The following is a 228398-nucleotide window of genomic DNA, read 5'->3' as shown; positions in this document are numbered from 1 at the left end:
GCCCCCGACGGCGGCGCCTGTTACGCGGACGGCAGCGGGTGGATCTACGTCTCCAACTCAGAGATCAATCCGTCCGGCGGCGCGAGCGCGGTGCGCTTCTCGCCGACGGGCGCGGTGACGTCGGCGTACCGGATCCTGTCCGGCACGCGCCAGAACTGCGCCGGCGGGCGGACGCCCTGGAACACCTGGCTGTCCTGCGAGGAGGTGGACCGGGGTTACGTCTACGAGACGGACCCGTGGGGCACGAAAGCGGCGGTCCGCCGGGACGCGATGGGCCGTTTCAAGCACGAGGCGGCGGCCGCCGACCCCACCCGGGGTGTCGTCTACCTGACCGAGGACGTCTCCGACGGCTGCTTCTACCGCTTCCGGCCCACGACCTGGGGCGACCTGTCGTCGGGCACGCTGGAGGTACTGGTGGCCGGTACCGCCACCAGCGGGCCGGTGACCTGGTCCCGGGTCCCGGACCCCACCGGCGCCACCGCCACCCGTAACCAGGTGTCCGGCGCCAAGCGCTTCAACGGCGGCGAGGGGTGCCACTACGCCGACGGCACCTGCTGGTTCACGACCAAGGGCGACAACCGCGTCTGGCAGTACGACGCCGCCGCGCAGACCATCGAACTCGCCTACGACGACTCGCTGGTCACCGGCGGAACGGCACCGCTCACCGGGGTCGACAACATCACGAGCACCGGCTCGGGGGACCTCTACGTCGCCGAGGACGGCGGCAGCATGGAGATCTGCCTCATCACCCCGAACGACACCATCGCCCCCTTCCTCCGCATCGACGGCCAGTCCGCCTCCGAGATCACCGGCCCCGCCTTCTCCCCCGACGGCCGCCGTATCTACTTCTCCAGCCAGCGCGGGACCAGCGGCAGTTCATCGGGCGGGATCACCTACGAGGTGACGGGGCCTTTCCGGTCCGCGTAATCGGAAAATCGGCGCCGCCGGAAATATCGAACTCATCACCACGTCAGATTAGTTCGATATACCAGCGCGCCGGTCCCCATCCCCGCCCCTCACGGGCAAGGCCGGCCGTACGGAGCTGACCGACATCGAGGGACTGATCTGCATCGAGGGGCGACGGGGCGGCGGCGCTGGGCCCGCCCGCCGCCCCTCGACGGCGGGTCACCATGCCTGCCGGGTCACCGCGCGCGGACCTCGCGGCGGCCGCTCTCAGTGGAACTCGTGCACGACCTCGATCTCGCCCACGAGGTGGGCGTTGAACTCCTCCAGCTCCTCAGCCGGCACCCAGAGTTCGAGGATCGTCTCCCCGCCCGCCTGCCGCACCGGGTACCGCCGCAGGAAGTCGGTCTCGACCTCGAACCGGGTGACGTACCCCGCCCCGTCGTGCTTGACGTTCCAGTCCCGAGCGATCTTGACGGCGTACTCCTCGTCGAGCACCGGATAGAAGATCGGCTGCTCCGGAAGCCGGGGTGGCCAGGCCCGCCATCCCGCTTCCCGCACCAGTCCCAGCTCCACGGGGCCGGTCGGCCGCCACAGGGTCGTCGTCTCTCGCTGCCCGCTCACGGAACGCATCACTCTCCGAACACGGCGACCGCGGTTCGGTCCGCCGGGCGGCGACACTACCGACCCCCGGCGGGAGAGGCACGGGAAATAGGCCCCGCGCCGAGCTCCCCGGAGGCTCACCGACGCACCACGCTCCCGTGACCCACGTCACACCCGACTCCTGTCAGGAATCGGGACGCCATCCCGTTCAGGAGGCACGCGAACGAGACAGGAGCATCGCCATGAAGCACCGCATCGTCGTCCTCGGCGCCGGATACGCCGGAGCCTTCGCCGCCGGGAACCTGGCCCGTCGGCTCTCCCCCGCCGACACCGAGATCACCGTGGTCAACGCCGCGCCCGACTTCGTCGAGCGGATGCGGCTCCACCAGCTCGCGAGCGGCCAGGAACTCACGCCCCGCCCGCTCGCCGACGTGTTCGCCGGCACCGGGGCGAGGCTCCGCGTGGCGCGCGTCACCGGCATCGATCCCGAGCGGCGGACAGTCACCGTGACGGAGGAGACCGGCGCGGCGGGGGCGATCGGGGCAGACCAGGCGCGCAGGGAGGCGGAGGCGGAGGCGGCCGACGAGGCCGGGGACCGCGAGCTCCCGTACGACACCCTCCTCTACGCGCTCGGCAGTTCCGTGGCCCACCATGGCGTGAGCGGTGTGGCCGAGCACGCCTACGACGTGACCGGCAGGTCCTCGGCGTTGCGGCTGCGTGAGCGTCTGGCCGGGCTGGGCGAGGGCGGCACGGTGCTGGTCGTCGGCGAGGGGCTGACCGGCATCGAGACCGCCACCGAGTTCGCCGAGTCCCGGCCCGACCTCTCGGTCGCGCTCGTCGCCCGCGGGGAGCTGGGCGCCTGGCTCTCCCCGAAGGCCCGCAGGCATCTGCGCCGGGCCTTCGACCGGCTCGGCGTCACCGTCCACGAGCACACCACGGTCGAAGCCGTCGAGCCGACACGGGCGATCACCGCCGACGGTACGGTCATCCCGGCCGACGTGACGGTCTGGTCGGCGGGGTTCGCCGTGCACCCGCTCGCGGCCGCGGCCGGCCTCCGGGTGGCCGAGACCGGCCAGATACTCGTCGACCGCACCATGCGCTCGGTGTCGCACCCGGACGTCTACGCCGCCGGTGACTGCGCCTACGCAATCGGGGAGAACGGCCGCCCGCTGCCGATGTCCTGCGCCTCGGCCGGCTACACCAACATGCAGGCGACTGCCGCGATCATCGCGCGTCTGACGGGCCGCGAGATCCCGACGGTCGGGCTGAAGTACCACGGCAACCACATCAGCCTCGGGCGGCGGGACGCGATCTTCCAGATGGTGGACGAGGAGGTCAGGTCGAAGTCCTGGTACCTGGGCGGCCGAACCGCCGCGCGCCTCAAGGCGAGCGTCCTCAAGGGGGCGGCGCTGGGCATCGCCCACCCGACCTTCGGAGTACCGAAGCGACGGCAGCGGCTGGCCGCCGGGGCCGAACGGGGTGGAGTGCGGGCGGCGGGAGCCGGCGTGGAGGCCGCCGGTGCGAACTCCGCGGCGTGAGGGCCGTGGTGCAAAAATCCTGCTGCGAAAGCCCTGTTGTGGAAGCGCTGTTGTGGAAGCGCTGTTGTGGAAGCGCTGTTGTGAAGGCCCTGTTGTGAAGACCGCCGCATAGGCTCCTGTGCATGGACACCGCAGCCATCGACCGATTCGAGGCCGGCCGGGGACGGCTGGCCTCGCTCGCGTACCGTCTGCTCGGCTCGGCGGCCGACGCCGAGGACGCCGTACAGGACGCGTTCCTGCGCTGGCAGGCCGCGGACCGGGACCACATCGAGGTACCGGAGGCATGGCTGACGAAGGTCGTCACCCATCTCTGCCTCGACCGGCTCCGCTCGGCGCAGGCCCGCCACGAGCGGGCGGTCGGGGACTGGCTGCCCGAGCCGCTCCTCGAAGGCGACCCGATGCTCGGCCCCGCCGAGACCGTGGAGCAGCGCGAATCGGTGTCCCTGGCCGTACTGACCCTCATGGAGCGCCTCTCACCGGTCGAGCGGGCCGCCTACGTCCTGCGCGAGGCCTTCGCGTATCCCCACGCCGAGATCGCCGGAATCCTCGACATCACCGAGTCCGCGAGCCAGCAGCATGTGCACCGGGCCCGGCGCCGGGTCGCCGCCGAGCGCCGCGGCGGCGACGCCGTGGATCCGGCGACCGCGCGCAAGGTCGTGGAGGAGTTCCTCGCCGCGGCCACGTCGGGGCGCACCGAACGGCTGGTGGAGCTGCTCACCGCCGACGCGATCGCGGTCTCGGACGGGGCCGGGCTGGCCAGGCGGCTGCTGCGCTACCGGACGCCCGAGCGCATCGCGTCCCTCGTGCGGGCCGGCTTCAGGCCGACTGCGGCGAAGCGGCGGATGGCGGGCGGCAACCCCACGATGCACCTCACGCTGCTCAACGGTTCCCCGGCCGTCGTCGCCGTGGTCGAGGGGCGGGTGGTGGGGGCGGTGGCGTTCGAAGTCGCAAGCGGCAAGGTCGCGTACATGTGCGGGGTCGCCGCCGCGCACCGGCTGGGTCGCCTGAACGAGGCGTGGCAGCGGTATGAGCCGGGGGCGCCGATCGCGAGCGCGTGGTGATCGAGGGCCGGTGACTTGGGCTGCGGCGGGACGGCGGCAGGCGGCGCCCCCGTCGGCGGCGCCGCCTGCCCGCTGTGGTCCTGTCGTTTCGCTCAATCCCGCCGGATCAGCTCCGGGTCGATCCGACGGCCGACGAGGGGCAGCGCACCGACCGCTGCCACGGCGACCGCGCCGAGGGCACAGGCCAGCAGCAGGGGGATGCCGGCGCCGTCCCAGAACGCCGTCGCGCATCGTGTAGCGGCTGTCCGCACGGGCCGCCACCTCGGAGTCGTGCGTCACCAGCACCACTGCCGTTCCTTGCGAACGGGCGAGGATCAGGAACTCCTCGAGTACGGCAGTGGCGTTGACACTGTCCAATGAACCGGTCGGGTCGTCGGCGAAGACGACCGCGGGGCGACGCACCAGGGCACGGGCCACCGCAATGCGCTGACTCTGCCCGCCGGACACCTGTGAGGGCCGACGCTCTCGCAGGTCCGCGAGACCTAGCCGGCCCAACACCTCTCCAGCTGCGGCAAGGGCCGCCTTCTTACGCTGTCCGGCAAGCCGCAACGGAAGCGCGGTGTTCTCCTCGACCGTCAACTCGGGCAAGAGTTCGCCGTATTGGAAAACGAACCCGAACCTTTCCCGACGAAGCTCACTGAGGGCCTCGTCGTCGAGATCGCCGAGAGAGCGCCCCTCGAAGCGGACTTCCCCCCGGGCCACCGGCAACACCCCGGCCAAGCAGTACAACAGCGAGGACTTACCCGAACCGCTCTGTCCCGTGATCGCCGCGACCTCCCCCCGCCCCAGGGAGATGTCGGCGCTCCGGACTGCGGGAGTCTCACCGTAGAGAAGGTCGACTCCCTTGGCGCACAATACTTCTGCCATCTTGATCTCGATCCCCAAAGAAGAGCACGAGCCCAGGCGAGGACGCCTGGGCTGTGCATGCCGGGTGGACTCAGCGACGCGTGTACGAGAAGCTGCGGGTGGGTGTGCAGTTGTCCGGCCGCAGGGACCCTCGGTCCCGGCACACCCGGAGTTTCGCGTCTTCCGTGTATTGCTGCGCGCCGCTCCAGTCGGAATGACGCATCTCCACCGTGGCCCCCTGCCGTCCGTAGTACCGGGCCCAGCCGTGGCCTTCGACACGGACCTGCACATACACGTTGTGGCCGTCTTCCGGTGCCGCGTCCTTGAGGCCGCCGGTCCACTCAAAGGAACCGTGATCAGTACCAGGGGGATTGAACTTGTACGTTCCCTTGGCGAATTGGACGCCAGTCGACCTGAGCATCGGGATCGTCCCCTTCTGGGCCGCCAGCGCAGCGCCCGCGCCCGTGAGGATCAACCCGGCCGCCACCACCCCGGCCATTGCCTTCTTCATACGCACCTCCGTGATCATCAGTAGCTCAGCCGCCACCGCTCATCACGGAATGTAACGCTCCGACTTCACACAGAAACGATCGATCTACTCAACCACCACCGAATCAGATGATCTTGAAGCACAAGAGGCACCGAAGGGTGCACAACCCGCCCAAAACCCAGAAGGCGGCACCCCCCGCACGGGGTGCCGCCTTCTGTTTCGTGGGCCGGAACCGCCGCCCATCGGTGAGGGTCGGTCGGGGACAAGCGGCGGTTCCGGGGCCGGGACGCGGCGTGGCCGCCGGAGGCTACCGGTGGTCACTCCCCGTCGACTGCGACGCAGCCCGCCCCGCCTCCAGGCGAGCCACGGGAATGCGGAACGGGGAGCAGGAGACGTAGTCGAGTCCGACCTCGTGGAAGAAGTGGACGGACTCCGGGTCACCGCCGTGCTCACCGCAGACGCCGAGCTTGAGGTCGGGGCGGGTCGCACGGCCCGCCTCCGCCGCCAGCTTCACCAGGGAGCCCACGCCGTCCTTGTCGATCGTCTCGAACGGCGACACCCCGAAGATGCCCTTCTCCAGGTACGCGGTGAAGAAGGACGCCTCGACGTCGTCGCGGCTGAAGCCCCACACCGTCTGCGTCAGGTCGTTCGTGCCGAAGGAGAAGAACTCCGCCGCCTCCGCGATCTGACCGGCGGTCAGCGCGGCCCGCGGCAGTTCGATCATCGTGCCGATCGACAGCTTCAGCGTCACGCCCGTCGCCGCCTCGACCTCCGCGATCACCGCGTCCGCCTCCTCGCGGACGATCTCCAGCTCCTGGACCGTGCCCACGAGCGGGATCATGATCTCGGCGCGCGGGTCGCCCTTCGCGTTCTTGCGCTCGGCGGCCGCCTCCGCGATGGCACGGACCTGCATCGTGAACAGGCCGGGGATGACCAGGCCGAGGCGTACACCCCGCAGGCCCAGCATCGGGTTCTGCTCGTGCAGGCGATGCACTGCCTGCAACAACCGCAACTCGTTCTCGTGCGGCTCCTGGCGGGACTCCGCGAGGGCCACGCGGACCGACAGTTCCGTGATGTCGGGGAGGAACTCGTGCAGCGGCGGGTCCAGCAGACGGACCGTGACCGGGAGGCCGTCCATCGCGGAGAAGAGTTCGACGAAGTCCTGCTTCTGCAGCGGGAGCAGGGCCTTCAGGGACTCCTCGCGCTCCGCCTCCGTGTCGGCCAGGATCAGGCGCTCGACCAGCTCGCGGCGGTCGCCGAGGAACATGTGCTCCGTACGGCACAGGCCGATGCCCTGTGCGCCGAAGCGGCGGGCGCGCAGCGCGTCCTCGGCGTTGTCGGCGTTTGCGCGGACGCGGAGCCGGCGCTTGCGGTCGGCGAAGGCCATGATCCGGTGGACGGCCTCGACCAGTTCGTCGGCGTCGTTGGCGCCGGCGTGCATCCGGCCCTCGAAGTACTCCACGACCGGAGAGGGGACCACGGGCACCTCGCCCAGGTACACCTTGCCGCTCGAACCGTCGATGGAGATGAGGTCACCCTCCTCCACCACATGACCGCCGGGGATCGTCATGCGGCGGCGCTTGGTGTCGACTTCCAGTTCCTCCGCGCCGCACACGCAGGTCTTGCCCATGCCGCGCGCGACCACGGCCGCGTGGGAGGTCTTGCCGCCGCGCGAGGTCAGGATGCCCTCGGCCGCGATCATGCCGTCGAGGTCGTCGGGGTTGGTCTCGCGGCGGACCAGGATGACCTTCTCGCCCGAGCGCGACCACTTCACGGCCGTGTACGAGTCGAAGACCGCCTTGCCGACCGCCGCGCCCGGGGAGGCGGCGATGCCGCGGCCGACCTGGGCGACCTTCGCGTCCTCGTCGAAGCGGGGGAACATCAGCTGCGCGAGCTGGGCGCCGGTGACCCGCTGGAGGGCCTCCGCCTCGTCGATGAGGCCCTGGTCCACCAGCTGGGTCGCGATGCGGAAGGCCGCGCCCGCGGTGCGCTTGCCGACGCGGGTCTGCAGCATCCACAGCTGGCCGCGCTCGATGGTGAACTCGATGTCGCAGAGATCCTTGTAGTGGTTCTCCAGGGTCTCCATGATCTGCATCAGCTGGTCGTACGACTTCTTGTCGATCGACTCCAGCTCGGCCAGGGGGACGGTGTTGCGGATGCCCGCGACCACGTCCTCGCCCTGGGCGTTCTGCAGGTAGTCGCCGTAGACGCCCTGGTGGCCGGAGGCGGGGTCGCGGGTGAAGGCGACGCCGGTGCCGGAGTCGGGGCCCAGGTTGCCGAAGACCATGGAACAGACGTTGACCGCCGTGCCGAGGTCGCCGGGGATGCGCTCCTGGCGGCGGTAGAGCTTGGCGCGGTCACCGTTCCAGGAGTCGAAGACGGCCTTGATGGCGAGATCCATCTGCTCGCGCGGGTCCTGGGGGAAGTCCCGGCCGGCCTCGGTCTTGACGATCTTCTTGAACTTGGTGACGAGCTTCTTGAGGTCGGCCGCCTCCAGCTCGGTGTCGACGACGACCTTCTTGGCCGCCTTGGCCGCCTCCAGCGCCTCCTCGAAGAGGTCGCCGTCGACGCCGAGGACCGTCTTGCCGAACATCTGGATGAGGCGGCGGTAGGAGTCCCAGGCGAAGCGGTCGTCGCCGGCCTGCTTGGCCAAGCCCTGGACCGACTTATCTGACAATCCAATGTTCAGAACGGTGTCCATCATGCCCGGCATCGAGAACTTCGCGCCGGAGCGAACCGAGACGAGGAGCGGGTCGTCGGCCTGGCCGAGCTTCTTGCCCATCTTCTCTTCGAGGGCGACGAGATGGGCGGTGACCTCGTCACGGAGCGCCGCGGGCTCGTCGCCGCTGTCGAGGTAGACCTTGCAGGCCTCGGTGGTGATGGTGAAGCCGGGAGGCACGGGGAGCCCGAGGTTGGTCATCTCGGCGAGGTTCGCGCCCTTGCCACCGAGGAGGTCCTTGAGGTCCTTGTTGCCTTCGGTGAAGTCATAAACAAACTTCACGCCCTCAACGCTCTGAGCTACGTGGCCTACGTGGGGATCTTTGTTTTCCGACACAGGTCCCAACTCCTTGAGGACGCGGTGGCTGCCCTGACGGCCAGGAACATACCCAGATCGAAGGCACCTGGGTACGTCCACTTGCGCGTCATGCGCCTGTAACCACCCGTCCGCCAAGAGATCGAAAGTCAAAGCTTGGCAAGGAAGACGGCCGGAATGTGTTCACCTCTTGAAGGGGGCAAGCCCCACCCGCACCTCATTTCGCTCACATGAGCGGCTATCGACACGCCTGAGTTCGCTCGATGAACGATCAAAGGGTGGCACCCAGTGCCACCCTTTGAAGTCGCAGAGCCGCCCATGATTCGCTCATCTGAGCGGAACCCCTATCAGGGGTGGCGAGAATCACGCAGTTCGAGGGAGCCCGATTTCACCATGCGGACCGCTCCACGGGACGGAAACGCCCCCGTCACACCCCGAGCGCCACCAACCGCTGCTCGGCCCGCTCCGGCGCGTAGAGGTGCTCGACGACCAGCGCACCCGCCCCCACCAGCCCCGCCCGCTCCCCGAGCTTCGAGGTCACCACGTCCAGGTGGGCCGTGGAGCGGGGCAGTGCGCGCTGGTAGAGCAGTTCGCGGACGCCCGTGAGGAAGGGGGTTCCGGCCAAATCGCCGGCGATCATCAGGACGCCGGGGTTCAGCAGGGTCACGACCGTCGCCAGGACGTCCCCGACGGCCCGGCCCGCCTCCCGCGCGAGGGCCGTCGCCCCCGGGTGGCCGGCGACCAGCAGATCCCGCACATCTGAGCCGGAGGCCGCCGGAACCCCCGCCTCCGCCAGTCGTCGGGCCACGGCGCCGCCGCTCGCGACCGCCGCCAGACAGCCGTACGAGCCGCACTTGCACAACGCCTCCGCGCCCTGCGGGACCCGGATGTGGCCGATGTCCCCGGCACCGCCGTCCACGCCCCGGAATATCGAGCCGCCGACCACGACCCCGGCGCCGATACCCGTGGAGACCTTGACCAGCGCGAACGCCGTGCAGTCGGCGTATCCCGCGCGCTGTTCCCCGTATGCCATGAGGTTGGCGTCGTTGTCGACGAGGACCGGTGTCCCCGCGGGGCCGCTCGCGTGGTCGGTAAAGGCGCGGGCCAGGCGGCCTCGTATGTCGTAGCCGTCCCAGCCGGGCATGATCGGCGGCTGCACCACACGGCCGGTGTCGATGTCGACCGGGCCGGGGACCGCGAGGCCGATCCCGCAGACGGCGGCGGCTGGGCGGCCCGCCTTCTCCAGCAACTCGGCGAACCAGCGCCCGAGTTCGTCCAGGACGGCGTCGGGGCCCTCCTCGATGAGCAGGACGCCGGCGTGCTCGGCCTGGATCTCGCCGGTCAGGGAGAGCACGGCGGCGCGGGCGTGGCGGGTGTCGAGGTCGGCGGCGAGGACGACCGCGTGCTCGTCGTCGAACTCCAGGGTGATGGAGGGGCGGCCGCCGAGCGGCGAGCCGACGGGGCCGCCGGCGCCCTCGCGCAGCCAGCCCGCGCGGAAGAGCCGGTCCAGGCGCTGGCCGACGGTCGCCCGGGAGAGGCCCGTGGCCTGCTGGAGCGCGCCCCGGGTGGTGGCCCGGCCGCTGCGGACCAGCTCCAGCAGATCTCCTGCCCCGGCGTGACTGCCCACCTTCACGGCCCTTCGCTCATGTCGTCCTCGATGCCGCCATTGTCGCGGCCCCATGGGAATTCGTTCCCCCGCACCCTCTTGCGCTCACCAACTCTGCATTACATATTGAGTTTTGCGTGTTAAGTAGACGTAACCCTACGGTAGCTACTGCCGAACCGGTCGGCACCTTGTCCTCAGGGAGCCCTGCGTGGACCGCACTACCCAGCTCACCGCCCGTCGACCAGGCACGACAACCCGTGTCCGGGACTACGTATACGATCCGCCCGGTTCGCCGCACCGCGCGGCGGCCGAGGTGCTGGCGGCCAACTGGACCGGGCGGTCCACCGTGCCGTCACGCACGCTGTATCCGCACCAGTGGTCCTGGGACTCGGCGTTCATCGCGATCGGCCTGCGGCATGTCTCGCCCCTGCGGGCGCAGACCGAATTGGAGACGCTGCTCGCCGCGCGGTGGGGGGACGGACGGATCCCGCACATCGTCTTCAACCCCTCGGTGCCGCTGGACGCGTACTTCCCGAGCCCCGACTTCTGGCGCTCCTCGACCGCGGGACGCGCCGCCGGCGCCCCACGCACCACCGAGACCTCGGGCATCGTGCAGCCGCCGGTGCACGCGCTGGCGGCATGGCTGGTGCACCGGGCCGACCCGGAGCTGTCCAGGGCGCGCGGCTTCCTGGAGCGGGTCTATCCGGGGCTTGCCGCCTGGCACCGCTATCTGCTGGACCGCCGTGACCTGGGCGGCGGCGGGCTGGCCTCGGTCGTCCACCCCTGGGAGCAGGGCATGGACAACAGCCCCGCCTGGGACGCGCCCCTCGCCCGGATCACCCCGGCCCCCGCCCGCTCCTTCCGCCGAGCCGACCTCGACCACGGCGCGGCCGAGGACCGGCCGACGGATCTGGACTACGGGCGGTACGTGCGGCTGGCGGCGGACTACCGGGACGCGGGGTACCGGGACCGGGTGGGTGAGCGGCCCGGGGGCAGGAGCGGGGCCGGGGAGGCGGAGTTCGCCGTCGAGGACCCGGCGTTCAACGCGCTGCTCATCGCCTCCGAGCACGCCCTCGCCCGGATCGCGAAGGAGTTGGGCGCGTCGGGGACGGCCCGGCACACGCGCGCCGAACGGCTGACGGCGGCCCTGGTGGAGCGGCTGTGGGACCCGGCGGAGGGCATGTTCCTCTGCCGCGACGTCACCACCGGCGTCCTCATCCCCGAGCGCGGCGTCTCCGGCCTCGTCCCGCTGCTGCTCCCGGGTCTCCCCCGGGACATCGCCGCCACCCTCGTCCGCACGATGCACGGCCCGCACTTCGGGCTCGGCGACACCACTCTGCTGGTGCCGTCGTACGACCTGACCGGCGAGGCCTTCGATCCGCACCGCTACTGGCGCGGGCCCGCCTGGTTCAACACCAACTGGATGCTGGAACGGGGACTCAGGCTGCACGGGGAGCGGGGGCGGGCCGACGCGCTACGGACGGCGCTGCTGGAGACGGCGGTGGCGTCCGGGTTCGCCGAGTACGTCGACCCGTACACCGGCGAGGCGTGCGGAGCGGCCGGCTTCGGCTGGACGGCCGCGCTCACCCTCGACCTGCTGCACCGGGACGACCACGGCCGGCCGCCCGCCCGCGAGCGGCAGCGCGCCCGGGAACGGCACCACGCACGGCACCACGCCACCGACGAAGCGGGATTCGGCAGGGACGAGGTGGAGTCCGGCACGGGCGGGGCCGGGTTCGGCAGGGACGAGACCAAGTTCGGTATGAGTGACCAGGGAGGGGAACGGGGATGACGGACCGGCATCACCTGCTCGTGCGCGGCGGGACGTTCGCCGCCGTGGGCGACGGCGGCGACATCAGCGGGGTGCGGGGCGGCAGTTCACCGGACGGGCTGTTCGTCCGGGACGCCCGGCATCTCAGCAGGTGGCAGCTGACCGTCGACGGCGCGGTTCCCGAGACGCTCGCACCCGTCGCGGACGGTGACGTCGCCCGCTGTGTGCTCGTGCCCCGGGGCGGGCGCCGGGAGCCGCCCGCGTACACGCTCTTCCGTGAACAGGCCATCTCCGACAGCGCGTTCGTGGAGACGCTGCACATCACCAGCAACCGGCCGGTGGCGACGACCGTCCGGATCGCGATCACCGTCGACGCCGACTTCACCGACCAGTTCGAGCTGCGCTCCGACTTCCGTACGTACGCCAAGATCGGTGTCGTCCGCAGGCGCGAAGTCCTGGACGACGGGGTGGAGTTCAGCTACCGGCGCGGCGAGTGGCGGTCCTGCACGACGGTGACGACCGAGCCCGCGCCGGACGCTGTGGAGGAGACCGGGACGGGGGCGCGGCGCCTCGTCTGGGCCCTCGATGTCGCGCCGCACGGCTCGGCGGAGCTGACCTGCCGAGTGATGGCGCGGACCCACGGTGACCGCCGGGCCCTGCGGGTGCCGAGCTCCCCTTCCGCCGTGCACGAACAACTCCGCGGTCTGGAGGACGAGTTCGTGGAGGGCGTGGCCTTCCCCACGGGTTGGCCGGAGCTGGCCGCCGCGTGCGAGCGCGGTCTCGCCGATCTCGCCGCGCTCCAGGTCCCGGCGACCGGCCCGGACGGGGAGACCCTGCGGGTGCCCGCCGCCGGGGCGCCCTGGTTCCTCACCCTCCTCGGCCGGGACGCCCTGCTGACCTCCCTCTTCACGCTCCCCTACCGACCGGAGCCGGCGGCCGCCACCCTGCTCGCGCTCGCCGCCGCCCAGGCGACCGAGGTCGGCGTCGACTCGGTGGCCCAGCCCGGCAAGATCGTGCACGAGATGCGGCACGGCGAGCTGGCACACTTCGGGCAGGTCCCGTACGGCCGTTACTACGGCTCGGTGGATGCGACCCCGCTCTTCCTCGTGCTGCTCGGCACGTATGTCGAGCAGACCGGGGACGTCACCCTGGCCCGCCGTCTCGAACGCCACGCGCGGGCCGCGATCGGCTGGATGCTCGACCACGGCGGCCTCACCTCGCGCGGCTACCTCGTCTACCGCGCCGACCAGGGCGGCCTCGCCAACCAGAACTGGAAGGACTCCCCCGGCGCGATCTGCTCCGCCGACGGCGGCCGGCCCGCCGGCGGGCCGGTGATGGCGGCGGGCGCGCAGGGCTACGCGTACGACGCGCTGCGCCGCACCGCCGTGCTGGCCCGCACGGTCTGGGAGGACGAGGTGTACGCGGCGCTGCTGGAACAGGCCGCGGGTGACCTGCGCGACAGGTTCCAGCGGGACTTCTGGATGCCCGGGCACGAGTTCCCCGCGCTGGCGCTGGACGGCGAGGGCGCGCAGGTCGACGCCCTCGCCTCGGACGCGGGGCACCTGCTGTGGTCGGGGCTGCTGGACAAGGAGTACGGGAAGGTGGTCGGGCGGCGGTTGCTGGAGCCGGACTTCTTCTCCGGGTGGGGCGTGCGGACGCTGGCCGCCGGGCAGCCGGCGTACCACCCGCTGTCGTACCACCGGGGGTCGGTCTGGCCGCACGACAACGCGCTGATCACCTTGGGTCTGGCGCGGTACGGGCTGCACGACGAGGCGCGGGCGGTGGCCGCCGGCATGGTGGACGCGGCGTCGGCCGCGGGGCATCGGCTGCCGGAGGTACTGGCCGGGTACGGGAGGGAGACGCATCCGGTGCCGGTGCCGTACCCGCACGCGTGCGTGCGGGAGGCGCGGTCGGCGGCGGCGCCGTTGGCGTTGTTGACCGCGGTGGGGGGTGCCTAGTAGCTCGGGGGTTCCTGTGCGATGGCGGGTGCGGGTCCGGTGGGGCTTCTCGCGCAGTTCCCCGCGCCCCTGAAAGGTGGGGGCTACGCCCCCCGCCTTTCAGGCCGGAGGCCCGCCAGCAGGGCTCCCGCTCTCTGCCTCGCCTCCGCCTCCGTCCACGCCCATGCGGTGGTCGGGGGCCGGTGGGTGGTCCAGGTGTCCCAGTAGCTGCGGGCCTTGCCGTAGCGGTCGGCGAGCAGGACGTGGGGAAGGCCCAGGAGGAGGGCGAGGACGTGGCCGTGGAGGCGGTCGGTGACCGTGACCCGGCCGGCGGCCAACAGGCGGCAGCCGCGCGCGAGTTGGAGGCAGGCGAGGCCGTCGTAGGCGGCGAGGAGCGCGGGGACGGCGCCGGGCGGGTCGCCCGAGGCGGCGCGGCACAGGGCGCGGGCCCGGCTCCGCCACAGCGCCTCCTTGGCCCGTCGCCAGTCGGTGTCCTCGCCCTCCCGGGTCCAGTCGAAGACGTACGGGCCGCCGCGCTCCTTGCGTGCCGTGCCGCGCCCGGCCGGTGGGCCCTTCGCCGACTCCTTGTCCTCCCTGGCCAGCCAGATCACGTCATGGGCGACCGTGCCGCCGATGAGCGCGTCCGGCGGCACGGCGAACGCCAGGTCGGGGGCGAGCAGCGAGGGGGCCTCGAAGACGGCGCGGCAGCGGTGCAGGCTGTGCCGGTCGCGCAGCAGCAGCGTCAGGTCGGGGTGGGCGTCGAAGACACGGCGGGCCCGGGTGAGGTTGGCGTGGTCCGTGAAGTGCACGGACTGGGGCAGCTGGACGATCCGGCGGTCCGGGAAGTCACGCAGGACCTGTTCGCGCAGGAGCTGGCTGGCCTCCCACAGGTCGCCGAGGGTGCCGCCGCCCGTCAGCATGATCGGACCGTCCGGGAGGCAGGCCGCCAACTGCCCGGCGTCGTACGACATCAGGTCGCAGGCGTAGCGCACGTCGGCGCCGAGCGCGTCCAGCAGGGCGCGCTGGCCGAGCCAGATCGCGCTGTCGCCGACGTTGGAGTTGAGCGGCGCACCGATGAGCGCGCACCGGGTGCCGGCCGGGACCAGCCGGTCCAGCACGGTCAGGACGTACGAGACGTAGTGGGCGCAGTGGGGGACGTAGGACGGGGGCGCCGAGGGTTTCCGCGTCGGCCGCTTCTGGGGCGTCTTCGTCGGCTTCTTCGGTGTCTCGTTCGCTCCGCACACCAAAAGGCGCTACCCGGACATTTCCGCACTCATTCCGAGATGACGGAAACCGGCCGCACAACGGCCGGAACACCGACAGAAGCGGGCAACTACCCCCCGGACGTGTCCAGTTCGGCTTCCTCGCCCACGCCCGCACAGTCGTAGGGATCCTTGAGCCAGCCGTCGGGCAGGACGACGCGGTTGTTGCCGGAGGTGCGGCCGCGCGGCCCGTCGGCGCCGGCGGGCCAGGGCTGATCGAGGTCCAACTCGTCGAGTCCGGCGCGGAGTTCGGCGAGGGATGAGGTGATGGCGAGCCGCTTGCGCATCTCGGAGCCGACGGCGAAGCCCTTGAGATACCAGGCGACGTGCTTGCGGAAGTCGACAACCCCCTTGGACTCGCCCCCGATCCACTCGCCGAGCAGACCGGCATGCCGGACCATGACGTCGGCCACCTCGCGCAGCGACGGACGCGCGATGTCCTCGGTACGCCCCTCGAAGGCCGCGACCAGGTCGGCGAAGAGCCACGGCCGGCCCAGGCAGCCGCGCCCCACGACCACGCCGTCGCAGCCGGTCTCGCGGACCATGCGCAGCGCGTCCTCGGCGGACCAGATGTCGCCGTTGCCGAGGACGGGGATCTCGGGGACGTGCTCCTTGAGGCGGGCGATGGCGTCCCAGTCGGCGGTGCCGCCGTAGTGCTGGGCGGCGGTGCGGCCGTGCAGGGCGATCGCGGTGACGCCCTCCTCGACGGCGATCCGGCCGGCGTCGAGGTAGGTGATGTGGTCGTCGTCGATGCCCTTGCGCATCTTCATGGTGACCGGGAGGTCGCCGGCGCCGCTCACGGCCTCGCGGAGGATGGCACGCAGCAGGTTCCGCTTGTACGGGAGGGCCGAGCCGCCGCCCTTGCGGGTCACCTTGGGGACCGGGCAGCCGAAGTTGAGGTCGATGTGGTCGGCGAGGCCCTCCTCCGCGATCATGCGGACGGCCTTGCCGACGGTCGCCGGGTCCACGCCGTACAGCTGGATCGAGCGCGGCTTCTCGGTCGCGTCGAAGTGGATCAGCTGCATGGTCTTCTCGTTGCGCTCGACCAGCGCCCGCGTGGTGATCATCTCGCTGACGAACAGCCCCTTGCCGTCGCTGAACTCCCGGCACAGGGTGCGGAAGGGCGCGTTGGTGATCCCGGCCATCGGGGCCAGGACGACGGGCGGGGTGACGGTGTGCGGGCCGATCCGCAGCGGGGCCGGGGCGAGGGACACGGGCGTGGACATTCCCCCATTGTCACGCACACGGACGCATGCTCGCCATTCATTAGTTAGGCGCACTATCGAGTCGGGCGTACGATGGGGCGCATGCCGGAGCTCAGCCGCCGCCACCGTCTGCTGGTGCTCGCGATCTGCTGCACCAGCCTCCTGATCGTGAGCCTGGACAACACCGTCCTGAACGTCGCCCTGCCCTCCATGCAGCGCGACCTGAACGCGAGCCTCGCGGGGCTCCAGTGGACCATCGACGCCTACACCCTGGTACTGGCCGCGCTGCTGATGCTGGCCGGCTCCACCGCGGACCGGATCGGCCGCAAACGGGTCTTCATGGTCGGCCTGGTCGTCTTCGCCCTCGGCTCCCTGCTGTGCTCCCTCGCCCCGAACCTCGAATCGCTGGTCGCCTTCCGGATGGTGCAGGCGGTCGGCGGCTCGATGCTCAACCCGGTCGCGATGTCGATCATCACCAACACGTTCACGGACCCGCGCGATCGGGCCCGCGCGATCGGTATCTGGGGTGCGGTGGTGGGCATCTCGATGGCCGCAGGGCCGATCATCGGCGGACTCCTCGTGGAGTCGGTCGGCTGGCGCTCGATCTTCTGGATCAACCTGCCGGTCGGTCTGGCCGCGCTCCTGCTGACCTGGCGGTACGTCCCCGAGTCCCGCGCCCCGAAGGCCCGCCGCCCCGACCCCGTCGGCCAGCTGCTCGTCATCGCGCTGCTCGGCTCCCTCACCTACGCGATCATCGAGGCGCCGACCGCGCCGGTCGCCGAGACCCTCGCCCTCGGCGGTGTCGCGCTCGCCGCGTTCCTCGGCCTCCTGCGCTACGAGCCCCGCCGCGCGGAACCCCTCATCGACCTGCGCTTCTTCCATTCGGCACCGTTCAGCGGGGCGACGGTGACCGCGGTCAGCGCGTTCGCCGCGCTCGGCGGCTTCCTGTTCCTGTCGACGCTGTACCTGCAGAACGTCCGGGGCCTCGACGCCCTGCACGCCGGCCTGTGGATGCTCCCGATGGCGCTGCTGTGCTTCGTCTGCGCGCCGATCTCCGGGCGGTTGGTCGGCAGCCGGGGCCCGCGTCTGCCGCTCCTGATCGCCGGGGTCGCGATGACCGCGAGCGGGGTGCTCTTCGCCGCGTTCGAGGCCGAGACCGGCGACGTCACCCTCGTCATCGGCTACGTCCTCTTCGGCCTCGGCTTCGGCTTCGTCAACGCGCCCATCACCAACACGGCCGTCTCGGGCATGCCGCGCGCCCAGGCCGGTGTCGCCGCCGCGGTCGCCTCCACCAGCCGCCAGATCGGCCAGACGCTGGGCGTCGCGGTGATAGGAGCGGTGCTGGCGGCGGGCATCGGCTCCTCCTCGTACGCCGACTCCTTCGTCGCGGCGGCCCGCCCCGCCTGGTGGATCGTCGCGGTGTGCGGCTTCGCCGTCCTCGTCCTGGGCGCGGTCACCACGGGCGCGTGGGCACGGGAGACCGCGGCGCGGACGGCGAAGCGGCTGGAGTCACCCGAGGTGAGGGAGGCAGCGAGAGTGAGGTCGTAGAGGCGGCGGGGTCTTGGGGCGCGTCGGCGGGTACGGGTGCGTCGTGGTTGCTCGCGCAGTTCCCCGCGCCCCCAAAGACTCTGGGCGCGCCCCGTGCTTTTCAGGGGCGCGGGGAACTGCGCGAGAAGCCCCACCGGGTCGCACCCTTCTCCAGTGGCCCGAGGTAACGCCTGGGACAACTCCTCGGTCGATCCCCCCTGTTGATGTTGGTCTTGCCGCACACTCCTCACGGGCCTCACGAGCCTCGCGGACCGTACGGCTGGAGACGTCATGCAGCAGATCAACACGAGCAAGGTGACCCGCTGGGACCAGCACGGCCGGGAACACACCGTGCGGGTCCAACGCTCGGGGGTGCAGCGCACGATCAGATGCGACACCTGCGGCTGGCGCCGGGGCGCGCAGTTCCTGCCGTGGCTGAAGGCCGAGGAACACCTCGCCGAGGCCCACCAGGCGACGGTGGACCCGACGGACTCGGACTCGTGACCGCCGTAGGTCCACGGGCCCCTGCCGTCACGCCAGTTGGTCGAGTGCCTCGGCGACCCGGTCCATCACGTGCTGCCAGTGGGCCCGTTGGCGTTCCCGCTCCTCCGGGCCCGCCAAGCGCTCCTGGTGGAAGACGAGCACCGATCTGCCGCCACCGGCCGCCGAGACGGCGACCTGGACGGTCGTGTCGCCGTAGGTGACGCGGATACGGTCACCGGGGCGGTAGCCACGCACCTCACCCGTGGCGCCCGCGTCGGTCTCGTACCCGGCGCCGCGCTCGGGAGTGAGCCGCGCCCCGGCCCCGAGCCACAGCTCCAGCCCGCGCGGCCCGCTGATGAACTCCCATACGGTGGCGGGCGATTGGGGCAGGGTGCGGGAGACACCGACCTGCCAACCGGCGTCCTTGGTGAGTCCGGTGGATCGAGCGGACATGGGGATCACCCTCTCTGGGACTTCTGCCGTTCTCCAGGGCTTCTGCCGCTTTCTAGGGCTCCTGCCGTTCGCTAGGACTTCTGCCGTACGCGGTGGGCGCGGACCTTGTGGCGGTTGCCGCAGTGCTCCATCGAGCACCAGCGGCGGCGGCCGGGGCGTGAGGTGTCGACGTAGAGGAGATAGCAGCGGTCCCCGGCGCACATCCGGACCCGTTCCGCGTACGGACCGGTGAGGAGGTCGACCGCGTCGCGCGCGACGGTGGACAGGAGCTGCGCGCCGGTCGCCGTGCCGGCTGCCCAGCCCCGGGTGCCGTCCGCACGGATCGCCGGGGCCAGCGGGGGGCGGGCCGCGGCCTCGTTGACGAGGTCCAGGTCGGCGGTGTCCGCCGGGGCGATGCCCAGCTCGGGAAGTCCGGCGCCGCCCACGACATGGGAGACGACCGTACGGGTCAGCGCGTCGCGCAGCCGCCGGGCGTACGTCACGTCGTCCGCCGTCACGTGGAGGGTGGGGGGCGTGGGGGTGAGCCGGGACTGTTCGACCCATTCGAGCAGGTCACCGGGGGTGTGCAGCACCTCGTGGCGGGTCAGGGCGCCGGGGCCGCCGGTGACGAGCAGCTCCAGGCACAGGGCGCCCGGATCGAACCGGTAGACGTGCCCGGAGTAGGACCGGAGCCGGATGCCACCCGGTGCCGAATCTCCCGACACTCCCGACACCCCCTGCGCGACCGATGCCCTGGACGTCGTACCCATGTAACCAATATAACCGGTTACATGGCTTCGACCACCGCACTGAACTGGAAACTGGTCATCGACACCCGAGACGCCCAGCCCCTGGCCGACTTCTGGGCCGCGGCGCTCGGATACGAGGTGGAGGACCCGAGCACCCTGATCACCCATCTCCTCTCGACGGGCGACCTCCCCGAGGCGGCGGTGGCCGAGCATCACGGCCACCGCGTCTTCCGCGGCTACGCCGCCGTGCGCCACCCCGACGACCCGTACGACCCCTTCACCGGCATCGGCAAGGGCCGCCGCCTCCTCTTCCAGGACGTCCCCGAGCCCAAGACGGTCAAGAACCGCCTCCACATCGACGTGCACGCGGGCCCCGACGGCCTGGAGGCCCTGGCCACCCGCCTGGAGACCCTGGGCGCCACCCGCGTCGAGGAGTTCGACCGGGGCCCGGCGGGCCACTGGTGGGTCATGCGCGACCCGGAGGGCAACGAGTTCTGCGTGGCGTAGCCCGCGCGGGCACGGCGCCCCGGTCGGGGCGACGGCCTCAGCGGGCCCGCAGCCCCCGGACCACCAGGTCCACGACCGCCTCGAACTGGGCCTCGATGTCCGGCTGACGCCAGGTGGGCGCGTAGGAGGGATCGTGGAAGCGGGCGGTGGCGTGGAAGACGGCGCGGGCGGTGCGGGCCGGGTCGGTGGGCGCGAACGTCGAAGCGTCCACACCTGCGCGGACGATGTGCGCCAACTGGCCCGTCAGATCGGCGATGTGGGCGCCCACGGCCTCGCCGTTCTCCTCGGTCAGGACCTGGTAGGTGGCGAACAGCTCCGGGTCGTCGCCCGCCTTGCGGCGCTTGGCCTCGAAGAGCGCGGCCAGCCAGGCGCGCAGCCGGTCCTCCGGGTCGCGGTCCTCGGCGGCGAGGGCGGTCAGGGTGGCCGTCGTACGGTCCAGCCAGCGCTTGGTCACCGCCTCCCGCAGCAGCGCCTTCGTCCGGAAGTGGCGGTAGACGCTGCCGTGGCTGACGCCGAGGGCGCGGGCCACGTCGACCACGGTGGCCTTGGCGGGCCCGTGGCGGCGCAGGACCTCCTCGGTCGCTTCGAGGATGCGCTCGGCGGTCAGGATCTCGGAGGTCGGTGCCATGGTGGGAACCGTACCCGGCGGCGGGATCAGTGCTCGCTGTCGAGGTGTGCCATCTGGGCGGCGGGGTAGCGGTCGCCGGCCGCCGCGTCGGCCGGTACGGCGCCCTCGATCGCGGCGAGGCCGGCCGCGTCCAGGGTCACCTCCAGCGCGCCCAGCGCCTCCGTGAGGCGATCCCGGCGGCGGGCCCCGACGAGCGGGACGATGTCCTCCCCGCGCGAGAGCACCCAGGCGATCGCGATCTGGGCCACCGACGCCCCCTTCTGCTCGGCGATCTTCCGCAGGGCGTCGACCAGGTCCAGGTTGTGCTGGAGGTTCTCCCCCTGGAAGCGGGGCGAGAAGGTCCGGAAGTCTCCCGGCTCCAGCCGGCGGTCGCGGGTGAAGTGGCCGGAGATCAGGCCGCGGGACAGGACGCCGTACGCCGTGACCGCGATGCCCAGTTCGCGCGTGGTCGGCAGGATCTCCCGCTCGATGCCGCGCGAGATGAGGGAGTACTCGATCTGGAGGTCCGCTATCGGGGCCGTGGCGGCCGCGCGGCGGATCGTGTCCGCGCCCACCTCGCTCAGGCCGATGTGGCGGACGTGCCCCTTCTCGACCAGCTCCGCGATCGCGCCGACCGTCTCCTCGATCGGCACGTCGGGGTCGACCCGAGCGATCCGGTAGACGTCGATGTGGTCGGTGCCGAGACGCTGGAGGGAGTAGGCGGCGAAGTTGCGCACCGCCGCCGGGCGGCCGTCGTATCCGGACCAGCCGCCGTCCGCGTCCCGCAGCGCGCCGAACTTGACGCTGGTCAGGGCCTGCTCCCGGCGGGCCGCGGGCGCGGTGCGCAGGGCTTCGCCGATCAGGAGTTCGTTGTGGCCCATGCCGTAGAAGTCGCCGGTGTCCAGCAGGGTGACCCCGGCTTCGAGGGCCGCGTGGATCGTCGCGAGGGACTCGGCCCGGTCGGCGCCCGCGTACAGCGCGGACATGCCCATGCAGCCGAGGCCGAGGGCGGAGACCTGGGGACCGGTGGATCCGAGGGTGCGGGTCTGCATCGTCGTCGTCATGGCTCCACGATGACATGACAGCTGACAGATTTCAATATCTGTCAGCTGTCATGTGTCAGCCGTCCCGCTTCCGCAGATCGATCACCTGTCGCCCGGCGCGCTCATGTCCGGGCGTCCGTCAGCCCTGTCGCAGCGGTATCGCCAGGTCCACCACCTGGCGGCTCTTCGGGAAGGTCCCCGCCGAACTCGCCTTCCCCGTCAGCAGGTTGACGACGAACAGCCGCGCCCCCGTGACCGCGTACCCGGCGTTCACCCCGCTTCCCGCCGAGCTGTAGATGTCGAACCCGGCGTTCAGCGGGGCGTCGACGCCGAGCTTGCCCGTGGGGGCGAGGTTGCCCGCGTTGGCCGGGGACTGGACGGAGATCTGGTCCTGGGCGGTGTCGAGGTCGAAGAGGGTGGTCGCGGTTGCCGCGTCGAGGTCGTTGTTCGTGTACGCGGCCCCGATCACTCCCCGGGCGGTGACGCCGGCCGTGGCGGGCGGCACCGGCGGGTTGACGAGGGTGCCGTCGACGGCCGTGGTGCCGGCGGCCGGGGCGCCCTGCGGGTCGTCGAGGTTGTGGCGGAGGTTCTGGCCGGTGTCGCTGATCACCCGGAGCCGGTTCGCGGTGGGGTTGAAGTCGACGCCGTAGGCCGTGCCCTGGAGGGCGACGGTGAGCTGGGAGACCTTGGTGGCCTTGGCGCCCACCTCGCGCAGGGTGTAGACACCGCCCTTGTCGCCGACGCCGTACAGCTTGTTGTTCTGGACGCGGTAGTCGATGCCGACGAGCCGGGTGTCCCCCTTGAGGCCGCGGACCTTGCCGAGCGGGACGACGGCGGCGGGCTTGTCGACGCGGAAGACGACGAGCCGCTGGTCGGTGGTGAGACCGACGGCCTTCAGTACGCCGGGCACCTTCGCCCCGCCGCCGAGACCGCCGCCCTTGGACTCGATACCGGTTCCGGCACCCGTGCCGGTGCCGGAGGAGTCGCTGCCCGCGACCCCGGTCGACGCCGACGATCCGCCCAGCGCCCCGGATTTGACCGCGCCGACCGTCCCGATCGCCACCGCCATGGTCAGTACGCCGATGACTGCTTGCTTGCGCATGTGCGCCCCCGTGAGATGCGCGGCCCGCCCCCTGCGGGCCGTATGCCCCCTTCTTCGGACCGGGGGAACGTCCGGATTGGTGGGTCGTACGAGATTTTTCCGGGCACTCCGGAAGCTTCCATGGTGTTCCAGAGGTTCCATGACATTCCGTTGGACACCATTCGCCCGCTCTCGGACAATTCGAGGTGCCTGTCAGCCCGTCAAACCCCGTCAGCCCGTCACCGGCCGCGTGGCCCCAGGAGGGCGTATGACCATCCGTATCGCCACCTTCAACGCCGAGAACCTTTTCCGCCGGCCGACGGTGTTCGGCCTCGACGACGAGCGGCGCAAGGAGATCCTGGACGACTTCACCGAGTCGGCCGGTCGCCTCGACAAGAAGATCCACCAGGAGGCGGACAAGGAACGGATCGCCGCGCTGATCGTGAAGCACGGCGCGCACGACTTGGACCCGGGCAGCCGCCGACCGTTCTTCGTCAACCAGCCCCGTGGCGGCGCCAAGCTCTGCACGGTGTCCACCTTGCTCGCTGGACAGGGCGCCTGGTCCTTCAGGTCCGGGGTGAATGCCCGTTCCCACGTAGCGGGGCAGGGGAGGCCGAATCGCCGCCGGGGCGATTCGGCGTCTCGGGAGGGAAGCCGTTGGTGGTGGCGGGTTGAGGGCCCGGTGGTCGGGGGTTGCTCTGGAAGGCGAGAGCGTGCTGGTCACTCTCAGGCGTGATGTTGGTCGAAGTCGTGGGCGGTAGGGGAACGAGGTGCCTAGGTTCGGGGCATGTCACGTTTCCGGATGTATCCGTCGCGCGCGCAGGCCGAGCAGATGCTCACGCACTGCGCACACGCGAGATACGTCTGGAACCTCGCCGTTGAGCAGCATGCGCACTGGCGCCGGTGGCGCACGTCGGCGCCCGGTTTCGCGGAGCAGTGCCGTCAGCTCACCGAAGCCCGGCGGGAGAGCGAGTGGCTGGGTGAGGGGAACGCGGATGTGCAGCAGCAGGCGTTGAAGGATTTCGCCCGGGCCAAGAGCGCCCGGTTCACTTCGGGGTTCGGTGAGCCGACCTGGCGCAGGAAGCATGTGCACGAGGGCTTCCGGGTCATCGGCACCGACCGCGTACCGGAGTATCACGTGGACGGGTCGCCGAAGCTGAACGCGAAGACCGGCAGGCAGGTGATGGGCCGGTCGGTGGTCGTGCAGAGGCTGAACCGGCGGTGGGCGCAGGTCAGGGTGCCCGGCTGGGTCCGGTTCCGCCTCAGCGTCAAGGGCAAGGGTGCGAAGCTGCCCGACGCGAAGACGTTCCGGGTCAACTTCCGCAACGGGCAGTGGCACATCGCGTTCGCGGTCATCCCCGAGCCGACCCCGGTACCCGGCACGGGTGAGGTGATCGGCATCGACCGGGGTGTCACCATCACTGCCGCCCTGTCGGACGGCCGGACACTGAACTGCCCACAGCCCACCGTCAAGGAATGCGCCCAGGTCCGAAAGCACCAGCGGCGCGCGGCACGGGCGAAGAAGGACAGCCCTCAGAAGGCGGCCGAGTACGCGAAGGCCGCCAGACTCAAGGCGCGCGAAGCCGACCGGCGCAAGGACTGGTGCGAGAAGACCAGCACCATGCTCGCCCGCTCCTACGGCCTCATCCGGTTCGAGAAGCTGAACATCAAGACGATGACCCGCTCCGCGAAGGGAACCGTGGAACGGCCCGGCAGGCAGGTGGCGCAGAAGTCCGGCCTGAACCGGGCGATCCTCGCCCAGGGCTGGGGCCTGCTCCGCCAGCGCACCGGACACAAGGCCCCCGGCCGGGTCGAAGACGTTCCCGCCCCCGACACGTCTCTGCGGTGCAGTGCCTGTGGGTGGATCGACAAGAACTCGCGCAAGAGCCAAGCCGGGTTCGTCTGTTCCTCCTGCGGCTTCACCTGCAACGCCGACACCAACGCAAGCATCAACATCGCGGCAGGACAGGGCGGCATCCCCCGCCCCCGGCGCACAGCCGGTGCCGGAGGGACGACACCGCCCAACCAGCGGCCGAGCGTCCGTGAACCTCAACCCACCCGGGTTGGAATCCCCCTTCGAGGAGGGGGAGGATGTCAATTCAAGAGCAAGGGCTTCGGAAAGGCCTCCGAGAACGACAAGCGCCGCAAGGCCCAAGCGAAGCGGGTCAGGGAGATCTAGGAGGCCACCCTCGAACGCTCCTCACGGGTCGTCGTGGCCGGCGACCTCAACGACACACTGACCAGGCCCCCATCAAGCTCCTCCTCGACGCGGGCCTGCGCGAGGCCATGACCCACGACAGCTACGGCACCCAGCCCCCGGGCACCCACGGCACCGGCAAGCGCGACGAGCAGAAGCTCGACTACCTCATGTTCAGCCCGGAGTTGTGGGACCGGGTCACGCACGTGGGCGTGGAACGCCGGGGCATCTGGGCGCCGAGGACCTTCCCGTCCTTCGCCACGGTCACCTCGAAGGTCGACCAGGCCTCCGACCACGCGGCCCTCTTCGCCGACCTGGACCTGTAGAACGCCGAGTTCCCCGCGCCCGTAAGGGGCGCGGGGAACTGCGCGACCAGCCACGAACGACCCGCGGCGGTCAACCACTCGAGCCAGGCAGACGCGAACCCGGCCCTGGCATCACGCGCCCACGAGCCGAGCGGCGAGGTACCCCTCGATCTGGTCGAGAGACACGCGCTCCTGCTTCATCGAGTCCCGCTCGCGCACGGTCACCGCGTTGTCGTCGAGCGTGTCGAAGTCGACGGTCACGCAGTACGGCGTACCGATCTCGTCCTGGCGGCGGTAACGCCGACCGATCGCACCCGCGTCGTCGAACTCGATGTTCCAGTTCTGCCGCAGCGCCGACGCGAGCCCCTTCGCCTTCGGGGACAGCTCGGGGTTGCGGGACAGCGGCAGGACGGCCACCTTCACCGGGGCGATCCGGTGGTCGAGGCGCAGCACCGTGCGCTTCTCCAGCTTGCCCTTGGCGTTGGGCGCCTCGTCCTCGGTGTAGGCGTCGAGGAGGAACGCCAGCATCGTGCGGCCGACACCGGCCGCCGGCTCGATGACGTACGGCGTGTAGCGCTCGCCCGCCTCCTGGTCGTAGTACGACAGGTCCTGGCCGGAGGCCTTGGAGTGCGCGCCGAGGTCGTAGTCGGTGCGGTTGGCGACGCCCTCCAGCTCGCCCCACTCGCTGCCGCCGAACTGGAAGCGGTACTCGATGTCGGCGGTGCGCTTGGAGTAGTGGGAGAGCTTCTCCTGCGGGTGCTCGTACCACCGCATGTTCTCTTCCCGCAGACCCAGGCCGGTGTACCAGTTCCACCGCTCCTGCATCCAGTACTCCTGCCACTTCTCGTCCTCGCCCGGCTTGACGAAGAACTCCATCTCCATCTGCTCGAACTCGCGGGTGCGGAAGATGAAGTTGCCGGGCGTGATCTCGTTGCGGAAGGACTTGCCCATCTGGGCGATGCCGAAGGGCGGCTTGCGGCGCGAAGTGGTCTGCACCTGGGCGAAGTTGGTGAAGATGCCCTGGGCGGTCTCGGGACGCAGGTAGGCGATGGAGCCCGTGTCCTGGGTGGGGCCGAGGTGGGTGGAGAGCAGACCCGAGAACTGCTTGGGCTCGGTGAACTGGCCCTTGTTGCCACAGTTGGGGCAGTTGATGTCGGCCAGGCCGTTCGCCGGGGCGTAGCCCTTCTTCTCCTCGTACCCCTCTTCCAGGTGGTCCGCGCGGTACCGCTTGTGGCACGCGGTGCACTCGGTGAGCGGGTCGGAGAAGGTGGCGACGTGGCCGGATGCCACCCAGACCTCGGAGGCCAGGATGACGGACGAGTCGATACCGACCACGTCCTCGCGCGACGTCACCATGTAGCGCCACCACTGACGCTTGAGGTTCTCCTTGAGCTCGACACCCAGCGGTCCGTAGTCCCAGGCGGCACGCTGGCCGCCGTAGATCTCGCTGCACGGGAATACGAAGCCACGGCGCTTGCTCAGGCTGACGATGGTGTCGATCTTGTCGGCGGCCACGGTGCTCTCTTCATTACGACGACGGGCGACGAAGCGATGCGCTCCTGGAGGAAGCGGACGCGCTTCAGAGCGAATGCTTCAGGTTACCGGCGCGGCCTGCCCTCGGATCAAATCGGTTCGAAGAAGGAGACGGCCGATGCCGGACAAACGCCTTACCAAGGGCTTACCACCCGGCTTGTTGACAATCGTTTCCAGACAAGATGAAAATGACTGTCATGAACGTAGTACGACGACGCCTTCTGATACCCGCGGCGGCGACCGCGGCCGCCGCTCTCGGCCTCACCACTCTCACCGCGTGCGGCGGCGACACCGCCGCCGCGGGCAACACCGACAAGTTCGACGTCGTCGCGTCGTTCTATCCGATGGCCTTCCTCGCCGAGCAGATCGGCGGGAAGCACGTGAACGTCACCAGTCTGACCCAGCCCGGCCAGGAGCCGCACGACCTGGAGATCAGCGCCAAGCAGACGGCCGCGCTCCAGGAGTCGGACGCCGTGCTCTACCTCAAGGGCCTGCAGCCCTCCGTCGACGAGGCGGTCGCGCAGTCCGGCCACGAGACGAAGATCGACGCCGCCACGCTCACCGACATGGAGCACCACGGCAACGAGGTCGGCGGCCACTCGGCCGAGCACGACGACCACGAGAACGAGGAGCTGGAGGGCAAGGACCCGCACATCTGGCTCGACCCTGTGAAGTACGCCGAGGTCGCCAAGGGCGTCGGCGCCGCCTTCGAGAAGGCCGACCCGGACCACGCGGACACCTACAAGACCAACACCGAGGCCCTGGTCGAGAAGCTGGGCGCGCTGAACGACCAGTTCGTGGACGGGCTGAAGGACACGAAGACCAAGGTCTTCATCACCACCCACGCCGCCTTCGGCTATGTCGCCGAGCGCTACGGCCTCACCGAGGAGTCCATCACCGGTCTCGACCCCGAGTCCGAGCCGAGTGCCGCCCGGGTCAAGGACCTTGAGAAGATGGCGAAGGCCGACGGTGTGACCACGGTGTTCTACGAGACACTGGTCAGTGACAAGACCGCGAAGACCATCGCCGCCGACGCGAACCTGAAGACCGACGTCCTCGACCCGATCGAGGGCATCACGGAGAAGTCGCGCGGCAAGGACTACTTCGCGGTCCAGGAAGCCAACCTCAAGGCCCTCCAGACGGCCCTGGGAGCCAAGTGACCTTGTTGATCATCCGGAGGCAGCAGGCATGACCGAGCCCGTCATCACGTTGCGCGGCGTCCGCGCCGACCTGGGCTCGCGCACCGTCCTGCGCGGCATCGACCTCACCGTGCGCCGCGGTGAGGTCGTCGCGCTGCTCGGCGCCAACGGCTCCGGCAAGTCCACCGCGGTCCGCACGGTGATCGGGCAGGTGCCGGTCAGCGCCGGCGAGATCGAGCTGTTCGGCACCCCCCGGCGCCGCTTCCGCGACTGGCGGCGCGTCGGGTACGTGCCGCAGCGCACCACGGCCGCCGGCGGTGTCCCGGCGACGGTCACGGAGGTCGTGACCTCCGGCCGGCTCTCCCGTACCCGCCTCGGCATCCTGCGCAAGGCCGACCGCGAGGCGATCCGGCACGCCCTGGACATGGTCGGCATGGCGGACCGTGCCAAGGACTCGGTGAACGCCCTCTCCGGCGGCCAGCACCAGCGCGTCCTCATCGCCCGTGCCCTCGCCTCCGAACCCGAGCTGCTGATCATGGACGAGCCCATGGCGGGCGTCGACCTGGCCAGCCAGGAGGTGCTGGCCGCGACCCTGCGCGAGCAGGTCGCCCACGGCACGACCGTGCTGCTGGTCCTGCACGAACTCGGCCCTCTGGAGCCGCTGATCGACCGCGCGGTCGTCCTGCGCGACGGCTGTGTCACCCACGACGGCCCGCCCCCGAAGGCGGTCGGCCAGCACGCGCTGCCCGGCCACGACCACGTCCACCCGCACGCGGCACCGGGCGCCGAGCCCGTCCGTACGGGTCTGCTGAGCTGAGAAGGCACCCACGATGCAACTCCTCGACTACGCCTTCATGCAGCGGGCCCTGCTCGCCGCCGTCCTCGTCGGCATCACCGCTCCCGCCATCGGCATCTACCTCGTCCAGCGCCGTCAGGCCCTGATGGGCGACGGCATCGGCCATGTCGCGATGACCGGCGTCGGCCTCGGCTTCATGCTCTCCTGGTCGCCGGTCTGGATGGCGACGCTGGTGTCCGTGGTGGGCGCGGTGCTCATGGAGCTGATCCGCTGGTACGGCAGGACGCGCGGCGACATCGCGCTCGCCATGCTCTTCTACGGCGGCATGGCCGGCGGTGTGATGCTCATCAACCTCGCGCCCGGCGGCACCAACGCCAATCTGATGTCGTTCCTCTTCGGCTCGCTGTCGACCGTGTCACAGGAGGACATCACCGCGATCTGCGTGCTCGCCGCGTTCGTGATCGTGATGACGCTGGGGCTGCGCCGGCAGCTGTTCGCGGTCAGCCAGGACGAGGAGTTCGCCCGGGTCACCGGTCTGCCGGTGCGGGCGCTGAACCTGCTGACGGCGGTCACGGCGGCGGTGACCGTGACGGTCGCCATGCGCGTCGTCGGACTGCTGCTGGTGTCCGCGCTGATGGTCGTGCCCGTCGCCGCCGCACAGCAGCTCACCCGCAGCTTCGCGGCGACGTTCGCGATCGCCGTGGCCCTCGGGGTGACCGTGACGATCGGCGGCACGGTCACCTCGTACTACCAGGACGTGCCGCCCGGCGCGACGATCGTGCTGCTCGCCATCGCCGCGTTCATGGTGCTGACCGCGCTGGCGACACCGCTGGCCAAGCGCCGCGCGCGGGCCCTGGAGACGGCGCCCGGGGACCCGGCGGAGTGCGGGGTCCCGCAGGCCCTGGAGGCCGCCGGGACGGGTGTGGCGAAGGACACGGTTCCGGCCGCCCGGGGCTCCGCCGAGGGGTCCGCGAGCTGACCGGCGGCTGAACGGGGTCGACGGGGGCTGGCACAATGGCCCCCGCAAGACCGCTACGTGAGGAGGCAACGGTGACGACCGCCGGACCTGTACGAGGTCGTTCCACCCGGCAGCGGGCGGCCGTGGCCGCGGCACTGGACGAGGTCGACGAGTTCCGCAGCGCGCAGGAACTCCACGACATGCTCAAGCACAAAGGCGACTCGGTCGGGCTCACCACCGTGTACCGCACGTTGCAGTCCCTCGCCGACGCGGGCGAGGTCGATGTCCTGCGCACCTCCGACGGCGAGTCCGTGTACCGCCGCTGCTCGACCGGCGAGCACCATCACCACCTGGTCTGCCGGATCTGCGGCGCGGCCGTGGAGGTGGAGGGCCCCGCGGTCGAGAAGTGGGCCGACGCGATCGCCGCCGAGCATGGCTTCGTGAACGTCGCCCACACGGTGGAGATCTTCGGCACCTGCGCGGACTGCGCGGCCAAGACGTCGTAGGGCGCGCGTCGGCGGGTGCGGGTGCGTGGGGGCTTCTCGCGCAGTTCCCCGCACCTCTGAAAGGCCGGGGCTCCGCCCCCTACAGCCGGGTCAGGCCCTCGCGGGTCAGGACGGCGCGGAGACGGTCGGCGTCGGCGGGGGTCGCCAGGCCGCGCTTCGGGAGCACGGTGAGACGGGGTGCGTGGGCGCCGCTGAGCAGGACGAAGGTGTGCGGGGTCTCCGCGTACCGGGAGACCTGGGACCAGCGGGCCGGGCGCTCGGTGCCCCGGTCGTGCGCGACCGTCACGCCCCACGGGTCCAGCACGGCGCGATGCAGCCCGAGGGCCGCCGCCCGCCGGTGCAGGAGGCGGGCCTGGAGCCGCGGCAGCAGGACGAGGCCGCCCGCCGCCACCGGCGTCATCAGGGCCCGTGCGTCGGGCAGGGCGCCCAGGGCGAGCGTCACGACCGTGACGAGCAGGCCCGCCCCGGCGGCGAACAGCAGCAGCGCCCGGCCCCACCGGCCGGCGGCCGAGGCGCGCGCGGACACGCGTACCGCCTCGCGGAAGTCCCCGACCGCCGCCCGGTACACCAGCTCCACGTTCTCCCCGCCGGCCCGCGTCACGGTCAGCCCTCCGTCCGGCCCTCCATCGCGGCTTCCATCGCGAGGAGTTCCTCGTTCGGGACGGCACCGCCGAAGCGGCGGTCGCGGGAGGCGAACTCCACGCACGCCCGCCACAGGTCACGGCGGTCGAAGTCGGGCCACAGCACGTCCTGGAAGACCATCTCGGCGTAGGCGCTCTGCCAGAGCAGGTAGTTGGAGGTGCGCTGCTCACCGCTGGGACGCAGGAAGAGGTCGACGTCCGGCATGTCCGGGTAGTAGAGGTACTTCGCGAAGGTCTTCTCGGTGACCTTGGAGGGGTCGAGGCGGCCCGCGCGGATGTCCTCGGCGAGGGCCTGGGCCGCGTCGGCGATCTCGGCCCGGCCGCCGTAGTTCATGCAGAAGTACAGCGTCAGCAGGTCGTTGTCCTTGGTCTGCTCCTGCGCGACCTGCAGTTCCCTGGCGACCGACTTCCACAGCTTCGGCATCCGGCCCACCCAGCGGACCCGGATGCCGAGTTCGTCGAGCTGGTCGCGGGTCTTGCGGATGAAGTCGCGGTTGAAGTTCATCAGGAAGCGGACCTCGTCGGGCGAGCGCTTCCAGTTCTCGGTGGAGAAGGCGTAGAGGGAGATGTTGCGGACGCCGACCTCGATCGAGCCCTGGAGGACGTCGAGCACGCGCTCGGCGCCGACCTTGTGGCCCTCGGTGCGCGGCAGCCCGCGCTCCTTGGCCCAGCGGCCGTTGCCGTCCATGACGATCGCCACGTGCTCGGGGACCAGCTCGCCGGGGAGCTTGGGCGCGCGGGCGCCGGACGGGTGCGGCGTCGGCGCCTTGTACTCGCGGCGCTGACGCCCGAGGAACCCGCGTACCACCATGTGCTTCTCGTCTCCTTAGGGGTGCCGGTGGGTCGGTCGTGCCTACGACTTCTCCACGTACCGAAGGGAGCGCAGGCCGCGCTCCAGATGCCAGTGCAGATAGGCGGACACCAGCCCGCTGCCCTCCCTGACGTGCCGCGGCTCGCTCGCGTCCGCGGTCTCCCAGTCTCCCGTAAGGAGCGCCGCGAGCAGTTCCAGCGTCTGTGGCGAGGGTACGACGCTGCCGGGCACCCGGCAGTCCACGCAGACGGAGCCTCCGGAGGCGACGGAGAAGAAACGGTTCGGGCCGGGCATGCCGCACTTGGCGCAGTCGCTGAAGGTGGGGGCGTAGCCGTTGACGGCGAGGGAGCGCAGCAGGAAGGCGTCGAGGACCAGGTGCGGGGCGTGTTCGCCGCGGGCGAGGGTGCGCAGCCCGCCGACGAGCAGCAGGTACTGCTGCACGGCGGGCTCGCCCTCGTGGTCCGTGAACCGCTCGGCGGTCTCCAGCATGGCCGTCCCGGCGGTGTAGCGGGCGTAGTCGCTCACGATGCCGCCGCCGTAGGGAGCGATGGTCTCGCTCTGGGTGCACAGGGGCAGCCCGCGCCCGACCAGCTCGCTGCCGCGCGCGAAGAACTGCACGTCCACGTGGGAGAAGGGTTCGAGCCGCGCGCCGAACTTGGACTTGGTCCGCCGCACCCCGCGCGCCACGGCCCGCACCCGCCCGTGCCCACGGGTGAGCAACGTGATGATCCGGTCCGCTTCACCCAGCTTCTGGGTGCGCAGCACGACACCGTCGTCCCGGAATAGGCTCATGCCGCCCATTCTCGCCTACGGCCGGTGCGCGGCGGGACCTCGTCCGGCGGTCATCCCTTCAAGGGACCTCGCCCCGGCTGCGTGCGTTCTCGTAGGCCGTCGCGGCCCGCAGCCGTTCTATGGTCGTCGCGGTCCGTACGACCTCGGGGGCGCAGTCCCACTCCCTTCCGCCGCCGACCAGCCGGAGCTGTACGTAGGGCCCCTCGTGGCCCATGACGCGGCCGACGTGCCCCGTGCGGGTGTCCACCGCATAGGTGCCGATCGCCGGTCTCCTCCCGTTGCCGTTCACCGCAGGGCCGCCGCCGAGAGGCCCGGTGACGGCAGAACAATTCCCGCCCTTTCAGCCGTCCGCCGCAATTCCTCCACCGATTCCTCCGCCTCTTCGACGCGCCCGCCGAGTACCGTCCCCCGAGCCTTCTCCACCTGCCTTCACGGTGCTCCCCCGCACCATCGAATTTCACTCTTCGCATCTCCTCGATGACCCAATGTATCTAAACTCGCCTGGAGTCTGTCCCGCACAACTCCGGTTGCGCACGGATGCGTTGAATTCGCCCGACGGCCCCCGCGGGCCGGTAGACACATCCCGTGAATTCGTCGCGCTCCACCGATCCGCTGACCGCCGTCACCGACCCGCCACTGCGCCCCCTGCCCGAGCGGGCCGTGACGCTGCTGCGAAGCCTCGGCGCCCCGCCCCGGCTCGCGGCACACCTACGGCTCGTCCACGACGTGGCACACGAACTGACCGCCTGGTTGGAACAGCGGCACCCGCGGCTGCCGTTCGACCGCGCGGCCGCGCTCTTCGGGGCGGCCACGCACGACATCGGGAAGATCACGCACCCCGGGGAGCTGTCGGGCCCCGGCTCCGCGCACGAGGAGGCCGGGCGCCGACTGCTGCTGGAGCACGGGGTCGAGCCGGAGTCGGCCAGGTTCGCGGCCACGCACGCGGCGTGGGCGGAGCCCGGCGTCGGGGTGGAGGACCTGCTGGTCTCCCTGGCCGACAAGGTGTGGAAGAACAAGCGGGTGCGGGAGCTGGAGGACCTCTTCGTCGGCCGGCTGGCGGAGGTGAGCGGCCGGCCCGCCTGGGAGGAGTTCCACGCCCTCGACGACCTCCTCGACCCGCTCGGTGCCGGCGCGGACCGTCGGCTGGCCTTCCAGGCGTCGTACCCCGTACACCCGTAGCCCGGCGGCCCTCGTAGCCCGGCGGTCCTCACAGCATCGTCACAGGTGGTCCTCACACACGTGGGGAATCTCCGCGTCGTCCACCTAAGATTCCCTTCGGTGGCCCCGTTTTCCGACAACTCCGCGGCGCATCACGCGGCATGGGAAACCACTCGCCGTACACGAGCGTCGAACGGTGCGTGAGCAACCGCTGTCCCGGCGGTCCGACAGCACGGAAGATGGGGACCCGTGGAGCTGGAATTCCGACTGCTCGGCCCGGTAGAGGCATGGCACGGTGACAGACCCCTGCGGCTGGGCGGCCCGAAACCGCGCGCGCTGCTGGCCGTGCTGCTGCTGCGGGCCGGACAGGTGGTGCCCGCCGACGCGCTCGTGGACGTGGTCTGGGGGGACGACCCCCCGGACACGGCACGGGCGCTGGTGCAGACGTACGTGTCGGCCCTGCGCCGGGCGCTGCCCCCTCAGGCGGCGGAGGCGATCGAGACCCGGCCGCCGGGATACGTGATGCGGCCCGGCGTCGGCCGGGTCGATCTGGCGGAGTTCGAGGCCCGCACCGCCGACGGGCGGCGGGCCGCCGCCGAGGGCGACCCCACGGAGGCCGCGCGGCTGCTGCGCCAGGCGCTGGAGCTGTGGCGGGGCCCGGCGCTCGGCGGGGTCGGGGAGGCGCTGCGGGGTGAGGCCGGGCGGTTGGAGGAGGCCCGGCAGGCGGCCCTGGAGGAACGGATCGCCGCCGAGCTGGAGACCGGCGGGCACGAGGCGGAACTGGTCACCGAACTGACCGCGCTGGTCGGCGCGCATCCGGCCCGGGAACGGCTGCGCGGGCAGCTGATGCTGGGCCTCTACCGGCTCGGCCGGCAGGCCGACGCGCTGGCCGTCTACGCGGAGGGCCGGACCGTGCTCGCCGAGGAGCTGGGCCTCGACCCGGGCCCGGAGCTGAACCGCCTGTACGAGGCCATCCTGCGGGCCGACCCAACCCTGCTCGCCGCGACGGCGGCGCCCGCGGCTCCGGGGCCCGTCGGCACGGCCCCGCCCCGGGCGGTGTCGCTCCTGCCGCCCGCCATCGGCGACTTCACCGGTCGGCAGGAGGAGCTGGCCCGGGTCGTCGAGGGGCTGACCGCCGCCCGGGAGGCGATGCCCGTCGTCGTGGTCTCGGGGGCCGCCGGGGTCGGCAAGTCCACGCTCGCCGTGCAGGCCGCGCACCGGGTCGCCGGTGCGTACCCCGACGGGCAGCTCTACGCCGAACTGCACGGCTTCAGCGAGCCCGTGCCGCCCGCCGAGGTTCTGGGCCGGCTGTTGCGGGCGCTCGGCGCCGACCCGCCGGAGGACACGGCCGAACGCGGCGACCTGTTCCGCAGTCTGGTCGCCGGACGCCGGATCCTGCTGGTCCTCGACGACGCGAACGGCGAGGCCCAGGTACGGCCCCTGCTGCCGGGCAGCGCCAGCTGCGGGGTCCTGGTGACCTCACGGGCCCGGCTCGGCGGGCTCGTCGGGGCGCGCCGCACCGACCTGGACGTCCTGGACGACGCCCGCGGACTCGAACTGCTCACCAGGGTCACCGGCCCGGAACGCACGCCGGACGACCCGAGCGAACAGGCCGCGGCCCGCCGGATCGTCGAGCTGTGCGGCGGGCTGCCGCTGGCCCTGCGGATCGCCGGCGCCCGCCTCGCGACCCGGCGGCACTGGACGCCCAGCGTCCTCGCCGAGCGGCTCGCCGACGAACACCGCCGCCTGGACGAGCTGTCCGTGGGCGACCTGGAGGTCCGGGCCGGGCTCGGCCTCAGCTACCAGGCGCTCGACGAGTGCGCCCGCCGCGTCCTGCGCCGTGTCGCCACGCTCGGTTCGGCCGACGTGGCCGTGTGGGCGGTCGCCGCGCTCTCCGGCATGACCGAGGACGGGGCGGAGGAGGTCCTCGAACGACTCCTGGACGCCCAGCTGATCACCTGCCCGGGCACCGACCAGATCGGCCAGCCCCGCTACCGCCTGCACGACCTGGTCCGCGTCTACGCCGCCGAACGCGCTGAGGCCGAGGACCCGTCCGACGACCGCACGGCGGCGGTGGGCAGGGCGCTGTCGGCCGGCCTGTGGCTGATGGACCGGGTGACGGAGCAGTCCCCATCAGGCGCGGTGACTCTGAGACAGAGGCTCACCCCTAAGGGGCGCGGGGAACTGCGCGAGCAACCACACACGGCCGAAAGCCGCGACACAGCAGACCCCCCCACCCCAGTAGGCGCACGAACCACCCGCCGAGCCCTCGAAGACCCCTTCGCCTGGTTCGACGCCGAGGCCGACACCCTCACCGCCGCGGTGGAACGCGCGGCAGCGATGGGCCTGCACGCCCTCGCCTGCGAAGCGGCAGCGGCCCTGTGCTCCTCCTCGTTCGCCATCAAGAACCGCTTCGACGCCTGGTGGCGCAGCCACGACGCCGCCCTCGCCGCGGCACGCCGGGCCGAGGACCGCTCGGGCGAGGCCCTGCTGATCATCGGCCTCGGACAGCTCCGCTACGAGCAGGACCGCATCGCCGAGTCCCAGGAGTACTTCCGCACCGCCGAGCGCATCTGCACCGAACTGGGCGACGTCCGCGGCCGCTCCGCCGCCCTCGCCGGCCTCGGCAGCGCCTGCCGCGAGGTCGGCGAACTCCGGGACGCGGAACGGGCGTTGACCGACGCCGCCGAGGGCTTCCGCCGGGTCGGCGACGACACGGGCGTCGGGGTCGCCTGCCGGTACGGCGGTTCCGTACGCCTCGAACTGGGCGACCAGAAGGGCGCGTTCCCGCTGCTCGACGAGTCGCTGCGGGCCTATCGGCGGCTCGGCAGCCGACGCGGCGAGGCGCTGGCGCTGCGCACGCTCAGCCTGGTGCACCGCTCGCTCGACGCGTACGAGGAGGCCGCGCGCGTGGCGGAGCAGGCGCTGGAGATCCTGCGCGACCTCGGCGACCCGCACATGGCGGCGTACGCGCTGCGGGCCCGGGCCAAGGCGCGGCTGAGGCTCGGGCACGTGCGGGAGGCGGAGACGGAGCTGCACGAGATCCTGGAGGTCTGCCGGACCCACGAGGACCGCTTCGGCGAGGCCCTGACGCTGCGCACGCTCGGCGAGTGCGCGCTGGCCGACGGGCGGCTGACGGACGCGGAGGGGCTGCTGACGGCCTCCGCCGCGCTCTGGGGCGTCCTCGCCCTGCCGCTGCCCCGGGCCCGCGCCCTGCGCAATCTGTCGGTGGTCCGGGCCGCGCTCGGGGACCAGGCCGGCGCGGAGGAGCTGCGGGCCGAGGCCATGGCGGTGTTCAACGCCTGCGAGGCCCGCGAACGGAACGAGCCGTGGCCGTGGGTGTGATCTCCCCGGGCGCGTGAGCCGGGTGACGCAGGCGCGTTCCGGACGGTCGGGCAGGCCGAAACCCGCTTGCGGCGGACTTGCAGAGAACTTCCAGCGGAGTCCGCCATTCTCGTTGTTCTCGGGGGAACAACGGATCGGCCGGGCGACCACCGCCCGGCCGGTCGGCCCACCGGAGCGCACAGGGGACGGACCGGTGGGAACGTGACAACAGTGGAATCGCACGAGCAGGACGGGCTGGGGGGACGCCCGGAGCCAGGCCACGAACCACCACTCAAGGGGGGAAGCCCCCGGGGAGGGACATCAGGGGATCAAGTCCCTCCCCGGGGTGCTGCCACACACCCCGACGCAGCACAGCTCCCGCCCGGTGGAAGACGACGCATGCCTTCGATCATCCTCATGAGCGACCCCGAGGTCGCCGGTGTCCCGGTCCAGGAGTGCGGTGAGCCCCTCGTCGATCTGAGGGAGCTGCCCTTCGTGGTGGTCGACTCCCGTCAGGCCGACCCCGAGGGGGCGTACGCGCACCTCCGTGAGGGCGTCGCCTGGCGTCTCGCACGGGCCGCCCGGCTGCTGCCCGACGGGCTGCGGCTGCTGGTCACCGAGGGGTACCGGCCGCTGGCCCTGCAGATTCATTACTTCGAGCGGTACGCCGCCGAACTGCGGCAGGCCAACCCCGACTGGACGGAGGAGTTCCTCCACGTCCAGACCAGCCGTTCGCTCTCCCCGCCGGAGATCGGGCCGCATGTCGCCGGCGCCGCGGTCGACCTCACCCTGTGCACGGCCGCCGGGGAGGAACTCGACATGGGCACACGCCTGGACGCCAGCCCCGAGGAGAGCGACGACGCCTGCTACACCGACGCGCCCAACATCTCCGACACGGCCCGCCGCAACCGGCGCACCCTCTCGGCGGCGCTCACCACGGCCGGGCTGGTCAACTACCCCACCGAGTGGTGGCACTGGTCGTACGGGGACAGGTACTGGGCGCTGATGACGGGCGCGCCGAACGCGCTGTACGGGCCCGCGAGCACCGGCCCCTAGCCGGACCGGGCCCGGGGTGCTTCCGTCCCCGCCGCCCCTACCCGTCCCATCCCCGAGGGCTGCACCCCGCCCCCGTTGTCGCCTCGGCGGCGAACCCCGTAGCGGGGCCAGGGGCAGCACCCTGCGGATGGGGCGGGCAGGGGTGGCGGGGAGGAGGGGCCGCCGTCCTCAACGGACCTTCGCCAGAACGGCGTTCACCGACTGCTCGGAGCCGTCGACCTTGGCGCCCGTGTAGGCGAAGTCCAGCGTGCCGTCCGACAGCGGGGTGAGGGTGATCCGCCCGCCCTTCACACAGTTGCCGGTCCGGATGTACTCGCCGAGGGAGAGGGCCTCGCTGACCGGGTCCACCGCCAGCAGGGTCAGGTCGCCCTGGCACCGGGAGTCCCGCATCTCGTAGTGGACCTCGCCGATGTCCCCGCTGACGGCGCCCCCGGTCAGCTCCAGCCGCACGCGGTAGGAGTCGGTCGAGTCGCTGTTGGACTCCGTGGCGGTCCCCACCCAGGTTCCGGCCCACTCCGGTGCCGGACGCTCCGCCTGGACGGTGGGCTGCGTGGGGGTGGGCGTGGGGGGCGGGGTCGAAGGTGGTGTCGAGGGCGGGGTGGATATCACGGAGGGGGTGGGTGTGGGGTCGGCGGCCGGGGTGGGCGACTCCACCGGCGCCGTCGCCTGGACGGATCGCCCGGCCTCGGACTCGGTCTTCTCGGAATCGGCGCCCATCAGTCCCGCCGTGACGGTAGCCGCCGCGGTGATGACGGCCGCGACGATGATCCCGACGGTGTGCCATCGGGAGTCGGACGGGGCGGGGGGCGTGGGCGGAGAAGGTGGTGTCGTCACTGACGGCCTCAGAGGTGAGTTCGACGGGCGTGTTCGGGCCGGATCAGCAGAGTGATCTCCTGCCTCATGGTGCCGCCCTGACCTCCCTCATGGACCGCTTTCCTCGGATTACCTGCCGAATATCCGGAAAGGATCATGAGGAAACGATTTGCCCGCTCCGGCCCCTCCTCCCGGGCCTCCCGACGCTCAGCCGAATCTCCGCACATACCTCCGCTGCCACGGCGTCTCCACCGCGTGCCGGTCGTAGTGCCGGCGCACGTACGCCACGGCCTCCTCGGGCGGGACGCCGTCGAGAACGGCGAGACAGGCCAGCGCCGTACCCGTGCGGCCCTTGCCGCCACCGCACGCGAGCTCGACCCGGTCGACGGCGGCCCGTTCCCAGGCGTCCCGCAGCACCCGGTCCGCCTCCGCCCGGTCGCCGGGCAGCCGGAAGTCGGGCCAGCGCAACCAGCGGGACTCCCAGGGGACTTCGGGCGGCTCCTTGCCGAGGAGGTACACGGCGTAGGTGGGGACCGTGCCGTCGGGCAGCGGCCGGCGCAGCCCCCGGCCGCGCACCAGCCGCCCGGAGGGCAGCCGCAGCACACCGGCGTCGGCGGGGTCCCACGGCTCGGCCGGGTTCTCCCCCATGGCCTAGCCCACCCCCCGCGAGGCCTGCGCCGCCCTCGCCTCGATGCCTCTGAAGTGGTCGGACATCGCCCGCTGGGCGCCCTCGACATCGCGGGCGCGCAGGGCGGCCACGATGTCCCGGTGGCGGCGGACCGTCAGCTCGGGGGTGGGGTCGTCGGTCCAGCCGCGGGCGCCCGCGACCCGCAGGAAGACGGTCCAGAAGGCGCCGAGGAGCTGCGGGATGAGCGCGTTGCCGAGGGAGGCGTAGAGGAGTTCGTGGAAGTCGCGGTCGAGTTCGGCGACGGGTTCGCCCGCCTGCCCGGCCGCCTCCATCCGGTCGACGACGGCCGCGAGCGCGTCCAGTTCGTCGTCCGTGAGGGTGCCCGCGACCCGTCGCACGAGACCGTCCTCCAGCACCTCGCGGACCTGGAGGATCTCGGCCAGGGCGGCGGTGTCGCCGTCGGGCCGGGCCAGGGTGCGGAAGGTCAGGCCGTCGACGAGGGGAGTGAGGGAGGCCTCGCCGACATAGGTGCCGTAGCCGTGCCGGATGTCGACTATGTCGAGAGCCTGGAGGGCCTTGAGGGCCTCGCGGACGGAGTTGCGGCTGACGCCGAGGTCCTCCATCAGCTCCGTCTCGGTGGGCAGGGGCGCGCCCGCCCGGAGCCCGCGGTCGAGGATCAGCTGCACGACCTCGCGCTGGATCTGGCTGCCCACCCGCCGCTCGGGCCGGCGCCTGCTCCCGCTCTCCTGAGACATGCGCCGCATCGTACGCTCACCGGACATCCGACGTCCCACCTCCGGACGGGAACCACGCGAAAGGGCCAGGGGAACGCCAGGTTAACGTCCCGTGATCACCCCGGGAAACCCTCTCCTAACGGACCCTCAACTGTCGTTATGTCACACCGGCGTTGATCCGTCATTGGTCGCACCTCTGGCACGTACGCCATTCGTGTGCGATCTCTTGACCGCCCCCACGGGCGCTCCTAAGGTCACGCTGCTCCCTGCAGGACGTAGGACGTCGTATCTCCTCTCCCTCCCTGGAGGAACCGTGCGCGACGTGATCCGTGACGCCCCGGCGCCGAGCCGCCGGTCGCTCCTGAAGTACTCCGGCGCGCTGGGCGCGGCCGCCGCCGTCTCCTCGTCGCTGGCCGCCTGTTCGGCGGGCCCGGAGTCCACCAACGACACCGGTGACCGAGGCGGCGGGAACGGCACGCTGACGGCCGTCATCGGCTACGGCAACGACGGCAGCTGGGACCCGACCCAGACCGCGTCCGCCTTCTGCATGGCCGCCAACAACCACATCTACGAGGGCCTCCTCGACACCGACCCCATCTCGCGCGAGCCGTACGCGGCGCTCGCGACGGCCGTACCGGGCGACGTCGACGGCACGTCCTGGACCTTCGAGCTGCGGCCCGGCGCCACCTTCCACGACGGCCGGCCGGTCACCGCCGACGACGTCGTCTTCGTGTACGAGCGCATCCTCGACCCGGGCACCCAGACCCTCGCCAAGGGCTTCTTCGCGAGCTGGCTGAAGGAGGTCAGGAAGATCGACGCGCGGACGGTCGAGCTCGTGCTCAGGTTCCCGTTCCCGGACGGCATCGCGCGGCTGACGCTGGCGAAGATCATGCCGAAGCACGTCTTCTCCCGGCCGGGTGCCTGGGAGGAGGCCATCAAGGGCAAGGCGATCGGTTCGGGGCCGTACCGGCAGACCGCGCACCACCCGAAGTCCAACACCACCTTCGAGGCGTACGCCGACTACAACGGGCCCCGCCCGGCCGCCTTCAAGAAGATGAACTGGCTGACCATCGTGGACGCCGCCCCGCGCGTGGCGAAGATCTCCGGGGCGAGCGCGGGCGCGCAGATCGCCGACAACATCCCCTACGCCAACATCGGGCAGCTGGAGAAGGGCGGCATGTCCGTCCAGGGCGGCTCCGGGATGAACAACCTCTTCCTGATGTTCAACACCCGGCGCGAGCCCTTCGACGACGTCCGGGTGCGGCAGGCACTGCACCACGCGATCGACCGCGACAAGATGATCGAGGTGGCGCTCAAGGGGCACGGGAAGCCGGCGAGTTCGTTCCTCGATGAGGGGAACCCGAGTTACCGGCCGGCCAAGAGCGTGTACACGTACGACCCCGACAAGGCGAAGGCCCTGCTGGCGAAGGCCGGGGTGAAGGGGCTGCGGGTCGAGATCCTGGCGGTGAACGTCAGCTGGATCCTGGACTGTCTGCCGACGATCAAGGCGTCCTGGGACGCGATCGGGGTCGAGACGACGCTCTCGCCGCAGGAGACCACCGCCGTCTTCACGAAGATGGACCAGAAGCAGGACTACCAGGTGGTCGCCGCCGCCTCGAACCCCAACCAGTTCGGGCTCGACGCGGATCTGATCATGCGATACAACTACGGCCCCCAGAACCTGTGGATGCGGTACGCGCGGTGGGCCGACGACCCGGTGGCCGAGGCGCTCTTCAGGGACATGGACCGGGCGACGCGGGAAGCGGACGCCGACCGCAAGAGGACGATGGTCCAGGACTGCATCGACGTCGTCGCCGAACAGGCCGTGCTCTACCCGGTGGTGCACAACGAGCTGATGACCGCATGGAACCCGAAGCGGCTGTCGGGGATAAGGGCACAGCCGTATCCGGGGATCAATCTGCTCCAGGCCAAGTGGGTCTAGCGTGGTCGCCGTCCTGCGCATCCTGCTGCGGCGGATCGCCCTGCTCGTTCCGCTGCTGCTCGGGATCATCCTGTTCGTCTTCGTCGTCATGCGGTTCTCGGACGTCGACCCGGCGTCCGCGTTCTTCCAGGGCGCCAATCCCACACCGGAGCAGCTGCACGAGTTCCGGGAGGAGAACGGGCTGCTGGATCCGCTGCCGGTCCGCTACGCCGGCTTCGTCGGCGATCTGCTGCACGGGGACCTGGGGATCAGCGCGCTCACCCGGGCACCCGTGGTCGACCAGGTGACGACCGCGCTGCCGCTCACGCTCCAGCTGACCTTCCTCGGGCTGGGGATCGCGGTCGTGCTGGCGCTGCTCGGCGGGGTGACGGCGGCGATCCACCGGGACCGGGTGCCGGACCAGTTCATCCGGGTGGTGTCGCTGACCGGGGTGGCCGCGCCCGGGTTCTGGCTGGCGCTGCTGATGATCCAGTACCTGGCGGTGGACCTGGGCTGGTTCCCGACGGGCGGGTACGTCAACCCGGCGGACTCCTTCACTGGGTGGCTGCGGACGATGACCCTGCCGGCGCTCGCGCTGTCGCTGCCGGTGGCGGCGCAGCTGACCCGGATCGTGCGGACGGCGGTCGTCGAGGAGCTGGACAAGGACTATGTGCGGACGGCGATCGGCAGCGGGCTGCCGCCCCGGGTGGTGGTGGGCCGGAACGTGCTGCGGAACGCGCTGATCAACCCGCTGACCGTGCTGGGGCTGCGCGTGGGCTATCTGCTCGGCGGCGCGGTCGTCATCGAGACGATCTTCTCGCTGCCCGGCATGGGCAAGCTGATGATCGACGCCGTGAAGAACGGCGATCCGGCGGTCGTCCAGGGGGTCGTCCTGACCACGGCGGTCGGCTTCGTGGTCGTGAACCTCGTGATCGACGTCCTCTACCTGCTGGTGAACCCTCGTATCAGGGAGGCGAGTTGACGCCCTCCGAGGGACGTGGACCGTGGGCCGCAGCCCGTGTACGGGCGCTCGGGCGGGAGCTGATGCCCTGATGTTCGGTCTGATCGTGACCACGCGCAGGCGCCTGACCGAGGCCCTGTCCCGGCCCGGTGTCCGGCCGCGCCCTTGGCGCGGGCTGCCGCCGCTGTCCCGGATCGCGGTGTGCTTCCTGGCGGTCGTGGTCCTCACCGCGCTCCTCGCCCCGTGGCTCGCCCCGCACGACCCGCTCGACCAGCAGAGCCTGGTCGACGGCACCGGCGCGCCCTCCGCCGACCACTGGATGGGCCAGGACAGCCTCGGCCGGGACATCCTGAGCCGGCTGATGTACGGGGCCCGCTGGTCGCTGGCGATCGGACTCGGCGCGACCGCGCTGGCCCTCGTCGTGGGCGCGCTCGTCGGCGCCGTCGCGGCGACCTCGCGCAAGGCGGTCGACGAGACGCTGATGCGCTGCCTGGACGTGGTCATGGCGTTCCCCGGCATCGCGCTCGCCGCCGTGCTGGTCGCCGTCTTCGGCGGCGGGATCACCGTGCTGATCTGCGCGATCGCGTTCCTGTTCACCCCGCCGGTCGCCCGGGTCGTCCGGGCCAACGTCCTCGACCAGTACGGCGAGGACTATGTGACCGCCGAGCGGGTGATAGGAGCCCGCACCCCGCACATCGTGCTCCGGCACGTGGCGATCAACTGCGCGGCCCCGGTGCTCGTGTTCTGCACCGTCCAGGTCGCCGAGGCGATCGTCTTCGAGGCGTCGCTGTCCTTCATCGGCGCGGGCGTACGGCCGCCGGACCCGTCCTGGGGCAGTGTCATCGCGGACGGCAAGAACATGGTGCTCACCGGCGGCTGGTGGGCGACCGTCTTCCCCGGCCTGCTGATGCTGGTCACGGTCCTCTGCCTGAACATCCTCTCCGAGGGCGTCTCCGACGCGTGGGCCGCACCGGCCGCGCGGGACACGGGGCCGGGAGGGCCGGAGCCCCTGCAGGGGGCGGACCGACCGGAACCACGGGAGGGGGCCGCCGCCCGGCTGGAGCCACGGGAGCGGGCCGGCCGACCGGAACCACAGGAGCGGAGCGACCGGCTGGCGCCACGGGAACAGGCCGACCGACCGGAACCACGGGAGCAGGGCGACCGACCGGAACCACTCGAGCGAAGCGACCGGCTGGAGGTCACCGGGAGCGGTGGTGGCGCGGAGGCGGTGGGCGGAGAGGCGGTGGGCGGCGGCGAAGGTGCGGAGCTGCCCGGTCTGGCCGAGGCGGCCGTGCGGCTGCGCTCCCGGGCCCGTCCCCTCCCCGAGGGCCGGCCCGTGCTGGCCGTGCGGAACCTGGCGATCGGCTTCGACGAACGGCACCGGGGCGTGGACATCGTCGACGGCATCAGCTTCGAGGTCCGCCCCGGTGAAGTGCTGGGCCTGGTCGGCGAGTCGGGCTGCGGCAAGTCGCTGACCGCGCTGACGGTGATGGGCCTGCAACCGAGGGGCGCCCGCGTACGCGGCCAGGTCCTCTTCGGCGAGCGGCAGTTGGTGGGCGAGCCGATGCGGGTCCGGCGCCGGCTGCTCGGCCACGAGATGGCGATGGTCCACCAGGACGCCCTGTCCTCGCTGAACCCGGCGATGACCGTCCGCGCCCAGCTGAAGCAGGTGGTGCGCAGGGGCGGCAGGCGCCCCGCGCCCGAACTGCTGCGCCTGGTCGGCCTGGACCCCGACCGCACCCTGCGCAGCTATCCGCACGAACTCTCCGGCGGCCAGCGCCAACGCGTCCTCATCGCGATGGCCCTGTCCCGCGACCCCCTGCTGATCGTGGCCGACGAGCCGACGACCGCGCTCGACGTCACCGTGCAGGCCCAGATCATCGAACTCCTGCTGCGGCTGCGCGCGGAACTCGGCTTCGCGCTGATCCTCGTCTCCCACGACCTGGCCCTGGTCGCGGACGTGACCGACCGGGTGGTGGTGATGTACGGCGGACAGATCGTGGAGACGGGCGTGACGGCGGACCTGGTGGAGCGGCCCTCCCACCCCTACACGCGCGGGCTGCTGGGCAGCGTCCTCTCCCTGGAGTCGGCGGCCGAGCGGATGACCCAGATCAGGGGTGTCGTCCCCGCCCCCGCCGACTTCCCGGCGGGCTGCCGCTTCGCCGACCGCTGTCCCCGGGCGAGCGAGGTCTGCCGTACGACGGCCCCCGCCCTGCTGGGCGGCCGTACGCACACGGCGGCCTGCCACCACCCGGTGGTGGACCTCACGGGCGGGAGGGAGACGGTCGGATGAACGCGCTCGTGGAGGTCTCCGGCGCCCATGTCGTCCACCGGGCGCGCGGTGGCGGGTTGTTCACCCGGGACCGGGTGTACGCCCTGACCGGCGCCGACCTGGTGATCGCGCCCGGTGAGACGGTGGGCGTGGTGGGCGAGTCGGGGTGCGGCAAGTCGACGCTGGCGAAGCTGCTGGTGGGGGTGGACCGGCCGACGTCCGGGACGGTGGCGTTCCGGGGCCGGGACCTGTGGTCGATGTCGCCGGGCGAGCGCCGGGCGACCGTCGGCGGCGGCACGGGCATGATCTTCCAGGACCCGTCGACGGCCCTGAACCGCCGGCTGCCGGTCCGCCGCATCCTCCGGGACCCGCTGGACGTGCACCGGCGCGGCACCCCGGCCGAACGGGAGGACCGGGTGCGGGAGTTGTTGTCCCTGGTCGGTCTGCCCCCGGCGCTCGCGGACGCTCTGCCCGGACAGCTCTCCGGCGGTCAGCGGCAACGCGTGGCGATCGCACGGGCATTGGCGCTGGAACCGGAGCTGGTGGTCGCGGACGAGCCGACGAGCGCGCTGGACGTCTCGGTCCGCGCCCAGATCCTCAACCTGCTCCTGGACCTCGGGGAACGCCTCGGTCTGGCGCTGGTCTTCGTCTCGCACGACATCCAGACGGTTCGGCGGATGAGCGACCGGGTGGTCACCATGTATCTGGGCCGGATCGTGGAGGAGACCCCGGCGGCCCTGGTCACCGGCCGCGCCCGGCACCCGTACACCCGCGCGCTGTTCTCGGCGACGCCGGGCCTGCTGAACCCGATCGACCCGATCCCCCTGGTGGGCCCGGTCCCGTCGGCGACCCGGCCGCCGAGCGGCTGCCCGTTCCGTACCCGCTGCTGGAAGGCGGACGGCGTCTGCGCGGAGATCATGCCGGACTTCGCGGCCGCGTCGGCCCCCGGACACCGCTTTCGCTGCCACCATCCTGTGCAGGAGACGGACTCGACGCGGGACCTGGTCGCCCAGGCGGTGGCCGCGCCCGCGCCGGACTCCGTCCGCGATGCCCAGCGACGTCCAGCGAAGTCCAGCACCAGGGAGCCGCCATGACCTTCCCCGCCCCGCTGACCGGTGTCATCCCGCCCGTCTGCACGCCTCTGACACCGGACCGCGAGGTGGACGTCCCCTCACTGGTCCGGCTGGTCGACCATCTCGTGGCGGGCGGGGTGGACGCGCTGTTCGTGCTGGGTTCGTCGTCGGAGGCGGCCTTCCTGACGGACGCGCAGCGGCAGCGGGTCGTTAAGACCGTGGTCGCTCACGTCGGCGGCCAACTCCCGGTCCTCGCCGGGGCGATCGACATGACCACGTCGCGCGTCCTGGACCACGTCCGCGCCGTGACCGCCGCCGGAGCGGAGGCCGTCGTGGCGACCGCCCCCTTCTACGCGCGCACCCACCCCGCGGAGATCTCCCGCCACTACCGGCTGCTCGCCGCCGGCTCCCCCGTCCCCGTCTTCGCCTACGACATCCCGGTCGCCGTCCACTGCACGCTGCCCGCCGAGGTGGTCCTGGAGCTGGCGGCGGACGGGGTCCTCGCCGGCCTGAAGGACTCCAGCGGCGACCTGGCCGCATTCCGCAGGGTCGTCACGGGTGCGCGCACCGATCCCGCCGTCACCGGCTTCAGCGTCCTCACCGGTTCCGAACTCCTCGTGGACTCCGCGCTGGCCCTGGGCGCCGACGGCGCGGTGCCGGGGCTGGCGAACGTCGATCCCGCAGGGTACGTCCGCCTCCACCGCCTCTTCCGGGCCGGCGACCTGGACCGGGCGCGCGCCGAGCAGGAGCGCCTGTGCGCCCTCTTCGGCATGGTCGGCGTCGGCGACCCGGCCCGCATGGGCGGCTCGTCCTCCGCCCTCGGCGCCTTCAAGGCCGCCCTGCACCTGCGCGGCGTCATCGCCTGCCCGGCCACGGCGGAACCCCAGATCCCCCTCTCCGAGGCGGAGACCGAGCAGGTCGGCAAGTACCTGGCGGCGGCGGGCCTGCTCTGAGGGCCCCAGGAGCCGGGGGTCCTCAGATCGCTCCCGGGGGTACCCTCGCCGACTGGCATAGGGGGTGTCCTTCTGGAACGGGGTCCCGCTGAGTCGGGGGCCGGGTCCGGTCAGGACGGCGTCCGGGCCGCCGCGAGGAGGCGGGTCACGTCGTCGGCGCAGATCGTGAGCGCCGCTCCCACCGTGGCCAGCGCGTCCCGTTCCGCCGGGGTGTACGGCCCGTCCGCCAGGGCGATCCGCGCGCCCTGGAGCAGGATCGCCTCGCGCCCGGTCGGGGCGAGGTGGGGTGCCAGCGGGTCCAGGGCCTCGTGGAGCTCTATGGCCAGACCGGGGCCGCAGGGTTCGCCGTGGATTCGGCCGGTGTCGGCGGCCAGGGCCTCGACCAGGGCGCCGAGCTGGTCCTCCGTGCAGTCGTCGAACCCCGCGGAGCGGACGGCGCCGGCGGCGACGGTCAGCGAGGTGCGCGAGCAGGTGCCGCCGGCCGCGAGCACGGCGAGGGCGACCGTGTGGACGGCGTCGCGGAGCATCGCGGAGAAGCGGGTGGTGGTGGGGTGGTCGAGGACGTCGAGGGTGTAGTGGTGGCGGCAGGCCGCGCATTCGACGACGGGCCCGGTCTCGCCGCGGGGCAGCACGGGGACGCCGAGGAGGGTGAAGCGGCGGCGGCCGGTGAGGCGCTGGTAGTTGCGGTCGCCTCCGCAGCCGGGGCAGAAGAACTCGCCGTCACCGACGCCCGTCCACGCGATCCGGATCCCCAGCACACGCGAGAACCCGGTGGCACGGCTGGTCCGCCCGTCGCGGGCGAGCGCGGCGGCACGGCCGATCGGGTCCCGTCCTGGCAGCACGTCGCACCTCCGTAACTCCCCCACACACGGCCCCTTGGGCGCGGGAAGTGCCCCCTCGGCAACATTGCCGCGCTTGCGTGATGTTAGCCACATCGGTGAGGCGCAGTCAGTACTCCGGACGAGGCCTTCCCGCGACCTGCACACGGTTTGGCCGGTTAACGACGGGTCCCGTTCGCCGGAATCCGGTGAACGGGACCTTCAAACCGCCGGTCAGGCTGGTCAGCGGGCCGCTCGGTTGACGGCGGAGACGACCGCCTTCAGCGACGCACGCGTCGTGTTCGCGTCGATCCCGATGCCCCACAGGACCTTGTCCTCGATGGCGACCTCGATGTACGAGGCGGCCTGCGCGGAGGCGCCCTCGCTCATCGTGTGCTCCTGGTAGTCCAGCAGACGCGCGTCGATGCCGATGCCCTGCAGCGCGTCGAAGAACGCCGAGATCGGGCCGTTGCCGGTGCCGACCAGAGTGGTCCCGACGCCGTCGACCTCGGCCTCCACGGTCAGCGTGTCCACGCCGTCCTTGTCGGTGGTCGACTGGTTGTTGCGGACCTGGACGCGGCCCCACGGGTTGTCGGGGTTGGGCAGGTACTCGTCCTGGAAGACCGCCCAGATGTCGGAGCCGGTGACCTCGCCGCCCTCGGCGTCCGTCTTCGCCTGGATCAGCTTGGAGAACTCGATCTGCATCCGGCGCGGCAGGTCCAGCTTGTGGTCGTTCTTCAGGACGTACGCGATACCGCCCTTGCCGGACTGCGAGTTGACCCGGATGACGGCCTCGTAGGACCGGCCGACGTCCTTGGGGTCGATCGGCAGGTACGGGACGGCCCACTCGATGTCGTCGACCGTCTTGCCCTGCTCCTTCGCGGACGCCTCCATGGCGTCGAAGCCCTTCTTGATGGCGTCCTGGTGGGAGCCGGAGAAGGACGTGTAGACCAGGTCGCCCACGTACGGGTGGCGCGGGTGGACCTCCATCTGGTTGCAGTACTCCCACGTGCGACGGATCTCGTCGATGTCGGAGAAGTCGATCTGCGGGTCGACGCCCTGCGAGAACAGGTTCATGCCCAGGGTGACCAGGTCGACGTTGCCGGTGCGCTCGCCCTGCCCGAACAGACAGCCCTCGACGCGGTCGGCGCCGGCCATCAGCGCCAGCTCGGCCGCCGCGACGGCGGTGCCGCGGTCGTTGTGCGGGTGGACGGAGATGCAGACGTGCTCGCGGCGGGAGATGTTGCGGCCCATCCACTCGAAGCGGTCCGCGTGCGTCGACGGCGTCGAACGCTCCACCGTGGCGGGCAGGTTGAGGATGATCTCGCGGCCCGGACCGGGCTGCCAGACGTCCATGACCGCCTCGCAGACCTCCAGGGCGAAGTCCAGCTCGGTGTCGGTGAAGATCTCCGGGCTGTACTGGTACCCGAACTCCGCCTCCGGGCCCAGCAGCTTCTCCGCGTACTCCATCACCAGCCGCGTACCGTCCACGGCGATCTGCTTGATGTCGTCCTTGGAGCCCCGGAAGACGACCCGGCGGAAGACGGGCGCGGTGGCGTTGTACAGGTGGACGGTGGCCCGCTTGGCGCCCTTCAGGGACTCCACGGTCCGCTCGATCAGGTCCTCACGGGCCTGGGTCAGTACGGAGATGGTGACGTCGTCCGGGATGACGCCCGGCTCCTCGATGATCGACCGTACGAAGTCGAAGTCCGTCTGTCCGGACGCGGGGAAGCCGACCTCGATCTCCTTGTAGCCCATCTTGACCAGCTGGTCGAACATCCGGCGCTTGCGCTCGGGCGACATCGGGTCGATCAGGGACTGGTTGCCGTCGCGCAGGTCGGTGGAGAGCCAGCGGGGGGCGACGGTGATCCGGTTGTTCGGCCACGTGCGGTCGGGGATGTCGACCTGCTCGTACTGCCCGTACTTGTGGATCGGCATGGACGTGGGCTGCTGGCGGTTCGCCATGGTGCGTGGGCTCCTCGATGGTCCGGAAAGGACGGCCGACGACGCAACGCCAAAGCACCGCGGGGAGGGGGTCGGCCTCGACTACAGGCCCTCGCCGCGGCAGCTAAGGAGAAGCAGCCCGAAACGCATGATGCGGAGCAGCCTAGCCGAGTCCAGCGCGGTGCGGGGGGCCGTATCAGTATGCGGGACCGAGGCAGATCAACGGACAAAAGGTGCGCAATGCCACACCGAGCACGACAGCGCGCCCCATCAGGGGCGCGGGGAACTGCGCGAGAAGCCCCCACCCACAGAAAGCCCGCCCCCAACCCTCAGTAACACGACGCGGACGATACGCAACCCATACAGCCACATTTCACCAATCATGGTTGCCCCCAGTGACAGTCCCCGAACGGAGTGCAATCGTGCGGGACATGACCACCAACGGGGGCCACGAGCCCGTCTTCTGCACAGTCGTCCCACCCCACGTCCTCGACAAGCTCTCCCAGGCCGAGGACCCGGTGCTCGCCGGCGCCGCGCGCAAGACCCTGGAGCGCGACGCCCTCGAACGCACCCACCGCCGCCTGACCACGGTCGTCGGCGCCCCGTCCGTCACCGCGCCCCTCGGCGCCGAGGCGGGCACCCCGCACCGCACGATCCACGACGCCCGCCACGGCACGGACCTGCCCGGCAGGAAGGTGCGCGGCGAGGGCGACACACCCGGCAAGGACGCCACGGTCAACCGCGCGTACGCGGGCCTGGGGGCCACGTACGAACTGTTCTGGAAGTCCTTCGCCCGCGACTCCATCGACGGAGGCGGGCTGCCGCTGGACGCGACCGTGCACTACGAGCGCGACTACAACAACGCCTTCTGGAACGGCGAACAGATGGTGTTCGGCGACGGGGACGGGGAGATCTTCCTCGACTTCACCATCCCGATCGACGTCATCGGCCACGAACTCAGCCACGGCGTCACCCAGTACACGGCGAACCTCACGTACTTCGGCCAGCCGGGCGCGCTCAACGAGTCGATGTCGGACGTCTTCGGCGCCCTCATCAAGCAGTACACGCTCGGCCAGACCGCCGCCGAGGCGGACTGGCTGATCGGCGCCGGCCTGCTGGCGCCCCGCGTCACCGGGGTCGCGCTCCGCTCGATGAAGGCCCCGGGCACGGCGTACGACGACGACGTCCTCGGCAAGGACCCGCAGCCGGCGACCATGGACGACTTCGTCCGCACGGGCCGCGACAACGGCGGTGTGCACATCAACTCCGGTATCCCCAACCACGCGTTCTACCTCGTGGCCACCGCGCTCGGCGGCCACGCCTGGGAGCGGGCCGGACAGATCTGGTACGACGTCCTCACCGGCGGCCAACTGGACAAGCAGGCCCTCTTCGTCGACTTCGCCACGCTCACGGTCAGGGCGGCGAAGGACCGCTACGGACAGGGCGACGAACTGACGGCGGTGTTGAAGGCCTGGGAGCAGGTGGGTGTGCGGACCCTGTAGGGCGCGGCGGGCGGCGGCGGTGCTGCGCCGCGGCCCCGATCCGTACTAGACAGGACCCATGCGGATTGAAGTGCGGCGCACGGGCGGTTTCGCGGGCATCGAGCGGCACGCGGTGGTGGACACCGCCGGGCGGCCCGATGCCCCCGACTGGCACGCCCTGGCCGAACGGGCCCTCACCACCGGCCGGGGTTCGCCGGGGCTCGGGGTGCCGGACGGTTTCTCGTACGAGATCACGGTGGACGGCAGGGTCGTGCGCTGCGCGGACCCCACGCTGTCGGAGGAGCAGCGGGAGCTGATCAGAAGGGTGCTCAAGGAGGGTGCGTGAGCGCGCCGACGGCGGTGCTCCGGGTGCGTAACGGGCACTTCACCCTCGGGCGTTGACTTCCGTTACCCGTGGTACGGATGATCCGCCCATGGCGACGAACGCGACCAACCCGATACCCCAGTTCCCGGCAGGCTTCCTGTGGGGCGTCTCGACCTCCGCGCATCAGATCGAGGGGGCCGCGGGCGAGCGCGAGCCGTCCGTGTGGGACACCTTCTCGGCCGAGCCGGGCCGGATCAAGGACGGCTCGACGGCGGCGGTGGCCTGCGACCACTTCCACCGCTACCCGGAGGACGTGGCCCTCCTGCGCGACCTGGGTGTCGGCGCGTACCGCTTCTCGATCTCCTGGCCCCGGGTGAACACCCCGAACGGGCTGGACTTCTACGACCGGCTGGTGGACGAGCTGGTGGGCGCCGGCGTGCGCCCCGTGCCGACCCTCTTCCACTGGGACCTGCCGGCGTCGCTGGCGGAGACCGGCGGCTGGCTCAACCGGGACACGGCCGAGCGGTTCGCCGAGTACGTCGCCGTCGTGGCCGCCCGGCTCGGCGACCGCGTGGGCAAGTGGATCACCCTCAACGAGCCCGCCGAGCACACGCTGCTGGGCCACGCCCTCGGCACCCACGCGCCCGGCAAGCAGCTGATGTTCGACGCGCTCCCCGCCGCCCACCACCAACTGCTGGGCCACGGCCTGGCCGTACGGGCGCTGCGCGCGGCCGGCGCCACGGACATCGGCATAGCCAACTCGCACGGGCCGACCTGGGCCGCGTCGCAGGAGCAGGCGGACGTCGAGGCCGCCGGCTTCTACGACCTGCTCCTCAACCGCCTGTTCGCGGAGCCGGTCCTGCTGGGCGAATACCCCGAGGGGATAGGCGAGTTGATGCCGGGCACGGACATCGACTCCGACCTGAAGACGATCTCCGAGCCGATCGACTGGTACGGCGTCAACTACTACGCACCGACCCGGGTGGGCGCCCCCGAGGGCGAGGACATCGAGTTCGGCGGTATCTCCATCCCGGCCGAGCTGCCCTTCACCGTCAAGCAGATCGAGAACGTCCCGACCACCGACTTCGGCTGGCCGGTCGTCCCCGAGGGCCTCACCGAACTCCTCACCGGCTTCCGCGACCGCTACGGCGACCGGCTGCCGCCCGTCGTCATCACCGAGAACGGCTGCTCCTACGAGGGGATCGACGACCAGGAGCGCATCGCCTACCTGGACGGCCATGTGCGCGCGCTGCACGCGGCGTCCGAGGCGGGCGTCGACCTCCGCGGCTACTTCGTGTGGTCCCTGCTCGACAACTTCGAGTGGGCCGAGGGGTACGCGCGGCGGTTCGGCCTGGTCCACGTGGACTTCGAGACGCAGCAGCGGACCCCGAAGGCGTCGTACGCCTGGTACCGGGACCTGCTGCGGGCGCAGAGCAGAGCATGACGACCACACGGCCGACGGAGGCCCTCGCCGAGCCCGTCGAGCGGGTCGGCGGGGGCTGGACCTCGGCCCTGGCGCTGGCCAACGCGGCGATCTGGGTGGGCTGGTACGGCCCGCTGCAGATTCTGCTGGCCTCCCAGGCGGAGGACTTCGCACCCGGCGCGAGCATGTCGAAGGAGTCGGTGCTGGCGTGGGTGACCGGTGCCGGGGCGGTCGTCTCGCTGCTGGCCACGCCGCTGTTCGGGGCGCTGTCGGACCGTACGACGTCCCGCCGGGGCCGCCGTACGCCGTGGATCGTGGCGGGGTCGGCCGGCGGGGCGGTGTCGCTGCTGCTGCTCGCGGGCGCGGGCGGGCTGTGGGCCATGGTGGTCGGCTGGTGTCTGGTGCAGCTCACACTGAACGCGTCCTGGGCGGCGGTCACCGCGGCGGTCCCGGATCAGGTGCCGCGGCTCCAACGGGGCTCCGTGGGCGGCTGGTTGGGGGCGGCGCAGATCCTGGGCGTGGTCGGCGGCACCGGGCTGGCGACACTGGGCGGGGGCGTCGGCGCGGGGTACGCGGCGTGTGCGGTGTTCACGCTGGTGGGCGTGTTGCCGTACGTGCTGGCGCACCGGGATCCCCCGCTGCCGGTGGGGGCCCGCCCGGAGTGGTCGTGGCGGGGGTTCCTGGCGGGCTTCTGGCTGAGCCCGCGGCGCCATCCGGACTTCGCGTGGGCCTGGCTGACGCGCTTCCTGATCAATCTGAGCAACGCCGTCGGCCTGCTCTACCTGCTGTTCTACCTGCGGGACCGGGTCGGGTACCCGGATCCGGAGGAGGGCGTGCTGATCCTCACGGTGGTGAACGCCGCGACGCTGCTGGCGACGGTGGTGGTCTCCGGGGTGTGGTCGGACCGGGTGGGGCGGCGCAAGCCGTTCGTGTACTGGTCGGGGCTGTTGATGGCGGCCGCGACCGGGCTCATCGCCCTCTGGCCGACCTGGCCCGGTGCGCTCGTCGCCTCGGCTCTGCTGGGCCTGGGCTTCGGGGTGTTCACCTCGGTCGACTTCGCCCTGATGACCGACGTCCTGCCGAAGGCCCTCGACCGGGGCAAGGACCTGGGTGTCATCAACGTGGCCAACTCGCTGCCCCAGGTGGCCGCTCCGGTGCTGGCGGCGCCGATCGTGACACACCTCGGCGGCTACCGGACGCTGTACCTGGTGGCGGCGGTGATCGGACTGGCGGGGGCGGTGCTCGTGGGGCGGATTCGCGGCGTGGAGTAGGCGAGGTCGAGCGCGCGCCCGCCCACAGCATGCGGGGCGCACCCCGCCACGGCGCACGGCCCGCGCCCGGCCACGGCATGCGGCACACGCCCGGCCGTGGCGCACAGATCGCGCCCGGCCAGCGCCGTTCGCAGCCGACGTGCGGCAGATCACTGTTTCACAGGCGCCGCACAGACAACGGATTCACGCTCTCGTCCGTCTTCAGTGCTGACCACGCTCGCCGCCGAAGGGACGCTCTGTGCCTACGCGTTCAACCAGACCACTCCGAACCCGCCCCGCACGGCAGGCGATAGCCGTGCTGGCGGTGTCCGGCACGCTCCTCGCGACGCCCTCGCTGGCGGTGCCCTCGGCGTTCGCCGCCGGGGCGCCCCCGACCGATCTGCGCGTGGACACCAACCGCGACGGCAAGGTTGACGTCACCGGCACCACCGACACCTCCGGCGAGAACGGCTGGACCGTCGCCCGCGGCGCCCTGATGCTGCCCAACATCGACGACGACTCCCGCCGTTGCCCGGCCACCGGCCCCCAGGGCAAGCCCCTGACGGACGCCAAGCTGGCCGCCTGCAATGACGCCTCCGACACCAAGGTGAACGGCACCGCCGACGCCGCCGACCTGGCCCGCGTCCGGTCCGTGCCGATGCGGAGCGTGCCGGCCGGGGCGCAGGGCAGCGTGAAGGTGACGGCGGGAGCCGCGCAGACCCGGGTGTTCGTCAAGCGGGGCAAGAAGTGGGAGCCGGTCACCACCAAGACCCGGCTGTCGCGCGCCGAGCTGAAGGCCGGTGTGGAGTTCGGCGTCGAGGCCAAGGACGTCATCCGCGACACCGCCAAGTGGGACGGCCTCGCCCGGATCCGGCTGACGGTGAAGTCCTCGGCCGGCACCTCCGCCGACTCGGTCACCCTGCGCGTGGCCCCGCTGCTGACCCACCACCATCTGCAGAACGCCCAGCAGTTGCTGGTCACCAAGATCTCCGGCGGCAACTACGGCAAGCTCAACGCCGCCTTCCGCAAGGGCCTCGACGAGGCGGCCAAGGACGCCGGCATCACCCGGCCGACGGTGAACTTCACCAAGTACGGGGACATCTGGGCGCAGGACTTCGTCGAGCCCGCGTACGTCAGCATGACCGGCGCGGACGGCAAGCGGCAGTCGATGCGCGTGATGCTGCGCTCCGCCCAGCTGGACCGCGAGTCCGGCCGGGAGCTGTTCGAGAAGCTGCGCGGCCCGAACATCGGTGCCGTGCAGGTGACGGGCGCCAAGGACTCGGAGGAGTGGACGCTCAACTCCATGGGCAACCTGGAGACCATTCCGCCGTACGCCCACGGCGAGCGCTCCTTCCCGGCGGGCCGGATCATCATGGGGCAGCGCCCGGATGTCGGCTCCAAGCCGGCGAAGGTGATGCGGACGTTCCTGAAGTCCCAGGGCATGCAGAACCCGCTGTTCCTCGACACGTCGTGGCTGCACGTGGGCCATGTCGACGAGTTCGTGCAGTTCCTGCCCGCCGACACCCCGCGCGGCTGGAAGATCGCGGTCGCCGACCCCGAGGCGGGGCTGAAGCTGCTGCGCGACGCGAAGGCCGCCGGTCACGGCTCGACGAGGATGTTCTCCCTGAAGCTCGGCCCCACGGAGACCATCGCCAAGGCCCTCGCCTCGAAGAACCTGGTCTCCGACAACAACCTCGCCACGCGCAAGATCGAGGCCAACCTCGCGGTGCTCCAGCGCGAGACGGGCGTCACGGACGCCGAGGTCGTCCGTGTCCCGGCCCTCTACACCCAGGGCACGGAGATGGTGGGCGAGACGCAGTCGGGCGACGGCAAGACCCGCCTCCCCCGGCTGACCCGTCTCGGCGCCGGCGCCGAACTCCCGGACGTGGCACGGGACTACGGCCAGCAGCGTCGTCTCGACGAGACGACGGCGGACCAGGGTGCGAAGGGCCGGGAGGGCTTCGGGGCCGCCTCCCCCGCGGCGCCCGCGCCGTCGGTGATGACCAGCGCGTACGTGCCCGGCGCGGTCAACGGCATCGTCCTCAGCCGCACGAACTACCTGGCGCCGCGCCAGTGGGGCCCGGTCATCGGCGGCAAGGACATCTTCACCGAGGCGGTGACGGCCGCGTACACGAGCGCCGGCATGAAGGTGTCGTACCTGGACGACTGGGAGACGTACCACCTCGGCATGGGCGAGATCCACTGCGGCACGAACACCCTGCGGAACACCTCCGCCGCCTGGTGGACGCGCTGACACCGGCCCCCGCCGGCCCCCGCACGACATGACGGCCGCCGCCCCGGAGGACCGGGGCGGCGGCTCTTCTCACGTCTGCTCCCGGCCCCGCAGGTCTGCGAATGATGTCCGGTAGCACGTGCTGAAGGACTGGGCCGGCTCGTACCGCTTCAGGCCGAAGAACTGGAGCTCGATGCCGCCGCGCACCACCACGGCGTACGGATTGGGGCTGCGCTGCCGGAAAGCGACTTCGAAGCCGAGGGCCTCGTAGAAGTCGAGGAGGGGCTGGAGGGTCTGACACGGAAGGATCGGAATCGTCTTCTCGCCCATGACGCCACCCTAGTCAAACTTGACCAGAGCGTGCGGCCGAATGGACACCACCCTCAGGGAGTCTCGCCGGCCCTCAGAACCCCAGCTTCCGCAGCTGTCGGGGATCGCGCTGCCAGTCCTTGGCCACCTTCACATGGAGGTCGAGGAAGACCGGCGTGCCCAGCAGCGCCTCGATCTGCTTCCTCGACTTGATGCCGACCTCCTTCAGGCGCTTGCCCTTGGGGCCGATGATGATGCCCTTCTGGCTGGGGCGCTCGATGTAGACGAAGGCGTGGATGTCGAGGAGGGGCTTGTCGGCGGGGCGGTCCTCGCGGGGGAGCATCTCCTCCACGACGACGGCGATGGAGTGCGGGAGCTCGTCCCGGACGCCCTCCAGGGCCGCCTCACGGATCAGCTCGGCGATCATGACCTGCTCGGGCTCGTCGGTGAGATCGCCCTCGGGGTACAGGGCGGGGCCCTCCGGGAGGAGGGGGACGAGCAGGTCGGCGAGGAGGTCCACCTGCTTGTCGGCGACCGCCGAGACGGGCACGATCTCGGCCCACTCGAAGCCCAGCTCCTTGCCCAGCTGGTCGATGGCGATGAGCTGCTCGGCGAGCGCCTTGCTGTCCACCAGGTCGGTCTTGGTGACGATCGCGATCTTCGGCGTCTTCTTGATGGACGCCAGTTCCTTCGCGATGAACCGGTCGCCCGGACCGAGCTTCTCGTTCGCGGGCAGACAGAAGCCGATCACGTCGACCTCGGCCCAGGTCGTGCGGACCACGTCGTTGAGGCGCTCCCCCAGCAGGGTGCGCGGCTTGTGCAGCCCCGGGGTGTCGACCAGGATCAGCTGCGCGTCCGGCCGGTGCACGATGCCCCGGACCGTGTGCCGCGTGGTCTGCGGCTGGTTCGCCGTGATCGCCACCTTCTGGCCGACCAGAGCGTTCGTGAGGGTGGACTTGCCCGCGTTGGGGCGGCCCACGAAGCAGGCGAAGCCGGCGCGGTGGGCGGCCTCGGCCGGCTGCTCGGATGACTGGGTACGGACGCTCATGGCGCCCATTCTCCCTGATCCCCGGAGCCCTGCCGCACCCACCACGGACCGTGAGCTCTCCGAAACCCTGGGCGGGCTCGCCCGGCTCGGCACGAGCACACCGGTCTCGACCTTACGGTGCACGCCGAGACGGCATACGATCACGGCGTCCCGGGCCACGGCGCCCCGGTCACCTCGTCCGCTCCCTCCCCAGAAGGCCAGGGCATGAGACTCATCACCGCGATCGTCAAGCCGTACCGCCTCGACGCGGTCAAGACCGCACTCCAGGAGATGGGCGTGCACGGTCTGACCGTCAGCGAGGCCAGCGGGTACGGCCGGCAGCGCGGCCACACCGAGGTGTACCGGGGCGCCGAGTACCAGGTGGACCTCGTCCCCAAGGTCCGGATCGAGGTCGTCGTCGATGACGCCGTGTCCGACGACGTCATCGACGCGATCGTGAAGGCGGCCCAGACCGGGAAGATCGGCGACGGCAAGGTGTGGGCGCTGCCGGTCGAGACGGTCGTACGGGTGCGGACGGGCGAGCGGGGTCCCGACGCGCTGTAGGCGGGAGCGGGGTGAGGGGTGGTACCGCCGGGTGCGGTACCACCCCTCACCCGTTCACTCAGGTACGGCGAGGGATCAGTCGAAGACGAACGGGCCCGGCGACTGCGGTCCGCTCGCCGTGCAGGTCACGGGGAAGCCGAAGACCACCATCTGCAGGGAGCCGCCGAACGCCTCCAGGCTGTCGCCGGGGGCGACGGTGCCGGTGAGCGGGCCCACCACCATGCCGTCGCCGGCGGCCAGGGCCGGGTTCTCGGTGCCGGTGAAGGCCGTCGTGCCGCCGCTCGCCTTGACGAAGGTGAGCGTGGACTGGATGGAGTCCTCGGCGAGGGCGATCGGTGCGGTGATCCCCTCGGAGGAGAGGGTGACCGTGGCGGACGTACCGCTCTGGGTGGCCGTGAGCGTGGCCTCGCCGGAGCCGCCGATCGTGCAGCTGGCGTTGATGGTCGCGGTCTGCGGGGTGACCGCGAGGGCGGTCGGCGCGAACGCGAGGCCGGTGACGGCCAGCGTCCCTGCCGCGAGCGCCGATCCCACTCCGAGTCGTATGCGTCTCATCGTGCGAATTCCCTTCCCTGGTACGGGAGGCACGGGGCCTGGGGAAGCCCCGTCCGTCCCGGTACGGGCGTTGCCATGTGGGGGCGGTGCAATGCGCGGCCGCGCGGCAGAATGTGACGGTCCGCCAAGAGAACGGCTCCATTGAGACGTGCGCGGGCGGAGATTGCAAGAGATGCTCCGGTGGCCGCGCCAGGGTCGGCGAAAGTGGCCGAAGCCGTTCGCCGGCCCCGTCGGCGAACTCCCCGACACGGCCGGGGCGGTGAACCGATCTGTCCCGTGCCGCGCGGTTTCGCCGGTGGCGCGGCCCGAGCGTCCACTCGCCCGCGCAAGATTTTCACGCAGCTCGGACGACTGTTACCGGCCGTAACACTATGCCGTGAGCGTGGCATGGATACGCCGCAGCCCGGGTTGCAGTCTGACTCCTCGCCCTGGTCCTGCTGATCCACTCGCACCCTGCGGAAGAACCAGGGGCTCGGCACCGGAGGGGGCCGGACGGACGCGCGTCCGTCGCGCCCTCGGCCGCCCGAACCGCCGGCCCTCAGCCCGCCGTCACCGTCGCGCGCACCGATCCGTCCGGCCCGGCCAGCAGGACCGGGGTCTCCGGTCCGCCGAGGTCCCGCACGGCGGTCCGGTCCTCGTCGGAGACGGTCTCGGCGGCGGTCACCACGGCCGCCGCCTCCAGGGACTTCGCGCCGGAGGCCACCGCCATGGCGACGGCCGTGCGCAGCGCGCTGAGCCGCAGCGACTCCAGGGCCACGGTCCCGGCGACATACGTACGGCCCGTCTCGTCCCGTACGGCCGCCCCCTCGGGCACGCCGTTGCGGGCCCGCGCGGAACGGGCGAGGGTGACGATCTTCCGGTCCTCGGGATCGAGGTCGAGCGCGCTGCTGTCGGTCATGGGCCGAGCATACGTTTCACGCCCGGTCGAACCGGAGCCGGTCCCCGCGGGGCAGTCCCGCCACCACCAGGTCGTACGAGTCCTCGATCAGCTCCTCGACCAACCGGTCCGGAAGACCGGCGTCGAGGGTCACCGTGTTCCAGTGGCGCTTGTTCATGTGATAGCCGGGGGCGATGAGACCGGGGTGTTCGGTGCGCAGCCGGACCGCGTCGTCGGGGTCGCACTTGAGGTTGACCTTCAGGGGCTGCCGCTCCGCCCAGCTCAGGGCGAACATCTTGCCGAGGACCTTGTAGACGGAGATCTCGGGACTGAAGGGGCAGTCCTCGACGGCCTCGTCGAACGAGAGGCAGAAGGCACGCAACTCCTGTGGCGTCACTCGGACTTCTTTTCCTCCTCCGGCACCTCGGCGGGGCCGATCGGCTCCACCAGCACCGTGACGATCTTGTTCCGGCGGCCGGCTGCGGCCTCCGCCGTGAGCCGCAGTTCACGCTCATCGGGCAGGGCGACGACGGAGGACGCGCCGGCGATGGGGACGCGTCCCAGCGCCTTGGCGAGGAGGCCGCCCACGGTCTCCACGTCCTCGTCGTCGTAGGCATCGAGCCCGTAGAGCTCGCCGAGGTCGGTGATGTCGAGGCGGGCGGTGACGCGGTAGCGGTCGTCGCCCAGCTCCTCCACCGGCGGCAGCTCCCGGTCGTACTCGTCGGTGATCTCGCCGACGATCTCCTCCAGGATGTCCTCGATGGTGACGATCCCGGCGGTGCCGCCGTACTCGTCGATGACGACGGCGACGTGGTTGCGCTCCTGCTGCATCTCGCGCAGCAGGTCACCGGCGTTCTTGGTATCGGGGACGAAGACGGCCGGGCGCATGGCCGTGGACACCAGTTCGCTCTCGGCATCCCGGTTGATGTGCGTCTTGCGGGCCAGGTCCTTCAGGTACACGATCCCGACGATGTCGTCCTCGTTCTCCCCCGTGACCGGTATGCGTGAGAAACCGGAGCGCAGGGCGAGGGTGAGAGCCTGCCGGATGGTCTTGTACCGCTCGATGGCGACCAGGTCGGTACGCGGGACCATCACCTCGCGGACGAGGGTGTCGCCCAGCTCGAAGACCGAGTGCACCATCCGGCGCTCCTCGGCCTCGATCAGGGACTCCTTCTCCGCGAGGTCGACCAGCGCCCGAAGCTCCGCCTCGGAGGCGAACGGGCCCCGGCGGAAGCCCTTGCCAGGGGTCAGCGCGTTGCCGATGAGGATCAGGAGGTTCGGGATCGGGCCCATGATCCGGGCCAGCGGCAGCAGGACGTACGCCGCCGCCGTGGCCGTGTTCAGGGGGTGCTGACGGCCGATGGTGCGCGGGGAGACACCGACGGCCACGTACGACACGAGAACCATCACGCCGATCGCGACGACCAGGGCCTCCCAGGTCGCGTCGAACTCCTTCAGGCAGGCGTAGGTGACGAGCGCCGCGGCGGCCATCTCGCAGACCACGCGCACCAGGAGTGCGACGTTCAGATAGCGGGTCGGGTCGGCCGCGACCTGGGCGAGCCCCGCGCTGCCGCGCCGCCCGGCCCGTACGGCCTCCTCGGCACGGAAGCTGGAGACGCGCGCGAGGCCCGCCTCCGCGCAGGCGGCGAGCCAGGCGACGACGACCAGGGCGACGGCGCCACCGATGAGAGTCGCGCTCATGACACGGTCGGTGCCGGGGAGGGGCCGGTGAGGCCCTTCTCCGCACGCCAGCCGTCCACGATGGCGGCCTGGAGACCGAACATCTCGGCCTTCTCGTCCGGCTCCTCGTGGTCGTAGCCCAGCAGGTGCAGCACCCCGTGGACGGTGAGGAGCTGGAGCTCCTCGTCCATGGAGTGCTGCGTGTCGGCTTCCTTGCCCTGCTTCTCGGCGACCTCGGGGCACAGCACGATGTCGCCGAGCAGACCCTGCGGCGGCTCGTCGTCGTCCTTCGACGGCGGCCGCAGCTCGTCCATCGGGAAGGACATGACATCCGTCGGACCGGGGAGGTCCATCCACTGGATGTGCAGCTGCTCCATGGCGTCGGCGTCCACCACGATCACCGAGAGCTCGGAGAGGGGGTGGATGCGCATCCGCGTCAGCGCGTAGCGGGCGATGTCGAGGATCGCCTGCTCGTCGACCTCGGTTCCGGACTCGTTGTTGACGTCGATCGACATGGTGCTGTGTCTGTCTACTTCCCCTTGGGCCCGGACTGCCTGCCCCGGCCGCCCTTGTGGGAGCCGTTCTCGGTGCCGTGCTCGCTGTCGTACTTCTCGTACGCGTCGACGATACGGCCGACGAGCTTGTGCCGGACGACATCCTGCGACGACAGCCGGGAGAAGTGCACGTCGTCCAGGCCCTCCAGGATGTCCTGCACCTGGCGCAGACCGGACTTCGTGCCGTTCGGCAGATCGACCTGGGTCACGTCACCCGTGATCACGATCTTCGAGTCGAAGCCGAGGCGGGTGAGGAACATCTTCATCTGCTCGGGCGAGGTGTTCTGGGCCTCGTCGAGGATGATGAAGGCGTCGTTGAGCGTGTTGTGCGTCAGCAGGTAGTCCTGGGTGACGTAGAGGGAGTCCTCGGCGGCCACCTGGATGCAGACGGTCTCCTCCCTGCCCGCGGGCTCGATGCTGTCGATGAAGCGCATCGGGCGTCCGCCGCCTCCGGCCGCGTGGTACTTGTCGCGCTTGCGGTCGAGACGGAAGGGTTCGATGCCTTCGGGGAGGCGGATGTCGACGATGTGGGCGTCGTATCGGTGGCCGACCTCCCGACCCTTCGCCAGGCCGGGCCTGCGCCCCTCGGCCACCCGTCGGCGGGTGTACGCGACTCCGCCCAGTGACCGCACGAGCGAAATCACGTCGTCCCGCAACAGGATCGACGTCGTCGTGTACTGGATTCGGCAGGTGCGATCCTTCTGCGTGACCGGACCACCGTCGGAGTCGAGCAGACCCTGCAGGACAGCCAGGCGCACCTCGGCCGAATTGCGCAGGTAGTCGTCCGGGACGAACTTGCTGTGTGAGCGAGTGCGCAGCAGATCCAGCTCACGTAGGACCCGAGTCGCCGGGTTCTCCAAGGTGACCACGTCGCCGGGTGACTTGACTCGGTTGAGGACGTAGTCAGGCCCACCTCTGTGCCGGGCGGTGACGCCGGGCAGGACGGCCACCAGTGCTTCCGCTAGTTCCGGGTCCTCCGTGGCGAAGGACGGTGTGGTGGAACCCGTGAGGCAGCCGTCGCCCAGGAGCAGCCCCAGGGCGTACGGATCCATGGGGACCTGGCGCTCGGGGAAGCAGACCGGCGCAGTCAGGAGCGGCAGCTCGTACCGGCGCGCGTGGGCCGCACGCAGGTTGCCGATCATCTCCTGGGTCTCCAGAACCCGCCACGGCTTGTTGCGACGCGCGTCGTCACGAGTCCTGACCGTCCACAGGTGCTCGCCGCAGCACAGGGTCCAGGAGCCGTCCTGGGCTGTGACGCGGTAGATGTCCCGCTCGCCCTGCGGGTAGACGCCCAGAACCGGGGTCGGCTCACCGTTGGAGCCGATGACCAGGTCACCGACCTGGAGGTCACCGATGGGGCGCCAGCCTTCTGGCGTCAGCACATTGGTGAAGAGCGGCTGTGACCGGCCCCGCATGTACGCCAGCGGCGCGACCTCGATGGTCCCGGCGGCCATCAGCCGGGGGATCGAGTCGGGGTCGAGCATGTCGTGCAGCGCGTCGTAGAGCGGGCGCAGATAGGGGTCGATCTTCTCGTAGAGGGTGCCGGGCAGGAAGCCCAGGCGCTCTCCGGCCTCGACCGCCGGGCGGGTCAGGATGATGCGGTTGACCTGCTTGGACTGCAGGGCCTGGACGGCCTTGGCCATGGCAAGGTAGGTCTTGCCGGTGCCGGCCGGGCCGATGCCGAAGACGATCGTGTGCTTGTCGATGGCGTCGACGTACCGCTTCTGGTTGAGCGTCTTGGGGCGGATCGTGCGGCCACGCGAGGACAGGATGTTCTGTGTGAGCACCTCGGCCGGGGTCTCCTGGCCTTCGCTCTTCCCGTTCTCGCTCGCCCTCAGCATGGCGATCGAGCGTTCCACCGCGTCCTCCGTCATCGGCTGTCCGGTGCGGAGCACCAGCATCATCTCGTCGAACAGGCGCTGGACGAGAGCGACTTCGGGGGCGTCGCCGACCGCGCTGATCTCATTGCCCCGGACATGGATGTCGACCGCCGGGAAGGCCTTCTCGATCACGCGCAGGAGGGAGTCGCCGGAACCCAGCACGGTCACCATGGGGTGTGCCGCGGGGACGGTGAACTGCGCTCTCGCCTTGCCCTGCGCGGGGGTGTGAGCTGTGCGTGTCTGAGTCATGGGCCGGCTCTGTAGGCCGCGGTTCCTCCTCTTGGCCGTGGGGCTCGTGTTGCCCTTTTCCAGAGTACGACGCGGCGGTGACAGTGCCGTAGGGCTTTTACCGGGGGAGCTCGGGGGGTGGCTGCCGTTCGCGGGCTGCGGGTGCGGTGGGGCTTCTCGCGCCCACGCGGCGGAGCCGCATGTCGACACAGCCCCGCGCCCCTGAAAAGGCACGGGCTGCGCCCGCTGCTTTTCAGCGCCACACGGCTGGGCCCGCCGCTCCCGGTAGGAGACGACGCGGCGCCATTGACCGGCCTTGTTCGCCTATCTAACCTCCATCTCTATACGTAGACGACTGTAGTGAGGACTGTACGTGGATGACCTCGTGTCGACGACCGTAGGAGCCGCCCCCGTGACCGCGACCCGTGACCTGACCATCGCGCAGGTCCGGCTGACCCCGATCCTGGTCGCCGACCCGCCGCTGCTGAACACGCAGGGGGTGCACCAGCCGTACACTCCCCGACTGATCGTGGAGGTGGTGACCGCCGACGGCACGACGGGGGTGGGCGAGACGTACGGCGACACCAAGTACCTGGAGCTGGCCAGGCCGTTCGCGGCGAAGCTGGTGGGCCGCCGGGTCAGCGATCTGAACGGGCTGTTCGTGCTCGCCGACGACGTGGACGTCGACGGGCCACGGGTCTCCGGGAAGGTCGACGTGGGCGGGCTGCGCGGTGTCCAGACCGCCGACAAGCTGCGGCTGTCGGTCGTGTCCGCATTCGAGGTCGCCTGTCTCGACGCGCTCGGCAAGGCGCTGGGGCTGCCCGTGCACTCGCTGCTCGGCGGAAAGGTGCGGGACACCGTGGAGTACAGCGCGTACCTCTTCTACAAGTGGGCCGATCACCCCGAGGGCGTCGTGGGCGAGCGGGACGACTGGGGGGCCGCCGTGGACCCGGCCGGGGTCGTGGAGCAGGCCCGGCGGTTCAAGGAGCGGTACGGGTTCACGTCGTTCAAGCTCAAGGGGGGTGTCTTCCCGCCGGACGAGGAGATCGCGGCGATCCGCGCGCTGGCCGAGGCGTTCCCCGGGCATCCGCTGCGGCTGGACCCGAACGGGGCCTGGTCCGTGGAGACCTCGCTGAAGGTCGCGGACGCGCTCGGGGACGTGCTCGAATACCTGGAGGACCCGGCGCTCGGGACGCCCGCGATGGCCGAGGTGGCGTCACGGACGTCCGTACCGCTGGCCACCAACATGTGCGTGACGACCTTCGCGGAGATCGAGGAGGCGTTCACGAAGGGGGCCGTACAGGTCGTCCTCTCCGACCACCACTACTGGGGCGGGCTGCGCAACACGCGTGAACTGGCCACGATCTGCCGGACGTTCGGGGTCGGGGTGTCCATGCACTCCAACACGCACCTGGGGATCAGCCTCGCCGCGATGACGCACGTGGCGGCCACGGTGCCGGGGCTCCACCACGCCTGCGACTCCCACTACCCCTGGCAGAACGAGGACGTCCTCACCTCGCGGCTCACCTTCGAGAACGGGGCGGTACGGGTGTCGGACGCACCGGGCCTCGGGGTCGAACTGGACCGGGGCAAGCTGGAGTTCCTGCACCAGCGGTGGCTGTCGGACGACGGTTCCCTGCGGGAGCGGGACGACACGGCGGCGATGCGCGCGGCCGACCCCGGCTGGGTGACGCCGCGGATGCCTCGCTGGTAGTCGTCGGGTGCGGGTGCGGGTGCGTGGGGGCTGGTCGCGCAGTTCCCCGCGCCCCTGAAAGCCCAGGCCCAGGGGCGCGGGGAACTGCGCGAGAAGCCCACCGGACCGGAACCCGACAACACACCCGAGCCCCCCACCACCCCGACCCGCACCCCGAGCGGAGCGGCGTGGTGCAGACTGGCTGGATCCGCACCACGCCAGGGAGCACATCGTGACCGCGTTCAAGGGAGAGCGACCGCACCGGCCCCAGGTAGATCCGCTGCGGGCCCTGCGCGCACCGAATGACCCGCCCTGGGACGTCTATCTGACCGGCACCGTCTTCCTCGACATCATCTTCACCGGCCTGGACTCCGCCCCGGTGCGCGGGACGGAGTCCTGGGCACGTGGCATGGGGTCCAGCCCCGGCGGCGTGGCGAACATGGCCACGGCCCTGGCCCGGCTCGGCCTGAAGACCTCCCTCGCGGCGGCCTTCGGCGACGACCACTACGGCGAGTACTGCTGGGACGTCCTGGAGCAGGGCGAGGGCATCGACCTCTCCCACTCCCGCACGGTCCTCGGCTGGCACTCCCCGGTCACGGTCTCCATGGCGTACGAGGGCGAGCGCACGATGGTCTCCCACGGCCACGAGGCGCCCCCGGAGGAGTCCGCGCCGGAGTGCCCGCCCCACGCTCGCGCCGCCGTCGCCTCCCTCACGCCCGGCGTACGCGCCCCCTGGATCGCGCAGGCCGCGAGCAAGGGCACCCGGATCTTCGCGGACGTCGGCTGGGACGAGACCGGTGCGTGGGACCTGGCGGGGCTGGCCGATCTGGCCCACTGCGAGGCGTTCCTGCCCAACGCGGCCGAGGCGATGCGGTACACCGGCGCCGAGTGCCCCCGGGCGGCCGCCCGCGCCCTCACCGAGCATGTCCCGGTGGCCGTGGTGACGCTGGGTGCGAAGGGCGCGTACGCCGTGGACGGGCGGACCGGTGAGACGGCGGAGGTGCCGGCCATCGCGGTGGAGGCGTTGGACCCCACGGGCGCGGGCGACGTGTTCGTCGCCGGGTTCGTCACCGGCACGCTGGCGGGCTGGCCGCTGGCGGACCGGCTGGCCTTTGCGGGGCTGACGGCGGCGCTGTCGGTGCAGGAGTTCGGCGGGTCGCTGTCCGCGCCCGGGTGGCCGGAGATCGCGGCGTGGTGGCGGCGGGTGCAGTCGGTGGACCGCCAGGAGCCTGCGGCGCTGCGGCGGTACGCGTTCCTGGAGGAGTTCCTGCCGAAGGACCAGGCCAGCCCGTGGCCGCTGCGGCGGGCGGTCCCGACGATCGGCTTCCGCCGGTCGGCTTGAGGCGCGGCGCCTCATAGCTCGGGGGTGCGGGTTCGGCGGCGGGTGCGGCTCCGGTGGGGCTTCTCGCGCAGTTCCCCGCGCCCCTGAAGAGCAGGGGCTGCGCCCCGTGCTTTTCATCCAGCAGCCCCGTCGCTTTTCATCCGCGCAGCCCCGTCGCCTTCCGGGCCCGCGGGGGCCGTGGTCTTTCAGGCCCGCAGGGCCTGGTCCTTCACCCGGCTCGCCGCCCCAGCGGCCACCGCCCAGACCACCCGGGAACGGGGCCCGCTCCCCCACCCGCGCCACGGTCTGGCCCTCGCCGTCACCCTCCTGCTGTGGTCCCTGGCGCAGAACTCCCTCTGGGGCGTGAGCGGCCGGATCGGCACCACGCAGGGCCGGGCTCTCCGAGGTCACCGTCGGCGCCGTCTTCGCGACGGCGCTCGGCGCGGGCCTGCTCGGGGTCGTCGGGGCGGGCGCGCTCGGCGTGCGCTTCGGCCGCGCGCTCCCCATCGGCGCCGGCACGGCGCTCATCGCCGGCTGTATCGCGCTCAGCGCGACCGCGACCGACCTGCCGACCTTCGCCACGGGTGAGATCGCCTGGAACGCGCTCTACCCGGTCGTCCTGTCGTATCTCATCGGCCTCGCCGCCTCCCTCGACCCGCGTGGCCGCTGGGCGGTGCTGATCGGCTCGGCGTCCTCGCTCGGCACGGCCGCCGGGCCCCTCGTCGGCAGTCTGCTCTCCGCGCACGCCGGCTACCCCGCGATGGGCGCGATCCTGGCCGTGGGCCTGCTTCTCATCACGGTCCCCATGACCTGGGTGGCCCTGCGCACCACCACGCCCACGACGGAACACGCCCGCTACCAGGAGCAGGCGACCGCCGGGCAGCCGGAGTACCGCCCGGCGGCCTGAGCCCGCTCGCCCGCCGCTGCCCCTCCACCCGCCGCTGCGACGCGCGCTCCCGGCTCATCCGAAGTCGTACGCGTCCACCTCGGCGAGATACCGGGCCCGCCGCTCCTCGTCGTGCTCCAGGAAGGACGCGGTGAAGGAGTTGCGGGCCAGCTCCCTCAGCCGGTCCTCGCTCAGGCCGAGCGTCCGGCGCACGGCGTCGAAGTTGTCGCCGGCGTACCCGTCGAAGTAGGCCGGGTCGTCGGAGTTGACCGTGCAGAGCAGGCCCGCGTCGAGCATGGCGGGCAGGGGGTGGTCGGCGAGGGTGTCGACGGTGCGCAGCCGGACGTTGGAGAGCGGGCAGAGCGTCAGCGGGATCCGCTCGCGCACCAGCCGTTCGACGAGGGCCGGATCCTCCATGCAGCGCAGCCCGTGGTCGACGCGCTCGACCCCGAGGATGTCGAGGGCCTCGGTGATGTACTCCGGCGGGCCCTCCTCCCCCGCGTGCGCGACGCGCCGCAGCCCGAGCGCGGCGGCCGCCTCGTACACCTCACGGAACTTGACCGGCGGGTGCCCGACCTCGGCGGAGTCCAGCCCGATCCCGACGATCCGGTCGAGGTACGGCTTCGCGGCCTCCAGGGTGGAGAGGGCCGACTCGGCGGACTCGTCCCGCAGGAAGCACATGATCAGCTGGGTGGAGATGCCGTGCGTCTCCTCGCTCCCGCCCAGCGCCCGCCACAGCCCCTCGACGACCGTCCCCATCCCGACGCCCCGCGCGATGTGGGCCTGCGGGTCGAAGGAGATCTCGGCGTGGCGTACGCCCTGGGCGGCGGCGCGGGCGAGATAGGCGTCGGCGAGGTCGGCGAAGTCCTGCTCGGTGCGCAGGACCGCCATCAGCTCGTAGTACAGGTTCAGGAAGGACTGGAGATCCTCGAACTCGTAGGCCTTGCGGAGCGCTTCCGTGTCCGCGTACGGCAGCGCGACGCCGTTCCGGGCGGCCAGTGCGAAGGCCAGCTCCGGCTCCAGGGTGCCTTCGATGTGCAGGTGCAGTTCAGCTTTGGGGAGGGACATCGAAGCATCGTACGGCCGCTCTAGCGCCGTTTCGGAAGCGCCACCCGCAGCAGGTCGTGCGCCACCGTCAGCTCTCCCTCGAACCCGGCGGCCCGCGCCTGCCGTTCGAACTCCTCGGGTTCGGTGTACCGCTGGCTGAAGTGGGTGAGGACGAGATGCCGTACCCCGCAGTCGCGGGCGACGGAGGCTGCCTGACCTGCCGTCAGATGGCCGTGGTCGACGGCGAGTTCGATGTCCTCGTTGAGGAAGGTGGACTCGATGACGAGCATGTCGGCCGCGTCGGCGAGGGCGTAGACCCCGTCGCACAACCGGGTGTCCATGACGAACGCGAACCGCTGTCCGCGCCGCAGTTCGCTGACGTCCTCCAGGCGGACGCCGCCGATCGCGCCCTCGCGCTGGATCCGTCCGATGTCCGGCCCCGCGATGCCGTGCGCGGCGAGCCGCTCGGGCAGCATCCGGCGCCCGTCGGGTTCGACGAGGCGGTACCCGTAGGACTCGACGGGGTGCGAGAGCTTGTGCGCGTCGAGGGTGTAGCCGGGGGTGACGGCCAGCGCTCCGCCCTCGCCCTCGACCGGCGCCTCGATCAGCTGGACCGTCTCGCGGTACGCGGTGGCGTACCGCAGCCGGTCGAAGAACCGCTGCCCGGAGCGCGGGTAGTGGGCGGTGATGTCGTGCGGGACCCGGTCGAGGTTGATCCGCTGGATCACCCCGGCCAGCCCCAGCGAGTGGTCGCCGTGGAAGTGGGTGACGCAGATGCGGTTGAGGTCGTGGGCGGCGACCCCGGCGCGCAGCATCTGCCGCTGGGTGCCCTCGCCGGGGTCGAAGAGAAGCCCCTCGGCGTCCCAGCGGAGCAGATAGCCGTTGTGGTTGCGGTGCCGGGTCGGGACCTGGCTGGCGGTGCCGAGGACCACCAGTTCACGTACGGACACGGCTCGTCACCCGGGGGGCCACTGCAGGCCGCGACCGCCGACGACGTGGGCGTGCGCGTGGAAGACGGTCTGGCCGGCGCCGGTGCCGGTGTTGAAGACGATGCGGTAGCTCTCCAGCTTGTCCTCGTCCGCTACGGCCTGTGTCTCGCGCAGGACGTCCGCGGCGAGGCCGGGGTCGGCGGCGGCGAGTGTCGAGGCGTCCGCGTAGTGCGCCTTCGGGATGACCAGGACGTGGGTCGGTGCCTGGGGGTTGATGTCCCTGAACGCGACCGTCGTGTCCGTCTCCCTCACGATCGTCGCGGGGACGTGGCCCGCGACGATCTTGCAGAACAGACAGTCGTCCTGCGGCTCCCCAGCCATACGTTGCCTCCCAGCCACCGGTGATCTTCTTCTACCCGGGCATGCTATCGAGCGAATTCCGCCCCCGCCGCCCCTACCCGTTCCCGTCCCCAGGGGCTGCGCCCCTTCGACCCCGCTCGCTTGTCGGTCGTCCGCGGGCCCGGTGGTCCTTCTCGCGCAGTTCCCCGCGCCCCTAATAGGGGCGCGGGGAACTGCGCGAACGGGGTCCGGGGCGGAGCCCCGAGTCTTTGACGCGGGTCGAAGGGGCGCGCAGCCCCTGGGGACGGGAACGGGTAGGGGCGGCGGGGCGAGGAAAAAGGCCGGTTACGACTCCGGCAAAGCAGGCGGCGTCTTCGCCGGCGTCGACTCCAGCCCCTCCAGCGCGATCCGGATCGCCTCGTCGAGCTGCGGATCACGCCCGGCCGCGTAGTCCTGGGGAGCCTGCACGACCTCGACGTCGGGATCGACCCCGTGGTTCTCGACCCCCCACCCGTACCCCTCCAACCAGAACGCGTACTTCGGCTGCGTCACCAACGTCCCGTCGACCAGCCGGTACCGACTGTCGATCCCGACGACCCCGCCCCACGTCCGCGTACCGACCACCGGCCCGATCCCGAGCGCCTTGATCGCCGCGTTGACGATGTCCCCGTCCGACCCGGAGAACTCGTTGGCGACGGCGACGACGGGCCCCCGGGGCGCGTCGTCGGGATAGCTGCTCGCCCGCATCCCCCGCGGCAGGTCCCAGCCGACGATCCGCCGGGCCAGCTTCTCCACCACGAGCTGGGAGGTGTGCCCGCCCCGGTTCTCCCGGACGTCCACGACCAGCCCCTCCCGCGCGACCTCGATCCGCAGGTCGCGGTGGAGCTGGGCCCAGCCGGAGCCGACCATGTCGGGGACGTGCAGATACCCGAGGCGGCCGCCGGACTTCTCGTGGACGTAGGCCCGCCGGTCCGCGACCCACGCGTGGTACCGCAACGGCTCCTCGTCGGAGATCGGCACCACCACGGGATGCCGGAGATCGCCGCCCCCGGCCGGCAGCACGGTCAGCTCGACCGCCTTGCCCGCGGTGCCGACGAGCAGCGGCCCGGGCCCGGTCAGCGGGTCGACCGGCTGGCCGCCGACCGCGATGATCGCGTCCCCGGCCCGTACGGCGACCCCGGGCGCGGCGAGCGGCGAGTGCGCGTCCGGGTCGGAGGTCTCCGACGGCAGCACCCGGTCGATGCGCCACAGCGGCGCCCCCTGGGGTCCGTCCTCGTGCCGGGAGATGTCCGCCCCGAGCAGCCCCTGCCGCCGGTCGCCGGAGCCGCCCCGGCCGCGCGGGGTGACGTACGCGTGGGAGGTGCCCAACTCGCCCTGTACTTCCCAGAGCAGGTCCACGAGGTCGTCGTGGGTGGCCACCCGTTCCAGGACGGGGCGGTACCGGTCGAGGACGCCGGGCCAGTCGACGCCGCCCAGGTCGGGCCGCCAGAAGTTGTCCCGCATCAGCCGGCCGGTCTCGTCGAACATCTGGCGCCACTCGGCGGCCGGGTCGACGGTCCGCCGGACCCGGGAGAGGTCGACCGTGATGTTGCTGTCGCTGTCGTCGTCGCCCGAGGCGCGCCGGTCGCTCGGGACGACCTTGAGCTTGCCGTCGGTCCACAGCAGGACCCGCTTGCCGTCGCCGCTGACGGCGAAGTGGTCGGCGTCGGACGCCAGGTACTCCAGGCGCCGCTGGACGAGGTCGTACCGCTCCAGGGACGTCTTGGGGTCGGGGTCGTCGGGTGTGGCCCGCAGATGGCCGAGGACGCCGGTGACGGGGTGGCGCAGCCACAGCACGCCGTCCTTGGCGGCGCGCAGCGTGGAGTAGCGGGCGGCCTCGACCGGGAAGGGGACGATCCGGTCGGCGAGGCCTTCGAGGTCGATCCGGGTGGCCGGGGCGCCCTCGCTGTCCGGGGTCTCGTCCTTGTCGGGCGCCTCGAACGGCCGGCCGTGGCGCTGCGGTCCGAAGGGGGACGGGGTGGTCGCCGCGAGCGTGATGAGGTGCGGGCGGGCGCCGCTGACGAAGTGCAGGTCGAAGACGTGCTCGTCGTAGACCGGGTCGAAGGCGCGCGCGGAGAGGAAGGCGAGGTGCTTGCCGTCGAGCGTGAACGTCGGCGAGAAGTCCTGGAAGCGCAGCGGGGTCGCCTCGGTGACGGACAGGTCGGCGGTGTTGGCGAGCTTGAGCTGGCGCAGCGGGCGCGGCCCGGGGTGCGACCAGGCCAGCCAGGCCGAGTCGGGCGAGAAGACGAGCCCGGTCACCTCGCCGTCCTCGCTGCGGTCGACCTCGCGTACCTCGCCGGTCTCCCGTTCGACGAGCAGCACCCGGCCGTCGTCCGCGGAGACGGCGACCCGGCTGCCGTCGGGGGCCACGGCGAGCCCGAGGACGCGGCCCAGCTGTCCGGCGGCGAGCCGGCGCGGGGTGGCGCCGGGGCCGACGCCGGTCGACGGGGCGAACTCCAGCGCGTCGTCGCCCTCCGCGTCCGTCACCCACACCACCCATTCCTCGCCCTCCACGCGGAAGGTGCGGGGCAGCCGGGCCCGTACGCCGTCCTCGGCGGCGAGCGCGCGGGCGGGGCCGGAGCGGTGGGTGATCCAGTGGATCGAGCCGCGCACGGAGACGGCGCTGCCGCGGGCGGTGTGGTCGGGCGAGGCGGAGCCGAACCAGCGGGAGGCGTTCACCGGGAACGGCTGGAGGTCGACGCGCTGCCCGCCCAGCCGGATGTCGAGCCTGCGCGGCTCGGCGCCGTCGAGGTCGTCCAGCAGCCACAGTTCACCGGCGGACGCGTACACGACGCGGGTGCCGTCGGTGGCCGCGTGCCGGGCGTAGAACCCGTCGACGGGGGTGTGGCGGCGCAGGTCGGAGCCGTCGGCGAGGGAGGAGTAGAGCGCTCCGACGCCCTCGTGGTCGGAGAGGAACGCGATCCGGTCCCCGACCCACATCGGGTATTCGAGGTTGCCGTCCAGCTCGGTGTGCAGGCGTACGAACTCCCCGGCCGCCCCAGCGCCGTCACCGCCGTCACCGCCGTCTTCGGACCGGTCGATCCACAGCTTGCCCGCGGTGCCGCCCCGGTACCGCTTCCACCAGGCGGCCTCGCGGCCCATCGGCGCGGACAGCAGCACGGTGGCGGGCCCGTGGGCGACATCGCCGACGGGCCCGTAGGGGAGGGTGGTGGCCGGTCCGCCGTCGAGCGGCACGGCACGCGCCCAGCTCCGCCGGAGGCTGGCCTGACCGTGGGTGCTGAGCGCGAGGACCCTACCGTCGGATGTCCAGCCGCGCACCTGGGTGCGCCAACTCCCCCAGTACGTCAGGCGCTTGGCGGATCCTCCGTCGACGGGCGCGATGTGCACCTCGGGCGCGCCGTCCCGGGTGGAGGTCCACGCGACGGTGGTGCCGTCCGGAGAGATCCGCGGATGGTTGACGGGTACGTTGTCCGCGCTGACCCGCCAGGCACGGCCGCCGTCCAGAGGCGCGACCCACACGTCGTCCTCGGCGGTGAAGGCGACCAGGTCGCCGTGCAGGTGCGGATACCGGAAATACGCGAGCTGAGTCACCCAGTCACTTTAAGCAGCGCTCGGTCCGATGGGGAGGGGTTTGGATCATGTCCCTCGCACCGGGCCCGAGTTGCCGACGGGCGGGCCCGGTCCGCTCCGGGCCGGGCCTCACTTGCCCTCGGGCACGCACGCCGGGTCCTTCTGGCACCAGATGGTCTGGGTGACGGTGACCGTCACGGTCGGTCCCGGCTGACCGGGCCGGCCGGGCTGGTCGGACTCCGGGGCGTCGCAGTTGCCGAGCCCCTCCACGTGGAACCACTCCTTGCCGCCGACCTTCGCGGTCAGATCGCCGCGTACGCACCTGCCGTTGACCTCTTTGGTCACCTTCCCGGTGACGGTGATCTCCCGGCCTTCCTTGTCCTCGCCGGTGCAGTCGACCTTCGCGACGGTGGCGACCGAGGAGGACGGCGACGCGGTTTTCCCGCCGCCCTTGCCGTCCTTGGAGTCCTTGGCGTCCTTGCCGTCGCTGTCGTAGGAGGCCGTGCAGGTGAGCCACTGGACGTCTAGGCCCTCCCGCTCCAGTTCCTCGGTGGCGAGCTGGTCCGTGGTGAACGCGACCGCGCCGGTGTTGAGCCCGCCGCCCTCGCAGGCCACCAGACCCACGACCGCGCAGACACCGAGCCCGGCTCCCAGCAGGAGCCGACGCCCGCCCGACCGGTACGCCCTGACACGCCTCCATGCCCGCATGTCCGGCAGCCTGCCACCGCCCGCGGCGGCGGGGAAGACCGCATGCGGACAAGCCGCCGGGACCGGGGGACGCGGGCGAGGGGTGTCAGCCGCTCATCAGCAGCCATTCCTGCAGCTCGACCAAGTTCCCCTCGGGGTCCTTGAGATGGGCCACCCGCATACGGTCGGTCATACGTGCGGGACCGGGCAGGAGCCGTACGCCGAACGAGGTGATCCGTTCGCAGTAGGCGTCGAGGTCGTCGACCCGTAGGACGACCAGCGACCGGTGGCCGTTCGCCTCGTCGGCCAGTTCCCCGAGCACCTCGGCCATCATCGCCCGGTCCTGCAGGGCGATCCCCGCGGACCCGACGGCCGGGCTGAACTTCTCGTACGGCCCGTCGACCGCACCGGACTGTGGCTTCAGCCCGAGCACATCGGCGTAGAAGCGGTAACACACGGCGAAGTCGGTGACGAGCAGTCTCACTTGGGCGAGTTCCACGATGCTCCCAGCGGGTTCGGGGACACCGGTCGGGACCGGGTGGCGGTCAGGACCAGCGTCCGGTTCGGCCCAGCAGCAACGCCCCGGCCGCCGTCCCGGCGGTCGACGTGCGCAGCACACTGGGCCCGAGTCGGTACGCCCCCGCGCCCGCCTCGCCGAAGAGCGCCAGCTCCTCCGGCGACACGCCCCCCTCGGGCCCCACGACGAGCACGATCTCCCCGGCCGCCGGCAGCTCGGCCGTGGCCAGTGTCTCGTCGCCGCTCTCGTGCAGGATCGCGGCGAAGTCGGCCTTCGCCAGCAGCTCCGCGACCTGCTTGCCCGTGGCCGCGTCCGCGACCTCGGGGAACCGTGTCCGGCGGGACTGCTTGCCCGCCTCCCGGGCGGTGGCCCGCCACTTGGCGAGGGCCTTCAGCCCCCGGTCGCCCCTCCACTGGGTGATGCAGCGGGAGGCCGCCCAGGGCACGATCGCGTCGATCCCGACCTCGGTCATGGTCTCGACGGCCAGTTCGCCCCGGTCGCCCTTGGGCAGCGCCTGGACGACGGTGATCCGCGGCTGCGCCGGGGGCTCCTCGTGCACGGTCTCCAGGTCCGTGACCACGAGCCGGTCCTTGCCCTCGGCGGCCTTGACGATCCCCTCCGCCCAGCGTCCGCGCCCGTCCGTGAGGACGACGTCCTCACCGGCCCGCAGCCGCTTCACGGAGACGGCGTGCCGCCCCTCGGGGCCGTCCAGGACGAGCTCGCCGCCACTGCCGCCCGGCAGGTCCAGCGAGTCGACCACGAACACCGGTGCGGTCATCGTCCCGCGCTCCCGACCTGGGCGGAAGCCTGCGCCGCCTGCGCGGCGGCGATCTCGGCGGCCAGCACCTCGACCAGTTCCCCGGCCGGCAGTTCCCGTGCCATCCGGTGCCCCTGCCCGGCCCAGAGCGCCATGCCCTGCGCGTCCCCGGCCTTGGCGGCGGCCTTGCGCAGCGGCGAGGTCAGGTGGTGGACCTCCGGGTAGGCGGCGGGAGCGTACGGGCCGTGCTCGCGCAAAAAGCGGTTGACCAGGCCCCGGGCCGGACGGCCGGAGAAGGCCCGGGTCAGCTCGGTGCGGACGAAGAGAGGGTCGGTCAGGGCCCGCCTGTGCACGGCGTGCGCGCCGGACTCGGCGGTCGCGAGGAACGCCGTGCCGAGCTGGGCCGCGCTCACCCCCGCCGTGAGGAGGGCAGCGATCTGACTGCCGCGCATGATGCCGCCGGCCGCGACCATCGGCAGCGCCACGGCCTCGCGGACCTGGGCGACCAGGGAGAGCAGGCCGATGCCGGCGCAGTCCCGCTCGGGGTCGTCGCGGTGGGTGCCCTGGTGGCCGCCCGCCTCGACGCCCTGCACGATCACGGCGTGGGCCCCGGACCGCTCCACGGCCTGGGCCTCCTCCGCCGAGGTCGCGGTCACCAGGGTGAGCGTGCCCTTGCGGGCGAGGGACTCCATGACCTCGGGGGTCGGGCAGCCGAAGTGGAACGACACCACCGGCACGGGGTTGTCCAGCAGCACGGCGAGCTTGGCCTCGTAGCCGTCGTCGCGTCCGCTGTCCGGGTCGCCCAGCTCGGCGTCGTACCAGGTGGACTCACCGGCGAGCTGCTCCGCGTAGACCTCGACGGCGGCGGGCTCGGCGTACTCCGGCTGCGGCATGAAGAGGTTCACGCCGAAGGGGCGTGAGGTGAGCGCCCGGAGCGCCTTGATCTCCTGGTACATCCCGTCGGCCGTCTTGTACCCGGCGGCGAGGAACCCCAGCCCGCCGGCCTCGGACACGGCGGCGGCCAACCGCGGCACGGACACACCGCCCGCCATCGGGGCCTGCACGATCGGGAGCGGGACGAGATCGGTCAGTGCGGAGGACATGACGGCATGGTGCCATGCCCTCCGGGAGGAGCCGAATCGGGGACGGACGGTTGTTCGTCGGGTGCGGGTGGGTGGGGGCTTCTCGCGCAGTTCCCCGCCCCCTAAAAGACCAGGCCCTGCGGGCCTGAAAAGCACGGGGCGCAGCCCCGGCTTTTCAGGGGCGCGAGAAACTGCGCGAGAAGCCCCACACACTCGCACCCGACAACGCACCCCACTCAGCGCCCGTTGAACGCGTCCTTCAGCCGGGAGAACAGACCCTGCTGCCCGGGCTGGAACTGCCCCGTCGGCCGCTCCTCACCCCGCAGCGCGGCCAGCTGCCGCAGCAACGCCTCCTGCTCGGGGTCCAGCTTCGTCGGCGTCTGCACCTCGACGTGGACGATCAGATCCCCACGCCCACCACCGCGCAGGTGCGTGACACCACGCCCGTGCAGCGGGATCGACTGCCCGGACTGCGTGCCGGGCCGGATGTCGACCTCCTCCAGCCCGTCCAGCGTCTCCAGCGGCACCTTCGTACCGAGGGACGCCGCCGTCATCGGGATCGTCACCGTGCAGTGCAGATCGTCGCCGCGCCGCTGGAACATCGGGTGCGGCAGCTCGTGGATCTCGACGTAGAGGTCACCGGCGGGACCACCACCGGGCCCGACCTCGCCCTCACCGGCCAGCTGGATGCGCGTGCCGTTGTCGACACCGGCCGGGATCTTGACCGTGAGCGTCCGCCGCGACCGCACCCGCCCGTCGCCCGCGCACTCGGGGCACGGGTTCGGGACGATCGTGCCGAAGCCCTGGCACTGCGGGCAGGGCCTGGAGGTCATGACCTGGCCGAGGAAGGACCGCGTGACCTGCGAGACCTCACCACGACCACGGCACATGTCACAGGTCTGGGCAGTCGTACCCGGAGCCGCGCCCTCGCCGCTGCACGTCGTGCAGATGATGGCGGTGTCGACCTGGATGTCCTTCGTCGTGCCGAAGGCCGCCTCGTCGAGGTCGATCTCCAGCCGGATCATCGCGTCCTGGCCCCGGCGCGTACGCGACCGCGGACCCCGCTGGGACGCCGTTCCGAAGAACGCGTCCATGATGTCCGAGAAGTTCCCGAAGCCACCGGCGCCGAAGCCGCCCGCGCCTCCGCCGCCCGCCTGGGACAGCGGGTCGCCGCCGAGGTCGTAGACCTGCTTCTTCTGCGGGTCCGACAACACCTCGTAGGCGGCGTTGATCTCCTTGAACCGCTCCTGGGTCTTCGGATCGGGATTGACGTCCGGGTGCAGCTCGCGAGCGAGCCTCCGGAACGCCTTCTTGATCTCGTCCTGGGACGCGTCGCGGCGCACGCCGAGCACGGCGTAGTAGTCCGTGGCCACTTAAGACTCCGCCAGGATCTGTCCGACGTACCGTGCCACCGCTCGTACCGCTCCCATCGTTCCCGGATAGTCCATGCGCGTAGGTCCGACCACGCCCAGCTTCGCTACTGCCTCGCCGCCCGAACCGTAGCCGACGGAGACGACGGACGTGGAGTTGAGTCCCTCATACGCGTTCTCATGACCGATGCGTACGGTCATGCCCGAATCCCCGGCTTCGCCAAGCAACTTGAGGAGGACGACCTGCTCCTCCAAGGCTTCCAGAACGGGCCGGATCGTGAGGGGGAAGTCATGTCCGAAGCGGGTGAGATTGGCGGTTCCGCCGATCATCAGCCGCTCCTCGCTCTCCTCCACGAGTGCTTCGAGGAGGGTGGAGAGCACGGTCGCGACCGTCCCCCGGTCCTCGACGTCGAACGCCTCCGGCAGGTCCTCGACCAGCCGGGGCACGTCGGTGAACCGGCGGCCCGCGACCTTGCTGTTCAGCCGGGCGCGAAGATCCGCGAGTGACGTTTCCCCGAACGGCGCCGGGCAGTCCACCAGCCGCTGTTCCACCCGTCCGGTGTCCGTGATCAGCACGAGCATCAGCCGGGCAGGGGCCAGCGACAGCAGTTCCACATGCCGGACCGTCGACCGTGTCAGCGACGGATACTGCACGACGGCGACCTGCCGCGTCAGCTGCGCGAGCAGCCGTACGGTCCGTGCCACGACGTCGTCCAGATCGACCGCGCCGTCCAGGAAGTTCTGGATGGCGCGCCGCTCCGGCGGGGTCATCGGCTTGACGCCCGCCAGCTTGTCGACGAAGAGCCGGTACCCCTTGTCGGTGGGGATGCGGCCCGCGCTGGTGTGGGGCTGGGCGATGAAGCCCTCGTCCTCCAACGCCGCCATGTCGTTACGGACGGTCGCCGGGGAGACCCCCAGGTTGTGCCGCTCCGTGAGCGCCTTGGAACCGACCGGCTCCTCGGTGCCCACGTAGTCCTGGACGATGGCGCGCAGCACTTGCAGCCTGCGTTCACTGAGCATTCGCGCACACCTCCAGCTCGACTCTCTCGTGCGACTCCCCCTTGGCACTCACCCCGGGCGAGTGCCAACACTCCCCGCCCAGTGTACGGCGGTGGGGTACGCCCCCGGCAAGGCCGGTCCACCCACGTCATGCCGACGTGTACCGACCTGTCCGGCGATGTCGGGCCCCGGTCCGACCACCACCGGGGCGCGTGTCGGCGCACTTCCTACCGACGGGTACGCCCGCGCGTGGGCGTCTCCGAGCCGCCCACGGCGATCACCTCGGTGGCCCGCACCACAGCCCGCCCCCGCCTGCTCAGCGGCTCCCGGCGGCCGTCGACCGGGTTCACTGGGGCTTCCCGACCACTGCTCGGCGACCTCCCCGGCACCTCCCCCGCACCCTCCTTCACCGGCCCGTGCGGTGCTACAGCTAGCGTCGGCGCATGACGGTGACTTGGGAAGAGTGCGGGTGGCAGGGATTGACGCCCCGGGTCGGACGGTGCCGCCTTCCCGGCTGGGACTGCACGGTCGGACTGGTGGCCGGGGACGGTGCGGCCCTCATGATCGACGCGGGTTCCAGCGTGCGGGAGGGCGCGCGGTTGCGTACCGAGGCGGGCCGGCTCCTCGGTGGCACCCGTGTGACACATCTCGCGCTCACCCACCCCCACTTCGACCATGTCTTCGGGGCGGCCGCGTTCGCCGGGGTGGAGGTCTTCGGTGCGGTGGGCGTCGACGGCGTCCTGACCCGTGACCGCGACGCCCTCCGCGCGGACGCGGTGCACCACGGTCTGCCCTCGGCGGACGCCACCGAGGCCGCCGGCCTCCTCGCCCTCCCCCGCCACCTGGTCTCCGGCGAGTGGACGCTCGACCTGGGCGGCGGCGTCCGGGTGCTGCTGGCGAACGTGGGTCCCGGCCACACCGGCCACGACCTCGCGGTCCTGGTGTCGGAGGGTGCTTCGGAGGTGGTGTTCTGCGGGGACCTGGTCGAGGAGTCCGGCGAACCGCAGGCGGGCCCGGACGCGCTCCCGTCCCGCTGGCCGGCCGCCCTGGACCGGCTCCTGGCGCTCGGCGGCGAGGACGCGCAGTACGTCCCCGGGCACGGCGCGGTGGTGGACGCGGCGTTCGTCCGGGCCCAACGCGACGCGCTGGCACGCCGCTTCGGCGTGTCGAACTGAGTGCGGGGGCATCCGGGCGCGGCTTCTCCTATCGTCACTCGAATGCGCCAGTACTCACCCGACCTGACCCCTCCCTGGAAGAAGCCCAAGCCCGCCCCCGAGGTCCCGGCCGACCCCGGCCTGGTCGTCGAGGAGCCCACCACCGGTTTCTGTGGTGCGGTCATCCGCTGCGAGGCGGGCACGGTGACGCTGGAGGACCGCTTCGGCAAGCACCGGGTGTTCCCGCTGGAGCCGCGGGGATTCCTGCTGGAGGGCCGCGTGGTGACCCTGGTCCGCCCCGCCGCCTCGGCCCCCGCGCGGCCGAGTCGTACGGCATCCGGCTCGGTGGCCGTCCCGGGCGCCCGCGCGCGTGTCGCCCGCGCCGGGCGCATCTACGTCGAGGGCCGCCACGACGCCGAACTCGTCGAGAAGGTGTGGGGCGACGATCTGCGCATCGAGGGCGTGGTGGTGGAGTACCTGGAGGGCGTGGACGACCTGCCCGCGATCGTCGAGGAGTTCGCACCGGGGCCGGACGCGCGGCTCGGCGTCCTGGTCGACCACCTCGTCCCCGGCAGCAAGGAGTCCCGCATCGCCGCGTCGGTCACGAGCGAGCACGCGCTCGTCGTCGGCCACCCGTACATCGACATCTGGGAGGCCGTGAAGCCGTCCTCGGTGGGCATCGAGGCGTGGCCGCGCGTGCCGCGGGGGCAGGACTGGAAGACGGGGGTGTGCCGGGCGCTGGGGTGGCCTGCGGAGAACACGGGGGCGGTGTGGCAGGCGATTCTGGGGCGGGTCGGTTCTTACAAGGACCTTGAGCCGGAACTGCTGGGCCGGGTGGAGGAGTTGATCGACTTCGTCACGGATAGCGGTGGGGCCTGACGTCGGGCAACGTTGCGAAGTCGCTCGTGTCCAGTTCGACTCCCAGAATCTCCAATGCCACCGGGTCACCGAACTTGGTGATCTGCTGCGTCAGGTAGTTCGCTTCTTCACCCACGCCCTCGGGCCGCGTCAGCAGAACGCATTGCCCCATGATCGGGTCGAGGATGAGATACGCGGGCACTTTGCCCGCCGCGTAGATCGACCTCTTGACCTCGTAATCCTGATGAACGCTGGACTTGGAGACGACTTCCACGACCATGGTGACGAGCTGGGACGGCAGCAGACGACCCGAAGAAGGCAAAAGGTCCCGCTCGACAACCACCAGATCCGGCACAGGCTCACTGGGCTCGGTCACGACGTCGATGTCCTGTGTCTGAAGACGAGACCAACGCGATCGCGGAATCTGGTCCTGCACATCGGCAACGATCCTGTTGTGCACGATGTCAGGGCTGGCCACCATCACGATTACCCCCCGGAGAAGCTCGACCTTGACGCCCTCGGGAGGCTCAAGCTCCTCGAAGTACCTGGTCATGTCGCGTTCGTCCACAGCGGTCATCTCCATGGCCTCCATATCCGCCGCGTGCTGTCGGCGGCAGCCTACGAATCAGGTTAGGTACCGAACCCCCGTTCCGCACCGATTCACCCACCCGAGTGATCAGTCCACCAAGTCCCGCACCACCGCGTCCGCCAGCAACCGCCCCCGCAGCGTGAGCACCGCGCGCCCCTCCTCGTACGGCCCCGCCTCCAGCAAGCCGTCGGCGAGTGCCCGACCCGCCGCGGCAAGCCCTTCCTCCCGGAGCAGGGACAGCGGGCAGCCCTCCCGGAGCCGCAGCTCCAGCAGGATGCGTTCGACCCGGCGGTCCTCGGCCGACAGCAGCTCACGCCCGGCGCCAGGGGAGCGCCCGGCCGCCAGCGCGCCCGCGTACGCGCCGGGGTGCTTGACGTTCCACCAGCGGACGCCGCCGACATGGCTGTGGGCGCCGGGCCCCGCGCCCCACCAGTCGGCGCCGCGCCAGTACAGCTCGTTGTGCAGACACCGCCCGGCCTCGGACGTGGCCCAGTTGGAGACCTCGTACCAGTCGAACCCGGCGGCCGAGAGCATCTCCTCAGCGATCAGATACCGGTCGGCGTGGACATCGTCGTCCGTCATCGGGACCTCGCCCCGGCGGATGCGCCGCGCGAGCTGCGTGCCCTCCTCCACGATCAGCGCGTATGCCGAGATGTGGTCCGGCCCGGCACCGAGCGCCGCGTCCAGGGAGGCCCGCCAGTCGTCGTCGGACTCGCCGGGTGTGCCGTAGATCAGGTCGAGGTTGACGTGGTCGAAGCCGGCGGCGCGCGCCTCCGCCACGCACGCCTCCGGGCGCCCCGGTGTGTGCGTACGGTCGAGGATCTTCAGCACATGCTGCCGCGCGCTCTGCATCCCGAAGGAGAGCCGGTTGAAGCCGCCCGCGCGCAGCGTCTCCAGATACGCGGGGTCGACCGACTCCGGGTTCGCCTCGGTCGTCACCTCCGCGTCGTCCGCGAGCCCGAACTCCTCCCGGATCGCCCCCAGCATCCGTACGAGGTCGTCGGCGGCCAGCAGCGTGGGCGTGCCGCCGCCGACGAAGACCGTCCGGACGGGGCGCGGATCGTCGCCGAGGACCTTGCGGGCGAGGCAGATCTCGTCGACGACCGTGTCCGCGTAGTTGTCGCGGGAGGCGAGGACGCCGCCGGTGCCGCGCAGCTCGGTGGCGGTGTAGGTGTTGAAGTCGCAGTAGCCGCAGCGTGTGGCGCAGTACGGGACGTGGAGATAGAACCCGAGGGGCCGCTCGGCCGCGTCGGCCAGGGCGTGCGCGGGCAGCGCCCCGTCGTCGGGGACGGGCTCACCGTCGGGGAGTGCGGAAGGCATGTCCTCCATTGTCCAGCACGGCCCGGCCGACGGTTCCCGTCGCCGGCTGCGGCGGTCGTCACTCCGCCCGCAGCACCAGCAGTGCAAGGTCGTCGTCCGGTGGCCGTTCCCCGAACTCGTGCACGAGGCGGCGGATGCGTTCGGCGACCAGCTGGGCGTCGAGGCCCGCGCAGTCGGAGAGCGCGGCGGCGAGGCCGTCCCCGTCGTCGAACATGCGCGGGCCGCTGCGGCGCTCGGTGACCCCGTCGGTCACGCAGAGCAGCGTGTCGCCGCAGCGCAGCTCGAACGTCTCGGAGACGTACTCGGTGTCCTCGATCACGCCCAGCAGCGTCTGCGGCTCGGCCACGGTCCGGACGTCGCCGTCGGGGCCGAGGAGCAGGGGCAGCGGGTGCCCGGCGGAGGCGAGGGTGCAGCGGACGCCGCCGGGGACGGGGACGAGCTCGCCGTAGAGGAGGGAGAGGAAGCGGGTCTGGGAGGCGTCGGGGTCGACGAGGCCGGGGTCGCCGGCGGTGACCAGGGCGCGGGCGGCGGCGTCGGCGGCCTCGGTGGCGTCGTCGAGGAGAAGCTGGTTGAGGCGGTCGAGCACGTCGGCCACGCCGTAGCCCTCGCGGGCGAGCAGCCGCAGCCAGGGCCGGGCGAGACCGATGACCACGGCGGCCTCGGGGCCCTTGCCCTGGACGTCGCCGATCGCGAAGCACCAGCGGCCCCGGCCGGCGGGGAACAGGTCGTAGAAGTCGCCGCTGGGTCCGCCCTTGTCGCACGGCTCGTACACCAGAGCGCTCGACACCCCGGGGATCTCGGCGACCGCGCCCGGCAGCAGGCCGCGCTGGAGCACCCGGCTGATGGTCACCTGGCGTGCGTACTGGCGTGCCGCGCCGATGGACAGCGCGATGCGTCGGCTGAGGTCCTCGACCAGCCCGGTCACCTCGTCCGGGAACCGGAGCAGCCCGGCCCGCCCGATGACGAGCGTCCCGAGCGGCCGCCCCCCGGCGATCAGCCGATAGGCAAGCGCGGCCCCACCTTCACACGCCTGCGCGGGCCCGCCTTCAGGGTCCCGCGCGGGCCCACCTTCACAGTCCCGCACGGCCCCACCTTCGGGGTCCCGCGCGGGCCCATCGTCACGCTCCCGCACGGGACCGCCGCCCTGCCCGCGCTCGAACCCGCCGGCACGCTCCCGCAGGGGTCCGCCGTCACGCTCCCGCAAGGGCCCGCCGGCAAGTTCTCGCTCCGACCCGCCGTCAGGCTCCTGCACCGGCCCGCCCGCACTCGCCCTCACCGGCCGGTCCTCCTCATCCGGTTCCGGCCACGGGACGGGGACCGCCCTCGACCGCACGGAATCGGGCAGTCTCGGTGGGTTCCTCTCCAGGGCCCGGCGCAGTTCCTCGATGCGGTTCTCGCTGCCGTGCCAGACGCGGGCGAGCCGGGGCGCGGGGCCCGGCGAACCGTCGCCGCCGCGCCAGCCCAGCCCCTCGTCCTCCAGCCACACCGCGCACCAGTCGGCCAGCCTCGGCACCAGCAGCTGCCCGGCGAGCGCGGCGACCAGATCCTCGTCGAGTTGCCCGGCGAGCAGGTCGGACGCCTCGGCCAGGAAGGAGAGAGCGCCCCGGTTCAACCACTCCCGGTCGCGCTCCCCATGTTGCCGGGGCTCGGGCGCGACCAGATCGAGCGGGTCCGGGCCCTGCTCACGGGCGCCCTCGGCGCCGTCTGCGCCGTCTCCGACGCGACCTGCGTACGCCCGCGCACCGCCGGACTCCCCCGCGTCCTCCACACCGGCGTACGCTGGCGCATCGTCGAGCCCCCGCACTTCCTCGTCGCCGGCGTACGCCCGCGCGGCCTCGGCCCCCACCCCGGACACGTCACCGCTGTACGCCCCGTACGCGTCCTCCACCGCCATCGCCCCGTCGACCGACAGCCGGGCCCAGACGGTCTTCATGGCGGTCCGGTAGGTGATCCCCCAGGCTTCGGAGAGCGCCGCGACGAGCCGCAGGCCGCGTCCGTACTCGGCGGCCCCGTAAGGCCGTTCGACGAGGTAGGGGCGTTCGGCGCCCTCGTCCCGTACCGCCCGGGAGGGATGGTGGTCCGAGACCTCGACGAGCAGCCACCCGGCGGAGGCCGGGTCGTCGCGCCCCAGACGGCAGAGCAGCTCGACATCCGTGCCCGCGTGGACGACCGCGTTGGTGACCAGCTCGCTGACCACGACGAGGGCGTCCTCGACGAGGCGGGCGGAGAGGGCCGCGGTGCCCGGCAGGTCGAGCTCGGCCCACTCCGCGAGCGCGCTGCCGACGAAGCGCCGGGCGGCTCCCGGCGCGAGCGGTCCGCCGGGCAGAGACACATGCACCACCGCGCGCCGGTCCGCGCCCGCGTACGCGGGCGCGGCAGACAGCGCCTCCGCCCCGACGCGCGCGGGCGCATCGGGCGCGCAGGACGCGGTCTCCCGTTGCGTCGGAATGGCCCCCACTGAGCGGCTCCCGGAGAAAGTTCGGACGAATAGGCCTCAGACGGCACGGACAGAGTGACAGACTGACCACGCCCATAAGCGCCGAGTTACCGAAGTGGGCCACCATGAGTGAGAACAGTGCTACGCGGGTGCTCCGAGACGGTCAAAAAGACAGCCAAACGGACGTTCTGATCCGGGCATCCGATCTCCGCGCGCTGACCGCGGCCATGACCGCCGCCCGCGACGGCAGCTTCACGAAAGTCCCGGAGGCGGGCCCCACCCCGGTGGCGGAGCTGTGCGCCCTCTTCAACCAGATCATCGACCGCAGCACCCACTTCAGCACCGAAGTGCAGCGTGTACGGCGGGAGTTGGTCCGGCACGGCCGCCTCGACGAGCGACTGTCGGCCAGCCCGGGCCAGGGCGCCTGGGCGACCCGCGTCGACGACGTGAACCAGACGCTCGACGCCCTGGTCGCCCCCGCCGCCAACGCCACCCGGGTCCTGGACGCGGTGGCCGGCGGCGACCTCACCCAGCGGGTCGACCTGCATGACGGCAACCGTCAACTCCGGGGTGACCTGAGGCGGTTGGGCCGCGCCGTGAACAAGATGGTCGACCAGCTGTCCCTGTTCACCGGCGAGGTGACCCGGGTGGCCCGCGAGGTCGGCACGGAGGGCCGACTCGGCGGCCGGGCCAAGGTCCGTGGTCTGTCCGGGAGTTGGCGGGACGTGACCGAGGCGGTGAACACCATGGCCGCCCGACTGACCGCGCAGGTGCGGGACATCGCCCTGGTGACCACCTCGGTGGCGCGCGGCGACCTCACCCGTACGGTGACGGTCGAGGCGACCGGCGAGTTGCTCGAACTGAAGCTCACCGTGAACACGATGGTCGATCAGCTGTCCGCCTTCGCCGACGAGGTCACCCGCGTCGCCCGCGAGGTCGGCACCGAGGGGCAGCTCGGCGGCCGCGCGCAGGTCCGGGGCGTCTCGGGCGTCTGGAAGGACCTCACCGACAACGTCAACTTCATGGCGTCGAACCTGACCTCCCAGGTCCGCAACATCGCCCAGGTCACGACCGCCGTCGCCAACGGCGACCTCAGCCAGAAGATCACGGTCGACGCGCAGGGCGAGATCCTGGAGCTGAAGTCGACGATCAACACGATGGTCGACCAGCTCTCCGCCTTCGCCGACGAGGTCACCCGCGTCGCCCGCGAGGTCGGCACCGAGGGCAACCTCGGCGGCCGCGCGCAGGTCCGGGGCGTCTCCGGCGTCTGGAAGGACCTCACCGACAACGTCAACTTCATGGCGGACAACCTGACCTCCCAGGTCCGCAACATCGCCCTCGTCTCCACGGCCGTCGCGCAGGGCGACCTCGGCAAGAAGATCACCGTCGAGGCCAAGGGCGAGATCCTGGAGCTGAAGTCGACGATCAACACGATGGTCGACCAGCTCTCCGCCTTCGCCGACGAGGTCACCCGCGTCGCCCGCGAGGTCGGCACCGAGGGCAACCTCGGCGGTCAGGCGCAGGTGCGGGGCGTGTCGGGCGTCTGGAAGGACCTCACCGACAACGTCAACTTCATGGCGCTGAACCTGACTTCGCAGGTCCGCAACATCGCCCAGGTCACCACGGCCGTCGCCAACGGCGACCTCTCCAAGAAGATCACCGTCGACGCGCGCGGCGAGATCCTGGAACTGAAGGACACCGTCAACACGATGGTGGAGCAGCTGCGGGCCTTCGCCGACGAGGTGACGAGGGTGGCCCGTGAGGTCGGAACCGACGGCGCGCTCGGCGGCCGGGCCCAGGTGCTGGGCGTGTCCGGTGTCTGGCGGGACCTCACGGACAACGTCAACTACATGGCGGACAACCTGACTTCGCAGGTCCGCAACATCGCCCAGGTCACCACGGCCGTCGCCAACGGCGACCTCTCCAAGAAGATCGACGTGGACGCGCGCGGCGAGATCCTTGAGCTGAAGACCGCCATCAACACCATGGTGGACACCCTCTCCTCCTTCTCCTCCGAGGTCACCCGGGTCGCCCGCGAAGTCGGCTCGGAGGGTCAACTCGGCGGCCAGGCACGGGTGGAGGGCGTCTACGGCACCTGGAAGCGGCTGACGACGAACGTCAACGAGCTCGCCCTGAACCTGACCACGCAGGTCCGCGCGATCGCCGAGGTCGCCTCCGCCGTGGCCCAGGGCGACATGTCCCGCTCCATCACGGTGGAGGCGCGCGGCGAGGTCGCCGAGCTGAAGGACAACATCAACCTGATGGTGGCGAACCTCCGTGAGACGACCCGCGCGAAGGACTGGCTGGAGTCGAACCTCGCCCGGCTCGCCGCCCTGATGCAGGGCCACCGCGACCTGATGGAGGTCGCCGACCTGATCCTGCGCGAGCTGACCCCGCTGGTGAACGCCCAGTACGGCGCGTTCTACCTGGCCGACCCCGACGAGGACGGCGCGGCCCCGCTCCCGGTGGCGCCCACCAAGGGCCTGGCCTTCATCGCGGGCTACGGTGCGGCGCAGGGCGCGACCGTCGAGACCGGTGGTCTGCCGGTGCACGGTCTGGTCGCGCAGGCGGCCCGCGAGAAGAAGCGGATCCTGGTGGACGAGGCCCCACCCGGCTACATCAAGATCAACAGCGGCCTCGGTGAGGCCTCGCCGTCCAGCGTCGTCATCATCCCGATCCTGTTCGAGGACAAGCTCCTCGGGGTGATCGAGCTGGCGTCCTTCTCCCGCTTCTCCGATGTCCACCTGGCGTTCTTCGACCAGTTCGTGAACACCATCGGTGTCGCCATCAACACCATCATCGCCAACTCCCGTACGGAGTCCCTCCTCGGCGAGTCCCAGCGCCTCGCCATGCAGCTCCAGGAGCGCTCGGACGAACTGCAGATGCAGCAGGCGGAGTTGCAGCGATCCAACGCCGAACTGGAGGAGAAGGCAGCGCTGTTGGCCACCTCCTCGCAGTACAAGTCGGAGTTCCTGGCGAACATGTCCCATGAGCTGCGCACCCCGCTGAACTCCCTGCTGATCCTGGCGCGGCTGCTCTCCGACAACCCGGACGGCCATCTCACCGACCAGGAGGTCCAGTTCGCCACCACGATCCACCGCTCCGGCTCGGACCTCCTCCAGCTGATCAACGACATCCTCGACCTGTCGAAGATCGAGGCGGGCCGGATGGACGTACGCCCGAAGCGCCTGCCGCTGATCAAGCTCCTGGACTACGTCCACGCGACGTTCCGGCCGCTCACCCTCGACCGGGGCCTGGCCTTCGAGGTGACGGTCGGCGAGGACGTCCCCCGCGAGATGTACTCGGACGAGCAGCGCCTCCAGCAGATCCTGCGCAACCTCCTCTCCAACGCGATCAAGTTCACCGCGTCCGGCCGGGTCGAGCTGACCGTCAGCCGAGTCAAGGACCCGGAGCACCGCTACACCCGCGAGGACCACGACGAGGTGATCGCCTTCGCCGTCTCGGACACCGGCATCGGCATCGCGGCCGAGAAACTCCCGGTGATCTTCGAGGCGTTCCAGCAGGCCGACGGCACCACCAACCGCAAGTACGGCGGCACCGGCCTCGGTCTGTCCATCAGCCGCGAGATCGCCGGCCTGCTCGGCGGCCGCATCATCGCGGAGAGCGTCCCCGGCAGGGGCTCGACCTTCACCCTGTACGTCCCGGTCTTCAGCCCGGGCCACGGGGTGACGGGCCCGGTGATCGAGGAGCACGGCAGCCTCGTCCCCGAGCAGCTGACCACGGAGCCGTACCCGGCCGCGCATGACGACGAGGTGCACGACGGCGACGACTCCTGGCCGGCGCCCACCAAGCTGGAGGCGTGGAAGGTGGGGCGCGCGGGCGAGGTGCTGCCCGGCCGCCGGGTGCTGATCGTCGACGACGACATCCGCAACGTCTTCGCGCTCACCCATGTCCTGGGCCGGGTCGGCATGCCCGTCCTGTACGCGGAGAACGGCCGCGAGGGCATCGAGACCCTGGAGCGCAACCCGGACGTCGAACTCGTCCTGATGGACATCATGATGCCGGAGATGGACGGCTACGAGACGATCTCCGCCATCCGCCGCACCCCGCGCTGGGCGGGTCTGCCCATCGTCGCCCTCACCGCCAAGGCGATGCCCGGCGACCGCGAGAAGTCCATCGCCCGCGGCGCCAACGACTACGTACCGAAGCCGGTGGACGTCGACCAGCTGCTCACGGTCGTCTGCGCGGTCCTCGACCCGGAAACCCCCCAGGGTCCGCAGAGCGCCGAGCCGTCCCCCGGGAAACGCACCGAAGAGAACGAGGCACCCTCCCCATGACCCCTCAGGACCGGACCGACCAAAGTGCGGGCATCCTCCTCGTCGACGACATGGAGGACAATCTGCTCGCCCTGGAGGCCGTCCTGGCATCCCTCAACGAGCCGCTCGTCCGCGCCCGTTCGGGCGAGGAGGCGATGAAGGCCCTCCTGCGGCACCGGTTCGCCGTCGTCCTCCTCGACATCCGGATGCCCGGCATGGACGGCTTCGAGACCGCCGCCCACATCAAGCGCCTCGACCAGACGAAGGACGTCCCGATCATCTTCCTCACGGGCACGGACGCCGACACCGGCTACGCCTTCCGCGGCTACGCCACCGGCGCCGCCGACTACCTCACCAAACCCTTCGACCCCTGGGTGTTACGGGCGAAGGTCAGCGTCTTCCTGGACCTGCACCGCAAGACCCGGGAGCTGGAAACCCTGCGGGCGGTCCAACGGGAGCACACGGAACAGGTCGACACCCGCTTGGCGGCGCTGGAAAAACAACTGGCCTCACCCACACCGGACTTGACCGAGCTGCGCATACAGATACGCGACCTTCGAACCCTGATGGAGACCAACCGCGCCCTTTAGGGGCGCGGGGAACTGCGCGACCAGCCGCGACGAACCCGCAGCTGAAGACGGCCCGCAGTTCCCCGGCTTTCACGCGGAGCGCTACGCCTCGCGCGCACCGGCGTACATGTCCTCGATCAGGTGCAGGTACTCCTTCTCCACCACCGGCCGCTTCAGCTTCAGGCTCGGCGTGAGCTCACCGTGCTCCACATCGAGGTCCCGCGGCAGCAACCGGAACTTCTTGATCGTCTGCCACCGCTGCAAGCCCTCGTTGAGCTGCTTGACGTACCCGTCGACCATCTCGACCGTGGCGGGCGCCGCGATGATCTCCTCGTACGTCTTCCCGGCCAGCCCGTTCTCCGCGGCCCACCCCTGGAGGGACGGCTCGTCGAGGGCGATGAGGGCCGTGCAGAAGTTCCGGTCCGCGCCGATCACCATCACGTTGGAGGTGAAGGGGCACAGCGACTTGAACTGCCCCTCGATCTCGGTCGGCGCGATGTACTTGCCGCCGGACGTCTTGAAAAGGTCCTTCTTCCGGTCGGTGATCCGCAGGTAGCCGTCGGGCGACAGCTCCCCGATGTCACCGGTGTGGAACCACCCGTCGGCCTCCAGCACCTCCGCCGTCTTCTCCGGCAGCCCGTGGTAGCCCTCCATCACACCGGGGCCGCGCAGCAGGATCTCGCCGTCGTCCGCGATCCGCACCTCGCAGCCGGGCAGCGGCTTGCCGACCGTGCCGGTGCGGTAGGCCTCGCCGGGGTTCACGAAGGACGCCGCCGAGGTCTCGGTCAGGCCGTAGCCCTCCAGGATGTGGATGCCGGCGCCGGCGAAGAAGAAGCCGATGTCGGGCGCGAGCGCGACCGAACCGGAGATACAGGCCCGCAGCCGGCCGCCGAACGCCTCGCGGAGCTTGGCGTACACCAGCGTGTCGGCGATCTTGTGCTTCGCGCCGAGCGCGAACGGCACCGAGGCGGTGCCGGTGCGGCGGAAGTTGTCCTGGCTGGCCTTGGCGTACTCGCGGGAGACCCCGGCCGCCCACTGGAAGATCTTGTACTTGGCCGGGCCGCCCGCGCGGGCCTTGGCGACGACGCCGTTGTAGACCTTCTCGAAGATGCGGGGCACGGCCGCCATGTAGGTCGGCCGCACCACCGGAAGGTTCTCGATGATCTTGTCGATCCGGCCGTCCACGGCGGTGACGTGCCCGACCTCGATCTGACCGCTGGTGAGCACCTTGCCGAACACGTGCGCGAGCGGCAGCCACAGGTACTGCACATCCTCCGCGCTGACCAGCCCGGTCGCGGCGATCGCCTTCGCCATGTACGACCAGTTGTCGTGCGGCAACCGGACACCCTTGGGGCGCCCGGTGGTGCCGGAGGTGTAGATGAGCGTGGCGAGCTGGTCCTTGGTGATCGCGCCGACCTTCTCCTTGATCAGGTCGGGCTTCTTCTCCAGGTACGCGGTGCCGCGCTTCTCCAGCTCGGCCAGGGAGAGGACCCAGTCCTCCGAGAGGTCCGCACCCTCCGTGTCGATGACGACGACATGCGTCAGGTCGGGCAGCTCGGCCTTCTTCTCCCGGGCCTTGGCGAGCTGAGCCGCGTCCTCGGCGATGAGGACCCGACTGGCGGAGTCCGCGAGGATGTACGCCGACTCCTCGGCGTTGGTCTGCGGATAGACGGTCGTGGTGGCGGCGCCGGCGCACATGATGCCGAGGTCGGCGAGGATCCACTCGATGCGGGTCGACGAGGCGAGGGCGACGCGCTGCTCCGGCTGCACGCCCAGCTCGATCAGCCCGGCCGCGACGGCGTACACCCGTTCGGCCGACTGCGCCCAGCTCAGCGACTTCCAGTCGGAGGGCCCCTCCCCGGAGGCCGGTGGCACCGGGTAGCGGTAGGCCTCGCCGTCGGGCGTGGCCGCCACGCGCTCGAGGAAGAGGGCCGCCACCGAGGGCGGACGGTTCTCGATCAGGGTCTGTGTGTCGCTCACGACATCCTCCGGGGCACGCGACAGTACAGCTGGCTCACGGACTGTGCGGCTGGCTCAAAGCGGCTGTTGTTTAACTCGCGAGTAACTATCGAGTGGTGATCAGGGTAGAGCGCGGTCGGCCGGTTGGTAAGGGGCGGCGGGCAGTCACTTTCCACCGAGAACTACCGTACGGACACGCCCCGACGCCTCTGGGAAGACTTGCGGGCCCGCCGCGCCGAAACGCGACGGGCCCGCATTGTGCCCGAGTTTCCGCGGGTAACAGTGGCTACCCCGCGGTCGGCGACCACCGGTCGCCGTTGGCTATTTCTTGCCCTTGCCGCCGCCGGCGCTGTCGTCGCTGGACAGTACGGCGATGAAGGCCTCCTGCGGAACCTCCACGGAGCCCACCATCTTCATCCGCTTCTTGCCTTCCTTCTGCTTCTCCAGCAGCTTCCGCTTCCGGGAGATGTCACCGCCGTAGCACTTGGCGAGGACGTCCTTGCGGATGGCGCGGATGGTCTCGCGGGCGATGACGCGCGAGCCGATGGCCGCCTGGATGGGCACCTCGAAGGCCTGCCGCGGGATGAGCTCGCGCAGCTTGGCGACGAGCCGCACCCCGTAGGCGTACGCCGCGTCCTTGTGCGTGATCGCGGAGAAGGCGTCGACCTTGTCGCCGTGCAGCAGGATGTCGACCTTGACGAGGCTGGAGGTCTGCTCACCCGTGGGCTCGTAGTCCAGCGACGCGTACCCGCGCGTCTTCGACTTCAGCTGGTCGAAGAAGTCGAAGACGATCTCCGCGAGCGGCAGCGTGTACCGGATCTCGACCCGGTCCTCCGACAGGTAGTCCATGCCGAGCAGGGTGCCGCGCCGGGTCTGGCACAGCTCCATGATCGAGCCGATGAACTCGGTCGGCGCGAGGATCGTGGCCCGCACGACGGGCTCGTACACCTCGTTGATCTTGCCTTCGGGGAACTCGCTCGGGTTGGTGACCGTGTGCTCGGTGCCGTCCTCCATGACGACGCGGTACACGACGTTCGGCGCGGTGGCGATGAGGTCGAGCCCGAACTCGCGCTCCAGCCGCTCCCGGATCACGTCGAGGTGCAGCAGCCCGAGGAAACCGACGCGGAAACCGAAGCCCAGCGCGGCGGACGTCTCCGGCTCGTACACGAGCGCGGCGTCGTTGAGCTGGAGCTTGTCGAGCGCGTCACGCAGCTCGGGGTAGTCGGACCCGTCCAGCGGATACAGACCGGAGAAGACCATCGGCTTGGGGTCCTTGTATCCCCCGAGCGCCTCGGTCGCCCCCTTCGCCTGGCTGGTGATCGTGTCACCGACCTTGGACTGGCGGACGTCCTTCACGCCGGTGATGAGGTAGCCCACCTCACCGACGGCCAGCCCGTCGGCGGGCAGCATCTCGGGCGAGTTGGTCCCGATCTCCAGCAGCTCGTGCGTGGCGCCGGTGGACATCATCCGGATCCGCTCGCGCTTGTTGAGCTGCCCGTCGATCACACGGACGTACGTGACCACGCCCCGGTACGAGTCGTACACCGAGTCGAAGATCATCGCGCGGGCGGGCGCGTCCTTGACGCCGACCGGCGCCGGAACCTCGGCCACGACCCGGTCGAGCAGCGCGTCGACCCCCACACCCGTCTTCGCGGAGACCTTCAGCACGTCCTCGGGATCGCAGCCGATGAGGTTCGCCAGCTCCTCGGAGAACTTCTCGGGCTGCGCGGCCGGCAGGTCGATCTTGTTCAGTACGGGAATGATCTTGAGGTCGTTCTCCATCGCCAGGTACAGGTTGGCGAGGGTCTGGGCCTCGATCCCCTGAGCCGCGTCGACGAGGAGGACGGTCCCCTCACAGGCCGCCAGCGACCGCGACACCTCGTACGTGAAGTCGACGTGCCCGGGGGTGTCGATCATGTTGAGGATGTGCGTGTTGCCCGGATCGGCGGTCGGCGCCCAGGGCAGACGGACCGCCTGGGACTTGATCGTGATGCCGCGCTCACGCTCGATGTCCATCCGGTCGAGGTACTGAGCACGCATCTGCCGCTGCTCGACGACACCGGTCAGCTGGAGCATCCGGTCGGCGAGCGTGGACTTGCCGTGGTCGATGTGCGCGATGATGCAGAAATTGCGGATCAGAGCCGGGTCGGTACGGCTCGGCTCGGGCACATGGCTAGGGATCGCGGGCACGCAGGGTCCTGATTCTTGAGGCGTCCGCAGCCGTCTGCGGTCTCGGGTCGGATCGGGTCTGGCGGGGCTGTACGTAGGCACCATGGTCCCACGGGTGGAGGGCTGGGACCGGTTTGGGCCGACGCGAGAGCTGCTGGTAACGTGGGCGGCTGTGTCTCATGCCCTCTCTGCAGGAGGCACATCCCAAGGAAAACCAAGCTGAAAAGGCTCATTCGTGGCGAACATCAAGTCCCAGATCAAGCGGAACAAGACCAACGAGAAGGCGCGCCTTCGCAACAAGGCCGTCAAGTCGTCGCTCAAGACCGCGGTCCGCAAGGCCCGTGAGGCCGCTGCCGCGGGTGACGTCGAGAAGGCCACCGAGTACCAGCGCGCTGCCGCGCGTCAGCTCGACAAGGCCGTCTCGAAGGGCGTCATCCACAAGAACCAGGCCGCCAACAAGAAGTCGGCGCTTGCTTCCAAGGTCGCTTCCCTCCAGGGCTGAGCTTCACCTTTGATCTGATCGTCGGCTGGACCCAGGGCGGGCCCTCTCTCATCCGCTCCCACCCGACACCCCGGATCCGCACGCGGCCTGCGTTCGCCACGCGGGTGCGGATCCACCGTCTTGAACCGAAGGCCCCGTCGCCCGCCCCTTCCCGGGGCGGCCGACGGGGCCTTCGGCATGCCGCAGGTGAGCACGCCGGAAGCCGGGGTCACTCAGGAGCGCCGGGCGACCGCAGGCTCTTCAGGGGCGCGGGGAACTGCGCGAGAACCCCCCACGCACCCGCACGCACCCTGCCGCCACTCCTCCTCGACCCGGGGTCGAAGGGGCAGCGCCCCTGGGACGCGACGGGTAGGGGCGGCGGGCGAAGAGTCACCCCCGACGCGACCGCGCCGCCCGCGCGATCACCACAACCGCCTTCTCCAACGCGTACTCCGGATCATCTCCCCCACCCTTGACCCCCGCATCCGCCTCCGCCACCGCCCGCAAGGCGACAGCCACCCCCTCCGGCGTCCACCCCCGCATCTGCTGCCGCACCCGATCGATCTTCCACGGCGGCATCCCCAACTCCCGCGCGAGATCCGCGGGCCGCCCACCCCGCGCCGACGACAGCTTCCCGATCGCCCGCACCCCCTGGGCCAGCGCACTCGTGATCAACACCGGCGCCACCCCCGTCGCCAGCGACCAACGCAGCGCCTCCAACGCCTCCGCCGCCCGCCCCTCGACGGCCCGATCGGCCACCTCGAAGCTCGACGCCTCGGCCCGCCCCGTGTAGTACCGCCCGACCACCGCCTCGTCGATGGTCCCCTCAACGTCCGCCACCAACTGCGACGCCGCGGACGCCAACTCCCGCAGATCGCTCCCGATCGCGTCGACGAGCGCCTGGCACGCCTCGGACGTCGCGGACCGCCCGAGCGTCCGGAACTCCCCCCGCACGAACGCCAGCCGATCGCCCGGCTTCGTCATCTTGGGGCACGCCACCTCCCGCGCCCCCGCCTTGCGCGCCGCGTCCAGCAGCCCCTTGCCCTTGGCGCCGCCCGCGTGCAGCAGCACCAGGGTGATCTCCTCGGCGGGAGCCCCCAGGTACGCCTTCACGTCCTTGACCGTGTCGGCCGACAGGTCCTGCGCGTTGCGCACGACCACGACCTTGCGCTCCGCGAAGAGCGACGGACTGGTCAGCTCGGCGAGGGTGCCGGGCTGCAGCTGGTCCGAGGTCAGATCCCGCACGTCCGTGTCGGCGTCCGAGGCCTTCGCGGCGGCCACCACCACCTGCACAGCCCGGTCGAGCAGCAGCTCCTCCTGCCCCACGGCCAACGTCACGGGGGCGAGAGGATCATCGTTCACAGTCTTCTTGGCCATCCCGGACAGCATCCCACGGCCCACTGACAACCCGACCGCCCCAGCGACCGGGCCTCCCCCCTCAGCGCACGGAACCGCGGCGCGGGACCACTACGGCTCCTCACGCCATCCCTCCCACTCCCCCGCGAACTCGTCCAGCGCCACCGCGTCGAGCCGCTCCCGCTCGTCCCGCAGCACCACCAGCCACTGCGCGTCCTCGGCGTCGTCCTCCCCGGCCAACGCGTCCCGCAGCAACTGCGGCTCCTCATCCAGCCCGAACCGCTCCCGCAGCGCCTCGACCACTTCCTCCGCGGCATCCCGATCCGGCAACACCAACACATGCCTCACATCACTCACACCCCCATCTTCCGCCACCCCCTCCCCTCCCCTCCCCTCCCCCCAGAGGGTCTACGACCTGGCAATCTCCTGCCGGAGCTGGTGGGTGAAGCGACGCAGGAGGTCCAAGGTCTCCCGGAACTCGGCCCGGCGGTCGTCCCTGCCGTCGGTGGGCCGCGTGCTCCAGACCCTGACCGCGAGGGCATCGGCGAGGTCGACGGTGTCGCTGGAGCAGAGCAGGTAGAGGGCCGAGCGTGCCTCCTGCATCCGGTTCACCAACTCGTCGGCCCCGGGACCGTCGTCACTCAGCCGTGTCTGCTTCAGGTGGTCCAGGAGCTGAACGACGGCCGTGTTGAAGCCGATCCCGGCTTTGAGCTTCTGCTCGCGGAGCCACATGCGGTCCTGCCGGCGCGCGGTGAACCACGAACCGAACACCGCCCCCATGAGACCGATGGCGGCCCCTATGGCCACGGGCAGGACGCTCTCCACGGTCAGCTCCCCCGTCGTACGGTGCCGTCAGGCTACAGGCCCTCGGAACCTCCCTCGACGAGCGCGCCCACACGCTCCTCACGGCCCTTCCCCACCTCCGGCACCCGGTCCAACTCCAGCCCGAAGCGGTCTCGGTACGTCGCCAACACCTCCGCGTCCGAGCCCAGCTCGGTCACCTCACGGGCGCCATCCGCCGAGGTGACGGTGAACGTACGACCGCTGAGGGTGATGCGGCCGCCGTCCTCCGTGAGCAGGGAGCAGACGAGCGAGCGGGTGAAGTGGGAGGCCGGCGAGGTGCTGTGCCACCACGCCCCCGCCGCGAAGTCCCCGAGCGCCCTCGGTCGCGTCTCCAACCGGTACTGCGGCTTGCCGTTGCGGAACACGTCCAGGTCCCCGAACTCCCGGCCCCCGCTCTCCCGGTCCACCTCGGCCACCCGGAACATGCCGCCCGGATCCTCCTGCTCCGTCCGGTTCCCGAACTCCAGCGGATAGTGGCTGTTCGCCCCGAACCCGACATCGGCCAGCCAGTCGCCCCCGTCCACCGTCCGCACCCTCAGCGCGAGATGGTCGTACGGGATGCCGACCTGTCCCTCCTCCCCGTACACCCGTGCCGCGAGCAGCGTCACATCGAACCCGAGCTTCGAGAGCAACGCCCCGAACGAGCCGTTCAGTTCGTAGCAGAACCCGCCCCTGCGCCGCCCGACGACCTTGTCCAGCAGCCGCTTCTCCTCCAGGACGATCTCCTCCCCGAGGTGGATCGACAGATTCTCGAACGGCACCGCCCGCAGATGGCGCAGGTGCAGTTCGCGCAGTACGTCGACGGTGGGCCAGGCCTGCTGCTCGGCCCCGAGGCGGCGAAGGTAGGCGTCAAGCTCTGCGGTGTCCATGCCCTCAGTCTCTCGCCACGAGCAACTCCTTCGCCGTACCCGCGACGGCGACCGCGCCGTCCTCGTCCGTACGCAGCACCGTGGCACCCCCGGCCCTCAGCGCCGCGACCGTTCTGGGCGCGGGATGGCCGTACGGGTTGTCCGCGCCCACGGAGATGAGCGCCAGCCTGGGGGCCATGGCCCGTATCAGTCCCGGATCCTGGTAGGCCGACCCGTGGTGGGCGACCTTCACCACATCCACGGCTCCCAGCGCGGCCGCTTCCGGGGACCTCGCCAGCTCACGTTGGCCGGGCGGTTCCAGGTCGCCGAGGAGCAGCAGGGTCAGCCCTCCCGAGCGGACGAGCAGGGTCACACTGGCGTCGTTCGGGCCGTCCGGCGTGACCGCGTCACCCGGCGGCCACAGCACCCGCCAGGCGAGACCGCCCGTGCGCCGCTCCTCCCCGGCCACGGCCCATGTCAGCGGGATCCCCCGGGCCGCCGCCTCCCCGCGCACGAACGCGGCCTGCTCCACGGGCTCCTCGAACCCCGTCGTCGCGATCGCCCCCACCGAGCGCCCCCGCAGCACCCCCGGCAGCCCCACCACATGGTCGGCGTGGAAGTGGGTGAGGACCACGAGCGGGACCTCGGTGATGCCCAACGAGGTCAGACAGCGGTCGACCAGGACCGGATCGGGACCCGCGTCCACGACCACCCCGGCCCCCTCTCCCGCCGCGAGGACGGTCGCGTCCCCCTGGCCCACGTCGCACATCACGAAGCGCCAGCCCGGCGGCGGCCACCCCGTGATCACCCTGGTCAGCGGCGGTGGCTGCACCACGACCAGCAGGAACGCCATCAGGCAGGCGCCCACCAGCCACGGATGGCTCGCCAGCCGCCGGCCGACGAGGACGACGACCACGGTGACCAGGGCGAGCAGCAGCGCGCCGGTCCAGCTGCCCGGCCAGTCCACGCCCGCGCCCGGCATCGAGGCCCCGGTGCGGGCGATGTCCGCGATCCAACCGGTCGGCCAACTCGCGCACCAGGCAAGGCCCTCGGCCACGGGCATCGCCACCGGAGCGGTCGCCAGGGTGGCGAACCCGAGCACCGTCGCCGGGGCCACCGCGAACTCCGCCAGCAGATTGCACGGCACCGCCACCAGGCTCACCTTCGCCGACAGCACGGCCACGACCGGCGCGCACACCGCCTGCGCGGCCCCCGCCGCCGCCAGCGCCTCGGCCGGACGCGGTGGCACCCGGCGCCGCTGGAGCGCCGCACTCCAGCGCGGGGCGAGGGTGAGCAGGGCACCGGTCGCGAGGACGGAGAGCAGGAAGCCGTAACTGCGGGCCAGCCACGGGTCGTACAGCACCAGCAGCAGCACCGCCGTCGCCAGGGCCGGGATCAGGGACCTGCGGCGCCCGGTCGCGATGGCCAACAGAGCGATCGAACCGCATGCCGCCGCCCGCACCACGCTCGGGTCCGGTCGGCACACGATCACGAAGCCCAGAGTCAGTGCCCCACCGGCCAGCGCGGTCACCCGCAACGGGATCCCGAGCCGGGGTGCCAGCCCCTTCCGCTCGGCCCGTTGTGCCAGCCCCGGCGGGCCGATGAACAGGGCCAACAGGATCGTGAAGTTCGCACCGCTGACAGCCAGGAGATGGGTGAGATCGGTCGCCTTGAACGCCTCGTCCAACTCCGCCGGAACCCGTGAGGTGTCCCCGACGACGAACCCGGGCAGCAAAGCCCGCGCGTCCGGGTCCAGCCCGTCGGTCGCCTCCCGCAGCCCCGCGCGCAACCGCCCCGCGACCCGCTGCACGGCGCTCGCCTCCTCCACCACGGCCGGCGCCCCACCGCCCCGCACCCGCAGCACGCCCGCCACCCGGTCTCCCCCGGCCATGGCCGGCACGGCCTGCGCCACCACCCGCACCCGCGTGGACGGCAACAGCGAGAGCCAGGCCGCCCGACCGGCCCCCGCCGCCACGTCGACGACGACCAGCACCGGGGTCCGCGTGTCGGCGACCGACCCGTCCGGGCTCCGCACACGCCGCACCTCGGCCTGGAGGAGTACCGCGGCCGGGGCCGCGCGGTTGCCCTGGATCCGGGGGCGGGTGAGGCGCGGGTCGGAGGTGAGCTCCACCTCCGCCGTCACACGGGCGTATTCCTCGGCCAGGCCAGGCACCGGCCCTCGCCGCAGATCCGCCCCGTGCAGCCCGGCGGAGGCGGCAGCCGCGCCCGCACAGAGCAGCACGGCGGCGACGGACACCTTCGTCCACGCAACGCCCCCACGCCCCCGGCGATACCCGAGCCCCCGCCCTTGCCCTTGCCCTTGCCCTTGCCCTTGCCCTTGCCCTTGCCCTTGCCCTTGCCCTTGCCCTTGCCCTTGCCCTTGCCCTTGCCAGGCGAGCAGAGCCACGCCCACCACCGCACAGAGCACGGCCACTCCCGTGACCCACCCCGGCGAGGCGTGCACCGTCAGCGCCGCCGTCGCCCACGCGGCCAGCGCCGGTGGCACCAGGCGCAGGTCAGTGGGCCCCTCCTGCCTGGGATGTGGGTCACCGAGCCGACTGCCGGAGGCCACGTGCACGGCGGGCCGCGGCGGACCACCCCGCACCCCGGCCCCCGCCGGCACCCTCTCTTCCTCTCCCGTCGCCCTCATGGCCGTACGAGATTCCGTAGGTCGGCGAAGCGGCGGTCTCCGAGAGGATGATGGGTATCTAGCAAAGGGCAAAGATACGGCCCCCGGCGGTGTTGGAAGCACCGACCGAGGGCCTGACGGACCTACCTGACTAGACCAGGAGACCGCTGATGCAGAAGTGTGCCATCCGTCGTGAGCGCCGCGCTACGCGCCGCGTCCTTCGCGCCGCCCTCCGCTCCCGTTCGGCTGAGACCCGTCTCGCCGCGAGCTGCCGTCGCCGCCCGCGCTCTCTGGCCACCGTCGCCCTCGCGGCCGGCGTCGCCAAGGACACCGTGACCGGCGTCACGAACGGCCTCCGCAGCGTGGCGAAGCGCCTCGCCGTCACCCCCGCCGAGCAGGCCCGCACCCGCCGCACCGTCGCCGGTGGCCGCGCCCGCCAGACCCGCTCGGTCTCCCGCTTCACCCTCGCCCAGGTCACCGGCCTCGTCGCCGCCTACCGGCCGCGCAAGCCGGAGTACCGCGCCGCCGTCGCCCTGATCGCCGCCTTCACCGCCGCCGCCTGAGCCGAGGGGACCGAACACCATGAAGAACAGCATCCGTATCCACGCCGGTCTGCTCGCCACCACTGCGGGCTGCGTCCGCGACAGCAAGCCCCGCGTCAAGATCGACCCGACCCACCCCCACATCAAGGCCGCGACCAACACCGTCAACATCGCCACCGCAGCCGACAACAAGGCGGAAGCCACCCGGCGCCGCATGCTCGACCAGTGGAACGAGGTCGCCGAACTCGCTCGTGCCCGCGGCGTCCACACCCCCGCCGTCGAGCGCTTCCACAACGAGATGGCGCTCCTCCTGGCCGTCACCCCCGACCCCGCCGCCACCCTCGACCGGCTCCTGCAGGTGTTCACCCGCGAGCGCGCCAAGAACACCCCCGGCGCCTGCCACGTCTACCCCGGCCTGTGCACCTCCGTGGATGGCGAGGACGGCAACGAGGTCGACGAGCACGGCCGACACTACGACCACGGCGGGCGCACCATCTCCGTGCCCGGCCTGGAGAACGAGCACGACCCGGAGATCTGGGCCGAGTTCATCCACCTCTCCTCCAGCACCCCGAAGATCGGGTTCATGGGCGCGGACCTCACCCCCGCTCAGGTCCGTGAGAAGGCGGCGCAGCTGCGGCAGTTCGCCGACGAGGCGGACGCGCTCGCCGATCAGGTCGACGTGGCCATCGCCGCCGCCGAGCAGGCCGGGGGCGACCGGTGAGCTTCACGCCCGCCGAGCAGGCGCCCACCCTCCCGGGGGTGGGCGCCCTGCCCGAGCCCTCCAACCTCGCCGTCGCCGCCCGTATCGCGCAGCTGCTCCTCGCCGAGCACGAGCACGTGGACCACCAGGACGTGTTCGCCCTGAACCGTGCCCACGGCGCGCTCGTCGAGACGGTCCGGATCCTGCTGCGCGCCGTCGGCGCCGAACCGGCCGAGGCCAAAGGGTCCGCATTGGTGCGGACCCCTGGCGGTGACAAGCGCTGCCCGGCCGCTCACCCCGACGACCCCACCCCGTGCACTGGTCCGCCCACGGTGACCGTCCTCGACGCGCACAACGCCGGCGCCGACGGATGCCAGCACCACGGCGCCCGGCTCCTCGCCTCCCTCGACGGGGGCAGGGTGTACGGCCTGCCGCACGCCACCCCCGGCACCGCCATCCGTGTGTTCCAGGCCGCGGCCGGCCTCCGCCCCTTCTGCTGGGTCGAGCGGGGTGAGCACCAGTGACCGAGCCCGGCACGATCACCGTGCACACCCTCGACCACGGCCCGGTCTCTCTGCCCGAACCCGCCTGGTGCATCGGCGGCCACGAGGACGGCGGCCACCGCGCCGACATCCTCCACACCGGCCCGGACGTGGTGCTCGCCTTCCACGGCCGGCACATCACCGCCGCTGGCCTCGTCCAGTCCCCGTTCGCCGGGGACGCCAGCCCGGAGCTCGGCGGCCGTACGCCCGGCGTGTCCGTGTCCGTCATCGGCCGCACCCTCGACCCGGTCGCCGTGTACGAACTCGCGGCCCGCCTCGACGCGTACGCCGACCAGCTGCGCGGCCTCGCCGACCAGTTGACCGACGTTCTCGGGGGCGACCAGTGAGCGGCCGTAGTCGTATCGCCCGTCCGACGGAGGTGGCCGCCATCCGCGCGGCCGCCCGGTCGGCTCGGCGCAGCCCTTCCGTTCCCGCCCTCATGGCCGCGCTGCTCGACGCGAACGAGCGCCGTGACCGTGAAGGCACCGTTCTCTGCGCGCACCGAATCGTGCGCGCCTCTGAGCCCGAGGTGGGCGAATGACCAGAACCACTACCCGCGAACTCACCTGGGGGCAGGTCGCCGTCCTCGGCGGCGCGGCCATCGCCATGGTCGCCGTCGGAGGCTTCGGCGCCTGGGGCACCTACAGCAACGCCGTCGCCGAATTCCACCGCCAGGCCACCGCCGCCGGTGTCGTCGCCGCCGGCGAAGGCCTCACCCTCATCCTCGCCATGGTGATGCTCGGCCGGACCATGCTCGGCCAGTCCTCACCCGCCGTCGTCCGGGCCGGCATGTGGCTCGCCCCCATCTCCGCCAGCGGCATCGGTATCACCATCGCCAGCGACGTCCGCGAGGCCGCCGTGTACGCGGTCACCCCGCTCGCCATGTCCGGGGCCGCCGAAGGCCTCGGGTTCATCGCCCGCTCGATCGTCGTCTACCGCACCGGCGTGGACGCCGAGGTGATGCGCCGCAACGCCGACGCCGCCCGGCAGCTCGCGTTCCAGCGCGCGGTCGCCGACGGCCACCCCGGCGAGTGGCGCCGCAAGCTCGCCGTCCGCCGCTACTGGTCGCTGGCGAAGTACGTCGGCGTCGGGGACACCGAGCTCGGCGCCGGCCTGGTCGACGTCCAGCGCGTCCGCGTCCGCGAGGGAGCTGATGCGGCCCTCGCCACCATGTACGGCGCACAGACTTCCCCGAAGGCAGTAAGTCCCGCCCCGACCCGGTCGGCGCAGGAGGTGCTCCGGGCCAAGTTCGCCGAGATGGACCCCGTCGACGTCATCCGGATCGCAGCGGATGCGCACCCCGATGCGCCCCCGCCCGAACTCGCCGCCCTCCTCGTCTCCTACGGGGTCGTCGTCGACGCCGTACAGGTCGCCGTCGTCCTCGGCCAGCAGCCCGACGAGTACCAAGTGGACCGCCCTGATACGCCCGCGCATCAGCAGGTCAGCGACCCCGTCGCCGCCCTGGAACCGGTCACGATGGAGGCCGCCGTCGTCGAGGCCGCATCCACCCTCGGCCCGGACGCATCCGCCCGCGAGATCGCCGAGCACGTCGCCCTCAATCGGCGTCTCGTCGTCACCGAGCCGTACGTCCGTACCGCCCTCTCGCGGGCCTCGAAGAAGGCCGAACCGGAGACCCCGGCCAGCCCGATGGAGGGTGGATACGCATGATGAGGCTGATCTTCGGGGCCGTCCTCGGGCTCCTCGTCGCCTACCCGTCTCTGCTGTCCGTCGTCCTCGCCGTGGCCGCCGCAGCCGTCTCTCAGCCGGTCGCTCTCGCGGTCGCCGCCGGGATCATCGCCTGGCCGCGCATTACCCGCCGCATCAAGAGGTGGGCCCGATGAGCGACGCTCTCGACAAGGCCGAGCAGGCGGTCCGCGCCGCCGAGACCGACACGGCCGCCGTACAGCTCGCCATGGCGGCCATGGAGCTGGCGAAGCTCGCCACCCAGCAGCAGGCCCAACAGAGGTCCCCGCAGGACCCCTGTCACCACGACCACCACAAGGCCGGCCGCAGCAGCGGGGAGTGGATCGGCATCGCCTGCGCGGTGTGCGTCGGCTCCATCGGCTTGGCGTTCGCCTCGCTCGCGCTGGCCATCCTCGGCGGGGTCGCCGCGATCGTCGTCCTCGTCCTGCGGGACATGTGGCGCGACATGCAGCGCAAGGGCCGCTGACCTGCCCTTCCGTCCTCCGCCAGTCGTGTCCGTCTCGGGCACGACTGCGGGGGTGCGGTGGGGCCGGACAGCCCGGCCTACAGCCCACGGAGGAACCCGTGACCAGCCGCCAGGAACAGATCACCCTCGCCGCCGAGGCCGCCGCCCGCGCGTCCGACCTCGCCAAGGAGACCGAGAGGGCCGCCAACCACCCCGACAAGCGCAGCCTCGTGCAGAACCTCGCCGCCGCCAGCACCGCATGGTCCGACGCCGCCCAAGCCCACGCCGCGATCGCCGCGCTCCTGCCCGAGACGGAGCCCACCGATGGCTGACGACCTGAAGTTTTCCGACTTCACCGGCGGCGAGCGGGTGCGTATCGCCGTCCTCGTCGCCCGCATGGCCAAGCGCGGTGCCGGCGGTGACGGAGTCGACATCTCCGACCTCCAGCGGCGCGTGGAGCGCATCGAACGGCAGGCCGCCCGACGCAAGAAGAAGTGACCACGCCCCGGGGACGGCCCATCCCGCCAGGTCAGCGACCGTCCCCGGGCCTCCCGCCGTTTGGAAACCAAACAGGAGACACCCAGCATGACCGAAACGATCCCCACCCAGGTCAACGGGCACGCCAAGCCGAACATCTCGCTCATCAAGTTCGAACCCGAACCGAAGCCCGACACCGTCCCCGAGACGCCGGCCGCCGTCGCCGACAAGCCGCGCCCGCGCCGCCGTGTCCGTATCGACCATCTGCGGCGCGTCGTCGTCGAGGCCCGCGAGCACGGCACGTACCGGGCCGTCGTACGACACGGCTCCTACCTGTACGGCGGCGCCCGCATCCTCACCCGACGGGCCTGGGACTCCCGCACCACCGCCCGCCACGAACGCATGATGCGGGCCGCCGAAGCCGCAGGTCAGGAAGACGTCGCCCGCGACTGGGAACAGCGCGCCTACATCTTCCGGCAGTCCCGCCACCGCCGCCGCATGGAACTCCTCCAGCTCGCCATCAACGCCCCCAAAGCCATCGGCTCCGCCACGGCCACCGGCATCGGTGCCCTGCTCATCCTCGGCGTGCTGATCGCCCTGGGCACCGAGGACACCAGCGACATCTTCACCCCGATCAAGGCTGTCATCCAGTTCGTCACCTGGGTCGCGTTCATCGCCGGCGTCATCTGGGACCCACTCCTCGTCGCCCTACCGTTCATCGCCCTCGCCGGAGTCTGGGCCGTCGGCCGGCACCGGCAGACCGCCCCCGCCTGGGCGCTGCCCGGCGACCCCGAGCAGCGCGACGTCGTCCCCGACGAGGGCGCCATCATCCGCGCCCTCGGCAACCTCGGCATCGCCCCGCTCAACAAGGCTCTGAAGGAGGGCTGGCAGCCTCGTTGGGTGTCCCCGACCACCCGGTCCGGGAACGGCTGGCACACTCAGGTTCAGCTGCCGCTCGGCGTCTCCGTCGAGATGATCGCCGACAAGAAGTCGACGCTGGCACACAACCTGCTCCGCAAGCCTGTCGAGGTATGGCCGACCGAGCCGCGCGACCAGGCCGGCGTCCTCGACCTGTGGGTCGCCGACCCCGGTGTTCTCACCAAGCCGGTACCGCCGTGGCCGCTCCTGACGGAGGGCACGACCGACTTCTTCAAGGGCGTCCCGGTCGCGCTCAACGCCCGCGGTGAGCAGGTCATCGGCCGGCTGATGGCCGCCAACTACCTGATCGCCGGAATCATGGGCTCGGGCAAGTCATCGCTGGTCGTCTCGCTGCTGCTCGGCGCGATGCTCGATCCGCTGGTAGAGATCGACGTGCACGTCCTGGCGTACAACAGCGACTACGACGCGATGCGGCCCCGCCTGCGGAGCCTGGTGAAGGGCGACGACGACGAGCACGTGGTCGCGGCCATGGACACGCTGCGGCGCCTGGCCGGCGAAGTCTCCCGCCGCGGGCAGGAACTGGAACGCATCGGCACGGACACCAAGGTCACTCGCGAGATGGCGGAGCGCGACCCGTCCATGCGGCCGCGGATCGTCGTGTTCGACGAGGTCCACGAGTTGTTCGGGCACCCGGAGCACGGCAAGGAAGCCAAGGAACTGGCCTTGAAGGTGACCAAGAAGGCCCGGAAGACGGCCATCATGCTGCTGTGGATCACCCCGGATGCGGATGCGGCGAGCCTGCCGCGCGGGATCTCCAAGACCGTGTCCCACCGGGTGGCGTTCGCGATCAACGACCACCAGGGCAACGACGCGATCCTCGGCACCGGCATGCACAAGAACGGGTACTCGGCGACGACTCTCGTCGCAGGTGAAGACGTCGGTACCGCCATGGCTGCAGGCTTCGGGAAGACTCCCGGACTGATCCGCTCCTACTACGTGCGGAAGGAGGCAGGCGTCGACGAGGTGACCCCGGTCGTCGAGCGCGCCATGGCCCTGTACGAGGGCACCGCAGCCCCCGAGGCGCCCGCCTACGCGCCGGCCGACCACCTCGCCGACATCCTGACCGTCCTCGGCCACGAGACAAAGGCGCGCACTCAGGACGTCCTCCGCCGTCTGGCCGACCACAACCCGGGCGAGTACGACGGCTGGTCGTTCCGCGACCTCAAGCGCGTCCTGGACGACGCCGGGCACGGCGAGTACAAGACCGGCGGCGTCATGCACGTCAGTCGGCAGCGCATCGCCGAAGCCATCGCCGACCGCGAGGACACCCCCCGGGACGGCGACGAGTAGGGAGGCACCCGGATCTCGGGGAGTTCTCCCTACCCGGCTCCCTGCCCTGCCTCCCTCGGTGTGACCTGCGCATATGCCAGTCGAGGGAGGCTAGGGAGGCAGGGGAGGTACACGCCGGGAAACGGGAAACGGGCACCTCAGGCTCCCCGTCCCGCCTCCCTTCCTCAGGCTGCCTGTCGGCCCAAAAACGGACCCCCTGAGGTAGCAGCACCAGGGCACAACAACGAGTCTGGGCATCCACTGGCTATAGGGGGTTTACCCTGCAATCGCTACTCGATCAGCGGAGAACCTGGGGTACCAACAGGAGTCGTACAGGTTGGCGTGCCAAACTGGGCCTCGTGAGCACGCCGGAACCGACAACGCCGCAGTCTCTCCTGCTGAACCTCGTCTGGCCGCAGGAGCAGCCGAAGCCTGAGTTCGTGAACCAGTTCGCGATTGCCTTGGGTGTGCCGAGTGATGAAGCCGTGCCTGAGATCTTCTACCTGAGCATGGGCCACGCGTCACCCCCCACCATAGTGGTCGGATCGGACGGCCAGCTGGACATGCCGGAGGGGGCACCGCCCGAGGTCACTGTTGACGTCCATGGGCGCTACCTCTTTACTCGAAGTACGTTGGACGAATTGATTCGCCTGCTGCAACAGGCGGCGAACAAACACGATCGACTCACTGGGGGCGAGTGACGTGGACACGAACGCGACAAGTTCCGGCCAACTCGGCGTCTACACAGCCTCCACCACTCATAGCCAGGTCAAGGCCTTCGCCTGGGTGACCAGCGGAAGCGCTCAAGCCTCTGGCGGCAACGACGAGCACAGGTACCGAGACATGGTCAACAAGCCCCTGTCTCGCGCTACTGTGGTGGCGCTACGTGAGCGCCTGAAAGACGGCACTGCGCCGACTCGCACGGTACGGAAGAGGGATTGACGGAACTCTCGTGGCGACTGGCTACGAGAGCAGACCGAACCCTGCTGCAAGGCTTCACCTGCACTGTGCCCGCCCGTCGCCTACCCAATAATCGAACATTGCGGCACCATCTGCCTTGGGAATCTGACGTCCAGAAGTGGTTCCGCAATGGCGACGCGTTGGCGGACGCCAACACAGATAGTAGTCACGACGGTCGGTTGCTCCTCGGTATGGACAGAGAGCGACTGGCCGCTTGTGCCTCGCATGCAAGGCTCCGGAACCCAGGCATCGAGACACCGCTCCGTAAGGAGATCGGCTTCGATGGTCCGATCAGGAACCTGAAGGCGGTGGCTGTCGCCTGCGCCGATCGCGGCCAAGGCGGCACCATCGCCGATCAGGTTATGGAGGATGTGCTGTACGACATCCAAAACCGTGAGGCTGGCGAGAGTACGTTGGTCGTCTCGCGCATCAACAAGTCCAACAAAGCAAGCGAGCGCTTTGCTGTCCGAAATGGCTTCGGCCTGCTCGAAGACATCCCAGACCCGGACGACGAGCGAAGCTGGTTCCTTTTGCTGAACCAAGTGCCTGCTGCAGATGTTGAGAAGCCCCTCGTAGCTGCCTGACGCATGCGGCCAGGATCTCTCCCCCTGACGCCCAGTAGTGCGCGCCTCTGCGGCACAACGAGCGTCTTGGGTCGCACGTCGGCCTCCATCCATGGAGGCGCCTGCCTACGTCAGCGCTCCCACACGTCCGGCCCGCCGCCGCGCCAATCGATCAGCCCGGACGACGCGACGTACGCCTCGTCGGCGTCCTCGATCCCGGCCCGCCGCAGGAACTCGGCAACGTCCCGCAGGCTGTACGCCCGGCCGAGGATCTCGCCGTCGACGCGTACGCGCCGGCCACCGTCCTCGTCGGGCGGGTACACGATCACGGGCATCGCAGAAGCCATACGCCAGCGTCGCCCATACGGCGGCATCCGGCACCTTGATGCCGCCACCCGGGTGGCATGCCCTCAGCAAACCGCACGATCAGGCGGGGCACGGCCACCGCCACGAGGGCAGCCATGCCCCATGAACACACCAGCCAAGCGAACGAAGCGTGAGCGCCGCGTCCCCCTCCCGGCTGGCCTCGTCCCCCTGCTGACCCAGCGCGAGATCGAGACGTACTACGGCGTCTCCACCTGGCAGATCGACCAGTGGCGCAAGGCCGGCATGCCGGCCGAGCCGTTCGCCGGCCAGGGCCGCCGCTACGACCTGGCCAAGTGCCAGGAGTGGCACGCCCGCCACGCGACGGACGCCCGGTCCTGGTCGGCCGCCGCATGACCCGCGAGGAGCGCCGAGCGCTTCTCGGTGACGCGGTCATCCAGCACATCCGCGAAGAAGTCGACGAAGCCGTCCGCGACTTCATGAACGCCCCCGCCGAGGACAGGGCCGACCTGATCGGCCGGCTCCGGCCGATCCTCGCGCCAGCTGCGGCCCGCCTGCAGGCCCGCCGGGCGGCCGAGCGGGATACGGCGTGCCCCCCCGCCGGAGTTCTCCCTCAAGGAAGCGGAGCGCCGACTCGGTCCGGCCGCTGTCGAAGCGGCTCGCCGTCTGGTCGATGCCGCGCCGCGTCTTCGGCCGGAGCAGCGCGAGCAGTTGCGGGCACTGTTCGCGTCGGCTCGTACGGAGAAAAGGCCCGGTGGAACATGACGCGCGAGCTCGTGCGCAAGCGCTGGCACTACGTGCTGACCCTCGCGTGGGCGAAGGGCAAGTATTTCGAGCTGGCCACATTCGAGGGCAGCGTGGCGCCTCTGCCCGGGCACAGCAGGCAGCAACTGTTCAACCACCTGTACGACAGCTCCGTGAAGCGAGCCGATGAGGGGGATGACGCCTTCGTGATCTTCTTCTCCTTGGAGCCCGACGAACTGGTCTCGGACGAGTGACCGCCCACGCAGACGGGAGAAGGAGCGCTGTCTCTGGGACGCCAGGAACTCCGCTCAACTGCGATGCTTCCTCGGTCCTACAGCCACGGTGCCCGAACGTATGCCGAACTGGCAGCTTCCCCCGTTTAGCTGCGGCTGGCGGGCAGGGCTACGGGAGCGCAGCTGTACTGCTGCTGACTTGGGGGCTCGCGCTTGGAAGGAGACCTCTGTGCATACCCCGATGCCGCGTTGGGTGGCTCCCACGTTGGCGATCATCGTTTTGCTCATCTTCGGGATCCTTGCTGGCCTCGTCGCCTTCGGCGCGAACGATCCCCCGAGGCTCGGCGACCCCGTGCCGACGGTTGCGCCCACGCCGTCGGGTGGCAACCTGCCGCCGCAGGCACGGGGAGGGTACGACCCGAACGCCCGCCTCATCGCGGTACTCGCCATTGTGTCGCCGCTGCTGACGGCGATCGTCGCCTTCTTCTTTGGTCAGCGGGCTGGTCAGGCCACTGGCGAAGCAGTGGCGAAGACGGAAGTGGTGAGGACACAAGCCAGCATCGCATCGACCTTGGAGGCCGAGGGAGAGCAGGCCGCAGTAGAGAAACTCAACCGGCGAGGCTTGCTCGGCGACGAATAGTTCGTCGGCCATCGGCAGCGGCGCTCCGGCCAGGAGACGGTACCGGTCGGTGCCTGGTCCCGCCCGCCCCAGGTCTCACGGGGTGCAGGGACGGGCGGGGGTCTATCAGTCCGTGGCGGGCTGGACGGTGCCCGCGCAGACCGGGCATGCGTACACCTCGACGCTCAGATCGTGGGCGCCCGCCCGGCCCTGCGCCCGGCCGGCACTGACGGCACCGCGGCGCAGCTTCCTGCCGCAGAAGCAGCACGCCCACCCGGACGACTGCGCCCGCGTCAGCTCGACGACGGGCGGCGGCTGGGGGAGATGTCTCACAGCTGATCGGCCAGCGGTACGAGGTCGTGCGCTACCCGGCAGCGCTCGCACGCGAACAATTTCCCGGTCTCGCCCACCTGTATCAGCCGGACGGTGTCAGACAGGCCGTCGTGCCAGCCGCACCAGGCGATCGTGCGCGGAGCCGCGGTGTCCTGTGCGGTATCCACGGACTACCGCCTCCGCTTCCGGCGCGGCACGTGGTGCGCCCGGATCTCCACGTTGAAGTCCGACACCCTCGACAGATCACCCCGCGCTCTGGCCTCGGCGCGTTGCCGGACCAGTGCCGCGCACACACCGCAGTCCGCCGGCGGCGTCGGCTCTTCCAGCGGAGGGCCGAGGGTGACGGGCGGCTCGGGCATGGTCTGCTGGCGGTTCATCCGGATACCTCCGCGGGGAGTCGGCCGCCCGGGCCGAAGCAGGCGCCGAGCAGGGTGGGATCCGTCAGCCGTCCGCTGCTGTGCGGGCGTTCGATCCACACGCGGCCGTTGGTGGGGCGGTTGACGGGCGGGCAGTACAGCGGCCACCCCGGCGGGCGCACAGTGAGCCGGGCGACGTCGTCCAGGCATTCGGCGGCGTCGGTCGGAACGAGCCACCAGGCGCGCTCGGCAGCCGGGTGGGCGAGCACCGGGCCGAGGGGGTCCGGTGGCATGCGCTGCATCGCGTCCACGCTGCCCAGGAGGGGCGCCTCGACGACGAGCCAGTGGTCCCCGGAGGGCACGAGGGCGAGTTCGCCGGACGACCAGGCCCGGCGCACGGTATCGGGGTCGGGGGCGCAGTCGGCGAGCCAGTCGCGGCCTGCGTAGCGCGTGCCCGGATTGCGGGTCCGTGTGGCCATGGCCAGGACCGTAGGGAACCTGATTGCGCGGCCGTGTGCCGATTGCGCGGGATTGCGCGGGCCGGTGGAGGGCTTGCCGCGGATTGCCTACGCGAGGTCGAGAGAGGCCCGTGCGCGGCCGATCAGACGGCGGGCTGGCGGGCCGTACTCGGCGGACTCGGCGAGCCAGTCCCACGCCCGCTCATACAGGGCGATGTCGTCCTCGCCGGTGAGCCAGAGTTCTTCGCTGATCGTCTCGACGATCACCAACCGGCGGTCGTAGATCCAGAAGGCGTGCGGGGCGGTACGCCGCAGCTGCGCCCCGAACGGCAGGATGCCCAGCTCGATACGGCGCTGGCCGACGAGGTTGTACAGCCGGTCGAGCTGTTCGGCCATCACCGCCACGGGGCACGGGCGGTGGTACAGGGCGGCCTCGCACACGAGGAACCGGAACGTCTTCTCGGGGTCGTACAAGGCCTCTTGCCGCCGCATGCGCGCCTCGACCGCGGCGTCGGTCGTCGGGGTGATGCCACGGAACTCGGCGTTGCTGTCGAAGATGACGCGCGCGTACTCCGGGGTCTGGAACATCCCCGGGATGCGGGACACCTCCAAGCCCCGGATGGCCTGGGTGGCGTCGGTCTGCCGTACGGCGATCTCCTGGCGGCCGCGGTGTCCGCCGGCCAACTGCCGTCGCCACGAACGGTGCCGCTGCTTCATCTCCAGCCCGGCGAGCAGGCCGTGCAGCTCGCCCTCGGCGTCCGTGCGGTCGATGGCCCGAGCCCAGCCGGTGAGGTCTTCTCGGGTCGGGGTCTGCTTGCCGTTCTGGAGCCGGGACACCTTCGACGGCTGCCAGCCCAGCCTGGCGGCGAGGTCTTTGCCTTCCAGGCCGGCCTCGACGCGAAGCTCACGCAGGCGCGCGCCGAGGGCCTCGCGGGCGGTCTGGTAGTCGGTGGTCACACGACGGAACGTACCCGCCCGGCGAACTCCGTTGTAGGCACTGCGTGATGCCATGCGGCGTCGCGGGCCTGGCAGGCGGCGAGGACTTCGGCGGGGTCCTCGGTGACGTACACGCCGAGGGTGTTGTCCTCGACGTCGAACGCGAACCGTGCGACCACCTTGGAGTCGAAGAGCCAGAAGTCGTAGTCGGGCAGCCGCAGCTGTACGGCCTGGGCACGGGTGAGGTTGCGGATGTCCTCCCCGGCGGCCACGTTGGACGGGGCGCTGGCGAGGAGGAACCGCTGGCCCTCGGTGGGCGGGGTGTCGACGAGGCGGACCCGCTCGAACCGCTTCCCGGCGGCGGTCTGTGCGGCGACGTTGTCGCGCCAGGAGTTCGCGGGCTCGGCCGCGATGTCCTCGCCGTCCTCCCATCGCTGCCACTTCGAGCTGTTGCGGTCGGATGCGTAGCCGCGGCGGGTCTCCAGCCGCCAGGCAGTGTGCCGGAACTCGCGGAACAGGTGGGCGATCGAGGTGAACGGCTGGAGCTCGGGTGCCTCGGCGCGGGGTGCGTAGCGGGTGAGGAGGGAGCGGGGGACGCGGACGAACGTCTCGGACGGCTTGACGTCGCGCAGCTGCACGAGGTGGGCGGGGTCGGTCTCTCGGTCGCCCTGGACGAGGATCTCGTCGGTGCCGTCGATCTCGTACAGGGTGGGGCAGTCGCCGTCGTCGCTGGTGGTGCCGAGGAACCTGAGCGTCATGCCGCCTCCGCTGTCGGGTGGTTGGGTTCCCAGAATGCGCAGGATGGCGCAGGACCGCCCGACGATTGCAGCAGATTGCGTACTGGTGGCGGCTTCGGTTGATTGCGCGCAACAGGGCCGCAGCCGTGCCCGACCAACGAGAAGGGTCATCACTGGTGAGGACCCTGGCGGCCAACTGCCGGGCATCACACCCGAGGGTCACAGGACGGCCATACCGGCCCGTACGTTCCCCACTGGCCTCATGATGCTCTCCACGCACACGTACGTCCTTGGGGGGACCATGAGCGACGCCACACCGCCGTCCACGCCTGCTGCGCCACCGGCACCGCAGCAGCCGAAGCGCAACCACACGAACACGATCATCATCAGCACAGCCGCCGTACTCATCGCCGGCATCGTCACCGCAGGCATCGTCGTCTCCAACTCCCGCAACGACGACCCCACACCCACTGTCGTCAAGGCCGCCAGCACACCGTCGGCCAGCAGCACGAAGGCAAGCCCGTCACCCTCGCCCAGCCAGGAGACGCTGAAGCTCGGCGACAAGGTCGACATCGACGCAGGCGGCAACAAGTTCTCCGCCGCCGCGCTCACCCACAAGGACAAGGGCCTCAGGAGCCCGACAGGCCTGTTCCAGGACGGGCAAAAGCTGGCCCTCGTCGAGGTGAAGGTGTGCAACGAAGGCGAGGAGCCGATCACGGTGGCCCCGTTCACGTGGTCCCTGGCCTACGAGGACGGGTCGAGGCTGGAGCCCTTCCACATGACCGGGAGCGAGTTGCCGCCGCCGGTGTATCCGATGGATGCGAAGGTCAAGGGCGGAGACTGCGTGCGCGGCAACGTCCTCTTCGAGGTGCCGAAGGGGTTCGGCCGGGCGGAGCGGGTGTTGTACTCGCCGGGGGATTTGGATGAGCCGGTGGAGTGGCAGATCGGCAAGTAAGGGAGGAGCCCCCGGCACAGGCCAGACGGCCACGCCGGGGGCTCTGCCGGTCACTATCGCCGAGCAGGCGGCCCGTACCCGAGGACGGCCTGCGCATCCCCGCCACGGTTACGGACAGCCTTACGCAGGAGCTCGACGAGCAGATCATCCACCTTCGAACCACCCGACTTGATCTCCAGCACCACAGTGGGAGCCGGAGCCCGGCCACCGCCAGCCCGGCCCGTAGCAGCGGGCATGGTGGTGCGGGGCTGGTTGAGCATCGACTCCCAGGCCGGGGTGATGCTGCGGTTCTTCCGCATGCCGAGAGCGAAGCCTTCGGCGGTGTAGTCGCCGACCTGCATCATCACCTGCGACGGTGACTTGATGCCGAGGGCCTTCTTGATGGACTTCTCCATCGCCTTCGCGATCTTCATCATCTGCTTCTCGATCGCTTTCTGCTGCTTCTCCAAACCGGCGATCAGCCCCTCGCCCGCCTTCATTCCGGCCCCGTACATGGCGTCCGCCGCCGCGTTCCCCGCGGACTTCGCTGCGGACCCGATCTGCTTTTGCAGGTCGTTCAGTTTCTTGATCTCCGCGGTGCCGCCGCCCAGGATCGCCGCCGCAGTCTCCATGCCGCCGCCCTCGATACCTGCGGTCGCGATCTGCTTGACGAGATCCCCGGACAGGCCCTTCTTCCGCAGCTGCGTCAGCATGGACGAGAACTGCTTGGTGTTCGCCGCGGACCCGGTCATCTGCGACAGGAGGGTGTTGATCGTCACCTGCGAGTCGGAAGCATTCGCACTCTTGACGATCCCGGCCTCGCTCTTCAGGCCGGAGGAGACGTCGTCACGGAGGGCCTTCGCCTTCTCCAGGGTTTTCGACAGCTTGTCGTGCTGCTTCTCGTACTTCATCAGCGCCGAACCCGCACTGTTCAGCCGCTTGAGGAGGCTGTTCTCCAGCCCGCCATGGGTGGCTTTCTTGATGATGGAACGCCACTTGTTCAACGCGGAGGAGAGTTCACCCAGGCTGCCCGGTGAACCCAAAGCGTTGGCGAACTCGGTGTTCTTGTACCCGGCCCGCCGGCCGAAGTGGGAGATCGTCAGGTCACCGCGGGCGTCCTTGCGGGCTTCGCGTTCGGCCTTTGTGACCCCGCCCCTGGCGTACTGCTCCAGCCCGTACCCGAACTGCTCCGCAACCTCCGACAGGATCGCCACTGAACGCGGACGTTTCGCCTGCGCGAGCGGAATGTACGCCTCGCCGCCGGTCTCCGGCTCGCCCCACACCCGCCAGGATCCGGCTGGCGCGATCTGTGCGACGTGCTGCTCGCGGCCGCCGTCCGCGAAGAACCGCATCACGCCGCCGTCCGCCTGCCTGAACGTCGGCGACGCGGACGAATCCACGTTGCGGTACTGCACGTTGATGTACGACGTGCCCAGCACCCGGCCCGCGATCCCGCGGACACCCGACCAGAAGCCGCCCGTGTCGGCAACGATCATCCCGGTCTTCTTCGGGATCGACTGCTGCTTCACCCACCGCATCGCGTCCGCGAACGGCCCCGAGTCCGCGTCCAGCTCCGCCTTCGCCTTCGCCTTGTCGAACGCCGCCAGCTCCCGCTTCGCCGCCGCCAGCTCGTCCTCGGCATCCTGCTTGTCGGCGGTCAGCTTCGCCTTCCGCTCCTTCGTCAGCTCCGGGTCCTTCAGCTGCTGCTTGATGTGCTCCAGACTCGCCTCGGCCTGATCCACACTCATCGTGATCTGCGCCCGGTTCAAGCGCGGGACCGCCTCGTCGACGAGCGAGTCGATGCTGCCGCCTATGTCGGCCATGTTGTCGCGGAACCCACCCGCCACCTCATCGAACGACGTATTCCACTCCTTGAACGTGTCACCGATCACCGGCAGATTCCCGAACGTGCCGGCCAGCGTGGACACCAGACCATCGACGCCGAGCAGGATGCCCTCAGCCACCAGCTCGAACGCGCTGAACAGCTTCGGCAGCGCCTCGACACCGGCCGTCACCATCGACGTGATGGACTGCGCCACCCCCAGCATCGCCGACCGGATACCGCCCTGATTGTCCTTCACCCAGTCCGACAGCCCACGGAAACCGTCGTCCAACTCCGACACGTCGACACCGGCCACAGCGGTCAGCGACTCGAACAGTGCGCCGCCGACCTCCTTCGCGAAACTGCCGGCCACCGACGTACCGATCGCCGCGAGCTCGTTGAACGCACGGAAGGCATCTGCGCCCACATTCGCCAACGGCTCCAGCGCCTCAGCCGCACCATCGAACAGCGTCGCCAGCCGCGACACCTGATCGCCCGCAGTGGTCAGCATCTCCTTCGTCAACGGACCGAAGGAATCCGCGAACGACCCGGCGACCTTCCCCAAGCTGGGCAGCAACGAATCGTTCACCAGATAGGCCAGGCCGTCGACGACGTCCGCCGACCCGTCGATGCCCTGCTCCAGCTCCTTGAACATGGACGGCATGCCCCGGCCCAGCGCGCCGCCGACGAGGTTCTGCAACGCATCCACGGTCGGCTGACTCTTCGTGCCGAAGTCCAAGAACGACTGGGTGAAGGCGCCCATGTTGTCCGCGAAGTCCTTCACGAACTCGGAGCCCATCTCCACGTTCTTGATCAGCGCACTCTTGAACGCCGGGCTGTCGGCGAACTTCGCGGCCGACTCCGCGATCTCCCCGAACGCCTTCCCGCCGGTCTTGATGACCGGGGTGAGATCCTTCATCGCACCCTTGAGGGTGTCGACGGCCTTCGCTGTGCGCGGAAGAACGACCTTCTCCGCGGCCTTCCGCCAGTCGTCCAGCGGGCCCTTCAGTTCCTTCGCCTGCTTCTTCATGCCGTCCATGGCGAGCGCCGCCGCGCCACCCACACCGGCCAGGCCGAACAGCATCGGCGACAGTGCGCCGATCGACGGCAGCACGGAAGCGCCGAGCACGGCACCGACACCCGCCAGGGACCCCGCCAGGCCGCCACCACCGGCCGCCCCACCACCGCCGCCACCGCCGAGCGCACTCGAAGCGCTGTCGCCCGCCACGGCCAGCCCGCGGAGGTCGCCGCGCAGGTCCCCGAGGCCGCCGTTGACGCCGTCGATGCTGCCGCCGAGATCATCCATGTCGCGGCGCAGCGTCGTCGTACGGCCACTCAGATCACCGAGACGACTGTCCGCCGCATCCAGCCGTGTGATCAGCGTCCGCATCGACGTGCTCGCACCCATACCCGCCGTACGGAAGTCCCGCAGCGCGTTATCCGCCGCCGCCGTACGCCCCCGCAGCGTCGTCAGGGAACGGTTCAGACCCTCCACCGCAGAGTCGAGGATGCGGACGCCAGCCGCCGTAGTGGCCGCCCGCGCACGCAGGCCGTCCATAGCGCGGTTGACGTCGCGGAACGCACGCTGCGCCTGCGAGCCGTCCGCCGTGACTGTGATCCGAACACTGTCGCTCATGACGCTCCCTCACCGTCGAGAAGACGCGCCACCGCGGCATCGTCGTCCGCCCGCCACGTGCCCGCGTCGACAAGCCCGAGCAGATCGGCGGCCTTCAGGAAGTCCGCCTCACCCCACTGCGACGGGTCGAGGTCATGACCGATCGCGGCAGACGTCGCCTCGACCAGCCGCCAGATCTCCTTCGCCTGGAAGTCACCGGCCTGAGCCTTGGCCTGAGCCCGCCGGTACTCGTCCCCGGAGAAGCCCGGCAGGACCACCTCGACGGCAACACCTGGCGCGGCCTCGATCCGAACCGTCACCCGGCCACCAGGGCGCTGTCTGCGCGGCTTACGCGGCTTCCGGCGGCTCACCGGACACCCTCACCCTCAGAGCCGCTCAGAGGGGCGAGGAGCGCCGCGAGGACCGGACTCGTACGCCGGTCCCGGTCCGCCACCGTGAACGCCGCACGCGCCTCGTCCAGGCGCAGCGACATCCGCCACGCCTCCATGCCCACGCCATCGTCGGACGGGCCACCCGCGCCGAACTCCTCGGCGAACGGATCCCCGCTCACCGCCCGGCCGCCCGCGCCAGCAGCTCGGCCCGCGCCTGAGCCTCCACCAGACCGCCCATCTGCCCCCACCGAGCCTGAGCGAACACATGCCGCCGATCATGCGCAGCCACCGCGGCCTGCATCACCGCCGCAACCAACGAACCCGGATCCGCCGCCCGCCACGTCTCGCCACCCAGATGGACCGTGCCAGCCGCCGTACCACCGTCCACACCGCCGTCACCCGCCCGCAGACCCGCACCGAGCAACTCGCCCGACACCTGACGCACCACGGCGCCGTACCCGGCCACCGCCGCCAGCGCCACAGCCGCCGCCTTGTCGAGCGCGGCGACCGCGTACGCGGCCTCGTCACGGGCATCCGCCAGCTGCTGCACCAGCGCCTCCCGCTTCCGCTGCGGATACACCGCCTCAGCAGCCGCCCGACGCGCCTCGTCCGCCTGCTCCTTCGCCCACGCCGACTTCAGCCGGCGCAACCGGTCACGGGCATCGTTCGCATCCGCGCGAGCAGCCCGCAGCTCGGTCACAGCAGTCGGCGAACCAGCCGTCGCGTGATGCGCCTCGGCGGTGTCGAGCCTCGACTCCGCCACCTCGACCGCACGCTCGGCCTCGACGATTTCCTGTTCGGTCACCACAATGCGTCTCCCTCGCTCGATGGCCGCTATTCACGTCACGGCAGACCGAATAGCTGCAAGCATTCTACGCCTTTCACCTGCACAAATGGTCTAGAATGGGATCGCGTTCGAAGGTGTGGTCACGGCAAAAGGCCCGGTCCCTGTCTCCCAGGGCCGGGCCTCCGCCTTGTCTAGTACAGACAACAAGCGCCGTCGACTACGCCACCTCCACCACACGACGAGCACGCTCCGCATCCCGCTGCTCCGCCGTCCAACCACCCCACACACCGGACAGCTCCCGGTTCTCCAGCGCATACGCCAGGCACGGCACCACGAAAGCGCAGCCCCGACACAACCCCTCAGCAGCCTCGGGCGACGTGCCGCGCTGGTGATACGCCTCCGGATCCGAACCGCACCGCAAACGCCCCTCGGCAGCCCGCACGAACAAAGGCGCAACCGAACCCGCCGGCCACTTCAGCCTCACCGGCCCTCCGCCTCCCGAAGCGCACGCATCCCCCGAGCGATCGCACGCGCCGTCAGCCGCTCGACCCGCCGCGCCGACGCACCCGACGGAATCGACACCGTCACATGCCACCGACCACCCTCCACCCGCACCGGAGAACCCGGGCGCAGCCGCCGCTCCACCTCGTCCATGTGGTCGAGCAGGGCCAGGCCGTCGTTCGACTTCTCCACCCACACGGCGCGCATCCGCTCGACCTCCGCCGCGAACACGGGATCACGGCGCCACCGACCGACCGTTCCCGGCGCGACACCCGCCGCCTCAGCCGCAGCCCGCTGGGACTTGCCCGCCGCGAGCCACAGCACAGCGCTCGCCTTGTCGCGGGGGTTGGTTGCAGTCATCGATCAATTCCCTTCTCGGTGAAGCGGTCCGCCGGGGCCGTCAAGTTCGGCGATGAACGGCCGGCCACGGGGGCAGGCTCGGGTGCCGCGCTGCGGCGGGAGGCGACGAGATCGCAGGCCGTACTGCTCGGGAAGCAGCCAGTCCAAAACGAAGTGATAGCGGCGCCAAGCAGTCGTCAGGCTCATCCCGAGGACCGCAGCGGCCTGACGGAACGTCCGCCCCTCACCGAGCACCAGCTCCATGACCGCCAAACCCTGGGTCGCCTTCGTGGAGAAGTCCGTCCTCAGCCGCGGATATGGCCCGCCCCGCTGCGACGGCCAACGCAACGCAGAAGGCGAAACAGGGCGGACCTGCGCAGCAGCCCGACCCATCGAAGCGTCGTCCGGGGGCGGACCTATCGAAGCTGCCATGACGGGTGTCCTTCCTTCGCGCGTGGGTGATCGAACTGGGCCCGGCCGCCGGGTGACGGCCGAGCCGTTACGGCTACGCGTGACCGTCTCTGGCGCGTCGTCGGTACGCCTTCTGTCGGCAAGCGCTCCCGCAGTACCGGGAGTCCGCGCGGCCGGTCGTGATCGGCTCCCCGCACGTCTCGCACGGGCGCCCGCTCCCCTTCCCCCCGTTACGGCTACGGGTGAGAGACACCGAGCAGGAGCGGGAGCAGGTGACCCGCTTCAGGAGGGGGTCTCCGTTGCGCACCACCAGCTGCCCGCACGCTGCACACGGGGAGGGGGGCAGCGACTTGCCCCGGCCGACGAGGTTGATCCACTGGTGCCGCGCCGTCCGCTGGGCCGCATAGCCCAGGGTGAGGCCGGTCTCGGGGTCGATTCCGCGGTCGTAGCAGGGCTGGCAGATGAGCAGTTGGGCGCGCCACCACGTGCGGCGGTGCTTGGTGGCGCCGTCGACGAGGTAGCCGGGTCCGGTGAGGGCGGTCTCGCACATGGGGCAAGCTCTTTCACGCATAGCCGTAACGGTATCGATGGGGCACCTCCTCTGTCACGCATAGCCGTAACGCTTGTCGTCGTCCTGGTCGTCGTCGAGGTCGTCCTCGTCGGCGCCGTACGGGCCGAAGGGTCCGGTCTGGCCCGGTGCGGTCGCGCCGAGGGCTGAGGCTCCTCGTACGCGGTGCAGGGTGCGGTTCACGGCGCCTCCTCGGACGGCTCGTCGAGGCGCTGCTGCTGCGCCCGCTGCTCGGCCGCTGCGAGGGCGCGGAGCTTGGCCGCATGCCGTCGGGCGAGGCCGTGCTTACGGGCTTCGGCGAGTTCGGCGCGCTGGCGGCGCATGTCCTCGGTCCGGCGCTTCGCGGCCTGGATGCGGGCCGTCACCGCCTGCTCGACGGCGGACGTTGACTCGCTCATGAGGGCTCCGATCCGACCGACTTCGGGGCTCGGTGGGTCAGACCGAAGACGGCCCACTGGTCCTCGGTCATGTACCGGTAGAAGTTCGGGACGTTGCTGGCGACAGTCGTATTGCCGTAGCTGCCGATGTAGTGACCGACGAGTCGGCCGTCCTCGCCAACGGTCCAAGCGATCAGCGGACGGGGGTAGTAGAGGGTCCTGCCGCTGTCCGTGTCGAGGGTGGTGAAGACGGCGACGTAGCCGCGCGCGGGGATGAGGTCTGCCATCGGTGTCTCGCTCTGTGGTGGGTGGGGCGCACGTTTCCACCCCTCTTTAGAGGGGGTGGAAAACGTGCACTTAGCGTGCGTGCGCTGCGTGCACCTATGCGTGCACCTGTGACCTGCGGCTTTCTGTGGAACGTGCACCCCGTGTGCGGTGCGTGCGGGTGCACGCCCAAAAAGGCGCGTGCACCCTTCCGTGCACCTCACGGCTAGCCCTGCTCGACGAGGTAGTACGAGACCGAACCGCCCTTGAAGATGGGCTCCATACGCGTGAGCAAGCCTTGATCCACGGCCTTATCCAGCTTCCGGCGGGCCTTCTCCTTCTGCGCTCTCGTGGGCACCTTGGCCTCGAAGAGGGCCTCAGCCGCCTTGAGCGGAGTCAGGCCGTCAGGCCCGCTGCGACGTACGAGTTCGTACAGGTCGACGCTCTCCTCGACGGACGTCGTGCCGCGCTCGTGGTCGTGGACGATGTTGAACGGGCCGACCTCGTTCATCGGCTGCTTTAGGTGCCGCAGCCTTACGACGGGATCGCCGGCCTCGCCCCACAGAGAGATGACCGACCCGGCGCCGGACGGGATCCACACCGACCCGTACACGTCGGAGAGGGTGTTGGGCTCTCCGCCGTTCGCACCCGCCTTACGGTTGTGGTGCAGCTCCAAGACCTGCACACCCGCCGCGAGGGCCTTCTGCCGTGCCCGGTTCCAACCGGCGCCGACTGCGTCCTCCGACAGGCCGACAGCGGCGTCCTTGACGGAGTCGATGATGACCGTGTCCGCCTTGGCCTTCTCGCACATCGCGGCGAGGATGTCGGTCTGCTTGGCCAGGTCGAACGGAGGCGGCCCCTCCCACACCACGAGGTGCTTGTTCAGGTAAGCCGGGTCGTCGTGGGCGAAGATCCGATGCCCGGCCCTGCGGCTCTGTGCGGGCCTGTCCATCGCGAGCAGCAGGACGACGCTGCCCGGTACGACCGGGTAGCCCAACACCGTGTCCTGTAGGCCCAGACGGGCGCGGATGAGCTGATGGGCCAGGGTCGTCTTGCCGACACCCTGAGGGGCGGCGATCAGTAGCGCCTCGCCCTCTGCCCAGAGCACGTCTCCGCCCGTACCCCACACGGCGGAAGGGTTCTCGGGGACGTCGAGGAAGAACGACCCGCCGGGCTTGAACAGGCTGGACGCGTCTTCGGCCGGATCGGGCTGGACCTTCTCGTCCAGGTCGCTCCAGTCGATGCTGTCCGGGGCGTGCGGCGGGGCCGCGGGGCTGTCGCCCTGCGGCCTCACCTGCTCGTGGTACGTGGTCAAGTGCGGTTCTCCTGACCGGGTACGGCGACCTTCGGCCACCGAGGGTTCGGGGTGATACGGGCCCGCTCGCGCGCCCACATGTCTGCGGCTCGTTCGCGCACGCTGCGCCATGCCTCGTCGAGTTCGGTGCGGGTGCGGCGGGAGGCCAGCGGCTCGCGGACACGGGATGCCTCGCGGAACCAGCGGATCAAGCCCTCCTCGTCGCCGTACTTGCGCCACTTCTCGGCGGCGGAGATCACGGACGCGAACCGCTTCGGGTCGTCGGGGTGGAGTGCGAGCCACGAGGGCGAGCCGTACGGAGGGAAGTCCTCGGCGAGGTACAGGGTGCGGGCCTCTGCCCAGAGTGCGACCGTGTCCGTCGGGTCGGTACCGGAGAGCTGCGGCGCCGGGCGGCCGAAGGTGCGGGTGCTCATGCCGGCCTCGCCGTGAGGCGGAGTGCGTGCAGCTCGGCGCGGACCTGGTAGCGGCCCGGAACCTGCGGGTCGTGCAGCGGCGGCTTCGGCGGCACGCGCCGGTCGCCCCGCCGGTTCGGGCGGAAGCCGTGGCGCTTACGGCCGACGGTCCTCTTCCGAGTCGGAGCGCCGTCGCGCTGCTCGATGTCGCCGGTAGTGGCTACCATGGCGATACGTCCTTTCACGTGTGAGACGTCGCCCTCGGGATCAGTCGCCGGTCAGCGACCCGGGGGCTTCGTCGTCAGTGGATGGATGTCTGGCCCTCTGCCTGGCCGTCGGTGCGGCTAACACCGGCGCCCAGCAGAGGGCCGTCTCATGCGGCCGGCGTCTTCCGTTCCGGCCGCTCGCTGCTGCGTCGCGGCTGAGCAAGACCGAGCAGGGCGACGATGCGCCGCGCCTGGGCCTGAGACAGGCCGTCGGGATACAGGTCAGCGAGAGTCTTGGGGCGCGGGTTTCGGGGTGCCTCGTTGGCCATCACGAGGCCTTCGCCTCGATACCGAGAGCGTCAGCCCAGCGAAGGGCATGCGCGCTCCGCGGCTGCGTCGCGCCCCGCTCCCAGCGGTAGACGGTCAAGGGGCTGACGCCGATGGCGTCGGCGATTTCTCGGAGCATGAGTCGGCGGTTCTCGCGCTGCTCGCGGGCCTTGCCAGTGGCGACAAGCGCACGAACTTCGCTGATCCGCCGAAGGTCTTCGGGGCTCATGCCTCCATCATAAAGGCTTCCCGTCACCTTTCGGAAGTCGTTCACGAACCTTTCGAGATCCGATCCTTCGCATTGCAATTGACTCTGTCGGCGGGCACGATGTACGACATGACCACCCCGCCTCAACACCGCGTCCGGATCACCGATCCCGAGCCCATCGAGGGCGCCCCGGACGGCCTCAGCCAGGTGTTCGTGTCTCTCGTCCCCGCCAGTTACCCGCACGTCCTCGTGCGGCTCCAGTACGTCATCCGTGACGATCGGAAGGTGGAAGGGCCTTACGCGATCCGGGTACAACAAGATCCGGATACACCCGTTGAGGAGTGGAGGCCGGTGGGTGCCACCCTCATCCGGGACCTCCCCATCACGAAGCTGGAACGCGTCGCCCGGATGATGCTCACCTTCGGGCTACGGACCCCGGAGGGGGCGCCGCTGGACCTGAGCGCCGGCGTGTTTGCCCAGCCTCCGTCAGCTGACGAGATCCCGGCGCGCGCCGAGGAGATGGTTCGCACCCACCACCCGGACGTGAACCCCGACCACGGACCTGGCGCCCTGCGCCGCTGGAACCGTCTCATCCGGCTCGCTGAGGTGCAGCTGGAGTACAACGCAGCTGCGGCGCAGGGCGAGAAGGCGCCCGCGACTGTCGTTGCGGAGAAGCGCGGCGTATCGCCCGCCACCGTGAGCACGTGGCTGCATCACGCGAAGAAGGAGGGGCTCGATGCGCAGATGGCCCCGGATCTCTCCGTCGTGGCCGTCGCCCCTAGTGCAGACGAGTAGGTCGCAAGACACAGAGGGCCCCGCACCAGCACGGATGCTGGTGCGGGGCCCTTTCTGCGTGTCCCGTCAGGACGCCTCCGGCTCTGGCCACTTCATCGGCACCAGCCGGCCCGGGTTGAACTTGTTGCCATAGCTCCGATCGTGGGGCAGCACCTCGTAGCCCGGCAGCAGCGACAGCACAACCTCCCGCTTATCCGCCGGCGTCAACGCCAACCACCCGGAAGCCACGTCCCCCGCGAGCAGCCGCCGCAGCACCATCGGCGCCCGGGAATGGAGCAACGCCCGCGACTCCTTGACCCGGGCCTCGATGATCCGGCGCCCCTCCTGGAACTCCGGGAACGTGATCTCCCTGCGGGCGAACATCCCGGCCATCAGCTTCAGTTGCGCCTCGTCCTCGGCCAGCTCGGCGCGGGCCTCGTCGGTCGTCTCGGTGTCGGCGACGGTACGCAACTGCTCCAGGACGCGCGGCATGCCGAGCAGCTCCAGCACTTGGCGCTCCACCTCGTCCTCGACGAACGACGCCTTAACCGCGATCTTTCCGCAGCCACCACCCTTCCGGTCGCACCAGTAGCGGGGACCGCCATTGCCGTGGCTGCCGAGAAGCAGGTGCCCACACAGGGAGCACTTCAGGACGCGACTCAGCCACCGCTGAAGCGTCAGGTCCGTGTCCCCCGCGCGCATGGCCAGGCGCTCACAGATCCGCTCCCAGCGCTCCGCCGGGATGATGGCCGGCCACGCCGCCGGTCCGACCACCTCGCCCTTGTGTGCGCGCAGACCCGCGACAGACGCCTTCGAGACGGCGGAACCCACGCTCCGGCCAGACCACGGGACTCCCGTGGCGGTGGGCACCTTGCGCCGGTCCAGGTCGGCTGCGATCGAGTTGAGGGACTCCCCCATCTCCGGATCGATCAGCTTCCTCTGCTCGTTGGTCCAGCCGTCCCAGTCGCCGAGGATGCGCGCGCCGATTTCCCGGAGGGTTCGAGCCTCGTCTTCGATGACTTCGTACTTCTCGGTGTAGCCGTAGCCGCGGAACCCGCCACCGCCTGGCCTGCCCTCGGCGGCGAGTTCCTCGTGCTTCCGGGCGACACGGCGCGCGGTGTCCCTGGACGACTTGTTGGCGACGGCGACCATGACCCTGGCCATGGTGACGTCCGCGTCGTTGGCCAGCCGGAGTGAGCCCGTGACGGACTCGACCGGGATGCGTGGCCGGCGGGACTCCACTACGTCGATTAGGTCTTCGAGGTCGCGGGGGTCGCGGGCTACGCGGTCGAGGTCGTCGGCGATCAGCCCGTCGAACTCTCCGGAGGCGAGCCCGTCGAGGGCGGCACGGAATCCGGGGCGCACGGTGCGCAGTGCGGTGGTCCCGTCGGGGAGCTTGATGATGCGCCGCTTGAAGGCGCTGGTGTCGTCTTCCGGGATCACCCGGGCGATCGTCCAGCCGAGCCGGGCGGCGAGGGCGCGGCCGTCTTCTTCCTGCCGGCCGATGCCCTTGCTGACTGCCTGCATTCGGCGGGTGGCCGCTGTTGGGTCGTCGCTCTGCTCGGCAGCTTCCTTGGCTTCCTCCTCGGCCTTCCGGTAGCTGATCCGGAGGAGGAGGACTGCACGCTGTGGGGTCATGTTCGTAGATTACCATTGACATCTCGGATCGCCGATGCCGTTCACCTCGCGGAGCTCGTCCACCGAGCGGAAGCCGCCGTGCTGAGCGCGGTAGTCGATGATGTGCTGGGCGAGGACCGGGCCCACGCCGGGCAGGGTGTCCAGTTGGTCGGCGGTGGCCGTGTTGAGCGACACGGGGGTCGTGGGCGCCGATCCGGCGACGGCTGCGCCTGCCCCGCCCGCACCACCGCCACCCGCCCCCGCGCCCGCTCCTGTCCCTGGCGGCGCACCCGGTCCGGCCATCGGCGCCGGAGTGCCCACCAGGACCTGTTCGCCGTCCACGAGGAGCCGGGCGCGGTTGAGCCCGTCGGTGTTCGCCCCCGGCCGCACCCCGCCCGCCGCCCGCAGCGCGTCGGCGACCCGCGAACCGGCCGGCAACTGTTGGACGCCCGGTCTGCGCACCTTGCCACTGACGTCGACCACGATCGTGGGTACGGCCGAGGGAGCCCCCAGCCCTGGCGAGGCGCCCGGCACCGCCGCACCGCCGTGCCCGGGCTCACCGAACGGTGCCTGCCCGCTCCCTGGCGTCGGTGAGGCACCCGGAGCTCCCGCCCGCACCACCTCGGGCGCGCTCACCGGCTGGGGCCGGCCCGCCCAGAAGTGCTGTGCCGCGAACACCGCCGCGACGACCAGCACCACGCTCAGCGCGACCACGCTCTTCCGCTCGATGCCGCACCGTGCCTGCAACCACACCGGCAGCCGCTCCCGGACGGCGGGCCCCACCCGCTCACGCCACGCAGGGCTCGCATCACGACCGCGGGACCCGTCCTCGTCCGCGGAAGACTCCGGCGGCGGCCCATGCCCCAGCTCACGGGGCTCCCAGGTCCTTTCGGGAAACAGCGTCTCCGCGCGCAGGCGGAGCGTCTCCGCCGACGCCTGGTGGCGGCGGCCGGCCCTGCCCCGCGGCCGCCGAGGGCGGGGGTGACGGGTACGCCCGTCGGAGGAAGGGCCCCTGCCGGGGCCGCTGGTGACCGTCGCCGTGCGTGAACGTGATCGAAGTGCCATGCGACGAGGATCGGGCAGAGGCACCCGCCTGCGATGATCTTGCTCAATTCCCGTGGATTACTACCCAGTTGTGGATAACTCCGTCACCCGCACGAGCGAACAAACCGAGCCGAGAACAGCCGAGCCGACCCAAACCGAGCCGTGGCGTGCTTCAACAAGCCGAGCCGACCCAAGCCGCCGACCCCGGCCGGACCGAGCCAGGACAAACCCGCCTCGCCACCTCACCGAGGCGACGCACGCCTCATCGAGGCGACACGATCACGCCCAGCAACCCGGGCCCCGTGTGCGCCCCGATCACCGCCCCGACCTCGCTCACATGCAGATCGGCCAGCCCGGACACCCGGCCCCTCAGCCGCTCCGCGAGCGCGGAGGCCCGCTCGGGCGCCGCGAGGTGGTGAACGGCGATGTCGACCGGCGCCCCGCCCGCTCGCTCGGCGACGATCTCCTCCAGGCGGGCGATCGCCCTGGACGCCGTGCGGACCTTCTCCAGCATCTCGATACGGCCGCCGTCCAGCCGCAGCAGCGGCTTGACCGCCAGCGCGGATCCGAACAGCGCCTGTGCCGCACCGATCCGTCCGCCCCGGCGGAGGTAGTCGAGGGTGTCGACGTAGAAGAACGCGGACGTCCCGGCGGCCCGCTTCTCGGCGGCTGTGACGGCCTCGTCCACCGTGCCGCCCGCCTCCGCGGACTCGGCGGCGGCCAAAGCGCAGAACCCGAGCGCCATCGCGACCATCCCGGTGTCCACGACGCGCACCGGCACGGGTGCCTCGCGGGCCGCGAGCACGGCCGCGTCGTACGTGCCCGAGAACTCGGCGGAGAGGTGGAGCGAGACGATGCCGGTGGCGCCCGACTCCGCGACCCTGCGATAGGTCTCGGCGAACAGCTCGGGGCTGGGGCGGGAGGTGGTGACGGACCGTCGTTTCTGCAACGCCTGGGCCAGGGAGCGGGCCGAGATCTCGGTCCCTTCCTCGAGCGCCTGGTCGCCGAGGACCACGGTCAACGGCACCGCGGTGATGTGGTGACGCTCCATCGCCGGCGGCGGCAGGTAGGCCGTGGAATCGGTGACGATCGCGACATGGCGGGACATGAGCTGGAGGTTACCCGCCGAGCCGCGTGGACGGCAGCCCGGCCCCTGTCACCCGCGACCGCGTGGAGCGGTCCGACCGGGCCGAGTGGCTCAAGTGGTGCTCTCCGGACGGTGCTTCTTCTGCCACGGGTAGGTCGGCCGCGCGCTCGGCGGCGTGATCGCGGGCCTGGGCGGCTCCTGACCACCACGGGACTCCCCGTTCCGGGACGTGGCCGCACCGGACTCGGCACCGCGCGACGCGCCCCCACCCGCCTCGGGAGTCTCCTGCCAGGTCTGCCCCGTGGAGGCGGTCGGCTCGGGCTTGGGCGCCTCGGGCCACACCGCGGCGGGTTCCGTCGTCCAGTGCCGCAGCGCGCCCGCCTCGACGTCGATCTGCGCGCTGAGCGTGTCCAGGTCGTCCTCGGCGAACTTGCGGGCCCGGTCGTGCGCCGCCCAGCGCAGCGAGTCGGAGGACTCGATGATCCGCTCCGCGCGCTCGCGCAGCGCGGGCAGCCGCTGGGCCAGCTTGGCGCGGTCGGACTCGGGCTCCAGGCGCCGCAGCTCGTCGTCCAGCTCCCGGCCGTGCTTGCTGAGCTGCTCGAAGAGGGCCAGGGACTCCTTGAGCGACTCGTCCTCGCCCACGCCCGCGCGCAACGCCTCCTGGGTGGCCCGCATGGAGGTGCGCAACTTCAGCCGCAGGTCGGCCAGTTGCCCGGCCGGGCCCGGCTGGGCCAGGCTTCTGGCGCGCAGGGTGGTGTCCTCGACGGTCCGCTTGGCCTGCGTGATCGTACGGTCCACGCCGCGCTTGGCCGCGCCGACCGCCTTCACCGTGGCGTACGCGCCCAGCACCACGAACAGCACGAAGAACAAGGCGACGACTGCGATGACGGCTTCCACGACGCGCTCCTTCTCCGACCGGCACGGGCATGTGCAGCGGCGCTCTTCCACGGTAAACGCAACAGGCAGGTCCCAGGTTCCATGGGAACCCGGAACCTGCCCGTAGGGGACGCCCCCGAACCGCCACCGGCGACAACGGCGCGCCTACCGGCGGCTACCCCGGGTCACCGCAGACCCCGCCGCACGCCGCCACACTCACGGCGCGGCGCGCCGCCGCGCTCACGTGACGATGTTCACCAGCTTCGGCGCCCGCACGATCACCTTCCGGATCGGTGCCCCGGCCAGCGCCGCGACCACCTTCTCGTCGCCCAGGGCCACCTTCTCCAGCTCCTCCTCGGAGATGGTCGGCGGCACCTCCAGCCGGGCCTTGACCTTGCCCTTGATCTGGACGACACAGGTCACGGCCTCGTCGACGACGTACGCGGGGTCGGCGACGGGGAAGTCCTGGTGCACGACCGAGTCGCCGTGCCCCAGCTTGCGCCACAGTTCCTCGGCGATGTGCGGGGCCAGCGGCGCGACCAGCAGGACCAGGGCCTCGGCGACGGAGCGGGACACCGGGCCGCCCACCTTGGTCAGATGGTTGTTCAGCTCGGTGACCTTGGCGATCGCGGTGTTGAACCGCAGGCCCTCCAGGTCCTGGCGGACACCGTCGATGGCCTTGTGCAGCACCCGCAGGGTGTCCTCGCCGGGCTCCGTGTCGACGACCGTCACCTCGCCGGTGGCCTCGTCGACGACGTTGCGCCACAGCCGCTGCAGCAGCCGGAACTGGCCCACCACCGCGCGCGTGTCCCACGGCCGGGAGACGTCCAGCGGGCCCATCGCCATCTCGTACAGGCGCAGCGTGTCGGCGCCGTACTCCGCGCAGATGGACTCGGGAGTGACCGCGTTCTTCAGGGACTTGCCCATCTTGCCCAGCAGGCGGCTGACCTTCTCGCCCTGGTAGTAGTAGGCGCCGTCGCGCTCCTCCACCTCGGCGGCCGGCACCGCGAAGCCACGGCTGTCGCGGTAGACGAAGGCCTGGATCATGCCCTGGTTGAACAGCTTGTGGAACGGCTCGGCCGACGAGACGTGCCCCAGGTCGAACAGGACCTTGGACCAGAAGCGCGCGTACAGCAGGTGCAGCACGGCGTGCTCGGCGCCGCCGACGTACAGGTCGACGCCGCCGTGCGGCTGGCCCTCGCGCGGGCCCATCCAGTACCGCTCGATCTCGGGGTCGACCAGCTTCTCGGAGTTGTGCGGGTCCAGGTAGCGCAGCTCGTACCAGCAGGAACCGGCCCAGTTGGGCATGGTGTTGGTCTCACGGCGGTACGGGCGCGGGCCGCGGCCGTCACCCAGGTCCAGCGTGACGTTCACCCAGTCGGCGTTGCGCGACAGCGGTGTCTCGGGCTGGGTGTCGGCGTCGTCCGGATCGAAGGTGCGGGGGCTGTAGTCCTCGACCTCGGGCAGCTCCAGCGGCAGCATCGACTCGGGCAGCGAGTGGGCGACGCCGTCCTCGTCGTAGACGATCGGGAAGGGCTCGCCCCAGTACCGCTGGCGGCTGAACAGCCAGTCGCGCAGCCGGAAGTTGACGGTGCCCTCGCCGATGCCGGTCCGCTCCAGCCACTCGGTGATGCGCGCCTTCGCCTCGACGACGCCCAGGCCGTCCAGGGACACGCCCTCGCCGCTGGAGTTGATGATCTTCGCGTCGTAGGAGGCGAAGGCGTCCTCCCAGGTGGAGGTGTCGGTGCCGCGGCCGTCGGTGGGCTCGACGATGCAGACGATCGGCAGTTCGAAGGCGCGCGCGAACTCGAAGTCCCGCTGGTCGCCCGCCGGGACGGCCATGATCGCGCCGGTGCCGTAGCCCATCAGGACGTAGTCGGCGATGAAGACCGGGATCCGCTCCCCGTTGACCGGGTTGGTGGCGAACGAGCCGGTGAAGACGCCGGTCTTGTCCTTCGCCTCGGCCTGCCGCTCGACGTCGGACTTGGAGGCGGCCTGCGCGCGGTAGGCGGCGACGGCCTCGGCGGGGGTCGCGTGCCCGCCGGTCCACACGTCGTGGGTGCCCTCGGGCCAGGCGTCCGGGGTGAACTTGTCGACCAGCGGGTGCTCGGGGGCCAGCACCATGTAGGTCGCGCCGAACAGGGTGTCGGGGCGGGTGGTGAAGACGGTGATGCGCTCCCCGTCGATCGGGAAGTCGACGCGGGCGCCCTCGGAGCGGCCGATCCAGTTGCGCTGCTGCAGCTTGATGGCCTCGGGCCAGTCCAGCTCGTTCAGGTCGTCCAGCAGACGGTCGGCGTACGCCGTGATCCGCATGTTCCACTGGCGCAGCTTGGCCTTGAAGACGGGGAAGTTGCCCCGCTCGGAACGGCCGTCGGCGGTGACCTCCTCGTTGGCCAGCACGGTGCCCAGGCCGGGGCACCAGTTGACCGGCGCGTCGGAGGCGTACGCCAGGCGGTACTCGCCCAGGACGTCGGCGCGTTCGCCGGCGCTCAGCGCGCTCCAGGAGCCGCCGCCGGGCAGCGCGCGCTCACCGGACTCGAACTGGGCGACCAGCTCGGCGATCGGGCGGGCCTTCCTCGCCTCGTCGTCGTACCAGGAGTTGAAGATCTGCAGGAAGATCCACTGGGTCCACTTGTAGTAGTCCGGGTCGATCGTGGCGAACGACCGGCGCTTGTCGTGGCCCAGGCCCAGCCTGCGCAGCTGGGACTTCATGTTGTTGATGGCGGCCTCGGTGGTGACCCGGGGGTGCTCGCCGGTGGCGACGGCATGCTGCTCGGCGGGCAGGCCGAAGGCGTCGAAGCCCAGGGTGTGCAGGACGTTGTGGCCGTTCATCCGCTGGTAGCGGGCGAAGACGTCGGTGGCGATGTAGCCCAGGGGGTGACCGACGTGCAGGCCCGCACCGGACGGGTACGGGAACATGTCCATGATGAACTTCTTGGGCCGGGCGGCCAGTTCCGCGTCGCCCGCCAGGTCGCCCGTGGGGTTGGGCGCCGCGTACGTGCCGTCGGCGTCCCAGAAGTCCTGCCAGCGTGCCTCGATCTCGGCCGCGACGGCTGCCGTGTAGCGGTGCGCGGCCACTTCGGCGGCAGCGGGGTTCGTCTCGCTCATGATCCTCAAAGCTCCATCGATCGTCTCTGCCAGCGGGCTGTTCGTCCAGGAAACGAAAAATCCCCTCACACAGGAGGGGACGCCGCGCTGATGCCGACCACGCCGTCAACGGCGGTCGGGACTGATCAGCGCGGCTCGCTAAGCAGAAGGCGTACGGCACGCATGCGATCAGGGTACCGCAGCCCCGATGGACAGGGACCCGCCGCGTGTCGGCCACAAGATCCGGTCAGAAAAGTTGAACTTTATTCAAATCTTACTTCGCGTAACAGCCGCTAAGGGACATCCCTGATGTGAGATTGGCCCTTGATAACAGCGCAATAACTCAAACCTCGTACCGCCCGGTATTGGCACCACTTACAGTTCGACGACGGGACCGCTTTCCCGAACTGTTCGGAGTTGCCCCATGAACCCTCGTCGCAGCACCAGCTCGATACCTCGGCCGGGCCGTTCGGCCCACGGGGTGGCGACGGCTGCCGTGCCCCCGACCGCATCCTTCTTTCTGACGGCGGGGGGTCTGTCATGACGGCGGACGACAACACCTTTGTCGACTCCCTCGCGGAGTTCCTCGACTTCGGTGCGGGCGTCCTCTCGCTCGTCTCCCTGACCTGCTCGGTGATCTGGGGACTCATCGCCCAGGACCGGATGCTCCTCAATACCCGCGAGCGGATCATGGCTCAGGGCATTCATCGGGTGTCCGCGGTGGCCTCTCTCGCGTTCCTCCTCGTACACATCGGGATCAAGCTCGCGCTGGACCACGTCGACTTCCTCGCCGCGCTGATCCCCTTCTGGCTCGTACTCGTCGGCGACGACTTCGCCGGCGACGAGGGCCAGGGCACCGCCTTCCTCATCGGCTGCGGTTCGTTGGCAGCCCTACTCATGATCTTCGTGGGCATCACCGGCATGCTGCGCAACCGGTTCGCGTCCCCGGCCCCCGTCGCGGCCCGCTGGCGGGCGATGCACATGCTGGCCTACCCGGCCTGGTGTTTCGCCCTTGTCCACGGACTCTACGCGGGTCGAGAGGCCAAGCCCTTCTTCGTGATCCTTTACTCACTGGGCCTGCTCGCCGTGGCCGGCGCGCTGCTGCTGCGCGCCGCCCCCCGCCCGTTCAAGCGCCAGGTGGTCGAGCGCATCACCGCGATTCTGGGTCCCTCCGGCCAGCGCCCCCCCGAGGTCGACGAACTGGTGAAGTCCCGCTCCGTCCTGCAGGGCATGGACGAGACCGGCGGACAGCGCGAGGGCGGGCGCCGTGAGGGCGGCCGGCGCGAGGGCGGACAGCGCGAGGGCGGACAGCGCGACCAGATGCGGGACACCGGCCAGTTCCCGCTCCCCGGCTTCGGCGGCGGTCAGGGCAACCCCCCGCTCGGCGACCCGCTGGTGCCCCCGCAGCGCGGTGCTGCCGCTTCCGCCGACAGCGGCCCCGGTTTCGCGGCCGCGTACCGCGCGGTGTCGATGACCCCGCGCGCCCAGGAGCCCACGGCCCCCTATCTCACCCAGCAGCAGCCGCCGCTGGACATGCAGCCCACGCAGGCCATGCCCCGCATGGACGACGGTTCGACCACGGGCAGCACCCGCTGGCCGGCCCCGTCCCCGCCGCCGGTAGGTGAGGCACCCCCGTCCTCGTACGACCCGATGCAGGACACCTTCGCCGGACAGCCGCTGGGCGGGCAGTCGTTCCAGGGCCAGACGTATTCGGGCCAGACCTACCAAGGCGAGACGTACGACACCGGGGCCAACCCCGTGGTCTCCGAAACTTCCTACGGAACGGCTGAGTCGAACGCCCCCTACGGCACGTACAACCCGAACGACACGTACAACAGCGGTCCCGCCACTGATGCGCTGTCCGGCTACGACGACTACAACCAGCCGGGCTCAGGCGAACCCTGGAACGCGCCTTCCGGAGGATTTAAGTGAACGAGGCCCTTCCCGACGTCCCCGAAGTCCGCGTGGTGGGTCTTCCCCAGCTCACCTCGGGCTTCGACCTCGTCGAGAGACTCGACCTGCCCATGCACCTGAAGGTGCACGGTCCGCTCGAACCGATGGGCGGCGAAGAACTCGCCCAACTGTCCGAGCGGATCAGCCTCAAGGGCAGGGGCGGCGCGGGCTTCCCGTTCCACAAGAAACTGCGCTCGGTCGCCGAGTCGGCGATCAAGCGTGGCATCCGGCCCGTCGTGGTCGTCAACGGCAGCGAGGACGAACCCGCCTGCCGCAAGGACACGGTGCTGATCAACCGTGCCCCGCACCTCATCCTCGACGGCGCCCTGCTGGTCGCGGAGGCCCTCGGCGCCCGCCAGCTCGTCATCGGGGTGACACGTGAATCCACCCAGCGTTCGATGGAAGCAGCCCTCTCCGAGCGCGGGCTGAGCAACCGCCGCGGCGCCGCCATCCGCGCGAGCGTGCAGCGCAACCCGGTCCGCATGGTCACCGGTGCCGCCGGTTCGCTGATCCGCTCCATCGACGGCGGGCCGCCCATCCCGCCCGGCCGCAAGACCAGCGCGTCCAAGAGCGGTGTCGGCGGCGCGCCGACGCTGCTCTCCAACGCCGAGACGTTCGCCCAGCTCGCCATCGGCGCCCGCATCGGCTCCGAGCGGTACGGCAACACCGGCCTGTACGACGAGCCGGGCACCGTCATGCTCACCGTGTCCGGCGCGGTCGCCCGCCCCATGGTGATCGAGGCGCCCACCGGTGTGCCGCTGCGCTACATCCTCCAGCTCGCCGGCGCGCCGCCCGTCCCGCAGGGCGTGCTGACCGGGGGCTACCACGGCAAGTGGATCGACGCGGCGACGGTCAACGAGACGGTCGTCTCGCGCAACTCGCTGGACGCGGTGGGCGGTGCGCTCGGCGCCGGCGCGATCCTGCCCATCAGCCAGGAGACCTGCCCGCTCGGCGAGTCGCTGCAGGTCGCCAAGTGGCTCGCCGAGGAGAGCGCGGGCCAGTGCGGCCCCTGCTACCTCGGGCTGCCGGCCGCGGCGCGCGGCCTGGAGGACATCCTCAACGGCGGCGGTCCGGCCGCCCTGGAGGCCCTCAAGCAGGTCGCGAAGAACGTCAAGCGGCGTGGCGCGTGCTCGCACCCGGACGGCTCCGCGATGTTCCTGGAATCGACCATCAAGGCGTTCACGGACGACCTCGCCGCACACGTCCTGGGCAACGGCTGCGGCAGGCCCGTGGAGGGCGTGCTGCCGCTGTTCGAGGGTGGCCGTATGCCGACCGGCATCCCGGGCGGCGCGGGCGCGGAGGAGAGCGGCGCGAGCCGCCAGAAGATCTTCGTCGACTGGACGCTCTGCCGGGGCCACGGCCTGTGCGCCGACATCCTCCCGGAGGTCTTCCAGCTCGGTGCCGACGGCTTCCCCACCGTCGCCCAGGCCAAGGTCCCGCAGTACGCCGAGGCGAAGGCGATGCGCGCGGTACGCCGCTGCCCCGCGCTCGCCCTGCGCATCGAGGAGGACAACCGTCCCTCCGCCCCCTCCCGCAACCTCCCGGTCCTCTCCCAGGGCCGCGGCCGCCGGGCCCTGGGCAGCGGTCGCTGACGCACGGACGTACATGAGGAAGGGCGGGCCACCCCGAGTGGGGTGGCCCGCCCTTCCTCATGTACGTCGTCGCCAACAACGCGAAGACCCCGTCCACTTGGACGGGGTCTTTTCTGTGGAGCTAAGGAGAATTGAACTCCTGACCTCCTGCATGCCATGCAGGCGCTCTACCAACTGAGCTATAGCCCCTTGCGGTGTTCTCCGCCGGGTCTCCCTGGCGACGACGCCAACATTACCGGTCTCCCACGCACACCACCAAATCGTTTCCATCGGCCGCGAATTATGGATGGATCGGTACCCTTTTGCCGGATTTTCAAGAGGTAGCCGCCCAGCCGCCGTTCACGCTCCCTCCCCGACGGCCGTCACGAGGCCGCTGGGGCGCCCATGGCGGCCCGGATACGGGCGACGGCCAGGGACGGGCGCCGAGTTGACGCTCAGGCCGTCACGAACGAGTAGAAGCGTTTGAGTGTGCAGTGCTCTTCGAGGAGCCGGCCGTAGATCGGCTCGCCCTCCAGCTCGCGGTACGTCTCGATCGGGTCGCCTTTTATGATCAGCGCCCGGGCGCATTCCTCGCACCAGTACTGGTAGTCGGCATTGACGGGCTCCATGTCTCGAACGATGGGGGTGCCGCTGCCGCACCAGTCGCACTTCCTCCTGTGTGCACCCATCGATCAGCTCCAGCTGTGGCCGCAGGCCGTGCACACGTAGGAGATCCCTCCGTTGTCACCGAGGACTTGGGCAACGTGGAGCGAGCCGCAGGAAGGGCAGAGGAGGGTGGTCTTGCTCCGCATCACCACCGCTGCGGGAAGGTCGTGGACCCTCCCGCGGATGCTCGCAGGCATCGCTTCTCCCTCCCGTCGGGCCGCGCCCCCTTCCGGCCGTTTGATTCTGCCACGGCCGGACCAATACGGTCAGCGACGCCTTCGTACCAGTCCCAGCACAGAGCGGGAAAGAAGGCCGTCCGCAGAGGTATACGCCTCCAGGGCCGCACCTGCTCAAGAAGGGACGCAGGTCACACACGAAAAATCCCGCTCCCTCGCGGGAACGGGATCTTCTGTGCCGATCTGTGGAGCTAAGGAGAATTGAACTCCTGACCTCCTGCATGCCATGCAGGCGCTCTACCAACTGAGCTATAGCCCCTCGCACCACACCGACGGTGGTCGCTCGGTGTTTCGCCCCGCTCGGCGGGGCGAACAAGAAGAACTTTAGCCTGCGACCAGCCGGAAAGTGAAATCCGGGTCCCGAGCGGTGTGACCAGGCCTCTTACGGGGCTCAGTCGTCGTCGCCGAGCACCGGCTCGGGGAGCGTGCCGGCGTTGTGCTCCAGCAGTCGCCAGCCGCGGGCGCCCTCGCCGAGGACGGACCAGCAGCAGTTCGAGAGGCCGCCGAGGCTCTCCCAGTGGCGGGGCTCCAGACCGAGCAGGCGTCCGATGGTGGTGCGGATGGTGCCGCCGTGGCTGACCACCACCAGGGTGCCGTTCTCCGGGAGCTTGTCGGCGTGCCGGAGCACCACGGGGGCCGCGCGGTCGGCGACCTCGGTCTCCAGCTCGCCGCCGCCCCTGCGGACCGGCTCGCCCCGCTTCCACGCGGCGTACTCCTCGCCGTGCCGGGCGATGATCTCGTCGTGCGTGAGGCCCTGCCAGACACCGGCGTAGGTCTCGCGCAGGCCCTCGTCGTGGCTGACCTCCAGCCCGGTGAGCGCGGCCAGCTCGGCGGCCGTGTTCGCGGCGCGCATGAGATCGGAGGCGACGATCGCGTCGGGCTTGAGGGAGGCCAGCAGCCGGGCGGCGCGACGGGCCTGGCCGAGGCCGGTCTCGGTCAGCTCGACGTCCGTGGTGCCCTGGAAGCGGCGCTCCACGTTCCACGAGGTCTGGCCGTGCCGCCACAGGATGATGCGGCGGCCCCGGCCCTTGCGCTCCGCGGAGTCGATGCCGGCCGTCACCGCAGCTCCCCGCCCAGCTCGGCCTCCTCCTCGGCGGCCCGCAGCTTGGCGTGCTCCTCGCCCTTGCCGCGGGTGGCCTTGGCGTCGGCGGGCAGCTCCAGCTCGGGGCAGTCCTTCCAGAGCCGCTCCAGGGCGTAGAAGACCCGCTCCTCGCTGTGCTGGACGTGCACGACGATGTCGACGTAGTCGAGCAGCACCCAGCGGGCCTCGCGGTCGCCCTCACGGCGGACCGGCTTGGCGCCGAGCTCCTTGTTCAGCCGCTCCTCGATCTCGTCGACGATGGACTTGACCTGGCGGTCGTTGGGCGCGGAGGCGAGCAGGAAAGCGTCCGTGATGGACAGCACGTCGCTGACGTCGTACGCGATGACATCGTGCGCGAGCTTGTCGGCGGCCGCCTGCGCGGCGGTGTGGAGGAGCTCCAGGGAACGGTCGGTGGCGGTCACTGCACGGCTTTCGGTCGTCGGTCAGGAACCCTCGCGGGCTACTGCAAGGATCTCACGCCCCACCGACACCGCCCCACGGGTTAACGGATCAGGCCCCGGAGCAGCGTCGATACGGCGGCTCCGGGGCCTGCTGACGGCCGGGCGGTCCGGTCAGCCGGTGGTGCCGGTCGTGCCGGTGGCCCCGGTCGCGCCTGTCGTGCCTGTCGTCTCGTAGTCCTGGCCGAGGAGGACGGAGACGTCGGCGTTGGACGTGGTCTCGCCCTTCTTGACGGCGCCGGTCGGCAAACCGAGGGTCTTGGCGACCTCGATGGCGTCCTGCTTGCGGGCCGCGTCGGAGTAGGTGACCCGGGAGGTCGCCCGGGCGGTGGCGGTGGCGCCGGCGTCGAGGAACGTGAAGCCGCCGTTGAGGACGACCACGCGGGCCTGCTCGGTGGCGTCCTTCTCGCCGGTGGCGTTGCGGATGCCGACCCGGACGGCGTCCCCGGCGTCGGGGCTCTTCGCGGCGCCGCCGAGCAGGTTCTTGACCACGCTGTCGGAGTCCTCGGCGCTGAGCGTGCCGTCCTGCTGGACGGGCAGCAGCTCGGTCTCGTAGTCGCCGCCCTTGGCGTGATCGGCGAGCTTGGCCAGGAAGGTGCCGAGGTCCTTGTCGCTGAGCGAGGGGTCGAGGATCTGGGCCAGCGTCTGCACGGTGACGGTGGCGGCCTGGGCGTCGGAGGACAGCTTGCGCAGCACGTCCTGCATCACCTGGCCGAACCGCTTCAGCTGCGCGTCCTGCGACTCGCCGGAGGCGCGGTAGGTGGCGTAGGCGACGGCCATCTTGCCGCTGAGGGTCTGTGCCTTGCCCTTGGTGACGAGGGGGGCGGTGCCCTTCTTCTTCGCCTCGGGGTCGGGCACGTCCGTGTTCGTGTCGACGTCGATGTTGCCGACAAGGCCGACGAGGTTGTTCAGATAGGGGGTGTCGAGCCGCCAGGTGCCCTCGATGTCGGTGCCGAGGACGGTGTCGAGGGCGTCGCGGGTGCCGGAGGAGCCGTCGTCGTCGACGGACTTGGCGAGGGTGGTCGTGGTGCCGTCGTCGCCGGTGAGCGCGAGAGCGTTGGGGATCAGGACGGTGGCGCCCCGCTCGGTGGTGGTGTTGTTCACGAGCAGCGCCGTGGAGGTCCCGCCGCCCTTGGTGTCGTGCAGGTGGACGACGATCACGTCGCGTTCCTGGGCGGCCGCCGAGGTGGTGGTGCCGGTCCGCTCGTCCGAGGACGCCCCGGGCAGCATGCCCGCCCACCACAGGTAGCCGACGCCGCCGACCGCGACCAGGGCGAGCACCACCACCAGGGCGACCATCCGGCTCTTGGCCCGCCGCTTGGCCTCCTCGCGGCGTTCGGTGCGGTTCTCGGTGAAGTTCAGCCAGTCGATGACGTCCTCGGAGTCACCGTCGGGTTCCTCGACGAAGGCGAACTGCTCGGTGCGGTACTCCCGTTCCCCGGAGCCGCTCTCCGGGGGGCCGTCGTCGGCGAGGTGCCCGCTCTCCCCGGCGGTCGTCGGCGGTGCCGACTGCTGGGGGATGTAGGCGGTCTGCTCCGGGACGGGGGTCTGCAGGCCGGTGGCGGCCGTCTGCCCGTAGGGGTCGTACGGGTCGTAGCCGGGCCCCGTCGCCTGGTGGCCCGGGTCGTAGCCCGCGCCGCCCGTGCCGTACCCCTGCGGGTACTGCTGCTGGGTCTGGCCGGTCGCGTACGGGTCGTAGCCGTAGCCCTGGCCGTACCCCTGTCCCTGGGGCTGCTGTGTCCCGTAGGGGTCGTACGCCTGTTGCTGAGGCACCTGCTGGGCGGGCGCCAGTCGGTACACCGGCTGCCCGTACTCGTCGTAGCCGACGAGTTCGTAACTCTGGTCGCCGCCCCCGTAGCCGGCGTCGTATCGGTCGTTCACCGGTGCCCCTCTCGGCTCACTCGCCGCGGTACAGCTGCCGCTTGTCGATGTAGCGCACGACGCCGTCCGGCACCAGGTACCAGACGGGATCGCCCTTGGCGACTCTCGCACGACAGTCCGTGGAGGAGATGGCGAGCGCCGGGACCTCGACCAGGGAGACCCCGCCCGCGGGCAGGCCCGGGTCGGCCAGGGTGTGCCCCGGACGGGTGACCCCGATGAAGTGCGCGAGGGAGAACAGCTCCTCCGCGTCGCGCCAGGTGAGGATCTGGCCGAGCGCGTCGGCGCCGGTGATGAAGAACAGGTCCGACTCGGGGTTGAGTTCGTGCAGTTCGCGCAGGGTGTCGATCGTGTAGGTGAGGCCCTTGCGATCGATGTCGATGCGGCTCACCGAGAAGTGGGGGTTCTCGGCCGTGGCGATGACCGTCATCAGATAGCGGTCCTCGGCCGCCGAGACCGAGCGGTGGGACTTCTGCCAGGGCTGGCCGGTCGGCACGAAGACGACCTCGTCGAGACCGAACTGGGCGGCGACCTCCTGGGCCGCCACGAGGTGCCCGTGGTGGATCGGGTCGAACGTGCCGCCCATCACGCCGAGGCGGCGCCTACCGGGCTCCGACGGGCGGTTTCCCGGTGCGCCGGAGGCGCTGTCGGCCCGGCCGTCCGTGGTGTCGTTCGCCTGGTCCGCCGCCTTGTCGGGCTCCGGACCGGTAGGCATTTCCTGCTCTCCCATGCGTGGAGAGCCTACCGGCCCGGCAGGCGCACACCGTTCGAACGTCCTTTTGCGCGGATTAGCGATCGCGGTTGAAGCGGGTGGTGATCCACAGCAGCAGCATCAGGGCGACGAAGGCTCCGCCGCCGGTCAGGTAGGGGCTCAGGCTCTCGTGGTTGCCGCCGTGCTCCCCGCCGCCCTCGGCGGCGAGAGTGACCAAGTCGGCAGCGGTGCTGTGGAAGCTCATCGTCGGCGTGACCTATCCGGGTGTGGGATCGGGATGAAGACCCGCCCATCGTAAGCGGGGGGTCCGTCGGCGATCACGCCGACTCCGCCCAGGAGTGAACGGGGGCGCCGCCCGGCGCGTACTTCACCGACGAGCAACCGTTCACGCGCGCCGTACGTCCTTCCCGTCGGCGGGCGTCAGTCGTCCCGCTTGTAGCCGCGCAGCAGGAACCACGCCATCAGGACGGAGCCCAGGACCATCACGATCAGCACCACACGCAGCAGATTGCCCGCTCCCTGTTCCTTCGCGGCGACGTCCGCGGCCTCGGTGAGCCAGGCGGACGCGGGCGGGTGCGGGAGATGTCCCATGGAGATCGCTCCTTACGGTTGATGCCCTGCCACGGTAACTCCGCCTAGGCTGGACCCCGCTTCGGGGGCAACATGGGCAAACAGAGCATGGGGGAAACATGCCGGACGACAGCCACGAGCAGAACGGGCACGAGAACGTGCCGAGCAGGCAGCGCAGGCGCTTCGAGGGGATCTCCTCCCGGGCGTACGAACACCCCGCGGACCGCTCGGCGCTGGTGGCGCTGCGCAAGCTCAGCGGCTTCGACACGGTGTTCAAGGCGCTCAGCGGTCTGCTGCCGGAGCGCAGCCTCAGGCTGCTGTTCCTGTCCGACTCCGTACGGGTCTCGGACCAGCAGTTCGCCCACCTCAACGACATGCTGCGGGACGCGTGTTACATCCTGGACCTGGAGAAGGTCCCGCCGATGTACGTGAACCAGGACCCGCAGCCGAACGCGATGTGCATCGGTCTGGACGAGCCGATCATCGTCGTGACCACCGGGCTCGTCGAGCTGCTCGACGAGGAGGAGATGCGGGCCGTCGTCGGTCACGAGGTGGGCCACGCGCTCTCCGGCCACTCGGTGTACCGGACGATATTGCTGTTCCTGACGAGCCTCGCCCTGAAGGTCGCGTGGATCCCGCTGGGGAACCTCGCGATCATGGCGATCGTGACCGCGCTGCGCGAGTGGTTCCGCAAGTCGGAGCTGTCCGCCGACCGCGCGGGCCTCCTGGTCGGCCAGGACGTCCAGGCCTCGATGCGCGGCCTGATGAAGATCGCGGGCGGCAACCACCTGCACGAGATGAACGTGGACGCGTTCCTCGCGCAGGCCGAGGAGTACGAGGCCGGGGGCGACCTGCGCGACTCCGTCCTCAAGATCCTCAACGTGCTGCCGCGCTCGCACCCCTTCACCACGGTCCGTGCGGCCGAGCTGAAGAAGTGGGCCGAGTCCCGCGACTTCCAGCGGATCATGGACGGGCACTACCCGCGGCGCAGCGAGGACAAGGACGCCTCGGTGACCGACTCCTTCCGCGAGTCCGCCTCGCACTACACGAACAACGTGAAGAACTCCAAGGACCCGCTGATGAAGCTGGTCACCGACATCGCGGGCGGCGCGGGCGACCTCGGCAGCCGGGTCCGCCGCGGCTTCGGCGGCGGCGGTGCGGCTACCGCGCAGGAGGACCGGCCGCGCGACGACGAGTAGGTGGTCGGGTGCGGGTGGGTGGGGTGCAAGCCGAAAAGCATGGGGCGCAGCCCCTGCTTTTCAGGGGCGCGGGGAACTGCGCGAGAAGCCCCACCCACCCGCACCCGCCAACGCACTCCCGGCCTCACACCTTCGGCTGCGCACTCTCCGCCAGGGTCCCGCACAGCGCGGTGGCGGCGCCCGTGTTGTACGGGTCGGTCCCGGCGGACGGCCCGCCTGCCTTCGCCGTCTGCCCGGCCAGCAGCGGCCGCAGATGGTTGGTGACGTCGTCGGCGCAGGCCAGCGGTCCGGCCTGGACGTAGGAGACGACGACCTCGGCCCGGTGGGTGCGCAGGTCGTCCTGGTCGAAGCGGAAGTGCAGTTCCCGCCGGACGGTGAACAGCGAGGCGTCGGCCTCGCCTCCGGCCGGCCGCAGCGCGTACACGAGGGTGTGGGCGGCGACGACCTCCAGCGTGCCGGAGTCGAATTCGGCGGTCTGGAGAGTGCCCTGGACGCGGATCCGGCGGTCGGCGAGTTCCGCCCGGGAGGGGTCGAAGCGGACCAGCCAGCCCGTGGGGGCGTGCCGCCCGTCCGCCGCCGGCTGATCGAAACTCTGCTCGAACTGGTCGAGCTGCTCTGAGTCGAGCAGCCGCCGCACGGGCTGGACGGTGCCGCCGCCGAGGACCTCCGGGTCGAGCGCGGAGGCGACCAGGTACTCCTTGGCGATGGTCAGCGCGGACACGACCTGACTGTCGGTGAAGTGCGCGGTGCGCCGCGTGGCCGGCATCGTGATGCCCTCGGCGCCGATCCGGAACTGGGCGGCCGGACTGTGCGCGTACAGCGCCTCCGCGTTCTCCGCGCCGGGCACCGCGGACTGCGGGGACAGCGGAATCACGGTCATTCTGAGCGGTTCGGTGGGCTTGGCGGCCGGGGTGCGGGACGGGTGGCGCACACCCATGTAGATCGCGGTGCCGAAGGCGAGGGCGATCAGCAGGACGAGGACCAGCGCCTGCCGGGAGAGGCCGCGGCGCACGGGCGGGCGGCGGCGTACGGCCGGGGCGTGGTCGGAGAGGCGCTCCTGGGCGGAGAACTCCTGCAGGCGGGCAGCGCGGACGAACGATTCGTCGAAGACGACGGATCGGTATTCGTCCTCTCCACCGCCGGGGGCGCCCTCGGGAGTCCCCTCAGGTGGGTTTCCTGGCCCGCCCATACTTGGAGAGTAGGTCTTCCGGAGCCTCGATAAACGCCTTGGTACACGACAAGTTCTGACAGGTCCTCATCAGTTCGCGCAGCGTCGCCCGACGGCCGGGCCTGGGTCGTACGGGGCCCGGTCAGGGCAAGCGGGGGTCGGCGGAGACCGCCGGCGGGGAATAGTCGGCGGAGGCGGAGGGCCCGGTCGGGGGATTCTGTTCGACGCCGCTGGTCGCGGGCGGCGGGGTCTCGCCCCGGCCGGCGGAGGCGCCCCGGTAGACCGCTGTGAAGGCCAGCGCGACCATGCCGATGCCCATCACGAGGGCGAGGATCCAGGCGACGGGCCGGTGCCAGCGGGTCTGCTTGTCGTACGGCCTGCCGTAGGGCCCGTCGGGGCCGTAGCGGCCCTCCAGGATCTCGGTGTCGTCGTAGTCGTCCAGGTCGTCGTCGCGGCCGTGGCCGAACCTGGGGCCGTCCGGGCCGAAGCCGTCGTCGTGACGGTCGTCGTCGCCGCGTACGCCTCTGCGGTGGGCCCGGCGGGCCTCGGCCTCCTGGGCGGCGGCCCGGGCCTCCGCCGCTGCGAGCAGACGTTCGACCGCGGTCGGCTCATGGACCACGGCCGCCCGGACGAAGTCCTCGTCGAAGACCACGGAGGCGAACTCTTCGTCCATACCCCCGCGGTCGCGGTCGTCGTCGGGCTCCCAGCCGTCAGGGAACGGCGTGCCCCCCACGTCCTCCGGCACAGGATCCAGAGTAGACCGGGGTGGTCAATTTGGGCAGACGGTAAGGAAATTCATCCGTTGGGCGGGCCGGGCGCCAGGCTGTTCACAGGAACGGACCGACGCCCCCACGGGCGGGCCCGCATCTAGCGTCGGACGTGTCCGTCACCGGTGACGATGTACTTCGTGCTGGTCAGCTCGGGTAGGCCCATCGGGCCGCGGGCGTGCAGCTTCTGCGTGGAGATGCCGATCTCGGCGCCGAATCCGAACTGACCGCCGTCGGTGAAGCGGGTCGAGGCGTTGACGGCGACCGTCGTGGAGTCGACCAGCTGGGTGAAGCGGCGGGCGGCCTGCTGGGAGGTCGTCACGATGGCCTCGGTGTGGCCGGAGCTCCACAGCCGGATGTGCTCCACGGCCCGGTCGAGCGAGTCGACCACGGCGGCGGCGATGTCGTACGACAGGTACTCGGTCTCCCAGTCCTCCGTGGTGGCCTCGATGACCGTGGCCCGGGAGTCCTTGGCGTAGGCCATGACCCGGTCGTCGGCGTGGACGGTGACCCCGGCGTCGGCGAGCGCGTCGAGGGCGCGGGGCAGGAACTCGGGGGCGATGTCCTGGTGGACGAGGAGGGTCTCGGCGGCGTTGCAGACGCTGACGCGGTGGGCCTTGGAGTTGATCAGGATCTCGACGGCCGTGTCGAGGTCGGCGTTCGCGTCGACGTAGACGTGGCAGTTGCCGGTGCCGGTCTCGATCACCGGGACGGTGGACTCCTCGACGACCGTGCGGATCAGGGAGGCGCCGCCGCGCGGGATGAGCACGTCGACCAGGCCGCGGGCGCGCATCAGCTCGCGCACAGACTCGCGGCTCTCGCCGGGGACGAGCTGGACGGCGTCGGCGGGCAGCCCCGCGCCGCCGACGGCGTCCCGCAGGACGCGTACGAGGGCGGTGTTGGACTCGTAGGCGGAGGAGGAGCCGCGCAGCAGGACCGCGTTGCCGGACTTCAGGCACAGGGCCGCCGCGTCCACGGTCACGTTCGGGCGGGCCTCGTAGATGATGCCGACGACGCCGAGCGGGACGCGGACCTGGCGCAGGTCGATGCCGTTGGGGAGGGTGGAGCCGCGCACGACCTCGCCGACCGGGTCGGGCAGCGCTGCGACGTCGCGGACGTCGGCGGCGATGGCGCGGATCCGCTCCGGGGTGAGCGTCAGCCGGTCGATGATCGCCTCGCTGGTACCGGCCTCCCGGGCCTTGTCGATGTCCTTGGCGTTGGCCTCGACGATTTCACTCGTACGGACTTCCAGGGCGTCGGCGATGGCGAGCAGCGCGTCGTCCTTGTCGGCGCGCGGGAGCGGCGCGAGGTCGGCGGCGGCGGCCTTGGCGCGGTAGGCGGCCCGGGTGACCGGCGTCATGGAGTCGTACGGCGAGAGCGAGGTCATACAGGAAGGGTAGTCCGCCCGGCGGAGGCGCCCCTCGCGTGTTCCACAGCGCGAGACACCCGGGCGAAGGACGCGTTTCCGGCGGGACTGGTGCGCGGGAGGTCAGTACGGGTGGACCCCTACGTGTGTGGCGGGGGCGGGTCCGTAGCCCTCGGCGATGCGCTGGTGGTACGTCTGGCGGTCGATGACCTCCAGGCCGACGATCTCCCAGGGCGGCAGCCCGGCCGTCCGGCGGTGTTCACCCCACAGGCGCAGGGCTACGGCGGCCGCGTCGTGGAGGTCGCGGGCCTCCTCCCAGTAGCGGATCTCGGCGTGGTCGTGGGCGTAGCGGCTGGTCAGCAGGAAGGGGTGGTCGTGGGCGAGCTGTTCGAGTCCGCGCCGCACCTCCTTGAGGGGGGCCTCGGGTCCGGAGAGGCTCAGCGTGACGTGCCACAGCCGGGGCAGGTCCTGCGGCCTCTCGACGCTGTCGCCCTCGTACGTGTCCGAGGCGGCGACGCTGGTCAGCGTCCGCTCCTCGCCGGCCGCACGGGAGGAACCACCACCACGGGACGCCGCGGCCCCGGGGCGCACTCGTCTCACGACGGCCTCCTTCGCAACGATGTCGTGCCTCGTCAATGGGTCGTGCAAGGGGTCCTGCGGAATCTCCCTGAGACAAAGTTGAGCAGGCTCAGGGGGCTTCGCGTGGCGGTTTTACGGAACGCGCACCGCCGGGGCGCGTGCTCCGGGCCCTCCCGGGGGGCCGCTGGTCAGGGACGCAGGAGGACGAGGTCGTCCCTGTGTACGACCTCTCGTTCGTACGCGGGACCCAGCTCGCGCGCCAGTTCCCGGGTCGAGCGGCCGATCAGCTGGGGGATCTCCTTGGCGTCGAAGTTCACCAGTCCGCGCGCGACCGCCCGGCCCGTGCCGTCGCGCAGCTCGACGGGGTCACCGGCGGTGAAGTCGCCCTCGACGGCCGCGATGCCGGCCGGCAGCAGTGACGTACGCCGCTCGACGACCGCGCGGACGGCGCCCTCGTCGAGGACGAGCGCGCCCTGCGGGGTGGAGGCGTGCTGGAGCCACAGCAGCCGGTCGGCGGACCGCTTGCCGGTGGGGTGGAAGTACGTGCCGGTGTCGCCGCCGGAGAGGGCGTCCGCCGCGTGGACGGCGCTGGTCAGGACCACGGGGACGCCCGCGCCGGTGGCGATCCCGGCCGCCTCGACCTTGGTGACCATGCCGCCGGTGCCGACGCCCGCCTTGCCGGCGCTGCCGATCTCCACGTGCGCGAGGTCCTCGGGGCCCCGTACCTCCGCTATCCGCGACGTGCCGCGCTTGCCGGGGTCGCCGTCGTACACGCCGTCCACGTCCGACAGCAGGACCAGCAGGTCCGCCCGGACGAGGTGGGCGACGAGGGCGGCGAGGCGGTCGTTGTCGCCGAAGCGGATCTCGTCCGTGGCGACGGTGTCGTTCTCGTTGACGACGGGCAGCGCACCCATCGCGAGGAGCTTGTCGAGGGTGCGGGAGGCGTTGCGGTGGTGGGCCCGGCGGCTCATGTCGTCGGAGGTCAGGAGCACCTGGCCGACCCGGATGCCGTACCGGGCGCAGGAGGCCGTGTAGCGGGCCACCAGCAGGCCCTGGCCGACGCTGGCGGCGGCCTGCTGCCGGGCGAGGTCCTTGGGTCGGCGGCGCAGGCCCAGGGGCGCGAGCCCGGCGGCGATGGCACCGGACGAGACGAGCACGATCTCCCGCTCGCCGCCGCTGCGGGCCCTGGCGAGGACGTCCACCAGGGCGTCCACCCGGTCCGCGTCGAGGCCCCCGGAGGCCGTCGTCAGCGACGAGGAGCCCACCTTGACCACGATCCGGTGCGCGTCCCGCACGCCCTGCCTTGCCGCTGACACCTGTATCCCCAATGTTCCGAACCAGCCCGGTGTGTGCACTGCGCAATCTACGGGAGCGGGCGGTCCGGACGCGTTCTCATTTCGAGGGGCGGACGGGCGGGCCCCGGGCGGAAGGGCCGGTCGGGCTCGGAGCCCTTTATGAGGAGATGGTGTGACGTCGCTCAAGGTTCCAAGCGTTTTGTCCGACTAGCGGCTATTGCCCTCGCGGGAGATTGCTCGCCGGCCTCCCTAGGTCATACGGTCAGGGATCGGCCTCCTCAGGCCACCCCCAAGACTCACCTTCCCCCCTTCGTCCGTCGCACCCTCCGCAGGAGCCCAGCCCGTGCCCTCCGCAGGCCTCGCACCCCGCCGCATCGCGCAGCTGTCAGCGCTGATCGCGATGTTCGCGCTCTTCACGGCCCAGATCGCCTCCGCACTGCTGCCGAACATCCCGGTGTTCGTCGCCGCCGGCGCGGCGGGCCTCCTCCTGGACACGTTCCTCCAGTACCGGGATCCCGGACTGCTCGCGCTGCTGAGCAAGGTCCGCTTCGACGCGCTGGTGCGCCAGCTGCTGCGCGACATGCTGATCCTGGTGGGGCTGCTGCGCATCGACGGCGTCGATGCGCAGCGCGAGCAGGCGCCCCTCCTGGTCGCCCTGATCGCCTTCTACGCGCTGCACTTCGCCTGCCAGGCCGTCTCGGTGCTGGTCCGCCGAACCCGGACCCTGCCGATCGTCACCCGCAACGTCGACGCATCCGAGCTGCGTCTGACGGCCGCCCCGCCGCGCATCCTGGCCCGCCGCCAGGCCCACCGGCTGCTGACCTTCTCGCTGCCCGTCACGGCCGGCCTGATGCTCACCGCGGCCACGCAGGACGCCCGCTGGGGCTTCGCCGGCGCCGGCACCGGGCTCGCCCTGCTCGTCCTGGGCACCGTCCACCTCGCGACCTGGCTGCTGCCGAAGAAGCGCGCGAAGAGCGAGCAGCAGGTCATGGACTGGCTGGACCGGTGGCTCGCCGACTACCGGCCGACCACCGCGATGTACTTCTCCGGCGGTACGACGTCGGCCTACCAGGCGAACATGTGGCTCTCCACGCTCTCCCAGCTGGAGAAGCCGCTGATCGTGCTGCGTGAACGCTTCATGGTGCAGAAGATCGACGCCACGGACGTCCCGGTCATCTGCTTCCCGAAGGTCTCGACGATGTTCTCCCTGGAGAACTCGACGCTGAAGATGATGCTGCACCCGGCCAACGCCGCGAAGACCTCCCAGGTGCTGCGCATCCCCACGATCAAGCACGCCTTCATCAACCACGGCGAGAGCGACAAGCTCTCCTCCTGCAACCCGTACGCCAAGGCGTACGACGAGGTGTGGGTCGCCGGTCCCGCGGCGCGCGAGCGGTACGCGCTCGCCGAGGTCGGCGTGGAGGACAAGGACATCGTCGAGGTCGGCCGCCCGCAGCTGGCGCCGATCCGCCCGTACGCGGGCCCGCCGACCGGCACGTACACCACCGTCCTCTACGCCCCCACCTGGGAGGGCTGGGACGGCAACCCCGGCAACACGTCCGTGGTCCTGGCCGGCGAGAACATCGTCCGGCAGCTCCTCGCCGACGACAAGGTCCGGCTGCTGTACAAGCCGCACCCGATGACCGGCTCGGTCGACCCGCGCGCGGGTGCCGCGAACGAGCGGATCATGGCGATGATCCGGGAGGCCAACACCAAGCGGTCCGGGGCTCGCCCCGGCGCCGAGGCCGCCACCGAACTCGCTCGCCGTACGGCCGAGTTGGACAAGCTGACCTCGACGTCGTTCCGGTCCAGCGCGGACGAGATGGAGCGGATGCTGCTGCAGGGCACGCCGAGCGGGGACCGTGAGGCGGCCATCGCCGAGGCGACGCTGGCCTGGGAGAAGGCGTACTGGGCGTCCTTCCCGGAGTGGGAGCACCGGATCATCACCGAGGCGCGGCCCGCGATCTTCGCCTGCTTCAACGCGTCGGACCTGCTGATCAGCGATGTCTCGTCGGTGGTCTCCGACTGGCTGTCGAGCGAGAAGCCGTACTCGGTCGCCAACACGTCCGGGCTGCCGGAGGTGGCGTTCCGGGCGGCGTTCCCGACGGTCTCGGCGGGTGTCGTGCTGACGCCCAAGGCGGGCGGGGTGCCGGCGCTGCTGGAGTCGGTGCGCAACCCCGAGAAGGACCGTTTCGCGCAGGCCCGCGCCGAGCTCAAGGAGCAGTTGCTCGGCCCTTCGGACCCGCCCTCGCTGGTCCGCTTCGATCTCGCGGTGAAGGCCCTCTGCGCCAAGGCCGACGACCGTCGCGCCCGCATGGACTCCCGTCTCGCCGACGAGGTTCCGGCGCCCCGGAAGGCGCGGGAGTCGAGCGACGAACTGTCGGAGGGCGAACCGACGGAGGCCCTGGCCTGACGGCCAGCAGCGACGAAGGGCCCCTGTCCGGTTCATCACCGGACAGGGGCCCTTCGTCATGTGCACGTCGGCCAGGGCCGCCCAATGGCTCGGGCGCTGAGCTTGTGCGGCGACTGCGGCAGGTACGTAGTCGCCCGCGCAGTTCCCCGCACCCCTGGCGCAGGGGCCCACCCCGCCGCACTCAGCTGCGGGCAGTCGTGCCGCTGGGGCGGCACAGGTGGGCGCAGGCGGCACCCTGCAAGCGCCGGTGAGCGAAACCTCGCCCTCGCCTAGCATCAGCTGAGGGCGCCGAGGGCACCCCTGGCTCCGCAGAACCCCAGGCCCTGTCGTCACATTCCCGTCGTCGCCCGAAGGGCGGCCCCGCGGCGTCGTGGGGGTACCTCCCGGTCGAGCGCAGCCGAGACCGGGGGAGCGTGCTCTCGGCGTGCCGGGCACTGACCCGCGTACCGGACGTACTCGGGTCGGTGCCCGGCGCGTCGAGAGCGCGTGCATGGCGCCGCGGGGCAGGCGGGAATGTGACGACAGGGCCTAGTAGTGCTTGGTCAGGTTCACTCGCCGGTGGCGTGTCCGTTTGATCGCTTGTTCCGTTGACCTGTTGTGATGGGTGGGGAGCTTGCCGCGGTCCGATGTGATCTGGAGGACTTCGCGGCAGAGATGTTCGAGCCGTTCGCGCGGGCGGATCAACGCCGGTGGGGAACGGTCTATCTGCGGGGCCTGCTGCTGGACGGGCGGCGCAAGTCGGTGGAACCGATGGCCGCCCGCCTGGGCGAGGACGGCAACCGGCAGGCCCTGGCGAACTTCATCACCACCAGCCCGTGGGACGCGGCGCATGTCCGCGCCCGCCTGGCCTGGCGGATGCAGCAGGTGGTCAAGCCGACCGCGCTGATCGTGGATGACACAGGCTTCCTCAAGGACGGGGACGCCTCGGCGTGTGTGGCCCGGCAGTACACCGGCACCGCGGGCAAGGTCACCAACTGTCAGGCCGGGGTGTCCCTGCACCTGGCCTCCGACGACGCGTCGGCTGCTGTCGACTGGCGTCTGTTCCTGCCCGAGAGCTGGGATCCCGCCTCGTCCAAGGCCGATCCGGGCAAGGTGGCCCGCCGCACCACGTGCGGCATCCCCACCGACGTCGGACACGTCGAGAAGTGGCAGCTGGCCCTGGACATGATCGACGAGACCAGGTCGTGGGGCATCGACGTCCCGATCGTCGTCGCCGACGGCGGTTACGGCGATACCGCAGCCTTCCGGCTGGGCCTGGAAGAACGCGGGCTCGGCTACGCGGTCGGCATCTCCACCACGACCACCGCCCACCCGGAAACGGCACGGCCGCATACCCCGCCCTACGGCGGTCGCGGCCCTCGGCCCCAGCCGGTTTATCCCGAGGCGGCCAGGACGGTGAAGAAGCTGGTCATCGAGGCCGGCAAGCAGACAGCCCGGCCGGTGCAGTGGCGGGAAGGCTCCCGCCCGGGCAGCGGCCGCAGCGGCGTCAAGCGCATGTACTCCCGCTTCGTGGCCCTGCGCGTGCGGCCCGCCGGACGCGAGATCCGCAAAGCCTGCGACGGCCCGGAACTGCCCGTCTGCTGGCTGCTGGCCGAATGGCCCGCCGACCAGCCCGAACCCGTCCAGTTCTGGCTGTCCAACCTTCCCGCCGACACGGCGCTGGCCACCCTCGTGCGCACCGCGAAACTACGCTGGCGCATCGAGCACGACTACCGCGAGATGAAGCAGACCCTGGGCCTGGCCCACTTCGAAGGCCGCACCTGGCGAGGCTGGCACCACCACGTCACCCTCGTCTCCGTCGCACACGCCTTTTGCACCCTTCAGCGCATCACCCGGTCCCCAAAAGAGACGGCGCCGGCCTGAGCCTCTACCAGGTCGCCCGCGAACTGCAGCTACTCCTCGCGGTCTGGACCGGCGCCTGCCCCACCTGTCACCGCAACATGCCAGAACCGATACCGACCTGACCAAGCACTACTAGAAGCGTCCTGAAGATCTCGAAAATGCGCCCGGCTTGCCCTACTTGATGGCGATTGACATTTACCGGCAATCCAGGGTGAGTCGGGCGGCCAGAGCAAGATCTTCAGCGGTCTCCTAGGGCGCCCGACGCCCCCGCAACCCTAGAACGGCTCGAAGTCGTCGTACTCCTTCTGGAGCTCGTCCCGCTCCGCCTGCCGGTCACGGCGGCGCTGGACCGCCGGCCGGGGCGCCTCGAAGCGGTGGTCCTCACCACGCCGCCCCAGCATCTCCGCACCGGCCATGACGGTCGGCTCCCAGTCGAAGACGACCGCGTTGTCCTCGGGCCCGATGGCGACGCCGTCGCCGGAGCGGGCGCCCGCCTTCATCAGCTCCTCCTCGACACCGAGGCGGTTGAGCCGGTCGGCGAGATAGCCGACCGCCTCGTCGTTGTTGAAGTCGGTCTGCCGCACCCAGCGCTCCGGCTTCTCGCCCCGCACGCGGTAGAGACCGTCCTCCTCGCGCACGACCGTGAAGCCCGCGTCGTCGACGGCCTTGGGCCGGATGACGATCCGCGTCGCCTCCTCCTTGGGCCTCGCGGCACGCGCCCGGCCGACGAGGTCGGCGAGCGCGAAGGACAGCTCCCGCAGCCCGGTGTGGGCGACGGCGGACACCTCGAAGACCCGGTAACCGCGGGCCTCCAGGTCCGGCCGCACCATCTCGGCGAGATCCTTGCCGTCGGGCACGTCGATCTTGTTGAGGACGACGATCCGGGGCCGGTCGCCGAGCCCGCCGTACTGCGTCAGCTCCTCCTCGATGATGTCGAGGTCGGAGACGGGGTCGCGGTCCGACTCCAGCGTCGCGGTGTCGAGGACGTGCACGAGGACGCTGCACCGCTCGACGTGGCGGAGGAATTCGAGCCCGAGCCCCTTGCCCTGACTGGCACCGGGGATCAGGCCCGGCACGTCGGCGATCGTGTAGACCGTCTCGCCGGCGGTGACCACGCCCAGGTTCGGGACGAGGGTTGTGAAAGGGTAGTCGGCGATCTTCGGCTTGGCGGCGGACAGGACCGAGATCAGCGAGGACTTCCCGGCGCTGGGATAGCCGACCAGCGCCACGTCGGCGACGGTCTTGAGCTCCAGGACGATGTCGCCCATGTCGCCGGGCACGCCGAGCAGCGCGAAGCCGGGCGCCTTGCGGCGGGCGGAGGCGAGGGCCGCGTTGCCGAGGCCGCCCCGGCCGCCCTGCGCGGCGACGAAGGAGGTGCCGTGGCCGACGAGGTCGGCGAGGACGTTCCCCTGCCGGTCGAGCACGACCGTGCCGTCCGGGACCGGCAGGACCAGGTCCTGTCCGTCCTTGCCGGAGCGGTTGCCGCCCTCGCCGGGCTTGCCGTTGGTGGCCTTGCGGTGCGGGGAGTGGTGGTACTCCAGGAGGGTCGTCACCGACTGGTCGACGGTCAGGATGACGTCGCCGCCCCGGCCGCCGTTGCCGCCGTCGGGGCCGCCGAGCGGCTTGAACTTCTCCCGGTGGACGGAGGCACAGCCGTGGCCTCCGTTACCCGCGGCGACATGCAGTTCGACGCGGTCCACGAAGGTGGTCATGGTGGGGTGCCTCCTGGGGGTTCCCCCGACCGACGGCCGGGGGTGGTACGGGTTCAGTTATTGGGTAACACGCGAAAGGCGGACCCGCCTTCCCGCACGGGAAGTGAGGTCCGCCTCGCGAAAGACTGTCCGAAGACTTTTCCGATCAGCCGACCGGAACGATGTTCACGACCTTGCGGCCACGGGCGGTGCCGAACTCGACCGCACCGGCGTTCAGCGCGAACAGCGTGTCGTCCTTGCCGCGACCGACACCCGAGCCCGGGTGGAAGTGCGTGCCACGCTGGCGGACCAGGATCTCACCGGCGTTGACGACCTGACCGCCGAAGCGCTTCACGCCGAGCCGCTGAGCGTTGGAGTCGCGACCGTTCCGGGTGGACGATGCGCCCTTCTTGTGTGCCATCTCTCCTCAGTCCCTTACTTCGCAGCCGCGGGGATCTCAGTGACCTTGATCGCCGTGTACTGCTGGCGGTGGCCCTGACGACGGCGGTAGCCGGTCTTGTTCTTGTAGCGCAGAATGTCGATCTTCTGCCCCTTGTGGTGGTCCACGACCTCGGCCTGGACCTTGATGCCGGCAAGGACCCACGGGTCACTGGTCACGGCGTCGCCGTCGACGACGAGCAGGGTCGAGAGCTCGACCGTGTCGCCGACATTGGCGGTGGAAATCTTGTCAACCTCAACGATGTCGCCGACAGCAACCTTGTGCTGGCGACCACCGCTGCGCACGATGGCGTACACGCGGATCTCACTCTCTCGCTCCGGAACGGCACCCCCGCAGTCCAGCCGCCCGACACGCGGACGGCCTCTCCCACGGCGCCGGGCGCGCGGAAGGAATGAGGTTTACGGGGATGTGACGCGTCGCTACCTACGGACACGCCGACGGTCAAGGTTACGGGGCCGCGCCCGAAGGGGTCAAACCGAGCCCCTCCCCGCTAACCGGCGGGCTTCTCGCCGTCCGCCGGCAGCGGCTTCACACCCTTGCACAGGTCGGTGGTGTCGGCCTTGCCCGGATAGGCGACGCCGATCACCTTGTCGAAGTGCGTCCGGTACATGTCGTGCACGGCGTCGTCGTCGACCTTGACGATCGCCTCGTCGTTCTCGCGCAGCGCGGGCCCGGTGTAGTTGCCCGACCCGGTGAAGCTGATCTTGTTGCGCACGCCGTCGTACTGGCCGTCCACGAGGATGTACTTGGTGTGGATGATGTACGGCGTGGTCAGTTTCTTCCCGGGGTTCAGCGGGTCCCGGTCGTCGTTGTAGCACCGCACCGTCGGCCCGCCGGACGTGTGCATCTTCTCCCACGTCCCCTTGGTCCCGCCGCTGCTCTTGGCGCTGTCGGACTCGGCGTACACGATGCTCACGTTGCAGCCGGCCTTCTTCAGGGCGACCAGCTTCTCGGCGATCGCCAGCCGGGTGATCTTGAAGATCGCGACCCGCACCCAGGTCTTCCGCGCCACCCCGGTGCTGTCCTTGTACGAGCACTGCACGTTGTTCAGCACCGAGTACACGGTGTCGGTGGCCCGGGTGTTCCCGGCCCGGGGGAAGAAGTACGCCTTGTAGAGGCCGTTGCTGACGGTCCGGTACTCCCAGGCCGCCCAGTCCCGGCCCACCATCGTGTCGAAGTAGTCCGCGTACGCGTCGTACATCGTCGGGTTGTCCGGCAGCAGCAGCGCGTCGTTGAAGAACTTGGTGTGCGCGGAGGGGGTCGAGTTCGACGTGGTCTGCACGACCACATTGGTGGCGCCCTCGACCGCCGAGAACAGCCAGAACTTGTTGTGCATGATCGACTGCCCGTACTTCGGATCGCCGAGGCAGGACCTGTCGACGGCGCAGGACGCTATGTACGACCCCTTCGTCCGGTCGGTGCCGAGCGCCGCGACCAGGCTGCCGTACGCGGTGTTCGTGGGGCGGTCGCTGACGCTCGACTCGTCCAGCAGGACCTGGACGCGCACGCCCCGGTCCTTGGCGGCCACGAGCGCGTTGACGACGGACGCCTCCCACACGTGGTAGACGGCGACCTTGATGGTGGAGCCGGGGAGCGCGGCGTCCGTCAGCTCGACGAGCCGGGCGCGTATCGCGAGTTGCGCAGCCTCGTCACCCAACGGGTCGTTGAAGAGCGGGCCTTCGGTCCAGGTCGGCGCGGCACGCGCGACGTCCGCGGCCGTCACCTGCACACCGGCCGCCGCCAGCACGGTGGCCAGCGCCACCGCCCCCCGCCCACGCACGCGCGCCATGCGATCCCTCCCCGTTCCCACCCTGCCCGTATGTCCACGACAGCGCTCACACCAACGCTCACGCGATCGCTCACGACTGCGTAGATGACTGCGAATTCGACTACGTGAGTGTTACAGGCGCCCGAGGGTGCTCAAGGGGGAAGGGGGTACCGGTGAGACGGCAGAGAGGAGGAAAACTCCGCAAATCTCCCCACTCGGTGTGAAGTTGCTCCCCCGGAACGGACCGGTGCCCCCACCGGATGGTCAAACCACCCGGCGGGGGCACCAGTTGGAGCGGATCGACGTCCGCCCCGTGGGGCTCAGCTCTCGTCGGTCGAGGCCGTCACCGTGGCCGAGGACTGCTCGGCGGCCACCGTGGTCTTCTTCGCGGCCGACTTCTTCGTGGCCGCCTTCTTGGCCGTGGCCTTCTTCGCGACCGTCTTCTTGGCGGCCGCCGTCTTCTTCGTGGCGGCCTTCTTCGCCGTGGCCTTCTTGGCCGTCTTGCGCGCCGCCGTCTTCTTGGCGGGCGCCTCGGCCTCGGTCTCGGTCTCCTCGGCCGCCGGAGCGGACTCCTCGACCGGGGCCTCGGCCGCGTCCTCGACCGGGGCCTCGGCCGCGTCCTCGGCCGGAGCCGACGGGACCACGACCACGGCCGCCTCCTCGGACGCGGTGGGCGCGGTCGCCTTGCGCACGGCACGCCGACGCGGACGGGCCGGAGCCGCGCTCTCGGCGACGGCGGCCGCCTCGGGCTGTGCGGCGTCCTCGGCCACGGGCTCGGCGACCGGCTCGGCCACGGGCTCCGGCGCCGGCTCGGCGGCCGCCACCGTGACCACGGTCTCCTCCGCCGCCGCGCCTGCCGGAGCGCCCGCCGGAGCGGACACCTTCCGGGTCGCCCGACGACGCGTACGGCCCTTGGGAGCGGCCTCCTCTGCGCTCGGCTCGGCCGCCGGCGCCTCGACGACCGGGTCCTCCACCGCGACCGGCTCCGCCTCGGCGGCCTCCCGCGACTTCGGGGCACGGTCCTCGGAGACGGTGGTGACGGCCACGGCCTCACGGGACTCACGCGAATCACGGGTCTCGCGGGACTTCGGGGCACCGGAGGGCGCGGACGCCCGACGGGTGGCCCGACGACGCGAACGGCCGCGCCCGACCGCCGCCTCGGCCTCGGCGACGCTGCTGTACAGCTCCTCGTCCGGCTCGAACTCGGGGGACGGCAGCGCCACGGGCTCGGCCACCTCGGCGGCGACCTCGGCGGCCGCCTCGGTCTCGACCGGCTCGGCCGGCTCCGCGGGCTCGACGGCCTCGGGAGCGGACACGTGCTCGTGGTCGTGCTCGGCACCGCCACGCCCGCGCTTACGGCGCTTGCCGCCACCGCCGGGAGCGGTCGGCTGGTCCATGTGCACGATCACGCCGCGCCCGTTGCAGTGGACACAGGTCTCGGAGAAGGACTCCAGCAGGCCCTGGCCGACCCGCTTCCGGGTCATCTGCACCAGGCCCAGCGAGGTGACCTCGGCGACCTGGTGCTTCGTACGGTCACGCCCCAGGCACTCCAACAGGCGCCGCAGCACCAGGTCCCGGTTGGACTCCAGGACCATGTCGATGAAGTCGATGACGACGATGCCGCCGAGGTCGCGCAGCCGCAGCTGACGCACGATCTCCTCGGCCGCCTCCAGGTTGTTCCTGGTGACCGTCTCCTCCAGGTTGCCGCCCTGGCCGGTGAACTTACCGGTGTTGACGTCGACCACGATCATGGCCTCGGTCTTGTCGATCACCAGCGAACCACCGCTGGGCAGCCAGACCTTGCGGTCCAGCGCCTTCATCAGCTGCTCGTCGATGCGGTACGTCGCGAAGACGTCGACCTCGGAGGTCCACTTCTGCAGCCGGTCCGCCAGGTCGGGCGCGACGTGCGAGACGTACCCGTGGATGGTCTCCCAGGCGTCCTCGCCGCTCACGATGACCTTGGAGAAGTCCTCGTTGAAGATGTCGCGGACGACCCGGACGGTCATGTCCGGCTCGCCGTACAGCAGCGTCGGCGCGTTGCCGTTCTTGGCCTTCTTCTGGATGTCCTCCCACTGCGCCTGCAGTCGCTCGACGTCGCGGCGCAGCTCGTCCTCGCTCGCGCCCTCGGCGGCGGTGCGCACGATGACGCCCGCGTCCTCGGGGACGATCTTCTTGAGGATGGTCTTCAGCCGGGCCCGCTCGGTGTCGGGCAGCTTGCGGCTGATACCGGTCATCGACCCCTCGGGGACGTAGACCAGGTAGCGACCCGGCAGGGAGACCTGGCTGGTCAGACGCGCGCCCTTGTGCCCGATCGGATCCTTGGTGACCTGGACGAGCACGGACTGGCCGGACTTCAGGGCGGACTCGATCCGGCGCGGCCCGTTGGCCATGCCGAGCGCCTCGAAGTTGACCTCACCGGCGTACAGGACCGCGTTGCGGCCCTTGCCGATGTCGATGAAGGCGGCCTCCATCGACGGCAGCACGTTCTGCACCTTGCCGAGGTAGACGTTGCCGACGTACGAGGTCGACTGCTCCTTGTTGACGTAGTGCTCGACGAGCACGTTGTCTTCCAGGACGCCGATCTGGGTGCGCTCGCCGCTCTGGCGGACGACCATGACGCGCTCGACGGCCTCGCGGCGGGCGAGGAACTCGGCCTCGGTGATGATCGGGACGCGCCGACGTCCCTGCTCACGGCCTTCCCGGCGACGCTGCTTCTTGGCCTCCAGCCGGGTGGAGCCCTTGATGGACTGCACCTCGTCGGACGGCTCGGTCTCCTTGGCGCGCCGCTCGCGCGGCTCGCGGACCTTGACGACCGTCCGCTCGGGGTCGTCGGAGGCCGCCTCGGCCTCGGTGCCGGAGTCCCCGGCGCGGCGACGACGGCGACGGCGACGACGGCTGCTGCTGGAGCCCGAACCGGACTCCTCGCGGTCGTCGCCCTCGTCCTCGGCGTCCTCGTCCAGCTGCTCGGCGGTGTCCTCGGCGTCCTGCTCGGCCTGCTCTGCGGCGAGCTCGTCGCCCTCGGCGGCGTCCTCGGCCTCGGCCGACTCGCCCCGGCGACGACGACGGCCACCCCGGCGACGGCGGCGCCGCGCCCCGGTGGACTCCTCCTCGCCGTACTCGTCCCCCTCGGCGGCGTCCTCGGCGCTCTCCTCGGACTCCTCGGGCTCTTCCGGCTCATCGGCCACCACGGTGGCGGCCGCGGGCTGCTCGGCCTCGGCCGGCTCACCCCTGCGACGACGGCGACGCCGCGACCCACCGGTGGACTCCTCCTCGGCGAACCCACCCAGGCCGGTGGTCCCGGCGTTCTCGGCAACCTCGGCCGGCTCGGGCGTCACGGTCTCGGCCTCCGCCTCGGCGGCGGCCTGCGCGGCGGCCCGCTCCGGCGTCTGGAACATCGGCTCGGTGAACACCGGCGCCTGGAACACGGCCACGGCAGGCCGGGACGGACGCGACGGCGCGTCGTCCGCGACTCGCGCCGCCGGCTCGGAGAAGCCAACGGCCGCCTTACGGGTGGCCCGACGACGGGCCCGACGCGGACCCGCGTCCTCGGCCTCCGACTCGGCGGCCGCACGCGGCGCCTTGACCGGCTCGGGCTCGGCCACCGCGGTCGCGGGGGCGGCTTCGGCGGCGGGCGCCTGCTCGGCCGGGGCCGGCACGGTCTCGGCGGCCACGGCCTCGCTCACGCGGTCGTCGGCGGACTCGCCCTCGGGCGCACCGGCGGGCGCGGCGGCCCGGCGCGTGGCACGCCGACGGCTACGGCGGGGCGCGGCCTCCTCGGCCGCCTCCACCGGCGCGCCCTCCTGAACAGCGGCGGGCGCGGTCTCCGTCGGGGTCTCGACAATCTCGGCGGCCTTCGGCTCACCGGCGGGCGTGGACGCCCGGCGTGTGGCGCGACGGCGCGGGCGCGGCGCGGCCTCCTCGGCGGCGGGCGCCTCGGCGACCGCGGCGGGCTCGGAGGCGGCCTCGGTCTCGGCGGGGGTCTCCTCGGCGGCCTGGGGGGCACTCGTGGGCGCGGAGGCGCGCCGGGTGGCGCGACGGCGCGTACGCCCGGCGGGCGCGGCCTCCTCGACGGCGGCGGGCGCCTCGGCGACGGCGGCGGGCTCGGCTGCCGCCTCGGCGGAGGCGGCCGGCGCCACGGTCTCGACGACTTCGACGACCTCGGCGTCCTTGGGCGCACCGGCGGGCGCGGAGGCGCGGCGGGTCGCACGACGGCGCGTACGCCCGGCGGGCGCGGCCTCCTCGACGGCGGGCGCCTCGACGACGGCGGCGGACTCGGCCTCTTCCGTCTCCTCGGCCTCGGTGACCTGCGCGTCCTCACCGGTCACGCCGTCCTCGACGGTCTCGGTGGTTTCGGTGGTCTCGTCCGTCTCGGTCGGCTCGGCGGCCGCGAGGTCCTCGGACTCGGCGGCCGGTATGGCCGGCGCGGTGGTCTCCGCGGCCGCTTCGGCGGCGGACGGCGGTCCCGCGGGACGGGACGCGGCACGGCGGCGACGGCGCGGCGGCAGGGTGTCGCTCGGCGTGTTGTGGTCGGAGCCCTGCGCGGGCTCGGCGGGTTCGATCGTTTCGGGCATGCGGGCGTTTCTCCCGTCAGGCTCCCGGGCGCCGCACCCGGTCCGGTGTGGCCGGTGACGTCCGCGGCTCGCGTCGTACGCGACTGCCGCCGTCCGGGGCGCGGGCGCCGCACGGGAGCTCTCTGTGTCCTGTCTCGCCGGTTCCGTACGCCATGTTGCGTACGGCCTGGCGAAAGTCTTGTGGTCGGTGCGCTGCCCGACCCAGGGGGCTCCCGGATCAGAGGGCGGCGCTACGACGTCCGTCCTACGCGGGGCCTACCGGCGCCGACGCCTTCGCGGCGGCAGCGGGTTCGGCCGTTGAGGGGGCCGGCGCTGCCTCGCGGTCGGGCGCGAGCGGGTCGGTCACCGTGCCGGTCTCATCATCGAAAAGCCCCTGCGCCAGCCTGGTCACCGCTGCGGGGACCGGCGGCGCCAGGTCGGCCACGGCGCGGAGACCGGACAGGACGTCGTCGGGTCGTACGGCAGGCGTCACGTGCCGAACTACCAGCCGCAGTATCGCACAGGGCTGGTCCGTCGGCCCAGCAAGGGGCGCGGCGCCGGCCGCTCCGGTGGAGCCGACGCTTGCGGCGGGCTGTGGACCGGCCGTCTCAGAACCGTTCGCTCCGGCGCTTCCGTCACGTCCATCACGTGCGTCATGGCCGTCACGGCTGTCGAGGTCGACGACGGCGGCACGGGCGTCGAAGGTCCGTACGCCGTTCTTGGTCCTGCGCTGGACCTCGACGAGGTCCGACGCCTTGAAGGCCTCGACCGCGCGCGCGGCGTCCTCGGGGTCCACGCCGTCCAGGCGCAGCTCCCATTCGGAGGCCGTGAGCCGGTCGGCGAGCCCGGAGGTGCGGGCCTCGACCGCGTCGACGATGTCGAGGCCGGGGGGTAGCGACTCGTCGAGCAGGATCCTGAGCTTCTCCGGATCACGCGCCGCGGTGAGCGCGATCTCCAGATACTCCGCCTCACTGCCCGTGCCGGTGGGTGCGGCATTGGCGTACGACACCTTCGGATGCGGCGTGAACCCCGCCGAGTACGCCATCGGCACCTCGGCACGGCGCAGCGCACGCTCGAAGGCGCGCTGGAAGTCACGGTGGCTGGTGAACCGGAGGCGGCCGCGCTTGGTGTAGCGCAGTCGGATGCGCTGCACCGCGGGTGCGGGCGGCGGGCCTTCGGGCTGTCGCTTGCCCAGTGTCGTTCAGTCCTTCGTGAGAGCGGTCGTACTGCTACCAAGAGTACGTGCCTCGGCGGCCCTCGGTTCCCGCCTGTGGACGGGCTTCGGTTCCGCCCGTTGTCCGAAGAGGGCCGAGCGCACGCTCGCGCGGGCCTGGCGGACGGTCTCGCGGGCGGTGCTCAGGGCCTGCCGGGTGGTGCGGCCCACGGCCCGGCCGACCGCCGCGACCGGCTTCCACACCGCGTCCCGCACGAAGTGCCCGGCCGGTGTGAGGACGGTCCGGTACACCCACCGGGTCGGCTCTACCAGGAGCCACCGGAACAGGTTCGCCAGGAACCGCCCGACGGCGAGGGAGATCCGCCCCGCCACCCGCCACGCGTGCCCGAGGGCCTCCCCGATCTCCCGGCCGACGGCGGCGAGGAACCGTCCGACGGGCGCGAGCACCCAGCGCCACACGGCGAGCGCGGGCAGCACCAGCAGCACGCGCAGCGTCCAGTACACGCCGAGCCAGAGCCCGGTGAAGATCATCCGTACGAGCCACACGGCGCCCATGGCCACCCACGCGATCGCGTGCCCCACGGGTGTCAGCACGTACCGGTACAGCCACCCGGCCGGCACGACGAGGAGGTGGACGACCAGCCAGGCGATGCTCCGCCCGACCGGCACCACGGTCCACCGGTACAGCCACCGGAGCCCGGCCAGGACACCGCGGGCGACCCAGCCGCATCCGGCCCCGACACCGGCCGCCAGCCAGGAGATCGCGTGCCCCACGGGTGTCAGGACGTACCGGTACGTCCACACCGCCGGGACGACCAGCAGCCGGTACCCCAGCCATCCGAGCCCCTGGGCGAGCGGCACGACGACGTACCGCCACAGCGCCACACAGGGCCACACGAGGACGACCCGGCCGAGCCAGAGCGCCGCACGGCCCGCAGGCCGCAGCACGGTGTCCGTCAACAGCCGCCCGCCCGCCACCAGTGCGTCCCACAGCATGCGCACGGGCACGACCAGCACGAGCACCACGATCCGCACCGGAATCCGGATCGCGACGACGAGACACCCCTCGGGCGCCGACTGTGCCTGATGGGCGGGCCTCTTCTCCAGGTCCATGACGACGTAGACGCCTCAGAGTGTCGCCCGGATCCAGCCATCACCAACGAGTTCCCACCGCTTCCAACCAGGCGGCCGCCCGCGCCCGCTACCGCTTGCGCCCGGAGGCCCTCGCGGACTTCGCCGCCGACTTGCCGGCCCGGGCGGCCTTGGGGCGGCGCACCACCGCGGGCAGGTCCGACGGTGCGGCGTGCGGCGCGGAGAACTCCCGGTTGATCTCGACCTGGCGGCGGACGCGTTCGGGCAGATCCCGCATGGCCAGCAGACGGTCGCACGCCCCGAGCGCGGCCGCGTGGTCGCCCACCCAGTGGGCGGTGATGGAGAACTCGAACAGCAGGCCCCACCGGTAGACCCAGGGCTTGGTGAAGAGCAGGTCGTCCGGCGCGGGCCGGTCGACGACGTCGACGACAAGGGCGTGCGCGGTGTGGTGGCACCGCCGGAGCCGAAGGCGGGAGGCCAGCTCGTAGCAGGCTTCGAGCCTTGTGGGGCGTGACTCCCAGGCGCGGGAGAACGTGTCCATGGCTCCCGGCCAGTCCCCTTCCTCGTCCGCCCGGAGGATTCCCGCCTCCAGGAGCGAGCAGTAGACCTCCTCGCCCCAGCCGCCCATCGCCGCACGTCGCTCGTACAGGTCGATCGCCTCCCGGGCGTGGCCGAGGTCACGTTCGGTGTTGGCCAGGTAGAAGACGGTGCGGGGGTTTGTGGGGTCGCGTTCCAGTTCACGTCTGAGCAGACCCGCGTCGCGTTCGAACTTGTCGCTGCGGCAGCCGCCGTCCGCGTGGTCCTCGATGACGAGGGCGTCCAGGTTCTCCTGGACATCGGGCCCGTCGGTGCACGGGTACTCGTGGGTGACCCCTTCGTAGCGCCAGAGCCGGTCCCCGCGCATCAGGTGCTTGAAGCGGTGCTGGGTGCCCGGTGTGTCATAGCGCAGCATGTACGAGGTCCCCGTGAGCCGGGGCAGCGGCGCGTCCTGACGCAGTACATGGTCGGCATCGACGGTGAGCAGGAAGTCGGCCTTTCCGCGGGCGTGTTGGATGTTCCGCGTCCGGTTGTGACCGAAGTCGACCCAGGGCTCCTCGCGCAGTTCGCCGGGGATGCCGTCCAGCGCCGCGCGGATCAGGTCCTGTGTGCCGTCCGTGGAGCCGGTGTCGGTGATGACCCAGGTGTCGATCAGCGGCCGGACAGCGGCGAGGCAACGCTCGATCACCCGCGCCTCGTTCTTGACGATCATGCAGAGGCAGATGGTCTGGGGCTTCACGGCTCACCGGTCCAGGTGTGTGGGAACGCCGCCCCGACGGCCGCGTGACGTATCACCTCATATCGCAGGAATACCTTTCACTGGCACCGAATTAGCCCACCCGTGAGACCCGTTGAGGCTGATTTGATGATCTCCATCCCCGTCCGGTCCCGCTCGCTGGTCGAGTCGGTTGACAGGGGCGAGGCTCACGATCGAGTGCGAAGAAAAGCCCCGAACCGGTCGAAACTAGGAGCCCGTAGATGAGTCCTGGCGCAGGACGATCTCGCTGATAGGCCCGCTGGCACGCCACAGGATCACCAAGGTCAGCACGTGTGCCTCGCTCGCACTGGCGGTGACCGCCGGACTGGCCGGCCCCGCCGCGGCGGCAACGCTGAGCGTGTCCGAGCACTCCACCGTGACGAGGGGCGGCAACGACGAGTGCCCGCCCGCCGACGATCACGGTGATCAGCACCACACCGACGCCGGGCAGCATGAGGACCAGTACGACGGATCGTCGCCCGACTGGTACGACGATCAGGACCAGAACCGCACGGCGGCACTCGGTGGCAACGACGACCACTGCGAGGTGGGCCCCGCCGGCCCGACCGGACCCCAGCGTCCGACCGGCGCCAGGGGCGACACCGGTCCTCAGGGCGAAGTCGGCCCCGAGGGCCCCCCAGGTGACACCGGCGAGACGGGCCCCACCGGCCCGACCGACCGGAGCCACTGGCGCGACCGGCGCGGACGGCGCGGACGGTCCCGCCGGCCTCACTGGTGCGACAGGTCCCACCGGCCCCACGGGAGCGGACGGGCTGACGGGCTGACGGGCTGACGGGCTGACGGGAGCCACCGGTGCCACGGGCGCCACGGGGCCCGCCGGTCCCTGCGCCGACATCGACGCGGTACAGGACTCCAAGAAGCGCGAGTTCCGGGTCGTGCTGAGCGACGGACGGGTCTTCGCCGGCATCCGCGACCTCCAGGGCGAGGTCGCCCACCCGTTCCTGTGGACCGACCTCAACGCCCACCCCAACTTCCCGGCAGGCGGCCGTGATTCGCGGGACCGCTACGTCGGCTTCGCGTGCGGTGTCTCGGTCAACACGAGCGGCCACGGCGAGGGCCACGGGCACGGGCACGGGCACGGGCACGGGCACGGGCACGGGCACGGGCACGGGCACGGGCAGAAGGAAACCGGCAAGGAGCACGGTCAGGGCCAGGGCCAGGGCCAGGGGCACAGCCAGACCGGCCAGGGCCAGGGCCACGCCCAGCAGACCGGGCAGAGCCACAGCCAGGGGTCGAGCAGCGGTCACACCCAGGACACCGGCAAGGACCATGGCGGCAGCTCCGGCACGGACCACGGCGAGGACAAGGGCCAGCCCAAGGGTGAGGAGGCCGACGCCTCGAAGGGGCTCGTCAAGTTCAATGTCGTCACCACCGTGGGCCAGGCATGGGAGACCACCTGCGTGCCGGTGGACACGCAGCCCCACGCCACCCTGAACTGCGACGACGAACAGGGCAACCCGCGGCCGTGGTACCGGGTCGAACTCCAGTCGGCGGACAACATCGTCAACGGCGGCTCGACCGTCACGCCGCGCGTGACCGGCCGGTTGTACGTGAGAAGGGGTGCCCGGAGACCGGCCGAACGGCCCTCCGGACACCCCTCTACGACCTGCCGGCCTCGGCCGGGTCAGTGACCGTGGCTGTGCGGCGCACTCCCCACCGGCTGCTTGACCGACAGCGGCAGCAGCTTCTTGCCCGTCGGGCCGATCTGGATGTGGGTGTCCATCTGCGGGCACACGCCGCAGTCGAAGCACGGTGTCCAGCGGCAGTCCTCGACCTCTGTCTCGTCGAGGGCGTCCTGCCAGTCCTCCCAGAGCCAGTCCTTGTCGAGGCCGGAGTCCAGGTGGTCCCAGGGCAGGACCTCCTCGTAGGTGCGCTCGCGGGTCGTGTACCAGTCGACGTCGAGGCCGAAGTCCGCGAGGGCCTTGTCCGCGCAGCTCATCCAGCGGTCGTAGGAGAAGTGCTCGCGCCAGCCGTCGAAGCGGCCGCCGTCCTCGTAGACCGCGCGGATGACGGCGCCGATGCGGCGGTCGCCGCGCGACAGCAGGCCCTCGACGATGCCCGGCTTGCCGTCGTGGTAGCGGAAGCCGATGGAACGGCCGTACTTCTTGTCGCCGCGGATCTTGTCGCGAAGCTTTTCGAGCCGGGCGTCGGTCTCCTCGGCGGAAAGCTGCGGCGCCCACTGGAACGGTGTGTGCGGCTTGGGGACGAACCCGCCGATCGAGACCGTGCAGCGAATGTCGTTCTGGCCGGAGACCTTGCGGCCCTCGGCGATCACGTTCATCGCCATGTCGGCGATCTGGAGGACGTCCTCGTCGGTCTCCGTCGGCAGGCCGCACATGAAGTACAGCTTCACCTGGCGCCAGCCGTTGCCGTACGCCGTGGAGACCGTCCGGATCAGGTCCTCCTCCGAGACCATCTTGTTGATGACCTTGCGCATGCGCTCGGAGCCGCCCTCGGGCGCGAAGGTCAGACCCGAGCGCCGGCCGTTGCGGGTCAGTTCGTTCGCGAGGTCGACGTTGAAGGCGTCCACGCGGGTCGAGGGGAGGGACAGACCGATCTTGTCCTCCTCGTACCGGTCCGCCAGGCCCTTGGCGATGTCGCCGATCTCGCTGTGGTCGGCGGAGGAGAGGGAGAGCAGGCCGACCTCCTCGAAACCGGTCGCCTTGAGGCCCTTCTCGACCATCTCGCCGATGCCCGTGATGGAACGCTCCCGCACCGGGCGGGTGATCATGCCCGCCTGGCAGAAGCGGCAGCCGCGGGTGCAGCCGCGGAAGATCTCCACCGACATCCGCTCATGGACCGTCTCGGCGAGCGGGACGAGGGGCTGCTTGGGGTACGGCCACTCGTCGAGGTCCATGACGGTGTGCTTGGACACCCGCCACGGGACACCGGACTTGTTGGGCACGACGCGGCCGATACGGCCGTCGGGCAGGTACTCGACGTCGTAGAACGCGGGGATGTACACCGAGCCCGTCTTCGCGAGGCGGAAGAGGACCTCCTCGCGGCCGCCGGGCCTGCCCTCCGCCTTCCAGACGCGGATGATCTCGGTCATGTCCAGCACGGCCTGCTCGCCGTCGCCGATGATCGCCGCGTCGATGAAGTCGGCGATCGGCTCAGGGTTGAAGGCCGCGTGGCCGCCGGCCAGCACGATCGGGTCGTCGAGCGTGCGGTCCTTGGACTCCAGGGGGATTCCGGCGAGGTCCAGGGCGGTCAGCATGTTGGTGTAGCCCAGCTCCGTGGAGAAGGACAGACCGAACACGTCGAACGCCTTCACCGGGCGGTGGCTGTCGACGGTGAACTGCGGGACGCCGTGCTCCCGCATCAGCGCCTCCAGGTCCGGCCACACGCTGTACGTACGCTCGGCGAGGACGCCCTCGCGCTCGTTCAGCACCTCGTAGAGGATCATGACGCCCTGGTTGGGCAGACCGACCTCGTACGCGTCCGGGTACATGAGCGCCCAGCGGACGTCCGCGGACTCCCAGGGCTTGACGGTGGAGTTGAGCTCACCGCCGACGTACTGGATCGGCTTCTGCACATGCGGGAGCAGGGCCTCTAGCTGTGGGAAGACCGACTCGACAGACATCGCGGGGGTTACCTTCGTGAGCTGACAGGGGGTGACCATCTAGCCTAACGCCCCCGGAGACACCCCTCGCACTCCCGATTAGCGGCGGGGCTCACCTGCGCAGCTCAGAAGGGCATGTCCGCGCTGATCCTCTTCCACTCCCCGGGCAGCTCCGCCTCCGCCAGCTCCGCCCGGCGCTCCTCCCTGCCGTACAGCAGCCCGTACGTGAAGGCGCTCTCCCCCGGTGCCGCGTGGGCCTGGTGGGCAAGGTCGCGCAGGGCCTCGCGGGCCATCACGCTGTCCTGGTGGTCGCCGAGGAGGGTCTGCAGGGACTTCATGTCCTTGACGAGTGCCTTGGCCGGATTACCCAGGAGGGGACGGGCCGCCTCGGCCGCGTACCGGGTCCGCTTGGTCTTCTTGCGGGCCTCGTGCATGGCGAGGTCGCGGTCGGCGCCGGGCGGCTGGGCCAGGGCCTCCTCGACGAGGGCCGCCACCTTGCCGAAGTCCTTCTCGACCGCCTTGGTGATCACTTTCTCGGGATCGCCGTGGGCGGCCTTGAGCAGCGGCGGGTCCGCGATCACGGCGTCGAGGGTTTCCAGCAGCTCCAGATAGCGCGGTCCGTCCAGGGCCTCGATCAGTTCGGTCCGGGGGCCGGTACCTCCGTCCTTCCGCGACCAGGCGCGCAGCCGTGCGTGGACCGGGCCCGTCACCAGGCTCTCGGGGAGGCCGTCCAATGCCTCGGTGAGGCGCTCCGTCAGAACCTCCTGGTCACGGTCGACGCCCAGCTCCCCCGCGAGCCACTTCAGCTCCTCGCCGATCGGGTCCGTGACCGCCCGGTCCAGGACCTTGCCGAACGACTTGAAGGTGCTGCGCAGGCGACGCGTGGCGACCCGCATGCTGTGGACGGAGTCGAAGACGTCGCGGCGGACGGCGGGGTCCAGCTCGACGATCGCGTCCCGCTGGGCCCGGATGTACGCGAGGACATGGTCCCCGGGCGTGAGCGGCTCACCGTCCCCCTTCCCCTTCGCGCCCTTGCCGCCTTTCTCGCTCTTGCCGTCCTTCCCGTCCTTCTTGGCCTTCTTCCCCTTCGCAGGAGCCGTCTCCTGGAGGGCCCTGGCGAGCTTGGACGGCGAGTCCGACGGCCGTACGCCCGCCTTGCGCAGCTTCTTCTCGACCTTGTCGAGGAACGCGGGGTCACCGTCGTCGGCGAGTTCGACCTCGATCTCGGACCACTGTGCGGTCCGGCCCTTCTCGGTGAGCCGCTCGGCGACCACGGCGTCCACGCTGGCCTCGGCGAGGAGCCTGCCGTCGGCGTCGAGCAGCTCGCTGACGGCTCGGGTGGAGAGGAGACGGACCAGCGGGACCAGCTTCGCCGCCCGCACCCGGGAGCGGACCAGCCCGGCGAGTTCGTCGGGCAGCGTGTCGGACAGCGGAGCCCGGATCTCGTCCCGTACGCCCGAGGAGACGGGGAACTTCAGATGCCAGCCCGCGTCACTGCCGCCCGTACGGCGACGCAGGGTGATGGAGGCGGCGGCGAGGCGTTCGTCGGAGGTGTCGTAGTAGACGGCGTCCAGCTCCGCCACACCCTTGTCCATGACGGTCGCGACCCCGGCCACACCGGTGAGGTCCGGCAGGCCGCTCTCGTCGGACTCGTACTTCCGCTCGATCTCGCGCTTTGTGTCCGCCATGAAATGAATCTAGTCGCATATTCGGTAAAGGGGCAGACCATCGCCCCCATGGAGGGAGCGGAGGCCTGCCCCTGAGGAGCACCGGGACCTTACGCCGACATCGGGCGCTGCACTCTGATGGACTGCAGCAACCCCACCGCCACCCACACCGCGAACATCGACGAACCGCCGTACGACACGAACGGCAGCGGCAGGCCCGCCACCGGCATGATGCCGAGGGTCATGCCGATGTTCTCGAAGGACTGGAAGGCGAACCAGGCGATGATGCCGCCGGCGACGATCGTGCCGTACAGCTCGGTGGTCTCGCGGGCGATCCGGCAGGCCCTCCACAGGACGACACCGAGCAGCACGATGATCAGCCCGGCGCCCACGAAGCCGAGCTCCTCCCCCGCCACCGTGAACACGAAGTCGGTCTGCTGCTCGGGCACGAACTGTCCCGTGGTCTGCGAGCCCTTGAACAGCCCGGTGCCGAGCAGCCCGCCGGAGCCGATGGCGATCCGGGCCTGGTTGGTGTTGTAGCCCACGCCGGCCGGGTCGAGTTCGGGGTTGGCGAAGGCCGCGAAGCGGTTGATCTGGTACTCGTCAAGCACCCCGAGCTGCCAGACGGCGATCGCGCCGACCGCGCCCGTGCCGATGAGGCCTAGGACCCACCGGTTGGAGGCGCCGGAGGTGAGCAGGACGCCGAGCACGATGACCACCATGACCATGACCGAGCCGAGGTCGGGCATGAGCAGCACGATCAGTATCGGGACGGCTGCGAGCCCGAGGGCCTGGACGACCGTGCGGTGGTCGGGGTGGGGTTTGTCGCCCGCGTCCACCCGGGCCGCCAGCAGCATCGCCATCCCCAGGATGATCGTGACCTTCACGAACTCCGAGGGCTGGAGCGAGAAGCCGCCGCCGACGACGATCCATGCGTGCGCGCCGTTGATGGTCGCGCCCATCGGGGTGAGCACCAGCAGGATCAGCAGCACCGAGATGCCGTACAGGATGGGGACGGCCGTGCGTAGGGTGCGGTGGCCGAGCCAGACCGTGCCGATCATCAGGGCGAAGCCGATGCCGGTGTTGAGCAGGTGCCGGAGCAGGAAGTAGTACGGGTCGCCCTGGTTGAGCTCGGTGCGGTTGCGGGTCGCCGAGTAGACGAGGGCCGCGCCGATCAGGGAGAGCGCGATGGCCGAGAACAGTATCGGCCAGTCGAGCCGGCGGGCGAGCGAGTCACGGGCGAACAGCCGGGTCCAGCCGGTGCGTTCGGGCCCGTACCCGGAGACGGAGAAGCTGTTGCCGGTCATCCGGACCTCCTCCGTCCCCGACCACCGCGGCTGCCACCGCCGCCTTCACCGCGACTGCCACCGCCGCCGCTGCCACTGCCACTGCCACAACGGCCGCTGCCGCAGCGGCCTCCGCCGCCCCCTCGCCGTCGACCTCGATCGTCGCGTCGGCGGGCGGCGCGGTTGGTGCCGCCGCCCCGTGTGTCGAGGATCGCCGCCGGGACGTCGAAGGAGACCGGTCGGGCGCCGGGCCCCGCGGCGACCACCTGGGTGCCGTCCTCGGCGGCCTCCTTCTTGGACTTCTTCGGCGGGTAGGACTCCAGCTTCGGGGAGTCGATCGAACCGTCGGACTCGATCTTCGGCAGGCCCTTCTGCGGGGTGGGCAGCAGTGCCTTCTTCCTGTCGATCTTTCCGTCCTCGGAGACGCCGTAGAGCGCGTTGTAGAGCTTGCGCACGGCGGGTGCCGAGGCGCCGGAGCCCGTACCACCCTGGGAGATCGTCATGACGATCGAGTAGTCCTTGGTGTACGTGGTGAACCAGGAGGTCGTCTGCTTGCCGTAGACCTCGGCCGTACCCGTCTTGGCGTGGATCGGGATCTCGTCCTGCGGCCAGCCCTGGAAGCGCCAGGCTGCCGTGCCTCGGGTCGCGACTCCCGCGAGGGCTTCGTCTATCTCGTCGCGGGTCTTCTTCGTCATCGGCAGTTTGCCGTGCGACTTGGGTGCGATCTCCTGCACGTTCTTGCCGTCGGCGCTGATGATCGCCTTGCCGACGGTGGGGTCGTAGAGGGTGCCGCCGTTGGAGATGGCCGCGTAGATGGTGGCCATCTGGATGGGGGTGACGAGGGTGTCGCCCTGGCCGATGGAGTAGTTGACGGAGTCACCGGCACGCAGGCGGTTGCCTTCGAGGCAGTTCTCGTACGCGATCTGCTCGGCGTACGAGCCGCCCTTCTTGCCGTACTTGCACCAGGCGTCCTTGTTGTCCTCCCAGTACTTCTGCTTCCACTGGCGGTCCGGGATGCGGCCGGTGACCTCGTTCGGCAGATCGATGCCGGTCTCGGCGCCGAGGCCGAACTGGTGGGCGGTCTTGTAGAACCAGTCGTTGGCGCCCTTCTTGGGCTTGATGCCTCCGTCGCGCTTCCACTCCTCGTGGGAGAGGCGGTAGAAGACGGTGTCGCAGGAGACCTCCAGCGCCTTGCCGAGGCTGATCGCGCCATGGCTCTGGGACTCAAAGTTCTTGAAGACCTGGCCGCCGATCGAGTACGAACTGGAGCATTGGTACGGGCCGTTGAAGGAGTAGCCGGCGTTCACCGCGGCGGCCGTCGGGATCACCTTGAACACGGAGCCGGGGGCCGACTGGCCCTGGATCGCGCGGTTCAGCAGCGGGTAGTTGGACTTCTTGCCGGTGAGCTTGGCGTAGTCCTTGGCGGAGATGCCGCCGACCCAGGCGTTGGGGTCGTAGTCCGGGTTGGAGGCCATGGCGACCACACGGCCGGTCTTGGCCTCCATCACGACGACCGCGCCGGAGTCCGCCTTGTAGTTGGTCCCGGTGTTGCGGTCGTTCTGCTTGCGGGCTTCCTTCATCGCCTCGTTGAGTTCGTACTCGGCGATGCGCTGCACGCGGGCGTCGATGCTGGTGACGAGGTTGGCGCCGGGCTGGGCGGGGTCGGCCTCGGCCTCGCCGATGACCCGGCCGAGGTTGTCGACCTCGTACCGGGTGACGCCGGCCTTGCCGCGCAGTTCCTTGTCGTACTGGCGCTCCAGGCCGGAGCGGCCGACCTGGTCGGAGCGCAGATACGGCGAGTCGGTGTCCTGGGCCTTGGTGATCTCCTCGTCGGTGACCGGGGAGAGGTACCCAAGGACCTGGGAGGTCTTGGAGCCGCCAGGGCTGGCGTAGCGGCGGACGGCCTGGGGTTCGGCGGTGATGCCGGGGAAGTCCTCGGAGCGCTCGCGGATCTGCAGGGCCTGCTTGGCGGTGGCCTCGTCGGTGATGGGGATCGGCTGGTAGGGCGAGCCGTTCCAGCAGGGCTGGGGGGTCTCCGAGTCGCAGAGGCGGACCTTGTCCATGACGTCCTTGGGCTTCATGTCCAGGACGCCTGCGAGCTTGGTGAGGACGGCCTTGCCGTCGTCGTCCATCTTGAGCAGGTCGGTGCGGGAGGCGGAGACGACGAGGCGGGTCTCGTTGTCCGCGATCGGCACTCCGCCCGCGTCCAGGATCGAGCCGCGTACGGCGGGCTGGACGACCTGCTGGACGTGGTTGCCGGAGGCTTCCTTGGCGTAGGCGTCGCCCTCGCGGATCTGGAGGTACCAGAGGCGGCCGCCGAGGGTGCCGAGGAGGGAGAAGACGAGGATCTGGATGATGACGAGCCGGATCTGGACCCGTGGGGTCCGCCCGGTCTCCGGGATGTTGGTCACTGCCTGTCTCCCCCTCTCAGTGCGTGTGCGGGTGATGCGTGTGCGGGTGGTGCGCGTGGTGCCGGTACATGGGGTACACCGCTCGGCGGTGATCGGTTCCGCTGTCCGATTGCCGTGCCGTCACAGCCGCTTTACCCCCTTGATGCGTCCCGCCCTGGCCATCCGTGAGCGCGCGGCCTTGATGCGGAGTCCGCCGCGCTGGTTGCCGATGCGCAGGCCGGTGCCGGAGGAGAGCCAGCCGGAGGCGACGTCGGTCGCCTTGGCGGCGCTGCCGGTCTCGGCGAGCGGGTCGTTCTCGGCGCGCCGGGCGAGCGCGATGACGCCGGGGACGACGAAGGGCGCGAGCAGCAGGTCGTAGAGCGCGGCGGTGAACAGCAGGCTGGGCAGGCCGACGTGGCGGGCGGCGTCGTCTCCGACGAGGGCACCGACACCGGCGTACAGGAGGGTGGAGCCGAGGGCGGCGACGACGACCACGACCATCGGTCCGGTCGCCGACTTCAGGCGGCCCGTCTCGGGCTTCGCCAGTCCCGCGAGGTAGCCGATGACGCACAGGACCAGGGCGTACCGCCCGGCCGCGTGGTCGGCGGGCGGCGCGAGGTCGGACAGCAGCCCGGCGCCGAAGCCGATCAGGGCGCCGCCGACATGGCCGTAGACCAGGGCGAGGCCGAGCACGGTGAGGAGCACCAGGTCCGGTACGGCGCCCGGGAGATGGAGTCTGGCGAGGACGCTCACCTGGATCACCAGGGCGACGATCACCAGGGTGGTGGAGAGCAGCATCCGGTTGAAGCGCATCAGGGGGTCAGCTCCTACTGTCCTACGTCTACTGCTCTTGCGACTGTCCGTCGGCGCCGTCGCCCGGTTCGTCCGCGCCCGGTGTGACCGTGACCGTCACGGTGGGCGTGGGGGTGGCCTTCGGCTTGGCCGGCAGGACGGTGTCGCGAGGGTCCTTGCGCGGCGGCTGGACGACGACGCCGACGATGTCCAACTGGGTGAAGGCCACGAACGGCTTGACGTAGATCGTGCGGGTGAGGTCGCCGCCGGAGGGGTCGACGCGGGAGACGACACCGACCGGGACGCCCGGGACGAACGGCTTGTCGGCCTGGGAGCCGAAGGTGACGAGACGGTCGCCCTCCTTCACCTTGGCCTTGCCGTTGAGCAGTTCGACGCGCAGCGGCCGGTCGCCCTGGCCGGAGGCGAAGCCGAGTTCGTCGGTGGCCTCCATCCGGGTGCCGACGGTGAAGTCGGGGTCGTTGGCGAGGAGGACGGTCGCGGTGTTCGGCCCGACGGTGGTGACGCGGCCGACCAGCCCGTTGCCGTTGAGGACGGTCATGTCGCGGGTGATGCCGTCCTCGGTGCCGATGTCGATGGTGACGGTCCAGGAGAAGCCCTGGGCCGCTCCTATGGCGATGACCTCGGCGCCCTTGATGCCGTACCGGCCGTTCGCGGCGGTCTTCAGCATCTTGTCGAGCTGTTCGACCCTGCTGCTGTTGCGGTCGTCGCTGCCGAGGGCCGCCTTCAGTTCGGCGTTCTCCTTCTCCAGCGCGGCGAGGCGGTCGTGGCGGGAGCCGGAGTCGCGGACGGCGCTTATGGCGTTGCCGATGGGGTCGACGGCGGTCGACACACCGTCCTCGATCGGGCCGAAGACGGTGGCGGCGGCACGTCGGGCACCGTCGACCGGTGAGTCCTTCCCGCCGCGGATGTCCACCGTGATCAGCGCGAACGCGACGGCGATCAGCAGCACCAGGAGCAGCCGGCTCTCTCGTGTGTCCCTCACGTGCGGCGGCCGTGCCTTCCTCATAGGAATTCAACAGGAATTGGGGAATTCGGGTAGCCCCTGGGAATCCCGGCACGGGAACGACAGGGGCGCTTTGTGGAGCTTATGCCTCAATATCAACGATCCGCCGCACGAGAGGAGAACGTCCCGTACGGCGGAATCGAAGCGTTACGTCATCTGCGGGGCTGGGCGTCGAGCACCTGCTGCAACGCCTCGAACTCCTCGACACACTTGCCGGAGCCGAGCGCCACGCTGTCGAGCGGGTCCTCGGCGATATGGATCGGCATTCCGGTCTCCCGGCGCAGCCGTTCGTCGAGACCGCGCAGCAGGGCGCCGCCGCCGGTGAGGACGATGCCCCGGTCCATGATGTCGCCGGAGAGTTCCGGGGGGCACTTGTCGAGGGTCGTCTTGACGGCATCGACGATGGCGTTGACGGGCTCCTCGATCGCCTTCCGCACTTCCCCGGCGGAGATGACGACGGTCTTGGGCAGCCCGGACACCAGGTCCCGGCCGCGGATTTCGGTGTGCTCGTCAGCGTCGAGGTCGTACGCCGAACCGATCGTGATCTTGATCTGTTCGGCCGTCCGCTCACCGAGGAGGAGTGAGTACTCCTTCTTGATGTGCTGGATGATCGCGTTGTCCAACTCGTCGCCCGCGACGCGGATGGACTGGGCGGTGACGATGCCGCCGAGGGAGATGACCGCGACCTCCGTGGTGCCGCCGCCGATGTCCACCACCATGTTGCCCGTGGCCTCGTGGACCGGCAGGCCGGAGCCGATGGCCGCGGCCATCGGCTCCTCGATGATGTGCACCTGACGGGCGCCTGCCTGGGAGGACGCCTCGATGACGGCGCGACGCTCGACACCGGTGATGCCGGACGGCACGCAGACGACGACCCGAGGACGGGCGAGATAGCGCCGCTTGTGGATCTTCAGGATGAAGTAGCGGAGCATCCGCTCGGTGATCTCGAAGTCGGCGATGACACCGTCCTTCAGCGGACGTACGGCAACGATGTTGCCGGGGGTCCGCCCGATCATCTTCTTCGCCTCCGCGCCGACCGCGAGAATGCCACCGGTGTTGGTGTTGATCGCGACGACGGACGGCTCGTTCAGTACGATCCCGCGACCCCTGACGTACACCAGCGTGTTGGCGGTCCCGAGGTCGACAGCCATGTCACGGCCGATGAACGACATTGAGTTCCCCATCAGGATTCGTGTGGCCTTCCCAAGCGGAGCACTGACGGCTTTTGAGGGCTTTTCAGGGCTTTTTCGGGTCGGCGAAGTGGGTGCTGTGACGTGAAGGCTTACATCGTAGTCTCGCCCGCACGAACACTGCGCGAGGGTCTTCGCCATTGTGGGCATGCGATGCGCCGCCTCGCCTCTGGAGACGGTCCATCGGGGGTGTGCGTTCCCCCGATCGCCGCGCATATGCCGTTGTACGGCCCAATTCTAGGCGGGGTTGGCTGATCAGCCGGGGTGTAGGCCGTGTGGGTGGTGGCCGGGTGTGGTGGAAGTGTCCCGGGGGTTCCGGAGGCTTTCCCGGTCCGCCAGGGGTCGTTCGGGTCTTCCAGAGGTGGTGGCCGGAGTCCGACGGTGGTGGCCGGTGTCCAGCGGTGTTCGCTCGGCGGGAGCGAGCGACTCGCCGGCCCCCGCCGTCGCGAACGCTACTACGCGCGCCCGGGGAAGAAGATCTTGACCTCGCGCTCGGCCGACTCCTCCGAGTCCGACGCGTGGATGAGGTTCTCGCGCACGATCACTCCGTAGTCACCACGGATGGAGCCGGGCGCGGCGGCGATCGGGTCGGTCGGTCCGGCCAGCGCGCGGACTCCCTCGATGACCCGCTCGCCCTCGACGATCAGGGCGACGACCGGACCGGAGGCCATGAACGCGACGAGCGGCTCGTAGAACGGCTTGCCCTTGTGCTCACCGTAGTGCTGCTCCAGCGTCTCCTGGTCCAGGGTCCGCAGCTCCAGCGCGGTGATCTGCCAGCCGGCCTTGCGCTCGATACGGCTGATGATCTCGCCGGTCAGGCCCCGCCGGACGGCGTCGGGCTTGAGCAGGACGAGGGTGCGCTGGCTCACTGTGGTGACTCCTTCGTTTCACGCGGGTGCGGAGCTCAGAGGCTACAGGGCGCGCCCGGCACCGTATTACGCAGCGTCATGATGCTCCGGAGGACGCACCGGCCTCGGTGGCGGCCTGCGCGGCGAACCGGGCCTTGGCCTCGTCGATCTTCCGTCCGTAGTGGATCGAGGCCCACCACAGGGCGGCGAAGACCGCGCCCAGGAAGAACATCGTCGGGACGAAGAACCCGGAGAGGATCAGCGCGATCTGGAGCGCCCAACCGAGCTGGGTCCCACCGGGCCTGGTGACGAGACCGCACAGCAGGACGCAGAGGAACATGGCGATGCCGCTGACCGTCCAGACCGTGGTCATGGCCAGATCCGGGTCCTTCATGGCGACCAGCCCGGCGAAGCCGATGACGAAGAACTCGCCGATCAGCGTCGAAGCACAGAGAGTACGCATGTCGTGGAACTCAGCCCTTCCCCAGCAGCAGCCGGGCCTCGCCGACGGTGATGACGGAACCGGTGACGAGGACGCCACCGCCCGCGAACTCGCCCTCCTCCTCGGCGAGCGTGATCGCCGCCTCCAGGGCGTCGGGCAGCCGGGGCTCGACCTGCACCCGCTCCTCGCCGAACACCTCCACCGCGATACCGGCCAGCTCGTCGGCGTCCATCGCCCGGTGGCTGGAGTTCTGCGTGATCACGACCTCGGCGAAGATCGGTTCGAAGGCCTCCAGGAGACCCCGCACGTTCTTGTCGCCGCTCGCGCCGACCACACCGATCAGCCGGCTGAAGTCGAACGCCTCACCGACGGCCTCGGCCGTGGCCCGGGCGCCCGCCGGATTGTGCGCGGCGTCCAGCACGACGGTCGGGGACCGCCGTACGACCTCCAGCCGGCCCGGCGAGGAGACGGTCGCGAAGGCCTTGCGAACCGTGTCGATGTCGAGCGGCTCGGGCCGCTGCGAACCGACGCCGAAGAACGCCTCCACGGCGGCGAGCGCGACGGCCGCGTTGTGCGCCTGGTACGGGCCGTGCAGCGGAAGGTAGACCTCGGGGTACTCGCCGCCCAGGCCTCGCAGGGTCAGCATCTGTCCGCCGACGGCGACCTGACGCGAGACGACACCGAACTCCAGACCCTCGCGGGCCACGGTCGCGTCGACCTCCACGGCCTTCTTCAGCAGCACCTGCGCCGCGTCGACCGGCTGCTGCGCCAGGATCACCGTCGCGTCCTGCTTGACGATGCCGGACTTCTCCACGGCGATCTCGGCGGGCGTCTCGCCCAGCCGGTCGGTGTGGTCGAGGCCGATGGGGGTGACGACGGCGACGTCCCCGTCGATGACGTTGGTGGCGTCCCAGGTGCCGCCCATGCCGACCTCGACGACCGCCACGTCCACGGGCGCGTCGGCGAAGGCGGCGTACGCCATCCCCGTGAGCACCTCGAAGAAGGAGAGCCGGTACTCCTGGGCCGCGTCCACCATCTCGACGTACGGCTTGATGTCCTCGTACGTCTCGATGAACCGCTCGGCGGAGATGGGAGCGCCGTCGAGGCTGATGCGCTCGGTGATCGACTGGACGTGCGGGGAGGTGTACCGGCCGGTGCGCAGTTCGAAGGCGCCGAGGAGGGCCTCGATCATGCGGGCGGTGGAGGTCTTGCCGTTGGTGCCGGTGATGTGGAGGGACGGGTACGAGCGCTGGGGCTCGCCCAGGACATCCATCAGCGCGGCGATCCTCGTGACCGAGGGCTCCAGTTTGGTCTCGCCCCAGCGGGTCGCGAGGTCGGCCTCGACGTCGCGCAGGGCCTTGTCGAGGGCCGGGTCGGCGGGCCTGGCCGGCACGTCGGCCTGCGGTGCGCCGCCCTGGGCACGCAGGGTTCGGCTGCCGGCCTCGATCACCGCGAGGTCGGGATCCCGGTCGGTCTCCGCGGCGATGATCTCCTCGAACGGGTCGGTCGGGTCGACCGGGTCGGGCTGCTGGTCACTGCGTTCGCTCACGGGGCCCAGTCTACGGACCGGGCGCCTGAGAACTCGGGGGTACCCGCGGTAGGGCGACTGCGGGTGGTGTGTGGCTGGTCGCGCAGTTCCCCGCGCCCCTGAAAGGGCTGCGCCCTTTCCCCGCCCAGCGGAAGGCCCCGGTGCTTCTCAAGCACCGGGGCCTTCCGCTGGGCCTACGAAGGGCTACGCCTTCGGGAGGCGTTCCAGTTGGGCGGTGATGCGGGTGATGTCCTCGTCCGCCTTGGCGAGGCGGCCCCGGATCTTGTCGACGACCTGGTCCGGCGCCTTCGCGAGGAACGCCTCGTTGCCAAGCTTGGCCGTGGCCTGGGCCTTCTCCTTCTCCGCGACCGCGAGGTCCTTCGCGAGGCGCTTGCGCTCGGCGGCGACGTCGATGACACCGGAGAGGTCGAGGGCGACCTCGGCCCCCGCCACCGGCAGGGTCGCGGTGGCCGCGAAGCCCTCGCCCTCCGGCTGCAGGCGCAGCAGTTGACGGATCGCGGCCTCGTGCGGGGCCAGGACCGTACCGTCGAGGGTCAGCCGGGCCGGGACGCGCTGGCCGGGCTGGAGGCCCTGGTCGGCACGGAATCGGCGGACCTCGGTGACGACCTGCTGGACCAGCTCGATCTCGCGCTCGGCGGCGTCGTCACGGAAGCCACTGTCCTTGGGCCAGTCGGCGATGACGAGGGACTCGCCGCCGGTCAGCGTCGTCCACAGGGTGTCCGTGACGAACGGGATGACCGGGTGGAGGAGGCGCAGGGCGACGTCCAGGACCTCGCCCAGGACGCGCTTGCTGACTTCGGCCGGCTCGCCGCCCGCCTGGAACGTGGTCTTGGACAGCTCGACGTACCAGTCGAAGACCTCGTCCCACGCGAAGTGGAACAGTGCGTCGCTGAGCTTGGCGAACTGGAAGTCCTCGTAGTACGCGTCGACCTGCTCGACCGTCTCGTTGAGGCGGGCGAGGATCCAGCGGTCGGTCGCGGAGAGCTGCGAGGCGTCCGGCAGCGGGCCCTCGACCGTCGCGCCGTTCATCAGCGCGAAGCGGGTCGCGTTCCAGATCTTGTTGGCGAAGTTGCGGGAGGCCTGGACCCAGTCCTCGCCGATCGGGACGTCGGTGCCCGGGTTGGCGCCGCGCGCGAGGGTGAAGCGGAGCGCGTCCGAGCCGTACTTGTCCATCCAGTCGAGCGGGTCGACGACGTTGCCGAAGGACTTCGACATCTTCTTGCCGCGCTCGTCGCGGACCAGGCCGGTCAGCGCGATGGTCTTGAACGGGACCTCCCCGTCCATCGCGTACAGGCCGAACATCATCATCCGGGCGACCCAGAAGAAGATGATGTCGTGGCCGGTGAGCAGGACGTCGGTGGAGTAGAACTTCCGCAGATCCTCGGTCTGTTCGGGCCAGCCGAGCGTGGAGAACGGCCACAGGCCGGAGGAGAACCAGGTGTCCAGGACGTCGGTGTCCTGGGTCCAGCCCTCGCCGGTGGGCGGCTGCTCGTCGGGGCCGACGCAGACCGTCTCGCCGTTCGGGCCGTACCAGACGGGGATGCGGTGGCCCCACCAGAGCTGGCGCGAGATGCACCAGTCGAACATGTTGTCCACCCAGTCGAAGTAGCGCTTCGACATGTCCTCGGGGTGGATCTTGACCCGGCCGTCGCGGACCGCGCCGCCTGCGGCCTTGGCCAGGGGCGCGACCTTGACCCACCACTGCATCGACAGCCGCGGCTCAACGGTCGTCTTGCAGCGGGAGCAGTGGCCGACGGAGTGGGTGTACGGGCGCTTCTCGGCGACGATCCGGCCCTGCGAGCGCAGCGCGCCGACGATGGCGTCACGGGCCTCGAAGCGGTCCTGGCCGAGGAAGGGGCCGTGAACGGTGATGACGCCGTGCTCGTCCATGATCGTCATGGACGGCAGGTCGTGGCGCTGGCCGATCGCGAAGTCGTTCGGGTCGTGGGCCGGCGTCACCTTGACGGCGCCCGTGCCGAACTCCGGGTCGACGTGGGTGTCGGCGACGACCGGGATGGAGCGGTCGGTCAGCGGCAGCTTGATCAGCTTGCCGATGAGGTGCTTGTACCGCTCGTCGTCCGGGTGGACGGCGACAGCGGTGTCACCGAGCATCGTCTCCGCGCGGGTGGTGGCGACGACGAGGCTGTCCTCGCCCTCTCCGTACCGGATGGAGACCAGCTCGCCGGCGTCCTCCTGGTGCTCGACCTCGATGTCGGAGATGGCCGTCAGGCACCGCGGGCACCAGTTGATGATGCGCTCGGCGCGGTAGATCAGCTCGTCGTCGTAGAGCCGCTTGAAGATGGTCTGGACGGCCTTGGACAGGCCCTCGTCCATGGTGAACCGCTCACGGTCCCAGTCGACCCCGTCGCCGAGCCGGCGCATCTGGCCGAGGATCTTGCCGCCGTACTCCTCCTTCCACTGCCAGACGCGCTCGACGAACTCCTCGCGCCCCAAGTCGTGGCGGGACTTGCCCTCTTCGGCGAGCTGCTGCTCGACCTTGTTCTGCGTGGCGATACCGGCGTGGTCCATGCCGGGGAGCCAGAGGGACTCGTACCCCTGCATGCGCTTACGGCGCGTCAGGGCGTCCATGAGGGTGTGCTGGAAGGCGTGCCCGAGGTGCAGGCTGCCGGTGACGTTCGGCGGGGGGATGACGATGGTGTACGCGGGCTTGTCGCTCTTGGCGTCGGCCGCGAAGTAACCACGCTCTACCCAGCGCTCGTACAGCGTCCCCTCTACATCGGCCGGCGCGTACTGGGTCGGCAGATCGGTGGCGGGCGCTGGAGGCTGCTGCTGAGCGTTCTCGGTCACGCGCTCAGTTTAGGGGTGTCACGGGGTGGTCCCGAAACCCGATTGTTCGGTAACGGTGTGCACCCCGATGCGCGGCGGCCATCGAGATTGCGCCAGGATGTCAGGCACACATAAGCATTCTGGAGGGGAACCCAGAGCATGAGTCACAACCAGCCGGGCCCGTACGGCGGGCAGCCCCAGCAGCCCGGACCGTACGGACAGCCGGGCCCCTACGGCCAGCAGCCGCCGCAGGCCGCCCCCCAGCCCGGCTACGGCTACCCGCAGCAGGCGCCGCCGCAGCAGCCGGGTTACGGGTACCCCCAGCAGGCTCCCCAGGGCGTGCCGCCCCAGACCTCGCCGTACGGCCAGCAGGCCCCGTACGGCGGCCAGCCGGGCTACCCGACCGTGCCCCAGCCCCCGGTCGCCCCCGGCGGTGGCGGCAAGAAGGTCGGCATCATCCTCGGCGCGGTCGCCGTGGTCGCGGCGGTCGCGGTCGGCGCGTACTTCGTCTTCAGCGGAAGCGGCGGCGCGGACATCGCCGACGACGGCCCGCACAAGCTGACCACGCCGGCGACGGTACTCAACGACGAGTTCAAGAAGTCCAGCAGCGCCGACAGCGGTGGCTTCAGCGAGGACGACATCAAGGAAGCCGAAGACCACGGTGTGAAGAACGCCAAGGACGTGAGCGCGGGGTACCAGGCTGGCGACGAGAGCAACCCGCTCTCCGCACAGATGATCAACTTCATGGGCGTCTACGGCGAGATCGACGACCCCGAGTCGGTCGTCGACGCCATGTTCGCCGACATGAAGAAGGAGGCGAGCAAGGATTCCTCGGACACGGGTGAACTCGTGGGCACTCCGGAAACGTTCACGCCCAGCGCGCTGGACGGCGCCGTCCTGAAGTGCCAGGAGACCAAGTTCGAGGGCGACTCCTCCTCCGGCGGTCCAAGCAAGATGAGCGTGCCGATCTGCATCTGGGGCGACCACAGCACGATCGGCGTCGTGATCTACGCCGACATGGCGTCCGCCATGGCGGGCAAGAGTGCGGACCTGAGCGGCGCCGCCGACAAGGCAGCCAACTTCCGTAAAGACGTGCGCGTCAAGGCGTAGCGCTTCCCGCTCACGGTCAGAGCCTCGGTCGTTCGCGACCGGGGCTCCGCTGTTGCATCCCCGAACAACTAAGTCGGCCAGCACGCGCCGAATGGCCGACACAGAGACTGCGCCCGTCGAAGGAATTCCCTTGATCACGCTACGTTTGACATGACCACGACGATCTATTTGGAGAGTCTGATGCATAAACGCATAGCGGGGTCATGGCGGCCGTAATCGCCGCTACTGGCATAGTCGGCCTGACGGCATCACCAGCGGGGGCAGCAACCTGCGGACACCGGGTACTTGAGACCGTCCAGGTGCGATACGGGCCGGGGCACCTTGAGTATCCGGCGCATGGGACCCTCGCAAGAGGCAGAACCGTCTGCATCTACGCCCACGCAACTAGCGACAGCATCCATACAGCGTGCGGCATCCGCTCCAGCCACTGGGTACGCATATCGACCGCCCTTGAACTCCCCCCGAAGTGGGTTGCAGGAGCATGCATCGCTAGCTGAGATTGAGTAAGTGCCCATGTCATAGGCGCGCGGTAGCCGAAAGGGACGCCCGGCTCTTCACCGGACGCCCCTTTGCTTCGTCGTATCCGACCGCTTACGCCGTCTTCTGCTCCCCCGGCCCCCGCCCACGCGCGTCGCGCGGGATCAGGGTCGGGTTCACGTTCGAGTGGACGACGTCCGCTGTGATGACGACCCGGGCCACGTCCTTGCGGGACGGGACCTCGTACATCACCGACATCAGGACTTCCTCCATGATGGCGCGCAGGCCGCGCGCGCCGGTCTGGCGGAGGATGGCCTGGTCGGCAATGGCTTCGAGGGCCTCGCGCTCGAAGTCCAGCTCCACGCCGTCGAGTTCGAAGAGGCGCTGGTACTGCTTCACCAGCGCGTTGCGGGGCTCGACCAGGATCTGCAGGAGCGCCTCGCGGTCCAGGTTGTGGACGGAGGTGATGACCGGGAGGCGGCCGATGAACTCCGGGATCATGCCGAACTTGACCAGGTCCTCCGGCATGACGTCCTCGAACTGGTCCTTGGACTCGAGTTCGCGCTTGGAGCGGATCGTGGCACCGAAGCCGATGCCCTTGGCGCCGGCGCGGGACTCGATGATCTTCTCCAGGCCCGCGAAGGCACCGCCCACGATGAACAGGACGTTCGTCGTGTCGATCTGGATGAACTCCTGGTGCGGGTGCTTGCGGCCGCCCTGGGGCGGGACCGACGCCGTGGTGCCCTCCAGGATCTTCAGCAGGGCCTGCTGGACGCCCTCACCCGATACGTCGCGGGTGATGGACGGGTTTTCGCTCTTTCGGGCCACCTTGTCGATCTCGTCGATGTAGATGATCCCGGTCTCGGCCTTCTTGACGTCGTAGTCGGCGGCCTGGATGAGCTTCAGCAGGATGTTCTCGACGTCCTCGCCAACGTAGCCGGCCTCCGTCAGCGCGGTCGCGTCCGCGATCGCGAACGGGACGTTCAGCATGCGCGCGAGGGTCTGGGCGAGGAGGGTCTTGCCGGAGCCCGTGGGGCCCAACAGGAGGATGTTGGACTTCGCCAACTCGATGGCGTCCTCGCGGCTTTGACCGCCGCCGTTCTCACCGGCCTGGACGCGCTTGTAGTGGTTGTAGACCGCCACGGAGAGCGCCTTCTTGGCCGCCTCCTGGCCGACCACGTACCCCTCGAGGAACTCGTAGATCTCGCGGGGCTTCGGGAGCTCCTCCCAGCGGACCTCACTGGTCTCCGCGAGTTCTTCCTCGATGATCTCGTTGCAGAGGTCGATGCACTCGTCGCAGATGTACACACCGGGCCCTGCGATGAGCTTCTTGACCTGCTTCTGGCTCTTGCCGCAGAACGAGCACTTGAGCAGATCGCCGCCGTCACCGATGCGTGCCACGGTGTGCTTCCCCTTCGCCTGGGAGACGCCTGGACTATTGGAATCCAGCGGCTCCTGGTGCTGCCTTATGTCGACGGTACCTTGCCGGGCCCCCCGTTCGGGCCCCCCTTGGCACGGTTCGCTTTGTCGTGCACCTTGTCGTGCACTGGGTCAAACGGTGCCAACCGTGCCAAGGGGCGGCAGACATTACAGCCTTTTCGCGGTCAGCGGACGCTGTTGTTGTTCATCTTCCGCGTGGAGATGATCTGGTCGATCAGGCCGTACGACAGCGCGTCCTCGGCCGTGAGGATCTTGTCGCGCTCGATGTCCTCGCGGATCTTCTCGATCGGCGTGGTCGAGTGCTTGGCCAGCATCTCCTCCAGCTGCGCACGCATCCGGAGGATCTCGTTGGCGGCGATCTCCAGGTCGGAGACCTGACCGCGGCCCGTCTCGCTGTACGGCTGGTGGATCAGGACGCGGGCGTTCGGCAGCGCCATGCGCTTGCCCGGCGTACCGGCGGCCAGCAGGATCGCGGCGGCGGAGGCCGCCTGGCCCATGCAGACCGTCTGGATGTCGGGCTTCACGAACTGCATCGTGTCGTAGATCGCGGTGAGCGCCGTGAAGGAGCCGCCGGGGCTGTTGATGTAGACCGAGATGTCCCGGTCGGGGTCCATCGACTCCAGGCACAGCAGCTGCGCCATGACGTCGTTGGCAGAGGCGTCGTCGATCTGCACGCCGAGGAAGATCACCCGCTCCTCGAAGAGCTTCGCGTACGGGTCGTACTCGCGGATGCCCTGGGAGGTGCGCTCGACGAAGCGCGGGATGACGTAACGGGACTCGGCCGTCGGACCCGAGTACTGGGAGCGTGCGCTGTCGTGGAGGCCGCTGCCGGGGAAGTCGTTCACTTGTGTCTCCTGGGAGCCTGAGAGGGGCTGAGGCGGTCGGCTGGGGGCGTTGCGGGGGTGTGCGTGCCGGCGGGTGCCGTCACGCCTGCCCGGCCCCGGTGCCGCCGCCGCCCGGCATGCCCGCGGCGGTGGCGATGACGTCGTCGATGAGGCCGTAGGCCTTGGCCTCGAAGGCGTCGAACCAGCGGTCGCGGTCCGAGTCACGGGTGATCTGCTCGACCGACTGGCCCGTGTGCTGGGAGGTGAGCTCGGCCATGCGCTTCTTGGTGTGCAGCAGCCGCTCGGCGTGGATCTTGATGTCCGAGGCGGAGCCCGCCAGGCCCGCGGAGGGCTGGTGGATCAGGATCTCGGCGTTCGGCAGCGCGAAGCGCTTGCCCGGGGTGCCCGCGCTGAGCAGGAACTGCCCCATCGAGGCCGCCAGACCCATGGCGATGGTCACCACGTCGTTCTTGATGTACTGCATCGTGTCGTAGATCGCCATGCCGGCCGTGATCGAGCCGCCCGGGCTGTTGATGTACAGGTAAATGTCCTTGTCCGGGTCGGCGGCAAGGAGCAGCAGCTGTGCGGTGATCTTGTTCGCGATGTCGTCGTCGACCGGCTGGCCGAGGAAGATGATCCGCTCGTTGAGCAGCCGGTTGTAGACATGGTCGCCGAGGCCACCGCCGATGGAAGGCTCGCCGGCGGCGGAGGGCATCAGATTCGTCACGTATCCACCTGCTCGTCTTACGACGGCGCCGGGCCGTCTTCACGTTTCCCTTCCGGGGGCCGAGCCGTTTTCCCGACGGCTCCGCCCTCGTATTCATGGACCCTAACGCGGTGGCTCCGCCGGTGAATCCCGCAGAGGGAACTGTTCGCTGTCAGCGCATGCGTGTGCGCTCCGCTGGTGGGGCGGGCACTGGTGGCCCCCGGCCGCCGAAGGGGCGCGGGGAACTGCGCGACCGGCCCTCCACGAGCCGCAGGCGCGTCTGCCACGTCAGGTGTATCGGCGGGTGCGGCTCGTACGGGGCCGGTCGCGCAGTTCCCCGCGCCCCTGGGTAGGCCGACGGGCCCCCGGGTCATGAGTGACCCGGGGGCCCGTCTTCGAGCCTGCTGTTCGCGGGGTGATCAGGCCTCGGGGGCCTTCTCCTCCGCCTCGACCGCGGCGGGGGCCTCTTCGGCGGAGCCCTCGGCGGAAGCGTCCTCGTCCTCGTCGTCGTCCAGGTCGACGATCTCGCCGTTGGTGTCCTTCACCGTGGAGGACTCGACGACCAGGGCCAGGGCCTTGCCGCGGGCGACCTCGCCGACGAGGAGCTGGACCTGGTTGTTCTGGACGACGGCCTGGGCGAACTGGTCCGGGGACATGCCGGAGGAGGCCGCGCGGCGCATGAGGTGCTCGGTGAGCTCCTCCTGGTTGACGTTCAGCTTCTCCTTGGCGACCAGCTCGTCGAGGACGAACTGGGTCTTGATGCCCTTGACGGCCGCTTCCTTGGTCTCGGCGTCGAACTCCTCGACCGTCTTGCCCTGGATCTCGAGGTACTTCTCGAGGTCGAGGCCCATCTGGCCGAGCTGGTGGTGCTCCAGGTTGTGCTTGCGGGTGTTGATCTCGTCCTCGAGCAGCTTCTCGGGGACGGGCACCTCGACGAGCTCCAGCAGCTTCTCCAGGACGCGCTCCTGGGCCTGCGTGGCCTGGTCGTACTGCTTCATGTTCTCCAGGCGCTTGCGGCTGTCGGCGCGCAGCTCCTCGAGGGTGTCGAACTCGGAGGCGAGCTGGGCGAACTCGTCGTCCAGGGCCGGGAGTTCACGGGCGGCGACCTGGGAGACCTTGACGGTCACCTCGGCCTCCTTGCCGGCCGCCGAGCCGCCCTTGAGCTCGGAGGTGAAGGTGGCCTCGCCACCGGCCTCCAGGCCCTTCACGGCGTCGTCGATGCCGTCCAGCAGCTCGCCGGAGCCGATGGTGTAGGAGACGCCCTCGGCGACGCCGTCCTCGAGGACCTCGCCGTCGACCTTGGCCTCCAGGTCGAGCGTCACGACGTCGCCGTCCTCGGCGGCGCGCTCGACCGGGGAGGTGGAGGCGAAGCGCTCGCGGAGCTGCTCCACCGCCTTCTCGACGTCCTCCTCGGTGACCTCGACGGCGTCGACCTCGACCTCGATGCCGGAGTAGTCCGGGATCTCGATGGTCGGGCGGACGTCGACCTCGGCGGTGAAGTTCAGCGTCTCGCCGTCCTTCAGCTCCGTGATGTCGACCTCGGGCTGGCCCAGGACGTTGAGCTCGGCCTCGTTGACCGCGTCGGTGTAGAACTTCGGAAGCGCGTCGTTGACCGCCTCCTCCAGGACCGCACCGCGGCCGAACCGCTGGTCGATGACGCGGGCCGGGATCTTGCCCTTGCGGAAGCCCTTCACCGTGACCTGCTGGTTGATCTTCTTGTACGCCGCGTCGAGGCTGTCCTTGAGCTCCTCGAAGGGCACCTCGATGCTGAGCCGAACCCGGGTCGGGTTCAGGGTCTCCACGGCGCTCTTCACGGTTCGGTCTCCTTGGGGGCTGACTTCTTGGGGTTCTGCTGACGTCCCCCGCCGGTGCGGCGGGGTTTCAGCGGATTAGCGGCCCTTGAGAGACGTGAGAGTGCAGACACACGGGCGCGCAGCTTGCATAGTAACCGCAGGCGGTACACGCCCCAAAAGGCGATCTTGCCGGTGGGCGGGCGCGCCGTACCGGCGCGGTGGTCGGGGTGGCGGGATTTGAACCCACGGCCTTCCGCTCCCAAAGCGGACGCGCTACCAAGCTGCGCCACACCCCGTCTGGTGCGACACGTAGGGTACATGCCCGCAGGCCATACGGTTGCCGGATTTACCGAGTACGCGGGCGCGTGCGACGGCGGGCGCGGGGCGCGGCCCGAAAGCGGTGTGCGGCGGAGCCGCCCGACCCGCTACGATGCCTTCAGTGCCGCGGTCCTGCAACCTGCGGCGCGCGTTGTGCGGGCGTAGCTCAATGGTAGAGCCCTAGTCTTCCAAACTAGCTACGCGGGTTCGATTCCCGTCGCCCGCTCCATACCGCTCAGGGTCAGGCCGGAGAATCTTCTCTCCGCCTGGCCCTGATCGTTTTTCATCACGGTCGGAGAGAGCCTTGAGGAGGTTCCCTGCCATGCACCGCTCGGTCGCCGTGGCGGTCGGTGTCGCGACCGCCGCCCTGCTTGTCGGCTGTGGCTCCGGGAGTGCCGGGGAGGCACCCGCGCCGCCGTCGAAGAGCGGTACGTCCGTCTCATCGGGGGCCGACGGCTCGTTCGACGTCGAGGCGGCGCTCGAGAACGCGGATCCGGCGCCCTACTCGGCCGAGGTGCGGACGGAGACCTATGCGGGCTCCACGCTGACGGTGGTCATGACCGGCCGGATGAACTTCAACGCGTCGAGCCCTACGGGTCGGCTGACCGCGGCGGCCTCCGACAGCGTCCCGAAGGACCAGGCGTTCGAGGCGGAAACGATCCTGCTGGAGGACGCGACCAACACGCGCACCGTGGGGGGCGACGGAGCGGCCGGTGAGTGGCGCCGTACGGGACGGGGCTCCTCGGGTGCGGAGGTGGCCGACTACGGCGCTTACGCACAACTCCTCCTGGACCTCGGGCCGAAGGCTCGCAAAGGCCCGGAAGAGGTGAACGGGATCCGTACGTATCGACTCTCCGGCGAGGTCACCCAGGACCGGCTCCGGACCGTGGACCGTCGGCTGTACGACAGGATGCGCGCCACGGGCACCAAGGAGTTCGCCTGCGAGGTGTGGGTCGACGAGGCCGGCCGGGTCGTACGGTTCGAGCAGCGGCTCGAGGTGTCCGGCGACGCGGCGCGCAACGTCGTGACCCTCAAGGGCTTCAGGGGCCCGGTGACCGTGAGCGCGCCCGAGTAGCTTCAGGCGATCACCTCGCCCTTCCGAGGCGGCACATGGCGCCCGAGGCGGCCCATGGTGGCTGACGACATCGCGCGAAAAGGCCGAATCGCGACCTATTGGGATTCGGCCGGATTCGCTCACACTCGGCTTTATGGGGGGGTGCGAGTCGGGATGGCGACCGGTCGGCATGCGATGAATACGGGGAGACCGGTGTCAGCGTGGGCGAGCGCGGGCGGTTCCGGCTTCTGGCGTGGCTCCGCGAGAGGTGCTGGAACACCTTCGCCAACGAGATGGCCGCGACCGACGGAGCCACGGCTGCACCGAGACCGGACCCCGGCCCCGATGACGTGACGTGGATCGAACCGCCGGTTTGCCCTGAATGCGGCGCCTTGGTCCGCATATACCCGACGAACTACGACCGTTGGGTCAGTCTCGCCATGATGGAGCTGCCCGCCAAGGACGTGCCGGAGGCCTTCCGATGGCGTCTGACGAGGGTTCCGGACCCCTCTCCCGTCCCCACGGACGTCGTGGCCGTACGAGTGCGCGGGATCGATCCACTGCCGGGTGAACCCGTCGCGCCGGCCCACCGCATGGTGTGCGTCGGGGGCCCGGGTTCACCGTCTCGCGGTGAGCGGTCGGGCCGGCACTAGAACTGGATCGAGTTGATGGTGTCCGCTATCGAGTTCAGGAAGCGTTGGATGTCGTCGGCCATGCCCGTCGAGGCGAGGAAGAAGCCGAAGAGGATGGCGACGACGGCCGGGCCGGCCTTGATCGTCCCCCCTCGCATCAGAACCACCAGGATGATCCCCAGCAAGAGCACCACTGACAGCGAAATGGCCACACAGATCACACCCTCGGTCGGTCCGCACTCCCGGCCCGGGGCGCCGACCCCACGCGCACCCCGCCAGAACCATCGTGCCACCAACCAGGCCGTCATATGCAGCGGCTGAGGCAACGTCGACCACGGCACCACACCCGCGCCACCCCCGCCCCCGGTCAACGGGAGGACCTCGGAGGTGAATTCGACGTGATCGTTTCCGTGCACACACAACCCGAGCGCAGGGAATTCGAATTGTTGCCACAGACACACCAAGGGGCCCACCCAGGACGGTAATTAACCGGACATTTCACCGGAATCGCCTGCGCTCGCTATGCACCATTTAGTCGGGATGAATACGGACAGACCGGTGCGGTTCATGTGCCTTGGGGTGTACGGACGGTGATGTTCCGCGTGAGGCACACTTCACCGAATCCCGGGTACCCGTGAGTGACACGTACCCCTCAATACAGGATTCACGTCGGTGGTTTTACGAAATCGCACAGACAACGCTAGGGTGCCTCAGATGTTCACCGCTGCCTCGTCCCCCGCTTGCGCAGCGAGTGCTCGGGCCGTCCCCCGGAGTTCCCGGCGGGAGGGTCTGTGACGAACTCGCTGCGACCGCACGGCCGGTCCAGGGCGCCGCTCCCGCCGGCACAGTCACCACAGTCGCCGGCCGACGGAGTGCCGAGTCCGCGCTCGCTGAAGTCCTCGTCCCCTCACCCGACGCCGGGTGGCGCCTCCCCGGAGGCCAGACCGGCCAAACAGCGTGACGCGTTCTTCGACAACGCGAAGTACCTCGCCATCGTGTTCGTCGCGATGGGGCACGCGTGGGAGCCGCTGACCGATCACAGCCGCGCCGCCGAGGCGCTGTACATGGTCGTGTACACGTTCCACATGCCGGCCTTCATCATCATCTCCGGCTACTTCTCGCGCAGTTTCGACATGCGTCCCGACCGGCTCCGCCGGCTGATCACCGGCATCGCCGTGCCGTACGTCCTCTTCGAGATCGCGTACTCCTTCTTCAAGCGGTACGGCAACGACGACCCCTCCCATCCGATCAGCCTGCTCGACCCGTGGTACCTCACCTGGTTCCTGATCGCGCTGTTCGTGTGGCGGCTGACCACCCCGCTGTGGAAGGTGGTGCGCTGGCCGATCCCGGTGGCGCTCGGCATCGCGGCGCTCGCCTCCGTCTCGCCCGACATCGGCGACGACCTGGACCTGCAACGCGTCCTTCAGTTCCTGCCCTTCTTCGTCGTCGGTCTCTTCATGAAGCCCGCGCACTTCCAGTTCATGCGGCGCCGTGAGGTGCGGATGCTGTCCGTGCCGGTGGCGGCCGTCGCGCTGGCGATGGCGTACTGGGTGGGGCCGCACATGAACTCGGCGTGGTTCTACCACCGGGACAGCGCCCAGGAGCTGGGTGCGCCGTGGTGGGCCGGGGTCGTCATGACCTTCGCGCTCTTCGGCTGCTCCATGGTGCTCACCACCTGCTTCTTCGCCTGGGTGCCCCGGCGGAAGATGTGGTTCACCGTGCTGGGCGCGGGCACGCTCTACGGCTACCTGCTGCACGGGTTCCTCGCGAAGGGCTCGCGCTTCTGGGACTGGTACGACGCCAACGCATGGGTGTACCAGCCGCTGGGCGAGCTGGTCGTCACGGTCTTCGCCGCGGCCGTCATCACCGTGCTGTGCACGCCGCCGGTGCAGCGGATGTTCCGGTTCGCCATGGAGCCGAAGATGGAGTGGGCGTTCAAGAGGGACGCCGCCGAGTTGGCTCGGGAGCGGGGGAAGGCCGGGGCCAAGGTCTAGCTCCCCCGGGCCGTTTCACCTTCATCCCCGCTCTCGGCGGGTGCGTCACGTCGCCTCCTCGGCCGTCGGTTCGTCCGGCAGGCCGAGGAGGTTTCGCATGTGGGCGTACTTGGCGGTGAGGCGGGTGCGGGTGGGAGCGTCCAGGACGGCCAGGCGGGCGGGGTTCGCGTTGTGGGCCAGGTCGGACTGTTTGACCAGGAGGGCGCCGGGGGTGGTGAGGATGCGGGCGGCGTAGGCCTCCAGGGGTTCGCCGGGGTGTTTGGTGAGGGCCCGGACGATGGCCTTCGTGCGGGGAGTCAGAGGGGCGGTGGTCAGCCATTCCTCGGTGAGGGCGTGGTCCTCGATGGCGTCGTGCAGCCAGGCTGCGGCGATCTGGTCTGTGTCGCCGCCGCGGGTGGCTACGCCGTGGGCGACCGCCTGGAGGTGGTCGGTGTAGGGGTGGCCGGCCTTGTCTGTCTGGGTGGCGTGGGCGGCTCGGGCAAGAGTCTCAACTTCGGGGAGGGTGAGGTGGGTCGGGGGCATCGTGGGGCTCCTTTGTGGGTTTGCGGGTCCGCGGGTCCGTTGGGTTTGTGCTGGTTTGCCTGCTCGCGAGTTCACTGGTTGCGGTCTTGGGGGTCGCCCCCGCCGCCCCTACCCGTCCCGTCCTCCAGGGGCTGTGCCCCTTCGACCCCCTTGGGTGTGTGAGGGGTTCGGGGGACGGTTGGGCGGGTGGGCGGGTGGGCGAGATTTGGGTGGGGACGGGTGGGGTGTTGGGTGCGGGTTCGTCGTGGTTGCTCGCGCAGTTCCCCGCGCCCCTGAAGGGCGCGCAGGTCCCCTGCGGGCCGATACACGACGCTCGAACTCCGCGGGCCGATCTGCGATGGTCAAGCCCCGCTCCCGAGCCGATCGACGACGCTCAAACCCCCGCCCCCGCCCCGCCCCGCGTCGATCGGCGACGGTCGCACCCCTGCGGGGCGATCTGCTTCGGTCGAGTCGTCGCGCTGCTCGGCGGGCTGCGGCTCTCGTGTGGCGGCGTGGTTTGCGGGTCGGGGTGGGGCGGTGGGGCTCTACCTCGTCGGGGTGGGGCCTTCTCGGCAGATCAGCAGGAGGGCTCGGTCGTCGTTGACGTCCTTGGCCACCGCTTCGATCAGGTGCCAGGCAGCGCCGTGGAAGCCACCGGCGACGTAGCGGTCGGCCTCGCCCGTGAGGCGGTCGATGCCTTCGACGATGTCGCGGTCGGACGTCTCGACGAGGCCGTCGGTGAAGAGCATCAGGACGTCGCCGGGGCGCAGGGAGCCCTTGACCGGGTCGAACTGGGCGCCGTCGTAGACGCCGAGGAGGGGGCCCTCGGCGGCCTTCTCCTCCCAGCGGCCGGTGCCGGCACTGAGTTGGAGGCCCGGCGGGTGGCCGGCGGAGAAGAGTTCGTAGTCGCCGGAGTCGAGGTCGAGGACGAGGTGGATGGAGGTCGCGAAGCCCTCGTCCCAGTCCTGGCGCAGGAGGTAGCCGTTGGCCGCCGGGAGAAACGCGTGCGGGGGGAGCGAACCCAGCAGGCCGCCGAAGGCGCCGGAGAGGAGCAGGGCTCGGGAGCCCGCGTCCATGCCCTTGCCGGAGACGTCGGTGAGCACGACTTCCAGGGTGCGGCCGCCGTTCGTCCGGGCGGCCACGACGAAGTCGCCCGAGAACGACTGGCCGCCCGCCGGGCGCAGCGCCATCTCGCGGTGCCAACCGGTCGGCAGCTGCGGCAGCTTGCTCTGCACGCGGATGCGTTCGCGCAGGTCGAAGAGCATGGTGCCGCCGCGCCGCCAGGGGACGCCGACGCGGCTGCGGAACTGGGCGATGAGCAGACCGAAGAAACCGCAGGCGGCGACCACGAGCACGGTGCCGGGCGTCACCCGGGCCGGACCATCGGTGTACGGGCCGAGCTTGACGGACTCCACGATGAGGGCCGTCGCGGCTGCGGCGTAGAGGCCGAGGAGGCTGGCGGGCCGGAGCAGCAGACCGCCGGCGACGATGGGGAGGACGAGGACGGCGGGTGAGAACCACACCTCGTTGATCATCGTGAGACAGGCGATCAGCGGGATCGTCAGCAGCAGACCGGCCAGGGCGATCCAGTCGGAGCCGTCCCCGCGGAAGTAGTCGACGGCGGATTTGCGCAGGCCGGTGCGGGCCCGGTGAACCAGCTTCTTCATCCGGGCCGTGAGCGTATCGGCCGCCGCGCGCCGCTCTCGTCCTGCTGCCATTGTTCGGGACCTTATCCATCGGACCAGCCCCTGTGCACAGGAGGTCCTACTTGTCCCCCTTCCGAGGGCCGGTTCACGACGAATCTCACACAGATCTCACACCGGAACGCGCTCTTCGGCCCCCGTGCGCCCTCCGTGCGGCACCTGGGAAGGATCCCACGTCGAACGGCGACGCGCGGGGCAAATTCGTTCGCTCGTACTGGATTGCCCTGCTAGGCATGGCGTATGACGACTGAGCTGCGGGCGCTGCGCAAGGAAGACTGGAACGTCTGGTACGACAACCTCGTCCGCGCCTTCGGCGGCACCCCCGAACCCCCCGAGGAACGGGAGTTGTGGAAGGCGCTCACCCCGTACGACCGCTCGATCGGTGTGTGGGACGGCGATCAATGCGTCGGCACGGCCGGGGCGTTCGACTTCCGGATGACGGTGCCCGGGGGCGCGGTCGTCCCGACGGCGGGCGTCACGATGGTCGGCGTCGCGGCCACGCACCGGCGGCGCGGGGTGCTGACGTCCATGATGCGGCGGCAGTTGGACGACATCCGCTCCTGGGGCGAGCCGCTGGCCGTGCTGACGGCGTCCGAGCCGGTGATCTACGGCCGCTTCGGGTACGGCCGGGCCACGCATCGGCTCACCGCCGACATCGACACCACCCGGGTACGGCTGTCCGTGCCGCCCGGCACCGATGACGTACGGCTGCGGTACGCGGATCCGGCCGAGGCGCTCGACGTGTGCGAGGAGGTGTACGCCCGTCTGGTGCCGGAGCGGCCGGGGATGATGGAGCGGCGGCCCGGCTGGGAGCGGGTGGACCTGCTCGACACGGAGCGCCACCGGGAGGGGGCCTCGCCGTTGCAGTGCGTGGTGGCCGAGCGGGCGGGTGAGGGGGCCGGTTCCGGGGTCGTGGGGTACGCCCGTTTCCGGATCAAGTCCGACTGGGGGCACGCCGGGCCGGAGGGGGTCGTCCAGGTCAGCTCGCTGCAGGCCGTGGACCCCGCCGCGCGGGCCGCGTTGTGGCGGTTCCTCTTCGACATCGACCTGACGCGGTGCGTGGTGGCCCACCGGCTGCCGGTGGACGAGCCGGTGCTGCACCTGGTGTCGGACGTCCGCCGGTGCGGACTGCGGGTCAAGGACGATCTGTACGTGCGGCTCGTGGACGTCGGTGCCGCGCTGCGTGCGCGGACCTATCAGGCGCCGCTGGACGTCGTGTTCGAGGTCGAGGACGCCTTCTGCCCCTGGAACGAGGGACGTTGGCGGCTCACCGGCGACGTCAAGGGCGCGACCTGCGAGCGGACCGCCGACGCCGCCGATCTCTCCCTCTCCGCAGGGGAGTTGGGGGCGGCCTATCTGGGCGGGGTGAGCCTGGCCTCACTGGGCACGGCCGGGCTGGTGCGGGAACTGCGGGAGGGGGCGCTGGCGGAGGCGTCCACCGGCTTCCTGTCCTCGGGGCTCGCGCCCTGGCTGCCGCACGGGTTCTAGGGCCTGCCGTTTGGATCACGCCGACTTCGGGAGGCGGGGCCTTGATACTGCCGGTGAGCGGGGCCTGGTGCGTACAGCTGCAAGGCGGAGGAGGGAGTCAACGGCGGAGCGTTGGAGACCGACGACAACGCGGCAGATGTGCGCACCAGGCCCCGCGGCCCAGGCGTGATCCAAAACGACAGGCCCTAGGACGCCCGGGCAACAGCGCGCGGTATCAGCGGTGTTGGCAGGACGGGCACCAGAAGAGGTTGCGGGCGGCGAGATCGGCGGTGCGGATCTCGCCGCCACAGATGTGACAGGGCAGGCTCGCCCTGCGGTACACGTACACCTCACCCCCGTGGTCGTCGACGCGCGGCGGACGGCCCATCGCCTCCGGGAGGTGATCGGGGCGGACCGTGTCGATGCGGTTGTGGCGTACGCCCTCGCGCATCAGGGCGACGAGGTCGGCCCAGATCGCGTCCCACTCCGCCGGGGTGATGTCCCTGCCCGCGCGGTAGGGGTCGATGCCGTGCCGGAAGAGGACCTCCGCGCGGTAGACGTTGCCGACGCCCGCGATGACCTTCTGGTCCAGGAGGAGCACGGCGATGGTCGTACGGCTGCGGGAGATCCGGGCGTACGCGCGGGCCGGGTCGGCGTCGGGGCGGAGCGGGTCCGGGCCGAGGCGGGCGTGTACGGCCCGTTTCTCGGCGTCCGTGATGAGGGCGCAGGTCGTGGGGCCCCGGAGGTCCATGTACGACGTGTCGTTGCGCAGCCGGAGGCGGACGGTCTCCGTGGGCGGGGGCGCGGGGGCTGGACCGAAGGTGACCTTGCCGAAGAGGCCGAGGTGGATGTGGACACGTTCCTCGGCGGCCGCGTCGCCGAGGTGTAGGAAGAGGTGCTTGCCGTGGGCCTCGGCCGCGTGGAGGGGGGTGCCGGTGAGGAGGGCGGCGGCGGCGAACTTGCCCTGGGGGCTGGTGACGTGGACATTCCGGCCGACGCCGTGGCCTTCGGGGCCGTCGCCCTCCGGGCCGAAGTGGGTGCGGCAGTCTTCGGCGAGGCGGTGGATGGTGTGCCCCTCCGGCACGGGGTCCTCCGGGGGTTCGGCAGGGGGTGGGGGTGGTTGGGGGTGCGTCGTCGGGTGCGGGTGCGTGGGGGTTGCTCGCGCAGTTCCCCGCGCCCCTGAAAAGCCGGGGCTGCGCCCCCTGCTTTTCAGCCCACAGCCCCGTCGGCTGCGCAGCCGACGGGGTCTGCTTGCCCGGTGACTACGGCTGCGGGTGGTGCGGCGGGATCGGCGGCAGGTCGCCCGTCGTCTCGTAGGACGCCAGCATGTCGATGCGGCGGATGTGACGCTCGTCACCGGAGAACGGCGTGTTGAGGAAGGTCTCGACGAACTTGGTCGCGTCCTCCTCGGAATGCATCCGGGCGCCGACGGCGACGACGTTCGCGTTGTTGTGCTGACGGCCCAGCGCGGCCGTCTCGGCGCTCCACGCGAGGGCCGCGCGGACGCCGGCCACCTTGTTCGCGGCGATCTGCTCGCCGTTGCCCGAGCCGCCGATGACGACGCCGAGGGACCCGGGGTCCGCGGCCGTACGCTCCGCCGCGCGGAGGCAGAACGGCGGGTAGTCGTCCTGGGCGTCGTAGATGTGGGGCCCGCAGTCGACGGGCTCGTGGCCGGCGGCCTTCAGCCACTCGACGAGGTGGTTCTTGAGTTCGTATCCGGCGTGATCCGAGCCGAGGTAGACGCGCATGGTCCGAGTGTGACACGCGTGTTTCGGCGCGGCACGACGGGGTGCGGGACCAGGAAAGCGCGAGCCGGGCCGCGAAACCTCAAGTAAATCTCAAGTAAAAATCTGGATTCAAAGGTTCAGGATTCCTTTCACCTCCGATTCGCTGGATCGATCTTTACGGCGGTCCATCCGGCCCCCAGCTGTGCACTCTCGTCTCCCGCTCTGACGAGAGTCGATCGGGTGGTCCTTGGGCAGACGCACGGAAGTCCCCACAACGGCGCAAAGGAAACCTCCCCCCATGACCTCCCAGCCGACTCTGGCGGACCAGGCAGACACACCGGGCTCCTCCTCTCCCCCCTCCCCCGGTCTGCACGCCGGCCTCAAGAACCGTCATCTGTCGATGATCGCCATCGGGGGTGTCATCGGCGCCGGCCTCTTCGTCGGGTCCAGTTCCGGCATCGCCACGGCCGGCCCCGGCATCCTGCTGTCGTACGCGCTCGTGGGCACGATGGTGGTACTGGTGATGCGGATGCTCGGTGAGATGTCCGCCGCCAACCCGACCTCGGGTTCGTTCTCCGCCCACGCCGACCGCGCGCTCGGGCGCTGGGCCGGGTTCTCGATCGGCTGGCTGTAGTGGTTCTTCTGGGTCGTCGTGCTCGCGGTCGAGGCGACCGCGGGTGCGGTGATCCTGGAGGGCTGGATCCCCGCCGTACCGCAGTGGGGCTGGGCGCTGATCGTGATGATCGTGCTGACCGCCACGAACCTGGTGTCGGTGGGCTCCTACGGTGAGTTCGAGTTCTGGTTCGCCGGGATCAAGGTCGTCGCGATCGCCGCGTTCATCGTGGTGGGCGGACTGGCGGTCTTCGGGGTGCTGCCGGGGGCCGAGACCGAGAAGGCCGGGCTCGCGAATCTGACGGACCACGGCGGGTTCCTGCCCAATGGCGCGGGCACCATCCTCATCGGTGTGCTGCTGGTCGTCTTCTCGTTCATGGGCAGCGAGATCGCCACCCTGGCCGCCGGGGAGACGGAGAACCCGCAGAAGGCGGTGACGAAGTCCACCAACAGCATCATCTGGCGGATCGGCGTCTTCTACCTCGGCTCGATCTTCGTCGTGGTGACCCTGCTCCCGTGGAACGACCCGTCGATCAAGGAGAAGGGCTCCTACGTGGCCGCCCTGGACTCCCTCGGCATCGCGCACGCCGGGCAGATCATGAACTTCATCGTGCTGACCTCGGTGCTGTCCTGTCTCAACTCCGGTCTCTACACCGCGTCGCGGATGGCGTTCTCGCTGGGGACGCGCGGGGACGCGCCGCGCGCGTTCGGCCGTACGAACGCGCGGGGTGTGCCGATGGCGGCCATCCTGTCCTCGGTGGTCTTCGGGTTCGTCGCGGTCATCTTCAACTACTTCTTCCCCGAGGGTGTCTTCCTCTTCCTGGTCAACTCCTCCGGTGCGGTCGCCCTGTTCGTGTGGCTCGTCATCTGCTTCTCCCAGCTGCGGATGCGGCGGATCATCAAGCGGGAGACGCCGGAGAAGCTCGTCGTGAAGATGTGGCTGTACCCGTATCTGACGTGGGCCACCATCGGGCTGATCCTCTTCGTCCTCGGCTACATGCTCACCGACACCGAACACGGCAACCGCGAGATCCTGTTGCTGTCGCTGCTGGTCGCGGCGGTCGTGGTCGGCATCGCGCTCGTGAAGGAGAAGGTCGGTGGCGGGAAGTCCGCCGCCGGGTCCGCCGCCGGGTCCGCCGAGAAGGTGTCCGACACGGTGAGTTGACCGTGATCGGCTCGTAGGTCCGGATAGGGGTCCGGTGGTGGTTCTTCCGCCACCGGGCCCTCTTTTTCGTGCCCACGGTGGGATCTACAGCGGAGTGAAGCTCTCCTCGACCTTCTCGTAGATCGGGAGGGCGCGGTCCTCGATGTCGGGGTGGTACCAGGTGGTCAGCTGGTACGACTTGCCGCCGGTGTTGAAGCCCAGGGAGCGGACGTGCCAGGGCAGTTCCTGGGCGGTGACGGTGTACTCCCACACGACGGCGGGCCTGCCACGGAACTCCGTCTCCTCCAGGCGGATTCGCTGGTATCCCGGCCCCTCGCTGGTGCTCTTCTCCTTCTTCCGCCACTGCTCCAGCAGATCACCGCGCGCGAGCGAGGCCTTGCCGACGATCTCCTGCCGGGCGTCCGGCGAGGTGTAGTGCACCTCCGCGCCGGCGTGCACCTCCCGGGAGAAGCCGTCGGGCGGGACCCAGGCGAACACACCGGCCTCCGTGCGGGCGCCCGGCAGCAGCTTCGGTGGCCGGGACGTGCCGGCGACGGTGGGGGACGGGGAGGAGGCGGAGGGCGAGGCCGTCGTCGACGACGACGCCTTGTCGTCTTTGCCTCCCTTGTCGTCGGGCGAGCCGTTCACCGCAGGTACGACGACCGCGGCCACGGCGGCGGTCACGGCCACGGCGGCGGCAGCGACGAGGCCGATACGGCGGTTGCGCCGACCGCGGCCCTCGGGGCTCGTGGGACCGTCCGGCTCCGTATGCCGGGACGGCACGGGCGGGCCGGGCAGTTCGCCGGACGGCATGGGGGTGGGAGTGGGAGTGGGGTGCGCTGCGGGGGTGGGAGTCGAGGTGCGCCGGGGCCTGGTCGGTAGGTCGCTGTGAGGGGAGCGCTCGGGCGCCGGATCGGGGTCGGACTCGGGGAGACGGGGGTCTGCCGGGGGCTGAGACGCGGGAGGGGAGGGAGGGGTGGAGGGAGGGGTGCCGCGGAGGACGGGCGTGGTGGCTCGGTCGGGTTCCGGGATGGAACGGACTGTGGGGGTGCGGTGTGCTGGTGGAGTCGGGTGGGGTGCGGGCGTGGGGTGTCGTGCGGGGGAAGGGGGCGTCGCCTCCGCTTCCGGGGCGGGGCCGGTCGGCGGTTGCCCGTTTCCGTCCGGTGGCCCCGGCCTCTCGTCGGGCGTCGGCATCAGCGTCGGCGTTGGCAGCGGCGTCGGAGGGCTCGCGGTCGGCTGGTCGAGGTCGGCGGCTACGGATGCCGCACTGCCGGGTGCGGTGGCGTTCGGTGTGGTGATACCTGATGCCGTGGTGCCTGATGCCGTGGTGCCTGATGCCGTGGTGCCTGATGCCGTGGTGCCTGATGTCGAGGTGGCTGATGCTGCGATGCCTGGTGCTGCGATGCCCGACTCCGCGTCATCGCGGCCCGCTTGGGCGTGGTCGGCTCCAGGGTCCCCCTGGGCCGGTTCGCTCGGCTCGCCGGTGGGCCGGGGTTCCTCCGACTCCGGCGGTGCCGGTTCCGTCGGCCTCCTGGCCGCCTGTGGGGCGGCCGCCGGGGGTGTGGTGACGGCACGCAGTGCCTCGATGAGGTGGGGCAGGCCCGGTCGGGCCTCGGGGGCCTTGTCGAGGAGGGCGGCCAGGAGGTGCTGGAGGGGGCCCGCGGCGGCGGGGAGTTCGGGCTCCTCGTAGAGGACGGCGTGGAGGGTGGCGAGAGTGGTGGAGCGCGAGAAGGGGGAACGTCCGCCGAGGGCGGCGCAGAGCGTGGCGCCGAGGGACCAGAGGTCGGAGGGCGGGCCCTGGGGGCGGCCGGAGACCCGCTCGGGGGCCATGTAGTCGGGGGAACCGACGAGCATGCCGGCCATGGTGAGGGCCTCGGCGTTCTGGAAGGCGGCGATGCCGAAGTCCGTGAGGACGGCCCGGTGGATGCCCGTGCGCCTGATCAGGACGTTGGCCGGTTTGATGTCGCGGTGCAGGACCCCCTGGGCGTGCACCTGGCCCAGCGCGTCGACCAGTTCGAGGCCGATCCGGGCCGTGTCGTGCGCGTCCAGAGGGCCGTCCTCCGCCACCAGCCGTTCCAGGGAGCGGCCGTCGACCAGTTCCATGACGATCCAGAGCCGCTCACCCGCGTCGACGACGTCGTAGACGCGTACGACGTTGGGATGGTCGATCCGGGCCGTGGCCCTGGCCTCGCGCAGGGTCCGCTCGCGCCGGGTGCGGCTGTCCTCCGGGTCCTGACCGTCGATACGCATTTCCTTGACGGCGACCTGCCGGTCGAGTATTTCGTCGGTGGCCCGCCAGACCCGCCCCATTCCGCCTTGACCGATGCATTCGACCAGCCGATAACGGTCGGCCACGACAAGACCAGGAACACCGCCCCGCGTTATTTCCGGCACCCCCATGCCCCCCTTCGACAACCCTTTCACAAATGACCGCACGCGCCTCAGAAGAACCACATCGTCGCGCATTGGTCACACTTCGTGCCGCACCAGCATAGTGCTGGGAAATCTTGTGGTACCTCTTCATAGGCCGTGAATTCAGGCACGGCCAGGGGGACGCAAGGGGGATGGAACATGAGTTCTCATCGTAAGACTGCCATCGCCGGATCGCTGCTCACCGCGTCGTTCACGTCGGTGATGATCCTCGGCTTCACGGCCTCGGCGGACGACGAGGGGGGATTGAGCAATCATGGAGGAAAGACCGTGGACGCGGCACCGGCGGACGTGAAGCTCTCGACGCTGCTGTCCAAGGAGATCAACGTCGACAACAAGTCCGGGGAAACCGATATCACCGGCGTCGTGAAGAACGAGGGAAGCAAAGCGAGTGGCGAAATCCGATTGCTCGTGGTCGGTTTCGACGGCATGACGGTCAAGAATGTCCAGGGTTGTTCGGCAATTCCGGAGGGAGATCTTCCCGACGGCGCGAACAGCGGTTTCGCGTGCGCGATCGACGATCTGGCGGCCGGAAAGTCGAAGACCTATGCGATCGATGCCACGTACGACCTGAGCAAGCAGGGCAAGATCTGTCTGCCGGTGCAGAACGCCGACGGGTCGAAGACGTACTGGCAGCAGGGGCCGGTCCCGTTCGGTACGACCAACCAGGCACCGAACGAGCCCGCGACCCCGCTGCTCCTCGGCACCGACAACAGTCCGGTCACCCCCGGTGGCGGAGACGATGACGGGGGCAGCGGCGGTGGCGGTGGTGGTGGTGGTGGGAAGGACGACACGCCGGACGAGCTGCCGCAGACCGGTCCGGCCGACCGGGTCCTGCCGCTGGGCCTGGCGGGCGCCGCGCTCGTCTCCGCCGGTGCGGCGGGCCTGTGGTGGAACCAGCGGCGGGCCCGGCAGGAGTCCTGACCCGGGAGGCCCGAACACGGGAAGCGCGAATGTCTGAACACAGGTGCCGCGCACGCAAGAACACAGTTGGCGCGCACGCATGAATGCCGAAGAGGCTCGCCGTGGTGCGGTCGGTGGACGACGACCCGGCGAGCCTCTTCGGGGGCGGCGCCCGCTCAGTGGCGGGGCGTCACCTGTGTCACTTCTTGAGCAGCTTCCACGCCGTCGGCAGCAGGCCCATGGCCAGTACGACCTTGAGGGCGTCGCCGATCAGGAAGGGGGTGAGGCCGAGCGCGACGGCGGAGGAGAGGCTGATGTCGGCGGTGGCCGCGAGGTACGGGACACCGACGGCGTAGATGATCGCCTCGCCGACGAGCATCGTGCCGGCCATCCGCAGCGTGGCCCGGTCGCCGCCGCGACGGGCCAGGGCACCCACGGCGGCGACCGCCAGGACCATTCCGAGGATGTAGCCGAAGGAGACGCCGACGCCGGACGTGCCGTTGGCGAACCACGGCACACCGGCCAGGCCGGCCAGCGCGTACAGGGCGAGGGCGGCGACACCGCGGCCCGCGCCGAGGGTGGTGCCGACGAGCAGGGCCGCGAAGGTCTGGCCGGTGACCGGGACCGGCGAACCCGGCACGGGCACCGCGATCTGGGCGGCGAGCCCGGTGAGCGCGGCACCGCCCACCACGAGCGCGATGTCGCGGGCGCGGGCGCCGGAGAAGGGCAGACGGTCGGCAAGGACCTCGCCGGGGCGGGCTGACGTGGCGACGGCGGTGCTCATGTTGGGGCTCACTCCGGCGGGTGACGGGGGCGGGGACACGGTGACGCTATCCCAGCCGACTCGGGCCGGACATCATCAGCGCTCGACAAAGGCATGAACGACGGCTTGGTTGACTTCGAACAAAGGATGCTGGTTACACCTGGTACGGCGTGACACCGGTCACTGAGGTGAAGCCGCTTGGGACCTGACGGGGCGTCGACTCGCATCTGTAGGGTTTCACCAATCGGGTCGACGGGGTGCACAGGTGCCGTCTCGCCCGTCGGTCGCCGCCCGGGCAGCGGTGGGCTCCGCTTTGCCGGCTTCGGACGCATGGCTGCCCGGGCCCGGCACGTAGCCGCGCAGTCACCTTCCGTACCGGTCGCGTCCGGATAGCGGACAGCCTCTCCGTGCGTATGGAGGGGCTGTTCAGACTGTCGGCGCTTTTGCCGTCTCACGCATCGGACGAACCGCGCCCATGCCCAGCACCTCCGTCAAGGCTCCACAAGAGTCCGACGCGTCCCTGTCCCACGGCCTCAAGCAGCGCCACCTGTCGATGATCGCCCTCGGCGGTGTGATCGGCGCGGGCCTCTTCGTCGGGTCGGGGGCGGGCATCGCCGCCGCCGGTCCCTCGATCGTCCTCGCGTACGCGCTCTCCGGGCTCCTCGTCATGCTGGTGATGCGGATGCTCGGCGAGATGTCCGCCGCGTATCCCTCCTCGGGCTCTTTCTCCGCGCACGCCGAACGCGCCATCGGTCCGTGGGCGGGCTTCACGGCCGGCTGGTCGTTCTGGGTGCTGCTCTGCACGGCCGTCGGCCTGGAGGGCATCGGCGCCGCGAAGATCGTGGCGGGGTGGCTGCCGGGGACGCCCGAGTGGGCCTGGGTGGCGCTGTTCATGCTGGTGTTCCTGGGCACCAATCTGGCCGCCGTGAAGAACTTCGGCGAGTTCGAGTTCTGGTTCGCCGCGCTGAAGGTCGGCGCGATCTCCCTGTTCCTGGTGCTGGGCGTGCTGGCCGTCGCCGGTGTCCTGCCCGGCACCGAAGCGCCCGGCCTCGCCAACCTGACCGGCGAGGGCGGTCTACTGCCGGGCGGCACGGACGGCCTGGTCATCGGCCTGCTGGCGTCGATCTTCGCGTACGGCGGTCTGGAGACCGTGACGATCGCGGCGGCCGAGTCCGAGGACCCGGTGAAGGGCGTGGCCACGGCGGTCCGTACGGCGATGTGGCGCATCGCCCTCTTCTACATCGGCTCCATGGCGGTCATCGTCACCCTCGTCCCGTGGGACTCCGAGGAGGTCGTGGAGAAGGGCCCGTACGTCGCCGCGCTCGACCACCTGGGGATCCCCGGCGCCGGTCAGGTGATGAACGTGGTCGTACTGGTGGCCCTGCTGAGCGCGATGAACGCCAACATCTACGGCTCGTCCCGGATCGCGTACTCCCTGGTGGCGCGCGGGCAGGGCCCGAAGGCGATCGGCTGGGTGTCGGGTGGGGTCCCGCGGATCGCGGTCCTGGCCTCCAGCGTCTTCGGCTTCCTCTGCGTCCTGCTCAGCTACTGGCGCCCCGACGACGTATTCCCCTGGCTGCTGAACATGATCGGGGCGGTCGTCCTCGTCGTCTGGATCCTCATCGCCGTCTCCCAGTTGCTCCTGCGCCGCCGTATCGAGCGGGAGGCCCCGGAGCGGCTGGTCGTGCGGATGTGGGCGTTTCCGTGGCTGACCTGGGTGGCGCTCGCGGGGATGGCCGCCGTGTTCGTCCTCATGGCCCGGGAGCCGGGGACGCGGACGCAGTTGTACTGGACCGGCGGGATGACGCTGATCCTGGCGGCGGTCGGGTACGCCCGGCAGCGGGCGCGCGCCGCGCGCTGATCCCCCTCACACTTCAGGGCCCTCGCGCGGAGGACGGACGGTCGGTTCACGCGAGGGCCCTTTGGCGTGCCCGGACAGGCCCCTACAGTCTCTTGCTGCTAGTGTGCACTTGCAAGTAGCTTGCAATAAGAGGTCGGAGGGGACCCCCATGCCCGTCTACACGCTTCCTGAACTGCCGTACGACTACGCGGCGCTGGCACCCGTGATCAGCCCCGAGATCATCGAGCTGCACCACGACAAGCACCACGCGGCCTACGTCAAGGGAGCCAACGACACCCTGGAGCAGCTGGCCGAGGCGCGGGACAAGGAGAGCTGGGGGGCGATCAACGGCCTGGAGAAGAGCCTGGCCTTCCACCTCTCCGGCCACATCCTGCACTCGATCTACTGGCAGAACATGACCGGCGACGGCGGCGGCGAGCCCTTGGAGAAGGACGGGGTCGGTGAGCTGGCGGACGCCATCGCCGAGTCCTTCGGCTCCTTCGCGGGCTTCAAAGCCCAGTTGACCAAGGCCGCCGCGACCACCCAGGGCTCGGGCTGGGGCGTGCTGGCCTACGAGCCGCTGAGCGGGCGGCTGGTCGTCGAGCAGGTCTACGACCACCAGGGCAACGTCGGCCAGGGATCGACCCCGATCCTGGTCTTCGACGCCTGGGAGCACGCCTTCTACCTTCAGTACAAGAACCAGAAGGTCGACTTCATCGACGCCATGTGGGCCGTCGTGAACTGGCAGGACGTGGCCCGCCGTTACGCGGCGGCCCGGTCCCGCGCGGATGTGCTGCTGCTGACCCCCTGAGCCGGCGGCCGAGACGCCCTGCTCGTGATCGTCTTCTCAACCTTCACCGGGCAGGCGGGAAAAGGGAGAACCCCCGCGAGGACGTGACTCGCGGGGGTTCTCGCCCTCCGACCGCCGGAACACGCCACGGCAGGACGCATTCCGGTCTGACCGCTTCCTCATTTTTCGCCCTATGCTCCCGTTTCCGGCCGGATTCCCGATCCGGCGGACCGGACCGACGGGAGGTCGCGTGGACACGAGCTACAAGCACTGCCCGCCGTGCGGCGGCGGCAAGCCCCTGCCGTTCTACAAGGCGGACAAGGAAGTACGGCAGTACCTGGAGTCGCTGGGCAAGAACCCGGCCGGCTGGTGGCGCTGCGGCAACCGCGGCGAGAAGGGCCGCTGCCTCTTCGTCCAGCCGTACGGCAACCAGAGCGAAGGCCTGACCCTCCCCGAGTCCTTCCGGTGAGCTTTTCCCGGTACTACGGCACCACCAGTCACCGAAGGGCGACTGAGCCGACGGTCACCCACGGCGAGTGAGCCGAAGGGGCGCGCCTGTGTCGAGAGCCCGATCGCGCGCAGCGCCCGACGAAGGAGGGCCGAGCACGATCGGGCTCTCGGCACAGGCACAAGCGCCCCGGAGGCGAACCGAGCCTCAAGAAATCAGGAGGGCCGAGCACGATCGGGCTCTCGGCACAGGCACAAGCGCCCCGGAGACGAACCGAGCCCTAAGAAAGCAAGTTGCTGAAGTCCGGGCCCTTGGTGCGGGTGCGCTTGATCTCGTAGAAGCCGGGGACCGACGCGACGAGGAGGGTGCCGTCCCAGAGCCGGGCGGCCTCCTCCCCCTTCGGCGCGGGGGTGACGACCGGCCCGAAGAAGGCGATCTGCTCGCCGTCGGCGCCGGGGACGGCGATCACGGGGGTGCCGACGTCCTGGCCGACCTTGTCGATGCCCTCCTTGTGGGAGGCGCGCAACTCGGCCTCGTACGGGGTGTCGTCCCAGTGGTCCATGAGGGACTCGGGCAGGCCGACGTCCTTCAGCGCGGCGGCGACCGTCTCCTTCTCGGGGCCCTCGCCCTGGTTGTGGATCCGGGTGCCGAGCGCGGTGTAGAGGTCGCCGAGCACCTCGGGACCGTGCTCCTGCTGGGCGGCTATCACGATCCGCACCGGGCCCCAGGCCTTGGTGGCCAGCAGCTCGCGGTACTCCTCGGGCAGCTCGTCGATCTTGGGCTCGTTGAGGACCGCGAGGCTCATCACGTGCCAGCGGACCTCGATGTCCCGGACCTTCTCCACCTCCAGGACCCAGCGCGAGGTCATCCAGGCCCAGGGGCACAGCGGGTCGAACCAGAAGTCGACAGGGGTCTTGCCGGAGGTCTGCTCGGACATGGTTCTCCTCGAAAGGGCTTGAAGGCGCTTGAAGGGACTTGAAGGGGCTACGAAGGCGGAGTCGTGCGGGCGCGGTCCACCGGGCAACAAACCGGCAACACCGAGGACCGCCCCGGCCATTCCCGCGGTGCATGGCAGGATCAGGCTGTCCGCATACTGAACACCACCCCGAGGGAGTGCCGCCCGTGCCCGGTGAGAATCTGACCCGTGACGAGGCCCAGGAGCGGGCCGCGCTGTTGTCCGTCGACGGTTACGAGGTCTCCCTCGACCTGCGGTCCGCCGTCGGGGAGTCCGGTGACCTCGCCGGCGAACCGCGTACGTTCCGGTCGGTGACGACCATCCGCTTCCGGTGCGCCGACCCGGGCGCCACGAGCTTCGCCGATCTGGTCGCGCCGCGTGTGACGGCCGTCTCCCTCAACGGCAAGGACCTCGACCCGAGCGAGGTCTTCGACGGCTCCCGGATCACCCTCGACGACCTGGCCGCCGAGAACGAGCTGGTGGTCGACGCCCAGTGCGCCTACTCCCGCACCGGCGAGGGCATGCACCGCTTCGTCGACCCCGAGGACGGCGAGGTCTACCTCTACACGCAGTACGAGCCGGCCGACTCCCGCCGAGTCTTCGCCAATTTCGAGCAGCCGGACCTCAAGGCCCCGTACCGCTTCGAGGTGCGCGCACCCGAGGGCTGGGTCGTGTGGAGCAACGGGGTCGGCGAGCGGACGGACGGGGTGTGGCGGTTCGCGGAGACGAAGCCGATCTCGACGTACATCACGGCGGTCGTCGCGGGCCCGTACCACTATGTGACGGACACCTACGAGCGGGTCTTCGAGGACGGTACGCGGCTGGAGATCCCTCTCGGCGCGATGTGCCGCAAGGGTCTCGCGCCCTACTTCGACTCCGACGACGTCTTCGAGATCACCAAGCAGGGGCTGGACTTCTTCCACGACCACTTCGACTACCCGTACCCGTTCGGGAAGTACGACCAGGCGTTCGTGCCCGAGTACAACCTCGGCGCGATGGAGAATCCCGGACTGGTCACCTTCCGGGAGGAGTTCATCTTCCGCGGCAAGGTCACCCGGGCGTCGTACGAGCGGCGGGCCAACGTCGTCCTGCACGAGATGGCGCACATGTGGTTCGGCGACCTGGTGACCATGGTGTGGTGGGACGACCTGTGGCTGAAGGAGTCCTTCGCGGACTTCATGGGCTCCTTCTCGATGGTGGAGGCCACCCGTTTCACCAACGGCTGGGTCACGTTCGCCAACAACCGCAAGTCCTGGGCGTACCGAGCCGACCAGCTGCCCTCCACCCACCCGATCACGGCCGACATCCGTGACCTGGAGGACGCCAAGCTCAACTTCGACGGGATCACCTACGCCAAGGGCGCGTCCGTACTGAAGCAGCTGGTGGCGTACGTGGGGCGCGAGGCGTTCCTGGAGGGCGCCCGGCGCTACTTCAAGCGGAACGCGTACGGCAACACGAAGCTGGGCGACCTGCTGTCGGTGCTGGAGGAGACCAGCGGCCGGGACATGGCGTCCTGGTCGCGGGCCTGGCTGCAGACGGCGGGGGTCAACTCCCTCACTCCGCAGGTGCTCCTGGACGCCGAGGGCCGGATCGACGAGCTGGCAGTGGTGCAGGAGGCGGCGGAGTCGCATCCGGAGCTGCGGCCGCACCGGGTGGCGATCGGTCTGTATCGGCGTACGGACGCGAACGGGGAGGGCGGCTCGAACGGCGAGGGCGGCTCCGGCGCGCTGGAGCGGTACGCGCGCGCCGAGGTCGATGTCGACGGGCCGCGTACGGTCGTGGCCGAGCTGGCGGGGGCCGAGGCGCCCGCGCTGGTGCTGGTCAACGACGACGACCTGACGTACTGCAAGATCCGGTTCGACGCGGCGTCGCTGGACACGCTGCGGGCCGGGCTCGGGGACATCACCGATCCGCTGGCGCGGGCGCTGTGCTGGTCGGCGCTGTGGAACCTGACGCGGGACGCGCTGCTGCCGGCGCGGGACTTCGTGGACCTGGTGCTGCGTTTCGCCGGGCGGGAGTCCGACATCGGGGTACTGCAGATGCTGCACGCGTGGGCGAGCTCGGCGCTGACGCACTACGCGGCGCCCCAGTGGCGGGAGACCGGGGGCCGGCTGCTCGCGGAGGGTGCGCTGCGGGAGCTGCGGGCCGCCGAGGTGGGGAGCCAGCACCAGCTCACGTGGGCCCGGTTCTTCGCGTCCGTGGCGTCGGACGAAGCCGAACTGGCGGTTCTGCAGGCGCTGTTGAACGGCAGCGAGAAGGTCGACGGGCTGGAGGTCGACCAGGAGCTGCGGTGGGCCTTCCTGGAGCCGCTGGCGACGCACGGGGTCGCCGACGAGGGCGCCCTGGCCGCCGAGTTGGCGCGGGACGACACGGCCTCCGGGAAGCGGCATCAGGTGCGGTGCCTGGCGGCGCGGCCGTCCGCCGCAGTCAAGGCGCAGGCGTGGGCGTCGGTCGTGGAGTCGGACAAGTTGTCCAACGCGTTGGTCGAGGCGACGATCGCGGGGTTCGCGCGGCCGTCGCAGCGGGAGTTGACGGCTCCGTACGCGGTGAAGTACTTCGAGGTGATCGAGCGGGTGTGGGCCGAGCGGTCCATCCAGATCGGGATGGACGTGGTGCGGGGGCTGTTCCCCTCGCTCCAGGACTCGCCGGGGACGCTGGAGGCGACGGACGCGTGGCTCGCCTCGCACGAGTCGGCGGCACCGGCGCTGCGGAGGCTGGTGATCGAGGCCCGGGACGACCTGGCCCGAGCACTGCGGGGTCAGGAGTGTGACGCGGCGGCGGGGTAACTGCCGCGAGGGCGTGACCCTTTGAGGGGCGCGGGGGAACTGCGCGAGCAGCCCCCGCGGCCGCCCGAGCGCACGCGCCCCCGAGCGCATAGTTCGCCGGGCCCGGTTCAGGGTTACGAAATTCGGGTAATCAGAGCCGTAACCTTTTTCGGCCCCCGTCCGGACCAGCGGATATCGGCACTCGAACGCACGTACTTTAGTGCGGTCTTGTCCGGATTTGTCGACGGGCGTGTAACAGAGGTTCATGGGCGCGCCCGACGCGGGAACCTCCGGGTCATGACGCACAACACCCCGCTCTCCCCCCGCCCCCTCCGTCGCCTCTCGGACGTCACGCGCCGGGTGCTGACGGCCGCGCAGCTGCGCGCGCAGGGTGTCACCGCCGCCGAGACGAACGAGCAGTGCCGGCCCGGTGGCTCCTGGCAGCAGATCCTGCCGGGTGTGTTCCTGCTGCACCCGGGCCCGCCCACCTCGGAGGAGCGCCTGCACGCGGTGCTCTCGTACGCGGCCCGCTCCCCGTTCCGCGAGTCCTCCACCGGGGCCGGCGGCGTCGCCGGGGTCCCCGCCCAGCCGAACGCCGACGAGCCCCGCCCGGCGGCGGCGACACCCCGTTACGCGGACGCGGTGATCACCGGGCTCGCCGCCCTGACGCTGCACGGCTTCGCGTCCGCTCCCCCGCTCCCGTCCCTCGACACGATCGACGTCCTGGTCCCGCGGCTGCGCCGGCTGCGGACCGTGGGCTGCGCGCGGATCGTGCGTACCCCGGCCGTGCCGACCCCGTCGTACGTGACCGGCCTGCCCGTCGCCCCCGTGCCGCGCGCCCTGGCGGACGCGGTCGGGGAACTCTCCGACGCGGCCACCGTGCGCAGGATGCTGACGGAGGCGGTGCGCGGCGGGCACACCGAACCTGCTGCCGTCATCCGGGAGTTGACGGAGGCGCGGCTGCTGAACCGTCCGCACGTGGCCGACGCGGTGGAGTCGCTGCTCGCGGAGGGGCGGGCCGTCGCGGAGGACCACCTGTACCGGATGGTCCGTGAACACGCGCTCCCCGACCCCGTCTGGAACGTGGACCTCTGCCTTCCCGGCGGCCCGCACCTCGGCGGCCTCGACGCGTACTGGCCGGAGCAGGCCGTCGCGGTCGAGCTGGACACCCGGGCCCCGCGCCAGGAGGACGACGCGCTGTGGTCCGAGTACGCCCGCAAGCGCGAGGTGCTGGAGCGGCTCGGCATCACCGTCGTGCACGTCCCGCCCCGCAAACTGCGTGACTCGCTGGAACAGCAGGCGGCCGTCGTCCGCACCGCGTTGATGGCGTCGTACGACCGGGATCCGGCGGCGTACGTCGTGGTGCTTCCCCGGTAAGCGGGCACTCGGACCACCAGGAGGGGAGGGGAAGGGCCGCCGATCGCTTCGGCGGCCCTTCCTCATGCCTTCCTCATGCCAGGGTCGGCGACGCGTCTACTTCGTGCAGAACTCCGCCTCCATGATCGGCAGGCTGTCTCCCGCCCAGTCGCTGTTGAAGTTGTAGGTGAGGGTGTGGCGGCCGTCGGCGGTGGTGGCGGTCTCGGAGAGGGAGCCGTGGATGCCGCCGCTGTGGCCCCAGAGCCGGACACCACAGGAGAGTGTGTAGGTGATGAGGCCGAGGCCGTAGCCGCCGCGGTCGCCGTCGACGGGGACGACCGTCTTCATCTCGGCGAGCTCCTTCTTCGGGAGGAGCTCGCCGCGCAACAGGGCGGAGTAGAAGCGGTTGAGGTCGTCGGCGTCGGAGATCATCTCGCCCGCCGCGCCGGCGATCGAGGGGTTGAGCTTCGTCGCGTCGTACGTCCTGCCCTCCGTCGTCTCCGCCAGCTTGGAGTAGGCGCGGCTGTGCGGGCCGGGGAGGGTGGGAACGGTCCCGGGGACCTTCGTGTCGCGCAGACCGAGGGGTTCGACGATCCGGGCGCGGACCGCGTCGCCGTACGGGTTGCCGGTGGCTTTCTCGATCACCAGGCCGGCGAGGACGTAGTTGGTGTTGGAGTAGCTCCAGTCGGTGCCCGGGGCGAAGGTCGGCTCGTGCTTCATGGCGATGCCGACCAGTTGGCGCGGGGTCCAGGTGCGGTAGCGGTTCTTGAGGAACCCCTCGGCGAGGAACACGTCCTTCACGAACTGCTCGTCCGAGGTGTACTCGGCGATTCCGCTGGTGTGGTTGAGGAGTTGGCGGAGCGTCACCTTGCGCCCGTCGTGGCCCTTGCCGCGGACGACGCCCGGCAGCCACTTCTCCACCTTGTCGTCCAGGGACAGCCTGCCCTCGGCGGCCAGTTGGAGCAGCACGGTGGCGGTGAAGGTCTTGGTGATGCTGCCGACGCGGAAGTGGTCGTGGGCCGAGCGCGGCTTGCCCGTGTTGAGGTCGCCCACCCCCGACGTCGCCTTCCAGACGCCGCGTCGGTCCCTCGCCTGGACCGCGATGCCGACGACGCCGTCCTCGACATTGGCGTCCATGGCCTTCTGCGTCGCGCGGTGGTCGCCTCTGGCCGACGCGGCGGCGGGTGCCGCCGCGACCGCCGGAGCGGCGAGCGCCAGCGCCGCGACGACCGCTGAGGCCGCCACGAGACCCGTGCGTGCCGTACGGGTCCTGCGTCCCGTGCGGGCTGTGCGGACCGCGGGTGCGGTGCGTGTCGTACCTGCTGACATGTGCTTCTCCCCCTTCGCCCGGCTCTCGGTGACTCCGAGAACGTCCGGTCGCGAAGGGGGACACGGCATCGCACACCGGGGTTGATCGGGTGAACGCCGGTTGAGCGGTTTTCAGCCCTTGCGGAGGACCAGCTCCGTGTTGCGGTCACCGGCCTTGCCGGTGAGGGTGTCGCGGCGGCCGGGGGCGTTGTAGGACAGCTCGCGGTAGAGGGCGGCGAGGCCGGTCTGCGAGAGGTCCGTGAAGTCGGTGGTGTGCGGGGCGGCCGATTCGATCAGGGTGGTGAAGACGGAGAGCGTGCCGTCCTTGTTGTCCACCAGCTCGATGACGCGGGCGAGTTGGGGGAAGTCGATGTGGGAGGCCGTGGAGATCTCCCAGAACGAGCCGCCCCCCGATGCCGAGTGCGGGGTGATGCGGTTGCGGTGGCTGTGGCCGTTCACCCAGGCCAGAACGTTGCGGTGGCGGCCGAGCAGCGCGAGCACCTTGTCACCGCCGTGGCGGGCCTCGGTGGGGCGGGCGGGGTCCTTGCGCAGGTTCCGCATCGACTTGCTGGTGTGGTGGCTGAAGACGATGACGTACGAACCGTCCTTGGCGGCCTCCTTCAACGTACGCTCCAGCCACTTGAGTTGGGCCGTACCGAGCGAGCCCTCATAATGCCCGCCGGGGTCGGTGGAGTCGAGGCTGACGCCGATGACGTCGTCGGCGACGCGGAAGGCGTAGTACTGGGTGCGGGCGTCGAGGTTGGCCTGCGAGTAGCCGTGGCCGACCGGGCCGGGGCCGGTGTGGGCCGGGTCCAGGTGGGCCCGGAGGTACTCCTGCGGGGTGAAGGGGGCGCGGTTCTCGTCCGGGGTGACCGAACGCATCTTCTTCGCCTGGGCCTTGAGGACGGCCTTCCAGTCGGCGCCCTTGGGGTCGCCGCCGCTCTTGACGTTGTCCCAGAGGGCCTTGCCGACCTGCTCGTCCAGCGTCATCAGCTTCTTCCCGCCGACCGCGAAGTCCGCGAAGAAGGAGTCGCCGGGGGCGTAGCAGCCGCCCGGGAGGGAGTCGTGGTTGCCGACCGTGGAGTACCAGGGGACGTTCAGGCCGGGGCTGTTGACCTCGCGGATCGCGGCGGCCAGGAAGCCGTCCAGGCGGGGGAAGCCGAGTTGCTTGTCGGCGTCGCGGAGGGCTGCGTCCGGCTGCCAGTAGAGCTTCAGGCCGCTGTTCTGGACGCCCTCGTAGCGGCGCGGGTCACCCGAGTTGGGGGTGACCCGGCCGCCGCTCATCACCTTCAGGAACCAGTCCAGTTCCGTCCGGGAGTTGTTGTCGGTGTTGTCTCCGGTCGTCATCACGAAGTGGAGCGGGGAACCGGTCACCGGGGCCCCGCGCAGCGCGTTCACCCGCTCGACGAGCGAGACGGCGCCGGCCACGGACAGCGCCTCCTGGGGCCGCCACGCGCTGGCGGTCTGGGCGCGCAGGTACTCGTAGCGCAGCGGGTGCTGGACGTCGACCACGTGCAGGTCGGTGAACTGCACGAAGGACGCCAAGGTCGTACGGCGCTTCTCGCGGCCGGCCTTGGGGGTGGCGAGGTCGCCGCGCACGACCCGCGCCCAGGCCGGGCCGGGGCCGAGGCGGCGGTAGCCGGAGGAGCCGCGGGGCGCGGCGACCGAGGCGAGGGTGGTGCCCCGGGTGTACGGCGCGAGGGGTGCGGCCGGGGCCTCTCTGTTCGAGAGGTTGGCCAAGGGGACCTCGGTGGCCGTGGCGCGTTCGGCGGCGGAGGCGGCGTGCGCTTCGGTCTCCGGCCGCAGGGCGAAGCCCACGCCCGCGGCGAGACCGACGGCGCCGGTGGCGGCGAGGAAGGCCCGGCGGTCAGGGTTGGTGGCGGCGGCAGCGACTGAGCGTATGCGCGACATGGCGCGGTCTCCCCGAGTGCGAGCGCGTCGGAAGTGGTCGCGGGGCCGCTCCGCGGTGGGGGCCGGAGTGGGGTTCCCGCTCTTCCTCGATGCTTGGCAGCGGGGGTGGCCTGGACGTTAACGACGTCGCAACGGGCGGCGCCGATCACCGTACGTCGATCTCCGGGGACGGGGTGCGTTCACTGGGGGTTCCCGAATGTGAGGAGGAGGGACGGGAAGGGGTCACTCCTTGTTCATCTGACGGGGTACGGCACCTGTTCGCCGCAGCGGCTTCGGTGATTCGGTGGGTGCGGGTGCGTCGTGGTTGTTCGCGCCCCGCGGCGGTAGCCGCATGTTCAGTCCTGCCCCGCGCCCCTATGGGGTCGCCGGTGGTTCCAGGTGGCCGTTCTCCGGGCGCTCGCGCCACAGGCGTATGCCCACGTCCACCAGGCCCACCCGCTCCAGGGTCGGGATCTCGTCCAGGGGGTGCCAGGCGGCCATGTCCGTGGAGCCGTTGGTCTCGTGGCGGAGGTCGCCGCCGGCGACGCGGGCCTCGTAGACGATGCGGAGGGCCTGGTGGTCGGCGCGGGTGCCGAGGCGGCGGGGGTAGGTGCGCCGGCCGGTGTCGATGCCGAGGAGGACCGTGGGCTCGACGGTGTAGCCGGTCTCCTCGGCGGCCTCCCGGACGACCGTGGCGTAGGGGTCCTCGCCGTGGTCCATACCGCCGCCGGGCAGGGTCCACTTCCTCTCGCCGCCGTCCCGGGAGACCCAGCGGGCCAGCAGCAGGTGTCCGTCGCGTACACAGACGGCGTAGGCCGCCACCCTCAACTCCTCACGCATGCACAGACGTTAGCCAAAATGTCCGCTCATGCACGGTCATCGCCCCCCTGGCCGGTGGCGGATTTACGCCATGACACAATCCCGCCGCGGCCAACACTCCCCAAACATGTGTCACTTCGGTAAGGCTGAGCGATCATCCGGCACCGCATAACGGACCGGACCGATCCGAACCCGCCGCTCGGATCATCAATGTTCGTTCTCACCTGAATTCCTTACCTACAGGGATGCTGATGACCCTCACCCCCCACCCCGGCTCTGGCCCGGGTGCGAGACGCGTGGCCCGGATAGCCGTGGCCGCGGGACTGGTCGCCGCGCTCTCCGCGGCCGGGCCGATACCCATGGCCTTCTCGGCGGACGACCCGTCCGCCGCCGTCCCGGCGGACGGCGGCGTCAAGTCCGCGCACGACAAGCTCGGTTCGACCGACGCCGATCTGCTCGCCGAGGCCAAGGCCGACGGCGACAAGAACGTCACGATGATGATCGCCACCACGCCCGGCAAGACCGAACAGGTCGCCGAGCAGCTGGACGCGGTCAAGGGCGGCTCCGTGGGCCGCACCTACGACAAGCTCGGCTACGTCCGCGCCACGGTCCCGACCAAGAGCGCCGACTCGGCCATCTCGGCCGCCGCGAAGCTCTCCTCCGTCCAGGGCATCGACCTGCGCCAGGAGATCGTCCTCGACGACCCCTCGCCGGTCGCGGGCGCCACGGACGCGAAGTCTGGGGCCAAGGCGGCCAAGACATACTCGGGGCCCAGCAAGAAGACCCCCGCCGAGAACCCGTACAACCCGTCCTTCGAGACGGGCGCCGTCGACTTCGTGAAGCAGAACCCGAAGGCGGACGGCCGGGGTATCACCATCGGCGTCCTGGACTCCGGCGTCGACCTCGCGCACCCCGCGCTGCAGAAGACCACCACCGGCAAGCGCAAGATCGTCGACTGGGTGACGTCCACCGACCCGATCGTCGACGGCGACGGCAGCTGGCGCCCGATGACGAACTCGGTCGCCGGTCCCACCTTCACCTACAGCGGCCAGACCTGGACCGCGCCCGTGGGCTCGTACTCCGTCAACCTCTTCCGTGAGTCGATCACGGCGGCCGGTGACGCGGCGGGCGACGTGAACCGCGACGGTGACACCACCGACGCGTGGGGCGTGCTCTACGACGCGGCGGCCGGCACGGTCACCGTCGACGTCAACCAGAACTTCGACTTCACCGACGACAAGCCGATGAAGCCGTACAAGGACGGCCACCAGATCGGCTACTTCGGCACCGACGACCCGTCGACCGACGTCGCCGAGCGCCAGCCGTTCGTCGTGGAGTACCGCAAGGACGTTCCGATGGACCCCTTCGGGGGCGACTGGGTCGGCAAGAAGGCCGACTTCGTCAACATCGGTCTCATCTCCAGCGAGCACGGCACCCACGTCGCCGGCATCACCGCCGCGAAGGGCCTGTTCGGCGGGAAGATGAACGGCGCCGCTCCCGGTGCGCAGATCGTCTCCTCCCGCGCCTGCGAGTTCGGCCCCGGCTGCACCAACGTGGCGCTCACCGAGGGCATGATCGACCTCGTCGTCAACCGCGGTGTCGACATCGTCAACATGTCGATCGGCGGCCTCCCGGCGCTGAACGACGGCAACAACGCGCGCGCCGAGCTCTACACGCGCCTCATCGACACCTACGGCGTCCAGCTGGTCATCTCGGCCGGCAACTCGGGCCCGGGTGCCAACACGATCGGCGACCCCGGCCTGGCCGACAAGGTCATCTCGGTCGGCGCGTCCGTCTCCAAGGAGACCTGGGCGGCCAACTACGGCTCGAAGGTCACCAAGAAGAACCAGCTGTTCAACTTCTCCTCGCGCGGCCCGCGTGAGGACGGCGGCTTCACGCCCACCCTGGTCGCCCCCGGCGCCTCGATCAACACCACGCAGACCTGGCTGCCGGGCGGCCCGGTTCCCGAGGCGGGCTACCCGCTCCCGGCCGGCTACCAGATGCTCAACGGCACCTCGATGTCCTCCCCGCAGGCGGCCGGCTCCTCCGCGCTGCTGCTCAGCGCCGCGAAGCAGAAGGGCATCGACCTGACGCCCGTGAAGCTGCGCACCGCGCTGACCTCGACCGCCGACCACATCAGCGGCGTCCAGGCGTACGCCGAGGGCGCGGGCCTGATGAACATCGTCGACGCGTGGAAGTCGATCAAGAAGGGCGCGACCGCGCACGAGTACTCGGTCAAGGCACCCGTCGACACCGCGATCGACTTCGCGCTGAAGACGCCGGGCTTCGGCACCGGCATCTACGACCGTGAGGGCGGCCTGAAGGTCGGGCAGAAGAAGACGTACGAGGTGACCGTCACCCGTACCTCCGGCGCCGACAGGGCGATCCGCCACGAGCTGCACCTGGAGAACAACCGGGACCGCACGTTCCGGATCGTCGGCGACGACGAGATCTCCCTGCCGCTGAACAAGCCGGTCACCGTGAAGATCGCCGCCAAGCCGAAGAACTCCGGCATCAGCAGCGCGATCCTGGAGATCGACGACCCGAGGACCGTCGGCATCGACCGGCAGGTCCTCAACACGGTGGTCGCGTCCACGCCCCTGAAGTACACCCACTCGGCGTCCGGCAAGGTCCAGCGCAACTCCTTCAAGTCGTACTTCGTCACCGTCCCCGAGGGTGCCAAGACCCTTGAGGTCGCGATCAGCGGGCTGAAGGGCAAGAGCCAGACCCGGTTCATCGCCAACCACCCGTACGGCCTGGCGGTCGAGAGCACCAGCTCGCTGACCTGCTACAGCAACTTCCAGGACGGCGGGGGCTGCAAGCCGGACGTGCGCTCGTACGCCAACCCGCAGCCCGGTGTCTGGGAGATCGAGGTCGAGTCGCGCCGTACGTCGCCGCTGCTCGACAACCCCTACAAGCTGAACTTCGCGGTCTACGGCGCGAACTTCGACCCGGAGGTCGTCACCGTCCCCGAGGCCAAGGTCGGCACTCCGACCGCCGCCACCTGGAAGGTGACCAACGCTCTCGCCCCGGTCGACGGCAAGCTGGCGGGCGGCCCGCTGGGCTCGGCCAAGACCGACCGGCCGACCATCGCGACCGGTGACACCCAGACGACCACGGTCGAGGTGCCCGCGGGCGCCGAGTCCCTGGACGTCGCCATCGGCAACACGGCGGACACGGGCGCCGACCTGGACCTGTACGTCTACGACGCCGCGGGCACCCAGATCGCGAGCTCCGCGGACGGCGACTCCGAGGAGTCCGTCTCCGTCCCGAAGCCGGCCGCCGGTACGTACACCATCGAGGTCGTCGGCTACGCGGTACCGGCCGGGTCGACCGCGTACGACTACCGCGACGTGTTCTTCTCCTCCGCCCTCGGCGAGGTGAAGGTCGCGGACACCGCCGTCAAGCTCGGTACGGGCGCGTCGGTCACCGTCTCCGGTGACGTCGTCGCGGCCGCCGAGGCCCCGGCCGGCCGGGAGTTCTTCGGCCAGGTGCAGCTGGTGAACGCGCGGGGCACCGCCGCGGGCACCGGCAGCGTGCGGATCGAGAAGGTCACGCCGTAGTGCGCCGGTAGTGCGTGAGCCGTACTGAGGCGAACGGAGGGGCGGGTGTCCGGCTGGACACCCGCCCCTTCGCTCTGCTCCCCTCCCGCTCTCCTTCCGGCTCCCGGTCGTTCAGCGGGTCAGTCGCACTTGATCCGCTTCGAGTCCGGCAGCGCCGCCTCGATCCAGGCCCGCTCTCGGGCGATCTCCGCCTCCTTCGTGGTCCAGATGTCCGGCTGCGCGCTGTCCCGGGGGATGCCGAGGAGGACGTGGTCGCCCTCCTTCAGACGGGGGTCGACGTCCTGGCTCATCGGGAAGACGATCCGGTCCTCGCCCTTGTCGGGCTTGATCCAGTGGTCCACCTCCACCGTGATCCGGTCCTGCTCGGCCCCCGGCACGGGTTCGATCTCGGTGACGGTGCCCTCCACGATCGCGCGGGCGCAGGCCACGTACCCCTCCCGGCTGAGCGAGGCGGACGCGTCCCCCCGGTCGCCGTAGTCCGTGTTCCCGGTGTCCCCGCTCGACTGCTCGGAGACACTGGCGTCGCGCGCCTTCGTGCTGCTCGCCCCGTCACCGGTCTGCATGACCCCCCAGCCGATGGCGAGGACCACGGAGGCGGCGGCCGCGGCGGCGAGGGTGCCGCCGGTGATCCGCAGGGCGCGCCGGGCGCGGGACGGCCGCGACGGCAGGGGGGTCACCGACGCGGTGGGGGCCGACGCGGGCCCGGACACCGGCCCGGGGTCCGTCTCGGCACCGGCCGTGTCCCCCGGCCGCGCGGCCCCCACTCGCCCCGGCGCGACCCCGGTCACGGCGTCCTCGTCCGGCGCCGCCAGCGCCTCGCCGATCAGCCCCAGCTGCTCCCGCAGCAGCGCGAGGTCGGCGACGGCCGCCTCGTGGGACGCCACGTACTCGGCGTCCCGCAGGGCGTCCTCGGGCAACGGTTCGTCGAGAAGGGCCGCCATCAGCGCGTCCATGCCGTCGTACGTGGGCTCGTCGTACGTGGGCTCGTCGTGCGTGGGCTCGTGGTACGCGGCGCCGTCCTGTCCGTGGCCGTCGTGGCCGTGGCCGTCCTGTCCGTGGCCGTCCTGTCCGTGGCCGTCCTGTCCGTGGCCGTCGTGGCCGTGACCACGCTCTCCGGAGCCGTCGGGCGGAGGGCCCTCGTGGGCGCGGAGCGCCTCCTGCTCGGTGTCGCGTCGGCTGTCGTCCCGGGCGGTCATGTCACACCACCTCGTCCTCGTGCAGGCGGGTGCGCAGGGCGCGGACCGCCGAGTGGAGCCTGCTCTTGACCGTGCCCTCGGGGATGCCGAGCTCGTCGGCGATCCCCCGTACCGGCAGGTCGGCGTAGAAGCGCAGGACGAGGACCTGGCGCAGGGCGTCGGGCAGCTCGTCCAGGCCTCGGGCGACGGCGAGCGAGAGCACGCTGGAGTCCTCGCCCGAGGGGTGCTCGTGCTGGCGCAGCGAGGCGAGCCGCTCCCCCAGGCGCTCCTGGCGGCGCTTGGCGCGGTGCCAGTCCATCGCCAGGTTGGAGGCGACCACCGCCGCCCACGCGGACACGTCCCGCGGCGCCTCCCGGCCGCTCGCGGCCCGCTCCAGCAGCCGCAGCCGTACCTGCTGTACCCCGTCCAGCAGGTCCGACTGCGGCACACCTCCGAGCGCGAGCACGGCACGCACCCGCCGCTCCTGGGCCGCGTCCAGTGGGTCGTCCGGCTCCTGGACCCCCTGGACGTGGCGCGCCTTTCTGCGCAGCACAGCCACCCCTCCCCTCCCGCCCTCCCGCGTTTCCCCTACGACGCCGCCGCGGGCCGAAACGTTCGGCGGGTTCGGCACGACTTTCACGGTTCGGCGCAGAGGCGTACGTCACACCTTCGCGTGCACCCGGTCGGTGTGGGCAGGGTCGAGGCAGCACAGCTTGCGGCACGGAGCCGCCGTAGGGCGAATTTCTCCAGCTCAGCAGGGGTGCCACCCGAAGAAGCGGCTCCCCTGCCGGGGGCGGGGCCGTCCCGTCCCTCGGGCCTTGCGGTCAAAGGATTGGACAGGCGGACCCGGGCTGACCGCATGATGGAAAGGCCTCGGCCATGCCGCAGACACACACAAGCCACGTCAAAGGAGTCGCCGTGAGGGTCGGAATCGTCGGAGCCACCGGTCAGGTCGGCACGGTCATGCGCAAGATCCTCAAGGACCGCGACTTCCCGACGCGCGAGCTGCGCCTGTTCGCGTCCGCCCGCTCGGCCGGTTCGGTCATCGACGGCGTGACGGTCGAGGACGCGGCGACCGCCGACTACTCCGGCCTCGACATCGTCCTGTTCTCCGCGGGCGGCGCGACCTCGAAGGCGCTGGCCGAGAAGGTGGCCTCGCAGGGTGCGGTCGTGATCGACAACTCCTCCGCGTGGCGCCGCGACCCCGAGGTGCCCCTCGTGGTCTCCGAGGTGAACCCGCACGCGATCGCGGACCGCCCCAAGGGCATCATCGCCAACCCGAACTGCACGACGATGGCCGCGATGCCGGTCCTGCGTCCGCTGCACGAGGAGGCGGGCCTCGAAGCGCTGGTCGTCGCCACCTATCAGGCGGTCTCCGGTTCCGGTCTGGCCGGCGTCGCGGAGCTGCACGGTCAGGTCCAGAAGGTCGCGGCCGACGCGGACAAGCTGACGCACGACGGCTCGGCGGTGGACTTCCCCGAGCCCGGCGTCTACAAGCGGCCCATCGCCTTCAACGTGCTCCCGCTCGCGGGGTCGATCGTCGACGACGGTCTGCACGAGACGGACGAGGAGCAGAAGCTCCGCCACGAGTCCCGCAAGATCCTGGAGATCCCCGGTCTCAAGGTCTCCGGCACCTGCGTCCGCGTCCCGGTCTTCTCCGGGCACTCCCTGCAGGTCAACGCCCGCTTCGCCCGTCCGATCAGCGTGGAGCGCGCGACGGAGCTGCTGGCCGGCGCCCCGGGCGTGGCCCTCTCCGACATCCCGACCCCTCTCCAGGCCGCCGGCCAGGACCCCTCCTTCGTCGGCCGCATCCGCGCCGACGAGACCGTGGACAACGGCCTCGCCCTGTTCGTCTCCAACGACAACCTCCGCAAGGGCGCCGCGCTGAACGCGGTCCAGATCGCGGAGCTGGTGGCGGCGGAGCTGAACGAGAAGTAGACGGACGACATGCGGAAGGGGCGCCCACCGGATGCCGGGGGCGCCCCCTTTGCGTGCCTCAGAGAGCCAGATGTCGCCGTAGGGCTACGTCGATCTCACTCATGCGCTGGCGCGGGACCGAACCGATCGGTCGCAGCAGCCGCTCCGGAGCCAGAGCGCGAACCTGCTCGCACTGCACCTTGGAGTCCTTCGGAAGGCCGCACTCCTGGGCGGGGAGCAGGACCTGGAACGGAAAGACGCGAGCGGTGTTCGTGGTCAGGGGGACCAACGTGATCACGCCCCGGCCGGTCCGCGCCGCGGCCGCGTTGGCACCGTCGTTGGAGACGATCACCGCCGGGCGGGCCTTGCTCGCCTCGCTGCCCCGTGCCGGCTCGTAGTCGACCAGATAGATGTCACCGCGCTTCATCGGACAGCCCGTCCCCCGAGAACTGGTCCCAGAACGCGGCGTCTTCGCTCCCGTCCCACTCGGCGAAGGCCTCCGTGTACTCCTGCTCCAGCTGCGCTTCACGCAGGAGTTCGATGGCGGCGTGTATGACGGCCGACCGGGAATCGGCATCCGTACGCGCGGCGTACTCGTCGACGAAGGTGACATCCTCCTGCGGCAGGCTCACACTAATTTTCATAAACTTGATACTACCCAGGGTAGCCAAACATTGGCTACCCCAAACGGGCCCCCGCTCATGGAAGGATGGCGCAACCCACACATACCGAGGAGATGACCGCGTGCCTGGCACAAACCTGACCCGCGACGAGGCTCAGCAGCGGGCGGCGCTGCTGAGCGTCGACTCGTACGAGATCGATCTCGACCTCTCCGGCGCGCAGGAGGGCGGCACCTACCGGTCCGTCACCACGGTGCGCTTCGACGTCGCGGAGAACGGGGCGACGTCCTTCATCGACCTGGTGGCCCCGACCGTCCACGAGGTGACCCTCAACGGCGACGCGCTGGACCCGGCGGAGGTCTTCGAGGACTCCCGGATCGCACTGCCCGGCCTGCTGGAGGGCCGCAACATCCTGCGGGTCGTGGCCGACTGCGCCTACACCAACACGGGTGAGGGCCTGCACCGGTTCGTCGACCCGGTCGACGAACAGGCCTACCTGTACACCCAGTTCGAGGTGCCGGACGCGCGCCGGGTCTTCGCGTCGTTCGAACAGCCGGACCTGAAGGCCACCTTCCAGTTCACCGTGAAGGCCCCGTCCGGCTGGACCGTCATCTCCAACTCGCCGACGCCGGAGCCCAAGGACGACATCTGGGTCTTCGAGCCGACGCCCCGGATCTCGACGTACATCACGGCGCTCATCGTCGGCCCGTACCACTCGGTGCACAGCGTGTACGAGAAGGACGGGCAGAGCGTGCCGCTCGGCATCTACTGCCGCCCGTCGCTCGCCGAGTACCTGGACTCCGACGCGATCTTCGAGGTCACCCGGCAGGGCTTCGACTGGTTCCAGGAGAAGTTCGACTACGCCTACCCGTTCGAGAAGTACGACCAGCTGTTCGTACCGGAGTTCAACGCGGGCGCGATGGAGAACGCGGGCGCGGTGACCATCCGCGACCAGTACGTCTTCCGCTCGAAGGTGACGGACGCCGCGTACGAGGTCCGCGCCGAGACCATCCTCCACGAGCTGGCCCACATGTGGTTCGGCGACCTGGTGACGATGGAGTGGTGGAACGACCTGTGGCTGAACGAGTCGTTCGCCACCTATACGTCGATCGCCTGCCAGGCGGACGCCCCCGGCTCGCGCTGGCCGCACTCCTGGACCACGTTCGCCAACTCCATGAAGACCTGGGCGTACCGGCAGGACCAGCTGCCGTCCACGCACCCGATCATGGCGGAGATCAACGACCTGGACGACGTCCTCGTCAACTTCGACGGCATCACCTACGCGAAGGGGGCTTCCGTCCTGAAGCAGCTCGTCGCGTACGTCGGCCAGGACGAGTTCTTCCGGGGCGTGCAGGCGTACTTCAAGGCGCACGCGTTCGGCAACACGCGCCTGTCCGATCTGCTGGGCGCCCTGGAGGAGACCTCCGGCCGCGACCTGAAGGCCTGGTCGAAGGCGTGGCTGGAGACGGCCGGTATCAACGTCCTGCGCCCGGAGATCGAGACCGACGAGCACGGCGTCATCACCTCCTTCGCGATCCGTCAGGAGGCCCCGGCGCTGCCGACGGGCGCGAAGGGCCAGCCGACGCTGCGCCCGCACCGCATCGCGGTCGGCCTGTACGAACTGGACGACGACAGCGGCAAGCTGGTCCGCGACGAGCGCGTCGAGCTGGACGTCGACGGCGAACTGACCGCCGTGCCGCAGCTGGTGGGCACGCGCCGCCCGGCCGTGGTCCTCCTCAACGACGACGACCTGTCGTACGCGAAGGTCCGCCTCGACGAGCAGTCCCTCGCCTTCGTCACCGAGCACCTCGGCGACTTCGAGTCCTCCCTGCCCCGCGCCCTGTGCTGGGCCTCGGCCTGGGACATGACCCGCGACGCCGAACTCGCGACCCGCGACTACCTGTCGCTGGTGCTCTCCGGCATCGGCAAGGAGTCCGACATCGGTGTCGTGCAGTCGCTGCACCGTCAGGTGAAGCTGGCGATCGAGCTGTACGCCGACCCGACGGCCCGCGAGGCGCTGCTGACGCGCTGGACGGACGCCACGCTCGCGCACCTGCGCGCGGCCGAGGCCGCCTCCGACCACCAGCTGGCGTGGGCCCGCGCGTTCGCCGCGACCGCCCGCACGCCCGAGCAGCTGGACCTGCTGGAGGCCCTGCTGGAGGGGACGCAGACGATCGAGGGGCTGGCCGTCGACACCGAGCTGCGCTGGTCGTTCGTCCAGCGGCTCGCGGCGGTGGGCCGCTACGACGAGGCGGAGATCGCCGGCGAGTACGAGCGCGACAGGACGGCCGCCGGTGAGCGTCACGCGGCCACCGCCCGTGCCTCCCGCCCGACGCCCGAGGCCAAGGCCGAGGCCTGGTCGCAGGTCGTCGAGTCGGACAAGCTGCCCAACGCTCTCCAGGAAGCGGTCATCGGTGGCTTCGTCCAGACCGACCAGCGTGACCTCCTCGCCCCGTACACCGACAAGTACTTCGAGGTCGTCAAGTCCATCTGGGACGCCCGCTCCCACGAGATCGCCCAGCAGATCGCGGTCGGCCTCTACCCGACCGTCCAGGTCTCGGCCGACACCCTGCACAAGACGGACGCCTGGCTCGCCTCGGCCGAGCCGAACGCGGCCCTGCGCCGCCTGGTCTCGGAGTCCCGTTCGGGTGTCGAGCGCGCCCTGAGGGCCCAGGCCGCGGACGCGGCGGCGCCCTCGGACTGACGAAGGCCGCCGCCATGACGGCGGGGGGCGCGCGGTGACCTCACCGGGCGCCCCCCGCCGTTGTCGTCGGTCGGGGTGAGCGGTGGTCCGTGGCGGTCGCCGTCGGTCGGGGTGAGGCGTGGTTCCTGGCCGGCCCGGTCCCGGGCGCGGTCGGGCGCGGGCGGAGCTGGCCCAGGACGGTGGCGCCGAAGGCGATGGCCATGCCCAGGAGCTGGAGGGGCGTGAGGGCCTGGCCGAGCGCCGCCCAGCCGACCACGGCCGCCGTCAGGGGCGAGAGGGGGCCGAGGAAGGTGACCTGGGTGGCGGACAGCCGGCCGATGCCCCGGAACCAGAGCCAGTAGGAGACTGCGGTGTTGGCGAGGGCGAGATAGAGGTAACCGCCGATCGCGCGCCCGTCCAGGGCCGGGGGTGCGCCCTCGACGAGCAGGGCGAGCGGGGCGATCAGGAGGCCGCCCGCGGTCAGCTGCCAACCGGTGAGGGCGAGGGGTCCGACACCGGCCGGGCGGCCCCAGCGCTTGGTGAGAACCGTGCCGGTGGACATGGAGGCGGTGGAGGCCAGCGCCGCGACCAGACCGACCGGGTCCAGCGCGCCCGCCGCCTTCAGGACGACCAGGCTGACGCCGAGGGCCGCGGCGATCCCGGTGAGCAGGGTGCGTAGGGTCGGCCGCTCCCCCAGCAGCACGGTCGCCAGGCCCGCGACGAACAGCGGGCCGACCGAGCCGACGACCGCCGCCATTCCGCCGGGCAGCCGGTAGGCGGAGAGGAAGAGCAGCGGGAAGAAGGCGCCGATGTTCAGCGCGCCCAGCACCGCGGCCTTCCCCCACCAGATCCCGCGCGGCAGCGTGCGGGAGACCGCCAGAAGCAGCAGACCCGCCGGGAGCGCCCGCACCAAACCCGTGAACAGGGGACGGTCGGCCGGCAGGAACTCCGTCGTCACGGCGTAGGTGGTGCCCCAGGAGATGGGGGCGAGCGCGGTCAGAGCGATGAGGGGGAGCCGGCTCTCGGCGGGTGCGGCGTACGCGGTGTGCCCGGTGTGCGCGGTGCGCGCGGTCATGGGACGCGTCCTTCCCGAGGATTTGACTTGCTTTCCAGTAGCTTAACGCTAAGCTACTTTCCGTCAAGCTACTTTCTTGCGGCCGACCCATCGGCGTCCGATACTCACCTCATGAACCCGCGTTCCGAGCCCGACCAGCCGCTCCGCGACCCCGTCGACGCGATCATCGACCAGTGGGCGGCCGCCCGGCCCGACCTCGACACCACCGCGATGGCGGTCTTCGGCCGCGTCAATCGGCTCTCCCGGACCCTCGGCGACCTGATGGAGAAGACGTACGGGCGGTTCGGGATCTCGCGCGGCGAGTTCGACGTGCTCGCGACCCTGCGGCGCTCCGGCGAGCCGTTCACGCTCTCGCCGCGCCAGCTCTCCGCCACGCTCATGCTCACCACCGGCGGCATGACCGGCCGCCTCGACAAGCTCGAACGCGCGGGTCTCCTGCGCCGCTCCCCCGACCCGCACGACCGCCGCGCCCTCCAGGTCACCCTCACCGAGGAGGGCCTGAGCCTGATCGACGAAGCCGTCGGGGCGGGCGTCTCCGTCCAGACCGAGGCGCTCGCCCACCTGAACGACGAACAGGCCGGCCAACTGGCCGACCTGTTGAGGCTGCTGGTGGTGGGCACAGGGTCGTGAGCGGGTCCCTGGGCGGACCTGACGGGTCCTGATCGCCGCCCGAGCCGCCCGCTAGGCGGCCGCGCCGACCCACTGTGCGAGCGCCTCCTCGACCGCCGCGTCGTCCGCGTCCTCCGCCGCCCAGGCCACGTAGCCGTCCGGACGGACGAGGACGGTGGTGCGGCGGTCGCTCGTCCAGGTCGCCGAGGTGAGGCGGTCCTTGCGTGCGCCGAGGACGAGGGGCTCGTCCGCACCCTGTGGGCCGACGAGGGCGGCGGGCCGGTCCGCGCCGCGCGGGCCGACGAGGACGAAGCGGCCACCGCGCAGGGCCTCGTAGAGGCGGCCGGTGGACAGGGCGACGTCCGGCACACGGGTACCGACCAGGCGGTGGGCGCCGCGCGGGGCGGGGTACTCGTAGCCGATCCCGGTGATCTGGCCGATCGCTCGGGTGCGGGCCGGGGGGACGTGGTCGACGAAGGTGGTCAGGACGGTGCGGAGCGCCAGCATCCAGGGGGACTTGGCCATGGCGAGACGGACGATGCCGCCGCTGCTGCGGAGCACGGCCCGGCCGACGGGGTGGCGTTCGGCCTGGTAGCTGTCGAGAAGGGCGGGGTCCGCGTGGCCGCCCAGGACGGCGGCCAGCTTCCAGCCCAGGTTGGCGGCGTCCTGGAGCCCGGTGTTCATGCCCTGCCCGCCGGCCGGGGTGTGCACATGGGCGGCGTCACCGGCGAGGAA

General features: G+C 70.7%; 202 protein-coding genes, 4 tRNA genes and 4 pseudogenes (2 of these 210 only partly in view). 78 read left to right on the top strand and 132 right to left on the bottom strand.

What is annotated here, in order from left to right:
• On the top strand, window positions 1-927 hold the 3' portion of the coding sequence (locus tag P8T65_RS31280; RefSeq protein ID WP_316728512.1) for an alkaline phosphatase PhoX. It extends 234 nt beyond the left edge of the window; the window shows 927 of its 1161 coding nt (coding positions 235-1161); its start codon lies off the left edge, out of view; it ends in the stop codon at window positions 925-927.
• Between the two features lie 246 nt (window positions 928-1173).
• On the opposite strand, the gene P8T65_RS31275 is transcribed toward P8T65_RS31280, so the two are convergent.
• The gene (locus P8T65_RS31275) at window positions 1174-1536 is read right to left on the bottom strand and encodes a hypothetical protein (protein ID WP_399100968.1); all 363 of its coding nucleotides are present in this window, start codon (window positions 1534-1536) and stop codon (window positions 1174-1176) included.
• A gap of 212 nt (window positions 1537-1748) precedes the next feature.
• On the opposite strand from P8T65_RS31275, the gene P8T65_RS31270 reads away from it, so the two are divergent.
• Window positions 1749-3044 (top strand): FAD-dependent oxidoreductase, encoded by a 1296-nt coding sequence (locus P8T65_RS31270; RefSeq protein ID WP_316728508.1) that lies wholly within the window; start codon window positions 1749-1751, stop codon window positions 3042-3044.
• 122 nt (window positions 3045-3166) lie between these two features.
• Window positions 3167-4105, top strand: coding sequence for a sigma-70 family RNA polymerase sigma factor (locus tag P8T65_RS31265; protein ID WP_316728506.1), 939 nt, complete (start codon window positions 3167-3169; stop codon window positions 4103-4105).
• Between the two features lie 92 nt (window positions 4106-4197).
• On the opposite strand, the gene P8T65_RS31260 is transcribed toward P8T65_RS31265, so the two are convergent.
• From P8T65_RS31260 to P8T65_RS31240, 5 genes and pseudogenes are all read right to left on the bottom strand, one after another.
• Window positions 4198-4356: a hypothetical protein gene (locus P8T65_RS31260; RefSeq protein ID WP_316728504.1), complete on the bottom strand. Its 159-nt coding sequence runs from the start codon at window positions 4354-4356 to the stop codon at window positions 4198-4200.
• A pseudogene (locus P8T65_RS31255) lies at window positions 4310-4972 on the bottom strand (ABC transporter ATP-binding protein); the annotation flags it as partial. The pseudogene P8T65_RS31255 and the gene P8T65_RS31260, both read right to left, overlap by 47 nt.
• Window positions 4973-5042: 70 nt before the next feature.
• Window positions 5043-5462 (bottom strand): hypothetical protein, encoded by a 420-nt coding sequence (locus P8T65_RS31250; protein ID WP_316728502.1) that lies wholly within the window; start codon window positions 5460-5462, stop codon window positions 5043-5045.
• 286 nt (window positions 5463-5748) lie between these two features.
• Window positions 5749-8496 carry a pyruvate, phosphate dikinase gene (ppdK, locus tag P8T65_RS31245; protein WP_399100962.1) on the bottom strand — a complete coding sequence of 916 codons (2748 nt, stop codon included), beginning with the start codon at window positions 8494-8496 and terminating at the stop codon, window positions 5749-5751.
• Between the two features lie 406 nt (window positions 8497-8902).
• Window positions 8903-10156 (bottom strand): ROK family protein, encoded by a 1254-nt coding sequence (locus P8T65_RS31240; protein WP_399100959.1) that lies wholly within the window; start codon window positions 10154-10156, stop codon window positions 8903-8905.
• A 133-nt stretch (window positions 10157-10289) separates the two neighbouring features.
• Here P8T65_RS31240 and P8T65_RS31235 point away from each other — a divergent pair, with 133 nt between their 5' ends.
• Together P8T65_RS31235 and P8T65_RS31230 are read left to right on the top strand one after the other, a co-directional pair.
• A complete protein-coding gene (locus tag P8T65_RS31235) occupies window positions 10290-11873 on the top strand; it encodes an MGH1-like glycoside hydrolase domain-containing protein (protein ID WP_316728499.1) in 1584 nt (527 codons plus the stop codon).
• A complete protein-coding gene (locus P8T65_RS31230; RefSeq protein ID WP_316728498.1) occupies window positions 11870-13810 on the top strand; it encodes a glycogen debranching N-terminal domain-containing protein in 1941 nt (646 codons plus the stop codon). Before P8T65_RS31235 ends, P8T65_RS31230 begins: the two co-directional genes overlap by 4 nt.
• Before the next feature lie 83 nt (window positions 13811-13893).
• Here the strand turns inward: P8T65_RS31230 and P8T65_RS31225 are convergent, their stop codons facing one another.
• Entirely contained in the window at window positions 13894-15033 is a 1140-nt protein-coding gene (locus P8T65_RS31225) for a polysaccharide pyruvyl transferase family protein (RefSeq protein ID WP_316728497.1), read from the bottom strand.
• An 89-nt stretch (window positions 15034-15122) separates the two neighbouring features.
• Window positions 15123-16277 (bottom strand): tRNA dihydrouridine synthase DusB, encoded by a 1155-nt coding sequence (dusB, locus tag P8T65_RS31220; RefSeq protein ID WP_316728496.1) that lies wholly within the window; start codon window positions 16275-16277, stop codon window positions 15123-15125.
• A gap of 81 nt (window positions 16278-16358) precedes the next feature.
• Between dusB and P8T65_RS31215 the strand changes: the two genes are divergently transcribed.
• Complete coding sequence (locus P8T65_RS31215) at window positions 16359-17804, top strand: MFS transporter (RefSeq protein ID WP_316728494.1); 1446 nt, start codon at window positions 16359-16361, stop codon at window positions 17802-17804.
• Between the two features lie 270 nt (window positions 17805-18074).
• On the top strand, window positions 18075-18287 hold the full coding sequence (locus P8T65_RS31210) for a hypothetical protein (RefSeq protein ID WP_230211801.1): 213 nt from the start codon (window positions 18075-18077) through the stop codon (window positions 18285-18287).
• A gap of 27 nt (window positions 18288-18314) precedes the next feature.
• Here the strand turns inward: P8T65_RS31210 and P8T65_RS31205 are convergent, their stop codons facing one another.
• The gene (locus P8T65_RS31205; RefSeq protein ID WP_316728491.1) at window positions 18315-18719 is read right to left on the bottom strand and encodes an SRPBCC domain-containing protein; all 405 of its coding nucleotides are present in this window, start codon (window positions 18717-18719) and stop codon (window positions 18315-18317) included.
• 71 nt (window positions 18720-18790) lie between these two features.
• Window positions 18791-19468, bottom strand: a complete 678-nt coding sequence (locus tag P8T65_RS31200) for an ABATE domain-containing protein (RefSeq protein ID WP_316728490.1) — start codon at window positions 19466-19468, stop codon at window positions 18791-18793.
• Between the two features lie 21 nt (window positions 19469-19489).
• On the opposite strand from P8T65_RS31200, the gene P8T65_RS31195 reads away from it, so the two are divergent.
• Window positions 19490-19954, top strand: coding sequence for a VOC family protein (locus P8T65_RS31195; RefSeq protein ID WP_215455341.1), 465 nt, complete (start codon window positions 19490-19492; stop codon window positions 19952-19954).
• A 37-nt stretch (window positions 19955-19991) separates the two neighbouring features.
• Here P8T65_RS31195 and P8T65_RS31190 read toward each other — a convergent pair whose 3' ends face one another.
• The 3 genes from P8T65_RS31190 to P8T65_RS31180 all read right to left on the bottom strand — a co-directional run bounded on the left by P8T65_RS31190 (window position 19992) and on the right by P8T65_RS31180 (window position 22706).
• Window positions 19992-20582, bottom strand: coding sequence for a TetR family transcriptional regulator (locus P8T65_RS31190; RefSeq protein ID WP_316728489.1), 591 nt, complete (start codon window positions 20580-20582; stop codon window positions 19992-19994).
• A 26-nt stretch (window positions 20583-20608) separates the two neighbouring features.
• Window positions 20609-21613 (bottom strand): aldo/keto reductase, encoded by a 1005-nt coding sequence (locus P8T65_RS31185; RefSeq protein WP_316731796.1) that lies wholly within the window; start codon window positions 21611-21613, stop codon window positions 20609-20611.
• A 130-nt stretch (window positions 21614-21743) separates the two neighbouring features.
• Window positions 21744-22706, bottom strand: a complete 963-nt coding sequence (locus tag P8T65_RS31180) for a DUF4394 domain-containing protein (protein ID WP_316728488.1) — start codon at window positions 22704-22706, stop codon at window positions 21744-21746.
• A 247-nt stretch (window positions 22707-22953) separates the two neighbouring features.
• Between P8T65_RS31180 and P8T65_RS31175 the strand changes: the two genes are divergently transcribed.
• The 3 genes from P8T65_RS31175 (at window position 22954) to P8T65_RS31165 (ending at window position 25208) form a co-directional block, all read left to right on the top strand.
• Complete coding sequence (locus P8T65_RS31175) at window positions 22954-23421, top strand: hypothetical protein (RefSeq protein WP_316728487.1); 468 nt, start codon at window positions 22954-22956, stop codon at window positions 23419-23421.
• A gap of 51 nt (window positions 23422-23472) precedes the next feature.
• On the top strand, window positions 23473-24864 hold the full coding sequence (locus P8T65_RS31170; RefSeq protein WP_316728486.1) for a transposase: 1392 nt from the start codon (window positions 23473-23475) through the stop codon (window positions 24862-24864).
• A gap of 107 nt (window positions 24865-24971) precedes the next feature.
• Window positions 24972-25208, top strand: coding sequence for a hypothetical protein (locus tag P8T65_RS31165; RefSeq protein WP_316728485.1), 237 nt, complete (start codon window positions 24972-24974; stop codon window positions 25206-25208).
• A gap of 111 nt (window positions 25209-25319) precedes the next feature.
• Here P8T65_RS31165 and P8T65_RS31160 read toward each other — a convergent pair whose 3' ends face one another.
• Window positions 25320-26702, bottom strand: a complete 1383-nt coding sequence (locus P8T65_RS31160; protein ID WP_230211788.1) for a glycine--tRNA ligase — start codon at window positions 26700-26702, stop codon at window positions 25320-25322.
• 215 nt (window positions 26703-26917) lie between these two features.
• On the opposite strand from P8T65_RS31160, the gene P8T65_RS31155 reads away from it, so the two are divergent.
• From P8T65_RS31155 to P8T65_RS31140, 4 genes are all read left to right on the top strand, one after another.
• On the top strand, window positions 26918-27880 hold the full coding sequence (locus tag P8T65_RS31155) for a metal ABC transporter substrate-binding protein (RefSeq protein ID WP_316728484.1): 963 nt from the start codon (window positions 26918-26920) through the stop codon (window positions 27878-27880).
• A gap of 28 nt (window positions 27881-27908) precedes the next feature.
• Window positions 27909-28676: a metal ABC transporter ATP-binding protein gene (locus tag P8T65_RS31150; protein WP_230211786.1), complete on the top strand. Its 768-nt coding sequence runs from the start codon at window positions 27909-27911 to the stop codon at window positions 28674-28676.
• A 13-nt stretch (window positions 28677-28689) separates the two neighbouring features.
• Window positions 28690-29634: a metal ABC transporter permease gene (locus P8T65_RS31145; RefSeq protein WP_316728483.1), complete on the top strand. Its 945-nt coding sequence runs from the start codon at window positions 28690-28692 to the stop codon at window positions 29632-29634.
• A gap of 71 nt (window positions 29635-29705) precedes the next feature.
• Window positions 29706-30119 (top strand): Fur family transcriptional regulator, encoded by a 414-nt coding sequence (locus P8T65_RS31140; protein ID WP_184894274.1) that lies wholly within the window; start codon window positions 29706-29708, stop codon window positions 30117-30119.
• A 79-nt stretch (window positions 30120-30198) separates the two neighbouring features.
• Here P8T65_RS31140 and P8T65_RS31135 read toward each other — a convergent pair whose 3' ends face one another.
• The 4 genes from P8T65_RS31135 to P8T65_RS31120 are packed head-to-tail and all read right to left on the bottom strand — an operon-like array spanning window position 30199 to window position 32652.
• A complete protein-coding gene (locus tag P8T65_RS31135) occupies window positions 30199-30720 on the bottom strand; it encodes a YcxB family protein (RefSeq protein ID WP_316728482.1) in 522 nt (173 codons plus the stop codon).
• 2 nt (window positions 30721-30722) lie between these two features.
• Window positions 30723-31571, bottom strand: coding sequence for an isoprenyl transferase (locus tag P8T65_RS31130; RefSeq protein WP_316728481.1), 849 nt, complete (start codon window positions 31569-31571; stop codon window positions 30723-30725).
• Window positions 31572-31613: 42 nt separating this feature from the next.
• Window positions 31614-32363 (bottom strand): DNA repair protein RecO, encoded by a 750-nt coding sequence (gene recO / locus P8T65_RS31125; RefSeq protein WP_184894268.1) that lies wholly within the window; start codon window positions 32361-32363, stop codon window positions 31614-31616.
• Between the two features lie 58 nt (window positions 32364-32421).
• Window positions 32422-32652, bottom strand: coding sequence for a hypothetical protein (locus tag P8T65_RS31120; RefSeq protein ID WP_316728480.1), 231 nt, complete (start codon window positions 32650-32652; stop codon window positions 32422-32424).
• Window positions 32653-32948: 296 nt separating this feature from the next.
• Here P8T65_RS31120 and P8T65_RS31115 point away from each other — a divergent pair, with 296 nt between their 5' ends.
• The 3 genes from P8T65_RS31115 to P8T65_RS31105 all read left to right on the top strand — a co-directional run bounded on the left by P8T65_RS31115 (window position 32949) and on the right by P8T65_RS31105 (window position 37901).
• Window positions 32949-33542, top strand: coding sequence for an HD domain-containing protein (locus P8T65_RS31115; protein WP_316728479.1), 594 nt, complete (start codon window positions 32949-32951; stop codon window positions 33540-33542).
• Between the two features lie 228 nt (window positions 33543-33770).
• Window positions 33771-36866: a BTAD domain-containing putative transcriptional regulator gene (locus P8T65_RS31110; protein ID WP_316728478.1), complete on the top strand. Its 3096-nt coding sequence runs from the start codon at window positions 33771-33773 to the stop codon at window positions 36864-36866.
• 378 nt (window positions 36867-37244) lie between these two features.
• The gene (locus tag P8T65_RS31105; RefSeq protein WP_184894261.1) at window positions 37245-37901 is read left to right on the top strand and encodes a M15 family metallopeptidase; all 657 of its coding nucleotides are present in this window, start codon (window positions 37245-37247) and stop codon (window positions 37899-37901) included.
• Between the two features lie 168 nt (window positions 37902-38069).
• On the opposite strand, the gene P8T65_RS31100 is transcribed toward P8T65_RS31105, so the two are convergent.
• The 3 genes from P8T65_RS31100 to P8T65_RS31090 form a co-directional block, all read right to left on the bottom strand.
• Window positions 38070-38735 carry a hypothetical protein gene (locus tag P8T65_RS31100; RefSeq protein ID WP_316728477.1) on the bottom strand — a complete coding sequence of 222 codons (666 nt, stop codon included), beginning with the start codon at window positions 38733-38735 and terminating at the stop codon, window positions 38070-38072.
• A 186-nt stretch (window positions 38736-38921) separates the two neighbouring features.
• Window positions 38922-39362 carry a protein phosphatase gene (locus P8T65_RS31095; RefSeq protein ID WP_316728476.1) on the bottom strand — a complete coding sequence of 147 codons (441 nt, stop codon included), beginning with the start codon at window positions 39360-39362 and terminating at the stop codon, window positions 38922-38924.
• 3 nt (window positions 39363-39365) lie between these two features.
• Window positions 39366-40106 (bottom strand): FadR/GntR family transcriptional regulator, encoded by a 741-nt coding sequence (locus tag P8T65_RS31090; RefSeq protein WP_316731795.1) that lies wholly within the window; start codon window positions 40104-40106, stop codon window positions 39366-39368.
• A gap of 283 nt (window positions 40107-40389) precedes the next feature.
• On the opposite strand from P8T65_RS31090, the gene P8T65_RS31085 reads away from it, so the two are divergent.
• The 5 genes from P8T65_RS31085 (at window position 40390) to P8T65_RS31065 (ending at window position 47256) form a co-directional block, all read left to right on the top strand.
• Entirely contained in the window at window positions 40390-42018 is a 1629-nt protein-coding gene (locus P8T65_RS31085; protein ID WP_316728475.1) for an ABC transporter substrate-binding protein, read from the top strand.
• Window position 42019: 1 nt separating this feature from the next.
• A complete protein-coding gene (locus P8T65_RS31080; protein ID WP_316728474.1) occupies window positions 42020-42979 on the top strand; it encodes an ABC transporter permease in 960 nt (319 codons plus the stop codon).
• Between the two features lie 70 nt (window positions 42980-43049).
• Entirely contained in the window at window positions 43050-45251 is a 2202-nt protein-coding gene (locus P8T65_RS31075; RefSeq protein WP_316728473.1) for a dipeptide/oligopeptide/nickel ABC transporter permease/ATP-binding protein, read from the top strand.
• Window positions 45248-46324 (top strand): ABC transporter ATP-binding protein, encoded by a 1077-nt coding sequence (locus tag P8T65_RS31070; protein ID WP_316728472.1) that lies wholly within the window; start codon window positions 45248-45250, stop codon window positions 46322-46324. Before P8T65_RS31075 ends, P8T65_RS31070 begins: the two co-directional genes overlap by 4 nt.
• A complete protein-coding gene (locus P8T65_RS31065; protein WP_316728471.1) occupies window positions 46321-47256 on the top strand; it encodes a dihydrodipicolinate synthase family protein in 936 nt (311 codons plus the stop codon). Before P8T65_RS31070 ends, P8T65_RS31065 begins: the two co-directional genes overlap by 4 nt.
• A gap of 110 nt (window positions 47257-47366) precedes the next feature.
• On the opposite strand, the gene P8T65_RS31060 is transcribed toward P8T65_RS31065, so the two are convergent.
• A complete protein-coding gene (locus P8T65_RS31060; protein ID WP_399100933.1) occupies window positions 47367-48098 on the bottom strand; it encodes a TerB family tellurite resistance protein in 732 nt (243 codons plus the stop codon).
• A gap of 219 nt (window positions 48099-48317) precedes the next feature.
• Window positions 48318-50039 carry a 2-isopropylmalate synthase gene (gene leuA / locus P8T65_RS31055; protein WP_316728470.1) on the bottom strand — a complete coding sequence of 574 codons (1722 nt, stop codon included), beginning with the start codon at window positions 50037-50039 and terminating at the stop codon, window positions 48318-48320.
• 410 nt (window positions 50040-50449) lie between these two features.
• On the opposite strand from leuA, the gene P8T65_RS31050 reads away from it, so the two are divergent.
• The 5 genes from P8T65_RS31050 (at window position 50450) to P8T65_RS31030 (ending at window position 56751) form a co-directional block, all read left to right on the top strand.
• Entirely contained in the window at window positions 50450-51520 is a 1071-nt protein-coding gene (locus tag P8T65_RS31050) for a M4 family metallopeptidase (RefSeq protein WP_316728469.1), read from the top strand.
• Between the two features lie 58 nt (window positions 51521-51578).
• Complete coding sequence (locus P8T65_RS31045) at window positions 51579-51845, top strand: protealysin inhibitor emfourin (RefSeq protein ID WP_230211773.1); 267 nt, start codon at window positions 51579-51581, stop codon at window positions 51843-51845.
• Between the two features lie 88 nt (window positions 51846-51933).
• Window positions 51934-53268, top strand: coding sequence for a GH1 family beta-glucosidase (locus P8T65_RS31040; protein WP_316728467.1), 1335 nt, complete (start codon window positions 51934-51936; stop codon window positions 53266-53268).
• On the top strand, window positions 53265-54518 hold the full coding sequence (locus tag P8T65_RS31035) for an MFS transporter (RefSeq protein WP_316728466.1): 1254 nt from the start codon (window positions 53265-53267) through the stop codon (window positions 54516-54518). The genes P8T65_RS31040 and P8T65_RS31035 overlap by 4 nt, the downstream gene beginning before the upstream one ends.
• A 295-nt stretch (window positions 54519-54813) precedes the next feature.
• Window positions 54814-56751, top strand: coding sequence for a protein-arginine deiminase domain-containing protein (locus P8T65_RS31030; RefSeq protein WP_316728465.1), 1938 nt, complete (start codon window positions 54814-54816; stop codon window positions 56749-56751).
• Window positions 56752-56862: 111 nt separating this feature from the next.
• Here P8T65_RS31030 and P8T65_RS31025 read toward each other — a convergent pair.
• A pseudogene (locus P8T65_RS31025) lies at window positions 56863-57060 on the bottom strand (VOC family protein); the annotation flags it as partial.
• 73 nt (window positions 57061-57133) lie between these two features.
• Window positions 57134-58096 (bottom strand): GTPase Era, encoded by a 963-nt coding sequence (gene era / locus P8T65_RS31020; RefSeq protein ID WP_177261760.1) that lies wholly within the window; start codon window positions 58094-58096, stop codon window positions 57134-57136.
• Between the two features lie 195 nt (window positions 58097-58291).
• Here era and P8T65_RS31015 point away from each other — a divergent pair, with 195 nt between their 5' ends.
• Complete coding sequence (locus P8T65_RS31015; RefSeq protein WP_316728463.1) at window positions 58292-58630, top strand: P-II family nitrogen regulator; 339 nt, start codon at window positions 58292-58294, stop codon at window positions 58628-58630.
• Window positions 58631-58705: 75 nt separating this feature from the next.
• On the opposite strand, the gene P8T65_RS31010 is transcribed toward P8T65_RS31015, so the two are convergent.
• From P8T65_RS31010 to P8T65_RS30985, 6 genes are all read right to left on the bottom strand, one after another.
• Entirely contained in the window at window positions 58706-59182 is a 477-nt protein-coding gene (locus P8T65_RS31010; RefSeq protein ID WP_316728462.1) for a hypothetical protein, read from the bottom strand.
• A gap of 538 nt (window positions 59183-59720) precedes the next feature.
• Window positions 59721-60080: a cytidine deaminase gene (locus P8T65_RS31005; protein ID WP_230211767.1), complete on the bottom strand. Its 360-nt coding sequence runs from the start codon at window positions 60078-60080 to the stop codon at window positions 59721-59723.
• A 16-nt stretch (window positions 60081-60096) separates the two neighbouring features.
• Window positions 60097-60456, bottom strand: a complete 360-nt coding sequence (locus tag P8T65_RS31000; RefSeq protein WP_316728461.1) for an MmcQ/YjbR family DNA-binding protein — start codon at window positions 60454-60456, stop codon at window positions 60097-60099.
• Window positions 60453-61760: a hemolysin family protein gene (locus P8T65_RS30995; protein WP_316728460.1), complete on the bottom strand. Its 1308-nt coding sequence runs from the start codon at window positions 61758-61760 to the stop codon at window positions 60453-60455. The genes P8T65_RS31000 and P8T65_RS30995 overlap by 4 nt, the downstream gene beginning before the upstream one ends.
• Entirely contained in the window at window positions 61757-62254 is a 498-nt protein-coding gene (ybeY, locus tag P8T65_RS30990) for an rRNA maturation RNase YbeY (protein WP_184894224.1), read from the bottom strand. The genes P8T65_RS30995 and ybeY overlap by 4 nt, the downstream gene beginning before the upstream one ends.
• 14 nt (window positions 62255-62268) lie before the next feature.
• Window positions 62269-64422 carry a PhoH family protein gene (locus tag P8T65_RS30985; protein WP_316728459.1) on the bottom strand — a complete coding sequence of 718 codons (2154 nt, stop codon included), beginning with the start codon at window positions 64420-64422 and terminating at the stop codon, window positions 62269-62271.
• A gap of 391 nt (window positions 64423-64813) precedes the next feature.
• Here P8T65_RS30985 and P8T65_RS30980 point away from each other — a divergent pair, with 391 nt between their 5' ends.
• The 3 genes and pseudogenes from P8T65_RS30980 to P8T65_RS30970 all read left to right on the top strand — a co-directional run.
• On the top strand, window positions 64814-66115 hold the full coding sequence (locus tag P8T65_RS30980) for a glucarate dehydratase family protein (RefSeq protein WP_316728458.1): 1302 nt from the start codon (window positions 64814-64816) through the stop codon (window positions 66113-66115).
• Window positions 66116-66326: 211 nt separating this feature from the next.
• The gene (locus P8T65_RS30975) at window positions 66327-67436 is read left to right on the top strand and encodes a PfkB family carbohydrate kinase (RefSeq protein ID WP_316728457.1); all 1110 of its coding nucleotides are present in this window, start codon (window positions 66327-66329) and stop codon (window positions 67434-67436) included.
• A gap of 207 nt (window positions 67437-67643) precedes the next feature.
• A pseudogene (locus P8T65_RS30970) lies at window positions 67644-68322 on the top strand (MFS transporter); the annotation flags it as partial.
• A gap of 54 nt (window positions 68323-68376) precedes the next feature.
• On the opposite strand, the gene P8T65_RS30965 reads toward P8T65_RS30970, so the two are convergent.
• From P8T65_RS30965 to hrcA, 10 genes are all read right to left on the bottom strand, one after another.
• Entirely contained in the window at window positions 68377-69369 is a 993-nt protein-coding gene (locus tag P8T65_RS30965) for an adenosine deaminase (protein WP_316728456.1), read from the bottom strand.
• Between the two features lie 20 nt (window positions 69370-69389).
• Complete coding sequence (locus P8T65_RS30960; protein ID WP_316728455.1) at window positions 69390-70298, bottom strand: ribonuclease Z; 909 nt, start codon at window positions 70296-70298, stop codon at window positions 69390-69392.
• A gap of 6 nt (window positions 70299-70304) precedes the next feature.
• Window positions 70305-70658 (bottom strand): histidine triad nucleotide-binding protein, encoded by a 354-nt coding sequence (locus P8T65_RS30955; RefSeq protein ID WP_316728454.1) that lies wholly within the window; start codon window positions 70656-70658, stop codon window positions 70305-70307.
• A 303-nt stretch (window positions 70659-70961) separates the two neighbouring features.
• Entirely contained in the window at window positions 70962-74207 is a 3246-nt protein-coding gene (locus P8T65_RS30950) for a S41 family peptidase (protein WP_316728453.1), read from the bottom strand.
• A gap of 108 nt (window positions 74208-74315) precedes the next feature.
• Window positions 74316-74894, bottom strand: a complete 579-nt coding sequence (locus tag P8T65_RS30945) for a hypothetical protein (RefSeq protein WP_316728452.1) — start codon at window positions 74892-74894, stop codon at window positions 74316-74318.
• Between the two features lie 85 nt (window positions 74895-74979).
• Complete coding sequence (locus P8T65_RS30940; RefSeq protein ID WP_230211756.1) at window positions 74980-75372, bottom strand: VOC family protein; 393 nt, start codon at window positions 75370-75372, stop codon at window positions 74980-74982.
• Between the two features lie 46 nt (window positions 75373-75418).
• Window positions 75419-76168 carry a 16S rRNA (uracil(1498)-N(3))-methyltransferase gene (locus P8T65_RS30935; RefSeq protein WP_316728451.1) on the bottom strand — a complete coding sequence of 250 codons (750 nt, stop codon included), beginning with the start codon at window positions 76166-76168 and terminating at the stop codon, window positions 75419-75421.
• Entirely contained in the window at window positions 76165-77250 is a 1086-nt protein-coding gene (locus P8T65_RS30930) for a nitronate monooxygenase (RefSeq protein ID WP_316728450.1), read from the bottom strand. The genes P8T65_RS30935 and P8T65_RS30930 overlap by 4 nt, the downstream gene beginning before the upstream one ends.
• Before the next feature lie 215 nt (window positions 77251-77465).
• Window positions 77466-78602 carry a molecular chaperone DnaJ gene (gene dnaJ / locus P8T65_RS30925; RefSeq protein ID WP_230211753.1) on the bottom strand — a complete coding sequence of 379 codons (1137 nt, stop codon included), beginning with the start codon at window positions 78600-78602 and terminating at the stop codon, window positions 77466-77468.
• Window positions 78603-79619, bottom strand: coding sequence for a heat-inducible transcriptional repressor HrcA (gene hrcA, locus P8T65_RS30920; RefSeq protein ID WP_184894198.1), 1017 nt, complete (start codon window positions 79617-79619; stop codon window positions 78603-78605).
• Between the two features lie 422 nt (window positions 79620-80041).
• On the opposite strand from hrcA, the gene P8T65_RS30915 reads away from it, so the two are divergent.
• Together P8T65_RS30915 and P8T65_RS30910 are read left to right on the top strand one after the other, a co-directional pair.
• Entirely contained in the window at window positions 80042-80773 is a 732-nt protein-coding gene (locus tag P8T65_RS30915) for an MBL fold metallo-hydrolase (RefSeq protein WP_316728449.1), read from the top strand.
• A gap of 42 nt (window positions 80774-80815) precedes the next feature.
• A complete protein-coding gene (locus P8T65_RS30910) occupies window positions 80816-81631 on the top strand; it encodes a DUF3097 domain-containing protein (RefSeq protein ID WP_316728448.1) in 816 nt (271 codons plus the stop codon).
• Here P8T65_RS30910 and P8T65_RS30905 read toward each other — a convergent pair.
• From P8T65_RS30905 to P8T65_RS30895, 3 genes are all read right to left on the bottom strand, one after another.
• Complete coding sequence (locus P8T65_RS30905) at window positions 81609-82187, bottom strand: Uma2 family endonuclease (RefSeq protein WP_316728447.1); 579 nt, start codon at window positions 82185-82187, stop codon at window positions 81609-81611. The two genes, P8T65_RS30910 and P8T65_RS30905, sit on opposite strands and share 23 nt — an antisense overlap.
• A gap of 99 nt (window positions 82188-82286) precedes the next feature.
• Complete coding sequence (gene hemW / locus P8T65_RS30900) at window positions 82287-83519, bottom strand: radical SAM family heme chaperone HemW (protein WP_316728446.1); 1233 nt, start codon at window positions 83517-83519, stop codon at window positions 82287-82289.
• A gap of 58 nt (window positions 83520-83577) precedes the next feature.
• The gene (locus P8T65_RS30895; protein WP_316728445.1) at window positions 83578-85977 is read right to left on the bottom strand and encodes a SpoIIE family protein phosphatase; all 2400 of its coding nucleotides are present in this window, start codon (window positions 85975-85977) and stop codon (window positions 83578-83580) included.
• Window positions 85978-86081: 104 nt separating this feature from the next.
• Between P8T65_RS30895 and P8T65_RS30890 the strand changes: the two genes are divergently transcribed.
• On the top strand, window positions 86082-90254 hold the full coding sequence (locus P8T65_RS30890) for a HAMP domain-containing protein (RefSeq protein WP_399100905.1): 4173 nt from the start codon (window positions 86082-86084) through the stop codon (window positions 90252-90254).
• On the top strand, window positions 90251-90823 hold the full coding sequence (locus P8T65_RS30885; protein ID WP_316728443.1) for a response regulator: 573 nt from the start codon (window positions 90251-90253) through the stop codon (window positions 90821-90823). The genes P8T65_RS30890 and P8T65_RS30885 overlap by 4 nt, the downstream gene beginning before the upstream one ends.
• Window positions 90824-90904: 81 nt before the next feature.
• Here the strand turns inward: P8T65_RS30885 and P8T65_RS30880 are convergent, their stop codons facing one another.
• Both P8T65_RS30880 and lepA read right to left on the bottom strand, forming a co-directional pair.
• The gene (locus P8T65_RS30880) at window positions 90905-92782 is read right to left on the bottom strand and encodes an AMP-binding protein (protein WP_316728442.1); all 1878 of its coding nucleotides are present in this window, start codon (window positions 92780-92782) and stop codon (window positions 90905-90907) included.
• Between the two features lie 300 nt (window positions 92783-93082).
• Window positions 93083-94951: a translation elongation factor 4 gene (lepA, locus tag P8T65_RS30875; protein WP_316728441.1), complete on the bottom strand. Its 1869-nt coding sequence runs from the start codon at window positions 94949-94951 to the stop codon at window positions 93083-93085.
• Between the two features lie 214 nt (window positions 94952-95165).
• On the opposite strand from lepA, the gene rpsT reads away from it, so the two are divergent.
• A complete protein-coding gene (gene rpsT / locus P8T65_RS30870; RefSeq protein ID WP_184894177.1) occupies window positions 95166-95432 on the top strand; it encodes a 30S ribosomal protein S20 in 267 nt (88 codons plus the stop codon).
• 369 nt (window positions 95433-95801) lie between these two features.
• Here rpsT and holA read toward each other — a convergent pair whose 3' ends face one another.
• The 5 genes from holA to P8T65_RS30845 all read right to left on the bottom strand — a co-directional run bounded on the left by holA (window position 95802) and on the right by P8T65_RS30845 (window position 101036).
• A complete protein-coding gene (gene holA, locus P8T65_RS30865) occupies window positions 95802-96788 on the bottom strand; it encodes a DNA polymerase III subunit delta (RefSeq protein ID WP_316728440.1) in 987 nt (328 codons plus the stop codon).
• A gap of 90 nt (window positions 96789-96878) precedes the next feature.
• Window positions 96879-97124, bottom strand: coding sequence for a hypothetical protein (locus P8T65_RS30860; RefSeq protein WP_316728438.1), 246 nt, complete (start codon window positions 97122-97124; stop codon window positions 96879-96881).
• 51 nt (window positions 97125-97175) lie between these two features.
• Complete coding sequence (locus P8T65_RS30855; protein WP_316728436.1) at window positions 97176-97592, bottom strand: hypothetical protein; 417 nt, start codon at window positions 97590-97592, stop codon at window positions 97176-97178.
• Between the two features lie 32 nt (window positions 97593-97624).
• Entirely contained in the window at window positions 97625-98479 is an 855-nt protein-coding gene (locus tag P8T65_RS30850) for an arylamine N-acetyltransferase (RefSeq protein WP_316728435.1), read from the bottom strand.
• A gap of 4 nt (window positions 98480-98483) precedes the next feature.
• Window positions 98484-101036: a ComEC/Rec2 family competence protein gene (locus P8T65_RS30845; protein ID WP_399103276.1), complete on the bottom strand. Its 2553-nt coding sequence runs from the start codon at window positions 101034-101036 to the stop codon at window positions 98484-98486.
• A 221-nt stretch (window positions 101037-101257) separates the two neighbouring features.
• Between P8T65_RS30845 and P8T65_RS30835 the strand changes: the two genes are divergently transcribed.
• From P8T65_RS30835 to P8T65_RS30780, 12 genes are all read left to right on the top strand, one after another.
• Window positions 101258-101650 (top strand): hypothetical protein, encoded by a 393-nt coding sequence (locus P8T65_RS30835; RefSeq protein ID WP_316728432.1) that lies wholly within the window; start codon window positions 101258-101260, stop codon window positions 101648-101650.
• A 19-nt stretch (window positions 101651-101669) separates the two neighbouring features.
• A complete protein-coding gene (locus P8T65_RS30830; RefSeq protein WP_316728431.1) occupies window positions 101670-102350 on the top strand; it encodes a hypothetical protein in 681 nt (226 codons plus the stop codon).
• Window positions 102347-102853: a hypothetical protein gene (locus P8T65_RS30825; protein ID WP_316728430.1), complete on the top strand. Its 507-nt coding sequence runs from the start codon at window positions 102347-102349 to the stop codon at window positions 102851-102853. The genes P8T65_RS30830 and P8T65_RS30825 overlap by 4 nt, the downstream gene beginning before the upstream one ends.
• Entirely contained in the window at window positions 102850-103218 is a 369-nt protein-coding gene (locus P8T65_RS30820) for a DUF6907 domain-containing protein (protein WP_316728429.1), read from the top strand. The genes P8T65_RS30825 and P8T65_RS30820 overlap by 4 nt, the downstream gene beginning before the upstream one ends.
• 190 nt (window positions 103219-103408) lie before the next feature.
• Window positions 103409-104539, top strand: a complete 1131-nt coding sequence (locus tag P8T65_RS30815; RefSeq protein WP_316728428.1) for a conjugal transfer protein — start codon at window positions 103409-103411, stop codon at window positions 104537-104539.
• The gene (locus P8T65_RS30810) at window positions 104536-104712 is read left to right on the top strand and encodes a hypothetical protein (RefSeq protein ID WP_316728427.1); all 177 of its coding nucleotides are present in this window, start codon (window positions 104536-104538) and stop codon (window positions 104710-104712) included. The genes P8T65_RS30815 and P8T65_RS30810 overlap by 4 nt, the downstream gene beginning before the upstream one ends.
• The gene (locus P8T65_RS30805; RefSeq protein WP_316728426.1) at window positions 104709-105041 is read left to right on the top strand and encodes a hypothetical protein; all 333 of its coding nucleotides are present in this window, start codon (window positions 104709-104711) and stop codon (window positions 105039-105041) included. The genes P8T65_RS30810 and P8T65_RS30805 overlap by 4 nt, the downstream gene beginning before the upstream one ends.
• A 98-nt stretch (window positions 105042-105139) precedes the next feature.
• The gene (locus P8T65_RS30800; protein WP_316728425.1) at window positions 105140-105352 is read left to right on the top strand and encodes a hypothetical protein; all 213 of its coding nucleotides are present in this window, start codon (window positions 105140-105142) and stop codon (window positions 105350-105352) included.
• Window positions 105345-105518, top strand: a complete 174-nt coding sequence (locus P8T65_RS30795) for a DUF6257 family protein (protein ID WP_316728424.1) — start codon at window positions 105345-105347, stop codon at window positions 105516-105518. The genes P8T65_RS30800 and P8T65_RS30795 overlap by 8 nt, the downstream gene beginning before the upstream one ends.
• Window positions 105519-105605: 87 nt before the next feature.
• The gene (locus P8T65_RS30790; RefSeq protein ID WP_316728423.1) at window positions 105606-107726 is read left to right on the top strand and encodes a cell division protein FtsK; all 2121 of its coding nucleotides are present in this window, start codon (window positions 105606-105608) and stop codon (window positions 107724-107726) included.
• A gap of 338 nt (window positions 107727-108064) precedes the next feature.
• Window positions 108065-108406: a hypothetical protein gene (locus P8T65_RS30785; RefSeq protein WP_316728422.1), complete on the top strand. Its 342-nt coding sequence runs from the start codon at window positions 108065-108067 to the stop codon at window positions 108404-108406.
• A gap of 339 nt (window positions 108407-108745) precedes the next feature.
• Window positions 108746-109249 (top strand): hypothetical protein, encoded by a 504-nt coding sequence (locus P8T65_RS30780; protein ID WP_316728421.1) that lies wholly within the window; start codon window positions 108746-108748, stop codon window positions 109247-109249.
• Between the two features lie 110 nt (window positions 109250-109359).
• Here P8T65_RS30780 and P8T65_RS30775 read toward each other — a convergent pair whose 3' ends face one another.
• Window positions 109360-109575, bottom strand: a complete 216-nt coding sequence (locus tag P8T65_RS30775) for a hypothetical protein (protein ID WP_316728420.1) — start codon at window positions 109573-109575, stop codon at window positions 109360-109362.
• A gap of 121 nt (window positions 109576-109696) precedes the next feature.
• Here P8T65_RS30775 and P8T65_RS30770 point away from each other — a divergent pair, with 121 nt between their 5' ends.
• From P8T65_RS30770 to P8T65_RS30760, 3 genes are all read left to right on the top strand, one after another.
• Window positions 109697-109948: a hypothetical protein gene (locus tag P8T65_RS30770; protein ID WP_316728419.1), complete on the top strand. Its 252-nt coding sequence runs from the start codon at window positions 109697-109699 to the stop codon at window positions 109946-109948.
• Window positions 109945-110550 carry a hypothetical protein gene (locus P8T65_RS30765; protein WP_316728417.1) on the top strand — a complete coding sequence of 202 codons (606 nt, stop codon included), beginning with the start codon at window positions 109945-109947 and terminating at the stop codon, window positions 110548-110550. Before P8T65_RS30770 ends, P8T65_RS30765 begins: the two co-directional genes overlap by 4 nt.
• A 208-nt stretch (window positions 110551-110758) precedes the next feature.
• Window positions 110759-111169 carry a hypothetical protein gene (locus P8T65_RS30760; RefSeq protein ID WP_316728416.1) on the top strand — a complete coding sequence of 137 codons (411 nt, stop codon included), beginning with the start codon at window positions 110759-110761 and terminating at the stop codon, window positions 111167-111169.
• Window positions 111170-111274: 105 nt separating this feature from the next.
• Here the strand turns inward: P8T65_RS30760 and P8T65_RS30755 are convergent, their stop codons facing one another.
• The 6 genes from P8T65_RS30755 to P8T65_RS30730 form a co-directional block, all read right to left on the bottom strand.
• Complete coding sequence (locus P8T65_RS30755) at window positions 111275-111481, bottom strand: hypothetical protein (RefSeq protein WP_316728415.1); 207 nt, start codon at window positions 111479-111481, stop codon at window positions 111275-111277.
• Entirely contained in the window at window positions 111478-111648 is a 171-nt protein-coding gene (locus P8T65_RS30750) for a hypothetical protein (RefSeq protein ID WP_316728414.1), read from the bottom strand. The genes P8T65_RS30755 and P8T65_RS30750 overlap by 4 nt, the downstream gene beginning before the upstream one ends.
• 3 nt (window positions 111649-111651) lie before the next feature.
• Entirely contained in the window at window positions 111652-111858 is a 207-nt protein-coding gene (locus tag P8T65_RS30745) for a hypothetical protein (protein WP_316728413.1), read from the bottom strand.
• Entirely contained in the window at window positions 111855-112316 is a 462-nt protein-coding gene (locus P8T65_RS30740; protein ID WP_316728412.1) for a hypothetical protein, read from the bottom strand. Before P8T65_RS30740 ends, P8T65_RS30745 begins: the two co-directional genes overlap by 4 nt.
• Window positions 112317-112403: 87 nt before the next feature.
• A complete protein-coding gene (locus P8T65_RS30735) occupies window positions 112404-113252 on the bottom strand; it encodes a helix-turn-helix transcriptional regulator (RefSeq protein WP_316728411.1) in 849 nt (282 codons plus the stop codon).
• Window positions 113249-113989, bottom strand: coding sequence for a DUF6879 family protein (locus P8T65_RS30730; protein ID WP_316728410.1), 741 nt, complete (start codon window positions 113987-113989; stop codon window positions 113249-113251). The genes P8T65_RS30735 and P8T65_RS30730 overlap by 4 nt, the downstream gene beginning before the upstream one ends.
• A 280-nt stretch (window positions 113990-114269) precedes the next feature.
• On the opposite strand from P8T65_RS30730, the gene P8T65_RS30725 reads away from it, so the two are divergent.
• The gene (locus P8T65_RS30725) at window positions 114270-114923 is read left to right on the top strand and encodes a DUF4352 domain-containing protein (RefSeq protein ID WP_316728409.1); all 654 of its coding nucleotides are present in this window, start codon (window positions 114270-114272) and stop codon (window positions 114921-114923) included.
• Window positions 114924-114976: 53 nt separating this feature from the next.
• Here the strand turns inward: P8T65_RS30725 and P8T65_RS30720 are convergent, their stop codons facing one another.
• From P8T65_RS30720 to P8T65_RS47410, 14 genes are all read right to left on the bottom strand, one after another.
• The gene (locus P8T65_RS30720; protein ID WP_316728408.1) at window positions 114977-118360 is read right to left on the bottom strand and encodes a hypothetical protein; all 3384 of its coding nucleotides are present in this window, start codon (window positions 118358-118360) and stop codon (window positions 114977-114979) included.
• Complete coding sequence (locus P8T65_RS30715; RefSeq protein ID WP_316728407.1) at window positions 118357-118659, bottom strand: hypothetical protein; 303 nt, start codon at window positions 118657-118659, stop codon at window positions 118357-118359. Before P8T65_RS30715 ends, P8T65_RS30720 begins: the two co-directional genes overlap by 4 nt.
• Window positions 118660-118706: 47 nt before the next feature.
• Complete coding sequence (locus tag P8T65_RS30710) at window positions 118707-118910, bottom strand: hypothetical protein (RefSeq protein WP_316728406.1); 204 nt, start codon at window positions 118908-118910, stop codon at window positions 118707-118709.
• Window positions 118907-119536, bottom strand: coding sequence for a hypothetical protein (locus tag P8T65_RS30705; RefSeq protein ID WP_316728405.1), 630 nt, complete (start codon window positions 119534-119536; stop codon window positions 118907-118909). The genes P8T65_RS30710 and P8T65_RS30705 overlap by 4 nt, the downstream gene beginning before the upstream one ends.
• A 199-nt stretch (window positions 119537-119735) precedes the next feature.
• Entirely contained in the window at window positions 119736-119960 is a 225-nt protein-coding gene (locus tag P8T65_RS47415) for a WhiB family transcriptional regulator (RefSeq protein ID WP_399103273.1), read from the bottom strand.
• A 38-nt stretch (window positions 119961-119998) separates the two neighbouring features.
• On the bottom strand, window positions 119999-120379 hold the full coding sequence (locus P8T65_RS30700; RefSeq protein ID WP_316728404.1) for a helix-turn-helix domain-containing protein: 381 nt from the start codon (window positions 120377-120379) through the stop codon (window positions 119999-120001).
• 484 nt (window positions 120380-120863) lie between these two features.
• Complete coding sequence (locus P8T65_RS30695) at window positions 120864-121319, bottom strand: hypothetical protein (RefSeq protein ID WP_316728403.1); 456 nt, start codon at window positions 121317-121319, stop codon at window positions 120864-120866.
• A gap of 54 nt (window positions 121320-121373) precedes the next feature.
• Complete coding sequence (locus tag P8T65_RS30690) at window positions 121374-121520, bottom strand: hypothetical protein (RefSeq protein ID WP_316728402.1); 147 nt, start codon at window positions 121518-121520, stop codon at window positions 121374-121376.
• Complete coding sequence (locus tag P8T65_RS30685) at window positions 121517-121735, bottom strand: hypothetical protein (protein ID WP_316728401.1); 219 nt, start codon at window positions 121733-121735, stop codon at window positions 121517-121519. Before P8T65_RS30685 ends, P8T65_RS30690 begins: the two co-directional genes overlap by 4 nt.
• Window positions 121732-122001, bottom strand: a complete 270-nt coding sequence (locus P8T65_RS30680) for a DUF6253 family protein (RefSeq protein ID WP_316728400.1) — start codon at window positions 121999-122001, stop codon at window positions 121732-121734. Before P8T65_RS30680 ends, P8T65_RS30685 begins: the two co-directional genes overlap by 4 nt.
• Before the next feature lie 203 nt (window positions 122002-122204).
• Window positions 122205-123293: an AAA family ATPase gene (locus tag P8T65_RS30675; protein ID WP_316728399.1), complete on the bottom strand. Its 1089-nt coding sequence runs from the start codon at window positions 123291-123293 to the stop codon at window positions 122205-122207.
• Entirely contained in the window at window positions 123290-123706 is a 417-nt protein-coding gene (locus P8T65_RS30670) for a hypothetical protein (protein WP_316728398.1), read from the bottom strand. The genes P8T65_RS30675 and P8T65_RS30670 overlap by 4 nt, the downstream gene beginning before the upstream one ends.
• The gene (locus tag P8T65_RS30665) at window positions 123703-123912 is read right to left on the bottom strand and encodes a hypothetical protein (protein ID WP_316728397.1); all 210 of its coding nucleotides are present in this window, start codon (window positions 123910-123912) and stop codon (window positions 123703-123705) included. The genes P8T65_RS30670 and P8T65_RS30665 overlap by 4 nt, the downstream gene beginning before the upstream one ends.
• 307 nt (window positions 123913-124219) lie before the next feature.
• Window positions 124220-124357 carry a helix-turn-helix transcriptional regulator gene (locus tag P8T65_RS47410; protein ID WP_399103270.1) on the bottom strand — a complete coding sequence of 46 codons (138 nt, stop codon included), beginning with the start codon at window positions 124355-124357 and terminating at the stop codon, window positions 124220-124222.
• Window positions 124358-124555: 198 nt separating this feature from the next.
• On the opposite strand from P8T65_RS47410, the gene P8T65_RS30660 reads away from it, so the two are divergent.
• Window positions 124556-125221 carry a hypothetical protein gene (locus P8T65_RS30660; RefSeq protein WP_399100873.1) on the top strand — a complete coding sequence of 222 codons (666 nt, stop codon included), beginning with the start codon at window positions 124556-124558 and terminating at the stop codon, window positions 125219-125221.
• A 66-nt stretch (window positions 125222-125287) separates the two neighbouring features.
• Here P8T65_RS30660 and P8T65_RS30655 read toward each other — a convergent pair whose 3' ends face one another.
• From P8T65_RS30655 to leuS, 5 genes are all read right to left on the bottom strand, one after another.
• Complete coding sequence (locus tag P8T65_RS30655) at window positions 125288-126838, bottom strand: recombinase family protein (RefSeq protein ID WP_316728395.1); 1551 nt, start codon at window positions 126836-126838, stop codon at window positions 125288-125290.
• A 9-nt stretch (window positions 126839-126847) separates the two neighbouring features.
• Entirely contained in the window at window positions 126848-127882 is a 1035-nt protein-coding gene (locus P8T65_RS30650) for a ComEA family DNA-binding protein (protein ID WP_316728394.1), read from the bottom strand.
• Between the two features lie 241 nt (window positions 127883-128123).
• Window positions 128124-128969: a DegV family protein gene (locus P8T65_RS30645; RefSeq protein ID WP_316728393.1), complete on the bottom strand. Its 846-nt coding sequence runs from the start codon at window positions 128967-128969 to the stop codon at window positions 128124-128126.
• 90 nt (window positions 128970-129059) lie between these two features.
• Window positions 129060-129845: a hypothetical protein gene (locus P8T65_RS30640; RefSeq protein ID WP_316728392.1), complete on the bottom strand. Its 786-nt coding sequence runs from the start codon at window positions 129843-129845 to the stop codon at window positions 129060-129062.
• A 219-nt stretch (window positions 129846-130064) separates the two neighbouring features.
• Window positions 130065-132932 carry a leucine--tRNA ligase gene (leuS, locus tag P8T65_RS30635; protein ID WP_316728391.1) on the bottom strand — a complete coding sequence of 956 codons (2868 nt, stop codon included), beginning with the start codon at window positions 132930-132932 and terminating at the stop codon, window positions 130065-130067.
• Between the two features lie 519 nt (window positions 132933-133451).
• Between leuS and P8T65_RS30630 the strand changes: the two genes are divergently transcribed.
• A complete protein-coding gene (locus P8T65_RS30630) occupies window positions 133452-134843 on the top strand; it encodes a cytochrome b/b6 domain-containing protein (RefSeq protein WP_399100865.1) in 1392 nt (463 codons plus the stop codon).
• A complete protein-coding gene (locus tag P8T65_RS30625) occupies window positions 134840-136456 on the top strand; it encodes an NADH-ubiquinone oxidoreductase-F iron-sulfur binding region domain-containing protein (RefSeq protein ID WP_316728390.1) in 1617 nt (538 codons plus the stop codon). The genes P8T65_RS30630 and P8T65_RS30625 overlap by 4 nt, the downstream gene beginning before the upstream one ends.
• A 116-nt stretch (window positions 136457-136572) precedes the next feature.
• On the opposite strand, the gene P8T65_RS30620 is transcribed toward P8T65_RS30625, so the two are convergent.
• From P8T65_RS30620 to P8T65_RS30580, 9 genes are all read right to left on the bottom strand, one after another.
• Window positions 136573-136645 (bottom strand) — tRNA-Ala (locus P8T65_RS30620).
• A gap of 245 nt (window positions 136646-136890) precedes the next feature.
• Window positions 136891-137124, bottom strand: coding sequence for a hypothetical protein (locus tag P8T65_RS30615; RefSeq protein ID WP_005479297.1), 234 nt, complete (start codon window positions 137122-137124; stop codon window positions 136891-136893).
• A 399-nt stretch (window positions 137125-137523) separates the two neighbouring features.
• Window positions 137524-137596: transfer RNA gene (locus tag P8T65_RS30610), tRNA-Ala, on the bottom strand.
• 132 nt (window positions 137597-137728) lie between these two features.
• Window positions 137729-138397, bottom strand: coding sequence for a histidine phosphatase family protein (locus P8T65_RS30605; RefSeq protein WP_316728389.1), 669 nt, complete (start codon window positions 138395-138397; stop codon window positions 137729-137731).
• On the bottom strand, window positions 138394-138840 hold the full coding sequence (rsfS, locus tag P8T65_RS30600; RefSeq protein ID WP_184894153.1) for a ribosome silencing factor: 447 nt from the start codon (window positions 138838-138840) through the stop codon (window positions 138394-138396). Before rsfS ends, P8T65_RS30605 begins: the two co-directional genes overlap by 4 nt.
• Window positions 138841-138990: 150 nt before the next feature.
• Complete coding sequence (locus tag P8T65_RS30595) at window positions 138991-140757, bottom strand: LCP family protein (protein WP_316728388.1); 1767 nt, start codon at window positions 140755-140757, stop codon at window positions 138991-138993.
• 16 nt (window positions 140758-140773) lie between these two features.
• Window positions 140774-141484, bottom strand: coding sequence for a nicotinate-nucleotide adenylyltransferase (gene nadD, locus P8T65_RS30590; RefSeq protein WP_230211737.1), 711 nt, complete (start codon window positions 141482-141484; stop codon window positions 140774-140776).
• A 58-nt stretch (window positions 141485-141542) separates the two neighbouring features.
• Entirely contained in the window at window positions 141543-141710 is a 168-nt protein-coding gene (locus P8T65_RS30585; protein WP_045557516.1) for a hypothetical protein, read from the bottom strand.
• A 176-nt stretch (window positions 141711-141886) separates the two neighbouring features.
• Window positions 141887-142057, bottom strand: a complete 171-nt coding sequence (locus P8T65_RS30580) for a hypothetical protein (RefSeq protein WP_184894148.1) — start codon at window positions 142055-142057, stop codon at window positions 141887-141889.
• A 98-nt stretch (window positions 142058-142155) separates the two neighbouring features.
• Here P8T65_RS30580 and P8T65_RS30575 point away from each other — a divergent pair, with 98 nt between their 5' ends.
• The gene (locus P8T65_RS30575; RefSeq protein WP_184894146.1) at window positions 142156-143235 is read left to right on the top strand and encodes a M48 family metallopeptidase; all 1080 of its coding nucleotides are present in this window, start codon (window positions 142156-142158) and stop codon (window positions 143233-143235) included.
• Between the two features lie 124 nt (window positions 143236-143359).
• Here P8T65_RS30575 and P8T65_RS30570 read toward each other — a convergent pair whose 3' ends face one another.
• The 5 genes from P8T65_RS30570 to proB all read right to left on the bottom strand — a co-directional run bounded on the left by P8T65_RS30570 (window position 143360) and on the right by proB (window position 148410).
• Complete coding sequence (locus P8T65_RS30570) at window positions 143360-144424, bottom strand: hypothetical protein (protein ID WP_316728387.1); 1065 nt, start codon at window positions 144422-144424, stop codon at window positions 143360-143362.
• Between the two features lie 121 nt (window positions 144425-144545).
• Window positions 144546-145148: a hypothetical protein gene (locus tag P8T65_RS30565; RefSeq protein WP_316728386.1), complete on the bottom strand. Its 603-nt coding sequence runs from the start codon at window positions 145146-145148 to the stop codon at window positions 144546-144548.
• Between the two features lie 122 nt (window positions 145149-145270).
• Entirely contained in the window at window positions 145271-146557 is a 1287-nt protein-coding gene (locus tag P8T65_RS30560) for a glutamate-5-semialdehyde dehydrogenase (protein WP_316728385.1), read from the bottom strand.
• A gap of 102 nt (window positions 146558-146659) precedes the next feature.
• The gene (locus P8T65_RS30555; protein ID WP_316731793.1) at window positions 146660-147127 is read right to left on the bottom strand and encodes a hypothetical protein; all 468 of its coding nucleotides are present in this window, start codon (window positions 147125-147127) and stop codon (window positions 146660-146662) included.
• A gap of 176 nt (window positions 147128-147303) precedes the next feature.
• A complete protein-coding gene (gene proB, locus P8T65_RS30550) occupies window positions 147304-148410 on the bottom strand; it encodes a glutamate 5-kinase (protein ID WP_316731792.1) in 1107 nt (368 codons plus the stop codon).
• 343 nt (window positions 148411-148753) lie between these two features.
• Here proB and P8T65_RS30545 point away from each other — a divergent pair, with 343 nt between their 5' ends.
• Together P8T65_RS30545 and P8T65_RS30540 are read left to right on the top strand one after the other, a co-directional pair.
• Window positions 148754-150823 (top strand): hypothetical protein, encoded by a 2070-nt coding sequence (locus P8T65_RS30545; RefSeq protein WP_316728384.1) that lies wholly within the window; start codon window positions 148754-148756, stop codon window positions 150821-150823.
• Window positions 150824-151423: 600 nt separating this feature from the next.
• Window positions 151424-152686: an IS701 family transposase gene (locus P8T65_RS30540; protein ID WP_198655123.1), complete on the top strand. Its 1263-nt coding sequence runs from the start codon at window positions 151424-151426 to the stop codon at window positions 152684-152686.
• Between the two features lie 254 nt (window positions 152687-152940).
• Here the strand turns inward: P8T65_RS30540 and obgE are convergent, their stop codons facing one another.
• The 8 genes from obgE to P8T65_RS30500 all read right to left on the bottom strand — a co-directional run bounded on the left by obgE (window position 152941) and on the right by P8T65_RS30500 (window position 164649).
• A complete protein-coding gene (gene obgE / locus P8T65_RS30535; RefSeq protein WP_316728383.1) occupies window positions 152941-154377 on the bottom strand; it encodes a GTPase ObgE in 1437 nt (478 codons plus the stop codon).
• A gap of 145 nt (window positions 154378-154522) precedes the next feature.
• Entirely contained in the window at window positions 154523-154777 is a 255-nt protein-coding gene (gene rpmA, locus P8T65_RS30530) for a 50S ribosomal protein L27 (RefSeq protein ID WP_033525817.1), read from the bottom strand.
• A gap of 14 nt (window positions 154778-154791) precedes the next feature.
• Window positions 154792-155112, bottom strand: coding sequence for a 50S ribosomal protein L21 (gene rplU, locus P8T65_RS30525; protein WP_033525816.1), 321 nt, complete (start codon window positions 155110-155112; stop codon window positions 154792-154794).
• Between the two features lie 194 nt (window positions 155113-155306).
• The gene (locus P8T65_RS30520; RefSeq protein WP_316728382.1) at window positions 155307-156605 is read right to left on the bottom strand and encodes a phospholipase D-like domain-containing protein; all 1299 of its coding nucleotides are present in this window, start codon (window positions 156603-156605) and stop codon (window positions 155307-155309) included.
• 299 nt (window positions 156606-156904) lie between these two features.
• On the bottom strand, window positions 156905-161155 hold the full coding sequence (locus P8T65_RS30515; RefSeq protein WP_316728381.1) for an Rne/Rng family ribonuclease: 4251 nt from the start codon (window positions 161153-161155) through the stop codon (window positions 156905-156907).
• 244 nt (window positions 161156-161399) lie between these two features.
• Complete coding sequence (locus tag P8T65_RS30510) at window positions 161400-162287, bottom strand: TIGR03936 family radical SAM-associated protein (protein ID WP_316728380.1); 888 nt, start codon at window positions 162285-162287, stop codon at window positions 161400-161402.
• Window positions 162288-162335: 48 nt separating this feature from the next.
• Window positions 162336-163421: a hypothetical protein gene (locus P8T65_RS30505; RefSeq protein WP_316728379.1), complete on the bottom strand. Its 1086-nt coding sequence runs from the start codon at window positions 163419-163421 to the stop codon at window positions 162336-162338.
• An 88-nt stretch (window positions 163422-163509) separates the two neighbouring features.
• Entirely contained in the window at window positions 163510-164649 is a 1140-nt protein-coding gene (locus tag P8T65_RS30500; RefSeq protein ID WP_316728378.1) for a glycosyltransferase, read from the bottom strand.
• 358 nt (window positions 164650-165007) lie between these two features.
• Here P8T65_RS30500 and P8T65_RS30495 point away from each other — a divergent pair, with 358 nt between their 5' ends.
• Entirely contained in the window at window positions 165008-165487 is a 480-nt protein-coding gene (locus P8T65_RS30495; RefSeq protein ID WP_316728377.1) for a hypothetical protein, read from the top strand.
• 103 nt (window positions 165488-165590) lie between these two features.
• Window positions 165591-166346: a hypothetical protein gene (locus P8T65_RS30490; protein WP_316728376.1), complete on the top strand. Its 756-nt coding sequence runs from the start codon at window positions 165591-165593 to the stop codon at window positions 166344-166346.
• Here P8T65_RS30490 and P8T65_RS30485 read toward each other — a convergent pair.
• From P8T65_RS30485 to P8T65_RS30435, 11 genes are all read right to left on the bottom strand, one after another.
• A complete protein-coding gene (locus P8T65_RS30485) occupies window positions 166340-168298 on the bottom strand; it encodes a TIGR03960 family B12-binding radical SAM protein (RefSeq protein WP_316728375.1) in 1959 nt (652 codons plus the stop codon). The two genes, P8T65_RS30490 and P8T65_RS30485, sit on opposite strands and share 7 nt — an antisense overlap.
• A gap of 104 nt (window positions 168299-168402) precedes the next feature.
• The gene (locus P8T65_RS30480) at window positions 168403-169965 is read right to left on the bottom strand and encodes a CYTH and CHAD domain-containing protein (RefSeq protein WP_316728374.1); all 1563 of its coding nucleotides are present in this window, start codon (window positions 169963-169965) and stop codon (window positions 168403-168405) included.
• A gap of 89 nt (window positions 169966-170054) precedes the next feature.
• Window positions 170055-171251 carry a rod shape-determining protein RodA gene (gene rodA / locus P8T65_RS30475; RefSeq protein ID WP_230211723.1) on the bottom strand — a complete coding sequence of 399 codons (1197 nt, stop codon included), beginning with the start codon at window positions 171249-171251 and terminating at the stop codon, window positions 170055-170057.
• Window positions 171248-173641, bottom strand: a complete 2394-nt coding sequence (gene mrdA / locus P8T65_RS30470; RefSeq protein ID WP_316728373.1) for a penicillin-binding protein 2 — start codon at window positions 173639-173641, stop codon at window positions 171248-171250. Before mrdA ends, rodA begins: the two co-directional genes overlap by 4 nt.
• Window positions 173642-173761: 120 nt before the next feature.
• Complete coding sequence (gene mreD / locus P8T65_RS30465; protein ID WP_230211721.1) at window positions 173762-174433, bottom strand: rod shape-determining protein MreD; 672 nt, start codon at window positions 174431-174433, stop codon at window positions 173762-173764.
• 28 nt (window positions 174434-174461) lie between these two features.
• Window positions 174462-175415, bottom strand: coding sequence for a rod shape-determining protein MreC (gene mreC, locus P8T65_RS30460; RefSeq protein WP_230211720.1), 954 nt, complete (start codon window positions 175413-175415; stop codon window positions 174462-174464).
• Between the two features lie 173 nt (window positions 175416-175588).
• Entirely contained in the window at window positions 175589-176608 is a 1020-nt protein-coding gene (locus P8T65_RS30455; protein WP_005479350.1) for a rod shape-determining protein, read from the bottom strand.
• 473 nt (window positions 176609-177081) lie between these two features.
• Window positions 177082-177495, bottom strand: a complete 414-nt coding sequence (gene ndk / locus P8T65_RS30450) for a nucleoside-diphosphate kinase (RefSeq protein ID WP_184894113.1) — start codon at window positions 177493-177495, stop codon at window positions 177082-177084.
• Window positions 177496-177571: 76 nt separating this feature from the next.
• Complete coding sequence (locus P8T65_RS30445) at window positions 177572-177937, bottom strand: DUF4233 domain-containing protein (protein ID WP_230211719.1); 366 nt, start codon at window positions 177935-177937, stop codon at window positions 177572-177574.
• Between the two features lie 10 nt (window positions 177938-177947).
• Complete coding sequence (locus tag P8T65_RS30440; protein WP_316728372.1) at window positions 177948-179465, bottom strand: folylpolyglutamate synthase/dihydrofolate synthase family protein; 1518 nt, start codon at window positions 179463-179465, stop codon at window positions 177948-177950.
• Between the two features lie 183 nt (window positions 179466-179648).
• Window positions 179649-182273, bottom strand: a complete 2625-nt coding sequence (locus P8T65_RS30435; RefSeq protein WP_316728371.1) for a valine--tRNA ligase — start codon at window positions 182271-182273, stop codon at window positions 179649-179651.
• Window positions 182274-182411: 138 nt separating this feature from the next.
• Between P8T65_RS30435 and P8T65_RS30430 the strand changes: the two genes are divergently transcribed.
• The gene (locus P8T65_RS30430; protein WP_316728370.1) at window positions 182412-183362 is read left to right on the top strand and encodes a hypothetical protein; all 951 of its coding nucleotides are present in this window, start codon (window positions 182412-182414) and stop codon (window positions 183360-183362) included.
• A gap of 591 nt (window positions 183363-183953) precedes the next feature.
• Here the strand turns inward: P8T65_RS30430 and clpX are convergent.
• The 5 genes from clpX to P8T65_RS30405 form a co-directional block, all read right to left on the bottom strand.
• On the bottom strand, window positions 183954-185240 hold the full coding sequence (clpX, locus tag P8T65_RS30425) for an ATP-dependent Clp protease ATP-binding subunit ClpX (RefSeq protein WP_184894103.1): 1287 nt from the start codon (window positions 185238-185240) through the stop codon (window positions 183954-183956).
• Window positions 185241-185443: 203 nt separating this feature from the next.
• Entirely contained in the window at window positions 185444-186124 is a 681-nt protein-coding gene (locus tag P8T65_RS30420; protein WP_184894101.1) for an ATP-dependent Clp protease proteolytic subunit, read from the bottom strand.
• A gap of 79 nt (window positions 186125-186203) precedes the next feature.
• Window positions 186204-186818 carry an ATP-dependent Clp protease proteolytic subunit gene (locus P8T65_RS30415; RefSeq protein ID WP_239760336.1) on the bottom strand — a complete coding sequence of 205 codons (615 nt, stop codon included), beginning with the start codon at window positions 186816-186818 and terminating at the stop codon, window positions 186204-186206.
• A 410-nt stretch (window positions 186819-187228) separates the two neighbouring features.
• Entirely contained in the window at window positions 187229-188623 is a 1395-nt protein-coding gene (gene tig / locus P8T65_RS30410; protein ID WP_184894099.1) for a trigger factor, read from the bottom strand.
• A 198-nt stretch (window positions 188624-188821) separates the two neighbouring features.
• Window positions 188822-188898, bottom strand: a tRNA-Pro gene (locus tag P8T65_RS30405).
• A gap of 177 nt (window positions 188899-189075) precedes the next feature.
• Here P8T65_RS30405 and P8T65_RS30400 point away from each other — a divergent pair.
• The 3 genes from P8T65_RS30400 (at window position 189076) to P8T65_RS30390 (ending at window position 190627) form a co-directional block, all read left to right on the top strand.
• Window positions 189076-189149: transfer RNA gene (locus tag P8T65_RS30400), tRNA-Gly, on the top strand.
• Window positions 189150-189242: 93 nt separating this feature from the next.
• Window positions 189243-189995 carry a hypothetical protein gene (locus P8T65_RS30395; protein ID WP_316728369.1) on the top strand — a complete coding sequence of 251 codons (753 nt, stop codon included), beginning with the start codon at window positions 189243-189245 and terminating at the stop codon, window positions 189993-189995.
• A 272-nt stretch (window positions 189996-190267) separates the two neighbouring features.
• Window positions 190268-190627, top strand: coding sequence for a DUF6083 domain-containing protein (locus P8T65_RS30390; RefSeq protein ID WP_316731791.1), 360 nt, complete (start codon window positions 190268-190270; stop codon window positions 190625-190627).
• On the opposite strand, the gene P8T65_RS30385 is transcribed toward P8T65_RS30390, so the two are convergent.
• Window positions 190624-190818, bottom strand: a complete 195-nt coding sequence (locus P8T65_RS30385; protein WP_033526477.1) for a hypothetical protein — start codon at window positions 190816-190818, stop codon at window positions 190624-190626. The genes P8T65_RS30390 and P8T65_RS30385 overlap by 4 nt on opposite strands.
• A gap of 579 nt (window positions 190819-191397) precedes the next feature.
• Between P8T65_RS30385 and P8T65_RS30380 the strand changes: the two genes are divergently transcribed.
• Window positions 191398-192600 (top strand): acyltransferase family protein, encoded by a 1203-nt coding sequence (locus P8T65_RS30380; protein WP_316728368.1) that lies wholly within the window; start codon window positions 191398-191400, stop codon window positions 192598-192600.
• 45 nt (window positions 192601-192645) lie between these two features.
• On the opposite strand, the gene P8T65_RS30375 is transcribed toward P8T65_RS30380, so the two are convergent.
• Together P8T65_RS30375 and P8T65_RS30370 are read right to left on the bottom strand one after the other, a co-directional pair.
• Window positions 192646-193122, bottom strand: a complete 477-nt coding sequence (locus P8T65_RS30375; protein ID WP_316728367.1) for an HD domain-containing protein — start codon at window positions 193120-193122, stop codon at window positions 192646-192648.
• A gap of 524 nt (window positions 193123-193646) precedes the next feature.
• Window positions 193647-194819, bottom strand: coding sequence for a PP2C family protein-serine/threonine phosphatase (locus tag P8T65_RS30370; RefSeq protein WP_230211709.1), 1173 nt, complete (start codon window positions 194817-194819; stop codon window positions 193647-193649).
• 225 nt (window positions 194820-195044) lie between these two features.
• Between P8T65_RS30370 and P8T65_RS30365 the strand changes: the two genes are divergently transcribed.
• On the top strand, window positions 195045-196292 hold the full coding sequence (locus P8T65_RS30365) for a GNAT family N-acetyltransferase (protein ID WP_316728366.1): 1248 nt from the start codon (window positions 195045-195047) through the stop codon (window positions 196290-196292).
• Between the two features lie 214 nt (window positions 196293-196506).
• Here the strand turns inward: P8T65_RS30365 and P8T65_RS30360 are convergent, their stop codons facing one another.
• Window positions 196507-197355 carry a DNA-formamidopyrimidine glycosylase family protein gene (locus P8T65_RS30360; protein ID WP_316728365.1) on the bottom strand — a complete coding sequence of 283 codons (849 nt, stop codon included), beginning with the start codon at window positions 197353-197355 and terminating at the stop codon, window positions 196507-196509.
• Between the two features lie 178 nt (window positions 197356-197533).
• Window positions 197534-198019, bottom strand: coding sequence for a ribose-5-phosphate isomerase (locus P8T65_RS30355; protein ID WP_316728364.1), 486 nt, complete (start codon window positions 198017-198019; stop codon window positions 197534-197536).
• 277 nt (window positions 198020-198296) lie between these two features.
• On the opposite strand from P8T65_RS30355, the pseudogene P8T65_RS30350 reads away from it, so the two are divergent.
• A pseudogene (locus P8T65_RS30350) lies at window positions 198297-199775 on the top strand (amino acid permease).
• Between the two features lie 84 nt (window positions 199776-199859).
• Here the strand turns inward: P8T65_RS30350 and P8T65_RS30345 are convergent.
• Window positions 199860-202064, bottom strand: coding sequence for a protein kinase domain-containing protein (locus P8T65_RS30345; protein WP_399100826.1), 2205 nt, complete (start codon window positions 202062-202064; stop codon window positions 199860-199862).
• A gap of 261 nt (window positions 202065-202325) precedes the next feature.
• On the opposite strand from P8T65_RS30345, the gene P8T65_RS30340 reads away from it, so the two are divergent.
• Window positions 202326-203108: a cell wall protein gene (locus P8T65_RS30340; RefSeq protein ID WP_316728362.1), complete on the top strand. Its 783-nt coding sequence runs from the start codon at window positions 202326-202328 to the stop codon at window positions 203106-203108.
• Between the two features lie 178 nt (window positions 203109-203286).
• Here the strand turns inward: P8T65_RS30340 and P8T65_RS30335 are convergent, their stop codons facing one another.
• Window positions 203287-203871 (bottom strand): biotin transporter BioY, encoded by a 585-nt coding sequence (locus tag P8T65_RS30335; RefSeq protein WP_316728361.1) that lies wholly within the window; start codon window positions 203869-203871, stop codon window positions 203287-203289.
• A 454-nt stretch (window positions 203872-204325) separates the two neighbouring features.
• Between P8T65_RS30335 and P8T65_RS30330 the strand changes: the two genes are divergently transcribed.
• The 3 genes from P8T65_RS30330 to P8T65_RS30320 all read left to right on the top strand — a co-directional run bounded on the left by P8T65_RS30330 (window position 204326) and on the right by P8T65_RS30320 (window position 206949).
• The gene (locus P8T65_RS30330; RefSeq protein WP_316728360.1) at window positions 204326-205711 is read left to right on the top strand and encodes an amino acid permease; all 1386 of its coding nucleotides are present in this window, start codon (window positions 204326-204328) and stop codon (window positions 205709-205711) included.
• Window positions 205712-205859: 148 nt separating this feature from the next.
• A complete protein-coding gene (locus tag P8T65_RS30325) occupies window positions 205860-206501 on the top strand; it encodes a superoxide dismutase (protein ID WP_316728358.1) in 642 nt (213 codons plus the stop codon).
• Window positions 206502-206730: 229 nt separating this feature from the next.
• The gene (locus tag P8T65_RS30320) at window positions 206731-206949 is read left to right on the top strand and encodes a hypothetical protein (RefSeq protein ID WP_230211699.1); all 219 of its coding nucleotides are present in this window, start codon (window positions 206731-206733) and stop codon (window positions 206947-206949) included.
• A gap of 259 nt (window positions 206950-207208) precedes the next feature.
• Here the strand turns inward: P8T65_RS30320 and P8T65_RS30315 are convergent, their stop codons facing one another.
• On the bottom strand, window positions 207209-207865 hold the full coding sequence (locus P8T65_RS30315; protein ID WP_230211698.1) for a DsbA family protein: 657 nt from the start codon (window positions 207863-207865) through the stop codon (window positions 207209-207211).
• Window positions 207866-208050: 185 nt separating this feature from the next.
• Between P8T65_RS30315 and pepN (P8T65_RS30310) the strand changes: the two genes are divergently transcribed.
• Together pepN (P8T65_RS30310) and P8T65_RS30305 are read left to right on the top strand one after the other, a co-directional pair.
• Window positions 208051-210669 carry an aminopeptidase N gene (gene pepN / locus P8T65_RS30310; protein ID WP_316728356.1) on the top strand — a complete coding sequence of 873 codons (2619 nt, stop codon included), beginning with the start codon at window positions 208051-208053 and terminating at the stop codon, window positions 210667-210669.
• 276 nt (window positions 210670-210945) lie between these two features.
• A complete protein-coding gene (locus P8T65_RS30305; protein ID WP_316728355.1) occupies window positions 210946-212025 on the top strand; it encodes a hypothetical protein in 1080 nt (359 codons plus the stop codon).
• A 96-nt stretch (window positions 212026-212121) separates the two neighbouring features.
• Here P8T65_RS30305 and P8T65_RS30300 read toward each other — a convergent pair whose 3' ends face one another.
• From P8T65_RS30300 to P8T65_RS30290, 3 genes are all read right to left on the bottom strand, one after another.
• A complete protein-coding gene (locus P8T65_RS30300; RefSeq protein WP_399100816.1) occupies window positions 212122-213333 on the bottom strand; it encodes a serine hydrolase domain-containing protein in 1212 nt (403 codons plus the stop codon).
• Window positions 213334-213444: 111 nt separating this feature from the next.
• Window positions 213445-215223 (bottom strand): TIGR03767 family metallophosphoesterase, encoded by a 1779-nt coding sequence (locus P8T65_RS30295; protein ID WP_316728354.1) that lies wholly within the window; start codon window positions 215221-215223, stop codon window positions 213445-213447.
• Window positions 215224-215577: 354 nt separating this feature from the next.
• Window positions 215578-216042, bottom strand: a complete 465-nt coding sequence (locus P8T65_RS30290) for an NUDIX hydrolase (protein ID WP_316728353.1) — start codon at window positions 216040-216042, stop codon at window positions 215578-215580.
• 224 nt (window positions 216043-216266) lie between these two features.
• Here P8T65_RS30290 and P8T65_RS30285 point away from each other — a divergent pair, with 224 nt between their 5' ends.
• On the top strand, window positions 216267-219584 hold the full coding sequence (locus P8T65_RS30285) for a S8 family serine peptidase (protein ID WP_316728352.1): 3318 nt from the start codon (window positions 216267-216269) through the stop codon (window positions 219582-219584).
• 119 nt (window positions 219585-219703) lie between these two features.
• Here the strand turns inward: P8T65_RS30285 and P8T65_RS30280 are convergent, their stop codons facing one another.
• Both P8T65_RS30280 and P8T65_RS30275 read right to left on the bottom strand, forming a co-directional pair.
• The gene (locus tag P8T65_RS30280; protein WP_316728351.1) at window positions 219704-220780 is read right to left on the bottom strand and encodes a hypothetical protein; all 1077 of its coding nucleotides are present in this window, start codon (window positions 220778-220780) and stop codon (window positions 219704-219706) included.
• A gap of 1 nt (window position 220781) precedes the next feature.
• The gene (locus P8T65_RS30275) at window positions 220782-221312 is read right to left on the bottom strand and encodes an RNA polymerase sigma factor (RefSeq protein WP_374116909.1); all 531 of its coding nucleotides are present in this window, start codon (window positions 221310-221312) and stop codon (window positions 220782-220784) included.
• A gap of 365 nt (window positions 221313-221677) precedes the next feature.
• Between P8T65_RS30275 and P8T65_RS30270 the strand changes: the two genes are divergently transcribed.
• Window positions 221678-222697, top strand: a complete 1020-nt coding sequence (locus P8T65_RS30270) for an aspartate-semialdehyde dehydrogenase (protein WP_215455503.1) — start codon at window positions 221678-221680, stop codon at window positions 222695-222697.
• A gap of 58 nt (window positions 222698-222755) precedes the next feature.
• On the opposite strand, the gene P8T65_RS30265 is transcribed toward P8T65_RS30270, so the two are convergent.
• Both P8T65_RS30265 and P8T65_RS30260 read right to left on the bottom strand, forming a co-directional pair.
• Window positions 222756-223103, bottom strand: coding sequence for a type II toxin-antitoxin system PemK/MazF family toxin (locus P8T65_RS30265; protein ID WP_316728350.1), 348 nt, complete (start codon window positions 223101-223103; stop codon window positions 222756-222758).
• Window positions 223090-223320 (bottom strand): ribbon-helix-helix domain-containing protein, encoded by a 231-nt coding sequence (locus P8T65_RS30260; RefSeq protein WP_316728349.1) that lies wholly within the window; start codon window positions 223318-223320, stop codon window positions 223090-223092. The genes P8T65_RS30265 and P8T65_RS30260 overlap by 14 nt, the downstream gene beginning before the upstream one ends.
• 100 nt (window positions 223321-223420) lie before the next feature.
• On the opposite strand from P8T65_RS30260, the gene pepN (P8T65_RS30255) reads away from it, so the two are divergent.
• The gene (pepN, locus tag P8T65_RS30255; protein WP_316728348.1) at window positions 223421-226000 is read left to right on the top strand and encodes an aminopeptidase N; all 2580 of its coding nucleotides are present in this window, start codon (window positions 223421-223423) and stop codon (window positions 225998-226000) included.
• Between the two features lie 40 nt (window positions 226001-226040).
• On the opposite strand, the gene P8T65_RS30250 is transcribed toward pepN (P8T65_RS30255), so the two are convergent.
• Window positions 226041-227054 carry an EamA family transporter gene (locus P8T65_RS30250; protein ID WP_316728347.1) on the bottom strand — a complete coding sequence of 338 codons (1014 nt, stop codon included), beginning with the start codon at window positions 227052-227054 and terminating at the stop codon, window positions 226041-226043.
• Window positions 227055-227165: 111 nt separating this feature from the next.
• Here P8T65_RS30250 and P8T65_RS30245 point away from each other — a divergent pair, with 111 nt between their 5' ends.
• Window positions 227166-227684, top strand: coding sequence for a MarR family transcriptional regulator (locus P8T65_RS30245; RefSeq protein ID WP_316728346.1), 519 nt, complete (start codon window positions 227166-227168; stop codon window positions 227682-227684).
• A gap of 51 nt (window positions 227685-227735) precedes the next feature.
• Here P8T65_RS30245 and P8T65_RS30240 read toward each other — a convergent pair whose 3' ends face one another.
• On the bottom strand, window positions 227736-228398 hold the end of the coding sequence (locus P8T65_RS30240) for an FAD-dependent monooxygenase (RefSeq protein ID WP_316728345.1). It continues 942 nt past the right edge of the window; only the last 663 of its 1605 coding nucleotides appear in the window; its start codon lies off the right edge, out of view; its stop codon occupies window positions 227736-227738.

Source organism: Streptomyces sp. 11x1, from assembly GCF_032598905.1.
Taxonomy (GTDB): domain Bacteria; phylum Actinomycetota; class Actinomycetes; order Streptomycetales; family Streptomycetaceae; genus Streptomyces.
This window is presented reverse-complemented; position numbering and strand designations above follow the sequence as displayed.

Excerpts from the sequence above, each read along its gene's own strand:
- P8T65_RS31070 (WP_316728472.1), top strand. The coding sequence starts at position 45,248 with ATGAACGCGCTCGTGGAGGTCTCCGGCGCCCATGTCGTCCACCGGGCG.
- P8T65_RS31165 (WP_316728485.1), top strand. The coding sequence starts at position 24,972 with ATGACCCACGACAGCTACGGCACCCAGCCCCCGGGCACCCACGGCACC.
- P8T65_RS30280 (WP_316728351.1), bottom strand. The coding sequence starts at position 220,780 with ATGACCGCCCGGGACGACAGCCGACGCGACACCGAGCAGGAGGCGCTC.
- P8T65_RS31015 (WP_316728463.1), top strand. The coding sequence starts at position 58,292 with ATGAGACTCATCACCGCGATCGTCAAGCCGTACCGCCTCGACGCGGTC.
- P8T65_RS30455 (WP_005479350.1), bottom strand. The coding sequence starts at position 176,608 with ATGTCGTTCATCGGCCGTGACATGGCTGTCGACCTCGGGACCGCCAAC.
- P8T65_RS30355 (WP_316728364.1), bottom strand. The coding sequence starts at position 198,019 with ATGCGCGTCTACCTCGGCTCGGATCACGCCGGATACGAACTCAAGAAC.
- P8T65_RS31095 (WP_316728476.1), bottom strand. The coding sequence starts at position 39,362 with ATGGGGGAGAACCCGGCCGAGCCGTGGGACCCCGCCGACGCCGGTGTG.
- P8T65_RS30430 (WP_316728370.1), top strand. The coding sequence starts at position 182,412 with ATGAGTCACAACCAGCCGGGCCCGTACGGCGGGCAGCCCCAGCAGCCC.
- obgE (WP_316728383.1), bottom strand. The coding sequence starts at position 154,377 with ATGACCACCTTCGTGGACCGCGTCGAACTGCATGTCGCCGCGGGTAAC.
- P8T65_RS30365 (WP_316728366.1), top strand. The coding sequence starts at position 195,045 with ATGACGACTGAGCTGCGGGCGCTGCGCAAGGAAGACTGGAACGTCTGG.
- P8T65_RS30260 (WP_316728349.1), bottom strand. The coding sequence starts at position 223,320 with ATGAAAATTAGTGTGAGCCTGCCGCAGGAGGATGTCACCTTCGTCGAC.
- P8T65_RS30585 (WP_045557516.1), bottom strand. The coding sequence starts at position 141,710 with ATGAGCTTCCACAGCACCGCTGCCGACTTGGTCACTCTCGCCGCCGAG.
- P8T65_RS30790 (WP_316728423.1), top strand. The coding sequence starts at position 105,606 with ATGACCGAAACGATCCCCACCCAGGTCAACGGGCACGCCAAGCCGAAC.
- P8T65_RS30965 (WP_316728456.1), bottom strand. The coding sequence starts at position 69,369 with ATGTCCCTCCCCAAAGCTGAACTGCACCTGCACATCGAAGGCACCCTG.
- P8T65_RS31105 (WP_184894261.1), top strand. The coding sequence starts at position 37,245 with ATGCCTTCGATCATCCTCATGAGCGACCCCGAGGTCGCCGGTGTCCCG.
- P8T65_RS30395 (WP_316728369.1), top strand. The coding sequence starts at position 189,243 with ATGCACCGCTCGGTCGCCGTGGCGGTCGGTGTCGCGACCGCCGCCCTG.
- holA (WP_316728440.1), bottom strand. The coding sequence starts at position 96,788 with ATGGCCAAGAAGACTGTGAACGATGATCCTCTCGCCCCCGTGACGTTG.
- P8T65_RS31205 (WP_316728491.1), bottom strand. The coding sequence starts at position 18,719 with ATGTCCGCTCGATCCACCGGACTCACCAAGGACGCCGGTTGGCAGGTC.
- P8T65_RS30340 (WP_316728362.1), top strand. The coding sequence starts at position 202,326 with ATGAGTTCTCATCGTAAGACTGCCATCGCCGGATCGCTGCTCACCGCG.
- P8T65_RS30345 (WP_399100826.1), bottom strand. The coding sequence starts at position 202,064 with ATGGGGCGGGTCTGGCGGGCCACCGACGAAATACTCGACCGGCAGGTC.
- P8T65_RS30330 (WP_316728360.1), top strand. The coding sequence starts at position 204,326 with ATGCCCAGCACCTCCGTCAAGGCTCCACAAGAGTCCGACGCGTCCCTG.
- P8T65_RS30725 (WP_316728409.1), top strand. The coding sequence starts at position 114,270 with ATGAGCGACGCCACACCGCCGTCCACGCCTGCTGCGCCACCGGCACCG.
- P8T65_RS30575 (WP_184894146.1), top strand. The coding sequence starts at position 142,156 with ATGCCGGACGACAGCCACGAGCAGAACGGGCACGAGAACGTGCCGAGC.
- P8T65_RS30305 (WP_316728355.1), top strand. The coding sequence starts at position 210,946 with ATGACGCACAACACCCCGCTCTCCCCCCGCCCCCTCCGTCGCCTCTCG.
- P8T65_RS30335 (WP_316728361.1), bottom strand. The coding sequence starts at position 203,871 with ATGAGCACCGCCGTCGCCACGTCAGCCCGCCCCGGCGAGGTCCTTGCC.
- P8T65_RS30515 (WP_316728381.1), bottom strand. The coding sequence starts at position 161,155 with ATGCCCGAAACGATCGAACCCGCCGAGCCCGCGCAGGGCTCCGACCAC.
- P8T65_RS30765 (WP_316728417.1), top strand. The coding sequence starts at position 109,945 with ATGACCCGCGAGGAGCGCCGAGCGCTTCTCGGTGACGCGGTCATCCAG.
- P8T65_RS30480 (WP_316728374.1), bottom strand. The coding sequence starts at position 169,965 with ATGGCGGACACAAAGCGCGAGATCGAGCGGAAGTACGAGTCCGACGAG.
- P8T65_RS30290 (WP_316728353.1), bottom strand. The coding sequence starts at position 216,042 with ATGCGTGAGGAGTTGAGGGTGGCGGCCTACGCCGTCTGTGTACGCGAC.
- P8T65_RS30700 (WP_316728404.1), bottom strand. The coding sequence starts at position 120,379 with ATGACTGCAACCAACCCCCGCGACAAGGCGAGCGCTGTGCTGTGGCTC.
- P8T65_RS30670 (WP_316728398.1), bottom strand. The coding sequence starts at position 123,706 with ATGAGCACCCGCACCTTCGGCCGCCCGGCGCCGCAGCTCTCCGGTACC.
- P8T65_RS30485 (WP_316728375.1), bottom strand. The coding sequence starts at position 168,298 with ATGTCTGTCGAGTCGGTCTTCCCACAGCTAGAGGCCCTGCTCCCGCAT.
- P8T65_RS30830 (WP_316728431.1), top strand. The coding sequence starts at position 101,670 with ATGAAGAACAGCATCCGTATCCACGCCGGTCTGCTCGCCACCACTGCG.
- P8T65_RS31250 (WP_316728502.1), bottom strand. The coding sequence starts at position 5,462 with ATGAAGAAGGCAATGGCCGGGGTGGTGGCGGCCGGGTTGATCCTCACG.
- P8T65_RS30520 (WP_316728382.1), bottom strand. The coding sequence starts at position 156,605 with ATGGCGCGCGTGCGTGGGCGGGGGGCGGTGGCGCTGGCCACCGTGCTG.
- P8T65_RS30615 (WP_005479297.1), bottom strand. The coding sequence starts at position 137,124 with ATGGGTGCACACAGGAGGAAGTGCGACTGGTGCGGCAGCGGCACCCCC.
- P8T65_RS30730 (WP_316728410.1), bottom strand. The coding sequence starts at position 113,989 with ATGACGCTCAGGTTCCTCGGCACCACCAGCGACGACGGCGACTGCCCC.
- P8T65_RS31275 (WP_399100968.1), bottom strand. The coding sequence starts at position 1,536 with ATGCGTTCCGTGAGCGGGCAGCGAGAGACGACGACCCTGTGGCGGCCG.
- P8T65_RS30645 (WP_316728393.1), bottom strand. The coding sequence starts at position 128,969 with ATGTCCCGCCATGTCGCGATCGTCACCGATTCCACGGCCTACCTGCCG.
- P8T65_RS30245 (WP_316728346.1), top strand. The coding sequence starts at position 227,166 with ATGAACCCGCGTTCCGAGCCCGACCAGCCGCTCCGCGACCCCGTCGAC.
- P8T65_RS30285 (WP_316728352.1), top strand. The coding sequence starts at position 216,267 with ATGCTGATGACCCTCACCCCCCACCCCGGCTCTGGCCCGGGTGCGAGA.
- P8T65_RS30910 (WP_316728448.1), top strand. The coding sequence starts at position 80,816 with ATGCGCCAGTACTCACCCGACCTGACCCCTCCCTGGAAGAAGCCCAAG.
- P8T65_RS30570 (WP_316728387.1), bottom strand. The coding sequence starts at position 144,424 with ATGGGCGGGCCAGGAAACCCACCTGAGGGGACTCCCGAGGGCGCCCCC.
- P8T65_RS31090 (WP_316731795.1), bottom strand. The coding sequence starts at position 40,106 with ATGCGGCGCATGTCTCAGGAGAGCGGGAGCAGGCGCCGGCCCGAGCGG.
- P8T65_RS30390 (WP_316731791.1), top strand. The coding sequence starts at position 190,268 with ATGGCCGCGACCGACGGAGCCACGGCTGCACCGAGACCGGACCCCGGC.
- dusB (WP_316728496.1), bottom strand. The coding sequence starts at position 16,277 with ATGTCCACGCCCGTGTCCCTCGCCCCGGCCCCGCTGCGGATCGGCCCG.
- P8T65_RS31190 (WP_316728489.1), bottom strand. The coding sequence starts at position 20,582 with ATGGCACCGACCTCCGAGATCCTGACCGCCGAGCGCATCCTCGAAGCG.
- P8T65_RS30375 (WP_316728367.1), bottom strand. The coding sequence starts at position 193,122 with ATGCCCCCGACCCACCTCACCCTCCCCGAAGTTGAGACTCTTGCCCGA.
- P8T65_RS30815 (WP_316728428.1), top strand. The coding sequence starts at position 103,409 with ATGACCAGAACCACTACCCGCGAACTCACCTGGGGGCAGGTCGCCGTC.
- P8T65_RS30505 (WP_316728379.1), bottom strand. The coding sequence starts at position 163,421 with ATGGACCTGGAGAAGAGGCCCGCCCATCAGGCACAGTCGGCGCCCGAG.
- rpmA (WP_033525817.1), bottom strand. The coding sequence starts at position 154,777 with ATGGCACACAAGAAGGGCGCATCGTCCACCCGGAACGGTCGCGACTCC.
- P8T65_RS30850 (WP_316728435.1), bottom strand. The coding sequence starts at position 98,479 with ATGGACACCGCAGAGCTTGACGCCTACCTTCGCCGCCTCGGGGCCGAG.
- P8T65_RS30500 (WP_316728378.1), bottom strand. The coding sequence starts at position 164,649 with ATGATCGTCAAGAACGAGGCGCGGGTGATCGAGCGTTGCCTCGCCGCT.
- P8T65_RS30560 (WP_316728385.1), bottom strand. The coding sequence starts at position 146,557 with ATGACCTCGCTCTCGCCGTACGACTCCATGACGCCGGTCACCCGGGCC.
- P8T65_RS31215 (WP_316728494.1), top strand. The coding sequence starts at position 16,359 with ATGCCGGAGCTCAGCCGCCGCCACCGTCTGCTGGTGCTCGCGATCTGC.
- P8T65_RS31075 (WP_316728473.1), top strand. The coding sequence starts at position 43,050 with ATGTTCGGTCTGATCGTGACCACGCGCAGGCGCCTGACCGAGGCCCTG.
- P8T65_RS31185 (WP_316731796.1), bottom strand. The coding sequence starts at position 21,613 with ATGCAGACCCGCACCCTCGGATCCACCGGTCCCCAGGTCTCCGCCCTC.
- P8T65_RS30680 (WP_316728400.1), bottom strand. The coding sequence starts at position 122,001 with ATGGCAGACCTCATCCCCGCGCGCGGCTACGTCGCCGTCTTCACCACC.
- P8T65_RS30315 (WP_230211698.1), bottom strand. The coding sequence starts at position 207,865 with ATGTCCGAGCAGACCTCCGGCAAGACCCCTGTCGACTTCTGGTTCGAC.
- P8T65_RS31005 (WP_230211767.1), bottom strand. The coding sequence starts at position 60,080 with ATGACCGACAGCAGCGCGCTCGACCTCGATCCCGAGGACCGGAAGATC.
- P8T65_RS31010 (WP_316728462.1), bottom strand. The coding sequence starts at position 59,182 with ATGAGACGCATACGACTCGGAGTGGGATCGGCGCTCGCGGCAGGGACG.
- P8T65_RS30325 (WP_316728358.1), top strand. The coding sequence starts at position 205,860 with ATGCCCGTCTACACGCTTCCTGAACTGCCGTACGACTACGCGGCGCTG.
- P8T65_RS30985 (WP_316728459.1), bottom strand. The coding sequence starts at position 64,422 with ATGACTCAGACACGCACAGCTCACACCCCCGCGCAGGGCAAGGCGAGA.
- P8T65_RS30905 (WP_316728447.1), bottom strand. The coding sequence starts at position 82,187 with ATGACCGCTGTGGACGAACGCGACATGACCAGGTACTTCGAGGAGCTT.
- P8T65_RS30745 (WP_316728413.1), bottom strand. The coding sequence starts at position 111,858 with ATGAACCGCCAGCAGACCATGCCCGAGCCGCCCGTCACCCTCGGCCCT.
- P8T65_RS31150 (WP_230211786.1), top strand. The coding sequence starts at position 27,909 with ATGACCGAGCCCGTCATCACGTTGCGCGGCGTCCGCGCCGACCTGGGC.
- P8T65_RS30685 (WP_316728401.1), bottom strand. The coding sequence starts at position 121,735 with ATGAGCGAGTCAACGTCCGCCGTCGAGCAGGCGGTGACGGCCCGCATC.
- P8T65_RS47410 (WP_399103270.1), bottom strand. The coding sequence starts at position 124,357 with ATGCTCCGAGAAATCGCCGACGCCATCGGCGTCAGCCCCTTGACCGTC.
- P8T65_RS30665 (WP_316728397.1), bottom strand. The coding sequence starts at position 123,912 with ATGGTAGCCACTACCGGCGACATCGAGCAGCGCGACGGCGCTCCGACT.
- era (WP_177261760.1), bottom strand. The coding sequence starts at position 58,096 with ATGGGCGCCATGAGCGTCCGTACCCAGTCATCCGAGCAGCCGGCCGAG.
- rodA (WP_230211723.1), bottom strand. The coding sequence starts at position 171,251 with ATGACCGGCAACAGCTTCTCCGTCTCCGGGTACGGGCCCGAACGCACC.
- P8T65_RS31035 (WP_316728466.1), top strand. The coding sequence starts at position 53,265 with ATGACGACCACACGGCCGACGGAGGCCCTCGCCGAGCCCGTCGAGCGG.
- P8T65_RS30835 (WP_316728432.1), top strand. The coding sequence starts at position 101,258 with ATGCAGAAGTGTGCCATCCGTCGTGAGCGCCGCGCTACGCGCCGCGTC.
- ybeY (WP_184894224.1), bottom strand. The coding sequence starts at position 62,254 with ATGTCGATCGACGTCAACAACGAGTCCGGAACCGAGGTCGACGAGCAG.
- P8T65_RS30775 (WP_316728420.1), bottom strand. The coding sequence starts at position 109,575 with ATGGCTTCTGCGATGCCCGTGATCGTGTACCCGCCCGACGAGGACGGT.
- P8T65_RS30540 (WP_198655123.1), top strand. The coding sequence starts at position 151,424 with ATGGGTGGGGAGCTTGCCGCGGTCCGATGTGATCTGGAGGACTTCGCG.
- mreD (WP_230211721.1), bottom strand. The coding sequence starts at position 174,433 with ATGCGCTTCAACCGGATGCTGCTCTCCACCACCCTGGTGATCGTCGCC.
- P8T65_RS31230 (WP_316728498.1), top strand. The coding sequence starts at position 11,870 with ATGACGGACCGGCATCACCTGCTCGTGCGCGGCGGGACGTTCGCCGCC.
- P8T65_RS30630 (WP_399100865.1), top strand. The coding sequence starts at position 133,452 with ATGACGGCGGACGACAACACCTTTGTCGACTCCCTCGCGGAGTTCCTC.
- P8T65_RS31180 (WP_316728488.1), bottom strand. The coding sequence starts at position 22,706 with ATGCGCAAGCAAGCAGTCATCGGCGTACTGACCATGGCGGTGGCGATC.
- P8T65_RS30265 (WP_316728350.1), bottom strand. The coding sequence starts at position 223,103 with ATGAAGCGCGGTGACATCTATCTGGTCGACTACGAGCCGGCACGGGGC.
- P8T65_RS30650 (WP_316728394.1), bottom strand. The coding sequence starts at position 127,882 with ATGGCACTTCGATCACGTTCACGCACGGCGACGGTCACCAGCGGCCCC.
- recO (WP_184894268.1), bottom strand. The coding sequence starts at position 32,363 with ATGAGCCTATTCCGGGACGACGGTGTCGTGCTGCGCACCCAGAAGCTG.
- P8T65_RS30945 (WP_316728452.1), bottom strand. The coding sequence starts at position 74,894 with ATGCGGGCATGGAGGCGTGTCAGGGCGTACCGGTCGGGCGGGCGTCGG.
- P8T65_RS31130 (WP_316728481.1), bottom strand. The coding sequence starts at position 31,571 with ATGGTGGTACGCGGGTTCCTCGGGCGTCAGCGCCGCGAGTACAAGGCG.
- P8T65_RS30660 (WP_399100873.1), top strand. The coding sequence starts at position 124,556 with ATGACCACCCCGCCTCAACACCGCGTCCGGATCACCGATCCCGAGCCC.
- P8T65_RS30770 (WP_316728419.1), top strand. The coding sequence starts at position 109,697 with ATGAACACACCAGCCAAGCGAACGAAGCGTGAGCGCCGCGTCCCCCTC.
- P8T65_RS31155 (WP_316728484.1), top strand. The coding sequence starts at position 26,918 with ATGAACGTAGTACGACGACGCCTTCTGATACCCGCGGCGGCGACCGCG.
- P8T65_RS30695 (WP_316728403.1), bottom strand. The coding sequence starts at position 121,319 with ATGTGCGAGACCGCCCTCACCGGACCCGGCTACCTCGTCGACGGCGCC.
- leuA (WP_316728470.1), bottom strand. The coding sequence starts at position 50,039 with ATGGCGAACCGCCAGCAGCCCACGTCCATGCCGATCCACAAGTACGGG.
- P8T65_RS30415 (WP_239760336.1), bottom strand. The coding sequence starts at position 186,818 with ATGCCCTCCGCCGCCGGCGAGCCTTCCATCGGCGGTGGCCTCGGCGAC.
- P8T65_RS31145 (WP_316728483.1), top strand. The coding sequence starts at position 28,690 with ATGCAACTCCTCGACTACGCCTTCATGCAGCGGGCCCTGCTCGCCGCC.
- P8T65_RS30915 (WP_316728449.1), top strand. The coding sequence starts at position 80,042 with ATGACGGTGACTTGGGAAGAGTGCGGGTGGCAGGGATTGACGCCCCGG.
- nadD (WP_230211737.1), bottom strand. The coding sequence starts at position 141,484 with ATGGGAGAGCAGGAAATGCCTACCGGTCCGGAGCCCGACAAGGCGGCG.
- P8T65_RS31265 (WP_316728506.1), top strand. The coding sequence starts at position 3,167 with ATGGACACCGCAGCCATCGACCGATTCGAGGCCGGCCGGGGACGGCTG.
- P8T65_RS30740 (WP_316728412.1), bottom strand. The coding sequence starts at position 112,316 with ATGGCCACACGGACCCGCAATCCGGGCACGCGCTACGCAGGCCGCGAC.
- P8T65_RS31065 (WP_316728471.1), top strand. The coding sequence starts at position 46,321 with ATGACCTTCCCCGCCCCGCTGACCGGTGTCATCCCGCCCGTCTGCACG.
- P8T65_RS31270 (WP_316728508.1), top strand. The coding sequence starts at position 1,749 with ATGAAGCACCGCATCGTCGTCCTCGGCGCCGGATACGCCGGAGCCTTC.
- P8T65_RS30935 (WP_316728451.1), bottom strand. The coding sequence starts at position 76,168 with ATGACCGCACCGGTGTTCGTGGTCGACTCGCTGGACCTGCCGGGCGGC.
- P8T65_RS30300 (WP_399100816.1), bottom strand. The coding sequence starts at position 213,333 with ATGTCAGCAGGTACGACACGCACCGCACCCGCGGTCCGCACAGCCCGC.
- P8T65_RS30720 (WP_316728408.1), bottom strand. The coding sequence starts at position 118,360 with ATGAGCGACAGTGTTCGGATCACAGTCACGGCGGACGGCTCGCAGGCG.
- P8T65_RS31195 (WP_215455341.1), top strand. The coding sequence starts at position 19,490 with ATGGCTTCGACCACCGCACTGAACTGGAAACTGGTCATCGACACCCGA.
- hrcA (WP_184894198.1), bottom strand. The coding sequence starts at position 79,619 with ATGCTCAGTGAACGCAGGCTGCAAGTGCTGCGCGCCATCGTCCAGGAC.
- P8T65_RS30805 (WP_316728426.1), top strand. The coding sequence starts at position 104,709 with ATGAGCGACGCTCTCGACAAGGCCGAGCAGGCGGTCCGCGCCGCCGAG.
- P8T65_RS30795 (WP_316728424.1), top strand. The coding sequence starts at position 105,345 with ATGGCTGACGACCTGAAGTTTTCCGACTTCACCGGCGGCGAGCGGGTG.
- P8T65_RS30810 (WP_316728427.1), top strand. The coding sequence starts at position 104,536 with ATGATGAGGCTGATCTTCGGGGCCGTCCTCGGGCTCCTCGTCGCCTAC.
- P8T65_RS31045 (WP_230211773.1), top strand. The coding sequence starts at position 51,579 with ATGCGGATTGAAGTGCGGCGCACGGGCGGTTTCGCGGGCATCGAGCGG.
- P8T65_RS30885 (WP_316728443.1), top strand. The coding sequence starts at position 90,251 with ATGACCCCTCAGGACCGGACCGACCAAAGTGCGGGCATCCTCCTCGTC.
- P8T65_RS30580 (WP_184894148.1), bottom strand. The coding sequence starts at position 142,057 with ATGGGACATCTCCCGCACCCGCCCGCGTCCGCCTGGCTCACCGAGGCC.
- P8T65_RS31040 (WP_316728467.1), top strand. The coding sequence starts at position 51,934 with ATGGCGACGAACGCGACCAACCCGATACCCCAGTTCCCGGCAGGCTTC.
- P8T65_RS31050 (WP_316728469.1), top strand. The coding sequence starts at position 50,450 with ATGACCACCAACGGGGGCCACGAGCCCGTCTTCTGCACAGTCGTCCCA.
- P8T65_RS30930 (WP_316728450.1), bottom strand. The coding sequence starts at position 77,250 with ATGTCCTCCGCACTGACCGATCTCGTCCCGCTCCCGATCGTGCAGGCC.
- P8T65_RS31175 (WP_316728487.1), top strand. The coding sequence starts at position 22,954 with ATGACCATCCGTATCGCCACCTTCAACGCCGAGAACCTTTTCCGCCGG.
- P8T65_RS30370 (WP_230211709.1), bottom strand. The coding sequence starts at position 194,819 with ATGGCAGCAGGACGAGAGCGGCGCGCGGCGGCCGATACGCTCACGGCC.
- P8T65_RS31200 (WP_316728490.1), bottom strand. The coding sequence starts at position 19,468 with ATGGGTACGACGTCCAGGGCATCGGTCGCGCAGGGGGTGTCGGGAGTG.
- P8T65_RS30995 (WP_316728460.1), bottom strand. The coding sequence starts at position 61,760 with ATGAGCGCGACTCTCATCGGTGGCGCCGTCGCCCTGGTCGTCGTCGCC.
- P8T65_RS31170 (WP_316728486.1), top strand. The coding sequence starts at position 23,473 with ATGTCACGTTTCCGGATGTATCCGTCGCGCGCGCAGGCCGAGCAGATG.
- P8T65_RS30955 (WP_316728454.1), bottom strand. The coding sequence starts at position 70,658 with ATGGCTGGGGAGCCGCAGGACGACTGTCTGTTCTGCAAGATCGTCGCG.
- P8T65_RS30250 (WP_316728347.1), bottom strand. The coding sequence starts at position 227,054 with ATGACCGCGCGCACCGCGCACACCGGGCACACCGCGTACGCCGCACCC.
- P8T65_RS30295 (WP_316728354.1), bottom strand. The coding sequence starts at position 215,223 with ATGTCGCGCATACGCTCAGTCGCTGCCGCCGCCACCAACCCTGACCGC.
- leuS (WP_316728391.1), bottom strand. The coding sequence starts at position 132,932 with ATGAGCGAGACGAACCCCGCTGCCGCCGAAGTGGCCGCGCACCGCTAC.
- P8T65_RS30445 (WP_230211719.1), bottom strand. The coding sequence starts at position 177,937 with ATGCGTACTCTCTGTGCTTCGACGCTGATCGGCGAGTTCTTCGTCATC.
- hemW (WP_316728446.1), bottom strand. The coding sequence starts at position 83,519 with ATGCCTTCCGCACTCCCCGACGGTGAGCCCGTCCCCGACGACGGGGCG.
- P8T65_RS31240 (WP_399100959.1), bottom strand. The coding sequence starts at position 10,156 with ATGGGGCCGCGACAATGGCGGCATCGAGGACGACATGAGCGAAGGGCC.
- P8T65_RS30890 (WP_399100905.1), top strand. The coding sequence starts at position 86,082 with ATGAGTGAGAACAGTGCTACGCGGGTGCTCCGAGACGGTCAAAAAGAC.
- P8T65_RS30655 (WP_316728395.1), bottom strand. The coding sequence starts at position 126,838 with ATGACCCCACAGCGTGCAGTCCTCCTCCTCCGGATCAGCTACCGGAAG.
- P8T65_RS31210 (WP_230211801.1), top strand. The coding sequence starts at position 18,075 with ATGCAGCAGATCAACACGAGCAAGGTGACCCGCTGGGACCAGCACGGC.